This window comes from Micromonospora sp. CNZ322 (assembly GCF_007827755.1).
In genome coordinates this window covers 1-227389 of the sequence record NZ_VITD01000003.1, presented here as the reverse complement: position 1 = coordinate 227389, position 227389 = coordinate 1, and the positions used below count along the sequence as shown (strand labels likewise).

At 71.1% G+C, this 227389-nt stretch carries 212 protein-coding genes, 2 tRNA genes and 1 pseudogene (1 of these 215 cut by a window edge); 95 read left to right on the top strand and 120 right to left on the bottom strand.

Annotation, left to right across the window (positions count from 1 at the left end):
• Positions 1–431, top strand: partial view of a DUF5709 domain-containing protein gene (locus FB453_RS09660; RefSeq protein ID WP_112583682.1) — the 3' portion only. 142 nt of this gene lie to the left of the window's left edge; 431 of the gene's 573 nt are visible here — the last part of the coding sequence; its start codon lies beyond the left edge, outside the window; it ends in the stop codon at positions 429–431.
• A 7-nt stretch (positions 432–438) separates the two neighbouring features.
• Here FB453_RS09660 and FB453_RS09655 read toward each other — a convergent pair whose 3' ends face one another.
• Together FB453_RS09655 and macS are read right to left on the bottom strand one after the other, a co-directional pair.
• A complete protein-coding gene (locus FB453_RS09655) occupies positions 439–1092 on the bottom strand; it encodes a response regulator (protein WP_112583792.1) in 654 nt (217 codons plus the stop codon).
• A 14-nt stretch (positions 1093–1106) separates the two neighbouring features.
• The gene (gene macS / locus FB453_RS09650) at positions 1107–2237 is read right to left on the bottom strand and encodes a MacS family sensor histidine kinase (RefSeq protein ID WP_145789263.1); all 1131 of its coding nucleotides are present in this window, start codon (positions 2235–2237) and stop codon (positions 1107–1109) included.
• Between the two features lie 119 nt (positions 2238–2356).
• On the opposite strand from macS, the gene FB453_RS09645 reads away from it, so the two are divergent.
• Positions 2357–2812: an ATP-binding protein gene (locus FB453_RS09645; protein WP_145789261.1), complete on the top strand. Its 456-nt coding sequence runs from the start codon at positions 2357–2359 to the stop codon at positions 2810–2812.
• A 117-nt stretch (positions 2813–2929) separates the two neighbouring features.
• Here the strand turns inward: FB453_RS09645 and FB453_RS09640 are convergent, their stop codons facing one another.
• Positions 2930–3868 carry a ribose-phosphate diphosphokinase gene (locus FB453_RS09640; protein WP_091406120.1) on the bottom strand — a complete coding sequence of 313 codons (939 nt, stop codon included), beginning with the start codon at positions 3866–3868 and terminating at the stop codon, positions 2930–2932.
• A 101-nt stretch (positions 3869–3969) separates the two neighbouring features.
• Between FB453_RS09640 and glpK the strand changes: the two genes are divergently transcribed.
• Positions 3970–5454 (top strand): glycerol kinase GlpK, encoded by a 1485-nt coding sequence (gene glpK / locus FB453_RS09635; RefSeq protein ID WP_145789258.1) that lies wholly within the window; start codon positions 3970–3972, stop codon positions 5452–5454.
• Between the two features lie 15 nt (positions 5455–5469).
• On the opposite strand, the gene FB453_RS09630 is transcribed toward glpK, so the two are convergent.
• Positions 5470–6303, bottom strand: coding sequence for a phosphoribosylaminoimidazolesuccinocarboxamide synthase (locus FB453_RS09630; protein ID WP_145789254.1), 834 nt, complete (start codon positions 6301–6303; stop codon positions 5470–5472).
• 138 nt (positions 6304–6441) lie between these two features.
• On the opposite strand from FB453_RS09630, the gene FB453_RS09625 reads away from it, so the two are divergent.
• Positions 6442–7761, top strand: coding sequence for an extracellular solute-binding protein (locus FB453_RS09625; protein ID WP_145789252.1), 1320 nt, complete (start codon positions 6442–6444; stop codon positions 7759–7761).
• 57 nt (positions 7762–7818) lie between these two features.
• Here FB453_RS09625 and FB453_RS09620 read toward each other — a convergent pair whose 3' ends face one another.
• Complete coding sequence (locus FB453_RS09620) at positions 7819–8067, bottom strand: hypothetical protein (RefSeq protein WP_030336617.1); 249 nt, start codon at positions 8065–8067, stop codon at positions 7819–7821.
• Between the two features lie 163 nt (positions 8068–8230).
• On the opposite strand from FB453_RS09620, the gene FB453_RS09615 reads away from it, so the two are divergent.
• A complete protein-coding gene (locus tag FB453_RS09615) occupies positions 8231–12004 on the top strand; it encodes a S8 family serine peptidase (RefSeq protein ID WP_145789249.1) in 3774 nt (1257 codons plus the stop codon).
• Between the two features lie 119 nt (positions 12005–12123).
• On the opposite strand, the gene FB453_RS09610 is transcribed toward FB453_RS09615, so the two are convergent.
• The 6 genes from FB453_RS09610 to FB453_RS09585 form a co-directional block, all read right to left on the bottom strand.
• Positions 12124–12200 (bottom strand) — tRNA-Met (locus FB453_RS09610).
• 135 nt (positions 12201–12335) lie between these two features.
• Positions 12336–12409 (bottom strand) — tRNA-Met (locus FB453_RS09605).
• A gap of 87 nt (positions 12410–12496) precedes the next feature.
• The gene (locus tag FB453_RS09600) at positions 12497–13435 is read right to left on the bottom strand and encodes a hypothetical protein (protein WP_145789247.1); all 939 of its coding nucleotides are present in this window, start codon (positions 13433–13435) and stop codon (positions 12497–12499) included.
• Positions 13425–13934, bottom strand: a complete 510-nt coding sequence (locus FB453_RS09595) for a SigE family RNA polymerase sigma factor (protein ID WP_145789245.1) — start codon at positions 13932–13934, stop codon at positions 13425–13427. Before FB453_RS09595 ends, FB453_RS09600 begins: the two co-directional genes overlap by 11 nt.
• A 190-nt stretch (positions 13935–14124) precedes the next feature.
• The gene (locus tag FB453_RS09590) at positions 14125–17109 is read right to left on the bottom strand and encodes a UPF0182 family protein (RefSeq protein WP_145789243.1); all 2985 of its coding nucleotides are present in this window, start codon (positions 17107–17109) and stop codon (positions 14125–14127) included.
• A 96-nt stretch (positions 17110–17205) separates the two neighbouring features.
• Positions 17206–18219, bottom strand: coding sequence for a YlbL family protein (locus FB453_RS09585; protein WP_181518365.1), 1014 nt, complete (start codon positions 18217–18219; stop codon positions 17206–17208).
• Positions 18220–18334: 115 nt separating this feature from the next.
• Here FB453_RS09585 and FB453_RS09580 point away from each other — a divergent pair, with 115 nt between their 5' ends.
• Complete coding sequence (locus tag FB453_RS09580; RefSeq protein WP_486480221.1) at positions 18335–19669, top strand: zinc-dependent metalloprotease; 1335 nt, start codon at positions 18335–18337, stop codon at positions 19667–19669.
• A gap of 82 nt (positions 19670–19751) precedes the next feature.
• Here FB453_RS09580 and FB453_RS09575 read toward each other — a convergent pair whose 3' ends face one another.
• Together FB453_RS09575 and FB453_RS09570 are read right to left on the bottom strand one after the other, a co-directional pair.
• On the bottom strand, positions 19752–20360 hold the full coding sequence (locus FB453_RS09575) for a hypothetical protein (RefSeq protein WP_112583691.1): 609 nt from the start codon (positions 20358–20360) through the stop codon (positions 19752–19754).
• Between the two features lie 184 nt (positions 20361–20544).
• Positions 20545–21078, bottom strand: coding sequence for a M48 metallopeptidase family protein (locus FB453_RS09570; protein WP_145789240.1), 534 nt, complete (start codon positions 21076–21078; stop codon positions 20545–20547).
• Between the two features lie 513 nt (positions 21079–21591).
• Between FB453_RS09570 and FB453_RS09565 the strand changes: the two genes are divergently transcribed.
• From FB453_RS09565 to FB453_RS09555, 3 genes are all read left to right on the top strand, one after another.
• Positions 21592–21762, top strand: coding sequence for a DUF5679 domain-containing protein (locus FB453_RS09565; RefSeq protein WP_167457767.1), 171 nt, complete (start codon positions 21592–21594; stop codon positions 21760–21762).
• Positions 21763–21984: 222 nt separating this feature from the next.
• Complete coding sequence (locus tag FB453_RS09560) at positions 21985–23097, top strand: TOMM precursor leader peptide-binding protein (protein WP_145789238.1); 1113 nt, start codon at positions 21985–21987, stop codon at positions 23095–23097.
• Positions 23094–24440, top strand: coding sequence for an ABC1 kinase family protein (locus tag FB453_RS09555; protein ID WP_112583692.1), 1347 nt, complete (start codon positions 23094–23096; stop codon positions 24438–24440). Before FB453_RS09560 ends, FB453_RS09555 begins: the two co-directional genes overlap by 4 nt.
• Before the next feature lie 315 nt (positions 24441–24755).
• Here FB453_RS09555 and FB453_RS09545 read toward each other — a convergent pair whose 3' ends face one another.
• The 3 genes from FB453_RS09545 to FB453_RS09535 form a co-directional block, all read right to left on the bottom strand.
• Complete coding sequence (locus FB453_RS09545; RefSeq protein ID WP_030490434.1) at positions 24756–25121, bottom strand: WhiB family transcriptional regulator; 366 nt, start codon at positions 25119–25121, stop codon at positions 24756–24758.
• A 130-nt stretch (positions 25122–25251) separates the two neighbouring features.
• Positions 25252–25467, bottom strand: coding sequence for a hypothetical protein (locus FB453_RS09540; protein ID WP_181518366.1), 216 nt, complete (start codon positions 25465–25467; stop codon positions 25252–25254).
• A gap of 155 nt (positions 25468–25622) precedes the next feature.
• On the bottom strand, positions 25623–27788 hold the full coding sequence (locus tag FB453_RS09535; protein ID WP_145789236.1) for an ATP-dependent DNA helicase UvrD2: 2166 nt from the start codon (positions 27786–27788) through the stop codon (positions 25623–25625).
• Between the two features lie 92 nt (positions 27789–27880).
• Here FB453_RS09535 and FB453_RS09530 point away from each other — a divergent pair, with 92 nt between their 5' ends.
• Positions 27881–28123: a mycoredoxin gene (locus FB453_RS09530; RefSeq protein ID WP_030337579.1), complete on the top strand. Its 243-nt coding sequence runs from the start codon at positions 27881–27883 to the stop codon at positions 28121–28123.
• Here the strand turns inward: FB453_RS09530 and FB453_RS09525 are convergent.
• Positions 28113–29486, bottom strand: a complete 1374-nt coding sequence (locus FB453_RS09525) for an MFS transporter (RefSeq protein ID WP_145789233.1) — start codon at positions 29484–29486, stop codon at positions 28113–28115. The genes FB453_RS09530 and FB453_RS09525 overlap by 11 nt on opposite strands.
• 214 nt (positions 29487–29700) lie before the next feature.
• Between FB453_RS09525 and FB453_RS09520 the strand changes: the two genes are divergently transcribed.
• The 3 genes from FB453_RS09520 (at position 29701) to FB453_RS09510 (ending at position 31484) form a co-directional block, all read left to right on the top strand.
• Positions 29701–30681, top strand: a complete 981-nt coding sequence (locus tag FB453_RS09520; RefSeq protein WP_145789231.1) for a Scr1 family TA system antitoxin-like transcriptional regulator — start codon at positions 29701–29703, stop codon at positions 30679–30681.
• Positions 30682–30755: 74 nt separating this feature from the next.
• Positions 30756–30995, top strand: a complete 240-nt coding sequence (locus FB453_RS09515) for a DUF397 domain-containing protein (RefSeq protein WP_112583698.1) — start codon at positions 30756–30758, stop codon at positions 30993–30995.
• A 213-nt stretch (positions 30996–31208) separates the two neighbouring features.
• The gene (locus FB453_RS09510) at positions 31209–31484 is read left to right on the top strand and encodes a hypothetical protein (RefSeq protein ID WP_091406149.1); all 276 of its coding nucleotides are present in this window, start codon (positions 31209–31211) and stop codon (positions 31482–31484) included.
• A 127-nt stretch (positions 31485–31611) separates the two neighbouring features.
• Here FB453_RS09510 and nudC read toward each other — a convergent pair whose 3' ends face one another.
• The 4 genes from nudC to FB453_RS09490 form a co-directional block, all read right to left on the bottom strand.
• Complete coding sequence (nudC, locus tag FB453_RS09505; RefSeq protein WP_112641774.1) at positions 31612–32571, bottom strand: NAD(+) diphosphatase; 960 nt, start codon at positions 32569–32571, stop codon at positions 31612–31614.
• 76 nt (positions 32572–32647) lie between these two features.
• Complete coding sequence (locus FB453_RS09500) at positions 32648–33991, bottom strand: M16 family metallopeptidase (protein ID WP_145789228.1); 1344 nt, start codon at positions 33989–33991, stop codon at positions 32648–32650.
• Between the two features lie 55 nt (positions 33992–34046).
• On the bottom strand, positions 34047–35357 hold the full coding sequence (locus FB453_RS09495) for a M16 family metallopeptidase (RefSeq protein WP_091406156.1): 1311 nt from the start codon (positions 35355–35357) through the stop codon (positions 34047–34049).
• A 10-nt stretch (positions 35358–35367) separates the two neighbouring features.
• Positions 35368–35505 carry a hypothetical protein gene (locus FB453_RS09490; RefSeq protein WP_346265194.1) on the bottom strand — a complete coding sequence of 46 codons (138 nt, stop codon included), beginning with the start codon at positions 35503–35505 and terminating at the stop codon, positions 35368–35370.
• 195 nt (positions 35506–35700) lie between these two features.
• Here FB453_RS09490 and FB453_RS09485 point away from each other — a divergent pair, with 195 nt between their 5' ends.
• Genes FB453_RS09485 through FB453_RS09470 form a run of 4 tightly spaced genes read left to right on the top strand, consistent with a single transcriptional unit; the run spans position 35701 to position 38875 of the window.
• Positions 35701–36765, top strand: coding sequence for an ABC transporter substrate-binding protein (locus tag FB453_RS09485; RefSeq protein ID WP_112600949.1), 1065 nt, complete (start codon positions 35701–35703; stop codon positions 36763–36765).
• A complete protein-coding gene (locus FB453_RS09480; RefSeq protein WP_112698544.1) occupies positions 36762–37541 on the top strand; it encodes an ABC transporter ATP-binding protein in 780 nt (259 codons plus the stop codon). The genes FB453_RS09485 and FB453_RS09480 overlap by 4 nt, the downstream gene beginning before the upstream one ends.
• The gene (locus FB453_RS09475) at positions 37531–38415 is read left to right on the top strand and encodes an ABC transporter permease (RefSeq protein WP_145789226.1); all 885 of its coding nucleotides are present in this window, start codon (positions 37531–37533) and stop codon (positions 38413–38415) included. Before FB453_RS09480 ends, FB453_RS09475 begins: the two co-directional genes overlap by 11 nt.
• Position 38416: 1 nt before the next feature.
• Complete coding sequence (locus FB453_RS09470) at positions 38417–38875, top strand: RrF2 family transcriptional regulator (RefSeq protein WP_145789224.1); 459 nt, start codon at positions 38417–38419, stop codon at positions 38873–38875.
• Between the two features lie 214 nt (positions 38876–39089).
• Here FB453_RS09470 and FB453_RS09465 read toward each other — a convergent pair whose 3' ends face one another.
• The 7 genes from FB453_RS09465 to FB453_RS09435 all read right to left on the bottom strand — a co-directional run bounded on the left by FB453_RS09465 (position 39090) and on the right by FB453_RS09435 (position 50142).
• Positions 39090–39290 carry a hypothetical protein gene (locus tag FB453_RS09465; protein ID WP_112583796.1) on the bottom strand — a complete coding sequence of 67 codons (201 nt, stop codon included), beginning with the start codon at positions 39288–39290 and terminating at the stop codon, positions 39090–39092.
• 244 nt (positions 39291–39534) lie between these two features.
• Positions 39535–40848 (bottom strand): DEAD/DEAH box helicase, encoded by a 1314-nt coding sequence (locus FB453_RS09460; RefSeq protein WP_145789222.1) that lies wholly within the window; start codon positions 40846–40848, stop codon positions 39535–39537.
• A 228-nt stretch (positions 40849–41076) separates the two neighbouring features.
• The gene (cspE, locus tag FB453_RS09455; protein ID WP_007464836.1) at positions 41077–41280 is read right to left on the bottom strand and encodes a transcription antiterminator/RNA stability regulator CspE; all 204 of its coding nucleotides are present in this window, start codon (positions 41278–41280) and stop codon (positions 41077–41079) included.
• Positions 41281–41506: 226 nt separating this feature from the next.
• Positions 41507–44932 carry an ATP-dependent DNA helicase gene (locus tag FB453_RS09450; protein WP_145789220.1) on the bottom strand — a complete coding sequence of 1142 codons (3426 nt, stop codon included), beginning with the start codon at positions 44930–44932 and terminating at the stop codon, positions 41507–41509.
• 79 nt (positions 44933–45011) lie between these two features.
• A complete protein-coding gene (locus FB453_RS09445; protein WP_145789217.1) occupies positions 45012–48566 on the bottom strand; it encodes an ATP-dependent DNA helicase in 3555 nt (1184 codons plus the stop codon).
• Between the two features lie 176 nt (positions 48567–48742).
• The gene (locus tag FB453_RS09440; RefSeq protein ID WP_112604943.1) at positions 48743–49288 is read right to left on the bottom strand and encodes an LOG family protein; all 546 of its coding nucleotides are present in this window, start codon (positions 49286–49288) and stop codon (positions 48743–48745) included.
• The gene (locus FB453_RS09435) at positions 49288–50142 is read right to left on the bottom strand and encodes an LOG family protein (RefSeq protein WP_112583710.1); all 855 of its coding nucleotides are present in this window, start codon (positions 50140–50142) and stop codon (positions 49288–49290) included. The genes FB453_RS09440 and FB453_RS09435 overlap by 1 nt, the downstream gene beginning before the upstream one ends.
• Positions 50143–50296: 154 nt before the next feature.
• On the opposite strand from FB453_RS09435, the gene FB453_RS34120 reads away from it, so the two are divergent.
• Complete coding sequence (locus FB453_RS34120; RefSeq protein WP_167457759.1) at positions 50297–50464, top strand: hypothetical protein; 168 nt, start codon at positions 50297–50299, stop codon at positions 50462–50464.
• A 41-nt stretch (positions 50465–50505) separates the two neighbouring features.
• Here the strand turns inward: FB453_RS34120 and dapE are convergent, their stop codons facing one another.
• On the bottom strand, positions 50506–51579 hold the full coding sequence (gene dapE / locus FB453_RS09430) for a succinyl-diaminopimelate desuccinylase (RefSeq protein ID WP_091406181.1): 1074 nt from the start codon (positions 51577–51579) through the stop codon (positions 50506–50508).
• A 78-nt stretch (positions 51580–51657) separates the two neighbouring features.
• Between dapE and dapD the strand changes: the two genes are divergently transcribed.
• A complete protein-coding gene (gene dapD, locus FB453_RS09425) occupies positions 51658–52617 on the top strand; it encodes a 2,3,4,5-tetrahydropyridine-2,6-dicarboxylate N-succinyltransferase (protein ID WP_112604946.1) in 960 nt (319 codons plus the stop codon).
• Between the two features lie 51 nt (positions 52618–52668).
• On the opposite strand, the gene FB453_RS09420 is transcribed toward dapD, so the two are convergent.
• A complete protein-coding gene (locus FB453_RS09420; RefSeq protein ID WP_145789215.1) occupies positions 52669–56088 on the bottom strand; it encodes a S8 family serine peptidase in 3420 nt (1139 codons plus the stop codon).
• A 76-nt stretch (positions 56089–56164) separates the two neighbouring features.
• Between FB453_RS09420 and FB453_RS09415 the strand changes: the two genes are divergently transcribed.
• Entirely contained in the window at positions 56165–56722 is a 558-nt protein-coding gene (locus FB453_RS09415; RefSeq protein ID WP_145789212.1) for a sugar O-acetyltransferase, read from the top strand.
• Here the strand turns inward: FB453_RS09415 and FB453_RS09410 are convergent.
• The 5 genes from FB453_RS09410 to fdxA are packed head-to-tail and all read right to left on the bottom strand — an operon-like array spanning position 56719 to position 60494.
• Complete coding sequence (locus tag FB453_RS09410) at positions 56719–57366, bottom strand: nucleoside/nucleotide kinase family protein (RefSeq protein WP_112583714.1); 648 nt, start codon at positions 57364–57366, stop codon at positions 56719–56721. The genes FB453_RS09415 and FB453_RS09410 overlap by 4 nt on opposite strands.
• Positions 57366–58016, bottom strand: a complete 651-nt coding sequence (locus FB453_RS09405) for an SIMPL domain-containing protein (RefSeq protein WP_145789210.1) — start codon at positions 58014–58016, stop codon at positions 57366–57368. The genes FB453_RS09410 and FB453_RS09405 overlap by 1 nt, the downstream gene beginning before the upstream one ends.
• A 9-nt stretch (positions 58017–58025) precedes the next feature.
• A complete protein-coding gene (locus FB453_RS09400) occupies positions 58026–59045 on the bottom strand; it encodes a prephenate dehydrogenase/arogenate dehydrogenase family protein (protein WP_145789208.1) in 1020 nt (339 codons plus the stop codon).
• 22 nt (positions 59046–59067) lie between these two features.
• Positions 59068–60171: a succinyldiaminopimelate transaminase gene (dapC, locus tag FB453_RS09395; RefSeq protein WP_486480234.1), complete on the bottom strand. Its 1104-nt coding sequence runs from the start codon at positions 60169–60171 to the stop codon at positions 59068–59070.
• Positions 60168–60494 (bottom strand): ferredoxin, encoded by a 327-nt coding sequence (gene fdxA, locus FB453_RS09390; protein ID WP_030490464.1) that lies wholly within the window; start codon positions 60492–60494, stop codon positions 60168–60170. The genes dapC and fdxA overlap by 4 nt, the downstream gene beginning before the upstream one ends.
• A 79-nt stretch (positions 60495–60573) precedes the next feature.
• Here fdxA and FB453_RS09385 point away from each other — a divergent pair, with 79 nt between their 5' ends.
• A complete protein-coding gene (locus tag FB453_RS09385; RefSeq protein WP_145789204.1) occupies positions 60574–61545 on the top strand; it encodes a GNAT family N-acetyltransferase in 972 nt (323 codons plus the stop codon).
• Between the two features lie 266 nt (positions 61546–61811).
• On the opposite strand, the gene FB453_RS09380 is transcribed toward FB453_RS09385, so the two are convergent.
• From FB453_RS09380 to mshB, 3 genes are all read right to left on the bottom strand, one after another.
• Positions 61812–62276: a hypothetical protein gene (locus FB453_RS09380; RefSeq protein ID WP_145789668.1), complete on the bottom strand. Its 465-nt coding sequence runs from the start codon at positions 62274–62276 to the stop codon at positions 61812–61814.
• A gap of 115 nt (positions 62277–62391) precedes the next feature.
• A complete protein-coding gene (locus FB453_RS09375) occupies positions 62392–62829 on the bottom strand; it encodes a hypothetical protein (RefSeq protein ID WP_112640865.1) in 438 nt (145 codons plus the stop codon).
• 17 nt (positions 62830–62846) lie between these two features.
• Positions 62847–63773, bottom strand: coding sequence for an N-acetyl-1-D-myo-inositol-2-amino-2-deoxy-alpha-D-glucopyranoside deacetylase (gene mshB, locus FB453_RS09370; protein WP_145789201.1), 927 nt, complete (start codon positions 63771–63773; stop codon positions 62847–62849).
• 87 nt (positions 63774–63860) lie between these two features.
• On the opposite strand from mshB, the gene FB453_RS09365 reads away from it, so the two are divergent.
• Complete coding sequence (locus FB453_RS09365) at positions 63861–66005, top strand: prolyl oligopeptidase family serine peptidase (protein ID WP_145789199.1); 2145 nt, start codon at positions 63861–63863, stop codon at positions 66003–66005.
• Between the two features lie 9 nt (positions 66006–66014).
• Here FB453_RS09365 and FB453_RS09360 read toward each other — a convergent pair whose 3' ends face one another.
• Positions 66015–66398 carry a nuclear transport factor 2 family protein gene (locus FB453_RS09360; protein ID WP_486480220.1) on the bottom strand — a complete coding sequence of 128 codons (384 nt, stop codon included), beginning with the start codon at positions 66396–66398 and terminating at the stop codon, positions 66015–66017.
• Positions 66399–66491: 93 nt separating this feature from the next.
• Positions 66492–66890: a winged helix-turn-helix transcriptional regulator gene (locus tag FB453_RS09355; protein WP_145789195.1), complete on the bottom strand. Its 399-nt coding sequence runs from the start codon at positions 66888–66890 to the stop codon at positions 66492–66494.
• 105 nt (positions 66891–66995) lie between these two features.
• Here FB453_RS09355 and FB453_RS09350 point away from each other — a divergent pair, with 105 nt between their 5' ends.
• The 5 genes from FB453_RS09350 (at position 66996) to FB453_RS09330 (ending at position 71970) form a co-directional block, all read left to right on the top strand.
• Positions 66996–67898, top strand: coding sequence for an NADP-dependent oxidoreductase (locus FB453_RS09350; protein ID WP_145789193.1), 903 nt, complete (start codon positions 66996–66998; stop codon positions 67896–67898).
• A 142-nt stretch (positions 67899–68040) separates the two neighbouring features.
• Positions 68041–68778 carry an ABC transporter ATP-binding protein gene (locus tag FB453_RS09345; RefSeq protein WP_145789191.1) on the top strand — a complete coding sequence of 246 codons (738 nt, stop codon included), beginning with the start codon at positions 68041–68043 and terminating at the stop codon, positions 68776–68778.
• Positions 68775–70115, top strand: coding sequence for an ABC transporter permease (locus tag FB453_RS09340; protein ID WP_145789189.1), 1341 nt, complete (start codon positions 68775–68777; stop codon positions 70113–70115). The genes FB453_RS09345 and FB453_RS09340 overlap by 4 nt, the downstream gene beginning before the upstream one ends.
• A complete protein-coding gene (locus FB453_RS09335; RefSeq protein ID WP_186718175.1) occupies positions 70112–71332 on the top strand; it encodes a sensor histidine kinase in 1221 nt (406 codons plus the stop codon). Before FB453_RS09340 ends, FB453_RS09335 begins: the two co-directional genes overlap by 4 nt.
• Entirely contained in the window at positions 71320–71970 is a 651-nt protein-coding gene (locus FB453_RS09330) for a response regulator transcription factor (RefSeq protein ID WP_145789184.1), read from the top strand. The genes FB453_RS09335 and FB453_RS09330 overlap by 13 nt, the downstream gene beginning before the upstream one ends.
• Positions 71971–72020: 50 nt before the next feature.
• On the opposite strand, the gene FB453_RS34115 is transcribed toward FB453_RS09330, so the two are convergent.
• The 11 genes from FB453_RS34115 to FB453_RS09280 all read right to left on the bottom strand — a co-directional run bounded on the left by FB453_RS34115 (position 72021) and on the right by FB453_RS09280 (position 82141).
• Complete coding sequence (locus FB453_RS34115) at positions 72021–72167, bottom strand: hypothetical protein (RefSeq protein ID WP_186718173.1); 147 nt, start codon at positions 72165–72167, stop codon at positions 72021–72023.
• A gap of 257 nt (positions 72168–72424) precedes the next feature.
• Positions 72425–73372, bottom strand: a complete 948-nt coding sequence (gene pip / locus FB453_RS09325; RefSeq protein WP_486480219.1) for an alpha/beta hydrolase family protein — start codon at positions 73370–73372, stop codon at positions 72425–72427.
• A 276-nt stretch (positions 73373–73648) separates the two neighbouring features.
• Entirely contained in the window at positions 73649–74029 is a 381-nt protein-coding gene (locus tag FB453_RS09320; RefSeq protein WP_145789179.1) for a VOC family protein, read from the bottom strand.
• Positions 74026–74553, bottom strand: a complete 528-nt coding sequence (locus FB453_RS09315; RefSeq protein WP_145789177.1) for an SRPBCC domain-containing protein — start codon at positions 74551–74553, stop codon at positions 74026–74028. The genes FB453_RS09320 and FB453_RS09315 overlap by 4 nt, the downstream gene beginning before the upstream one ends.
• A complete protein-coding gene (locus tag FB453_RS09310) occupies positions 74550–74867 on the bottom strand; it encodes an ArsR/SmtB family transcription factor (RefSeq protein ID WP_145789175.1) in 318 nt (105 codons plus the stop codon). The genes FB453_RS09315 and FB453_RS09310 overlap by 4 nt, the downstream gene beginning before the upstream one ends.
• Before the next feature lie 233 nt (positions 74868–75100).
• A complete protein-coding gene (locus FB453_RS09305; protein WP_145789173.1) occupies positions 75101–75970 on the bottom strand; it encodes an AraC family transcriptional regulator in 870 nt (289 codons plus the stop codon).
• A gap of 157 nt (positions 75971–76127) precedes the next feature.
• Positions 76128–77870, bottom strand: coding sequence for an ABC transporter substrate-binding protein (locus FB453_RS09300; RefSeq protein WP_091406220.1), 1743 nt, complete (start codon positions 77868–77870; stop codon positions 76128–76130).
• A 146-nt stretch (positions 77871–78016) separates the two neighbouring features.
• Positions 78017–79003, bottom strand: a complete 987-nt coding sequence (locus FB453_RS09295) for an ABC transporter permease (protein WP_145789170.1) — start codon at positions 79001–79003, stop codon at positions 78017–78019.
• Positions 79004–79014: 11 nt separating this feature from the next.
• On the bottom strand, positions 79015–80022 hold the full coding sequence (locus tag FB453_RS09290) for an ABC transporter permease (RefSeq protein ID WP_112583727.1): 1008 nt from the start codon (positions 80020–80022) through the stop codon (positions 79015–79017).
• On the bottom strand, positions 80019–81080 hold the full coding sequence (locus FB453_RS09285; RefSeq protein WP_145789168.1) for a dipeptide ABC transporter ATP-binding protein: 1062 nt from the start codon (positions 81078–81080) through the stop codon (positions 80019–80021). The genes FB453_RS09290 and FB453_RS09285 overlap by 4 nt, the downstream gene beginning before the upstream one ends.
• Positions 81077–82141: an ABC transporter ATP-binding protein gene (locus tag FB453_RS09280; protein WP_186718208.1), complete on the bottom strand. Its 1065-nt coding sequence runs from the start codon at positions 82139–82141 to the stop codon at positions 81077–81079. The genes FB453_RS09285 and FB453_RS09280 overlap by 4 nt, the downstream gene beginning before the upstream one ends.
• A 278-nt stretch (positions 82142–82419) precedes the next feature.
• Between FB453_RS09280 and FB453_RS09275 the strand changes: the two genes are divergently transcribed.
• From FB453_RS09275 to FB453_RS09250, 6 genes are all read left to right on the top strand, one after another.
• Positions 82420–82968: a Uma2 family endonuclease gene (locus FB453_RS09275; RefSeq protein ID WP_145789164.1), complete on the top strand. Its 549-nt coding sequence runs from the start codon at positions 82420–82422 to the stop codon at positions 82966–82968.
• 32 nt (positions 82969–83000) lie between these two features.
• On the top strand, positions 83001–84437 hold the full coding sequence (locus tag FB453_RS09270; protein WP_145789162.1) for a TldD/PmbA family protein: 1437 nt from the start codon (positions 83001–83003) through the stop codon (positions 84435–84437).
• Between the two features lie 58 nt (positions 84438–84495).
• The gene (locus FB453_RS09265) at positions 84496–85902 is read left to right on the top strand and encodes a metallopeptidase TldD-related protein (RefSeq protein WP_145789160.1); all 1407 of its coding nucleotides are present in this window, start codon (positions 84496–84498) and stop codon (positions 85900–85902) included.
• Positions 85903–86147: 245 nt separating this feature from the next.
• A complete protein-coding gene (locus tag FB453_RS09260; protein WP_112583731.1) occupies positions 86148–86954 on the top strand; it encodes a hypothetical protein in 807 nt (268 codons plus the stop codon).
• Between the two features lie 12 nt (positions 86955–86966).
• Positions 86967–88895 (top strand): fumarate reductase/succinate dehydrogenase flavoprotein subunit, encoded by a 1929-nt coding sequence (locus tag FB453_RS09255; protein ID WP_091406236.1) that lies wholly within the window; start codon positions 86967–86969, stop codon positions 88893–88895.
• Complete coding sequence (locus tag FB453_RS09250; protein ID WP_112583733.1) at positions 88892–89956, top strand: succinate dehydrogenase/fumarate reductase iron-sulfur subunit; 1065 nt, start codon at positions 88892–88894, stop codon at positions 89954–89956. The genes FB453_RS09255 and FB453_RS09250 overlap by 4 nt, the downstream gene beginning before the upstream one ends.
• A 147-nt stretch (positions 89957–90103) precedes the next feature.
• Here the strand turns inward: FB453_RS09250 and FB453_RS09245 are convergent, their stop codons facing one another.
• Positions 90104–90547, bottom strand: coding sequence for a (deoxy)nucleoside triphosphate pyrophosphohydrolase (locus tag FB453_RS09245; RefSeq protein WP_145789157.1), 444 nt, complete (start codon positions 90545–90547; stop codon positions 90104–90106).
• A 184-nt stretch (positions 90548–90731) separates the two neighbouring features.
• Between FB453_RS09245 and FB453_RS09240 the strand changes: the two genes are divergently transcribed.
• Together FB453_RS09240 and FB453_RS09235 are read left to right on the top strand one after the other, a co-directional pair.
• Complete coding sequence (locus FB453_RS09240) at positions 90732–91040, top strand: 4a-hydroxytetrahydrobiopterin dehydratase (RefSeq protein WP_112583801.1); 309 nt, start codon at positions 90732–90734, stop codon at positions 91038–91040.
• A gap of 127 nt (positions 91041–91167) precedes the next feature.
• Positions 91168–91494 (top strand): hypothetical protein, encoded by a 327-nt coding sequence (locus tag FB453_RS09235; protein WP_145789155.1) that lies wholly within the window; start codon positions 91168–91170, stop codon positions 91492–91494.
• Positions 91495–91572: 78 nt separating this feature from the next.
• Here the strand turns inward: FB453_RS09235 and FB453_RS09230 are convergent, their stop codons facing one another.
• Both FB453_RS09230 and FB453_RS34110 read right to left on the bottom strand, forming a co-directional pair.
• A complete protein-coding gene (locus FB453_RS09230; RefSeq protein WP_145789153.1) occupies positions 91573–91974 on the bottom strand; it encodes a VOC family protein in 402 nt (133 codons plus the stop codon).
• The gene (locus FB453_RS34110) at positions 91971–92114 is read right to left on the bottom strand and encodes a hypothetical protein (RefSeq protein ID WP_186718171.1); all 144 of its coding nucleotides are present in this window, start codon (positions 92112–92114) and stop codon (positions 91971–91973) included. The genes FB453_RS09230 and FB453_RS34110 overlap by 4 nt, the downstream gene beginning before the upstream one ends.
• A gap of 113 nt (positions 92115–92227) precedes the next feature.
• Here FB453_RS34110 and FB453_RS09225 point away from each other — a divergent pair, with 113 nt between their 5' ends.
• From FB453_RS09225 to FB453_RS09195, 7 genes are all read left to right on the top strand, one after another.
• Positions 92228–93112 (top strand): LysR family transcriptional regulator, encoded by an 885-nt coding sequence (locus FB453_RS09225; protein WP_145789151.1) that lies wholly within the window; start codon positions 92228–92230, stop codon positions 93110–93112.
• Positions 93109–93864 (top strand): class I SAM-dependent methyltransferase, encoded by a 756-nt coding sequence (locus FB453_RS09220; RefSeq protein WP_145789149.1) that lies wholly within the window; start codon positions 93109–93111, stop codon positions 93862–93864. The genes FB453_RS09225 and FB453_RS09220 overlap by 4 nt, the downstream gene beginning before the upstream one ends.
• A 10-nt stretch (positions 93865–93874) precedes the next feature.
• On the top strand, positions 93875–94237 hold the full coding sequence (locus tag FB453_RS09215; protein ID WP_145789147.1) for a PH domain-containing protein: 363 nt from the start codon (positions 93875–93877) through the stop codon (positions 94235–94237).
• A gap of 223 nt (positions 94238–94460) precedes the next feature.
• Complete coding sequence (locus tag FB453_RS09210) at positions 94461–95192, top strand: class I SAM-dependent methyltransferase (RefSeq protein ID WP_145789145.1); 732 nt, start codon at positions 94461–94463, stop codon at positions 95190–95192.
• A gap of 99 nt (positions 95193–95291) precedes the next feature.
• Positions 95292–95492 carry a hypothetical protein gene (locus FB453_RS09205; RefSeq protein WP_145789143.1) on the top strand — a complete coding sequence of 67 codons (201 nt, stop codon included), beginning with the start codon at positions 95292–95294 and terminating at the stop codon, positions 95490–95492.
• A 114-nt stretch (positions 95493–95606) separates the two neighbouring features.
• Entirely contained in the window at positions 95607–95954 is a 348-nt protein-coding gene (locus tag FB453_RS09200) for a hypothetical protein (protein WP_145789141.1), read from the top strand.
• A gap of 80 nt (positions 95955–96034) precedes the next feature.
• Positions 96035–97312 carry an MFS transporter gene (locus FB453_RS09195; RefSeq protein WP_145789139.1) on the top strand — a complete coding sequence of 426 codons (1278 nt, stop codon included), beginning with the start codon at positions 96035–96037 and terminating at the stop codon, positions 97310–97312.
• On the opposite strand, the gene FB453_RS09190 is transcribed toward FB453_RS09195, so the two are convergent.
• Genes FB453_RS09190 through FB453_RS09180 form a run of 3 tightly spaced genes read right to left on the bottom strand, consistent with a single transcriptional unit; the run spans position 97296 to position 98547 of the window.
• Positions 97296–97739: an SRPBCC family protein gene (locus FB453_RS09190; RefSeq protein WP_145789136.1), complete on the bottom strand. Its 444-nt coding sequence runs from the start codon at positions 97737–97739 to the stop codon at positions 97296–97298. The genes FB453_RS09195 and FB453_RS09190 overlap by 17 nt on opposite strands.
• A 2-nt stretch (positions 97740–97741) precedes the next feature.
• The gene (locus tag FB453_RS09185) at positions 97742–98092 is read right to left on the bottom strand and encodes a metalloregulator ArsR/SmtB family transcription factor (protein WP_145789133.1); all 351 of its coding nucleotides are present in this window, start codon (positions 98090–98092) and stop codon (positions 97742–97744) included.
• On the bottom strand, positions 98089–98547 hold the full coding sequence (locus FB453_RS09180; protein WP_145789131.1) for an SRPBCC domain-containing protein: 459 nt from the start codon (positions 98545–98547) through the stop codon (positions 98089–98091). Before FB453_RS09180 ends, FB453_RS09185 begins: the two co-directional genes overlap by 4 nt.
• A gap of 114 nt (positions 98548–98661) precedes the next feature.
• On the opposite strand from FB453_RS09180, the gene FB453_RS09175 reads away from it, so the two are divergent.
• Together FB453_RS09175 and FB453_RS09170 are read left to right on the top strand one after the other, a co-directional pair.
• Positions 98662–99036, top strand: coding sequence for a VOC family protein (locus FB453_RS09175; RefSeq protein WP_145789129.1), 375 nt, complete (start codon positions 98662–98664; stop codon positions 99034–99036).
• A gap of 59 nt (positions 99037–99095) precedes the next feature.
• Positions 99096–99902: a nucleotidyltransferase family protein gene (locus FB453_RS09170; RefSeq protein ID WP_145789127.1), complete on the top strand. Its 807-nt coding sequence runs from the start codon at positions 99096–99098 to the stop codon at positions 99900–99902.
• Between the two features lie 231 nt (positions 99903–100133).
• Here FB453_RS09170 and FB453_RS09165 read toward each other — a convergent pair whose 3' ends face one another.
• Complete coding sequence (locus FB453_RS09165) at positions 100134–100904, bottom strand: class I SAM-dependent methyltransferase (RefSeq protein WP_145789125.1); 771 nt, start codon at positions 100902–100904, stop codon at positions 100134–100136.
• Positions 100905–100980: 76 nt separating this feature from the next.
• On the opposite strand from FB453_RS09165, the gene FB453_RS09160 reads away from it, so the two are divergent.
• Both FB453_RS09160 and FB453_RS09155 read left to right on the top strand, forming a co-directional pair.
• Positions 100981–101517, top strand: a complete 537-nt coding sequence (locus FB453_RS09160) for a DUF3592 domain-containing protein (protein ID WP_145789123.1) — start codon at positions 100981–100983, stop codon at positions 101515–101517.
• A gap of 20 nt (positions 101518–101537) precedes the next feature.
• The gene (locus tag FB453_RS09155; protein WP_145789120.1) at positions 101538–101897 is read left to right on the top strand and encodes a hypothetical protein; all 360 of its coding nucleotides are present in this window, start codon (positions 101538–101540) and stop codon (positions 101895–101897) included.
• Positions 101898–102149: 252 nt separating this feature from the next.
• On the opposite strand, the gene FB453_RS34105 is transcribed toward FB453_RS09155, so the two are convergent.
• The 3 genes from FB453_RS34105 to ychF form a co-directional block, all read right to left on the bottom strand.
• Positions 102150–102479 carry a hypothetical protein gene (locus FB453_RS34105; protein WP_186718169.1) on the bottom strand — a complete coding sequence of 110 codons (330 nt, stop codon included), beginning with the start codon at positions 102477–102479 and terminating at the stop codon, positions 102150–102152.
• A gap of 501 nt (positions 102480–102980) precedes the next feature.
• Positions 102981–103742, bottom strand: a complete 762-nt coding sequence (locus tag FB453_RS09145) for a DUF6928 family protein (RefSeq protein ID WP_145789117.1) — start codon at positions 103740–103742, stop codon at positions 102981–102983.
• Between the two features lie 133 nt (positions 103743–103875).
• Positions 103876–104961, bottom strand: a complete 1086-nt coding sequence (gene ychF, locus FB453_RS09140) for a redox-regulated ATPase YchF (RefSeq protein ID WP_091406282.1) — start codon at positions 104959–104961, stop codon at positions 103876–103878.
• A gap of 143 nt (positions 104962–105104) precedes the next feature.
• Here ychF and FB453_RS09135 point away from each other — a divergent pair, with 143 nt between their 5' ends.
• The gene (locus tag FB453_RS09135) at positions 105105–105674 is read left to right on the top strand and encodes an exonuclease (RefSeq protein ID WP_145789115.1); all 570 of its coding nucleotides are present in this window, start codon (positions 105105–105107) and stop codon (positions 105672–105674) included.
• Positions 105675–105677: 3 nt separating this feature from the next.
• On the opposite strand, the gene FB453_RS09130 is transcribed toward FB453_RS09135, so the two are convergent.
• Entirely contained in the window at positions 105678–106412 is a 735-nt protein-coding gene (locus FB453_RS09130) for a peptidase E (protein ID WP_145789113.1), read from the bottom strand.
• Between the two features lie 121 nt (positions 106413–106533).
• Positions 106534–107037 carry a hypothetical protein gene (locus FB453_RS09125; protein ID WP_486480218.1) on the bottom strand — a complete coding sequence of 168 codons (504 nt, stop codon included), beginning with the start codon at positions 107035–107037 and terminating at the stop codon, positions 106534–106536.
• 139 nt (positions 107038–107176) lie between these two features.
• Between FB453_RS09125 and FB453_RS09120 the strand changes: the two genes are divergently transcribed.
• The 8 genes from FB453_RS09120 (at position 107177) to valS (ending at position 118400) form a co-directional block, all read left to right on the top strand.
• On the top strand, positions 107177–107686 hold the full coding sequence (locus tag FB453_RS09120; protein ID WP_112583752.1) for a SigE family RNA polymerase sigma factor: 510 nt from the start codon (positions 107177–107179) through the stop codon (positions 107684–107686).
• Entirely contained in the window at positions 107683–108192 is a 510-nt protein-coding gene (locus FB453_RS09115) for a hypothetical protein (protein ID WP_145789111.1), read from the top strand. Before FB453_RS09120 ends, FB453_RS09115 begins: the two co-directional genes overlap by 4 nt.
• 218 nt (positions 108193–108410) lie before the next feature.
• A complete protein-coding gene (locus FB453_RS09110) occupies positions 108411–109835 on the top strand; it encodes an FAD-binding oxidoreductase (protein WP_145789109.1) in 1425 nt (474 codons plus the stop codon).
• 75 nt (positions 109836–109910) lie between these two features.
• Positions 109911–111413 carry a DNA-3-methyladenine glycosylase 2 gene (locus FB453_RS09105; protein ID WP_145789107.1) on the top strand — a complete coding sequence of 501 codons (1503 nt, stop codon included), beginning with the start codon at positions 109911–109913 and terminating at the stop codon, positions 111411–111413.
• A complete protein-coding gene (locus FB453_RS09100; protein WP_145789105.1) occupies positions 111410–111919 on the top strand; it encodes a methylated-DNA--[protein]-cysteine S-methyltransferase in 510 nt (169 codons plus the stop codon). Before FB453_RS09105 ends, FB453_RS09100 begins: the two co-directional genes overlap by 4 nt.
• 37 nt (positions 111920–111956) lie before the next feature.
• The gene (locus tag FB453_RS09095) at positions 111957–113813 is read left to right on the top strand and encodes an ABC transporter ATP-binding protein (RefSeq protein WP_145789103.1); all 1857 of its coding nucleotides are present in this window, start codon (positions 111957–111959) and stop codon (positions 113811–113813) included.
• Positions 113810–115690, top strand: a complete 1881-nt coding sequence (locus FB453_RS09090; RefSeq protein ID WP_145789101.1) for an ABC transporter ATP-binding protein — start codon at positions 113810–113812, stop codon at positions 115688–115690. The genes FB453_RS09095 and FB453_RS09090 overlap by 4 nt, the downstream gene beginning before the upstream one ends.
• A gap of 91 nt (positions 115691–115781) precedes the next feature.
• Positions 115782–118400, top strand: coding sequence for a valine--tRNA ligase (gene valS / locus FB453_RS09085; protein ID WP_145789098.1), 2619 nt, complete (start codon positions 115782–115784; stop codon positions 118398–118400).
• A 44-nt stretch (positions 118401–118444) separates the two neighbouring features.
• Here valS and FB453_RS09080 read toward each other — a convergent pair whose 3' ends face one another.
• The 5 genes from FB453_RS09080 to FB453_RS09060 all read right to left on the bottom strand — a co-directional run bounded on the left by FB453_RS09080 (position 118445) and on the right by FB453_RS09060 (position 122618).
• Positions 118445–119089 (bottom strand): hypothetical protein, encoded by a 645-nt coding sequence (locus FB453_RS09080; RefSeq protein ID WP_112583808.1) that lies wholly within the window; start codon positions 119087–119089, stop codon positions 118445–118447.
• 93 nt (positions 119090–119182) lie between these two features.
• Positions 119183–119893, bottom strand: a complete 711-nt coding sequence (locus FB453_RS09075) for an ABC transporter permease subunit (RefSeq protein WP_112583758.1) — start codon at positions 119891–119893, stop codon at positions 119183–119185.
• Position 119894: 1 nt separating this feature from the next.
• Positions 119895–120806: an ABC transporter ATP-binding protein gene (locus tag FB453_RS09070; protein ID WP_091406310.1), complete on the bottom strand. Its 912-nt coding sequence runs from the start codon at positions 120804–120806 to the stop codon at positions 119895–119897.
• Positions 120806–121711: an ABC-2 transporter permease gene (locus tag FB453_RS09065; RefSeq protein WP_145789096.1), complete on the bottom strand. Its 906-nt coding sequence runs from the start codon at positions 121709–121711 to the stop codon at positions 120806–120808. The genes FB453_RS09070 and FB453_RS09065 overlap by 1 nt, the downstream gene beginning before the upstream one ends.
• Positions 121704–122618: an ABC transporter ATP-binding protein gene (locus FB453_RS09060; RefSeq protein ID WP_145789094.1), complete on the bottom strand. Its 915-nt coding sequence runs from the start codon at positions 122616–122618 to the stop codon at positions 121704–121706. Before FB453_RS09060 ends, FB453_RS09065 begins: the two co-directional genes overlap by 8 nt.
• A gap of 240 nt (positions 122619–122858) precedes the next feature.
• On the opposite strand from FB453_RS09060, the gene FB453_RS09055 reads away from it, so the two are divergent.
• The 4 genes from FB453_RS09055 (at position 122859) to galT (ending at position 127998) form a co-directional block, all read left to right on the top strand.
• The gene (locus FB453_RS09055) at positions 122859–124373 is read left to right on the top strand and encodes a glycosyltransferase family 2 protein (protein WP_145789092.1); all 1515 of its coding nucleotides are present in this window, start codon (positions 122859–122861) and stop codon (positions 124371–124373) included.
• A gap of 88 nt (positions 124374–124461) precedes the next feature.
• Entirely contained in the window at positions 124462–125991 is a 1530-nt protein-coding gene (gene cysC / locus FB453_RS09050) for an adenylyl-sulfate kinase (protein ID WP_112583809.1), read from the top strand.
• Positions 125992–126102: 111 nt separating this feature from the next.
• Complete coding sequence (locus FB453_RS09045; protein WP_145789090.1) at positions 126103–126909, top strand: DeoR/GlpR family DNA-binding transcription regulator; 807 nt, start codon at positions 126103–126105, stop codon at positions 126907–126909.
• Between the two features lie 12 nt (positions 126910–126921).
• Positions 126922–127998, top strand: a complete 1077-nt coding sequence (gene galT, locus FB453_RS09040) for a galactose-1-phosphate uridylyltransferase (RefSeq protein WP_145789088.1) — start codon at positions 126922–126924, stop codon at positions 127996–127998.
• Positions 127999–128357: 359 nt separating this feature from the next.
• On the opposite strand, the gene FB453_RS09035 is transcribed toward galT, so the two are convergent.
• Positions 128358–129575, bottom strand: a complete 1218-nt coding sequence (locus FB453_RS09035; RefSeq protein WP_091406326.1) for an NADP-dependent isocitrate dehydrogenase — start codon at positions 129573–129575, stop codon at positions 128358–128360.
• A gap of 137 nt (positions 129576–129712) precedes the next feature.
• Between FB453_RS09035 and FB453_RS09030 the strand changes: the two genes are divergently transcribed.
• Positions 129713–130525, top strand: a complete 813-nt coding sequence (locus FB453_RS09030) for an MBL fold metallo-hydrolase (protein ID WP_145789086.1) — start codon at positions 129713–129715, stop codon at positions 130523–130525.
• A gap of 219 nt (positions 130526–130744) precedes the next feature.
• Here FB453_RS09030 and FB453_RS09025 read toward each other — a convergent pair whose 3' ends face one another.
• Together FB453_RS09025 and FB453_RS09020 are read right to left on the bottom strand one after the other, a co-directional pair.
• Positions 130745–131695: a malate dehydrogenase gene (locus FB453_RS09025; RefSeq protein WP_112583765.1), complete on the bottom strand. Its 951-nt coding sequence runs from the start codon at positions 131693–131695 to the stop codon at positions 130745–130747.
• Positions 131696–131834: 139 nt separating this feature from the next.
• Complete coding sequence (locus tag FB453_RS09020; RefSeq protein WP_088950132.1) at positions 131835–132695, bottom strand: bifunctional methylenetetrahydrofolate dehydrogenase/methenyltetrahydrofolate cyclohydrolase; 861 nt, start codon at positions 132693–132695, stop codon at positions 131835–131837.
• A gap of 483 nt (positions 132696–133178) precedes the next feature.
• Between FB453_RS09020 and FB453_RS09015 the strand changes: the two genes are divergently transcribed.
• From FB453_RS09015 to FB453_RS08995, 5 genes are all read left to right on the top strand, one after another.
• Entirely contained in the window at positions 133179–134780 is a 1602-nt protein-coding gene (locus tag FB453_RS09015) for a peptide ABC transporter substrate-binding protein (protein WP_112675764.1), read from the top strand.
• A gap of 197 nt (positions 134781–134977) precedes the next feature.
• Positions 134978–135916 (top strand): ABC transporter permease, encoded by a 939-nt coding sequence (locus FB453_RS09010; RefSeq protein ID WP_112583767.1) that lies wholly within the window; start codon positions 134978–134980, stop codon positions 135914–135916.
• The gene (locus FB453_RS09005; protein ID WP_145789084.1) at positions 135909–136865 is read left to right on the top strand and encodes an ABC transporter permease; all 957 of its coding nucleotides are present in this window, start codon (positions 135909–135911) and stop codon (positions 136863–136865) included. The genes FB453_RS09010 and FB453_RS09005 overlap by 8 nt, the downstream gene beginning before the upstream one ends.
• A gap of 7 nt (positions 136866–136872) precedes the next feature.
• On the top strand, positions 136873–137904 hold the full coding sequence (locus tag FB453_RS09000; RefSeq protein WP_112583768.1) for an ABC transporter ATP-binding protein: 1032 nt from the start codon (positions 136873–136875) through the stop codon (positions 137902–137904).
• Entirely contained in the window at positions 137885–138919 is a 1035-nt protein-coding gene (locus tag FB453_RS08995; RefSeq protein ID WP_112583769.1) for an ABC transporter ATP-binding protein, read from the top strand. The genes FB453_RS09000 and FB453_RS08995 overlap by 20 nt, the downstream gene beginning before the upstream one ends.
• A gap of 99 nt (positions 138920–139018) precedes the next feature.
• On the opposite strand, the gene purH is transcribed toward FB453_RS08995, so the two are convergent.
• Genes purH through FB453_RS08980 form a run of 3 tightly spaced genes read right to left on the bottom strand, consistent with a single transcriptional unit; the run spans position 139019 to position 141398 of the window.
• Entirely contained in the window at positions 139019–140590 is a 1572-nt protein-coding gene (purH, locus tag FB453_RS08990) for a bifunctional phosphoribosylaminoimidazolecarboxamide formyltransferase/IMP cyclohydrolase (protein ID WP_145789082.1), read from the bottom strand.
• Complete coding sequence (gene purN, locus FB453_RS08985; RefSeq protein WP_145789080.1) at positions 140587–141207, bottom strand: phosphoribosylglycinamide formyltransferase; 621 nt, start codon at positions 141205–141207, stop codon at positions 140587–140589. The genes purH and purN overlap by 4 nt, the downstream gene beginning before the upstream one ends.
• Positions 141204–141398 (bottom strand): hypothetical protein, encoded by a 195-nt coding sequence (locus tag FB453_RS08980; RefSeq protein WP_145789078.1) that lies wholly within the window; start codon positions 141396–141398, stop codon positions 141204–141206. Before FB453_RS08980 ends, purN begins: the two co-directional genes overlap by 4 nt.
• Positions 141399–141496: 98 nt before the next feature.
• Here FB453_RS08980 and FB453_RS08975 point away from each other — a divergent pair, with 98 nt between their 5' ends.
• Complete coding sequence (locus FB453_RS08975) at positions 141497–142051, top strand: DUF4190 domain-containing protein (RefSeq protein WP_112583772.1); 555 nt, start codon at positions 141497–141499, stop codon at positions 142049–142051.
• A gap of 97 nt (positions 142052–142148) precedes the next feature.
• On the opposite strand, the gene FB453_RS08970 is transcribed toward FB453_RS08975, so the two are convergent.
• Positions 142149–143438, bottom strand: coding sequence for a cell division protein PerM (locus tag FB453_RS08970; RefSeq protein ID WP_145789076.1), 1290 nt, complete (start codon positions 143436–143438; stop codon positions 142149–142151).
• Positions 143439–143637: 199 nt separating this feature from the next.
• Between FB453_RS08970 and FB453_RS08965 the strand changes: the two genes are divergently transcribed.
• Positions 143638–143904: a DUF4190 domain-containing protein gene (locus FB453_RS08965; RefSeq protein WP_112583774.1), complete on the top strand. Its 267-nt coding sequence runs from the start codon at positions 143638–143640 to the stop codon at positions 143902–143904.
• A gap of 72 nt (positions 143905–143976) precedes the next feature.
• Here FB453_RS08965 and sucD read toward each other — a convergent pair whose 3' ends face one another.
• The 3 genes from sucD to icmB all read right to left on the bottom strand — a co-directional run bounded on the left by sucD (position 143977) and on the right by icmB (position 146881).
• Positions 143977–144864, bottom strand: a complete 888-nt coding sequence (gene sucD / locus FB453_RS08960) for a succinate--CoA ligase subunit alpha (RefSeq protein ID WP_030337831.1) — start codon at positions 144862–144864, stop codon at positions 143977–143979.
• A 2-nt stretch (positions 144865–144866) separates the two neighbouring features.
• Entirely contained in the window at positions 144867–146045 is a 1179-nt protein-coding gene (gene sucC / locus FB453_RS08955; protein WP_112583775.1) for an ADP-forming succinate--CoA ligase subunit beta, read from the bottom strand.
• Positions 146046–146476: 431 nt separating this feature from the next.
• Complete coding sequence (gene icmB, locus FB453_RS08950) at positions 146477–146881, bottom strand: coenzyme B12-dependent isobutyryl CoA mutase small subunit (protein ID WP_030491849.1); 405 nt, start codon at positions 146879–146881, stop codon at positions 146477–146479.
• A 486-nt stretch (positions 146882–147367) separates the two neighbouring features.
• Between icmB and FB453_RS08945 the strand changes: the two genes are divergently transcribed.
• Both FB453_RS08945 and FB453_RS08940 read left to right on the top strand, forming a co-directional pair.
• Positions 147368–148075: a M23 family metallopeptidase gene (locus FB453_RS08945; protein ID WP_112583776.1), complete on the top strand. Its 708-nt coding sequence runs from the start codon at positions 147368–147370 to the stop codon at positions 148073–148075.
• Positions 148076–148348: 273 nt separating this feature from the next.
• On the top strand, positions 148349–149119 hold the full coding sequence (locus tag FB453_RS08940; RefSeq protein ID WP_145789074.1) for a M23 family metallopeptidase: 771 nt from the start codon (positions 148349–148351) through the stop codon (positions 149117–149119).
• A 96-nt stretch (positions 149120–149215) separates the two neighbouring features.
• Here FB453_RS08940 and pcrA read toward each other — a convergent pair whose 3' ends face one another.
• Positions 149216–151621, bottom strand: a complete 2406-nt coding sequence (gene pcrA, locus FB453_RS08935) for a DNA helicase PcrA (RefSeq protein WP_145789072.1) — start codon at positions 151619–151621, stop codon at positions 149216–149218.
• A 300-nt stretch (positions 151622–151921) separates the two neighbouring features.
• Between pcrA and FB453_RS08930 the strand changes: the two genes are divergently transcribed.
• Positions 151922–152311, top strand: a complete 390-nt coding sequence (locus FB453_RS08930; RefSeq protein ID WP_112583779.1) for a chorismate mutase — start codon at positions 151922–151924, stop codon at positions 152309–152311.
• A gap of 150 nt (positions 152312–152461) precedes the next feature.
• Here FB453_RS08930 and FB453_RS08925 read toward each other — a convergent pair whose 3' ends face one another.
• The 7 genes from FB453_RS08925 to FB453_RS08895 all read right to left on the bottom strand — a co-directional run bounded on the left by FB453_RS08925 (position 152462) and on the right by FB453_RS08895 (position 160734).
• Entirely contained in the window at positions 152462–153475 is a 1014-nt protein-coding gene (locus tag FB453_RS08925; protein WP_124822695.1) for an ABC transporter ATP-binding protein, read from the bottom strand.
• Entirely contained in the window at positions 153468–154496 is a 1029-nt protein-coding gene (locus tag FB453_RS08920; RefSeq protein ID WP_091406372.1) for an ABC transporter ATP-binding protein, read from the bottom strand. Before FB453_RS08920 ends, FB453_RS08925 begins: the two co-directional genes overlap by 8 nt.
• 26 nt (positions 154497–154522) lie before the next feature.
• The gene (locus FB453_RS08915) at positions 154523–155491 is read right to left on the bottom strand and encodes an ABC transporter permease (protein ID WP_091406374.1); all 969 of its coding nucleotides are present in this window, start codon (positions 155489–155491) and stop codon (positions 154523–154525) included.
• Complete coding sequence (locus FB453_RS08910) at positions 155484–156410, bottom strand: ABC transporter permease (protein ID WP_091406376.1); 927 nt, start codon at positions 156408–156410, stop codon at positions 155484–155486. The genes FB453_RS08915 and FB453_RS08910 overlap by 8 nt, the downstream gene beginning before the upstream one ends.
• 148 nt (positions 156411–156558) lie before the next feature.
• Positions 156559–158199 carry an ABC transporter substrate-binding protein gene (locus tag FB453_RS08905; protein WP_145789070.1) on the bottom strand — a complete coding sequence of 547 codons (1641 nt, stop codon included), beginning with the start codon at positions 158197–158199 and terminating at the stop codon, positions 156559–156561.
• Positions 158200–158779: 580 nt separating this feature from the next.
• A complete protein-coding gene (locus FB453_RS08900; RefSeq protein ID WP_030337843.1) occupies positions 158780–159466 on the bottom strand; it encodes a response regulator in 687 nt (228 codons plus the stop codon).
• 2 nt (positions 159467–159468) lie between these two features.
• Complete coding sequence (locus FB453_RS08895; RefSeq protein ID WP_112584545.1) at positions 159469–160734, bottom strand: ATP-binding protein; 1266 nt, start codon at positions 160732–160734, stop codon at positions 159469–159471.
• A 155-nt stretch (positions 160735–160889) separates the two neighbouring features.
• On the opposite strand from FB453_RS08895, the gene FB453_RS08890 reads away from it, so the two are divergent.
• The 3 genes and pseudogenes from FB453_RS08890 to FB453_RS08880 all read left to right on the top strand — a co-directional run bounded on the left by FB453_RS08890 (position 160890) and on the right by FB453_RS08880 (position 164784).
• On the top strand, positions 160890–162683 hold the full coding sequence (locus FB453_RS08890; protein ID WP_486480217.1) for a PspC domain-containing protein: 1794 nt from the start codon (positions 160890–160892) through the stop codon (positions 162681–162683).
• Positions 162680–162928, top strand: a pseudogene (locus FB453_RS08885) (hypothetical protein); the annotation flags it as partial. The gene FB453_RS08890 and the pseudogene FB453_RS08885, both read left to right, overlap by 4 nt.
• A gap of 602 nt (positions 162929–163530) precedes the next feature.
• Entirely contained in the window at positions 163531–164784 is a 1254-nt protein-coding gene (locus tag FB453_RS08880) for a phosphatidylserine decarboxylase (protein ID WP_145789068.1), read from the top strand.
• Positions 164785–164840: 56 nt separating this feature from the next.
• Here the strand turns inward: FB453_RS08880 and FB453_RS08875 are convergent, their stop codons facing one another.
• From FB453_RS08875 to FB453_RS08860, 3 genes are all read right to left on the bottom strand, one after another.
• Positions 164841–165791 (bottom strand): CDP-alcohol phosphatidyltransferase family protein, encoded by a 951-nt coding sequence (locus FB453_RS08875; RefSeq protein WP_124853388.1) that lies wholly within the window; start codon positions 165789–165791, stop codon positions 164841–164843.
• A 345-nt stretch (positions 165792–166136) separates the two neighbouring features.
• A complete protein-coding gene (locus tag FB453_RS08870) occupies positions 166137–167111 on the bottom strand; it encodes an NUDIX hydrolase (RefSeq protein WP_486480216.1) in 975 nt (324 codons plus the stop codon).
• Positions 167112–167866: 755 nt separating this feature from the next.
• Positions 167867–168817: an NUDIX domain-containing protein gene (locus tag FB453_RS08860; RefSeq protein WP_145789063.1), complete on the bottom strand. Its 951-nt coding sequence runs from the start codon at positions 168815–168817 to the stop codon at positions 167867–167869.
• A 143-nt stretch (positions 168818–168960) separates the two neighbouring features.
• On the opposite strand from FB453_RS08860, the gene FB453_RS08855 reads away from it, so the two are divergent.
• Positions 168961–169329, top strand: a complete 369-nt coding sequence (locus FB453_RS08855) for a PspC domain-containing protein (RefSeq protein WP_145789061.1) — start codon at positions 168961–168963, stop codon at positions 169327–169329.
• 7 nt (positions 169330–169336) lie between these two features.
• Here FB453_RS08855 and guaA read toward each other — a convergent pair whose 3' ends face one another.
• Entirely contained in the window at positions 169337–170893 is a 1557-nt protein-coding gene (guaA, locus tag FB453_RS08850) for a glutamine-hydrolyzing GMP synthase (protein ID WP_145789059.1), read from the bottom strand.
• Positions 170894–170959: 66 nt separating this feature from the next.
• Positions 170960–172657: a GMC family oxidoreductase gene (locus FB453_RS08845; protein WP_145789057.1), complete on the bottom strand. Its 1698-nt coding sequence runs from the start codon at positions 172655–172657 to the stop codon at positions 170960–170962.
• A 145-nt stretch (positions 172658–172802) separates the two neighbouring features.
• Between FB453_RS08845 and FB453_RS08840 the strand changes: the two genes are divergently transcribed.
• Positions 172803–173921 (top strand): LCP family glycopolymer transferase, encoded by a 1119-nt coding sequence (locus FB453_RS08840; protein ID WP_145789055.1) that lies wholly within the window; start codon positions 172803–172805, stop codon positions 173919–173921.
• Between the two features lie 7 nt (positions 173922–173928).
• Here the strand turns inward: FB453_RS08840 and FB453_RS08835 are convergent, their stop codons facing one another.
• Both FB453_RS08835 and FB453_RS08830 read right to left on the bottom strand, forming a co-directional pair.
• The gene (locus tag FB453_RS08835) at positions 173929–175386 is read right to left on the bottom strand and encodes a M1 family metallopeptidase (protein WP_145789053.1); all 1458 of its coding nucleotides are present in this window, start codon (positions 175384–175386) and stop codon (positions 173929–173931) included.
• 110 nt (positions 175387–175496) lie between these two features.
• Positions 175497–176918, bottom strand: a complete 1422-nt coding sequence (locus FB453_RS08830; protein ID WP_145789051.1) for a M1 family metallopeptidase — start codon at positions 176916–176918, stop codon at positions 175497–175499.
• Positions 176919–177240: 322 nt separating this feature from the next.
• Between FB453_RS08830 and FB453_RS08825 the strand changes: the two genes are divergently transcribed.
• Together FB453_RS08825 and FB453_RS08820 are read left to right on the top strand one after the other, a co-directional pair.
• Entirely contained in the window at positions 177241–178356 is a 1116-nt protein-coding gene (locus FB453_RS08825) for a sugar phosphate isomerase/epimerase family protein (protein WP_145789049.1), read from the top strand.
• Between the two features lie 215 nt (positions 178357–178571).
• Positions 178572–181889, top strand: coding sequence for a ThuA domain-containing protein (locus FB453_RS08820; protein WP_186718167.1), 3318 nt, complete (start codon positions 178572–178574; stop codon positions 181887–181889).
• 69 nt (positions 181890–181958) lie between these two features.
• Here FB453_RS08820 and FB453_RS08815 read toward each other — a convergent pair whose 3' ends face one another.
• Entirely contained in the window at positions 181959–183077 is a 1119-nt protein-coding gene (locus FB453_RS08815) for a GuaB3 family IMP dehydrogenase-related protein (RefSeq protein WP_112589254.1), read from the bottom strand.
• 30 nt (positions 183078–183107) lie between these two features.
• On the bottom strand, positions 183108–184670 hold the full coding sequence (guaB, locus tag FB453_RS08810; protein WP_091406429.1) for an IMP dehydrogenase: 1563 nt from the start codon (positions 184668–184670) through the stop codon (positions 183108–183110).
• 186 nt (positions 184671–184856) lie between these two features.
• Between guaB and FB453_RS08805 the strand changes: the two genes are divergently transcribed.
• On the top strand, positions 184857–185276 hold the full coding sequence (locus tag FB453_RS08805; protein WP_030337860.1) for a DUF5319 domain-containing protein: 420 nt from the start codon (positions 184857–184859) through the stop codon (positions 185274–185276).
• 131 nt (positions 185277–185407) lie between these two features.
• On the opposite strand, the gene FB453_RS08800 is transcribed toward FB453_RS08805, so the two are convergent.
• Positions 185408–186223: a response regulator transcription factor gene (locus tag FB453_RS08800; protein ID WP_145789045.1), complete on the bottom strand. Its 816-nt coding sequence runs from the start codon at positions 186221–186223 to the stop codon at positions 185408–185410.
• Positions 186224–186476: 253 nt separating this feature from the next.
• Between FB453_RS08800 and FB453_RS08795 the strand changes: the two genes are divergently transcribed.
• Positions 186477–186860 carry a WhiB family transcriptional regulator gene (locus tag FB453_RS08795; protein WP_091406539.1) on the top strand — a complete coding sequence of 128 codons (384 nt, stop codon included), beginning with the start codon at positions 186477–186479 and terminating at the stop codon, positions 186858–186860.
• 714 nt (positions 186861–187574) lie between these two features.
• Positions 187575–188135: a hypothetical protein gene (locus tag FB453_RS08790; protein ID WP_112724828.1), complete on the top strand. Its 561-nt coding sequence runs from the start codon at positions 187575–187577 to the stop codon at positions 188133–188135.
• A 531-nt stretch (positions 188136–188666) separates the two neighbouring features.
• Here the strand turns inward: FB453_RS08790 and FB453_RS08785 are convergent.
• The 3 genes from FB453_RS08785 to groES all read right to left on the bottom strand — a co-directional run bounded on the left by FB453_RS08785 (position 188667) and on the right by groES (position 192512).
• The gene (locus FB453_RS08785) at positions 188667–190352 is read right to left on the bottom strand and encodes a molybdopterin-dependent oxidoreductase (RefSeq protein ID WP_145789043.1); all 1686 of its coding nucleotides are present in this window, start codon (positions 190350–190352) and stop codon (positions 188667–188669) included.
• Between the two features lie 134 nt (positions 190353–190486).
• Entirely contained in the window at positions 190487–192127 is a 1641-nt protein-coding gene (groL, locus tag FB453_RS08780; RefSeq protein ID WP_145789041.1) for a chaperonin GroEL, read from the bottom strand.
• Between the two features lie 70 nt (positions 192128–192197).
• Positions 192198–192512: a co-chaperone GroES gene (groES, locus tag FB453_RS08775; protein WP_030330046.1), complete on the bottom strand. Its 315-nt coding sequence runs from the start codon at positions 192510–192512 to the stop codon at positions 192198–192200.
• 259 nt (positions 192513–192771) lie between these two features.
• Between groES and FB453_RS08770 the strand changes: the two genes are divergently transcribed.
• From FB453_RS08770 to FB453_RS08735, 8 genes are all read left to right on the top strand, one after another.
• Positions 192772–193968 (top strand): THUMP-like domain-containing protein, encoded by a 1197-nt coding sequence (locus tag FB453_RS08770; RefSeq protein WP_145789040.1) that lies wholly within the window; start codon positions 192772–192774, stop codon positions 193966–193968.
• Between the two features lie 10 nt (positions 193969–193978).
• The gene (ybaK, locus tag FB453_RS08765) at positions 193979–194458 is read left to right on the top strand and encodes a Cys-tRNA(Pro) deacylase (RefSeq protein WP_130404593.1); all 480 of its coding nucleotides are present in this window, start codon (positions 193979–193981) and stop codon (positions 194456–194458) included.
• A gap of 178 nt (positions 194459–194636) precedes the next feature.
• Positions 194637–195725 carry a substrate-binding domain-containing protein gene (locus tag FB453_RS08760; RefSeq protein WP_145789038.1) on the top strand — a complete coding sequence of 363 codons (1089 nt, stop codon included), beginning with the start codon at positions 194637–194639 and terminating at the stop codon, positions 195723–195725.
• A 114-nt stretch (positions 195726–195839) separates the two neighbouring features.
• The gene (locus FB453_RS08755; RefSeq protein WP_091402279.1) at positions 195840–196658 is read left to right on the top strand and encodes an ATP-binding cassette domain-containing protein; all 819 of its coding nucleotides are present in this window, start codon (positions 195840–195842) and stop codon (positions 196656–196658) included.
• Complete coding sequence (locus FB453_RS08750) at positions 196655–197917, top strand: ABC transporter permease subunit (RefSeq protein WP_145789036.1); 1263 nt, start codon at positions 196655–196657, stop codon at positions 197915–197917. Before FB453_RS08755 ends, FB453_RS08750 begins: the two co-directional genes overlap by 4 nt.
• 22 nt (positions 197918–197939) lie before the next feature.
• Positions 197940–199121 (top strand): ROK family protein, encoded by a 1182-nt coding sequence (locus FB453_RS08745; protein WP_145789034.1) that lies wholly within the window; start codon positions 197940–197942, stop codon positions 199119–199121.
• A gap of 19 nt (positions 199122–199140) precedes the next feature.
• Entirely contained in the window at positions 199141–199437 is a 297-nt protein-coding gene (locus tag FB453_RS08740; protein ID WP_145789032.1) for a DUF1707 SHOCT-like domain-containing protein, read from the top strand.
• A 125-nt stretch (positions 199438–199562) separates the two neighbouring features.
• Positions 199563–200303: a DUF4142 domain-containing protein gene (locus tag FB453_RS08735; protein ID WP_112586485.1), complete on the top strand. Its 741-nt coding sequence runs from the start codon at positions 199563–199565 to the stop codon at positions 200301–200303.
• 33 nt (positions 200304–200336) lie between these two features.
• Here the strand turns inward: FB453_RS08735 and FB453_RS08730 are convergent, their stop codons facing one another.
• Genes FB453_RS08730 through tsaB form a run of 4 tightly spaced genes read right to left on the bottom strand, consistent with a single transcriptional unit; the run spans position 200337 to position 202801 of the window.
• A complete protein-coding gene (locus tag FB453_RS08730) occupies positions 200337–200591 on the bottom strand; it encodes a hypothetical protein (protein WP_039906914.1) in 255 nt (84 codons plus the stop codon).
• Positions 200592–200605: 14 nt separating this feature from the next.
• Positions 200606–201652, bottom strand: a complete 1047-nt coding sequence (tsaD, locus tag FB453_RS08725; protein WP_091402289.1) for a tRNA (adenosine(37)-N6)-threonylcarbamoyltransferase complex transferase subunit TsaD — start codon at positions 201650–201652, stop codon at positions 200606–200608.
• Positions 201645–202127, bottom strand: coding sequence for a ribosomal protein S18-alanine N-acetyltransferase (gene rimI, locus FB453_RS08720; protein WP_112621757.1), 483 nt, complete (start codon positions 202125–202127; stop codon positions 201645–201647). Before rimI ends, tsaD begins: the two co-directional genes overlap by 8 nt.
• Positions 202124–202801, bottom strand: a complete 678-nt coding sequence (gene tsaB, locus FB453_RS08715; protein ID WP_145789030.1) for a tRNA (adenosine(37)-N6)-threonylcarbamoyltransferase complex dimerization subunit type 1 TsaB — start codon at positions 202799–202801, stop codon at positions 202124–202126. Before tsaB ends, rimI begins: the two co-directional genes overlap by 4 nt.
• Before the next feature lie 380 nt (positions 202802–203181).
• Between tsaB and FB453_RS08710 the strand changes: the two genes are divergently transcribed.
• A complete protein-coding gene (locus FB453_RS08710) occupies positions 203182–203886 on the top strand; it encodes a helix-turn-helix domain-containing protein (RefSeq protein WP_145789028.1) in 705 nt (234 codons plus the stop codon).
• 27 nt (positions 203887–203913) lie between these two features.
• Here the strand turns inward: FB453_RS08710 and ung are convergent, their stop codons facing one another.
• The 6 genes from ung to FB453_RS08680 all read right to left on the bottom strand — a co-directional run bounded on the left by ung (position 203914) and on the right by FB453_RS08680 (position 209362).
• Positions 203914–204615, bottom strand: a complete 702-nt coding sequence (gene ung / locus FB453_RS08705; RefSeq protein ID WP_145789026.1) for a uracil-DNA glycosylase — start codon at positions 204613–204615, stop codon at positions 203914–203916.
• 65 nt (positions 204616–204680) lie between these two features.
• Entirely contained in the window at positions 204681–205163 is a 483-nt protein-coding gene (tsaE, locus tag FB453_RS08700) for a tRNA (adenosine(37)-N6)-threonylcarbamoyltransferase complex ATPase subunit type 1 TsaE (RefSeq protein WP_145789024.1), read from the bottom strand.
• On the bottom strand, positions 205160–206263 hold the full coding sequence (locus FB453_RS08695) for an alpha/beta fold hydrolase (RefSeq protein WP_112584896.1): 1104 nt from the start codon (positions 206261–206263) through the stop codon (positions 205160–205162). Before FB453_RS08695 ends, tsaE begins: the two co-directional genes overlap by 4 nt.
• A complete protein-coding gene (gene alr, locus FB453_RS08690; protein ID WP_091402301.1) occupies positions 206260–207378 on the bottom strand; it encodes an alanine racemase in 1119 nt (372 codons plus the stop codon). Before alr ends, FB453_RS08695 begins: the two co-directional genes overlap by 4 nt.
• Positions 207379–207468: 90 nt before the next feature.
• Entirely contained in the window at positions 207469–208938 is a 1470-nt protein-coding gene (locus FB453_RS08685) for an NAD(P)H-hydrate dehydratase (RefSeq protein ID WP_145789022.1), read from the bottom strand.
• A 55-nt stretch (positions 208939–208993) separates the two neighbouring features.
• The gene (locus FB453_RS08680; RefSeq protein WP_091403516.1) at positions 208994–209362 is read right to left on the bottom strand and encodes a holo-ACP synthase; all 369 of its coding nucleotides are present in this window, start codon (positions 209360–209362) and stop codon (positions 208994–208996) included.
• 174 nt (positions 209363–209536) lie between these two features.
• Here FB453_RS08680 and FB453_RS08675 point away from each other — a divergent pair, with 174 nt between their 5' ends.
• Both FB453_RS08675 and FB453_RS08670 read left to right on the top strand, forming a co-directional pair.
• A complete protein-coding gene (locus tag FB453_RS08675; protein WP_145789020.1) occupies positions 209537–209833 on the top strand; it encodes a hypothetical protein in 297 nt (98 codons plus the stop codon).
• Complete coding sequence (locus FB453_RS08670) at positions 209830–211422, top strand: alpha/beta hydrolase (protein ID WP_145789018.1); 1593 nt, start codon at positions 209830–209832, stop codon at positions 211420–211422. The genes FB453_RS08675 and FB453_RS08670 overlap by 4 nt, the downstream gene beginning before the upstream one ends.
• Positions 211423–211425: 3 nt before the next feature.
• Here the strand turns inward: FB453_RS08670 and glmS are convergent, their stop codons facing one another.
• Entirely contained in the window at positions 211426–213339 is a 1914-nt protein-coding gene (glmS, locus tag FB453_RS08665) for a glutamine--fructose-6-phosphate transaminase (isomerizing) (protein WP_145789016.1), read from the bottom strand.
• Between the two features lie 561 nt (positions 213340–213900).
• Between glmS and FB453_RS08660 the strand changes: the two genes are divergently transcribed.
• Positions 213901–214581, top strand: a complete 681-nt coding sequence (locus FB453_RS08660) for an MmpS family transport accessory protein (protein ID WP_145789014.1) — start codon at positions 213901–213903, stop codon at positions 214579–214581.
• 79 nt (positions 214582–214660) lie between these two features.
• On the top strand, positions 214661–215818 hold the full coding sequence (locus tag FB453_RS08655; RefSeq protein WP_486480233.1) for a pyridoxal phosphate-dependent aminotransferase: 1158 nt from the start codon (positions 214661–214663) through the stop codon (positions 215816–215818).
• On the opposite strand, the gene FB453_RS08650 is transcribed toward FB453_RS08655, so the two are convergent.
• Positions 215784–216416 carry a PadR family transcriptional regulator gene (locus FB453_RS08650; RefSeq protein WP_145789010.1) on the bottom strand — a complete coding sequence of 211 codons (633 nt, stop codon included), beginning with the start codon at positions 216414–216416 and terminating at the stop codon, positions 215784–215786. The two genes, FB453_RS08655 and FB453_RS08650, sit on opposite strands and share 35 nt — an antisense overlap.
• Positions 216417–216489: 73 nt before the next feature.
• On the opposite strand from FB453_RS08650, the gene FB453_RS08645 reads away from it, so the two are divergent.
• Positions 216490–219315, top strand: coding sequence for an ABC transporter permease (locus FB453_RS08645; protein WP_186718165.1), 2826 nt, complete (start codon positions 216490–216492; stop codon positions 219313–219315).
• Positions 219316–219320: 5 nt separating this feature from the next.
• Positions 219321–220067 (top strand): ABC transporter ATP-binding protein, encoded by a 747-nt coding sequence (locus FB453_RS08640; RefSeq protein ID WP_145789005.1) that lies wholly within the window; start codon positions 219321–219323, stop codon positions 220065–220067.
• An 18-nt stretch (positions 220068–220085) separates the two neighbouring features.
• Here the strand turns inward: FB453_RS08640 and glmM are convergent, their stop codons facing one another.
• The 9 genes from glmM to FB453_RS08595 all read right to left on the bottom strand — a co-directional run bounded on the left by glmM (position 220086) and on the right by FB453_RS08595 (position 227105).
• The gene (glmM, locus tag FB453_RS08635; RefSeq protein ID WP_112584878.1) at positions 220086–221441 is read right to left on the bottom strand and encodes a phosphoglucosamine mutase; all 1356 of its coding nucleotides are present in this window, start codon (positions 221439–221441) and stop codon (positions 220086–220088) included.
• Between the two features lie 119 nt (positions 221442–221560).
• Positions 221561–222043 (bottom strand): 30S ribosomal protein S9, encoded by a 483-nt coding sequence (rpsI, locus tag FB453_RS08630; RefSeq protein ID WP_112699118.1) that lies wholly within the window; start codon positions 222041–222043, stop codon positions 221561–221563.
• 20 nt (positions 222044–222063) lie between these two features.
• The gene (gene rplM / locus FB453_RS08625) at positions 222064–222507 is read right to left on the bottom strand and encodes a 50S ribosomal protein L13 (RefSeq protein ID WP_053653864.1); all 444 of its coding nucleotides are present in this window, start codon (positions 222505–222507) and stop codon (positions 222064–222066) included.
• Between the two features lie 209 nt (positions 222508–222716).
• Positions 222717–224099: a nitrate/nitrite transporter gene (locus FB453_RS08620; protein ID WP_112584874.1), complete on the bottom strand. Its 1383-nt coding sequence runs from the start codon at positions 224097–224099 to the stop codon at positions 222717–222719.
• A 154-nt stretch (positions 224100–224253) separates the two neighbouring features.
• The gene (locus FB453_RS08615; RefSeq protein ID WP_091402325.1) at positions 224254–224547 is read right to left on the bottom strand and encodes a hypothetical protein; all 294 of its coding nucleotides are present in this window, start codon (positions 224545–224547) and stop codon (positions 224254–224256) included.
• Complete coding sequence (locus FB453_RS08610) at positions 224537–224794, bottom strand: DUF6364 family protein (protein WP_091403518.1); 258 nt, start codon at positions 224792–224794, stop codon at positions 224537–224539. The genes FB453_RS08615 and FB453_RS08610 overlap by 11 nt, the downstream gene beginning before the upstream one ends.
• Before the next feature lie 89 nt (positions 224795–224883).
• A complete protein-coding gene (locus tag FB453_RS08605; RefSeq protein ID WP_112601045.1) occupies positions 224884–225579 on the bottom strand; it encodes a methyltransferase domain-containing protein in 696 nt (231 codons plus the stop codon).
• 570 nt (positions 225580–226149) lie between these two features.
• On the bottom strand, positions 226150–226347 hold the full coding sequence (locus tag FB453_RS08600) for a DUF397 domain-containing protein (RefSeq protein WP_145789003.1): 198 nt from the start codon (positions 226345–226347) through the stop codon (positions 226150–226152).
• On the bottom strand, positions 226338–227105 hold the full coding sequence (locus FB453_RS08595) for a Scr1 family TA system antitoxin-like transcriptional regulator (protein ID WP_145789001.1): 768 nt from the start codon (positions 227103–227105) through the stop codon (positions 226338–226340). Before FB453_RS08595 ends, FB453_RS08600 begins: the two co-directional genes overlap by 10 nt.
• Between the last annotated feature and the right edge of the window lie 284 nt (positions 227106–227389).

The following is a 227389-nucleotide window of genomic DNA, read 5'->3' as shown; positions in this document are numbered from 1 at the left end:
GCGATCGGACGCCGGTGGCGGTGGACCGGTTCGGCACGACCGCCGAGGAGCAGCTCGACGGTGAGTCGTTGGACTACAAGCTCGACCGCGAGGTCTACGAGCGCCCGGCGGACGACCCGCTGGCCGGCACCATCGACCCGAAGATCGCCTTCGAGGCGGACAACCTGGAAGCCGCGGCGGAGGCTCAGCTGGACGCCGACGTGATGGATCCCGGGCCGACCTCGGACCCGAACTCACCGGTCTCCCTCTACGACCACGGTCAGCTCGGCACTGTGGCCGACGCCACGGTGGGCCGGCTGGTGGAACCGGACGAGGGGTCGCACACCGACCAGGAGACCGATTCGGTGGCGTACGACGCCGGATCGGCCGGGGGCGGAGCGACCGCCGAGGAGCTGGCCATCCACGAGACGGAGCCGCCGCGCTCGGTCTGACGTCCGCTCAGTCGTCCAGACCGCGTTCGATGGCGTACCGGGTCAGCTCGACCCGGTTGTGCAGTTGCAGCTTGCCCAGGGTGTTCTGCACGTGGTTCTGCACCGTGCGGTGCGACAGGCCGAGCCGCTGGGCGATCTGCTTGTACGACATCCCCTTCGCCACGAGCCGCAGCACCTCCGTCTCCCGTTCGGTGAGCTGGGGCGTAACGGGTTCGGCAGCGCCGGCCGGGCCGGTCCCCCGCCCCGGTCCGGCGGCCAGCCGGCGGTACTCGCCGAGCACCAGCCCGGCCAGGCCGGGGGTGAAGACCGCGTCGCCGGCCGCGGTGCGGTGCACCGCCTCCAGGAACTCGGCGGGCGCTGTCGACTTCACCAGGTAACCGGTGGCCCCGGCCTTGACCGCATCCAGCACGCTCTGCTGTTCGCCGCTGGCGCTGAGCATCAGCACGCGTACGGCGGGCAGTGCCGCGCGCAACCCCAGGATCACCTCGACGCCGGAGATGTCGGGTAGTTGCAGGTCGAGAACGACGACGTCGGGCCGGGCGGCGGCGGCCACCCGGATGGCCTGTCGTCCCTCGCCACTGGTCGCCACCACCAGGAAACCGGCCTCGGTCAGGTCCCGGGCGACGCCCTCCCGCCACATCGGATGGTCGTCCACCACCATCACCCGGATCGGGTTCACCGCGTTGACCTCGGCACGCTCAGCTCGATCTCGGTGCCCGCCTCGGGGGCGGACACGATCCGAACCGTGCCGCCCACGTCGGCCACCCGGCCCCGGATCGACTGGGTCACGCCGAGCCGACCCTGGGCGGCCGCCTCGTCCAGCCGACCGTCCGGGATGCCCGGCCCCTCGTCACGGATCGACACGGTCACCGTCGCCCCCTCGTCCTCGATCAGCACCCAGGCCCGCCCACCGGCGTGCCGCCCCACGTTGTCCAGTGCCGCGCCGGTCGCGGCCGCCAACTCTCCGGCCACCCGTCGGGGCAGCGGCACCGGGGTGGCCGGGGCGGAGAGCGCCACAGCCGCGGAGGCGTACCGGCCGAGCAGGGTCCGCAGGTCCACCGCCTCGCCGCCGTCCGGGAGGCTCGCGGCCGGGCCGGCGCCGGCGATCAGCGCCCGCAGGGCAACCTCCTGCTCGCCGGCCAGCCGGGCCAGCTCGCCGGCCTCCCCGGGCAGGTCCGCGCCGCGCCGCTGCACCAGCGCCAGCACCTGGAGCACCGAGTCGTGGATGTCCCGGGCCAGCCGCTCCCGCTCCCGGGTGGCGGCCTCCAGCTCCACCGCGCGCTGCAACCGCTCCTCGGCGCTCACCGCGAGCCGGGCCACGTGCCCGACCACCACTCCGGCGAGCAGCATCAGGATCACCCCGGTGAACGAGGACTGGCCGATCCGGTCCCGGGTGGCCAGGTCCGCGCCGGCGACCAGCAGCGCGGCGACAGTGCCCCGTCGCCGGCCACCTGAGACGGCCCAGGCCAGCACCGGGCCGGCCATCCAGGCCACCCCCAGGGTGGGTACGCCGTGGGTGAGCGCCGTCCGGCCGACCACCCACGGGGTGGCCAGCACGATGGCCATGACCACCCCGAGGTCGGCCAGCAGCAGCGGCCAGCGCCGCCAGGCCGGTCGGGCGTACCCGATCGCGGTCGCGCCGGTCCAGGCGATCATCAGCAGGATCAGGGCGCCGACGGCGTACGGGTGGGCGTACCGGTCGGCGTCGCGCACCGCGAGCGCGCAGACGTACGCCAGGGAGGCCAGCCTGAACACGGTGAGCGCACGCCACAGCGGCACCTCGAACCCACCCGGCGGCGACGGCATGGCGGTCAGGATGCCACAACCTGGCTGGCGCACGGCGAGCAGCGAGTGCGGTTCGGGAAACCCTGACGTACGGTGGAAAAGCCGCGAAATACTCCGAGATGCGCCGCCGGGACGGGCCCATGACGAACGCAGACCCGCACGCACGGCGTACGGTTGTGCCCATCGAACCTGCCCTCCTGATCGCCGAAGCCTTTGACCAGGCCCAGGTGACCGAGATTCGACACTCGGTCACCTCCTGCGCGCATGCCTCGGGTCTGAGCGGCCAACGGCTGGACGACTTCGTGCTCGCGATCAACGAATTGATCACCAACGCGGTGCGACACGGTGGCGGGCGCGGCTGGCTGCGGCTCTGGCACGAGTCGGGTGTGCTGGTCTGCGAGGTCGCCGACCACGGGCACGGGATCAGCCCGCAACGGCTGGGCGACCGCAGTCGGCCCGCCCCGGACACCGCCGGCGGCTGGGGCCTCTGGCTGGCCCGCGAGCTGACCGACGCGATGGAGGTCGTCACCGGCACCGCCGGCACCACCGTGCGCATCACCACGGGCCTCACCAACCACAGTCACACCCCGCGCTGACCCCCCCACGCGCCCCCTCTTCGCGCGATCTTGCACTTATTGTCCCGACGAATCGTCTAAAACCGCTCATTCTGACACAGAAGCTGCAAGATCGCGGGGGCAAGGAGCGGGGGCGGTTCAGGCGAAGAGGGCGGAGACGGACTCTCCGTTGTGGATCCGGCGCGTCGCCTCGGCAAGGGCGGGGGCCACCGACAGGACCTGCAACTTGGGGACCCGCTTGGCGGCCGGGATGGGCACCGTGTTGGTGCAGACGATCTCCAGGACGCCGTCCTGGTCGCTGAGCCGCTGCAACGCGTCTCCCGAGAAGAGGCCGTGCGTGCAGGCGAGCCGGATCGACCGGACCTTCAGGCCGCGCAGATGCTCCATCAGCTCGACCACCGTGCTGCCCTTGGCGATCTCGTCGTCCAGCACGATGACATCCCGGTCGGTCACGTCGCCGATCACCGCGCTGATCTTGACCAGGTCGTCGCTGAACCGCTGCTTCGCCCCGGCCGCGACCGGCGTGCCGAGCAGCCGGGCGAACGCCGCTGCCTCCTTGGCGTTGCCCAGGTCGGGCGAGACCACAACGGTGTTGCTGAGGTCGTAGCGCCGGAAGTGGGTGGCCAGCTCCCGCAGCGCGTGCAGGTGATCCACCGGGACGCTGAAGAAGCCGTGCACCTGCGGCGAGTGCAGGGTCATCGCGAGCACCCGGTCCGCCCCGGCCGAGGTGAGCAGGTCAGCGACGAGCCGCGCGCCGATCGAGATCCGTGGCGCATCCTTCTTGTCCGACCGGGCGTACGCGTAGTGCGGCAGCACCACGGTGATCCGACCGGCGGAGGCGCCCCGGGCGGCGTCGATCATCAGCAGCAGCTCGACCAGGTGCTCCTGCACCGGCGGCACCAACGGCTGGATCAGGAAGACGTCCCGCTCCCGGCAGTTGGCCTGCAACTGGACTTCCAGACAGTCGTTCGCGAACCGGGAGACCCGCACCGGGTGCAGCGGCACCCCCAGGTGGGCGCAGATCTCGGCAGCCAGGTCGGGATGGGCGGTTCCACTGAAAACTGCGATGTCGCGCACGTTCGCACATCGTAGGGGAAGCGGACGGCCGCCGACGGCGGCGGGCCGGAACCCGCCGTGACGCCTGTCGCGCCGCGCCGCCGTCCGGGTACGGTGCTGCGGTGACCCCCCAGTACGTCGCCGCCATCGACCAGGGCACCACCTCTTCGCGGTGCATCGTCTTCGACCGGGCCGGGGACATCGTCGCCGTGGCCCAGCGCGAGCACCGGCAGATCTTCCCTCGACCGGGGTGGGTGGAGCACGACGCCGAGGAGATCTGGGACAACGTCGAGCAGGTGGTCGCCGAGGCGCTGCGGGCCGCCGGCACCGACGCGTCCGGGCTGGCCGCCGTCGGCATCACCAACCAGCGGGAGACCACAGTCGTCTGGGACCGGGCCACCGGCCGCCCGGTGGCCAACGCCATCGTCTGGCAGGACACCCGGACCGGGCCGCTGCTGCGCGAGCTCGCCTCGGCGTACGGCGAGGAGCGGTTCCGGGCCCGCACGGGCCTGCCGCTGGCCACCTATTTCGCCGGGCCGAAGCTGCGCTGGCTGCTCGACGAGGTCGACGGCCTGCGCGAGCGCGCCGAGCGCGGCGAGGTGCTCTTCGGCACCATGGACAGCTGGCTGATCTGGAAGCTGACCGGCGAGCACGTCACCGACGTGACAAACGCCAGCCGGACCATGCTGATGGACCTCACGACTTTGGACTGGGCCCCGGAGCTGCTGGACGCGATGGGTGTTCCGGCGGCGATGCTGCCGGAGATCCGCTGCTCCGCCGAGGTGTACGGCACGGCTGGCGGGGTGCTCGCCGGGGTGCCGGTGGCGAGTGCGCTCGGCGACCAGCAGGCCGCCCTGTTCGGGCAGACCTGCTTCCAGCCGGGTGAGGCGAAATGCACCTACGGCACCGGCAGCTTTTTGCTGCTCAACACCGGCGCCAGCCCGGTCCCGTCGACGCACGGCCTGCTCACCACTGTCGCCTACCGGATCAAGGACCAACCACCGGCGTACGCCCTCGAAGGCGCCATCGCGGTCACCGGCTCGCTGGTGCAGTGGCTGCGGGACAACCTCGGGCTGATCTCCACGGCCGCCGAGGTGGAGGAGTTGGCCCGCACCGTGGACGACAACGGCGGCTGCTACGTGGTGCCGGCGTTCTCGGGACTGTTCGCCCCGCACTGGCGCAGCGACGCCCGCGGGGTGATCGCCGGCCTGACCGGTTACATCACCAAGGGGCACCTGGCGCGTGCGGTGCTGGAGGCGTCGGCGTGGCAGACCCGCGAGGTGGTCGACGCGATGAACGCCGACTCGGATGTGGCACTGCGCCGTCTCCGGGTGGATGGCGGGATGACCGCGAACGGCCTGCTCATGCAGTTCCTCGCCGATGTGCTCGACGTGCCGGTGGTCCGTTCCCGGATCACCGAGACCACCTGCCTGGGCGCCGCGTACGCGGCCGGTCTGGCGGTCGGCTTCTGGCCGGACCTGGCCACCCTGCGGGCGCAGTGGCGCTCCGACGCGCAGTGGGAGCCGGCCATGGCCCCGCAGCTGCGCGAGAAGGAGCTGCGCCAGTGGCGCAAGGCCGTGCAGCGCACCCTCGACTGGGTGGAGTGACCGCCGCTGCGGCGGTCACTCCCAGCGGTTGCCGGTGAGCTTCTCGTAGACGTCGATGTAGCGAGCCCGGGTCGCCTCGACCACCTCGGCCGGCATGTCCGGGGCGGGGGCCTGCTTGTTCCAGCCGCTGCCGGTGGCCCAGTCCCGCACGTACTGCTTGTCGTAGGAGAACTGCACCCGGCCCGGCTGGTACGACTCGGCGGGCCAGAACCGCGACGAGTCGGAGGTGAGCAGTTCGTCGGCGAGGACCAGGGTGCCGTCCGGTGCCCAACCCAGCTCGAGCTTGGTGTCGGCGATCAGGATGCCCCGGTCGGCGGCCAGCTCGGCGCCGCGCCGGTAGATGTCGAGGGTGATCTGCCGCAGCCGCTCGGCGGTGGCCTGACCCACCTTGTCCACCACGTCGTCGTACGTGATCGGTTCGTCGTGCTGTCCCATCGGCGCCTTGCTCGACGGTGTGAAGATCGGCTCGGGCAGGATCGACGCCTCGCCCAGCCCTCGCGGCAGTGGTACGCCGGAGACCGCGCCGGTCTGCTCGTACTCCCGCAGGCCGCCGCCGGTCAGGTAACCGCGAGCGACGCACTCGACCGGAACCATGTCCAGCCGCTGGCAGCGGATGGCCCGCCCGGCGAACTCGGCGGGCACGTCGGTGGCCGAGATGACGTGGTTCGGCACGAGGTCGGCGAGCTGCTCGAACCACCAGAGCGAGAGCGCGGTGAGCAGGCGACCCTTGTCCGGGATCGGCGTCGGCAGCGCCACGTCGTAGATCGAGATGCGATCCGAGGCCACCAGGATCAGGTCGTCGCCGTCGGCGTAGACGTCCCGGACCTTGCCCGAGTGCAGAAGTTCCACGCGCCCTAGTACACCACGCGACAGTGGAACGGCCTGATTCGACCACCCAGCCGAGGGTGACCGGACGGACGTTGACACCTTCGTGCGCTGCCTGCGTGAATGGTCCGACCGCCACCCCCGTAGGTCCAGGAGAGCCCCGTGCCCGTTGTTCGACCCCCGCTCGACCGCCTCGGTGCCGACCCGGGCCGGCGCCGACTGCTCGGCGCGCTGCTCGGCGCACCTCTGCTCGCGTCCGGCGGGCTGGCGGGGTGCACCGACGGCGCCGCCACCTCGACCCAGGACGGGCCCGTCGAGCTGTCGGTCTTCTGGTGGGGTGGCACCAAGCGGGCCGAGCTCACCGAGAAGGCGCTGCGGCTCTACTCGGATCGCAACCCCCGGGTCACCTTCCGGGTCACCTGGCAGGGTGCCGACGGCTACTACGACCGACTGGCCACCCAGGCGGGCGGCGGCAACGTACCGGATCTGATCCAGATCGACGACGCCATGTTGACCGAGTACACCCAACGTCAGGTCATCCTCGACCTCACCGACCACCACCTGGATCTTCGGGGCCTGCCGGAGGGTCTGATCCGCTACGGCACGGTGGAGGGGCGGACGATGGCGGTGGCCGCCGGGCAGACCCACGCCGTGGTGGTGTTCAACCGGGACCTGCTGCGGGAGCTGGAGATGCCGGAGCCCCGCGCAGGGATGACCTGGGCCGACTACATCTCCTGGGCCACGCAGGTCACCGAGGCCAGCGACCGCCGGGTGGCCGGCACCATGGACGGGTCGGGCGACTACCGGGCGCTCTGGCTCTGGCTGCGGTCGCAGGGCGGCGAGTTCTACCGGGGCAACCAGCTCGGCTTCGGCGCGGACGAGCTGATCGCGTGGTTCGAGTTGTGGCAGCGGGCCCGCCGGGGCCGAGCCACGCCGAGCGCGGCCCTGGTCGAGCAGGCCGACAGCGGCGAGCCGGCCCGGCAACTCGTGGTGAACGGGGTGACGGCGGCGTCCTTCGCCTGGTCGCACCAGCTACCGGAGCTGCAACGACTCACCGAGTCCGAGTTGGGCATCGTCGGCATTCCCGGCCCGCCGGGGGCCCAGTGGGCGCGAGCGTCGATGTACTGGGCGGCGTTTCGGGGCACCCGCCACCCGGACGCGGTCGCCGACGTGATCAACTTTCTGACCACCAATGGTGAGGTTGGCGCCGTTCTCGGCCACGAGCGGGGGCTGAACGCCAGTGCCCAGGTCCGCCGCTACGTTGAGGGCAGCATCACCGACCCGGCGCAGCGACGTGCCGCCGAGTTCGGCGCCAGCATCGCCGACCTGCTCGGGCCTGCACCGGCGCCGCCGCCCAAGGGGCACGCCAAGGTGCGCACCCTGCTGGTCACCGCCGCGGAGCGCATCCGCGTCAAGCGCGACGGCACCCGCGAGGCCACCGCGCGCTTCCTGTCCCAGGCCATCGCGGCCCTGGCGGTGTGAGCACCGGCGGCCGGCACGGAGCCGGCCGCTGGTGACCCGTCGACGCCTCGGGCCCGGTCAGCGCGGCGGGCCACCCCGGCGGTTGCGCATCAGACGCAACACCAGGAACACGACGATCGCGACCACCACCAGGCAGCAGAGCAGCGGGAGCACCCCGAAGCCACTGCGGCCTCGCCGCCGGGCGGCCTCGACCACGAGTTCGCCGGTGCCCGTGGACGCCCAGGCCGCGACGGGCACGAACACCGCCAGTACGACCGCACCGAAGACCGCGCTCAGGCGGCCCCACCACTTACCGAATGAAGACATGTGCCCATCCTCGCCGAAGGGCGCAACCTCGGCACGTCGGTCCACGCCGAATCACGGGACCGGATCGTCCGGAAGCTCTCCGGCCGGGGCGCAACGCGCTCGCAACGTCCCGGCAAAGATGATGATCTTTACATGAATCTCTCGAGGTGATCGGATTCGCCTCATGCTCAACTCTGTAGACAGTGCGCGGATCTCTCGCACCCGAAGATCTGCGGCGGCAGCGGTCGGCGTCACCCTCGTCGCCGCTCTCCTCACCCCCACGGCGGCGCACGGCGCCCCACCGCCCCCACCGCCGCCGACGAGACCCGCTCCGAGCGGCGACGCGGACCGCACACCCGTCACGGTCACGCTGATCACCGGCGACCGGGTGACGGTGACCCCGGGCGTCCACGGCGCAACCGGATCGGTGGATGTCAAGCGCGCCCCGGGCGCCACCGGCTCCGTACGCGTCTCCACTGAGGGCCGGGACACCTACGTGTACCCGGACGAGGCGTTGCCGTACCTCGCCACCGGTCGACTCGACAAGCAGCTGTTCGACGTCACCCAGCTCATCGCCCAGGGCTACGACGACGCTCGGACCGCTGAACTCCCCCTGATCGTCACCCGCACGACGGGTGCGGCGAAGCTCAGGGCCGGCACCACGCTGCCGGGCGCGCGGACCACGCTGGAGCTTCCCTCCGTCCGTGGTGAGGCGATCCGCACCCGCCGATCGCAGGCAGCGGACTTCTGGTCGGCCCTCACCGATGGACAGTCGCCGACCGGCCGCAGCGCCGCCACCCCGGCACCCTCCTTCGCGGCCGGCGTCGACAGGGTGTGGCTCGACGGCAAGGCGAAGGCCACCCTGGCCGACACCACCGCCCAGATCGGCGCGCCCGCGGCGTGGGCCGCGGGTGGCACCGGCAGCGGTGTCCGGGTCGCCGTCCTGGACAGCGGGGTGGACACCACCCACCCGGATCTCGCCGACCAGGTGGTGGCCTCCCGGAGCTTCATCCCCGGCCAGGACGTGATCGACCGGAACGGGCACGGCACCCACACCGCCTCCACCGTCGCCGGGACGGGCGCCGCCTCCGGCGGCAGGGAACGGGGCGTGGCCCCCGACGCCGACCTGGTGATCGGCAAGGTCCTCGACGAGTACGGCAGCGGGTCCATCTCGGGGATCATCGCGGGCATGGAGTGGGCGGCGCGGGCCGAGCACGCCAGAGTGATCAACATGAGCCTCGGCGTGAGCGCCTGGCACACCCAGGACGACCCGTTGAGCCAGGCCGTCAACCAGCTGACCGCCGAGACGGGCGCGCTCTTCGTCGTGGCCGCCGGCAACAGCGGACCAGACCCGTACACCCTCGGTGCGCCGGGCACCGCGGACGCCGCGCTGACCATCGGCGCGGTGGACACCTCCGACCACCTGGCGGGTTTCTCCAGCGTCGGACCCCGAATGAACGACGAGGCCCTCAAGCCGGACATGACCGCTCCCGGGGTGGATGTGCTGGCGGCACGCTCGCAGCACATCTCCTGGGGTGAGGGCTACTACTACACCGACAGTGGCACCTCGATGGCAGCGCCGCACGTCGCCGGGGCGGCCGCCCTGCTGGTGCAGAAGCACCCGACGTGGAGCGCGCGGCAGATCAAGGACGCCCTGATGAGCACCAGCGTCCGCACGCCCGACTACGACGCCTACCAGGGCGGCAGCGGTCGGTTGAACGTCGCCGCCGCCTACCACCAGGACCAGGTCGTCGCGTCCGGGTCGGTGGACGCCGGACTCGTCGGCTGGGGCAGCACACCACAGCCGATCAAGCGGACGATCACCTACACCAACACCACTGACAGCCCGATCGCGTTGGAGCTCTCCGTCGACCACGGCACCTCCCCCGCGCAGACGTTCACGGCAACCGCCGACCGCGTCACGGTGCCCGCCCGGGCCAGCGCGACTGTCGACGTCGTGGTGGCCCCGGCCGGCCTTCCCACCGGCAGGTACTCCGCCCAGGTCACGGCCCGCTTCGCCGCCGGCGAGGTGCACACCGCCGTCGGGGTCGCCGTCGAGTCCAGGAAGTACGACCTCACCATCCACCTGAAGGACCGCGCCGGCCGGCCCATGAGCGGCGAGGTCGAGGTCGTCAACGCCGAGACCGGCTCCGCCTTCATGTGGGTGCCGGACGGAAAGCTCACCGCCCGCCTGGCGCCCGGCTCCTACACCGTCGTCACGGCGGCGGACGTGGAGGGTCTGCGCGGGCCCCGCTCCCTCGGGCTCGCGATGCTGACCGCTCCCGAGGTCGACCTGACCACCAACCGGGTCGTGGAACTCGACGCCGCGCGAGCCCGCCAGGTGAAGGTGGCGACACCCCAGCCGACCGCCGTCGTCAACAGCAGAATCGACGTCTACCGCTCCTTCACCTCGAGCGAACCGACACCCGCCGACTGGAGCGCCCTCCGCGAGACGTTCTGGCCGGGCGCCGCCTACGACAGCCTGTGGGCCCTGCCGACCAGGGACAAGGTGCGCAGGGGCAGCTTCGTCTTCACCACCCGGATCCGCGCCGAGCAGACGCCGCTGGCGATCAGCTATCACGGCCGGCACCTCAGCGACCCGCTCGCGCAGCCCGGTTCCCCGCCGCTGCCCGACGGCACCTCGCGTCTGGACGCCGTCTTCGCGGGCGTCGGCGGCGCCGCCGACTACGCCGGCGTCTCCGCCCGCGGCAGGGCCGTGGTCGTCCGCGCCAACGACTCGGTGACCCCCGCGGACCAGGCAGCGGCGGCGCACACCGCCGGTGCGGCGATGCTCGTCGTGGTCAACGACCGGGCGGGCCGCAGGAGCGACTGGTACGGCAACCCCGACGCCGTGACGACCGGACCGATCCCGGTTGCCTCGGTGACCATGGACGAGGGCGAGGCGTTGATCCAGAAGATCACCGCCGCGGGCCGCAACCCGGTACGACTGGTAGTGGTCGCCCACCCCAGGGCGAAGTACCTGTACGACCTGGTGGATTACCACAGTGGCGGGGTGCCGAAGGACCCGTCCGCCAAGACCGACCCGCGCAACCTCGCCCGGATCGATCTCACCTTCTCCCCGCCCCCGGGGAAGCAGTCCAGCGAGACCCGAATGGACTTCCCGCCGTACGAGTACGCGGCGGCGCGGCCGTTCCCGTTCGAGCCGGTCGAGCCGGGGCAGCGTACCGACTGGGTCTCCGCGGGTGGCGGCATCAAGTGGATGCAGTACGCCGACGTCGCCGACTGGGCGCGGTCCAACACGGAGGCCATCGCGTACCGGCCGGGCAGCGTGCAGAAGGACCGCTGGTTCGGGCCCATCACCCGGCCACGGCTGCTCAGCACCGAGATCCCGTTCCGTGGTGAGACCGCCATGAGCGCCTACATCCAGGGGTTCGGCGACGCGGGCGCCGCCCACAGCGGCGGGGCCAGCATGTCGCAGATCGCCACGTTCTATCAGGGCGACAAGCAGCTGACCCAGTTCGACGGCTGGCCGGAGGTCGGCGCGGGTGACCTGTCGCCGGAGAAGCTGCCGTACCGACTGGTCGTCGAGACCACTGGCAAGCCCGAGTTCAGCCCGTACTCGACCGCCACGCACACCGAGTGGAGCTTCGTCTCCGGCGGCAGCACCGAGGTGCAGGCCATCCCGCTGGTCCAACTGGACTACGGAACCGACGTGGACTTCGCGGGTCGGTCGAAGCGCCGAACCGACTTCTCGATCACGCCAGTGGTGGTGGGCAGCACCGCGGCTCGGGACGCCGTGTCGTCACTCCAGTTGGAGATCTCCTACGACGACGGGGTGAGCTGGCAGCGGCAGGACCTGCGGGAGAAGAAGGGCACCTGGCAGGCGTCGCTGAACGCGCCGCACCTTGCCGACTTCGTGTCGATCCGGGTCACCGCCAAGCAGCGCAACGGTGGCGGTGTCACCCAGACCATCACCCGGGCCTTCGGCCTGCGGTAGCCCCCCCCCCCGGGGCCGGTGCCGACGAGGTGCCGGCCCTCCGGGGCCCATCATTGCGACAGCGGCGCCAAACAAGTCCGGCCCCCACAGTTTGGGGGCCGGACTCATATCACTTTCAGTGGTAGCGGGGACAGGATTTGAACCTGCGACCTCTGGGTTATGAGCCCAGCGAGCTACCGAGCTGCTCCACCCCGCGTCGACTGGTTAAGACTAACTCACCCGTTCTGGACGATGATCAGTGGGGTCTCCATCCCCTGTGGCCGGCACCCCGGAATGCCGAAAGCCCGCCTCCGGCAAACCGGAGACGGGCTTTGAACTGGTGTTTCTCTCGTAGCGGGGACAGGATTTGAACCTGCGACCTCTGGGTTATGAGCCCAGCGAGCTACCGAGCTGCTCCACCCCGCGTCGGCTCGATAACCGTAGCGCACCGACCCGGGACACCGCAAAGCGACTGCGATACCGCCGACACGGACAGCTCTGACCTGGGCATTGTCAGTCGAGCCAGTTCTCGATCGCCGCGACCGCCCGTCGACTGTCAGCGTCGACCTGGGACCGAACGACCGCCGTGTGCTCCCAACCCTGCTCCCAGAGCACTGTCACCACGTCACCGACCCGGACCACCCGGACCAGCCGAATCTCCTCCGTACCCGGTTCGCCCATCCCGTCCGGCATCGGGGCTCGCATCTCGAACAGCACCGACTCGTCCCCGTACACCCCCGAGGCCAGCAGCCGCTGTCGCCACGTCCTGCTGTCGTCGGGCAGCTTCTGGTCGGGGCAGCCGCGCACGGCCTGCCGCAGATCCCGCAACGCGTCGTCGGCGCGGCCTGGCCGGTAGATGGTGATGGTGTGCCGGTAGCTGCCGTCCGGCACGTGCCCCGTCGGCGTTTCCGACAACTTGTAGGCCAGGTAGCGGCCACGGCGTTGGACCATGGCCGAGTCGCTGGACAGGCGCGTCCCGCACAGCGTCGGCAGTGCCGGACCGTCCCCCGAAGATTCCAGCCCGGTCCGGTTCTGGGCCGCCAGCACGAAGAAGGCACGGTCCGGGATCGATGTGGGCGGCCGAGGTGCCGCCGGTCCGGTGGCCGGCTGCGACGGCGTACCGCTCGTGGTGGTCCGCGACGGCGGCGGGGACGAGAGTGTCGACGCCGGGGTCGGCGTGGGTGACGGCCCGGACGTCGCGGTCGCCCCGGTCGGCACCGGGCCAGGGGTGTCGGCGGGCGGCGGCAGCGGCGCGGAGCCGTCCGCCGGGTACGCCAGTCGGCCACCGACGGCCACCCCGCCCACGAGCAGCGCCACCGCGAGCGTCGAGCCGGCTATCCGGGCTCGGGCCCGCCGGTCGGCGAGCCGCCGAAGCGACTCGGGATGGGTCAGCTCCTGCCCGTCCGCGACGGTGCTGAGCGACCGGTACAGGTCAGAGAGTTCAACTGACATCGTTCGCCTCCAACTCCACGGCGCAGAGGTCGGGCAGCAGCGCGGCCAGCCGGGACCGGCCTCGGGACAGCCAGGACTTCACTGTGCCGACCGGGACGTCGATCTCCCGGGCGATCTCCTCGACGGACATGTCGAAGAGGTAGTGCAGGGCCAGCGCCTGCCGGTGCGTGGCGGGCAGCTGCCGGAGCGCCCCGACCAGGAGCACCCCGTCCTCACTGGGTGGGGGTGCGACCGCTGGTGGTCCGGTACGGCTCAGCACCACCCGCCAACGGTGCAGACGCCGCCAGCGGTCCGTCGCCAGCCGGGCCACCACGAGCCGTAGCCACGCCTCCGGCGCCGGATGCGACGACAGTCGCCCCCACTGCCGCCAGGCCCGGGTGTACGCCTCCTGCACCAGGTCCTGCGCCTCGCTGTGGTCGCCGGCGACCGCATAGCCGTACCGCAGCGTCCGCCGGGCGGTGCTGCGGTAGAAGTCATCGAAGCTCTGCGCGTCCCGCACGGCCGACCCCCCTCGTTCCCACCCCGTCGCAAGGAGGACGGCGGACCGGCGTCGCAGGTTGCGGTGGTGGAGGGTGCTGTCGGCGACGTGACAGATGCGCACAGATCAGGACATGGCCGAGCCCCCGCCGTTCGGACCTGATGTGGTCCGAGCGACGGGGGCTCGGGGAGGAACTGCGCGCGGTGGCGGGTCAGCCGCCGGCACTCGGGCTGGCACCCGGCGCACCAGCGGCCTGCTGCGCCTGCTGGAACGCGGTGAGCGCCTCGTCGAGGGCCTTCAGCGCCCGCCCGTACCGCTCGAAGTCGCCGGACGTCTGCGCGGCCCGGACCTCGGTGATCGCGGTCTGCACCCGGTCCGCGGCGGCGGCCAGGTCACCGGTCGGCGGTGGGGTGCCGGGGCTCGGGGTCGCCGTCGGTGCTGGCGTCGCCGTGCCCGAAGGCGTCGGCGTGGGCGTCGTCGGGTTACCCCCGGTCGTCGGCGGCGGCGACGTGCCCTGCCCGGCCTTCTTACCCTGCTCGACCAACTGCTTGATGCCGTCGTTGATGTTGTCGGCGAGCGCCACGAAGGAGCCACCGTCACCGTACGAGAGCAGCACCTTCTGCAACAGCGGGTACGCGTCCTGCTGGTTGCTCTTCACGTAGACCGGCTCGACGTAGAGCATCCCGTCGGCGAAGGGCAACGAGAGCAGGTTGCCGTACTGCACCTGCGCCTGGTTGCTGGAGAGCAGGTTGAGCTGCTGACGGATGTTCGCGTTGTTGGTCATCTGCTGGTGCACCTGCACCGGGCCGGAGATCCGGGTCTGATCCGGCAACTCCAGCACCTCCAGGCGGGGCTTCCCCTCGACGTACGACCCGGAGATCAGCGCGGCGAGGTTCTGCCGGCCGTTCGGGGTGACCGCCGAGGTGAGCTGGAACCGCGGGCTCTCCTGCCCCGGGAACTGGGTGAACAGGTAGTACGGAGGCTGCTTCTGGCCGCTGTCCGGGGCGTCCGGCACGTTGGGCACCTGCCAGAAGTCCTGTGCGGAGTAGAAGTCACCCGGGTTGGTCACGTGGAACTTGGTGAGCAGGTTGCGCTGCACCTTGAACATGTCCGCCGGGTAACGCAGGTGCTCGGTCAGCTCGACCGGGATCTCCGCCTTCGGCAGCACCAGGTCACCACCGAACGCCTTGTTCCACGCCTTGAGCACCGGGTCGGTGTCGTCGTACTCGTAGAGCTTCACAGTGCCGTCGTACGCGTCGACGGTGGCCTTCACCGAGTTGCGCATGTAGTTGACGTCCTCCCGGGCCAGCTGGAAGGTGCCCCGGTTCGTCAACTCGTCGGTGGTCTCGGTCTGCAGGTTGACCTTCTCCGCGTACGGGTAGGAGGCCGCCGTGGTGTAGCCGTCCACGATCCACTGCACCCGACCGTCGACCACCGCCGGGTACGGGTCGCCGTCCAGGGTGAGGAACGGCGCGACCTTCTCCACCCGGTCGCGCGGGTTACGCACGTACAGCAGCTTGGAGTCCTTGTTGACCGCCTCGGAGAGCAGGAAGTTCGACTCCTGCTCCTTGATGGCGTACAGGAGTCGCCGGGTGAAGGAGCCGATCTCGACGCCGCCCTCACCGGTGTAGGTGTAGGACTCGCCGCCACCGTCGCCGACCGGACGGTCGAACTCGGCCTTCCTGTTCGGGTCGGCCTGGCCGACGATGGCGTAGTCATCGGCCGCCATCCGCTCGCCGTAGTAGATGCGCGGCTGCTTGGCCGTGATCTGCTCGGTCTGCGAGGAGCACGCCTCCTGGGCCTTCTCGCCGAGGAAGCCGGAGACGAAGAACGGCTGCCCGCCACAGACCACCTGGTTGGCCGGCGCGGCCACCAGCCCGTACCCGTGGGTGTAGACGGTGTGCCTGTTGATCCAGGTGTTCTGCTGGTCGGTCAGCTCGCCGTAGTTGATCTCCCGGACGCCGACCACGTAGTCGGAGACCTTGCCGTTCACCCCGTACCTGTCGATGTCCAGCTTCGGGCCGAAGTCGTAGAAGCCACGCACCTGCTGGAGCTGGGTGTACGTCTCGCTGACCAACTGCGGGTCGAGCAGTCGCACGTTCGACACCACCGAGGTGTCGGTGGCCAGGTTCGCCGGTGGGGTGAGGTTGTTCGCCGCGTACGGGGTCGTCTCGGTGGCCCCCAACCCGAACGCCGCACGCGTCGCGTCGATGCTCCGCTGGATGTACGGCGCTTCCTTGTCCTTGGCGCTCGGCTTGACCTCGAAGGTCTGCACCGCCCAGGGGTAGATGCCGCCGATGGCCACCGCGGACACGCCGAGCAGTGCCAGCGAGATCCCCGGCCAGACCAGGTTCCGCATCCAGGCGTTGGAGAACACGAGGATCGCTATCGCCACCACGATCGAGATGTAGGCGAGGATCTCCTTCGCCGGCAGCAACGCGTTGACGTCGGCGTAGCCGGCGCCGTACAACTTGGCGCCCTCGTTGTACTCCAGCAGCATGGCCCGCCGGTCCAACACGTACGCGATCGCCTTCAACAGCACGAAGACCGCGACCAGGGTGCTCAGGTGGGCGCGGGCCGCGTTGCTCATCCGGTCGCCGACGCCCTGCAGGCGGACCCCGCCGAAGAGGTAGTGCACCGCCAGCGCGCCGATCACGGCCAGCACCACAGCGGTGAAGGCGACCCCGAGCAGGTAACGCCAGAACGGCAGTTGGAAGACGTAGAAGCCGATGTCGACCCCGAACTCCGGGTCCTTGATGCCGAAGTCACCGCCGTTGCGGAAGAGCAGCCACTGGTTCCACCGGTTCTGCGCGGAGAGACCGGCGAAGAGCCCGACCACCGCGGCGGTCAGCGAGATCCAGGTGCCGAGACGCGGGCTGAGCACCATCCGGTAGCGCTCCAGGGTCGCCTGCTCCACCGAGTGCGGACGCAGTCGCGGGCGCAACCGGTAGGCCAGCCACAGGTTGCCACCGACGATCAGCGCCATGCCGAGGCCGATGGCGAGGAAGAGCACCAGCCGGGTGAGCAGGACGCCGGTGAAGACCTCGGTGTAGCGGACCTCGTCGAACCAGAGCCAGTCGGTCCACGCCTGGACACCCCAGCCAAGCAGGGTGAAGAGCACGAACACCCCGACCAGGACCGCGATGGTGACGCGCCCGCGCCGGCTCATCCTCGGGAGGGGGCTGCTGCTTCGCATGACCACTGTTGGCTCCGCACGCTCGATATGATCGGCTCCGACCAGGCACCCAGAGTACGGGGTGTTCCTGAGCGTGTCGGGGCACGGTCACACCGGTCAGCAACGCGTCGGCTGACCACCCGCGCGCAACGTCTCCAGGGCGGTCATCGCCTCGTCCAACGAGCCCACCCGCAACAGCGGCAGATCGGGCTGCGGATTGCGGACCGCCTCGGCGCAGTTGTCCGCCGGCACCAGGAAGACCTTCGCCCCGGCGCGCTTGGCGCCGACCAGCTTCTGGGCGATCCCGCCGATCGGGCCGACGGCGCCCTCGTCGTCGATGGTGCCGGTGCCGGCAATGATCTGGCCGCCGGTGAGGTCGGCCGGGGTCAACTTGTCCACGATCCCCAGGGCGAACATCAGACCGGCGCTCGGCCCACCGATGTCCCCCAGGTCGATGCCGAGCGTGAACGGGTGCGGCTGCTGCTGATCGATTTCGACACCGATCCGCGGTCGGCCGTCCTGCTCCTGACTGGTCACGGTCGCGGTGGCCGGCACGCCGTCACGGGTGTAGCCGATGGTCAACGCCGTGCCCGCCGGCTTGGCCCGGACCAGCTCGGTGACCTTCGCGGCCACCGGCACCGGCTGGCCGTCCACCGAAGTGATCACATCGCCGGCCTTCAGCGCCCCGGCCGCCGGGCCGTCCCCGGCCACCGTCTTGATCACCACCTGCACCGGAAAGCCCAGCTCCCGCAGCGCGGCGGTCTCCGCGCTGGTCTGCGACGCCTTGAAGTCCTCGGCGTTGCGCTGCTCGACCTGCTCCGTCGACTCCCCCGGCGGGTAGACCAGCTCACGCGGCACCACCGCCTCGTCGTCGGAGAACCAGCCCGCGATCGCCCCCCGCAACCGCACCGTGGGCTGCACCCCCACCGTGGTCAGCCGCAACTGGCCGGCCGAGGTCGAGGTCTCCCGACCGGAGACCTGGATGACCTCCTTACCGTCGGTCGTACCGAGGGTGTTGACCGTCGGCCCTGGGCCCAGCACCACGTACGGAATCGGCACCCGGAGCACCCCGATGCTCAGCAGGGCGGTGAACAGGGCACCGAGCAGGACCGTCAGGCCACGACGTCTCATGCCGCAGAGCGTACCGACCGGCTGCGGGTCACCCGCCGGATGCGCCGCGCGACTTCGCCCTCAGCGCAACGCCAGCGGCGGCTACCTGGGGCGCGGTCCGCGTACCGTAGATGTCGTGCCTGATATTCCGTTCGGTTTCGCGCTCCCGGGTGGGCAACCACCAGACCCCAACGATCCCGCGCAGATGCAGCAGTTCATGTCGCAGTTGCAGCACCTGCTCTCCGCGCCGGGCAGCGGGCCGGTCAACTGGGACCTGGCCCGGCAGGTAGCAGCCAGCCAGCTCGCGGCCGCCGGTGACCCGGCGGTGTCGATGTACGAGCGCAACGCGGTCGAGGAGGCGCTGCGCCTCGCCGACCTGTGGTTGGAGCCCGCCTCGGCGTGGCCCTCCGGCATCCAGAACCCCGTTGCGTGGAACCGCAACGAGTGGATCTTCAAGACGCTGGACGTGTGGCGCAAGCTGTGCGACCCCGTCGCCAGCCGGATGGTCGGTGCGATGGGCGACCTGGTGCCACCGGAGGCGCGCGCCCAGCTCGGCCCGATGCAGTCGATGGTGGCCTCCCTCGGCGGCGCGCTCTTCGGTGGCCAGCTGGGCCAGGCTCTCGGTTCGCTCGCCGCGGAGGTGCTCTCCGCCGGCGACATCGGGCTGCCGCTCGGCCCGGCCGGCACGGCCGCGCTGATCCCGGCCAACATCCGGGCGTACGGCGAGGGCCTGGAACTTCCCGAGGACGAGGTCCGCCTCTACGTGGCGCTGCGCGAGGCCGCCCACCAGCGGCTGTTCCAGCACGTCCCGTGGCTGCGTGGGCATGTGCTCAGCGCGGTCGAGATGTACGCCTCGGGCATCCGGGTCAACCGGGAGGCGATCGAGGAGGCGATGGGTCGGGTCGACCCGACCGACCCCGAGTCGATGCAGGCGATCGCCCTGGAGGGCATCTTCACCCCGGAGGACACCCCGGCGCAGAAGGCCTCACTGGCGCGCCTGGAGACCGCACTCGCCCTGGTCGAGGGCTGGGTGTGCCACGTCGTCGACAGCGCCGCCAGCGACCGGCTGCCCAACGTCGTCCGGCTGGGCGAGGCGTTCCGCCGTCGCCGGGCCGCCGGCGGTCCCGCCGAGCAGACCTTCGCCGCGCTGGTCGGTCTGGAACTGCGCCCCCGCCGACTTCGCGAGGCCGCGGCGCTCTGGGCCGCGCTCACCCAGCACCGTGGCATCGAGGGCCGCGACGCCGTCTGGGGCCACCCGGACCTGCTCCCGTCGGACGACGACTTCGCCGACCCGGTCGCCTTCGCGATGAACGACATGGACCTCAGCGAGCTGGACAGCTTCGACTTCACCGCCCCCGGCGGGGTGGAGGAGAAGGCCCCCGGCCAGTTGCATCAGCCCGGTCCGTCGGGTCAGTCGGGGCAGCCCGGTCCGTCCGACGAGACCGACGGCGAGGGCGACACCAAGTCCTGACGCCCGCACGACGACGGCCTGCGCCGCGGGTGCCCGCAGATCGGCAGCGGGCACCCGAGGCGCGTTCGGCGGTGCCGACGGTTCAGATGGGTCGGCCCGACCCGGAGAGCAGGGCGCGGGTCGCTTCCCAGCCCTCGAAGGCCGGGTCCAGCGTGGCCAGGTCAGCCGGACCGCGCAGTCGTCGCCAACCCGTGGTGACCGCCACGTCACCCGGGCGCGGGGCGTTGGCACGCGCCTCAGCCGGCGTCGCCGTGTCCAGCTCCAGCGTCGGCAGCCAGTCCGGCGCGGGCAGTCGTACCGCGACCCCGAGCAGACCCGGGCCGCCGCCCTCGACCGGGGCCACCGCGACCGGCCGGCTGGTGAGTGGGCGGAGCAGCTTGCCGACGGTCAGGGCGGGCAGGTCAGGCACGTCACTGACCAGCACGGCCGCTTGGTCGTACCCCTCCAGCGCGGCGAACACGGCGTTCGGCGTCGGCTCGGCCACCTCGTACACCGCCGTACCGGGCCACACCAGCGCATCGGCCAGGGCCCGGTCGGCCGGGGTCACCGCGACAGCGACCTCCACCTCGTTGAGCGTGGCGAACAGATCGATGACGTCTTCCGCGAGCGCCGCTCGCCACTGCGCCAGGTCGACGCCGGGCGGCGACCAGTGCACCGGCCCGAGCAACGCCACCACCACCCGTCGCGCCATCCCCCGACCCTAGCGCCCCCACCCCACACAGCCACCCCACCCGGCCCGCCCCCGGAGCGCCCTGGCGCGGCTCGACGGCATGACCAACCCGGCTTCAATGAAGTCGGGGTGTCCCAGCAGCGCGGATAGCGTTTCTCAGGAAGGCGAGTGGATCTAGGTCGATCACGCGCGTCGGGGGTCTGGATCAGGTGGGAAGCGGTGCGCAGGAGGAGGCGGCGGCGACCCCTTCGAGGTAGCCGCGGGCGCGTTCCGCCTTGGGATAGCGACCGACCAACGCCCAGAACCGGGCGTTGTGGCTGGGCACGATGAGGTGCGCCAACTCGTGCAGCAACACGTAGTCGATCACCCATTCGGGCATCTCCTGGACGCGGTGCGAGATTCGGATGCTGCGGTCCGCCGGTGTGCAGGAGCCCCACCGGCCGTTCTGGTTGGTGACCCACCGGACGCTGGCCGGCACCGCCTTCGTGGCGTACCCGGCGAGGTAGAGGTCGATGAGCCGATTGGCGCGGGCCAGCAGTTCGTCGTCGGAGCGGGCGAGGCGCCCCTCCCGGGCGGCGAGCCGGGCCAGCATCCGGTCGACCCACTCGCTCTCCTCGGCACGGGAGAACTGGTCGGGGATGAGGACGACCACTCGCTCACCGTCACGGTACGCGGACACCGTGCGTCGTCGGCGCTGACTGCGCCGCACCTCGACGACCGGCTTGCGCGCACCCGCCATCACTGGCCCGCGCAGCCTCGACTACGTGTCACGAGGGAAAGCTAATGCCCACTGACCAGGGGTCCGCAAGAGTCAACCGCACGACACGCGCCCAGAAAATGGTGATTGGTCGCCAGCCGTCCCGAAAATTTGTTGACCGCAGCGCCATCGCGCCATCTCGTCACCCTTGGTGAACGCCGATGGCGCCGGTGCGCGGCACGTCTCCACCGTAGGTGATCACCGCCCCGGATGCCGCCGCGGGGGCACTCGCACGGGTGGCTGTCAGGGTTTGGTCGGCGTGTCCCCGCCAAACTGACTTATCCGACCTATTTCGCCATGCACACTCTCGACGTCGACTTGCTCACAGTGTCGATGCACAGCTGACATGGAACTGCCCAGACCTGGGTAGGGTCCGCGAACCAGCGGTCACGAAGGTGGCCGCGGAGTGAGACCCAGCGCCGGCGCCCCGTGTGGCCCGCCGCCGGGCACCCCGCCGGAACGGCATTGACCGGCGGACGAGACGAGGAGGGCACCGTGGCCGACCAGGCCCAGACGACCTACAACGGTTACTGCGTGAAGTGCAAGGAGAAGCGGGACTTCGAGGGGCACGTCGAGGTCTCGAAGACCGGGATGAACATGGCCAAGGGCAAGTGTCCGGTATGCGGTACAACAGTGAACCGCATCCTGGGCAAGGCCAAGGTCTGACCCGAACGGGTGAACGGGGGTGGGGTGGCCGGGTGGCCGCCCCACCCCCGTTGCCGAATCGGGAGTGCGTGCCACCGCTGCCGTAGCGCTGTCGGGTGACCGACAACAGGCGCGAAGGGCTGTGGAAAACCCGTCAAACCCTGTGGATAGCGCTGGACAGCGGCCTGACCGCCTGTGGACAACGATCGACCGAACGCGAGGTTGCGATCACGATTCGTGACCATGAGCCGCACCGTACTGCCCCGCCCCACCCTGCTACCCGGCCTCAACCGGCTCTGGCGGGACCGGCACACCCTTCAACTCGGCGTCGGCCCTGGGCCGGCCGCCCTACTGGAGCTGGCCAACCCCCGCGCCGCCCACCTGCTCGATCTGCTCGACGGCACCCGCAGCGAGCGCACCGTGCTGGCCCAGGCGGCGTCCGCCCAGGTCAGCGTCGACGACGCGCTTACCCTGCTCGACACCCTGCGGGACGCCGGCCTGTTGGTGCCCGCGCACAGCCTGCTCCCCCGCGACCTGACCGGCCCGGTCCGCGCCCGGCTCGCGGCGGAGGCCGGCGCGCTGGCCCTGGCCGCCGCCCGACTGCCCGGCACCCCCGCGCAGGTTCTACGTAGGCGGCGGGCGGCCCGCGTCCTGCTCACCGGTGCCGGGGCGCTCGGCGGGCCGCTGACGGTGGCGTTGGCCCAGTCCGGCGTAGGGCAGGTGATTCCCCAGCTCACCGGCCCGGTACGCCCCGTCGACCTGATCGGCACGGGCATCCCCGCCGCCGAGCTGGGTCGGCCGCTGGCACCGGCGGTGCGGGCTGCGGTCAACCGCGTCGCACCGGGCACCGGCACCCGGCCGAGCCGCGCCGGACGGATCGACCTGGTGATCCAGCTCGGCACGGACCGGCCTCCGGCGCTGCTCGCCGCCGGTCTCGCCCAGCGCCGGCAGCCGCACCTGCTGGTCACCCTGCGCGAAGGCGTACCGGTGATCGGGCCGTTGGTCCGCCCACCCGCCGGGCCCTGCCTGCACTGCGTCGAGCTGCACCGGGCCGATCGCGACCCGGACTGGCCACGGCTCGCCGCTCAACTCGCCGCCGCCGACCCGGTGGCCGCCGGAACGACCGGCGCGCTGCTCGTCGCCTGCGGGTACGCGGTGGCCGAGGCGCTGGCGCAGCTGGACGGCGGCCAGCCGGAGACGCTGGGTGGTGCCATGGAGATCACCGGTGCCGGTCGTTTCCGTCGTCGGGGTTGGCCGCCACACCCGGCGTGTGGGTGCTCGCGAGGCCGAGTGTCCGCACCAGCCCAGCCGCAGAGCAGCAGCGGGGCCCTCCGGTCGGTAACAATGACCGTGTGACCGACATCCCGCGCCGCGCCGTGTCCCGCACCGCCAAGCTCGCCGCCCTGCCGCTCGGCTTCGCCGGCCGGACCGTTCTCGGGATGGGAAAGCGCGTCACCGGGCTCGCCTCCGACGTGATCTCCGCGGAGATTCAGCAGCGTACCGCCGAGCAGCTGTTCAGCGTGTTGGGCCAGCTCAAGGGCGGGGCGATGAAGTTCGGCCAGGCGCTGTCGGTCTTCGAGGCGGCATTGCCGGAGGAGATCGCCGCCCCCTACCGGCAGGCGCTGACGAAGCTGCAGGAGGCGGCGCCACCGCTGCCGGCCGCCAGCGTGCACAAGGTGCTGGCCGAGCAGCTCGGCCCCGACTGGCGGGACCTGTTCGTCGAGTTCAACGACGTCCCGGCCGCCGCCGCCAGCATCGGCCAGGTGCACCGGGCGCGCTGGCGCGAGCCCGGGTACGACGAATCGGGTGCACCGCACAGCCGCGACGTCGCGGTCAAGATCCAGTATCCGGGGGCTGGCGACGCCCTGCTCGCCGACCTCAAGCAGCTGTCCCGCCTGGGTGGGATGTTCCGGGCCATCCAGCCCGGCCTGGACGTCAAGCCACTCCTGGCCGAGCTGCGCGAACGGATCACCGAGGAGTTGGACTACGAGTTGGAGGCCGAGTCGCAGCGCACCTTCGCCGCCGCGTACGCCGACGACCCGGAGATCTTCATCCCGGAAGTGGTCAACGCCTCGCCCCGGGTGCTGGTCACCGAATGGGTGACGGGCACCCCGCTGGCCGACATCATCCGCGAGGGCACCGAGGAGGAGCGGGACGAGGCGGGTCGGTTGATGGCCACCCTGCACCTCTCCGCGCCGCAGCGGGCTGGGCTGCTGCACGCCGACCCGCACCCGGGAAATTTCAGGCTGCTGCCCGACGGTCGGCTCGGGGTGATCGACTTCGGTGCGGTGGCCCGGATGCCGGAGGGCACCCCCGAGCCGATCGGCCGTATCGCCGCGACGGCCCTGCGCGGCGATGCCAACGAGGTGGTGGCGGGGCTGCGGTCGGAGGGGTTCATCGGCTCGACCGAGGAGATCGACGCCGAGGGGGTGCTCGATTTCATCCGCCCCATGTTGGAGCCAATCGCGGCGGACGGTTTCCGGTTCACCCGGGCCTGGCTACGGGCCGAGGCGGGTCGACTGGCCAGTCCCCGCTCCCCCACGTACCAGCTGAGCAAGCGGCTCAATCTGCCCCCCTCGTACCTGCTGATCCACCGGGTGACACTCGGGTCGATCGGGGTGCTCTGCCAGTTGGAGGCGAAGGCGCCGTACCGGAGCATCCTGGAGCGCTGGCTGCCCGGCTTCGCCCCGGTCGCCTGACCGTCGAGGCCCGGGCGCCTGACGACATGGGGAAGGGCGGGTGCCGACCGGCACCCGCCCTTCTGCGTGGGGTGGTACTAGAGAACGCCCAGGTCGCGAGCCGCCTGGTTGCGGCTGGTCATGGCGACGGTACGGGCGGATCGGGTTGCCTCAGTGCTCGTGGTGGTACGACCGGCCTGAGGCCGGCGCATTCGAGCCCGGGTCAACGCTTCGTGGAGTAGTTGCATCTCGAAGGCTCCACTCGGAACGTTCAACATCGTTTTCTCACTCACTGCCGGTGTGCCACCGGCGTAGTTGGAACGGGTCGGGAACATGTCAGGCTGCCAGCCGGACCGCGCCACGCACCTCGGACAGCCCACTGGCCGCCAGGCGCGCCTCGGCCTCGACCCGAAGCTCGGCGTCACGGGCGACGTCCTCCTTACGCGGACGGCCACGGGGCCGCTTACGCGGGACAACCGCGCCACGCTCGAAGATCTCGCCGCCCCAGACGCCCCACGGCTCCGCTCGCTCAACGGCTCCGGCCAGGCACTCGACACGCAGCGGGCAGTCCCCGCAGAGTGACTTGGCCAGCTCGAGCTCGGTGGGCGAGTCGGAGAACCACAGGTCGGGGTCGAACTTCCGGCAGGGCAGGTTCGCCTCCATCTCGACGCTCATGTCGAGGGGGGCCAACGCCAGACTCATCTCCCGGTCACCTCTCTCTCACTTCGATCTCGTGGATCGCATTCCGACGTACTTACGGCGGGCAAAAAACTGAGGCCGCGGATCCCGGTAAGCGGGTTCCGCGGCCTCGAGGTGAGCCGGAGTCTGATGGTCAGACCGGTTTACCTCGAGGTGGAACGCCGCGGACATCCATGCGCTTCTTGGCGACCTGGATGCCATTGCCCGTGAAGCCACTGGTCCCCTCGACTCCAGCGGGCGCGACGGTCAGGATCAGCTCGGCCTGAACCTGGTGCACCTGTGGAACCGACGGTCGTGCAGCCGCAAGGGCCACCCGGACAGCCGACAGCGGAGCGCAGACAGACGGCATCGCCGCCAGACGCTCATAGGTGAAGATCTTCACGGGAACCACCTCCCTCACGTTCCTCGAATCGACTGGACCGCACCCCGTGAGCAGCCGGAATGGCGCCGCTCGCGTGGTGTGTCCTGAGGCTATTCCTCGCGCCGGGGCGAGGGCAAACGAATTTACGACGAGATTTCGAAAGTTTTCTCCGGGCAGACATCGTCCACCCCGGCACCGGCCACGAGGGCCAGCACCGACTCCCCGTAGAGGCCCAGCTTGCGCGGGCCGATACCGGCGATGGCGATCAACTCCTCCGACCGGCCCGGACGTCGCTCGGCCAACGCGACAAGCGTCGCGTCGGTGAAGACCACGTACGCCGGGACCTTCTGCGCACCGGCCACCCGCTGCCGCCACTCGCGCAGCCGTTCGTGCAGCTCATCGTCTATGTCGGACGGGCAGGTGGGGCAGCGGCCGAGCTTGCGGTCCGGGCCGGCGAGCAGGGTGGCGCCGCAGATCCGGCAGGAGACGATCTGGGTTCGCCGTCGCTCGGGACGGCGGGCCGGACCAGCGCCGCCGGTCGCCCGTTCGGTGCCGCCGGAGCGGTCCAGTTGGGGCAGGAACCGCGACGGCCGCCGGGCCCGTCCGCCCGGCGAGCGAGCGGTGGCGTACGACAGCCAGAGCCACTCCCGGGCCCGGGTGATCCCGACGTAGAGCAGCCGGCGCTCCTCCTCGACCTGTTCGACGGTCTTGGCGTACGTGGTGGGCAGGGTGCCCTCGGCGAGGCCGACCAGGAAGACCGCGTCCCACTCCAACCCCTTGGCCGAGTGCAGGGACGCCAGCGTCACGCCGTCCACCGTCGGCACGTGCTGCTGGGCGGCCCGGCGCGCCAGCTCCTCGGTGAAGTCGGTGAGGGTGACCGGGCGCTCCACCGAGGCGGCCTCGCCGATCGGCACGACCTCGGGGGTGGCCGCGTACTCCTCGGCGAGTTGGACCAGCGCGGACAGCGCCTCCCATCGCTCGCGGGCCGCGCCGCCGGCCGGGGGCGCGTCCGGAGCCCAGCCGACGGCGGTGAGCGCCTCGACGACGGCGGCCGGCAGCGGTGTCTCCCCCGGGATCGAGCGGGTGGCCGCACGCAGCGCGACCATCGCCTGGCGCACCTCGGTCCGTTCGAAGAACCGCTCCGCGCCCTGCACGACGTACGGCACCGCGGCCTCGGTGAGCGCCTTCTCGTACGCCTCGGACTGCGCGTTGACGCGGAACAGCACGGCGATCTCCTTCGCCGGCGTGCCCGCGTCGATCAGTGACCGGCAGCGCGCGGCCACCGCGTTCGCCTCGGCCGGCTCGTCGGTGAAGATCCGTAGGTCCGGCTCGGGGCCGGGTGGGCGTTGCCCGCTCAGCTCCAGCCGCAGGCGCGCCTCGGTGCCCCGGGCCTGGGAGATCACCGCGTTGGCCAGCCCGACCACCTGCGGGGTGGAGCGGTAGTCGCGGACCAGCCGCACCACTGTGGCATTGCGGTGCCGGCGGGGAAAGTCGACCAGGTACGCGGAGGTCGCCCCGGTGAACGAGTAGATCGTCTGGCTGGCGTCGCCGACCACGGTCAGGTCGTTGCGGCCGGCCAGCCAGGCGTCCAGCAACCGCTGCTGGAGGGGGTTGACGTCCTGGTACTCGTCGACCACGAAGTGCCGGTACTGGGTGCGGATCTGCTCGCCGACGTCCGGGTGCTCCTCGATGCCCCACACCGCGGCCCGCAGCATGTCCTCGAAGTCGATCACGCCGTTGGACCGTTTGAGCTGCTCGTACGCGGTGAACACGTCGGCGACCTTCGTCGGCTCGTGCGGTGTGTCGCGCAGTGCCCGGGCCGCGGCCACCACGTAGTCCGTCGGCTCGATCAGCGACGACTTCGCCCACTCGATCTCGCCGGCCAGGTCGCGGGCGGCGGCCCGGTCGGTACGCAGGCCGACCCGGGCGGCGGCGAGGGTGACCAGTCGTACCTTGCTGTCCAGCAGTTCGGGCATGGCGCGGCCGGCCAGCAGCCGGGGCGCGAAGTACCGCACCTGGCGCAGCGCGGCCGCGTGAAATGTTCGCGCCTGGACACCGTGCGCCCCGAGCAGAGTGAGACGGTGTCGCATCTCGGCCGCGGCACGGGCGGTGAAGGTGACCGCGAGCACGTGCCGGGGGGAGATCTCCCCGGAGAGCGCCCGGTGGGCGATTCGGGAGGTGATCGCCCGGGTCTTGCCGGTGCCGGCGCCGGCCAGGATGCAGACCGGGCCGGCAGGTGCGGTCACGGCGGAGCGTTGCTCCGGGTCCAGCCCGGCGAGCACCTGTTCCGACGCTGAGTGAACCGCCACAACCAGGAATCATCTCAGCTCCTCCCAGCGTTGCAGCGAACAGGCTCGGCTTGATCCGCAAGCCGCGGCCGGAGGAGTTGGAGGATCCGAGGATGCTGACGATGTATTCCACCCCCTGGTGCGGCTACTGCCACCGGCTGAAGTCGCAGCTCGACCGGGAGGGCATCGGGTACGAGGTGGTCGACATCGAGCAGGACCCGAAGGCCGCGGAGTTCGTGATGAGCGTCAACGGCGGCAACCAGACGGTGCCGACGCTGCGCTTCGCCGATGGCAGCGCCCTGACGAATCCCTCGATCACCCAGGTGAAGCAGCACCTGGAGACTCTCAACGCCTGATCTGCCGGTTCATTCTCGACGAGCGGCCGCCCCATCCGGGGCGGCCGCTCGTCGTGTTCCGGAGCGGGTCACGGCGGCGGCGGTCGGCGGGTGACGGAAGCTCGGGTCGGTCGGCGTCCTCGGCCGATCGGCGGGGTGCCGGGAGCGTCGGGCGGGTGGGCGGCGTCGGCGGGCGGGCCCCGGCCGGCGCGCTCAGGTGCCGGCCCCGCCACAGGTAGCTGCCGGCGGCCAGGGTGGCCACCCCGACCAGCGCGAACAGCAGCCGGTAGTCCAGGAACCCGACCAGCAGGGCACCCGCCCCGATGGAGACCGCCTGCGGCCCGCTGACCACCGCCTGGGTGGCCGCGGCGACCCGGCCGACCAGCGAAGGCGGCGTGCGGCGCTGGATCAGCGTGTGCAGACCCACCATCGTCAGCGGGAGCGAGACTCCGGCCAGCAGCACCGCCGCGAACCCGAGCCGCAGATCGGGGAACGCGAGCGCGAGCGCGGCCGGAGAGAAGAAGGCGACCCCGGCGGCCAGGGTGCCGACCTCGCCGAGCCGGCGGACCAGCGTCGGCGAGCAGAGTCCACCGAGCAACCCACCGACGCCCTGCACGGTGACCAGCACCCCCACGAACGCGGCATCCCGGTTCAGCCCCTGGTCGACGTAGGCGAAGATGAGCGACTCGCTGAAGCCCATCACCAGTGACCCGAGCCCGTAGCCGAGCAGGGCCCGTCGCAGGGCCGGCTCGCCGGCCAGGTGCCGCAGACCGGCACCCAGTTCGGCCGGCCACCGCAGCCGTACGGCCGGTGGCAGCTGTTGCGGGGTGGGCAGCGCGGTGACCACCGCCGCCGCGGTCAGAAATCCGACCATGCCGATTCCGGCCAGCGCCCACCCGCCGAGCGCCGCGTAGAGCGCCGCGCCCACCAGCGGGCCGACCAGTCGGATCCCCTGGCGTACGGTCTGCAGCACGCCGTTCGCGTCGGCCAGCAGCTCGACCGGCACCATCTCGCGGATGAGCCCACTGAGCGCCGCGCCGAGCGTGATGGACGAGAGTCCGTACAGGGCGGCCACCAGATAGACGACCCAGACGTCGCCCGCGTCGCGGACCGTGAACAACGGGGCGAGCAGGGCCGCGGTCAGCACGTTCGCGGCCACGAAGAACGGTCGGCGCGGGTAGCGGTCGACGACCCAGCCGACCAGCGGCGCCAGCGTCATCGGCGCGATGACCGCGAAGATCGTGGCACCGGCCAACCCGTTCGAGCCGGTCAGATCCTTGACCCAGATGGCGAGTGCGAGCAGCAGGATCGACTCGGCGGTCATGCTGGCCAGCAGGCCGCCGAAGAGCAGGCGGAAGTCGGGTCGGCGCAGGATCGTGCGCATGGGTCCCTCCGGCGGGATGGCTGCCCAGGTGGGCGAGGTCGACGGGCCGCGACCGCGGGGTCCGTCGTCATCCGGCATTCCCGTGGTGCGATTTTCGCAAGACACGCCCTCGCCGGAACCTCCGACACCGGTCGCGCCGTCCATACTGACCGTGGGGGGCGAATTTCATACAGTTACCGTCGCGTCTGCGGCGGTCGACGGGAAAGAGGACACTGTGCCTCCTGCCGCACCCAGCCCGATCCTGCGTCGTCGCCGGTTGGGCATCGAGCTGCGCCGCCTACGTGAGGCCGCGGGCCTCACCGGCGATCAGGTTATCGAGCGTATCGGTTGGGCCTCCGCGTCCAAACTGTCCCGCTTGGAGAACGGCCGCAGTCGACCGGACCCGCAGGACGTCGGCGACCTGCTCGACCTCTACGGCGCCGACCAGGCGCTGCACGACGAGCTGCTGGGCATCACCAACGAGGCCGGCGACATGCGCGGCTGGTTGAAGAATTTCCCGGTGATGACGCAGCAACAGCGCGGCTGGGCCGAGTTGGAGGCGGGCTGCGCGGAGATCTCCGAGTACAACCCGGTGCTGGTGCCGGGCCTGTTGCAGACCCCCGGGTACGCCCAGCTCCGGATCGTGTCGGCCCGGCAGGTGAACGCGGGCGCGGGCGAGCCGGAGCCCGGCGACGAGCCGGAGACCGAGGTGCAGGCGCGGCTGGCCCGCCAGTCGCTGCTGACCCGCGAGCCGCACGCTCCCCGCTACACCGCCGTGTTGGAGGAGCCGGCTCTCGGCCGCCGGGCCGGGCCGCCGGAGGTGCTGCACGAACAGTTGCTCCAGCTCTGCGAGTTGGCGCTGCTGCCAAACGTGGCCCTGCACGTGCTGCCCCGGGACACCCAGATCGGGGATTGGTACCTTCCGCCGACCGCCTTCTCGGTCTATCGGTTCGCCGATCCCCTCGATCCGGAGACATTGGCCATCGAAGGTGGCTTCACCGACGTCATGTCGACCGAGTCAATCACGCTAAATCGCTATAAAGTGGTGTTCGAGTGGCTATGCAAGGCGGCACTTGACGCCTCGGACACCCTCTCCTGGCTGATCGAGGCGACGGGACGGCTGACCGAGGCGACGCCCCCATCCACAGTGGCGTTCGGGCCGGCAACGGCGCCGACCCAACGCCGCCGGGAATCAGGGCGACTGACGGAGCGGTGATCCACGGGGGACCCTCCGTCGGGACGTGCGGCACCACTCGTCCCATCGGATCGCTGCACATCAGGAGCAGAACCATGAACGAAATCCGCAACACGCCGTCCGTCTCCGCCCACTCGTTGGCGGACGCCCCGTGGCGTACCAGCACACGCAGCCAGACCTCCAACTGTGTGGAGGTCGCCCCGCTGGCCACCGGCCCGTCGGCGGTCGCCCTGCGCGACAGCAAGGACCGGGGCGGCCCGGTGCTGCTGTTCAACCGCGCGGGATGGCTCGGCTTCATCACCGGGGCAAAGAAGGGCCAGTTCGATCTGAACTGATTCGGTGACCGGCACGGGGCCGTCGGCGCACTGCCGGCGGCCCCGTCGCTTTGCGACCCGGCGACCCTGCTGAGCAGCCATCCGCCGATCGGACGAGGCTCGAAACCGATAGGCGCGTTTCAGTTGCTGGGACGAACACGGGGCGTAACATGGCCCTCGGATACGTGGAACTTCCACACTGGCTCATCCGTCGCGGTTCATCCGGAGACCCTCATGCGGTTCCTGATCGTTCGCACCGACATCCGCGCCGTCGCTGACGGGGACATCGCCGCCGCGTGGGCGGACGGCCACCGACTTCGCGACGAGACGACCACGCCCGAGCCGCGCCGGCAGATCGTGCACGCCGAGGACCGGGACGCCGCGCTGCTGCTGGCCCGTGCCCTGGCCACCGTCGGCGCGGTCCGCGCCGGCAAGCAACGGGTCAAGGTCCTCCCGCTGATCGAGTCGCGGCCCGCCTTCCGACACAGACCGGGCCGCACCGGCACCTGATTCCACAGGTCGTCCGTCGTGGTCGGACCGGCTCCCCCGCCGCGTTACTCGCACCCGCCGACCACGACGGCCCGTGTTCCCGGCCCGTGACCGCCGCGGCAACGGCGGCCACGGGTCGGGACCGTGCTCAGCGGTCGGCGTCCACCCAGCCGTCCAGCCAGCGGTGAATGAGGAACAGCGCGATCGACGACGGAGGCGGCAGGATCAGCCGGGCACCGTCGCCCACGTCCACCGTCTGCCCGGCCAACGCCGCCCCGATCTCACGGCGGGAGAACCACCGGGCGTACGCGATCTCGGACGGGTCGACCCGCACCGGCTCGGCCGGGTTCGCGGTGGCCAGGAAGCCCAGCATCAGCGAGCCGGGGAACGGCCAGGCCTGGCTGCCCACGTACCCGATGCGCTCGACCCCGATGCCCACCTCCTCGCGGACCTCGCGCAGCACGGCCGCCTCCGCCGACTCCCCCGGTTCCACATAGCCGGCCAGGCAGGAGTAGCGGCGACCACCCGGGGTGCCCTGCCAGCCGGCGTTGTTGCCGAGTAGGCAGCGACCGTCCGGGCCGTCCACGCCGTCGTGCACGAGCACGATCATCGCCGGGTCGGTACGGGGCCAGATCCGCCCACCATTGCGGTCCACCCGCGACCAACCCGCCTCGTCCATCGCGGTCGGCGCGCCGGTGCTCGTCGAATAACCGTGTCGGGTGTGCCAGTTGACCAGCGCCAACGCTGTGGTGAAGATGCCGGCCTCCCGGTCGGCGAGCAGATGACCCACCTCCCGGAGGTGGACCGCCCGGGTCCCCGGGATCGCCGGAAGAGGCGCGTCGACAGCGAAGACCGGCACCCCGTCCGGCTCGACACCCAGGAACATCGCCATCGACTCTGACCCGGCGGGTACGTCAGCCGCCCCGAACAGCACCAACGTCGGAGGCGATGTCTCGGTGCGGGCCAGTGTCCGACCCTCGTCGGTCGAGTCGAGCAGCAACACCCGGGCGCGCAGCCACGCCTCGGTCAACCACTGCGAGTCACCCCGCCGGTGCGCGGCCCGATCCAGCGTGGATCGCGCCAACGGCGGCGCCGCCTCCCCGCTCACGCCGGCGCTCCGCTTCGCTGCACGCCGCCGTGAGACGGCCCGCTGCTGAACCCCATGGCCCGCTCGCTCCGCTCGCTCACGCCTCGTGCTCGGTCTGAACCGTGGTCAGCGCGGCCAGCCCCGGGTTGACCCGCTCCGCGTCGCCGAGCACCACGATCGCCGCCCGAGCCGGGGCCAGATAGCGCGCCGCCGCCTGCGCGACGTCGTCGATGCTCGCCTTCGCCAACCTCGCGGCGTACTCGGCGAGGAAGTCCAGGCGCAGACCGTTGCCGGCGTACGCGCTGGTCAACGCCGCCAACCCGGCCTGGGTGGACATGCCGAGCTGGAGGGTGCCCAGGGCGTACTGCCGGGCCTGCTCCAACTCCTCGGGCTTCGGTGGGAGCGACGCCAACCGACCCAGTTCGTACGTCGTCTCCAGCAGCGCCGGGCCGGTGACCTCGGTGGCCACGTCGGCGGCGGCGACCAGCACCGACCCCGCGACGGAATGCTCGATCACCGAGTGCGGGCCGTAGGTGTAGCCCTTGTCCTCGCGGATGTTCTCCACCCACCGGGAGGAGAAGTAGCCGCCGAAGATCAGGTTGGCCAGTTGCAGCGGGGCGTGGTCCGGGTCGGTGCGCGACACCGCCGGCAGCGCGATCCGCAGCGAGGACTGCACCGAGCCCGGCCGGTCGACCAGCAGCAGCGGCCCCGGCTCCAGCGGCGGGGTTACCGGAAGCTCGGCCACGCGCCCGGCACCCGACCAGCCGCCGAGCGCCCGCTCGGCCGCGTCCAGTGCCTTCTCCGGCTGCACGTCACCGACCAGCACCAACTGCGCGCCGGTCGGGTGGACCCGCTCCGAGTGCAGGGTACGCAGCGCCGCCGGTCGGACGGCACGGATCTGGTCGGGCTCCGGCGTCTGCGTCGCGTACGGGTGCCGGCCGTAGATCCGCTTGAGCAGCGCCTCCCGGGCCAGGTGCGAAGGCTGGCTCTGCGCCACCTGGATCCGGTCAACCAGCCGGTCCCGTTCGGTGGCCACCTCGTCACCGGGGTAGCTGGCGCCGGTCAGCACCTCGGCCAGCAGCTCCAGCATCCGGTCCAGACCGGTGACCAGGCCGGCGCCGGAGAGCATCAGCCGGTCCGGGTCGACGCCCGCGGAGAGTCCGCCGCCCACCTTCTGCAACTCGGCGGCGATCTGCACGCTGGTCATCGACTCGGTGCCGGAGAGCATGGTCTGCGAGAGCATCGCGCCGCGGGCCAGGTGGACCCGCCCGAACGGCACCCAGAGCCGCAGTTCGACAAGGGGTACGGCGGGCCGGCGTACGGCGATCACGGTGAGCCCGTTGCGCAGTCTGCGCTCGGCCTGCTTGGGCACCTTGAGCTTGCGGGTCGGCCCGAGCGGCGGCAGCGTACGCGGGCCGGCAGGAGCTGTAGCGATACTCACTGTGTCACCTTCGTTCGCGACTGCGGGGCTCGCAAAACCGGCTCACTCCTCGCGCTCACCGAACGCCTCCGGCGATGACCTCGATGGCGGCCCGGCGCTCCGGGCGCAGGGTGGCCGCGGCGGCCCGGACCTGCTCCTCGGTGACCTCGCCGACCAGCCGGGGCAGTTCGTTGAGCAGACCCGGTTCGCCGCGTTGCTGCTCCAGCACGGCCATCCGCAGCGCCCGACCGAGCACCGCGTCGGTGTCCCGCAGCAGGTGGGTCGCCATCCGGGCCTGGGTGCGGGCCAGCTCACCGTCGGTCAGCCCGTCGGTGGCCAGCCGGTCCAGTTCCTCGTCGATGGTGCGCAGCACCTTGTCCACATCGCCACCGGGCGGCAGGTGCGCCTGCAACAGCAGCGCGGTGGGGTCGCGGACGTCGAACGGGTCGCCCATGAAACCGAGGTATCCGCCGAGGCTGGTCACCGTGCGGTCCCGCTGCACCAGCCGTTCGACCAGCCGCGATGCGTCGCCGTCGGTGAGCACCTCGGCCAGCACCACGTACGGCAGGTAGCCAGCGAAGTCGGTGACCGGGTCGGGCACGCGCCAGGCGCCGGCCACCGCCGGCAGCGGCGCCAGGGCATCGGTGTACGAGGTGCGCCGCTCGGCGCTCAGGTCGGGCTCGGTGAAGTCGGGCCGTTGCGGTGCCGGCCGGGCCGGCACGTCGCCGAAGTGCCGGGTGACCAGCTCGGTCGCCTCGGCCACGTCGATGTCGCCGCTGACGGCCAGCACGGCATTGCCGCTGGCGTAGTAGCGGCGGAAGAAGTCCGCGGCGTCGGCGACGGTCGCCGACTCCAGGTCGTCGAAGGAGCCGTAACCGTCGTGGGCGTTCGGGAAGGTGTCGAACATGACCGGCGGCAGAGTGAGCCAGGGGAAGCCGCCGTACGGCCGGTTGAGGACGTTGACCCGGATCTCCTCCTTGACCACGTCGACCTGGTTGCGCAGGTTCTCCTCGGTCAGCCGGGGGCCGCGCATCCGGTCCGCCTCCAGGAACAGCGCGCGCTCCAGCGCGTTGCTCGGGAGCGTCTCGAAGTAGTCGGTGTAGTCCAGGTGGGTGGAGCCGTTGAAGGTGCCACCCGCGCCCTGCACGTGCCGGAAGTGGGCCAGCTTCTCCAGGTTCTCCGAGCCCTGGAACATCAGGTGCTCGAAGAGGTGGGCGAAGCCGGTACGCCCCTCCGGCTCCGAGCGGATGCCGACGTCGTAGACCACCGCCACCCCGATCACCGGGGCACTGCGATCGGGGGTGAGCACCACCCGCAGGCCGTTGTCGAGGGTGAACCGCTCGACCGGATACTTCGTCGCTGGAATTCTGGATCTCCGCGCCGCCACGGAGTCGACCCTAGCGCGTCGACACCTCCGCCACCCGCGACCTTCCCGGAGCCGCCGCGACCGGGGCCGTCACCAGGGGCAGCACCTCGGCGCCGACCCGCTCGGCCTCCTCACGGTGCGGCCAGCCGGAGAGGATGAACTCGTCCACGCCGAGCGCGGCGTACTCGTCGATGCGGGCCGCGACCTCGGCGTTGACCGGATGGCGATTACCCTAGCAAGCTGATAGGAAATACCGACATAACTGAGACGCGCCATCCCGCCATGTGGATGGGTCTTGACGCTGGCCGCAGCCTGGCCCACTCTTCCTACCAACTAAGTAGGAATACTGTGGATTGGATGAACGATGAGACGCCTCCCCTTGCGCCGGTTGGTCACCCTGGCCACCCTCGCCGCCCTCGGCGCGGCGACCCTGGGCAGCACCGCCGCGTGCGGCGACGACAGCGAGGGCGCGGGCGGCAGCTCCGGCCCGGTGACGCTGCGCCTCGGCTACTTCCCCAACATCACCCACGCGCCGGCGGTCGTCGGCGTGGAGAAGGGCATCTTCGCGGAGAAGCTCGGCACCAACGTCAAGCTGGACCCGAAGACCTTCAACGCCGGCCCGGCCGCCATCGAGGCCGTCTTCTCCGGCGCGCTGGACGCCACCTACATCGGTCCGAACCCGACGGTGAACGCCTTCTCCAAGTCCAAGGGCGAGGCCGTCCGGGTCATCTCCGGCGCGGCCTCCGGCGGCGTGGCGCTGGTCGTCAAGCCCGGCATCACCGGCGCGCAGGACCTGAAGGGCAAGAAGATCGCCACCCCGCAGTTGGGCAACACCCAGGACGTGGCGGTCCGTTACTGGCTCAAGCAGCAGGGCCTCACCACCACCAAGGAGGGCGGCGGCGACGTCAAGATCGTGCCGCAGGAGAACGCCCAGACCATCGAGACATTCAACAGCGGCGCGATCGACGGCGCCTGGGTGCCCGAGCCGTTCGTCTCCCGCCTGGTCAACGCCGGCGGCAAGGTTCTGGTCGACGAGCGCGACCTGTGGCCGGACAAGAAGTTCGTCATCACCAACCTGCTGGTGAGCACGAAGTTCCTCAAGGCGCACCCGGACGTGGTGCAGAGGCTGGTCGACGGTCAGGTGGCAGCCAACGAGTTCGTCAACACCAAGCCGGACGAGGCGCAGCAGGCCATCTCCGACGCGATCGGCAAGATCACCGGCAAGCCGCTGGACCTGAAGCTGATCAAGCAGGCGTGGCCGACGTTGGAGTTCACGAACGACCCGATCTCGTCCTCCCTGAAGGCAGGGCTCGACCACGCCGTCGACGTGGACCTGACCGAGCCGGTGGACCTCAAGGGCCTGTACGACCTGAAGTACCTCAACAACGCGCTCAAGGCGCAGGGCAAGGCCGAGGTCGTCCAGCCATGACGTCGACCACGACGACGCCGCAGAGCGCGACCACCGCGGTCGCGCTCTCCGGCGTGACCAAGGTGTACGGGCGCGGGGCGAACGCGGTCCTGGCCCTGGACGGTGTGTCGCTGAACGTCGCGCCCGGCGAGTTCGTCTGCCTGGTCGGCGCGTCCGGCTGCGGCAAGAGCACCCTGCTCAACCTGGTGGCCGGGCTGGACCGGGTCAGCGGTGGGCAGATCACGCTGGCCGGCGACGCCAACCCGGGCCTGATGTTCCAGGAGCCGGCGCTCTTTCCGTGGCTGACCGTCGACGCCAATGTGGAGGTGCCGCTCAAGCTGCGTCGGCTCCCCCGCGCCCAACGCCGCGAGCGGGTGGCCGAGCTGCTGCGGACGGTGCACCTTGCCGACTTCGGCCGTAAGCGCCCACACGAGCTCTCCGGCGGAATGCGGCAGCGGGTCGCGCTCGCCCGCACGTTGGCCCTGGACACTCCGGTGCTGCTGATGGACGAGCCGTTCGGCGCGCTGGACGCGATGACCCGGGACATCCTGCACGACGAGCTGGAACGGATCTGGTCCGAGCGCAAACTCTCGGTGCTCTTCGTGACGCACAACGTCCGCGAGGCGGCCCGGCTGGCCGACCGGATCATCCTGCTCTCCAGCCGACCCGGCCGGATCATCTACTCCACCGAGGTGAACATCCCGCGCCCTCGCCGGATCGACTCCCCCGAGGTCGCCGCCATCGCCGCAGAGGTCACCGAGCGGCTCCGTACGGAGGTGGGCCGCCATGGCCAGTGACACCCTCACCAGTTCGGCGCGTACCGACGCGGAGATCACCGGCCTCGACGCGCTGGAGATCGCGGGTCGGGACAAGGAGGTCTCCCGGGGCGCCCGGATCTGGGCCGCCACCTGGCCCAAGCTCGCCGCCCTGGCCATCGCCATCGGGATCTGGCAGGCCGTGGTCTGGACCGGGTGGAAGGACCCGTGGGCCCTGCCTGGCCCGGGGCCGGTCTTCGCCGACCTCGCCGACTACTTCCTGAGTTCAGCGCTCTGGGACGGGCTGGCCACCACGGCACGGCGTGCGGTGATCGGCTTTGCCGCCGCAGTGGCCGTCGGGCTGCTGCTCGGCCTCGGCGTCTCGCGGTCGAAGGTGCTCCGGGCCGCCATCGGGTCCATGATCACGGCGCTGCAGACGATGCCGTCGATTGCCTGGTTCCCCCTGGCGATCCTGCTGTTCGAACTCAGCGAACAGGCGATCTTCTTCGTGGTGGTGCTCGGCGCAGCGCCGTCCATCGCCAACGGTGTCATCCATGGCGTGGACTACGTCCCGCCGCTGCTGCAGCGCGCCGGCCGCAACCTGGGTGCCCGAGGTCTGAACCTGTACCGGTACGTCATCGCGCCAGCCGCGCTGCCCGCGATCGTCGCCGGCCTCAAGCAGGGCTGGGCCTTCGCGTGGCGCAGTCTGATGGCCGGTGAATTGCTCGTGGTCATCGCCGCGCGAACGTCGATCGGCGCTCAGCTCACCTACGCCAGGGATTTCTCGGACGCGGAACGGCTGATGGCCATCATGATCGTCATCCTGGTCGTCGGGCTTCTCGTAGACACCGCGTTCGGCGCTGCGGACAAGGCGATCCGGCGCCGCTGGGGCGTACTGGACCAGGCTGGTCAGTGACGTGTTCGTCTCCGCGCGCAGCGACTACGCGCTCCGGGCGATGCTCGCCGTCGCCGCCGCCGGTGGTGGCGGCGACGGCGACCGGGCCGGCGAGTTGGTGAAGGCGGCCAGCCTGGCCGAGGTGCAGGACATCCCGCTCAGCTTCCTGCAGGGCATCCTGCTCGACCTGCGCCGGGCCGGTCTGCTGCACAGCCATCGCGGCGCCGACGGCGGGTACGCGCTGACCCGCCCAGCGGACGAGATCACCGTCGGAGACGTGCTGCGTGCGGTCGGCGGCTCGCTCACCACGGTGCGCGGTCTGCCGGCCGAGCGGGCCGGCTATCACGGAGTGGCCGCAGGGCTCACCGACGTCTGGCTGGCGGTGCACGGGGCGATCGCCACTGTGGTCGACAGCACCACCCTGGCCGACCTGCTCACCCACGCCCCGAGTGCGGTCAGCACCGACGCACCGCTCGCATGATCGCGCTCGATCATTGATGTAGTGGCCTCGCCCGCCTGGTGAGGGGCCTACTTCCTGGATCGAGCGCGACCTTGGGCTGGTGCGTCGTGCTCGTGCGCACCGAGGAGGGTGCGAAGGCGATGTGGTCGGGCCGGTGCCCCGCCGACCCGACCACACCTCGTACCGATCCTGACCGGGCCTGCCCCTCCGCCGGCACCGGTAGGCCGGTCGCTGCTCAGCCCACGTGTGCGGTCGTCGGGCCGAGGCCCGGGTCGCCAGGACTGTGCAGCTCCACCAGACCGGCGGGAGCGTTACCCGCCGGGGTGGCATGCCAGGGCGCGAAGGCTGCAACCATGGCGAGCAACAACCCGGCGAGCGCGACCGCGACCACCAGGATCAGTTCACGCAGTGCGCCCGAGCCGGCTTCGCCCGCCATGGTCACCCCTCCCGTGCCGGGCCCCCCGCCCGACTTCCCCCGTCGGTCAGCCTCAACCACGACCGGCCGGGGCGCAGTCGGCCAGCCGACCCAGCAGAGGCTGATTACCGACTCAGCAGAGGGGCCACCCGGCGCGGCCGGCTGGCCGGTCGGGCCGCACGGACAGCCGACCGGCCCGGAACACCGCGCAGACAAAACCGACCCGCCCCACCGAAGCGGGACGGGTCGGTCGACGCGCAGAAGATCAGACGGTACGGGGGCGGCGCGGGCGACGGGACCGGCCCGACGCGCGGTGCGCCGGACGGGCGCCCCCATCGGCGGACGCACCACCGGAGGTACGGGCCCGAGAGGCCGGCGCCGGCGGAGCGACGATCGTCACCGGCACACCGGACGGCTCGCGAGCACCGGTGACCCGGGCCAGCGCCCCGTCACCCGGGCGCACCTGGACCGACTCGGGCCGGATACCGGCGATGGCCATCAGCCGGGACATGTCCCGGCGCTGCTCCGGCAGGACCAGGGTGACCACGGAACCGGACTCGCCGGCCCGGGCGGTACGGCCGCCCCGGTGCAGGTAGTCCTTCGCCTCGGTCGGCGGGTCCACGTTGACCACCATGTCCAGGCCGTCCACGTGGATGCCACGGGCCGCCACGTCGGTGGCGACCAGAGCGGTCACCTGACCGTTGCGGAACTGCTCCAGGATGCGGGTGCGCTGCGGCTGGGACTTGCCGCCGTGCAGCGCGGCCGCGCGTACCCCCTTGGAGAGCAACTGGCGGGCGAGCCGGTCGGCGCGGTGCTTGGTACCCATGAACAGGATGGTGCGGCCCTCACGGGCGGCGATCCGGGTCAGCGCGTCGGGCTTGTCCAGCGCGTCGACGTGCAGCACGTGGTGGGTCATCGCGGTGACGGTGGCCGTGCCCGGGTCCACCGAGTGGGTCACCGGGTTGCTCAGGAAGCGGCGGACCAGCCGGTCCACACCGCCATCCAGGGTGGCGGAGAACAGCATCCGCTGCCCCTGCGGCGCGACCTGCTCCAGCAGCTTGGTGACCTGCGGCAGGAAGCCCATGTCGGCCATCTGGTCGGCCTCGTCCAGCACGGTGATCTCGACCTGGTCGAGTCGGGCGTCGCCACGGTTGATCAGGTCGTGCAGCCGGCCGGGGGTCGCGACGACCACCTCGGCGCCGGCGCGCAGAGCGTCCGCCTGCCGCTGCAACGACAGGCCGCCGACGACTGTGGCGCAGCGCAGCCCGACAGCGCGGGCGTACGGGGCCAGCGCGGTGGTGACCTGCTGGGCCAGCTCACGGGTCGGCACGAGCACCAGGGCCAGCGGGCGACCCGGCCGGGCCTTACGGCCGGCGGTGCGCGACAGCAGCGGAAGCCCGAAGGCGAGGGTCTTGCCGGAGCCGGTACGACCCCGGCCCAGCACGTCCCGGCCGGCGAGCGAGTCGGGCAGCGTCGCCGTCTGGATCGGGAACGGCTCGGTGATGCCCTGCGCGGTCAGCGCGGTGAGCAGCGCCGGCGCCAGACCGGTATGAGCGAAAGAAGGAATAACTGTGGTCATGCGGAAACGAGCCTTCCTCGACGCGGAACGTGTCGAGGGAGGGCGCCGAAGTCGGCGCTGTCAACCGGCGGCCAAAGGCAGCCAGGACTCACAAGCACGAACCGATTGGAGTACGGGCCGGCCCGCCGCCGGGCCGCCGCCTGCTTACGCAGGTCGACGGCGGAGCGGGCCGGTCCCGTCACCGTCACACCCGGAGGGCGCGACAGGTAATGCTGACCGATCCGAAGATCAGAGCGGGCGGATGTTCTCCGCCTGCGGGCCCTTCTGGCCCTGGGTCACCTCGAACTCGACCCGCTGGTTCTCGTCCAGGCTCCGGTAGCCGGAGGACTGGATCGCCGAGAAGTGGGCGAAGACGTCAGCGCCGCCGCCGTCGGGGGTGATGAAGCCGAAGCCCTTGTCAGCGTTGAACCACTTCACGGTGCCAATAGCCATGTGTTTCGTCTCCTTGACGGAACGTCGGACGCGCACTTGTTGCGTGCCCGAAGAGGAGCGCTCCGCGCGGGGATGCGCGAATCGCCTGTCGCTTCTGGTCGCCCCGCCCGGAGAACTCCGGACACAACAAAGAGCGCCTGGGGCCACAATCCCGCCAGGCGCACACAGAGTCTCTGGTAACCAAAACTGCAACCCGGTCAACCTACCACGGTTTTCCCCGCCATGGTCAATGTTGGGCAGAATCTTCGGGCAACTGGGCGATCATGGCCGTGAGGCCGGTCACATCCAGCAGGTCGGCGGGCCGGACGGTCACCCCGTGGCGGACGTAGTGGAACGCCGCGCCCACCCGGTCGACCGGCACGCCGGCCAACTCCGCCCAGGCCAGCCGGTACACCGCCAGTTGCACGGCGGCCACGTCGGCCGCCGGCCCGGTGGGCTGCGCGCCGGTCTTCCAGTCGACCACGTCGAACCGGCCACCCGGCCGGGCGAAGACCGCGTCCATCCGGCCCCGCACCACCACTCCGGCGATCACCGTGGCGAAGGGCACCTCCACCTCCACCGGTGACCGGTCGGCCCACTCGCTGGCCAGGAACCGCTCCTGAAGTTCGACCAGCGCCTCGTCGGGTGCGGCATCGGCGTCGGCCGCGCCGGGCAGCTCGTCCAGGTCCAACAGGCGGTCGGCGCCGAAGCGCTGCTCCAACCAGGCGTGGAAGGCGGTGCCTCGACGGGCATACGGGTTGGGTTCGGCCGGCACCGGGCGACGCAGCGTACGGGCCAGCGCCGCCGGATCGCGCCGCAGCGCGACCAGCTGGGTGACGCTCAGCGCCCCGGGCAGCGCCACCTCGACCGCACCGGAGAGCCGGGTCAGCTCGGCGCGCTCCGCCAACAGCAGATCCGCCTCGCGCTGCCAGCGCGCCACCTCCGGATCAACCTCCGGCTCGGCCGGCTCGGCCGTCGATCCGAGCGGCGTGACCGGCCCGGGGAGCACCGGCCCGACCGGCCCGGGGAGCGTCGCCGCCGGACCGTCGGCCATCAGGCGACGCACCAGCCCCGCCGCCTCGGCCAACGCCGGCCGGCGACCGCCCAGCGGGTCGGCCGGCCACTCGGCGCGGAGCACCACCTCGGCCGTGGGGTTCGTCGCGTCGGGAGTCGGCTCCGGCGCCCACGCGTCGATCAGGTGCCCCGGCCCGCCGTCGAGGCAGGCGTCGTACACCTCACGCAGGAAGACCGACGGACCTCGCGGTCGCTTCGTGCCCTCCCCCCACCAGTAACCGGAGCAGAGCAGCAGCCGGCGTGGCCGGGTGACCGCCACGTACGTCAGACGGCGTTCCTCCCGCTCGTCGTGGGCCCGCCACGCGTCGGTGAAGTCGGTCACCGCCCGCGCCACGGCCCGCTGGTCCCCCGCCTCGTCGAGCGCCAACTCGGGCAGCCCGTCGGCGTCGCCGCGCAGCGGGAACGGCAGCACGCCCAGCCCACCCAGCCAGTGGTCGGAGTTGCGGACCGGCCCCGGCCACAGCCCACGACTGAGCCCGGCCACCGCCACGACGTCCCACTCCAGGCCCTTGGCGGCGTGCGCGGTGACCACCTGCACCGCGCCCTCCACCACCTCGACCTCGCCCGGCGCCAGACCGCGCTCCTCGTCCTCGGCGGCGGCCAGGTAGGACAGGAACCCGGACAGGGTCGCGCCGGGCGTCTCCCCGCTGAACCGGGCCGCCACGTCGCCGAGCGCATCCAGATGGCCCCGGGCCAGGCCCGCGTCGCCGGCGCCGTCCCGGCCGGCCCGCACCGCGACCTCCACGTCCAGGCCGATGGTCCGCTCGATGTCCGCGATGAGGTCCGGCAGCGCCTGATCCAGCCGGTAGCGCAGCAGCGCCAACTCCCGGCCGTACGCGCGCAGCCGCGCGAACCCCTCCGCCGAGTACGCCTGTGCCGGCCCGAGGTCGGCCAACGCCTCCACCAGGGTCGCCTCGTCCAACAGGTCGGGGCTGATCTCCGAGGCCTCGTCGGCGGCGACCTGTCGCCGGGCGTTCGCGATGGCCCGGGCCCGCCGGTGCAACGCCACCAGGTCACGTGGCCCGATCCGCCAACGGGCGCCGGTGAGCAACCGCAGCAGCGCGGCGCCATCGGTCGGGTCGGCCAGGACCCGCAGCGTGCAGACCACGTCGCGTACCTCGGGGGTGTCCAGCAGGCCGCCCAGCCCGACCACCTCGACCGGTAGGCCACGCTCACGCAGCGCCGACTCGATCGCCGGGATCTGGCTGCGCACCCGGACCAGCACGGCGGTCGTCGGACGGCGGTCCACCGGGATGTGTTCCGGGGCCGCGCCCGGCATGCCGGCCGCCCCCCGCCAGGCGGCGAGCACGCTGTCGGCGATCCAGTCGGCCTCGTCGGCGTACGTGGTCAGCATCGCGCAGTGCACAGTGCCGCCGGCCGCCCCGCCCGGACTGCGGTGCGGGATCGGGTCCCGGACGGTCAGCGCGGAGCGCAGCTCCGGCACCCGGGCACCCGCCGCCCGCAGCGGGGTGGAGAGCGCGTTCGCCACCCGGAGGATCTCCGGGCGGTTGCGCCAACTCGTGGTGAGCCCCAGCGCCGGGGCCGGCTCACCGTTGGCGCGGGCGAACTCGGTGGGGAACCGGTCCAGGGTGCCCGCGCTGGCCCCCCGCCAGCCGTAGATCGACTGGCACGGGTCGCCCACCGCGGTCACCGGGTGCCCGCCACCGAACAGCGCGTTGAGCAGCACCACCTGGGCGTGGCTGGTGTCCTGGTACTCGTCGAGAAGCACCACCCGGAAGCGGTCCCGCTCGATCACGCCGACCCCCGGGTGGTCCCGGGCCACCCGGGCCGCCCGGGCGAGCTGGTCGGCGAAGTCCATCGCCTCGAAGTCCTCCTTGCGCCGGGCGTACGCCCGCACCAGCGGCAACAGGCGCAACCGGGTCTGCTGGAGGGTGAGCGCCTTGCGCACGTCGGCGTACACCCGACCCGGCCGGGACTGCACCTCGGCGAAGAACCGACCGGTCCAGGCCGCCAGGTCGTCCGGCGCGACCAGATGCTCGTCCAGCTCCCCGGCCAGCGCCAGAACCGCGTCGGTGATGGTGCTCGGCATCCGGTCCACCTCGGACATGTCGCCGTCGTAGTTGCGCACCAACAGGTCGACCAACTGCCAGCGGGACGCCTCGGTGAGCAGCCGGGTGGACGGCTCGTAGCCGGCCCGCAGCCCGTGCTCGGTGACGATCCGCCCCGCGTACGAGTGGTAGGTGGAGACGGTGGGCTCACCCGCGAGCGGATCGCCCAGCGGATCCCGTCCCTGCCGGCCGAGTCGCCGGATCAGCTGGTCGAGCCGGGTCCGTACCCGATGGGCCAGCTCGCCGGCCGCCTTGCGGGTGAAGGTCAGCCCGAGGATCTGCTCCGGCCGCACGTACGAGTTGGCCACCAGCCAGACCACCCGGGCGGCCATCGTCTCGGTCTTGCCCGACCCGGCACCCGCGACCACCAGCAGCGGCTCCACCGGGGCGGCGATGATCGCGGCCTGCTCCCGCGTGGGCGCCGGCAACCGCAGCAGCTTGGCCAGCTCCACCGGTGTGTACCGGGGGCCGGAGTCCGCGAGTCGGGGTGTCGGCGCGGGGCCCGCGCCGAACAGGGTGGGCTGACTCACCGTGCCGTCTCGGTTCCCAACACCGGCGCACTCCTCGCCCTCACGGGTGCCGTCCCAGGTCGCGACTGGGCTCGCAAGCTCACTCCTCGCCCTCACCGGTGCGCCGGACGGTGGGCGGCTCGACGACCTGGCGACCCTGCCCGGAGACCGGGCAGCTGGTGCGCACCGGGCAGACCCGGCACTTCGAGTTGGCCACCGCGGCGAACGTGGCGGCTGCCATCGTATCGGCGGTCCGCCGGACCAGCGCGGTCGCCCAACCGGCCGCCGGCCCCTCGCTGGCGGCGGGCTGATTCTGCTCCCTGGCGTCCTTGGCGGAGGTTCCGAGCTGCACCAGCGCGGCGCCCCCGGACTCGTCACCGAACTCGGCGAACGCCCCCGCCTCCACCGCCGCCTGGTAGGCGCCGAGCTGCGGGTGCTCCGCCAGGTCGGTGCCGGTGACAGCGGTGGACTTGCCGGTCTTCAGGTCGATCACCACGAGCCGCCCGGCCTCGTCGACCTCCAGCCGGTCGACCCGGCCGGTCAGGTCGATGGGCCGGTTCGGGTCGTCCAGGCGGACGGCGAACTCGTGCTCGATGGCGAGCAACCGACGCGGGTTGGTGGCCAGCCAGCGCAGCAGCTTGTCGACCATCGCCTCGGCGCGTTCCCGCTCCGGCCCGGCCATCCACCGGGCCGCCAGCTCGATCGCGTCGAACCGGGCGGCCACGTAGTCGAGCAGCGCCCCCCGGTCGGCGCTGGCGTCCTCGGCGAGCATCGCGGCGGCGTGCACCAGGTTGCCCACCCCCTGCGCGGTGCTGGTCGGGCCACTACCGCCGTGCCGTTCCAGCAGCCAGCGCAGACTGCACCGCAGCGCGCTCTCCATGGCCGACGGGGTGACCCGCACCGGGTCGCCGTCGTCGACCAGCGGCCGGTCGTCGGAGAGCACCCGCAACCCCCACCAGTCGTCGGGGTGCGCACCGGGCACCCCGGCGGCGGCGAGCCGGGCCAGTTCGGCCGCCGCGGCGCGCCGCCGGGCCGCCGGGGCCGCCGGGTCGGTGATGGCGGTACGAAGTTCCGCGACCAACGCCGGCAGGGTGAGCGCCCGGGGTGGACGGGTCACCGGCAGTGCCCCGGGACGGCCCGGCTCCTCGTCCCCGGTCTCGCCCGCCGCAGCGCCCCCGGAGCCGCCGGAGGACGGTTCCGTGCGGGGACCTGGCGGCGGGCCGGGCACTGTCGGCGGCGGGCCGGGCGCTGTCGGCGGGGTCGGCGGCGTGCTCGGCGGAGTCGGTGGCGGTGTGCTCGGGCCCAGCTCGTGCAGGAACCGGCTGGGCTGCTCCTCGTGGTCGTCCCCACCGACAGCGGCCGACGCCACGGCGCTGACCAGCAGCCGGTGCCGGGCCCGACTGATGGCGACGTGGAAGAGCCGACGCTCCTCGTCCAGCAACGCCGAGGTCTGACCCACCACGTTCGCCGCGGTCGCCCCGTCGACCGACCGGCCGGCCAGCACGTCGACCAGTCGCTCGGAGCCGAGCAGGCTGCCGCGCAGCCGCAGGTCCGGCCAGATGCCCTCCTGCACGCCGGCCACCGCGACCAGGTCCCATTCCAGGCCCTTCGCCGCGTGCGCGGTGAGCAGGCGTACCGCCGCACCCCGGTCGGCGGTCGGGGCGATGGTGTCGGCCGGCAGGTCCTGGGCGAGCACGTGGTCGAGGAAGACCTCGGTACGCGCGCCGGGCAGCCGGTCGGTGAACCGGGCCGCCGCGTCGAAGAGGACCAGCACGGCGTCCAGGTCGCGGTCGGCAGCCTCGGCCCGCCGACGCCGGGCCAGGTCGCCCTCGCCGGCCTCCGGACGCCCCTGGTTGATCGCGCCGGCCCACCGCTCGGCGAGACCACTGGCGTGCCAGACGGCCCAGAGCACGTCCTCGGCGGTCGCACCCGGCCGCACGGCGGCTTCGCGGGCGATGGCCAGCAGCCCGGCCACCGCCTGCGCCGGCTCGGCCCAGCGCCGTTCGATGCCGGTCAACTCCTCCGGATCCTGCAACGCCTCGACGATCAACTCCCCGGAGGGGCGTCGGTCACCGCCGGCCAACGCGAGCGCGCGCAGGCCCTGCCGCAGCCGCCGCTCGGCCAGCGGGTCGGCCCCACCCAGCGGCGAGTGCAGCAGCGCGACGGCCGCCTCCTCGTCGAGTCGTTCCGGCTCCAGCGCGCAGCGCAGCAGGAGCAGCAGCGGCGCGACCGCCGGTTGCAGGTGCAGGGGCAGATCCTCACCGTGCACCACTGTGGGTACGCCGGCAGCGTGCAACGCCCGTCGCAGGGTGGGCAGCTGCAACGCGGTGGACCGCACCAGCACCGCCATCCGTGACCACGGCACGCCGTCGAGCAGGTGGGCCGAGCGCAGCGCGTGGGCCAGCCAGGCGGCCTCGCTGGTCGCCGAACGGAAGGTGTGCACCTCGACCACGCCGGGCGGCGCATCCGGCAGGGGGTGCAGCCGACGGTGCGCGGCCGGACCCCGCAGCCGGCGACCCAGCCGGGCGATCGCCGCGAGCAGACCCGGCCCGGCCCGGTACGACGTGGTCAGCAGCACCTGCGCGGCCGGCGCACCGGATGCCGTCCGGAACCGGTGCGGGAACGTCGCCACCCCGGCCGGGTCGGCGCCCCGGAAGGCGTACGTGGAGGAATCCGGGTCGGCGAACGCGACAAGCGACTTGCCACCGCCGGCGATGACCGAGAGCAGCTCCAGTTGGGCGGGGTCGGTGTCGGCCAACTCGTCGAGGTAGACGTGCGCGAGCCGACGACGCTCGGCGGCCAGCAACTCCTCGTCGTCGCGCAGCAGCCCGGTGGCCGCCCGGACCAGCTCAGCCGGGTCGTACGCGATGGAGCCCCGGTTGCTGACGTCGCGCAGCGCGAGCACGGCGACGTACTCCCGCAGGAAGCGCGCGGCGGCCGGCCAGTCGGCGCGGCCGAGCTTCTCACCCAGGCGGGCGAGGTCGATCGGGCCCACGCCGCGCTCGGCTGCGCGCATGAGCAGGTCGCGCAGTTGGCCGGCGAACGCCCGGGTGCGCAGGGCGGGGCGCAGGTCGGTGGGCCAGCCGACCTGGTCGTCCTCGGGCTCCTCGCCCACCACGTCCAGCAGCTCACGGATGATCAGATCCTGCTCGGGGCCGGTGAGCAGCCGGGGCGACGGTTCGCCCCGCTCGGCGGCGGCGCGGCGGAGCAACCCGAAGGCGTACGCCGGGAAGGTGCGCACCAGCGGCTCGCGCAGCACCCGGTGGCCGTCCTGCGCGATCCGGGCCTCGATGCGCTGTCGCAGCGCGGTGGCGCCCCGACGGCCGAAGGTCAGCACCAGGATCCGTTCGGGGTCGACCCCCTCGGCCACCCGGGCAGCGACCGCCTCGACCAGCGTGCTGGTCTTGCCGGTGCCCGGGCCGCCGAGCACGAGCATCGGCCCGTCGGTGTGCCCGACCACCTCGGCCTGCACCGGGTCGGCCCGCCAGCCGCCGACGACGGCCAGCTCGGGCCCGGCCACGCCATCGGGCCCACCCGAAGCGCCGACACCGCCCCCGGACGTGCCGCCGCTGGCGGGCACGGAAGCGCTGTCAGGCGTCGCCTCGTCCCCCCGCGCCGGCCCTCCGGGCCGCCGCACCAACCGGTACGCCTGCATCAGCTCATCCCATCAGACCCATACGACACCCACCCGCCCAAACCCACTCTCCCTCCGCCTCCCCACCCAACCCCCATCCACCCCCGTCGATCATGAAGTTGGCGGCGCGACACGCCGACAGCGACGTCGCTAACTTCATGATCACCGCGAATGGGGGTGGGGGCGGGGGTGGGGGGTCAGGTTAGGTGGGATTCCAGGACGTTGAGGGCCTCGGTGACGGTGGTGGTGACCGTCAGGAGGTCGCGGCCGGCGGGCTTGAGGAAGGTCTGGTCGGCCAGCGCGTCGAGCCAGTCCAGCAGGGGGCGGTAGAACCCGTCGGTGTCGATCAGCACCATCGGCTTGGTGTGCAGGGCGAGGGTGGCGGTGGTCCAGACCTCGAACAACTCGTCCAGGGTGCCCAGCCCGCCGGGCAGGGTGAGGAAGGCATCCGACTTGTCGATCATCAGGGTCTTGCGGCTGGCCATCGAATCGGTCACCAGCAGCTCGTCCGAGGCCAGGTCGGCGACCTCCAGGTCGACCAGCGACTGCGGGATCACGCCGACGGTGCGCCCACCGGCGGATCGGGCGCCGTCCGCCAGCGCGCCCATCATGCCGACGCAGCCACCGCCGCTGACCAGCGTGTGGCCCCGCCGGGCCAGCTCCGCGCCGGTCTCTGCGGCCAGGTCCAACCAGCGCTGATCGAGGGTACGGGAGGAGGCACAGAAGACGCAGATCGCCGCCATCAGTCGTGGTCCCGAGCCTGAACGGCTGCGGCCTGCTGGTCTGCGCCGGTGCGCGCGACAGCCTCCTCGCGGACCGCCTCCTGCTCGGCGGAGAGCGCGGCCTCCGATTCGACGATGTACCGGACCGCCTCGTTGACGTCGTCGGTGAGGCAGATCAGATCCAGGTCGACCGGCCCGATCTTGCCGGTGGCGGCCATCGTGTCGCGCAGCCAGTCCAGCAGACCCTGCCAGTAGGCGACGCCCATGAGCACCACCGGGAACCGGGTGACCTTGCCGGTCTGCACCAGGGTGAGTGCCTCGAACAACTCGTCCATGGTGCCGAACCCGCCGGGCAGCACGACGAACGCCTGCGCGTACTTGACGAACATCGTCTTGCGGGCGAAGAAGTAGCGGAAGTCGATGGCCAGGTCGACCCAGTCGTTGATGCCCTGCTCGAACGGAAGCTCGATGCCGAGCCCCACGGAGAGCCCACCGGCCTCGCTGGCGCCCCGGTTGGCGGCCTCCATCACGCCGGGCCCACCTCCGGTGATCACCGCATAGCCGGCTCGGGCCAGCGCACCGCCCAACTGCTCGGCCAACTGCCACTCGACGCTGTCCGGCGCGCTGCGCGCCGAGCCGAAGACGCTGACCGCGGACGGCACGTCGGCGAGGGTGTCGAAACCCTCGACGAACTCGGCGAGGATGCGCAGCGCGCGCCAGGCGTCCTTGGTTTTCCAGTCGCCCCGCCCCCGTGAATCCAGCAGTCGCTGGTCGGCGGTGCTGCTCGGGATCGCCCCTCTGCGCAGGGTGACCGCACCGCGATGCCGCTCCTGTCCCGGACCGCGACCGGCCTCCCGCCCGTTGCTCTGGCTCATGGGGCAACCGTAGTGGAGCAGCACCGCTCGGGTGCGCGGGGCGGGGACGCCGAGAAATTGTTCGGGATCATGGGCAACTATTCGGCGCTCCCGTACGTCTTACTATTCACATACCGGGTATGCCCCGGCGCGCGCCTTCGGGGGAGGAGACAGCGTGATCAGCAACAGCGAGATGATCCGGATCCGTCGCCAGATGCAGCGACGCATCCGAGACGTGGTGGCCGAACGCCGCCGCACCCGCCAGCAGAACCCAACCCCCACCTCCCCCACCCCATCCGGAGCCGATCAAGAGGTTTGCGTCGCCGACAACGGGCCAGGCTGACGCAAACCTCTTGATCACCCGGCGGGCGGGGGTCCGGGCGGTCAGGCCGGGGCCAGCCAGCGGTGCAGGGTTGCCGCGCCGTCGCGGATCTTGCTGATCTCGACGTGCTCGTCGGGGTGGTGAGCGAGGTTCGGGTCGCCCGGGCCGAAGTTCAGCGCGGGAATGCCCATCGCCGCGAACCGGGCCACGTCCGTCCAGCCCAGCTTGCCGATCGGCGCGGCGCCGACCGCCGCCAGGAACTCTTTCGCGGGGGCCGCGTCGAGCCCGGGCGCGGCACCGGCAGCCGTGTCGGTGACTGTCACCTCGAAGCCGGCGAACACCTCACGCAGGTGCGCCTCCGCCTCGGCCGGGGTGCGGTCCGGGGCGAACCGGTAGTTGACCTCGACCTCACAGAGGTCGGGGACCACGTTGCCGGCCACCCCACCGTTGATCCGCACCGCGTTCATGCCCTCGCGGTAGTCGCACCCGTCAATGGTGACCCGGCGCGCCTCGTACGTCTGGAGGCGTCGCAGCACCTCGCCGGCGGCGTGGATGGCGTTGACCCCGTGCCAGGAGCGCGCCGAGTGGGCACGTACGCCGGTCGTGGTGACCACCGAGCGCATCGTGCCCTGGCAGCCCGCCTCGACGATGCCGTACGTCGGCTCCAGCAGCACCGCGAAGTCCGCCTGCAACCACTCCGGGAACGCCTGGGCGACGAGGTTGAGCCCGTTGTACCGGGACTCGATCTCCTCGGCCTCGTAGAAGAAGTACGTCACGTCGTAGCGCGGCTCGGGCAGCGTCACCGCGAGGTGCAGCGCGTACGCGGTGCCGGACTTCATGTCGGAGGTGCCGCAGCCGTACATCAGGTCGCCGCGCATGGTCGACGGAAAGTTGTTGTTCAACGGCACCGTGTCGAGGTGCCCGGCCAGCACGACACGCTGCGACCGACCGAGGTCGGTGCGTGCCATCACCGTGTTGCCGTGCCGGTGGGTGGTCAGGTGCGGCACGCCCCGCAGCACCTCTTCGACACAGTCGGCGATCGCCTTCTCGTTGAGGGACACGGACTCTATGTCGACCAGAGCGCGGGTCAGCTGCACCGGATCGGCGAGGACCTCGGGGGTCAGCGGGTTCTCCATGGTTCGCACGGTACCTTCAGGTCTGTCAGCGCGAGGAGCGAGCCGAGGTCAGCCCGGCCGTGACCGAGAGGTGTAACAGTGACGTCCGCAGATTCCGCCTGGGGCATCGGCCTGGCTACGGTCACCGCAGACGAGCAGGTGCTCGATACCTGGTACCCGACCGGCAAGCTGGGCCTGGGCGAGCTGCCGCTGGTCGCCGGCGAGGACAAGGCGGACGTGCTCGACCTGCCACCCGCCGCGCTCGGTGACCGGGCCCTGCCCGGTCTGCGTACCGTGCAGGTGGTCACAGTGATCGGCTCGCTGGACGACCCGATCAAGGACGCGTCCGACGCGTACCTCCGGTTGCACCTGCTCTCGCACCGCCTGGTCCGACCCAACCAGCTCAACCTGGACGGCATCTTCGGCAAGCTGGCCAACGTGGCCTGGACGTCCGCCGGGCCGTGCCCCCCGGAGCGGGTGGACGAGCTGCGGGTGATCGAGCGGGCCGCCGGCCGGCACCTGTCGGTGTACGGGGTCGACAAGTTCCCCCGGATGACCGACTACGTGGTGCCCTCCGGTGTGCGGATCGCCGACGCCGACCGGGTCCGCCTCGGCGCCCACCTGGCCGCCGGCACCACAGTGATGCACGAGGGCTTCGTCAACTTCAACGCCGGCACCGTCGGCACCTCGATGGTCGAGGGGCGGATCGTGCAGGGCGTGCTGGTCGGCGACGGCTCCGACATCGGCGGCGGGGCCTCCATCATGGGCACCCTCTCCGGCGGCGGCACCGACAAGATCAGCATCGGTGAGCGGAGCCTGGTCGGCGCGAACGCCGGCGTCGGGATCTCGCTTGGCGACGACTGCGTGGTCGAGGCCGGCTGCTACATCACCGCCGCGTCGAAGATCACGCTCCCCGATGGCCGGGTGGTCAAAGCCCGGGAGCTGTCCGGCGTCGACGGCCTGCTGTTCTGGCGCAACTCGGTCACCGGCGGGCTGGAGGCCCGGCCGCGCACCGGCCGGGGCATCGAGCTGAACGCCGCCCTGCACGCCAACGACTGACGGACCCGCCGGGTCCGCGGCGCTCGACCGCGGACCCGGACGGGGTACGCCTCAGCGCAACCGGTACGCCTGGATGATCCGTTGGGTCACCGTGTTGCCGGCGGTGTCCCGGGCGGTGGCCCGCAGCGACACGTAGCCGGCACCGGCCGGATGCCGCAACACTGCCGACCAGCCGTCGGCCGAGGTGCGGACCAGCTTCGCCTCGCCCCAGGTCTTCCCGCCGTCGTACGAGACGTCGACGGCGAGCTTCTCCACCCGGCTGGCCGGTGCGCCGGGCTGGCGCTGCACCCGTACCGGTACGACGAAGCCCTGACCGGCCGGAGCGCTGTTGTCGACCCGCAACTGCGGCGCGAAGCGCACCGCCGACAGGGGCAGTCGGGCCGGCGTCTCACCGGCGACGTGCCTCGACCGGAAGGTCCAGCTGGACTCCACCTCGGTGCTCAGGTCGGTGAAGCTTCGCTTGGACGACGCGACGAGCCGGTAGTCCGCCCCACCCGGTGGCACCGTGAACTCTCCGTAGCCGGCGTACTCGCTCTCGCCGACCAGCTTGCCGTTGCGCCAGAGCTTGGTGTGCTCACTGTCGCTCAGCGAGGCGCCCGGGTGCCCGGCCGCGTCGCTGAACATCGGCACGTCGACCACTATGGTGTCGCCGACCCGGGTGACGCTCTGGTGCGGCCAGTGCGGCTTCGGGAAGGACGGTGCGTACGGAGCCTGGTTCCAGATCTCCTGGACCGTCCGCCCGGCGCGGTACGCGGTGGGAGTGGAGAAGAGCGCTGCCTTCGGGTTCATCCACCCTTCCTCGTCCACCGTTCCGAAGTAGACCTCGGATTCCCACTTCACGCCCTTGGTGTTGTAGTACTCGACTCGCTGGCCGGGCACGACGGTGGGCAGGATCAGCGCGGAATAGCCGACGTTGTACTCCAACTCGGGGAGCACGATCCGCTCGGCAACCATGCCCGGGTAGCCACCGCGGAACTGGTGCACGACGGTGGCCAGGTTGCGTCGGGTGTAGTCCCGGACGAACCCCGTGGGCATCCGGCCAGGAATCGCTTCGGCCAGCGCGTACAGATACGGACTGTTGGCCGGGTCCGGCTTGGTCCACTGGCTGCTGACGGTGGCGACGAACTTGTCGTCGGAGATCGGCTTGCCGATCTGACCGCTGCTCAGGCCGGTGAACGTCTCCGCCCAGAGCCCGATTCCGTACCCACTTCCGTCGTCGGCGGTGAAGTTGCCGCTGAGGTCGATCAGTTGCGGGACGGCTGTCCGGTCCGGGACGGTCATCCGCACCGGCTTGCCCCGCCGGGCGTCCACGACGATCCGGGTGTCCCGCTCGACGGTCACCTCGGGCTGCATCAACAGGGACATCCCGGGCTGCTCATCCTCTGGACCAGGCTCGAAGACGAGGCCGCTCAGGCCGTAGTGCCCCTTGGGCACCCGCACGGTGGCCACCCCGTCGGAACTGACGAGGTCCCAGGAGCCAAAGGTGTCCATCCCGACCAGCGCGGTCCAGTGGTCCGCGGTGCGCGCGCCGGCGCGGTTGAGGTGCTCCACGGTGAGCGTGTAGCTCTCCGCCTCCCGGTTCACAGCCAGCGGAGTGACAGCGACCGCCGCCCCGGATCGGGCCACGATCCGACCGGTCCAGTAACCGTCGGCGTCGCCGAGCCGGGTATCCGTGGTGACTGTCGTGGCGGCCGTGCCGCCCGCCGGCACGGTGAGCTGGCTGACGCCCAGGACGAACAAACCGGCCGGCAGCGCCCGACCGCCGGGGCCGGCGCCCTCGATGCTGAGGTCCACGGTGACCGGCGCCGGACCGTCGTTGCGCCAGGTCACCGTGCGGGTGATCGGGGCGTCGTCACCGTGCGGCCAGAGGGTACGCCCGAACGAGACGCTCACCGGGTCGGTGGTGATCTGCTGGGTGATCGCGTGTGCGACGTCGACCCGCCCAGCTCCCTGCTGGTAGGCGGTCTGGTTTGGGTGCGGCTTGGCGGCGGCCATCAGGGTGGCCTTGAGCCGGTCGGCCCGCCATCCGGGGTGCTGCTGGGCCAGCAGCGCGGCCGACCCGGCCACGTGCGGGGTGGCCATCGAGGTGCCGGAGAGCGTGACGTAGCGGTCCCCTACCGGGTCGCCGATGACGCCGGTGGCGGACCGTGCGGCGACGATGTCGACGCCGGGCGCGGTGATGTCCGGCTTCAGCGCGTCGTCGCCGACGCGGGGGCCCCGGCTGGAGAAGTCGGCCAGTTCGTCGTCGCGGTCCACCGCGCCCACGGCGAGCCCGGCGTCGGCGCTGGCCGGGGAGCCGACCGAGCCGTCCGAGCCGTCGTTGCCGGCGGCGAGGACGAACAGCGTGCCGGTCTGCGCGGTCAGGGTCTGCACGGCCTCCTCGACCGGGTCGACCTCCGGGGTGTCCCAGCCACTGAGGCTCATGTTGACCACGGCGGCCTTCTTCTCCACCGCGGCCCACTGCATGCCGGCGAGGATCGCCGAGTCGGTGCAGCCGGCGTCCTCACAGACCTTGCCGTCCAGCAGCGTCGCGTCCGGCGCCACACCCCGGTACTTGCCGCCGGAGGCCGCGCCGGTGCCCGCGATGGTCGAGGCCACGTGGGTGCCGTGGCCGACCGTGTCCCGAGCGTCGGCGACCTCGGTGAAGTTGCGCGCCTCGGCCACCTTGCCGGCCAGGTCCGGGTGGGTGGCGTCGACGCCGGTGTCCAGCACCGCGACGGACACGCCTGTACCGGTGAACCCGGCCGCCCAGGCGGTGGGCGCGCCGATCTGCGGCACGCTGTGGTCGAGGGTCACCCGTCGACGGCCGTCCAGCCAGATCCGCTCGACGCCCCCCGCCGCGTCGAGCCTGGCCCCAGCGGGACCGGTGGTGACCTTCTCCCAGACCGCGCCGAGGGAGGACTTGTCGCTGTTCAGGGCGGCACCGCGAATCACCGGCAGGTCGCGGGTCAGCCGAGTGCCGGGCAGAGCGGCCGGGGCACGCCGGGCGTTGCCCGTTGAGCCGTACGACACCAGCAGCGGCAGGGTGTTGCGGTGGGCGTCGTCGTAACCTGCCTCGACCAGCCCGGTGACGTCGAAGAGTCGCCGGTCCACCCGGCCGGAGCGCAGCAACGGCACCGCGTCCGTCGGCGTCACGGTGAGGCGGCCGCGCTCACGCTGGACCAGGAACTGCACGTCCTCGCGGCCGGCACCCGGCCGGACCGAGGCGCCGGACGCGGTGACGGTGACCCGGTCACCGGTGATCAGCGTGACAGTGGTCGAGCGGTTGGCGGTGGGTCCACCCGAAGTGGACTGTGGGCCGGTGCCGCCCGGTGGGGCGGGCACGGCGGCCGTGGCTGAGGCGGGAGTCGGCGCGGAGAGCGCCAGCGCGAACACGAGGCTGAAGGCGACCAATCTTCTTCCCTGGTGCAACGGATCCTCCTGGTCAAGCGTCTTGATGGATGGAGTCACATTGACAACCCAGAATTGCATACTGGGTATGCAAAATGAAGGCCAAAAAATGACGGACCGGCCACGAGCCGACGAACCGGGCCGGCATGATCGGGCGGTGACCTCCATGAAGGACAAAATGCTCGCCGGCGAGCCATACATCGCCGACGATCCCGATATCATCGCCGATCTGGACCGGGCCGCCCGGCTGATGGAGCGCTTCAACACCAGTCCTGCGTCCGATCCGCAGGCCCGGATCGCGGCACTGCGTGAACTCCTCGGCGAACTGGGCGAGGACACCTGGATCCGACCACCGTTCTACTGCGACTACGGCTGGCAGATCCGGATCGGCCCACGCAGCTTCGTCAACTACAACGCGGTCTTCCTCGACGTCGCTCGGATCACCCTCGGCGCGGACGTCCAGGTCGGCCCGAACGTGCAGCTACTCACCCCGACGCACCCGGTCGAGCCCGGCCCGCGCCGGGACAAGTGGGAGGCGGCCAAGCCGATCACCATTGGCGACAACGTGTGGCTCGGTGGTGGCGCAATCGTGCTGGCCGGCGTGACGATCGGCGCGGACACCGTCGTCGGCGCGGGCGCGGTGGTCACCCGGGACCTGCCCGCCAACGTGGTGGCAGTCGGCAACCCGGCCCGGCCGGTCCGCGAACTCGGCTAGACCGTCGGTGGATCCGACAGGCGGACGACCAGGTCGGCCCGGTCGGCGGTGGGGGTGATCAGGGCGGCGTTCGACTCGTCGCTGCCCAGCGCCCACGCCCGCGCCTGCTCCGGAGACCGACCGAACGCCTCGTGCCGGGCGGTCAGCCGGCGGTGCCGCACCTCGGCGTCCAGATCGAGAAACCACGCCTCGTGCAGCAGCGATCGGATCTCCTGCCAGGGGAAATCCGGCAACAGCAGGTAGTTGCCCTCGGTCACCACCAGCCGGACCGACGGCGGCACCTCGATCGCGCCGGCCACCGGCTCCTCCAGCTCCCGGCGGAACTCCGGCGCGTAGACCGACGTCGGCTCCAGCCGGTGCAGCCGGCGCAGCAGCGAGACGTACCCGTTGGCGTCGAAGGTGTCCACGGCGCCCTTGCGGTCGGCGCGGCCCAGGCGAACCAGTTGCGACTGCGCCAGGTGGAAGCCGTCCATCGGGACCAGGCAGGCGGCCGACCCGATCTCGGCGACGATCCGCTCCGCCAGGGTGGACTTCCCGGCGCCCGGTGCGCCGGCGATGCCGAGCAGTTGCCGCGGGCCGGCCTCGGCGAGCACCAACGCCCGCGCCACCAACTCGTCGGCGGACAGCACCCGGGCCTGCGGCATCAGCCCAGGACCGGGTCGCTGATGGTGAACCGCGCCTGCACCGCCGCCTGCACAGTCTGCGGCTGCGGGTCCAGCTCAAGCTCCGGCGGACCACCGCCCGCGCCACCACCCCCGCCGAAGGCCGCACGGGCGAACATCGGCCGGTCGGCGAGGCCCGCATCGGCCAGCTCGATCAACGAGGTGACCCGGGCGCCCAGCGCCTCCGCGTACTCCCGGGCCCGCAGCAGCGCGTCGCTGATCGCGGCGTGCCGGGCCGCACGGTGGGCGGGGCTGTCCGGACGAAGCTCCCACCACGGGCCGGCCACCTCGACCTGGTCCTGGTCGGCGAGCCGGAGCATCAGCTCACCCAGCGCGGTGAAGTCGGTGACAGTGACGGTGGTGGTGACACTGCCGTGCCAGGCGACCACCCGCTCACCCGAGCGCCGGGTCTCCGGCCGCACCCGCAGGTCGCCGGTCTCCCGCCGCGCCACCGCCGGCCCGGAGCCGTCCAGCAGCACCCGCACCGCCGCGGCCCGCTCGGCCAACCGGGTCAGCGTCGCCTCCCGGTCCCGGTCGCGGGCTGTCGCGGTGACTGCGAACCGGGCCAGCTCGGGCGGCACCTCCCGGTACGCCTCGCCGCGCACCTGCACCACCGGACCGTCCACCGCCATGCCCTCAGCCTAGTCAGCGACGGGGCGCCGCGCCGCATAGGAGACAGTGTCCGCGTCGACGTGCAGGCCGGTCAGGTAGCCGCCGGCCACCCCCAGCTCGCGCAACCAGGACACTTCTGCGGCGTGGTCACCACCGGCCGGGAACTGCCGGTCGTACGCGTCGAACCGCCGGTCGCGCAGCGCCACGCGAGAGGCCCGCGCCTCGTCGTAGCGTGCGGTGAGCGCCAGGGCGTCATCGGCGCGCAGCGCGGCGATCAGGTCGTCCAGGAACGCGGTGACCTCGGCCAGCTCACGCAGCACCCGGTCCCGGTTGCCGAGCAGCATGTTGGCGGTCCGATCGGCCGGGGTTCCGGCGACCCGGGTGCCGTCGGAGAAGCTGCCGGCGGCGAGCGCGAGGATCGCGTCGCGCAGCGGTGCGCGTTGCACGGCGCCGGCCAGCGCGCCGGCGAGCAGGTGCGGCACGTGTGAGGCGAGCGCGGCCGCCGAGTCGTGCTCCGTGGCCGACATCGGCACCACCCGGGCCTCGAAGACCTCCACCAGCAGCTCGGCCAGCCAACGGAACGCGGTGGTGGCCGGCCCGGGCGCCGGACAGAGCACCCAGGCCGCGCCGGTGAGCAGGTCCGGCAGGGCGGCCGTCAAGCCGGCCCGGTCGGTGCCCGCCATCGGGTGGCCGGGCACGAACCGGTGCGTCAGCCCCTGCGCGGCGGCGAACGCCGCCACCTGCTCCTTGGTGCTGCCGACGTCGGTCAGCACACACTGCTCACCGGTCATCGCCGCCACCTCGACCAGCGTCGCCGGCAGGGTGGGCAGCGGCCCACACAGGAAGACCACGTCCCGGTCGGTCACCGCCTCGACCAGCCGGTCCGGCGCGGGTACGCCCAACCGGCGGGTCTCTCGCCGGGTGGCCTCGTCCGGGTCCCACCCGACCACGTCGATGCCGGCGGCGACCATCCGGAGCAGCACCGAGCCACCGATCAGGCCGGTGCCGACCACCGCCGCCCGTACCCGCGCACCTGGCCTGTCCACCATGCTCGACCGCCCGGAGCCGCGATCAGGCGAGACGTGCCGCGACGCCGGCGATGTGCTCGTCGGACTCGGTGAGGGCGACCCGGACATGCTGCCCGGCCGTCGGGCCGTAGAAGACGCCGGCAGCGACCAGGATGCCGCGTCGGGCCAGCCAGTCGACCGTCTGCCAGCAGTCCTCACCCCTGGTCAGCCAGAGGTACAGGCCAGCCTCGGAGTGCTCGACGGTGAACCCGGCACCGGTGAACGCCGCGGCGAGCACCTCCCGCCGGGCGCGGTAACGCTCCCGCTGCTCCTCGGCGTGTCGCTCGTCCCCCAGGGCGGCCACCATGGCCGCCTGCACTGGCGCGGGCACGATCATGCCGGCGTGCTTGCGGACCTTGAGCAGCTCGGCGACGAGCGCCGGGTCGCCGGCGACGAAACCGGCCCGGTAGCCGGCGAGGTTGGACCGCTTGGAGAGCGAGTGCACGGCCAGCACCCCGGCGTAGCTACCCCCGCTGACCTGCGGAGACAACACCGAGACCGGGTCGGCCGACCAGCCCAGGGGCAGGTAGCACTCGTCGCTCGCGACCACCGCGCCACGTTCGCGGGCCCAGTCGATCACCTTGCGCAGGTGCGCCGCGGGCAACACCCGGCCGGTCGGGTTGCCAGGCGAGTTGACCCAGACCAACCGGACCCGCGGGGTCGGCCCGAGCGAGGTGAGCGAGTCGGTACGGACGACGGTGGCGCCGGCCAGCCGGGCGCCATCCTCGTAGGTGGGGTACGCGATCGACGGCACCACCACCACGTCACCCGGGCCGATCCCGAGCAGCGTGGGCAGCCAGGCCACGAACTCCTTCGAGCCGATGGTCGGCAGCACACCGAGACCGTCGACGCCGGCACCACAGGCTCGGGACACCCACGCCGCGATCGCGGCCCGCAGCGCCGGGGTGCCGGCGGTCAGCGGGTAACCGGGAGCATCGGACGCGTCAGCCAACGCCCGCCGGATCACCTCGGGCACCGGGTCGACCGGCGTACCCATGGAGAGGTTGATCAGGCCCTCCGGATGCGCCGCGGCCAGCGTGGCCGCGGCGTCCAGGGTGTCCCAGGTGAACTCGGGCAGCCGCGACGAGACCGGCGCGGGCCGGTTCAGTGGCCCTCGCCGCGCGGCGGCTGCGCGGCGACGAAGGTGGCGTCCTTCTCCACCTTGCCGACCTTCGAGGCGCCACCGGGCGAGCCCAGGTCCTCGAAGAACTCGTAGTTCGCGCCGGTGTAGTCCTTCCACTGCTCCGGGACGTCGTCCTCGTAGAAGATCGCCTCCACGGGGCAGACGGGCTCACAGGCACCACAGTCGACGCACTCGTCGGGGTGGATGTAGAGCATCCGATTGCCCTCGTAAATGCAGTCGACCGGGCACTCCTCGATGCATGCCTTGTCGAGCACATCTACGCACGGCTCGGCGATGATGTAGGTCACCGGTCTTCTCCTCCGCAAGACTCGCCGCGATCTCCCGCGACGGTAAGAGCCTAGTATCTCGCCGGGGAGGGGGTCGATCGTGCTCCGACAGCAGGATGTGGGACACCGGATCGTGGTCCGCCGGATTGTGGGGATTCGCGAAGGCCGCCCACTATTTTCCGATGCCCTCGGCGAGCTGGTCGAGCTGAGCGAGACTCATCTCACGCTCGCCACCGCTCAGGGGCCGCTTCGGGTCCCGGTGGCGCAGGTCCACCGCGCCAAGCGCGTTCCGCCGACCCGTCGGCCGACCGCCGCGGCGGTCGTGGCGCTGGAGCGGGCCGCCGACGAGGCCTGGCCGGCACCGACCCGGGGCCGACTCGGTGACTGGCTGCTCCGGTCGGCCGAGGGCTGGACCGGGCGTGCCAACTCGGCGCTGCCGATCGGCGACCCGGACCGACCACTGGCCGCCGCGGTCGACGCGGTGGAGCGCTGGTACGCCGAGCGGGGGCAACCCGCGTTGATCAACACGCCGCTGCCCCTCGCCGCACCGGTCGGCGCCGAGCTGGACGCCCGCGGGTGGGGCACCCGCCCGCCGACGCTGGTACAGACCGCACCGCTGCCCCTGCCGGCGTCGACGCCCGCCAGCGGCCAGGCCGACGGGTGGGGCAGTGCGGTCGTCGAGCTGGCCACCGCGCCCAGCGACGAGTGGCTGGGCATCGCCGCCGGCCGCAAGGGCGGCCTGCCGGACGCCGCCCGGCACGTCCTCACCGCCGTGGACCAGGTCCGCTTCGCCCACGTGTACGCCGACGGCGCCCTGGTGGCCGCCGGCCGTGGCACGGTGACCGGCCAGGGGCGCTGGTTGGGCCTCAGCCTGATCGAGGTCCTACCGGCGGCCCGCCGCCAGGGGTTGGCCCGCCGCGTGATCCACGAACTGACCAGCTGGGGCGTGTCGGGCGGCGCGACGCACGCGTTCCTCCAGGTCGAGCAGCGAAACACGGCGGCGGTCGCGCTCTACCAGCGGCTCGGCCTCGTCACCCACCACACCTACCTGACCCGGGTCGCTCCGAACTGACCTCGACCGCCGCCGGGCGCGGCGGCGGCCCGGCGCGGCGGCGGCCCGGCGCGGCGGCGGCCCGGCGCGGCGGCGGCCCGGCGCGGCGGCGGCCCGGCGCTTGATCCACTCGGCTTTCAGGAAGTCGCGGCATCCGGACGCCCGGGACCCCCCGACTTCAAGGAAGCCGAGTCGATCAAGCTGCGTTCGGTCGGCCACACAAGCGGCCCCGGACGGGCGGCCCCGGACGGGCGGCCGCGACGTCCGGACGGCGAGCTGGGCGGTGATCAGCGGCGGACGACTCGGCGGGGCTTCGCGGCCTTGACCTCGGCGTACCGCTTGAGCTGCTGAGAGCGGTAGTCACGGCCGAGCGCGGTGAGCACCAGGTAGCCGATCAGCAACCCGGCGCCGGTGGCGAGCAGGTAGAGCCAGATCTGGACGAAGAACGTCGCCGCGCCGCCGGCGAACGGGTTGTGACCGACCAGCAGGGGCCCGACCAGCACGGTCAGCAGCATCGCCACCGGCACCACGAGGGCCATGTCGGCTGCCCAGCCGGCCAGCGGCCGGCGTCGGCCCCAGCGGAAGGCGACCACGGCGAGGATCAGGCCGATCACCGTGAACATCGTCAGCGACACCCGGTCGGCGGCGGTGTCGTCACTGTCAAAGCCGAACCGGGTGATCAGCCGGGCGACCACGTTGACCGCGAACAGTGCCGCTACGAGCACCCCGAGGTCACGCCACCGCTTGTCCATCGCCGGACCCTCCTGCCGTACGCCCCGTCGCGGGGTTCGCATCCCTGGCAGGAATATCTACCACCCTTACCTGGGAGACGTCATCAGCCGGCAGCACCCCAAAAGCAGCCGAGCGTCAGCCGCCGAGCAGAGGCGGCTGCGGGGCGAGGATCTGCCGGAAGCCCATCACCGCGAAGGTCATCGCGCCGGCCACGATCATGGCCAGCCCGACCCAGTTGTCGCCGGCCAGCAACAGGTCGCCCTCGTTGGTCCGGATGGCGGCGACCGCCATCAGCGCGAACCACGGCACCGCCGGCAGCGCCACCGCCCAGCGACGGCCGACCGCCTCGTACGCGAACCAGCTCAGCACGATGTTGGCGCCGATGGCGAGGAGCACCGACACGCCGACCAGTTGCCCGCCGACGCGAACCGTGGCGAGCAGCAGCTCCAGTACGCCGGTCAGCACACCGGCGAGGACCACCACGATCGCACCGACCAGCCGGACGCCCAGGTCCAGCAGTCGCGGCGGTGGCCCCGCCGGGGGCGGGGCTTCCTGGTCCTCCACGACCGTCATCGGCGCGGCCGGCACTGTCACCGGAGACCCGCCGCCGCGACCGGTGACCGGTCCGGGGCGGTCTCCGCGGGCAGGCCGGCGAAGAGGTCGTCCTCCCAGCCGTACGGCCCGGTGCCCGGGCCCTTCTCACCGACCGCGAGGGTGAAGAACTCCACGCCCATGAACTCGCCACCGAAGTTGCCGGCGATCGAGTAGAGCCACGAGTTGGCCGGGATCTGGGTGGCGTGCGCCCGCATCGCGGCCTCCTTGGCCGTGTGCTGGTCGGTGCCGTCGATCCGGGCGGCGATCTGGGCGTCCGGGGTGCCGAAGGGCAGGTCGGCGATGTTCTCGATGCCGCCGAACGGGTTGTCGGAGGACTCGGCGAAGTGCGTCATGCCGGCCTCCAGGACGCTGAGCGGCATGGCCGTCCAGTAGACCTTGAGCGGGGCGCAGCCCTCGGCGGTGGCCAACTCGACGGCGCGCATGGCCACCCGGTGCGCCTGGATGTGGTCGGGGTGGCCGTAGAAGCCGTTCGGGTCGTACGTGACGAGCACCTGCGGGCGTACCTCTCGCATGATCTCCACGAGGTGCCCGGCGGCCTCGTCGAGGTCGGCCTGCCAGAAGGCCCGGGGGTGCTCGTTGGTCGCGAGCCCCATCATCCCGGAGTCACGGTAGCGGCCGGCGCCGCCGAGGAAGCGGTGGTCGCTGACGCCGAGCGCGGCGCACGCGGCGGCCAGCTCGGCCACGCGGTACCCGCCGAGCTGGTCGGCCTCGGCGGCGGCGAGCTGCGCCAGCGCGGGCACATGGATCTCGCCCTCCTCGCCGAGCGTGCAGGTCACCAGCGTGACGTGCGCGCCGTCTGCGGCGTAGTGGGCCATCGTCGAGCCGGTGCCGATCGACTCGTCGTCGGGGTGCGCGTGGACCAGCAGCAGGCGGCGGTCGGGCAGCATCGTCACGACGGTCACTCTAACTGGCGGTTCTCCCCCGGCCGACGCTGACGCGTCCGCCCAGGTAGGCCACATCACCCCCGCTCCCGCTCTACGATTTGGCGTGTGGACTTTCCGGAGCTGGCCGCCCGCACCCGACGGTTCAGCCACGGCGCGCCACGCGCTGTCTCGGTGGCTGAGGACGGCTCCCGGGTGATCTTCCTGCGCTCCGCCGGCCCCGAGGATCCGGCGGACGCGCTCTGGCTGTTGGACGTGGGCACCGGCGAGGAGCGGCTGGTCGCCGATCCGGCGACCCTGCTGGGCGAGGGCGGAAACGTCCGGTCCCTCTCCCCCGGCGAACGCGCGCTACGCGAGCGGCTGCGGCTCAGCGCCGCCGGCATCGGCTCGTACGCGTTGGACGCGGCCGGCCGGGTTGCGGTGTTCGCGCTGGCCGGGCGGTTGTTCCGGGCCGATCTGGTGCACGGCGACGTGGTGGAGGTGGCGGCCGTCGGCCCGGTGCTTGACCCACGTCCGGACCCGACCGGGCAGCGGTTGTCGTACGTGACGGACGCGGCCGAGGGTGTGCGCCGGGGTGAGCTGCGGGTGATCGACCCCGACGGCACCGACACCCTGCTGGCCGGCGAGGACGCCGGGGTGAGCTGGGGGTTGGCCGAGCACATCGCAGCGGAGGAGTTCGGCCGGTTCCGGGGGTACTGGTGGGCGCCCGACGGCCGCTCGGTGCTCGCCGCCCGGGTCGACGAGTCCCGCCTGGAGCGGTGGCACCTGCACGACCCGGCCGAGCCGGCGAGCCCTCCGACCGCCGTCGCGTATCCCCGGGCCGGTGGCCCGAACGCGGAGGTCAGCCTGCACCTGCTGGACCTGGACGACGGCTGGGTCGACGTGCACTGGGACCGGGAAACCTACCCGTACCTGACCGGTGTCAGCTGGGGTGAGGGCAGTCCGTTGATCACCGTGCTGCGCCGCTCGCAGCAGCACGGGCTGGTGCTGGCGGTGGACCCGCGCACGGGTGAGACGCAGGTGCACGCCGAGCTGGCCGACCCGCGCTGGGTCGAGCCGATCGCCGGCACCCCCGCGCACCTTCCGGACGGCCGGGTGCTGGTCGGTGGGGAGCTGGCCCACGACGGGTACGACGCCCGGTGCCTGTTCGCGGACGGCACCCTGCTCACCCCGCCGTCGCTGTACGTACGACGGGTGGTGGGTCGGCTGCCGGCCGCCGCCGGCCCGGCCGACCTGCTGGTGGAGGCGAGCGACGGCGAACCGAGCGAGCGGCACCTGTTCCGGGTCCGCACCACCATCGGCGGTGGGGTGGACGCGCGTCGGCTCACCACCGACTCCGGCTGGTACACCGCCGCGGTTGGCGGGGACGTGCTGGCCGTCGGCGTCGCGTCGCTGGACCACGCCGGGGTGCGCTGGACGGTGCGCCGCGGCGATCAGGAGATCGCCGAGCTGCGCTCGTTCGCCGCCGCCCCGCCGTACTCTCCGTTGCCGCTGCTGGAACGGGTGACCGATCGGCGGCTGCCGGCGGCGGTGCTCTACCCGGAAAACCACGTGACGGGCCGGCGGTTGCCGGTGCTGCTGGACATCTACGGCGGCCCGGGGCACCAGGAGGTCGTGGCGGCGCGGGCCGCGTGGCTGGAACGGCAGTGGTGGGCCGACGCCGGGTTCGCGGTGGTCACCATCGACAACCGGGGTACGCCGGGGGTGGCGCCGTCGTTCGAGAAGGCGATCCACCGGCGGGTCGCCGACGTGATCCTGGCCGACCAGATCGACGCGCTCACCGCGCTTGCCGGCAAGCACCCGGACCTGGACCTGGGGCGAGTGGGGGTGCGCGGGTGGTCGTTCGGCGGGTGGCTGGCCGGGTTGGCGGTGCTTCGCCACCCGGAGCTGTTCCGGTGCGGAATCGCGGGCGCCCCGGTGACCGACTGGGCGCTGTACGACACTGCGTACACCGAGCGTTATCTGGGGTTGCCGGAAGACGGCCAGGACATCTACGCGCACCACTCGCTCGTCGAGTTGGCCGCAGAGCCGGTCACCAGCCCGGACCAGGCCCGGCCGTTGCTGCTGGTGCACGGGATGGCTGACGACAACGTGGTGGCCGCGCACACGCTCCGGCTCTCCGCGGCCCTGCTGAGCACCGGCCGGCCGCACGCGGTGCTGCCGCTGACCGGGGCCACCCATCTGGCCGCGAACGGCACCGCCGAGCGGCTGCTCCCCCTGGAGCTGGACTTCCTCCGCACCCACCTGCTGTAACGGCCACGATCACCAACGCTCCACGAGGTGTTCCCGGCCCTGCGGCGGATCGTACGGTTCGGGCCAGTAGTCGGTGATCTTGCTGATCAGCCCATGCTCGGACATTTCCAGCCAGACGCACGCGTCCTGCTGCTCGTCACCGACGCGAACGTCGAGCAACAGGGCCGCCAGGCGACCATCGGCGATCACCCGTCGCGGCCGGAGGTGCCAGTCGCCGGGATACTCGGTGTTGAACCGCAGGAACGCGTCCCTGCCGCGAATGCGCTCCCGAGTCTGCGGCATCTCGTAGACCACATCATCGGCGAGCAGGGCGGCCAACCCGGACCAGTCGCGGCGCTCCAGAAGATCGACGTAGGCGTGCGCGGCCTGCCGGGCCGTCGAGGTGTCGTCCACGACGCGGACCCTAGCCGCCGCCAGCGACAATCTGGCGAGGCCGATGAACGGATACGTTGCGGCGGACTCTGACGTAAACGGCGTCGCAGGTTCTCAGGGGCGTGTGTCGTATTGGGTCCGGGCTTCGAAGACGCGGTCCATGTGCGTCTCCGCCCAGTTCTTGATCGCGATCATGACCGGGAACAGCTCGTGGCCGAGCGGGGTGAGCTCGTAGTCGACACGGACCGGCACCGAGGCAGTGACAGTGCGGGTGACCAGGCCGTCGCGCTCCAGGGTGCGCAGGGTCTGGGTGAGCATCTTCTGGCTGACGCCGGCGATGCGCTGGGCGAGCTCGCCGTGCCTCTGCGGGCCGTTGACGAGCGCTGGGATCACCAGGGCGACCCACTTGTCGGTGAGCCTGCTCAGCAGCTCGCGGGTCGGGCACTGTTCCAGGAACGCGTCGTAGTCGCGTTTTGCCTGTTCGCGGCGTTGAGCCGCATTCGTCGTCGCCATGCCGCCTCCTCGGGGTGCCCTAGGCACTTTAAGGTACCTACTTTCTCATAGTGCCGACGATTCGTACGGTTGTGGTGATCACGAAATCCCACGAAGGAGACGACGATGCGTGCAGTCAGCTATGCAAAGTTCGGAGGGCCGGAGGTCCTGCACGTGGCCGAGGTGCCGGTGCCCGAGCCCGGGCCGGGGCAGGTGCGGGTGCGGGTCGCCGCGTCGGTTGTCCATCCGGTTGATCTGATGGTCCGCTCTGGTCGGTTCCCGGCTCCGTTGCCGACCGGTCTGCCGTACACGCCCGGTTGGGACGTTGCCGGCAGCGTCGATGCGGTCGGCCCGTCGGTCGAGGAGTTCACGATCGGCGACGAGGTCATCGGCTTCTCTCCATGGCTGCAAACCACTGTCGGCGCCCACGCCGAGCACGTGGTCCTCGACGCCGCCTGGCTGACCTCCGCGCCCGCCGGCTTCCCCGCCACCCAGGCGGCGACCCTGCCGACCAATGGCCTCGCCGCCGCCCAGGCACTCGACCTGCTCGCCCTCCCGGCGGGTTCGACAGTGCTCGTCACCGGCGCCGCCGGGCAGGTCGGTGGGTTCGTTCTGGCGCTGGCCCGGGCGGCCGGTCTACACGCCACCGGACTGGCCGGGGCCGACGATCGCGAGTTCGTCGAGTCGCTGGGCGCGGCGTTCCTGTCGCGCACCGACGATCCGACGGGGACGTTCGACGCGGTCATCGACCTGGCGGTGATCGGCTCCTCGCTGCTGGACCTCATTCGGGACGGCGGCGGCTACGTGGCCGCGTCACCCCCGCTTCGTCCGGAGCCGGTGCGCGGAATCCAGACCGTCGCGCTGGAGGTGCTACCGGACGGAACCCGGCTGGGCGAACTGGTCAAACTCGTCACCAGCGGCGACATCCCGCTCCGGGTCGCTGACGTGTACCCCTTCGCCGACGCGGCGAGCGCCCACGAGCGGCTGGCCCAAGGCGGCGTGCGCGGCGGCGTGGTGATCGTCCCCTGATCCGCGCCTCTTGTATCTCACGCCGGTTGAGATCGCATGGTGGGCGTCGTGGACAGACCCACGGGGTGGTACGGATAACCGCACCCGTACCGTGCGGGCCACCCGGATGTCCGGATCGCCGCCGCCGCCGAGGCTGGAACGCATGGACAACGTGGTGGAACTCGACGGGGTGACCCGCAGCTACGGCTCGCGCCGTCGGCCGGTCGCCGCTCTTCGCACCGTCTCAGTCGCGGTGGCGGCCGGCACGTTCGTGGCGGTGATGGGCGCGACCGGATCGGGCAAGAGCACGCTGTTGCAGTGCGCGGCCGGGCTGGACCGGCCGACGTCAGGCCGGGTGCGGCTGGTCGGCCGGGACGTCACGCGGATGCGCGAAGGTGCGCTGACCCGGCTGCGCCGCGACCGGGTGGGTTTCGTCTTCCAGTCGTACAACCTGCTGTCCGAGCTGACGGTGCGGCAGAACGTGCTGCTGCCCCGTCGGTTGGGTGGTCCGCGTCCGCGTCCGCTCGACGAGGTGCTGGCCGAGGTCGGGCTGTCCGGGCTTGCTGGCCGGTCGGTCGGTGAGTTGTCCGGTGGCCAGCGTCAGCGGGTCGCCATTGCCCGTGCGTTGGCTGGCCGTCCCGCCGTGGTGTTCGCGGATGAGCCCACCGGGGCGTTGGACCCGACCACCGGTGGGCAGGTTCTGCAGTTGTTTCGCAACGGGGTGGACCGGGCCGGGGTGACTGTGGTGATGGTCACCCACGACCCGATGGCAGCGGCCTGGAGCGACCGGCTCATCCTGTTGCGCGACGGCGAGGTGGTGGCGGACGGCCCGACGCCCGATCCGACAAGCATCGCGCAGCGGCTGGCCGCCACCGTGTCTGACCCGGTGGTGGCCCGGTGAACGCGGGGCTGACCAGGCAGGCGTTGCGCAAGCAGCCGTGGGCCTTCGCTGGACCATTCGTCACGCAGTGCCTGGCCGCCGCGCTGGTGTCCGGAGCGCTCGGCGCCAGTTCCTCGCTATCCGACGCGCGGTTGGATCCGGCCGCGCGGCAGGCGCTGACCGAGAGCGGGATCCCCGAGATGGCGGTGCTGTTCGTGGTGGTGTCGGTGTACCTGACCGCGTTGATCGTTGGGTTGACCATGACGTCGTCGATCGCCCGGCAGGGTCGGGACATCGCGCTGGTGCGGGCGATCGGTGCCACTCCCGCGCTGGTGCGGCGCGCGGTGGCTGCCCAGGCAGCTGCGGTGGCAGTGCCGGCGACAGCGCTCGGGGTGCCGCTCGGCGCCCTGCTCGCCCACACCTGGTTGGCGGGGCTCACCGGGCACGGGGTGATTCCGCCCGGCGTGACGTTCCACAGTTCGGCCGCGGCGTTGCCCGCCGCGTTGGGCATCACCGTCGGGGCGTCGCTGGTTGGTGCGCTGGTCGCCGCGGTGCGCCCGGCGCGAGTACGCCCCGCCGCCGCACTGACCGAGACGGCCGTCGCGCGCCGCCAGGTCAGCTTCGTGCGTACCGCGATCGGGGTGGTACTCGTGGCTGGCGGCGTGGTGCTGTCGATCCTGATCGCGAAGGGCGACCCGGCCAAGGCCGACGGGTCGAGCTTCTTCACGATGCTGGCGATGTGCGTCGGGGCCGGCTTCCTCGGCCCGGTCCTGCTGCGGCTGGTCGCACCGCTGGCGCGACTGTTCGGGGGCACCGGGGCGCTGGCCGCGGACAACCTCGCGGTGCGATCCAAGGCGCTGTCCGGCGCCCTGGTACCGCTGGTTCTGGCGATCGCGTTCGCCATGGTGAAGGTAGTCACGCACACCACGTCCGTACATGTGCGCGCAGTGCCCGATCCACCGGCGCAGGTGTGGACGGAGTACTCCGGCACTGCCGTCTACGTGGCCTTCGCTGCGGTAGCCGCGGTGAACACGCTGGTGACCGTGTTGTTGGCCCGGCGCCGGGAGCTTGCGGTGACCCGGCTGGTCGGCGCGAGCCGGATGCGGGCGCTGGCCGTGGTCGTCTGCGAAGCCCTGACGGTGACGGTGACAGCGATGGCGGTGGGTACGGTGGTCGCGATGGTCACAGTGGTGCCGATGCTGCACGGCATGCTGGGCACGTGGATGCCGTACCTGCCGAGCGGGCAGCTGATCGTCGGCCTGGCCGCGGTGATCGGTCTGGTCCTGCTGGGCACCGTGGTGCCGGCGGTGGTCGCGATGCGCCGCCCGGCGGTCGAGTCGCTGGCGGTGGACCCGTGAGATCGGTCGTCGGCACGGTCCTGCGCGCGCCGGTGGCCGCCCGTACCTGGCGTGAGGTCGGATACGCGGTCACCGGCGCGGTACTGGCCGTGCCGACGTTCGCGCTCGCGCTGCTGGGGTTGGTGTTCTCCGCGTTGTCGCTGCTGACGATCGGGCTGCCGCTACTGACCGGTGTGCTGGTGCTGGCCCGGCTGACAGTGCGGTACTTCCGTGGGCCGGCCCGGCTCTTCCTCGGCTGGAGCTGGCCGAACCCGCCGCCCGTACGCCGCAGCGGGTCGGGCCCGGTGCGCTGGGCCGCTGCGGTGCTTACCGACGCCAGCGGTTGGAAGGCCCTCGCGTACTGCTTCGCCCGGCTGCCGCTGATGGCCGCGGCCGGCTACCTCGGCGGGGTCCTCATCGTCGGAGGGCTGCTAGGGATCACCTATCCCGTGTGGATACACCGGCTTCCGCAGGATCCGCCTTGGGGCGGTCCCTGGGGTCTGGCCGCGCAGGGGTTGGCCGCGCTGCTGGTGTTTCCGTGGTACTTCCGACTCATCGTGTGGCTGGACCGGCGGTTGGTGGGGGCGCTGCTGGAGCCGGGCCCGGAGCGAGCCCGGATAGCGGCGCTGGAGGCCAGCCGGGCCGCGCTGCGGGCGGACGCGGCGGCGCTGCTGCGGCGGGTGGAGCGGGACCTGCACGACGGCACGCAGGCCCGGCTGGTCGCGCTCGGCGTGGCGCTGTCGCGCATCGAGCGGCGAGCCGGCGAACCGGAGCTGCGGGCGATGGTGACGCAGGCCCAGGGCGCGGTGGTGGAGGCGCTGACCGAGCTGCGGGACATCGTGCGGGGCATTCACCCGCCCGCGCTGGACGCCGGCCTGAGCACCGCTATCGAGACGCTGGCCGCGCGCAGCGCGGTGCCCGTCGACGTACACGTGGACCTGCCCCAGCGGCCAACGCCCGACATGGAGTCCGCGCTCTATTTCAGCGCCGCCGAACTGCTCACGAACGTGGCGAAGCACGCCGGATCCACCCGGATCCGGCTGGACCTTCGGGCGCTGGGTGGCGTGCTCCGCCTGACCGTCACCGACGACGGGCGCGGCGGGGCAGTGCCGGGGAGCAAGGGTACGGGTCTGGCGGGACTGGTCCGGCGGGCCGAGTCACTGGACGGCGCGCTGCGGGTGGACAGCCCGCCCGGCGGGCCGACGACCATCACAGTGGAGTTGCCATGCGAGTGGTGATCGCCGAGGACAACCCGTTGCTGCGCGACGGGATCAGGTTGCTACTGACCGATCACGGCATCACCGTGGCGTCGACTGTGGACAACGGTGACGATCTGCTGGCGGCGGTCGGCGAGCACCGGCCGGACGCGGCGGTGGTCGACGTGCGGATGCCACCGACCTTCACCGACGAAGGCCTGCGGGCGGCACTGGCGATCCGGGCGGCGTACCCGGAGATCAGCGTGCTGGTCTTCTCACAGTGGGTGGAGACCCGGTACGCGCGACAACTGATCGCCGAGCACCCCGGGCGGGTCGGGTACCTGTTGAAGGACCGCATCGTCAGCACCGACGACTTCGTCGACGCGCTGCGCAGGGTGGCCGACGGCGGGACAGCACTGGACCCGGAGGTGGTGCGGCAGTTGCTGGCGGCCCCGGCGGTGGACGCGGGCGTCGCCCGCCTCAGTGAGCGGGAACGAGAGGTCCTGGGGATGCTGGCCGAGGGCCGGTCCAACGCTGCCATCTGCGAGTCGCTGCACCTCGCCGCACGCAGCGTGGAGAAGCACGTGACAGCCATCTTCACCAAGCTGGACCTACCCCAGGCGCGGACCGACCACCGGCGGGTGCTCGCCGTGCTGCGCTACCTGAACGCGGCGCGCTGAGGCCCACCGGGAGCCTGACCTCCAGCGTGCGCTCTGGCTGGAGGTACGAATTAGATGAATGCTTCCAGAAGCGCTGGCGCGAGGACCACATCCGTCGCCGCAGTGACAACGCTCGGCCCGACGAAGTCCGCTCCACGCACCGGCGAACCCTCCGGCACACCGACCATCACCCCGCCGATCCACAGCACCTTCAGCAACAGTTACCGCAGCACCACAACGACAACCAGGTCACCCGCGCCCGACGCGACCGGTCGACAACCGACCCGTCCGCACCAGAATTACGCAACGACACATCGACGACCATAGGCCGATAATCCGTCGACGGGGCGGCGCTCCTCCCCAGCTGAAGCGGGCGCGCCCCTCTACCGGCGGAGCGTCGGCTGTCCGGGTGCCACGGCGCGATTCAACTCGTGGTCGAGCCCCTCCGGCGGTTACGCAGCCCTCGAGATCACTCTTACGCGAGGAACTGGTTGGTGGCTTCGATGAGCAGGCTGCGGGTGCCAGGTTCGGAGCCGCTGTGGCCGGCGTCCTCCACGATGTGGAACTTCGCCTCAGGCCAGACCCGATGCAGGTCCCAGGCTTGGTTCGGCGGCGTCTTGATGTCGTAACGGCCGTTCACGATGACAGTCGGGATGTGTCGAATGCGGCCGACGCCCGCCAGGAGACCTTCCGGCGGGAGGAAGCCGCCGTTGCTGATGTAGTGGTGTGTGATGCGGGCGAACGCCAGCAGGTTGGTGTCGTCGATGACGGGCGGCGTCATCGGCAGCAGGGTGTTGGCCGAGAGCTCCCAGCTCATCCAGGCGCGGGCCGCCGGGCCGTGGACCGCGGGGTCGGGATCGGAAATGCGGCGGCCATAGGCGCCGACAAGGTCGTCCTGTTCCGTCACGGGGATCGCGGCACAAAATGCCGCCCACTCGGCGGGAAACAGGTGCGCCGCGCCCGCCGGGGTAAACGACCATGCCTCGTCCGACCTGCGAACCAGCCAGACGCCACGGAACACGAGTTCGGCGACCCGCTCGGGATGGGCCTGGGCGTAGGCCAGGCCGAGGGTGCTGCCCCAACTGCCGCCGAAGACGAGCCAACGCTCGATCCCCAAGTGCTCGCGTAGCCGTTCGATGTCCGCCACCAGGTGCGGGGTGGTGTTGTGTTCCAGTGACGTCTTCGCGTCGCCCGCGAAGGGCCGGCTGCGACCGCAGTTTCGCTGGTCGAACAGCACGACCCGGTAACCGGACGGGTCGAAGTACCGCCGATTGTCCGGGAGCAGGCCACCGCCGGGACCGCCGTGCAGGAACACCGCGGGTTTGCCGTCGGGATTTCCGCACAGTTCCCAGTAGAGCTCATTGCCGTGACCGACGCTGAGCATCCCGGAGTCGTACGGCTCGACGGGCGGATACCAGTCCATCATTCAACCCCGCGGAATTTCATCGTGGACACGTCCTCTCCGTACCGCGCGGTCTCGTCATCGATTGACAGGTGGCCATGACTCTTCCGCACCAACCGATCAACCGACATCACCTCGAGGCTCATCGGGCGACCACAAGCCATTGGGTACGTCGACGGCACCGCCCGAATCCACGTTGCCAACGCCTTCGTCGGGTCGTACCGGTAGTGGCGCTCGGCCGTTCCGGCACCGGCACGTTGGTCCGCGCCTGAACAACAGGTGCCCGAACGAGCTGAGTCAGTCGCCGACTCTCGGGATCCCCCACAGGGACAGGCAGAACGGATGCCCGGCCGGGTCGGCGTAGACGAAGCAGTGGTCCGCGTTGGGCTGATGCTCGAATCGGGTAGCGCCGGCCGCCAGCACACGCGCTCCGGTCGCCTCCAGGTCGTCGACGAGGAACTCGAGGTGCATCTGCATCCCCACCTCGCCGTCCGGCCAGGTGGGTGGCCGGTAGTCGTCGATCTGCTGGAATCCGATGTCACCGTTCGGCCCTTCTACAAGCGCCCAGCACTCGTCGCCCTTCGCCACCCCGCCGGTGATCTCGGCGTAGAACCGCGCGAGCGCGATTGCGTCGGGCGCATTGACAGTCGTCAAGCTGAGCCTGATCAGGTCCGTCATCGAACAATCTCCATCTGCTGGTATGCCGGCGTGAGCTCTTCCCAGCGTTCCTCCCATCGGCGCGCTCTGACATCGGAGCTCCAGCCCTCCGGATGGACCGGGCCGTCGACCTCCAGCGACCGACCGAGATCGTCAAGGTGGACCCGCCAACCAGAGGCGTGGAACGGGAGATGCCCTATCGGCAGGCCGCGCTCCTCGACCACCAGCCGGGTCTTGGAGCCCTCCTCGGTCAGCCACGCCTCGATCTGCCCCTCGTCGTCCGTACCCGGCTTCGTCGTCAGCAGCAGGTGGTGGGGCGCATCGCACACCTCGATGCGCGCCGGACCGGTCCAGCTGCTCGTGAAGACGGCCTGGATCGTGCTGCCGACCCGCATGTCGCCATCAACCTGGGCCATCCAGCGGGCCAGCCGCTCGGGCGTCGTACACGCCTGCCAGAGGTCGCCGATGTCCGTGTCATAGAGGTTCTCGACCCGGACTGCTCCGCGGGTCTCGTCGAGCGTTCGCATCGTCGCGATCGTGGTCATCGTTGCGCCTTCTTTCCTCGTGCGATCTCGGTATGAAGAGCGTCGAGCCGGTTCTCCCAGAGCCGGCGGTACTCCCCCAGCCACTCGTCGACCTCGACGAGCGCCTCCGGGCGGAGTGTGTAGATCCGGCGCTGCGCGTCCTGGCGTACGTCGACAAGCCCGGCTTCCCGTAGCACGCGGAGATGCCGGGACACGCCCGGGCGAGCGATCGGGAGAGCCTCGGCCAGCTCTCCTGCACTCGCCGGGCGGTCGCGGAGAATATCGAGAACCGTGCGCCGGCTCTCGTCTGCCAGCGCGTGCAACACGGCGTCCATGGCAGCTAATGTAACCGTGTGGGTACGTATCCACAAGGTTACATTCAGCCCTCTCATGCCGCAGGTCGTAGCCGATCGACAGAAACAGCAGGGCCCCTCCCGACGACGCTGACGGAAGGGACCCTGCTGACCTGCGGTGTGCCTTACGGCTTGACGTGCGCGTTCACGAACCATCGCCGACCGGAGGGCAACGAGTTCTATCTCCTCACCCCGGCCTGGCCCTGGGCCTCACGTCACGCCGGCTCGATGGGCAGCCACAGTTCGCAGGTCGCGGTGCTGAAGTCGTCAGCGCGTTCGAGGATGGCAACCATCGAGGGGCCCGGCCGCAGCCGCCACGGGTTGGACGGGAACCACTCGCTCGCGGTCGCCGCCCAGGTGTTCTGCAGTGCCTGCGGATGGGGTCCGCTGGTGCGGAACACCGCCCACTGGCCGGCCGGCACCTCGATGGCGTCCAGGTCGTCGGGGACCGGCGCGTCCCGGGACATCGCAACCCCGTGCAGGTACGTCAGTTCGGTGCCCTCGGTGGCCTCGGCGTCGACGTCGTCGCTGACCTGTAGCAGCCCCGAGGGCTCGGTGTCGCTGAGCGACTTGAGCCGGAGGTGCTCCTGCGGTGGCAGCCCGGTGATGTGCTGCTGGATGTGTGGGTTGATGCCGTGGTGGATGAGCGGGACCCGGGTGGCGTGTCCGACGAGCCGGAACGCAGGGCGGTCGACGATGCGGGTGTCCATGGGGGTGCTCCCTTCGACGGTCAGGCGGAACCTGAGCTGCGGCTGTGTGCGAAGGGGGCCTCCATCGCGGCGTACGTCACCAGGGCTGGCACCGTGGACCGCCCGGAACGCCCGTCCGAACGCCTCGGTCGAGCCGTATCCGTGCCGCACGGCGATGCTCAGCAGATCGTCCTCGCCCCGAACGACGTCGGCGGCGGCGACGGTCATGCGGCGTCGGCGCACGTAGTCGGACAGCGGCATGCCGGCCAACGAGGAGAACATCCGGCGCAGGTGGTACTCGGTCGTGCCGAGCGTCCTGGCCACTCCGGCGACGTCGAACTCCTCGGCGAGGTGCTCTTCGAGCAGGTCGACAAGCTTGTTGAGTGCCGCGATCACGAGGCCTCCTTTCGACGTCAAGCCTGACCGAAAGACCCTGCCCCGCACCCGACCGTAGCGGTCCGATCCGATCAGGTGCCCGGCTTCCCGAACGACGACAGAGGTCCCCTCCCGACGACGTTGTCGGAAGGGGACCCCTGAATGTGTGCGGTGTGACTTACGGCTTGACGTGCGCGTTCACGAAGGACGGGTAGCCGAAGACACTGGAGATGAAGACCCCGCCGGCCTTGGACCCGTGCACGTTGTAGGCCACGTCCACGAAGAGCGGCACCACCGGCGCGTGCTCCTTCATGATCCGCTCGTCGAGCTTGGCCCACTCCGGGCCCTGGTCGGCGGCCGGCATGGCCTGGATGCGGTCCATCTCGGCGTTGATCGCCGGGTCGTTGAAGTAGGCCTGGTTGCTGTTGCCCTCGGCCTTGATGGTCCGGCCGTCGTAGAGCACCGGCAGGATCGAGGCCCCACTCGGCCAGTCCGCCGCCCAGTTACCGATGTACAGGTCCCAGGGGTTGTTCTTCTTCTTGATCTCGTCGAGCTTCGCGTCGTCCGAGATGTTCCGCAGCGTGATCTTGAAGCCGGCCCGCTCCAGGTTTGCCTTGAGCTGGGCGCCCTGCTGCTGCTCGGTCGAGTTGTCGGCGACACCGAGGACCAGCTCCGGCGTCTTTCCGCCGAGCAGCTCCTTGACCTTCTCGACGTTGCCGTTGGCACCCGCCGGGTACGCGTCGTACGCCTTGTAGCCGATGGTGGCCGGCGGCATCAGCGTGGTCAGCGGCGCGGCGACGGTCTGCCCGCCCATTGCCTTGATGAAGCCCTCGCGGTCGATGGCGTAGTTGAGCGCCTGACGGACCTTCAGGTCGGTGACCCGCTGGTTGTTGATGACGAGCTGGTTGGCACTCGGGGTCGGCGAGAGGATGCTGCGCGACTTGAGCGTGGCGTCCCCGGCCACCTTGGCGACCAGCGAGGCGGGCACGGCGTTGAAGGCGAGCGCGCTCTGGTCGGCGCCGTTGTCGGCGATCACCCGGTTGTTGGCGGCGTCCGCGGTCGGGCCGAAGCTCCAGACGAACTGGTCCGGGTACTGGTGCCGGACCGGGTCGGTCTTCGGGTCCCAGTTGGTGTTGCGGTCCAGCGTGATCTGCACGCCAACCTGGTTCTTGGCGACCTTGTACGGGCCGGACGAGAACGGCTGCTTGTCCAGGTCGACGCCGGTGTCCTTGTCGGCCGGCAGCGGCGCCGTGGTCGGCAGCGAGACGGCGAACGGCAGGTCACAGCGGGGCTTGGCGAACTCGAAGCGCAGCGTCTTGGCGTCCGGCGTGCTCAGGCCGGGCGGCAGCGACGTCTTGTTCTTCTTGAAGTCCCACTTGGTGTCGAACTGCGGGGTGTCGGCCAGCCACTCCTGGATGTAGGTCGGGCCGCCGGACAGGTCCGGGTCGAAGGACCGCGCGATGCCGTACGCGATCTCCTTGGAGGTGATCGGCCGGCCGTCCTCGAACTTCACCCCGTCCTTGACGGTGAATTCCCAGACCTTGCAGTCGTTGTTGACGTTCTTGCCCGGCGTCTCGGCCAGGTCGCCCACCAGGACCAGGCCACCCTTGCCGTCGTCCTTCCAGGTGGTCAGGTAGCGGGCGAAGAGCGGGTTGGCCATCAGACCGGCGAACGAGTACGTCCGCTGCGGGTCGAGGTGGGAGATCGGTGACTCCCGGATGATGGTGAAGGTGCCGCCCTTCGCGGCGCCGCTCACCTCGGCCGCCGGCCCCTGCGAGTCCTTGGGGTCGGTCGCGATGACCCCGGTCTGCTGCCGTTCGGTGTCGACAGTGGTGCCCTCGCCCGTGTTCTTCGAGCACGCACCCAATGCCACAACCAGTGCGATCGCGCCGCCTGCGGCAACCGCCACGCGTGGTCTCATGAAGTACCCCCTTCACCATGTGCCGTGCGGTTTCGTCGGGGCGAGAACCGCCGACGTCCCGAGGATCGTAAGGAAGAAAACCTTCGAGTTGTGTAACAGTTGTCGATAAATTTCGCCATCGGTGGGTGCGCCGGGCACCCGCCCGCTCAGCGCAGCCGCACCCGGGGGTCGATGGCCGCGTAGAGCAGGTCCACCAGCACGTTCGCCAACACCACGAAGACCGCGGAGATCAGCACGGTGGCCATGATGGTGGGTAGATCGCCCGAGCGCACCGCGTCCACCGCCGTACGCCCCAACCCCTGGATGCCGAACGTCGTCTCGGTGATCACCGTCCCGCCCAGCGCCCCGCCCACGTCCAGCCCGGCGATGGTCACCACCGGAGTGATCGCCGCGCGCAGCGCGTGGCGCCCGTACACAGTGGGTTTGGCCAGGCCCTTGGCCCGCGCGGTCCGGACGAAGTCCTCCGACAGCGTCTCCAACATCTGCGCCCGCGACAACCGGGCGTAGATGGCCGAGAAGAGGAAGGCCAGCGCCACCCAGGCGAGCACCAACCCACTGGCCCACTTCGCCGGGTTGTCGAAGATTGAGGTGTAGCTCGGCACCGGCAACAGCCGCAGGTTGTAGACGAACACCAGCAGCAGCACCGCGCCCACGAAGTACAGCTGCAACGACGCGCCGGTCAGCGAGAAGCCGATGGCCAGCCGGTCCAGCCAGGTGCCCCGCCGCAGCGCGGACACCATGCCGAGCCCCACGCCGAGCAGCAACCAGAGGATGGCCGCCGGGATCACGATGCTCAGCGTCACCGGCAGCACCCGGGCGATGGTGTCCGAGACGGCCTCGTTGGTGACGTACGACCAGCCCAGGCAGGGCGCGTCGCACCGGCCGCCCTGGGCGCTGCCCAGGTCCCGACCGGTCACGATGCCCTTCATGTAGCCGGCGTACTGGCTGATCAGCGGGTCGTTCAGGCCCAGGTCGTCGCGGACCCGCTCCAGCCGCTCCGGGTTGCAGTTCTTCGAGCAGATGCTGCTGACCGGGTCGCGCGGCAGGGCGAAGAACATCAGGAAGGTCAACACGCTCACCGCGAAGAGGGTCAGCGTGGCGGAGAAGAGTCGCTTGAGCAGAAATCGCGCCATGATTTTGACCCCTACCGGGACGACTTCGGGTCGAGCGCGTCCCGCAACGCGTCGCCGAAGAGGTTGAAGGCGAACACCAACGCGAAGATCGTGATGCCCGGGAAGAACACGTACGCCGGGTCGGTCTGGAGGAAGTCCAGACTGCGGTAGATCATTCGGCCGAAGCTCGGCGTCTCGTCGCTGAGACCGACGCCGATGAACGACAGCGCCGCCTCGCTGGTGATGAACTGCGGCACCGCCAGGGAGAACGACACCAGGATCGGCGCCCAGATGTTCGGCAGCAGCTGCCGGAAGAGCATGTGCCCCAGCCCGGCCCCGCTGGCCCGGGCCGCCTCCACGAACTCCCGCTCGCGCAGCGCGATCACCTGCCCGCGGACCAGCCGGGCCGTGCTGGTCCAACCGAAGATGGCGAAGACGGCGATCAGCACGCCCACGCCGAAGGCGGACGACACCTGCCCCCGCTCGCCGTAGAAGCGCAGCGTGATGGTGGGCGTGAGCGCCAACGCGATGATCAGGAAGGGCATGGCCAGGGTCAGGTCGGTGATCCAGTTGATCACCGCGTCGAGCCAGCCGCCGAGGTAGCCGGCGAGCGCGCCCAACACGATCCCGATCGTCGCGGTGATCAGGGCAGCCGCGAACGCGATGAACAGCGAGGTCCGCAGCCCGTAGATCAGCCGGATGAAGATGTCCCGGCCCAGCCCCGGCTCCAGACCGAACCAGTGCTCGCCGCTGACCCCGCCGGCGTACCCCAGCGGCATGCCGAAGCCGTCCAGCATGTTCTGGAACTGCTCCCGCGGGCCGATCCCGTAGACCATCTCGATCAGCGGGGCGGCCAACCCCAACAGCAGGAAAAAGACCAGGAGTACGCCGCTGACCACGGCCGTGCGGTCGCGGCGCAGCCGCAACCAGGCGAGCTGGCCGGGCGAGCGGCCGACGACGCCCTTGGTCGCGGCTCCGCCCTCGTCGCCACCGGACTCGATCTCGGCCAGCGCCACACCCTCCACCGGGGACAGGCTCACGACGGCACCTCCTCGACGTTCGCTTCGACCCCGCGACCCGCCGGCTCGACGCCGATCGCGGCGGCCTCCGCCACCAGGCCGGCGCCGGCTGGTTCCGGGAAGTGGCACGCGGTGGCCTGGTTGCCGCCGTCGCGCGGGACCAGCGCGGGCTCCTCGGTGGCGCAGATGTCCTGCGCCTTCCAGCAGCGGGTACGGAACCGGCAACCCGACGGCGGGTCGAGCGGGGTGGGCACGTCACCGGTCAGCCGGATCCGACCCGCCGGGCCGAGCTGGGTGACGTCCGGGATCGCCGAGAGCAACGCCCGGGTGTACGGGTGCTGCGGGCGCTCGTAGATGTCCGCCCGGTCGCCGATCTCCACGATCCGACCCAGGTACATGACAGCGACCCGCTGGCAGAAGTGCCGGACCACGGCCAGGTCGTGCGCGATGAAGACGAAGGCCAGACCAAGCTCGCGTTGCAGGTCGCGCAGCAGGTTGACGACCTGCGCCTGGATCGAGACGTCCAGCGCGCTCACCGGCTCGTCGGCGACGATCAGCTTCGGCCGCAGGGCCAACGCGCGGGCGATGCCGATGCGCTGGCGTTGCCCGCCGGAGAACTCGTGCGGGTACCTGTTGTAGTGCTCCGGGTTCAGCCCGACCAGCTCCAGCAACTCCTGCACCCGGGCCTTGACCCCACCCGGCGGCTTGATCCCGTTGACCTGCAACGGCATCGCCACGATCCGACCCACTGTGTGCCGAGGGTTCAGCGACGCGTACGGGTCCTGGAAGATGATCTGGAGTTCCTGGCGCAGCGGGCGCAACTCGCGGCGGCCGGCGTGCGTGATGTCCCGCCCGTCGAACTCGATACTGCCGCTCGTCGGTTCCAGCAGCCGCACCAGCATCCGGCCGGTGGTGGTCTTGCCGCAGCCCGACTCCCCCACCAGGCCGAGCGTCTCGCCGGGGCGCACGTCGAAGTCGAGCCCGTCCACCGCCCGCACCAGACCGGTGGCGCGCAGCCCCTGGCGTACCGGGAAGTGCTTGCTCAGGCCGCGTACCCGCAGCAGTGGTTCATCGGTCATCGGGCCACCCCCACGGATGCGATGTCCTCGGCGTAGAACGTGGCGCGCTCCTCGGCGCTCAGGTGACAGGCGACCAGATGGCCGGTTGAATCGCCCTCCCCCGCCGGGCGCAGCTCGGGGACCTCGGTGCGGGAGCGGCTGCCGGCGCGGTCCGCGTACCGGCAGCGGGGGTGGAACGCGCAGCCCGGCGGCAGGTTGATCAGGCTGGGCGGGTTGCCGGGGATGGGCACCAGGTCCGCATCCGCGTCGCCGTGCAGCGACGGCACGCTGGAGAGCAACCCCCAGGTGTACGGATGCTGCGGCGCTCGGAGCACCTGCTCGACGCTGCCCCGCTCGACGGCCCGCCCGCCGTACATGACCAGCACGTCGTCGGCGACCTGGCCGACCACGCCGAGGTCGTGGGTGATCAGGATGATCGCGGAGTGGAACTCGGCCTGGAGGTCGGCGAGCAGGTCCAGGATCTGCGCCTGGACGGTGACGTCCAGCGCGGTGGTCGGCTCGTCGGCGATCAGCAGCGCCGGGTCGTTGACCAGGGACATCGCGATCATCGCCCGCTGGCGCATGCCGCCGGAGAACTCGTGCGGGTACTGGTCGAAGCGGCGCGCCGGCTGCGGGATGCCGACCCGGTCCAACATGTCGACGGCCCGCTGGCGGGCCTCGCGCCGGTTGGCCTTCGGGTGGTGCACCCGGTACGCCTCGGCGATCTGCCGGCCCACCGTGTAGTACGGGTGCAGCGCCGACAGTGGGTCCTGGAAGATCATCGCCATGTCCCGGCCGCGCAGCCGGCGTACCTCCTCGTCGGCGAGGCCGACCACCTGCCGGCCACCCACGGAGATCTCCCCGGTGATGGTGGTCCGTTTCGGGTCGTGCAGGCCGAGAATCGCCAACGAGGTGACGCTCTTGCCGGAGCCGGACTCACCGACGATGCCGAGGGTGCGGCCCCGCTCGACGGCGAACGACACCCCGTCGACCGCGCGCACCACGCCGTCCTCGGTGTCGAACCGGACCCGAAGATCACGCACCCGCAGGTAGGCGTCCTGGTCGGAGCGCTGTGCCGGCACGGCGGGACGGTCGTCCGGGTCCCCGGACGGCGAGGGTTCCGAGCTGTCCACGGCCACCTCCCTCAGTGACGAAGAGAACTTACAGCAAAGTCCCGAGGGTGAAAATAAGCTACAAAGCCGGCACGTGTCAGCGGGCCCGAGCGTAACGAGTCAGCATCGGCCCCGCACCCCCGTCACCTCCCCATCCACACCCGTTCATGGCTCTGATCGCACGTCAAGTGCGATCATTGGGCGAGCAGCCAGCAGAGGATGCCGATGGCAAGAGGTGGAGGTGACCCATGACCGCGGCGGTGTTCGATCACGAAGGTCCGTGGACCGAAGAGGAGTTCCTCGCCCTCGGCGAGACGCAGGATCGCGTCGAACTCTTCGACTGGAGCCTCCACGTGACCCCAGGACCCACCCCACGGCATCAACGAATCTCCCGCAAGCTCGGCAACATCCTGGAGGCAGCGGCGGAGGCGGCCAACCTTGAGCTGTTGGAGGCAGTAAACGTCCGGCTCCGGCCAGGTCGGATACCGATTCCCGATCTCGTCGTCACCAACGCAATCGATCTCGACGAGCCCAACATCGAATCGGCTGATGTCCGGCTGGTCTGCGAAATCATCTCGCCGAGCAATGCATCCACCGACAAAGTCCTCAAGATGCATTACTACGCCGCGGCTGGCATCGAGTGGTACCTGTTGGTGGAGCAGAGGACTGGCGCAATGCGCCTTTATCAACGGCAGGGCGGCCACTACGTCGAGAGGGCAACGACGAAGCGCGGCGAGGTTCTGGAACTGACCGAGCCGGTGCGGGCCACGATTCGGCCGGAGGATCTCGTCCCCTGACGGGTGTCGGTCGGCTGGCCTAGGGTCGGTCCATGACCGAGTTCGACGCGGCCGCCGCCGCCGTCCAGGCCGCCCTCGACGCGGGCGCCCGGTACGCCGACGCCCGGGTGATGCACCGCCGCTACGAGTCGATGACCGCGCGCAACGGTGACGTGGAGGAGCTGACGCAGGACGAGAGCATCGGGCTCGGGGTCCGAGCGTTGGTCGGGGCGAGTTGGGGCTTCCACGCCGTACCCGATCTGTCCGACGCCGCCGCCCGCGACGCCGGCCGGCGCGCCACGCGGACCGCCATGGCGAGCGCGCGGGTGCCGGGCCCTTCGGTCGACCTGGTGCCGGTCCAGGCGGTCACCGCGAGCTGGGCCTCCGGCTGCCAGATCGACCCGCTCGGGGTGCCCCTGTCGGACAAGGGCGATCTGCTGGTCGACGCGACCCGCACGATGGCCGAGCACGGCGCGGACCTGGCCGAGGGCCTGTACCAGATCTGGGACACCGCGAAGTGGTTCGTCTCCAGCGAGGGCCACCGGATCGACCAGCGCATCCGCGAGTGCGGTGGCGGCATCTCGGCCACCTCGATCGGTGACGGCGAGACGCAGCGCCGGTCCTGGCCGAGCTACCGCGGCCAGTACGGCACCACCGGGTGGGAGCTGGTCGAGTCCCTGGATCTGGCCGCGCACGCCGCGCAGATCGCCGAGGAGTCCCGGGCGCTGCTCACCGCGCCGCCCTGCCCGGCCGGCGAGACCGATCTGATCCTCGGCGGCGAGCAGTTGGCCCTGCAGATCCACGAGTCGGTCGGGCACGCCATCGAACTGGACCGGATCCTCGGCTGGGAGGCGGCGTTCGCCGGCACGTCCTGGCTGGACCTGGCCCAGCTCGGCTCGCTGCGTTACGGCTCGGAGCTGATGAACATCACCATCGACCCGACCATCCCGGGTGCTCTGGGCAGCTTCGGGTTCGACGACGAGGGCTCCCCGGCGGTCAAGCGGGACGCGGTCCGCGACGGTCGCTGGGTGGGTGTGCTCGCCGGCCGGGATTCCGCCGCGATGGCAAGCCTGGACTACGGCGGCAGCGTACGGGCCGACGGGTGGGCCCGGCTGCCGATGGTGCGGATGACCAACGTCGGCCTGGAACCCGGCCCACACACGCTGGAGGAGATCATCGCGGCCACCGACGACGGCGTGTTGATGGACCTCAACCGGTCCTGGTCGATCGACGACAAGCGGCTCAACTTCCAGTTCGGCTGTGAGGTCGGCTGGGAGATCAAGAAGGGGCGGCAGGGGCGAATGCTGCGCAACCCCACGTACACCGGGATCGGTCCGCTGTTCTGGCGCTCGATGGACATGCTCTCCAGCGAGACGGTCTCCTGGGGCACGCCCAACTGCGGCAAGGGCCAACCCGGCCAGGTCGGGCACACCGGCCACCCGGCCGCGCCGGCACGGTTCCGCAACGTCCGGGTGGGGGTCTCGGCGTGAGCGCGAGGAGTGAGCCGGGTTTGCGAGCCCCGCAGTCGCGAACGGAAGGTGGCTCCGCATGAGCGGGCAGACGGAGTTGGAGCTGGCCGGGCAGATCGTGGAGCTGGTTCGGCGTCTTGGCGGGCCGGCCGCGCAGGCCGAGGCGGTGGTGACGCGGGCGGACCTGGCGCTGACCCGGTTCGCCAACTCGGGCATCCACCAGAACGTCTCCGAGTCCACTGTCGGGGTCCGGCTGCGGGTGCACGTCGACGGTCGGACGGCTGCCGGTGGCGGCAGCGTGGTCACCGCCGACGGGTTGTCCGCCCTGGTGGAGCGCACCCTGACTGCGGCCCGGCTCTGCCCGCCCGACCCGGGTTGGCCGGGGCTGACCCCGCCCATGCCCATGCCGGACGCCCCGCCCGTCGACGAGGCCACCGCGCACGCCGAGCCGGATCAGCGGGCCGATCGGGTGGGGGCGTTCGTGGCCGCCGCCGGGGGCCTCAGCACCGCCGGTTACTGCCGCACCGCGCACCGCTCGTCGGCGTTCGCCAACTCGGCCGGGCACTCGGCGTACGGCCGCTCCGTGGAGGCTGCGATGGACGGCATTGCCCGCCGTGACGGCGCGGACGGGGTGGCCCGGCGCAGCGCCGACCGGCTGTCCGACCTCGACGGCGCCGAGTTGGGCGCGCAGGCGGCCGCGAAGGCGCAGGCGGCGGCCGACCCGGTCGAGCTGCCGCCGGGGCACTACGAGGTGGTGTTCGAGCCGGCCGCCGTGGCGGACCTTCTGCAGAACCTGTCCTTCTACGGCTTCAACGGCAAGCGCTACGCCGAGCGGCAGTCGTTCGCCGAGCCGGGCGCGGCCCAGTTCGACCGGGCGGTGACCCTGGTGGACGACCCGCTGGGCGGGTCCGGGTTGCCGTTCGACGCGGAGGGCACCGGCCGACGGGCGCTGATACTGGTCGAGGCGGGCACCACCCGGGCGGTGGCGCACGATCGCCGAACCGCCGCCGAGGCGGGCGCGGAGTCCACCGGGCACGCGGTCGCGGGGGGTGCCACCTGGGGACCGATGCCCCGTAACCTGCGGCTGACCGGCGCGGTGGCGGGTCCGGCGAGTGCGGTGGGCCGGAGCACCACCGGCGCGGCGGCCGGGGCTGTCGTCGACGCGGACACCGCCGCGTTGGTGGCCGGCGTACGCCGAGGGCTGCTGGTCACCGACCTCTGGTACACGCGGGTGCTCGACCCGAAGAGCCTCGTCGTCACCGGGTTGACCCGCAACGGCGTCTGGCTGATCGAGGACGGCACTGTCGTCCGGGCGGTCCGTGACCTGCGGTTCACCGAGTCGTACCCGCGGGCGCTCGGGCCGGGGGCGGTGCTGGGGCTGGGGGCGCGGGCGGTGCGCCAACCGGAGCGGGTGGACGGCGCCTGGTGGGCGGTGCCCTCACTGCGGCTGGCGTCCTGGCACTTCACCGGAGGCGCCTCCGGCTGACGTTCTCGACCGCGGGCGCCAATCCGGCGTGTCGAGGGCTTTTCCGCAGGCCAGACACACGGGACACTCCCTTGCGCGGACGGCTCGCAGAGATCGGCGTAACGTGTGTCACTTAGCTGCGTCGGTCGATCCGGCGTGGTCGTTGGTGTGCGCATGACGTGGCAGCGGGTGCGGGTTCGCCGGTCCGCGTGCCGACCGGAGAGAGACCAGCCCGCCCGTACGGGCCCGTCGAGGAGACGACTCGAATGACTTCAACGGCAACGAGGCCGAGGGGGGCGCGGGCGCGCGCCGCCATCGCGGCGAAGACGTTGCGTACCGACCGATGGTGGTTCGCCCCGCTGATCACCGTGATCGGGCTCAGCGCCTGGGTCGCGTACGCGACCGTCCGGGTCTTCATGCACAAGTGGTACTGGGTGGACCAGTTCCACTACCTGACCCCGTTCTACTCCCCGTGCGTGACCGACCGGTGTGTCGAGGAAGCCTCGCACTTCGGCCGGTTCCTGCCCGGCTGGTGGATCATCCCGGACGCCGCGCTGACCCTGCCGTTCCTGCTGCTGTTCCGGCTCACCTGCTACTACTACCGCAAGGCCTACTACCGGTCGTTCTGGCTGTCGCCACCGGCCTGCGCGGTCCCGGACGGTCACAAGGAGTACGGCGGTGAGACCCGTTTCCCGCTGCTCGGGCAGAACCTGCACCGCTACTTCTTCTACGCCGCCGCGATCATCTCGCTGATCAACACCTGGGACGCGATCCTCGCCTTCCACTCGCCGAAGGGCTTCGGCTTCGGGCTGGGCAACATCATCCTGCTGCTCAACGTGGTGATGCTCTGGGCGTACACGATCTCCTGCCACTCCTGCCGACACATCATCGGCGGCCGGCTCAAGCACTTCTCCAAGCACCCTGTGCGGTACAAGGCCTGGACCTTCGTCTCGGCGTTGAACGTCCGGCACATGCAGCTCGCCTGGATCACCCTCGGCACCCTGGCGCTGGCCGACTTCTACATCATGGCGCTCGCGGCCGGCTGGTTCTCCGACCTGCGGTTCATCAACTAAAGGGCCCCTGACATGACCACAACCACTCGCATCGAACGACACCACTACGACGTCGTCGTCATCGGGGCCGGCGGCGCCGGTCTGCGCGCGGCGATCGAGGCCCGGCTGGCCGGCAAGAAGACCGCGATCATCTCCAAGTCGCTGTTCGGCAAGGCGCACACGGTGATGGCCGAGGGCGGCGCGGCCGCCGCGATGGGCAATGTGAACAGCCGGGACAACTGGCAGGTGCACTTCCGCGACACCATGCGTGGCGGCAAGTTCCTCAACAACTTCCGGATGGCCGAGCTGCACGCGAAGGAGTCGCCGCAGCGGATCTGGGAGCTGGAGACGTACGGCGCGCTCTTCGACCGCACCAAGGACGGCAAGATCTCGCAGCGCAACTTCGGTGGCCACGAGTACCCGCGCCTGGCGCACGTGGGCGACCGGACCGGCCTGGAGCTGATCCGCACCCTCCAGCAGAAGATCGTCTCGCTTCAGCAGGAGGACCAGCGGGAGTTCGGCTCGTACGACGCCCGGATCAGGGTGTTCTCCGAGACGACCATCACCGAGCTGCTGCTCGACGGCGACCGGGTTGCCGGCGCGTTCGGCTACTACCGCGAGTCGGGCGAGTTCATCCTCTTCGAGGCGCCGGCGGTCGTGCTGGCCACCGGCGGCGTCGGGCGCTCCTACAAGGTCACCTCGAACTCGTGGGAGTACACCGGGGACGGGCACGCGCTGGCGCTGCGGGCCGGAGCGACGCTGATCAACATGGAGTTCCTCCAGTTCCACCCGACCGGCATGGTCTGGCCGCCCTCGGTGAAGGGCATCCTGGTCACCGAGTCGGTGCGTGGTGACGGTGGCGTCCTGAAGAACTCCGACGGCAAGCGGTTCATGTTCGACTACGTCCCCGACGTCTTCCGCAAGCAGTACGCGGAGACCGAGGAGGAGGCGGACCGCTGGTACACCGACCCGGACAACAACCGGCGTCCACCGGAGCTGCTGCCCCGCGACGAGGTGGCCCGCGCCATCAACAGCGAGGTCAAGGCCGGCCGGGGCTCCCCCGCCGGAGGTGTCTTCCTGGACATCGCGAGCCGACGTTCGGCCGACGAGATCCGCCGTCGGCTGCCGTCGATGTACCACCAGTTCAAGGAGTTGGCCGACGTCGACATCACGGCCGAGCCGATGGAGGTCGGCCCGACCTGTCACTACGTGATGGGCGGTGTCGAGGTTGACCCGGATTCGGGTGCCGCCTTCGGCCACGTACGCGGGCTGTTCGCCGCCGGTGAGGTCTCCGGTGGCATGCACGGCTCCAACCGACTCGGTGGCAACTCGCTGTCCGACCTGCTGGTCTTCGGCAAGCGGGCGGGCGGGCACGCGGCCAGCTACGCCGACGGGCTGACCGCCCGGCCGAAGGTGGCCGTGCACGAGGTCGAGGCGGCCGTGGAGACCGCCCTCGCGCCGCTGCAACGGGACACCGGCGAGAACCCGTACACCCTTCAGCAGGACCTCCAGGCGGTCATGGGTGACCTGGTGGGCATCATCCGCAGGGAGGGTGAGCTGGCCGACGCGCTGGTCCGGCTCGCCGAGCTGCGTGAGCGGGTGGCCAAGGTGAGCGCGGCCGGCGGCCGACGCTACAACCCGGGCTGGCACCTGGCCCTGGACCTGCGCAACATGCTGGTGGTCTCGGAGTGCACCGCGAAGGCGGCGCTGGAGCGGCAGGAGTCGCGCGGCGGGCACACCCGGGAGGACTACCCGGCGATGGAGCCGAAGTGGCGGCAGGTCAACCTGGTCTGCGCGCTGGACGGCGACACCGTGCAGCTGACCCGCAAGCCGCTGCCGAAGATGCGGCCGGAGCTGATCGGCCTCTTCGACCGGGCCGAGCTGGCCAAGTACCTCACCGACGAGGAGCTCGCCGACTTCGACGCCCTCGTTGCCGACGCTGGAGAGGCGGACAACCGATGAGCGGGAAGCGTCAGTTCCGGATCTGGCGGGGCGACGAGAGTGGCGGTGACCTCCAGGACTACATGGTGGAGGTGAACGAGGGCGAGGTCGTCCTCGACGTCATCCACCGCCTGCAGGCCACCGACGCGCCCGATCTGGCCTGCCGGTGGAACTGCAAGGCCGGCAAGTGCGGCTCCTGCTCCATGGAGATCAACGGCAAGCCGCGGCTGGGTTGCATGACGCGGATGTCGACCTTCGGCGACGACGAGACCGTCACGGTCACCCCGCTGCGTACCTTCCCGGTCATCCGGGACCTGGTCACCGACGTCTCGTTCAACTACGAGAAGGCACGGGAGACCCCGGCGTTCGCCCCTCCGGCGGACGTGGCCCCGGGTGACTACCGGATGCAGCAGGTCGACGTGGAGCGCTCGCAGGAGTTCCGCAAGTGCATCGAGTGCTTCCTGTGCCAGACCGTCTGCCACGTGATCCGCGATCACGAGGAGAACAAGCAGGCGTTCTCCGGCCCGCGGTACTTCATCCGGGCGGCCGAGCTGGACATGCACCCGCTGGACGCCCGGACCGACCGCAAGGAGTACGCGCAGGCCGAACAGGGCCTCGGATTCTGCAACATCACCAAGTGCTGCACCGAGGTCTGCCCCGAGCACATCAAGATCACCGACAACGGGATCATCCCCATGAAGGAACGGGTCGTCGACCGCAGGTACGATCCCCTTGTGTGGCTTGGTAGCAAGATCTTCCGTCGGGGCGAGACGCCCCAGACCAGCGTGACCACCGCCCGTCAGGGCTCGCCGACGCCGGGCTCCGCCCGTGGTGGGCTGCACTCGCACGCGGGTGGGTCCCACGACTCGCAGGCTGAGGCGCAGGCGCAGAGCGGCGTCAACTGGCACCGGGAGGTGCCCCACCCGACCGCGCCGGCGGTCGACGACCGGGGCAAGCTGCCGCTGACCGAACTCACCTTCGACCGGGCCGCCGCGCCGTCGCCGTTCGGCGACGACGTGACCTTCCCGCTGCCTCCGGAGCACCTCAACTTCGCTCACCCGGAGCAGGACAACAAGCACTAACCACCTGAACAACAACGGGGGTCGTGGCAGTTGCCACGGCCCCCGTCCCACTTCCCGCACCCCCAGCGCCCACCCCCATCCCGCCGCTCCCGGTGATCATGAAGTTGTTGCCACGACACGCCGTCCGCAGTGGCAATAACTTCATGATCAACGTGAGGTGAGCAGGAGGGGGCGGAGGACTGCCACGATGGGGGCGTCGGCGGGGAGCCAGGTGACCGAGTCCAGTTCGTCGGCGGTGAGCCAGCGGAGCGCCTCGTGCTCCAGCGCCTGGGGCTGGTCGCCGCCGAGCAGGCGGGCCGCGTACACCTTGAGCACCGAGCGGCCGTGCGCCATCCGTACGTTGCGGCCGACCCGGGCGCCGATCTCGACGCGTACGGCCAACTCCTCGGCGCACTCCCGGATCAACGCGTCGGTCTCGGCCTCCCCCGGCTCGACCTTTCCGCCCGGAAACTCCCACATGCCCGCTACCTCGGGTGGGGCGGAACGCGCACAGGCGAGCACCCGCCCATCCCGGATGATCGCCGCACCGACGATCACCTTCAGGTCCCGTCGTTCGGCCTGCCCGCCATCATTCGCCCGTTCGGTCCGCACGGGCGTCCAGGGTGCCAGATCAATCGGCGGTTTGGGTACCGTAGCCGTCCGCTAGGCCAACAAGACACGGAAGTGTGGGCGTGGACACCCCCCTCCGAGCAGCGAGAGACTAGGAGACACCGACAAGACACGGGATGGCGACGATTTGGCCACAAGCCGGCAACGGCGCTTGGGGGGTGCGGTGATGCGCGTGCTGTTCAACAGCAGGGCCAAGCACGACTACCTTTCCGACGCGTTGACCTTGCTATCTGGTTGGACGCGCGAGGGCGAGCAGATCCGACGGACGCTCGTGATCGACGATACCCAACACGCCGCACTAACTGAACGGGTCAAGGTCGTCGCGGATGCGCTGCATCTGCGGCCCGAGATCAGCCGCCGGGCCGACAGCACCCAGATCCGGGTCGGGCACGGCAGCGGCGAGCCGCTGACCGAGGGCGAGGTGCTGTTGGCCGCCCGCATCGAGGACGCGTACCGGGCGGTCACCGAGCCCTGAGTGTCCGTTCAATTCTGGTGGAACCTGAGGTTTTCCTGAAAGGCGCTCGGGTACCAGTTCGGCGCGAGAGTCGACAGACCTCTCGTAACGGACCGGACCTCACAAACAGTGCCTTAAGGAGCTGACCATGACCACCCCCACGCAGACCCGCGCCAACGACCACGTCGAGCACGGCGGTCAGCACGACGTCCGCCGTGTCAACCGCCGCGGCGACGAGACGAAGCCGTCCTGGAAGACCAGCGAGCTGGCGATCTACGTGCTCGCCGTCATCGGCGTGCTGATCGCCTCGAACGCCGTGGGCGACGGTGCCGCGAACGACGACGGCGGCGACTACTTCGCCGCCGACAAGGCATGGTGGTTCATCACCCTGCTCACCGTCGGCTACCTGGTGAGCCGGGGTCTGGCCAAGGCCGGCAGCCGCAGCACGGACCACGACCCGCGCAGCGACCACTGACGTACGGCCGGAGCCCCGCGCCTGCCCACCTCCGATGGGGAGGCGCGGGGCTTCCGCATGTCGCCGGACAACTCGGGCTCACCGGTCGGCTACGGCGTCCTGCGGGTACCAGCGCAGCTCCACCGAGTTGCCGTCCGGGTCCCGCACGTAGATCGAGGTCGCCGAACCGCGGGCGCCGAACCGGCTGACCGGCCCGGTCAGCACCGTGAAGACCCCCGACTCGATCACCTGCGCCCAGTCCAGTGGTGCCACCACCAGGCAGAAGTGGTCCACGTTCGCTCCCTGCGGCTCACCGTGGACGAGGTCGATGATGCTGTCGGGGCTGATCCGCACCGACGGGAACGGGACGCTGCCCGCACGCCACTCGTCTACCCGTACCGGTGCCAGCCCGAGCCGGCCGCAGTAGAAGTCCAGGGACCGTTCCACGTCGGCGACGGTCAGCACCAGGTGGTCGAAACCGGTTACCCGCACCGCGCTCACGCCTCCTCCAGGTGGGCCGCCGCGCGCAGCCAGTCGCTGCACGGGGCCGGGTCGATGTCGGCGATGTCGCGCAGTGGGCCGGCCAGGCCGGCCAGGCCGGCCAGGCCGGCCAGGCCAGCCAGGTAGTCGTCAATGGTCATGTCAGCGCCTTTCGGTCGGTTTCCCTGCCGCGTTCACGATCCCCGGACGAGGGACGCCGACCAAGACCCGATGCCGCTACGATCGTTGCCCACAGGTCAACGATGGGAACGGTGTGCTGGAGCGGTACGAGGTCGAGACGTTCCTGACCCTCGCGGAGGAAATGCACTTCGGCCGGACCGCCGAGCGGTTGACCGTCAGCACCGGCCGGGTCAGCCACATCGTGAAGAAGCTGGAGCGCCGGATCGGCGCACCGCTGTTCGCCCGCACCAGTCGGGTCGTCCGGCTCACCCCGATCGGCCGGCAGCTCGCCGACGAGCTGGCCCCGCTGGTGGCAGGCATGGACGAAGCCGTCCGCCGCGCGACCGACGCCGCCCGGGGCGTGACCGGGACGCTACGGGTGGCGTTCCTCGGCGAGTGGACCGCGCCGGTGCTGCTCCGGGCGGTGGCCCTGTTCGGTGAACGGCACCCCGACTGCCGGGTGGAGGTGCACGAGGCGCAGTTGTCCACCACCCGATCGGGGCTGCTCGACGGCTCGACCGACGTGTTGATCGCCTCGTACCCGTTCGACGGGATGGCCACCGGCCCGGCGCTGCTCTCCGAGGACCGGGCACTGGCGGTGGCGGCGGGTCACCCGCTCACCCGGGAGCTGTCGGTGTCGTTGGAGGTGCTCGCCGACCACCCGGTGGTGCAGTACCCGACAGTGACCTCCGTGGAGTTCAAGCGGGACCGCACACCGGAGCGCACCCCGTCCGGTCGGGCGGTGCCGAAGGGGCCCGCCGGGAACACCTTCTCCGAGATGCTGTCCCTGGTCGCGCTGGGCCGGGGAGTCCTGCCGGTGGGCGAGCACACACGGCGCTACTACCCGCGCCCCGACGTGGCGTACGTGCCCATCCACGACGCGCCACCGATTGAACGAGGGCCGGTCTGGCTGCCCAGCAACACCACCACCCGGGTACGCGAGTTCGTCCGCGCCGCGACCGACGCGAACCCCCGATGAGGCACGCCGAGTTCCGCCACCACCGGCTGGTCCAGGTGTACGACGCGGAGTGCCGGTGGGGGCCGGACGACGACTTCTTCCAGACGGTGGTCGACGAGACCCCGGCCGCCCGGGTGCTCGACCTCGGCTGCGGCACCGGCCGGCTGACCATTGCCCTCGCCGCCGCCGGCCACACCGTCACCGGTGTGGACCCGGCCGACGCGTCAGTGGCCGCCGCCCGCGCCAAGCCGGGTGGTGAGCGGGTGACCTGGCTCGCGGGCACGTCGGCGCTGCTGCCGGAGCGGGCGTTCGACGTGGCGGTGCTGACCAGCCACGTCGCGCAGTTCTTCGTGGACGATGCGGAGTGGGCGCGTACCCTCGCCGACCTGGCCCGGGCGCTGGTGCCCGACGGCCGGCTGGTGTTCGACGCCCGCGACCCGGCGGACCGTCGCTGGGAGCTGTGGAACCCGGTGGATTCGCACCGGTTGGTCACGCTGCCCGACGGCGGCGAGGTCCGCGCGTGGACCGAGGTCACCGGGGTACGCGACGGAGTGGTCGACTTCACCCACCACTACCACTTCGACGACGGGGAAGAGCTCCTCAGCTCGGCGAGCCTGCGCTTCCGCACCGAGGCCGAGCTACGCACCTCTCTGACCAGGGCGGGCTTCATCGTGGATCGCGTTCACGGGGGCTGGCACGGCGAGCCCGTCGGCCATGGCGACGGCGAGTTCGTGGTCGTCGCCCGGGCGGGCACGTTGGCACCGGTTTTCTAGCCTGGATCACATGGCGAACATCGCGTACGACCGCAAAGAGCAGGTCCAGCAGATTGAGAGTGGCCTCCTCGAAGGCGAGCAGATCATCGCCGTCTACGACGCCGTCGGCACCGGGACCGGGTTCATCGGGCTGACCGACCGCCGCGTGATCATCCAGGACCTCTCCTTCGTCGGGAAGCGGTTCGCGATCACCAGCATCCCGTACTCCAAGATCACCAGCGTGAGCGTGGTCAGCAACAAGTCGTGGGGTGGTTCGTTCTTCTCCACCGGCGCCATCGCCATCCACGTCGGCACGCACACCTATGAGGTGGAGTTCCGTGGCGCGCAGAAGAGCCACCACGTGCACAACGTGATCCTGCACCACATCTCCTGACCGCACGTCCCGTCGTGGGCCCGGCTGGCGTAATTGCCTTGCCGGGCCCGCGGCGTCTCTGGTGTCCTCGGTCGACAGCCGCGCGAAGGGAGCAGCCACCATGCCCGACACGACGAAGTCCCCCGAACCAACCGTCATCCGACCCGAGGAATCGAGACTTCGTGAGCAGAACTGTTCCCCTGGCGCTGCTGGGCGCCACTGACCCCAACCTCGGAGGCCGCTGATGTCGGTCTTCGACGATCCCGGCCTCTTCGGCCGACTGTGGGGAGCCGACTACGACGGTCCAGGCAACCCCGACCCGGCGCCAGCTGTGGACTTCCTGGCCGAGCTGGCCGACGGAGGTCCGGTTCTCGAACTGGCGATCGGCACCGGCCGGGTCGCGCTGCCGCTGGCCGAACGCGGCCTCGCCGTGCACGGCGTCGAGGCCTCCGAGGAGATGCTCGCGCAGTTGCGGGCGAAACCCGGCGGCGACCGGATCCCGGTGGTCGTCGCCGACATGGCGGACGTGCCGGTGGCCGGTGAGTTCCGGCTCGCGTACCTGGTCTTCAACACCCTGTTCAACCTGGTGGACGCCGAGCGGCAGGCGGACTGCTTCCGCAACGTCGCCCGGGTGCTGTCGCCCGGCGGCGCGTTCGTCATCGAGACGTTCGTGCCCGACCCGCGCAGCTTCGACTCGGACGAGCAGGTGCAGGTACGTGCCGTGACCGAGGACTCCGCGACGATCCGACTGCACCGGTACGACCGGCCGGCGCAGCGGTTCATCCGGCAGACGATCACGTTCGACGCGGACGGTGTGCACCTGAAGCCGTTCGCCATGCGGTACGCCTGGCCGCACCAGATCGACGAGATGGCGCAGCAGGCCGGGCTCCAGCTCGCCGAGCGGTACGCCGACTGGCACCGACGACCGTTCCAGGCCGACAGCCCGTCGCACATCTCCGTCTACCGGGCGGAGTAGGGGTTTGATCGGCTCGGGTTCCGGAAAGTCCGGGTGTCATCGCCCCGACGTCAAGGAACCCGAGTCGATCTCCCGCCGCCGGAAAAGTGAGATGCCGCCATGAGCAGACGAGCCATCCAGGTAGTCCTGGCCCTGTCGGTCGTCCTGATGGTCACCGGCATCATCCTCACGGTGACCGGGGATGGCGGGGCCGACACGGCCGGCACGGTGGCGGTGTCGCTCGCCTCGGTGGGTTCGATCGTGGCGAGCATCGGCTCGTCCTTCCGCAATACGCGCGGAAACGACGGCCCGCAACGGTGATCCGACCAGCTCACTGTCCGATCAGACGGACACGCCGGGCCGAGGTGTAGAGCGCTGCCAGCAGCAGCGGTGGCTGGGCTTCGATCCCGAGGGCATGGGCGTGGATGTGTCACTGTGGGCACGACGACCTGTCACCGTGTGACCCGGGTCGATCTCGGTCATTGGAAGCGGGTGCCCATGATGACCAAACGAGTCGAACGGGCCGTCCTGGGGCTGGCGCTCGGCCTGCTAATTGTCGGCTGGGTCCTTCGGGAGAACGAGCACGGCAGCGCCCATACGGTCGGCCGGGTGCTGGTGCCCCTCGGCTGGATCTGTTGCATCGTCGCCGGTTTCAGCCAGTCCCGTCGCGCCAAGCGCGAGAACGACCGACTACGCGCGGCGCTGCTCGGCAGCCACACCACAACGGGAGCAGACGAGCGCCCGGACCGTCCTCCCAGGGAAGACGACCGCCCGAGCCGGTGAGTCGAGCTTTCACCCTCGGCTGATTCTGCTGGTAGCAGTAGGTGTTGATCCGCAGGTCCCGCGCCGGGTGAGCTGACAGCATGCCGGACGACTCCCGATTCCCGCGCTCCTCTCCGTACTGGCCGGTGGTCAGTCACCCTCAGCTCCGACGCGTACTGCCCGGGCTGGCCGTCTCCGCGTTGGGCGACGGCCTGGCGGTGGTCGCGGTGACCTGGCTCGCCATCCAACTCGCGCCGCACGATCAGCGGGGCACCTGGATCGCGCTGGCCATGGCGGCGTACACGCTGCCCAGCGCGGCCGGGACCGTCGTCTTCGGCCGGCTGCTGGGTGGGCGTAGCGGCGCCGAACTCGCCGGGTGGGACGCCATCCTGCGGGCCACGGCGCTCGCGGCAATCCCCCTCGCCTACCTCCTCGGCGTACTGACCATCGGGCTGTACGTCGTCCTGCTGGCCGCGTCCGCATTACTGCACTCGTGGGGTTCCGCCGGGCGTTTCACCCTGGTCGCCGAACTGCTGCCGCAGCGACACCACCTGCCGGCCAACGCCGTGCTCGCCAGCATTGCCGGGTTCGCCACCATCGTCGGTCCACCATTGGCGGGCCTCCTGATCGCCTGGGTTGGGCCGGTATGGGTCATCGCCATCGACGCCGCCACCTTCGCCGCGCTGGCCCTCACGTACCGTCTCGCCCTTCCCGCACGCAAGAGCGACCACCGGCATGAGCGCGGCGCCTCGCGGACCGCCGGCTTCGCCGTCATCCGCCGCAACCCCGCGCTGCTGGGCCTGCTGGTGCTGAGCCTCTGGTTCTTCTTCCTCTTCGGGCCGGTGTACGTGGCCATGCCGATTCACATCACCGACGACCTGCACGCCTCCGCGACGCTCCTCGGCGCCTACTACACCGCGTTCGGCGTCGGCGGTCTGGTCGGTGGTGTGGTCGCCGGCCATCTACGTCACTGGCCGCTGCGCGCCACCACCATCAGCATCGTCGTCGGGTTCGGCGTCGCCATGCTGCCGCTCGGCCTGGGAGCACCTGTCAGCCTGTCGCTGCCCGCCTTCGCCGTGGCAGGCCTGATCTGGGCACCGTACATGTCCACGTCGATGGCGCTGTTCCAGCGCAGCACGTCCATCGCGCAGCTACCGGCGGTTCTCGCCGCGAACGGCGCCATCCTCGTGCTGGCGGTGCCGCTGGGCACCATGCTCGGCGGGCCACTGGTGGGTGCCATCGGTGCACGCCCGACGCTGCTGCTGTGCGCCATGGCGATCGTGGCCCTCGGCCTGATCGCCGGGGCAATCGCGATCTCCAGGCGGAGCTCGCGATTGCCCGGCGATGCAGCCGTCACCGAGGTCAGTGCCAGTCGCTGATCCGGACGTCGTCCGGGGCCGGTCGGCCGTGGCCGGTCTCCACCTGTTCCTTGAGGCTCATCAGGAAGAGCGCCCACTTGGTGCTGCAGTGGTTCATGAACTCGACCGGCTCGCGCCAGCCCTGGTGCGCAAACTGGACGATGGTGTACTCGCCGCGCTGGTCGAGACGCCAGTCGATCTCGGTGCCGACCCACTCCTCGGGGCCGTCGACGACGCGCCACCGCACCCGCCCGGCGGGGTTCAGCTCCAGGACCTCCATGTCGAAGCCGCCGGCATCGCCGAACCGGAAGGCCAGCTGTCCACCGACTTCGCTCTTGCCCACCGTGTCGGTGGTCCACCAGGCGGCGAGGCCCTCCGGCGTTGCCACCGCTCGGTAGACGTCGTCGAGCGGAGCGACGACGCCGACCCGGTGCAGGATGTCGACCATTCTCAGTCTCCTTCGTCGTTGGTGCGGGTGCGTTCGATCGTCTCGGCGATGCGCTTGATCCGGCGGAGTCGGGCGTCCCAGGTGGAGCCGACCGCCGACAACTGGGCGACCGCGCGGGCGAGCTGCGCCTCGTCCACCTGGTAGTGACGCTCACGACCGGCCGGCTGCGCGTGGATCAGCCCAACCCGGTCGAGGACCGCCAGGTGCTTCGAGACGGCCTGACGGGTGACGGGTAGCCGCTTGCTCAACGAGGTGGCGGTACCCGGCCCGTCAGAGAGAAGAAGGTCGATCATCGTACGCCGAATGGGGTCGCCGATCGCCGACCACAACTCGTCGTCGACCGCCGCGCTCACGGGGTCGCGACCAGCCGCGCGACGTACTCGCCCAGCCGGGGCATGTAGTGGTCCCAACCGTTCTCGTGGTCGCGGTACTGCTCTTCCAGGACAGCAATCTCCCAACCCAACTCGCGGAACCCGGTCTCGGTCATCCGGATCAGCGTCCCGGCGCCGCTGGGCACCAGGTCGAAGGTGACGAACAGCGCCTGCCCACTCCGGTCGGGCTCGTTGAAGCACCACCGGAAGGAGAACCGCTTCGGTGGGTCGACCTCGACGACGGCGAGCGCGACGGTCTTCGTCTCGCCGGTGTCGGCGTCGCGCCACACCAGCTCACCGGGCGCGCCGGCGACGGACTCGAACCGCGCGTCGTCGGGCCACCACTCCCGCATGTGCTCGGGTTGGCTGACCACCTCGAAGACGACTTCGGGGGACGCGTTGACGTGGATGTCTCGTTCGATCGTTCCCTGTTCCATACCCACAACCTTTCGCAACCTTTGGTTGCACCCAACCTACGGCAGCCCGCACCCATCGCGCAACCTTTCGTTGCACGCCGCGGTTTCGTCGTACCCGGGGTGCACGATCGGCGCATGTCTGAGCCATCGCCGCACCGACACCACGCCATCGACTACGTCGAGCTCACGGTGACCGACCTCGCCGTGGCCAAGCGCTTCTACGCCGACGCGTTCGGTTGGCAGTTCAACGACTACGGGCCGGAGTACGCCGGCATCCGCAGCCCACACGGCGACGCCGCGCCCGAGGTCGGCGGTCTCCGTCTGGACAGTGAGGTCCGGCCGGGCGGCCCGCTCATGCTGCTCTACTCCGCCGACCTGGACCGGTCCGTGCAGGCCGTCAAGGAGGCCGGCGGCCAGGTGGTGAACGGGCCGTACGAGTTCCCCGGTGGCCGGCGGTTCCACTTCACCGACCCCAGCGGCAACGAGTTGGGCGCCTGGGCCGAGCAGTAGGACGCCGACGTCGCCCGGGCGGGGCTGAGCGTCCTCGCCAACTCCGGCAGAGTGTCCCCATGGCCGGAACAGGACTGGACGTCGAGGGCTGGATTGCGCGCGAGGGTGCGCTGAGTCGGGTCCCGGCGGCGTTCGCCGGTGTTGTCGAAGCGGCACGCGCTCGGATAGCCGAGTCATTCGACGGTGGTCTGCTGCACAGCGCCTACATCTACGGCAGCATCCCGCGTGGCACCGCCATCCTCGGCGTCTCCGATCTCGACCTGCTCCTCGCCCTGCGCACCGAACCAACCGAGGCCGACCGGGCGGCCGCCACCAGGGTCGAGCAAGACCTCGACCGGTCCTTTCCGCAGATCGACGGCGTGGGCATCCTGCTGTTCAGTGCACGTACGCTGCTCAGCGAGCTTGAGCGGCACGACCTCGGCTTCTTCGTCGCCTGCCTGTGCACCCCCCTGCTGGGCGACGACCTCGCCGACCAACTTCCCCGTTACCGGCCCACTCCCCTGCTCGCCCGCGAGACGAACGGCGACCTGTCCCTTGCGCTTCCGGGGTGGCGCCGCCAGGCAGCCGAAGCGAACACCGACCAGCAACGGAAGGCCCTCAGCCGGGTCGTCGCTCGTCGCATCGTCAGGACCGGATTCACACTGATCATGCCGCGCTGGGGAGGCTGGACGAGCGACCTCACCGAGTCCGCCGAGGCGTTCGGGCTCCACTATCCGGAACGTGCCGGGCAGATGGGTAGAGCTGCCGCTATCGGCCGCACGCCCTCGCCGGTTCCGGGTGTGCTCCGCGAACTCATCGACGACCTCGGGCCCTGGCTCGCCGCGGAATACGCGGTCGTCCATGGCGAGAAGGCCGGCCGTCCCTGAACTATCGGAGGTCCTCGCCGGTCAGGACGAGACAGCCGAACATGTCCGTGAGGACGGCCCACTGGTGGTCGGTCAAGGGGTTCGCGAAGACCGCGACGCGGACCCGTGCTGCCGGCAGGCATTGGCGAATCGAGCTTGCTCTCGAACTCCTTGTCCTTCGCCGAGAACAGGCCCACCAGAGCCACGTCGGCGCCTGCCAGCACAGCTCTCAAAGCCCCGGGTCGCCGACCGTCAGCGTCGCCGGGCGCGCAGCACGCCGGTCAGCATCGGCAGCGTGAACTCGCCGTGAGCGGTTTCGGGTCGGCTCCCGAGGAAGGAGCGGATCCGGCCGAGGGTGGCCTCTCGCTCCTCCTCCGGCATGACCAGCATCCCGGCCCGCGTCGCGAGCGTCGCGACGAGCGAGTCGGCTGTACGGCGCTGCCCGTGCGGGAACTCGACCTGCTCCGCCGACCCGAACCCGGCGATCAGGCCGGTGCTCGGAACGAGCATGCCCGCCGTAGCCGTGCGCCAACTGCTCAACGTGTCACGCGGGCCGATGGCCGCACTCCCGCTGACCCGTTCGAGCCCGGCAACCCAGTCGATCCGGTCGTCCATGATGTTCCACAGACCGGCCAGAACACCGCCGGGTGCGAGGACCCGGGTGATCTCCGCCCCCGCGACAGTCATGTCGAACCAGTGCAGGGCGTTGCCGGCCAGCACGGCGTCGACGGACGCGTCCGGCAACGGGATCGCCTCCGCGCTACCTGGCAGGGCACGGACAGCCGGCAGCGCACGGCGTAGCTCGGTGAGCATCGCCGGGTCGGGCTCGACCGCCACGACGTCCGCGCCCACCGCCACCAACGTCGCGGACAGCTTGCCGGTGCCGGCACCCAGGTCGAGCACGCGCAGGCCGGGCGCAGGTTCCAGAGCCCACCGCACCGCGGCCTGCGCATAGTCCGGGCGGTGCTCGGCGTACGCGGTCGCCGCCGCGCCGAACGACGATCGGAGCAGCTGTTCCGTCATCCGGTCAACGTACCGCCGCTTGTCGACATTGATTGCGACCATGGCCACCGTGCAGATCTTGCGAAGCTGGTGACGCGTGCGCTACCCCGTCTACATACTCGGCCTCGCGGTCGGGATGGTCATGATGTGGCTGCCCATCAAGACCTCCCAGGACAACGACGCGTGGGAGAGTCGACTGCGCGTCGACGGCGTGCCAGCCCAGGCAGTCATCGATGAATTCGTGCACAAGCGGCGGAACAGCAACACGATGCACCTGCGCTACGAGCTTGCCGGGGCCCAACGTCAGGCCGAGGTTGGCTGTTGGGAGGTCTGCCTACCGGCCGGCAGTGCGGTACGGATCTGGGTCAACCCCAACGACCCGGATGATTTCGTGACTGAGTTCGGGACGTTGAGCGGGAATCGGGATCGGCTGCAAGGCGTGGTCGGGGCGGCAGGCCTCATGCTGTTCGGGGCAATGGTGTTAGCCGTGATCGCCCGGCTTTACCAGCGACGGCGCGACCGCCGGCGACACGACTGGCAGCGGCAGCAACGCGAACAGCGCCAACGACAGTTTGCGAACGCCAGGGCCGGAAGAAAACGCAAGCCGAGCCGGCGACGGCCAAACCAGGACTGACGACGCGCAACACTAGCCACATGCTCACCTACGTCCGTTGGTACTGGCCGGATGAGGACCGCTGGAACTACGACGAGCTGGACGCCGACCGGTCGGCGCTGCGCCACATCGAGCTACGCGGCTCGGACGGCGCCTTCATGGCGGCGGCGGCGCTCGCGGATGTGCTCACCGCCCGAGACTCGGGGACCCAGGGCGCGGCGACCCAGTACGAACAGCGGTACGGAATTGTGCCGGAGGCCCCGTTCCCGCTACCCGACTCGGCGTTGGAACCCACTCTGGAAAGCCTGCCCTCGGAGGAGTTCGAGCGCCTGTGGCGGGACGCTCGTCGGCAGCTGGAACAGCAGGCCGCACCTGACTCGTCGGTCCGGGACGAACAATGACAGCTCCTGCGGTTCGACGACCACAGGTGCCGGTGGGACCAGCTGACCCCACCGGCCTGATCGGTCTCGCCGGCCGACAACACCCCGTCGGCTACCACTTCGCCGGCAGACGCGTGATCGTTCGGCTCGACCGCGGCCTCGTGCGGATCACCGCCCGACGGGTCCTACTGTGCAGCCTGCCCAGCCCGCTCAGCGCTACGAAGATCGCCCGTATCCACGACGCCCACCGCCGGACCACGGCCCACCCCAAGTTCAGAACCGGTACGGGTTGACCGCCGCGCCAGCTGCCAGGGATCCCTGGTCATCGCCGGCCAACGTATCCATGTTGGCCTCGTCCACTTCGGAGCAACGCTCACCGTCGAAGCCGCCGACATCACCGTCCGCGTCCACGACGGCGACCAACTCGTCACCGAGGTAGCCCGCACCAGTGTCAAACCGATCGCCCGGTTCAAGGCTCGCAAACCCGAACGCCCACGAGCTGTGCACCAGCCGGCGAGCAATTGACCAGTGGATTGGTAGCCTGCCTGCTCCGAGCACGAAGGGGCCAATCATGAGCCAGCGCAAGGCGGCCGGGATCATCATTGGTTGCGTCCTAGCCGGCTCTTCGGTGGTAGGGCTCCTGTGCTGCCTTGGCGCACTTGTGCTGCTCCCGGACGGCCCAAAGCATGCGCACCGGTATCTGGATCAGGTGCAGATGGATCCCGCGTACCGGCAAGTGGGTCAGGGCGGTCAGGGCAACTGCAACTGCAACCTGGAGTACTTCTACATCGGCCCCGGCCACACCGATCCAGCACGGGTCTTTTCAGGCCCTGCGCTCACCCTTCAACCCACGGATGGATCCGTCGCAGTTTGGGACCGACTCCTTGAGGGTGAAGGAGCCAGCAAGGCGAGCGGTAACTGCCGGGTGGTGGTGTACCGGTACCAACGTGACCGCGAACCGTTTGATAACTGGAAGCTGTCCACCGACGAGCGAGCTCTCGTGGCATCCGGCCGTCTAGCGGTTCTCTCTCTGTACGCATCGTGCGAACGAGACTACGGCTAGCACTTGATGGGTGACACTCTGCCGGCCGAGGGACAGGCGAATCAGGAGCTCCCGAGGCTGACCTCGTGCATGGCCCCGTCCGGTCCCAACCGGAACCTCCGCGGCGACCTCATGGCCCGCCGTGCCTGCGCGTATGCGGCTTCACGCGCGGCCTGTTCCTCGCCGGACGGGTCGGTCACGCGGAAGCCGTGCAGGTGAACAGCTTCGGCGTCGATGTCGTCCGACTCGGGGTGCCCCTCGACGACGAAGCCGAACAGCGCGCGCAATGCTTGCTCGCCCAGCGCGAGGGGATGGAACGGCAATGGGTACGGTGCTTGGTTGGGCCACCCCGGTACAGGCTCAACAGGATGCTCGCCTGCCCAGTAGGGCAGCTCGAAGTCGTACGGCTTGCCGATGTTCTCCCGGATGCCCCCGTCGGGCGACAGGCTCAGCGACCTGATGAGCAGGCCGTCTTCCCAGACCGCGAAACTGAGCCAGTCCACAACCGAGTGCATCCCGTGCATGATGATCCGCCTGCCCGCTCCCGCTTCGCGCAGGTGCTCCGGCAGCTCGGACGGACGGTCGAGCACCAGTCGCCGGTCGCAGTACAGCTCGGCCCCGGCCAGCTTCGTGGCGTACGTGATGTCATCTGGTGGGTAGATGCCGTCGAACAGCGTGCTCTCGCCGAAGGGCTCCACGACGCGCCCCGGATGGATCTGACGTACCAGCGTTTCGGTCTCGGACAGCTCCGATCGCGTCGCGCCGTACAACGCGGGACGCAGATCTCCATCGGCGAATGCCAGCAGGGCTGTCTTCGCGCCCACGTCGCTCCTCCAGGTCTTCGGCCGCGCACAAACGCACGCACCCTACCTGCCGGCGAACGTCCGAGTCGGTCGGCCTCGCGCGACCGACTCGCCGATCTCCCCCAACCGCCTGACCCGCGACTACAGGAGAGGTTCAGACGTTGAAGCGGAACTCCACCACGTCGCCGTCCTGCATGACGTACTCCTTGCCCTCGATGCGGACCTTGCCCGCCGCCTTGGCCGCCGCCATCGAACCGTGCTCGACCAGGTCGTGGTACGAGACCACCTCGGCCTTGATGAAGCCGCGCTGGAAGTCGCTGTGGATGACGCCCGCGGCCTCCGGCGCGGTGGCGCCGACCGGGACGGTCCAGGCGCGCGCTTCCTTGGGGCCAGCCGTGAGGTACGTCTGGAGGCCGAGGGTGCGGAAGCCGACCCGGACGAGCTGGTTGAGGCCGGGCTCGTTCTGTCCGATCGACTCCAGCAGCTCGCGGGCCTCCTCCTCGGGCAGGTCCACCAGCTCAGACTCAATCTTGGCGTCCATGAAGATGGCCTCGGCGGGGGCGACCAGGGCGCGCAGCTCGTCGAGGAACGTCTCGTTGGCCAGCTCGGCCTCGTCGACGTTGAAGACGTACAGGAAGGGCTTGGTGGTGAGCAGGTGCAGCTCGCGCAGGTGCTCCAGCTCGATCTTGGCGGCGGCGGCCCCGGAGTAGAGGGTGGTGCCACCGTCGAGCACCTCGATCGCGGCCTTCGCGGCGGCGACGGCGGCGGCCCGGTCCTTGCGGAGCTTGGCCTCCTTCTCCAACCGGGGCAGCGCCTTGTCCAGGGTCTGCAGGTCAGCGAGGATCAGCTCGGTGTTGATCGTCTCGATGTCGTCGGCCGGGGAGATCTTGCCGTCGACGTGCACCACGTTCGGGTCGGAGAAGGCCCGGACGACCTGGCAGATCGCCGAGGCGTCCCGGATGTTGGCCAGGAAGGCGTTGCCCCGGCCCTGCCCCTTCGACGCGCCGCGGACCAGGCCGGCGATGTCGACGAACGACACCGGGGCCGGCAGCACCTTCTGCGAGGAGAAGATCTCGGCCAACTTGCCCAGCCGCTCGTCGGGCAGCCCGACCACGCCGACGTTGGGCTCGATGGTGGCGAACGGGTAGTTCGCCGCCAGCACGTCGTTCTTGGTCAACGCGTTGAAAAGCGTGCTCTTGCCGACGTTGGGCAGGCCGACGATGCCGATGGTGAGACTCACGACGGGCCAGCTTACGCCGGTCCCGGCCGGGCCGGTCCAGGCGGCTCCGATTCGGCACTGCGCAGGTGGTCGATCGTCGCTTCCCCCGCACGGCGGCAGGCGTTGCTAATCTCCCGGTTCGATGTTCCGCTGCTGGAGGTGAGATGACCTCGACATTGCCTGAGCTGTACATCGCCGTCGATGTGGAGGCGGACGGGCCGATCCCCGGGCCGTACAGCATGATCTCGCTGGGCATGGCCGTGGCCGGCCGCCCGGACCTCACCTTCTACACCGAGCTGCGTCCCATCTCCGACGAGTTCGTCCCGGCGGCGCTGGCCGTCTCGGGCCTGGACCGGGACCGGCTGCTGCGGGAGGCACCCACCGCGCAGGAGGCGATGTCCGCCGCGGCGGCCTGGGTCAACGGGCTGCGCCGGGTCGGCCGTCCGGTCTTCCTCGCCGCCCCGGCCGTCTGGGACGGCATGTTCGTGCACTGGTACTTCGTCCGCTTCGTCGGGCACAGCCCGTTCGGTGCGACCGGCTCCGGTGTTGATCTCCGCAGCTACTGGATGGGGTTGACCGGCAGCGAGTGGGTCCGGACCCGCAAGGGCACCATCAGGCACGAGCTGGGCCTGCACGACCTGCCGCACACGCACCACGCCGGGGAGGACGCCGCCGAACTGGCGGAGGTCTTCGACGCGGTGCTCCGCCGCCGACAGGCCGTCGACGAGGCGTGACGCTCAGCCGAGCAGGCGGGGGGCGATGACCGCCTCCCGGACGCTGCCGTCCGCGCCGCGGCTGACCTCGTACGCCGAGACGCCCTCGCGGTCCGCGATCGCCTCGACCAGCCGGGTGCCCCGGTAGACCAGGCCGACGCCGTCGTCGGTGCAGTGGCTGGTGGGGAGCGTGCCGTCACCGACCAGCTCGTGCATGAGCGGGCGGCGCTGGCCCTCGCTGTCGTAGTGCACCCCGTTGCCATACGGCAGCCAGCCCAGGCCCTCGGTGAAGCCGCGTAGCCGGGGGCCGAAGCTGTCGGTGGCACCGCCGACATGCCAGCAGATCGAGCCGGCGGACACGCCGGCCAGCACCACGCCGGCCTGCCAGCACTCGTGCAGGATCTCGTCGAGCCCGTGCACCCGCCACACCGCGACCAGGTTGGCCACGCTGCCGCCGCCGACCCAGATCACGTCCTGGGCGAGCAGGTGGGCGCGGACGTCCTCGACGTTCGGCATCGGGAACAGGGCGAGGTGTGACAGCCGAAACCGGGTGTCGGCGAACGCGCCGTAGACGGCGGTCAGCGAGGTGGGCTGGTCGCCGACGGCCTGCCCGAGGTAGCAGACCCGCGGCTGCGGGCCGGCCTCGGCCAACTCGGCCGCCAGCTCGAAGACCGGGCTGGGGCGCAGGTCGTAGGGCCCGCGGTCGCCCCGGAAGAAGCCCATGCTGGTGGCGATGATGGTCGGTTCGCTGGCGGGCATCGAAGCGTCCTTCCGTCGGGGGCCGTGCGGCGTCCATCCTGCCGTAGCCGGTCTCCGGTTTGCTCGGTGCGGGGCCCGACCGCCACCCGCGGGTGGCGGTCGGGCCCCGCCAGCCTCATGATCAACCAGCCTGGTCGGGCCGCCGTTGGCGGGGCACCTCGACCTCGGGCCAACGACCCAGGGCTCGACGGTCGGCCGGCGTCAGTTGCCCGGCGGCGGCGCGGGGCAGGGTGAACCGGTCGGCGGCGGCCGGGCCGGCCGAGACCGACTCGCGCAGCATCCAGCGCACCTCGTCGGCCGTCCAACCCAGCCCCGACCGCGCGGCGATCTCGCGGATCAACCGCCGGCCGACCCTCGTGTCGTCGTCGTAGAAGCGCATGCACCAGTGGTGCGTCCACATCCCGAGCGCCCGCAGGCCCGCGTCGTCGAGGGAGCCGGCCAACCGGCCGCAGGCCGTGTCGGGGAAGCTCTGCTCGGGGTCGCCCGCCCGGTCCCGTTCGATGGCGCCCACGGCGGCCGGCGCGACAGCCCGCATCCGGCGGTAGAAGGACTGCGCCACCGCGCGGGGCAGCGGCGGGAACGCACCCGCTGTCGACGCCGCCGCCCAACCCGCCACGCTCGTCATCCGCCGCACCCCTTCTTCAGTTGGTGGCCGGACGCTACCCGGCACGACCGACACTTTCGGGCCGAAAAACCCCACCGATCGTGGATAGCGACGATGACCTGGGACGTCTGTATCTGTGACAACGAAACGGGGGTGGTGGGTGGACGAGGACGAGCGCGCGCGGCTGGCCGAGTTCGTCGGCAGCCGGACTCCGGCGCTGATGCGGGTCGCGTACCTGTTGACCGGGGACCGCAACGCCGCCGAGGACCTGTTCCAGTCGGCGTTGGCGCGGACCATCCCGAAGTGGGGCACCATCCGGCACGCCGATCCCGAGGGCTACCTGCGGGTGGTGATGTACCGCGAGCAGATCAGCTGGTGGCGGCGACTTCGCCGGTGGCGGGAGACACCGCTCAACCCGGCGGACGAACCGGTCGGCGGCGACCCGAGCGGCGGCTCCGACGTGCGGTTGGCGATGCGGGCCGCGCTGCGCCACCTGCCACCGACGCAGCGGGCGGTGGTGGTCCTCCGCTACTACGAGGACCTGCCCGAAGCCCGGGTGGCCGAGTTGCTGGGCTGCTCGGTGGGCACCGTGCGCAGCCGTACCCATCGAGCGGTGAAGCGACTACGCGACCTGCTGCCGGACGTCGACATGCTGGAGGTACGGCGATGACCGAACCCTTCGAGCACCTCATCCGCTCCACCCTCACCGACCTGGCCGAGGAGGCACCGATCGTGCATGACCAGTTGAGCCGAGCGGAACGGCGGGTGCGCAACAGACGTCGCGCCACGGTGGCGGTGGGGGCGGTGAGCACCCTGGCGGCGATCCTGATCGCCACCCCGCTCGCCCTGGCCGCGACCGGCTCGGACGGACCTCCCCCGGCCGTGCCCAGCCCGGCCGGTCCGGCGGCAGTGCCCAGCCCACCCGAACCCACCCCGTCCGCGCCCACCGCGGTGCCGACGGTCGAGCCGAGCCCCGGGGGCGCGGAAACGAACCCGTCGATCACGCCGGGCCCGCCCGGCGTCCCGGGCCAACCGACTGTCAAGCCGAGCCCGGCGACTCCGCCGGGCCCGCCCGGTGTACCGGGCCGACCGACTGTCTCACCAACCCCGACGACTCCGCTGGGCCCGCCCGGTGTGCCGGGACGGCCGACTGTCACGCCGAGCCCGTCACGTTGAGCATCACCGGTCAGGTCGGTGGTTCTTCCGCCCCGGCCTGACCGGTCAACCCAGGAGATTCCGGTCACCTTCGCGCGGCGCTCCCCGTACCGGCGAGCGTCGCGCGCTGGGGCGACCAGCGGGCATTGGTCCACCGAATTTGTCGAGGCCGGCACGCCCGCTCATTCTTGGGCCATGACCGATCCCGGACACCCGCGGTGCGAGCTGCGGGGGCAACGATGAGCACCGCCATGGCCCGGGTGCCCGACTCCCTCCGGGGGCAGATCGTCACGCCCGGCGACCGCCGGTACGCGAACCTGCGCTCGACGTACACCAGGTCGGCGTCGCCGGCTGCCGTGCTGCTGCCGAAGACCACCGCGCAGGTGGTCGACGCGCTCCGCTACGCGCGGGAGCAGCGGCTGCCCATCGCCGTCCGCAGCGGCGGGCACGGCCTCTCCGGGGCCTCCTCCAACAACGGCGGCGTGGTCATCGACCTCTCCATGCTCAACCGGGTCCAGGTAATCGACGAGCGGGCCGGGCTGGTCCGGGTCGAGGCCGGGGCCCGCTGGGCGAACGTCGCGAAGGCGCTGGCCCCGTACGGCCTGGTGATCAGCTCGGGTGACTACGGCGGTGTCGGCGTCGGCGGCCTGGCCACCGGCGGTGGTGTCGGCTGGCTGGCCCGCGCCCACGGCCTCACCATCGACAGGGTCCGCGCCGTCGAGGTGGTGCTGGCGGACGGGACGCTGGTACGCGCTGACGCCGACCACGAGCCGGAGCTGTTCTGGCTGGTCCGCGGGGCCGGGGCCGGGGCGGGGATCGTGGTGGCCTTCGAGATCGAGGCGGCCGAGCAGCGCAACGTCGGTGTCGCGCAGTTGGTCGTCGAGGCGCATCCGGACGGTCGCACCGTCCGGGAGTGGACGAGCTACCTCGCGCAGGCCCCACGGGAGCTGTCAGCGGCCGCCGTGGTGTACGCCGAGGGTCGGTCGGTCCTCATGTCCATCACCGCCGTGGTGGCCGCCGAGAGCCTGCGCCGGGCCCGGCCGGCGGTGGAGCCGCTGCTCGCCATCGGCAAGGTGCTCGAACACCGGACCGACCTGCTGCCCTACCCGACGCTGGTACCGACCGCGCACCTCAACCCCAACGTCGGGCAGCAGAGTGGCACGACCACCAACGGTCTGTTCACCGCGCTGGACGACGCCGGGGCGCGGGCCGTGACGCGAGCGGTGACCGGGCCGGGGCGGGCGGTGATCCAGCTCCGCTCGTTGGGTGGGGCGGTCAACGACGTCGCTTCCGACGCGACCGCGTACCCGCATCGTCACCAGGACACGCTGATCGTGGCCTCGGTGTTTCCGCCGCAGGCCGACGCCGCGTTGAACGCCGCCTGGCGGGCCGCCGGCGCACGCGCCGACGGCGCGTACGTCAACTTCGAGAGCCGGCCGGACCCGGCCGCGTTCGCCCGGATCTACCCCGGCCAGACCGGGGCCCGGGTCCGGCGGCTGTGGAAGCGGTACGACCCGGACGGCGTGTTCCGATCGGCCCTGCTGACCGGCCAGGCCAACCGCGCCGGTCAGGGCAACCAGTCGGGCCGCACCGGCCAGGCCGACCGAACCAGTCAGGGCTCCCGCGCCGGCCGGTCCGGTCAGCCGCACCGACGCCGCCGCTGACCGGAGGCTCGGCGCGCACACCCAGGTCCGATTCCCGCCAGCCGATGACCGGTCGAGCGGGGCATCATCGGTGACATGGAGATGGACTTCGAGCGGTGTTACCGGGCCGTGGACAGCCGTGACCAGCGGTTCGACGGCTGGTTCTACACCGGTGTAACGTCCACCGGGATCTACTGCCGGCCGTCCTGCCCGGCGATCACACCGAAGCGGCAGAACGTCCGATTCTTCCCGTCCGCCGCCGCCGCGCAGGGCGCCGGGCTGCGCGCCTGCCGTCGCTGCCGGCCGGACGCCGCGCCCGGCTCCCCGCTCTGGGACGTCCGCGCGGACGTGGTCGGTCGGGCGATGCGGCTCATCGCCGACGGGGTTGTCGACCGGGACGGCGTACCGGGGTTGGCCTCCCGGCTGGGCTACACCGAGCGCCACCTGCACCGGATGCTGAGCGCCGAGATGGGTGCCGGGCCGCTCGCGCTGGCTCGGGCCCAACGCGCCCAGACCGCCCGGATCCTGATCGAGACGACCGACCTGGCGATGGCCGAGATCGCGTTCGCCGCCGGCTTCGGCAGCGTGCGGCAGTTCAACGACACGCTTCGCGAGGTGTACGCGAGCGCCCCGTCGGACCTGCGCACGGCCCGTGGCCGCCAGCAGGCGCCGCCCGGGGCGGGGACCATCGCGCTCCGGCTGGCGTACCGCCCGCCGCTGCACGCCCGGGCGCTGCTGGACTTCCTCGCGGTGCGGGCGTTGCCCGGTGTAGAGGCGGTCCGCGACGGGGCGTACCACCGGGGTCTGCGGTTGCCCCACGGCACCGGCCAGGTGGCGCTGACCCCGGCGGACGGACACGTGGCGGCGACGTTGCGGCTCGCCGACCTGCGCGACCTGGCACCGGCGGTGGCCCGCTGCCGCCGGTTGCTCGACCTGGACGCGGACCCGGCGGCCATCGACGCGACGCTGGCCGCCGACCCGGCGCTGGCCCCGGTGGTCGCCGCCGAACCCGGCATCCGCGTCCCTCGCGCCGTCGACGGTTTCGAGCAGGCCGTCCGCGCCATCATCGGCCAACAGGTCTCGGTGACCTCCGCAAGAACAACCCTCACCCGCCTCCTGACCGCCCACTCTCGCGTTGATCATGAAGTTGTTGCCACCGACGACGGCGTGTCGGGACAACAACTTCACGATCAACGGGGTGGGGGGCCGCAGGGGGGTGAGCTGCGGGGGTTTTTGAGCGCGGAGGATCTTTTGGGCCTGCCGGACTCGGGGTTCGGGATGCCTGTGGGGCGGCGGGAGGCATTGCGGGGGTTGGCGCGGGCCGTGGTGGACGGGTCTGTCGACCTCGCCGCTGGGACGGACCGGGGGGAGGTCGTTCGGCGGCTGCTCGCGCTCCCCGGCATCGGCCCGTGGACCGCCAACTACCTGGCCATGCGCGCCTTCGGCGACCCGGACGTCCTCCTCAGCTCCGACCTCGCGGTCCGGCGCGGCGCCGCCGCACTCGGCCTGCCCGACACCCAACCAACCCTCGACAGGTACGCCGAGCGTTGGCGTCCCTGGCGGTCCTACGCCACGATCAGACTCTGGAGAGCGGCATGAACATCGACAGCACCGTACTGAGCACACCGGCCGGCCCACTGAGCATCCTCGCCGGCCCCGACGGTGACGTACGGGCCGCCGGCTTCACCCCGGAACCGGCGGCGCTGCTGCCCCTGGTCCACCCGGCCCTGCGGGCACCGCTACGCGAGCGGGCCGACCTCGGCCCGGTCAGTGCGGCGGTCCACTCCTACCTGGACGGTGACCTCGCCGCCATCGATGCGGTGCCGGTGCGTCAACGCACCGGTGGAGAGTTCATGGCGCATGCCTGGCAGGTGCTGCGCGAGGTGCCGCCGGGCACCCCGGTCACCTACACCGGGTACGCCGCGCTGGCCGGTCGACCACCGGCGGTGCGGGCCGCCGCGGCCGCCTGCGCCCGGAACGCGGCAGCCCTCTTCGTGCCCTGCCACCGGGTTCTTCGCACCGACGGCACGCTCGGTGGCTACCGCTGGGGGCTGGACGTGAAGAAGTGGCTTCTCGGTCATGAGCGACGCTTGACAACAAGCTGACAGGAGCATCGACACTCATTGACGCTACCGTCGGGTAGTGCCTGTGGAGAGCGACGGCGACCCGGCCGCCCGGGCCGCCGCGGGCACCCACCCCGTGCACAACCTCTGGCGGCTGCGCCCCTACCTGCGCCCGTACGCCGCCGAGTTCGCCTGGCTGCTCGTCGCGGGCCTCGCCGGCACCGCGGCCGGGATCGCCGTACCACTGGTCGTGCAGCGGGTCGTGGACGGGCCGGTGGCCCGACACGAACCGGCCGGGCTGCTCCAACTCGGCGGTCTGGCGCTGCTGCTCGGCGTCGTCGAGGCGGTGCTCATCTTCATCCGCCGGTGGGTGCAGTCGTCCTCGGCGGTGGGCATGGAGGCGGCGCTGCGCGCCGACGTCTACGCCCACCTGCAACGGCTGCCAACCAGCTTCCACGACCGGTGGCAGTCCGGCCAGTTGCTCTCCCGGATCACCAGCGACCTGTCGGTGATTCGCCGGTTTCTCTCCTTCGGCGTCTTCTTCCTGGTGCTCAACCTGACCACGTACGTGGTCGTGGTGGTGCTGCTGATCAACCTGCACCCGACGCTCGGGGTGCTGGTCGCGGCCAGCGCGGTGCCGCTGCTGCTGATCAGTCGCCGGTTCGGCCGGCACTACCACGCCGCGTCCCGCCGGATGCAGGATCAGCAGGGCGACGTGGCGACGCTGGTCGAGGAGACAGCGCAGGGCCTGCGCACCATGAAGGCGTACGGGCGGGGGCCCGAGCTGGCCGCTCGCTTCGCCGGTGCGGCCCGCCGGCTGCACGACACGGGCGTCGGCAAGGGGCGGCTGCTGGCGAACACCTCGGCGCTGCTCGACCTGGTGCCCAACGTGACCCTTGGCGTGGTGCTGGCGGCTGGGGCGGCCGCCGCCGCGCAGGGCGCGCTCACCATCGGCGAGCTGGTCGCGTTCGTCAGTCTCCAACTGATGCTCATCTGGCCGGTGCAGTCGCTGGGTTGGATCATCGCCAACGGTCAGGAGGCGGCCACCGCAGCCGACCGGATCCAGGAGGTGCTGGACACTCCACCGGAGATCGTGGATTCTGCCGGCGCGGTCGCGTTGCCGCGCAACGCGGTGCACGGTCGGCTGCGCTTCGAGCGGGTCGCGTTCAGCTATCCGGGTGCCACCACGGGGGTGCTGCGCGAGATCGACCTGACCATCGAGCCGGGCGAGACGCTGGCCCTGGTCGGCGCCACCGGCTCCGGCAAGAGCACGCTGCTCTCCCTGGTGCCCCGGCTGCACGACGTGACCACCGGCCGGATCACCCTGGACGGGCACGACCTGCGCGAGCTGCGGCTGGCCTCGCTGCGCCGGCTGGTCGGCGTGGCGTTCGAGGAGCCCACCCTCTTCTCCATGTCGGTGCGGGAGAACCTCACCCTAGGTCGCCCGGACGCCGGTGACGACGAGATCCAGGCGGCCCTCGCGCTGGCCCAGGCCGACTTCGCGTACGACCTGCCGTGGGGGTTGGCGACCCGGGTGGGCGAGCAGGGGTTGTCCCTCTCCGGCGGGCAACGGCAACGGCTCGCGTTGGCACGGGCCGTGCTCGGCCGACCGGCGGTGCTGGTGCTGGACGACCCGCTCTCCGCCCTCGACGTGCACACCGAGGCCCTGGTCGAAGCGGCGCTACGGCGGGTCCTGCGCGACAGCACCGCGCTGCTGGTGGTGCACCGGCCGTCGACGATCGCGCTGGCCGACCGGGTCGCCCTGCTGGAGGACGGGCGGATTACAGCGACCGGCCGGCACTCCGACCTGCTGGCCACCGTTCCGGCGTACCGGGCACTGCTCGCCGCCGAGCCGCCCGCCGGGCGCCCACCGCCGGCTGGGGCCAGCGGCCCGAGTTCGTCCCCTTCGGACGGGTGGGGGCTGGTGCGTTCGTGAGCGTGCCGGAGCAGGCCGACCCACCTCCCGAGGAGGAGCCCGAGCTCACCCGCTGGCGCGGAACCGCCACCGACCCTGAGGCTGACCGCAGTCGAGCCGAGGACACCAGCCCCGAGGCCGTGGTCCGGCTGCGCCGGCTCAGCCGCACCCTGCTGGGCGGCCTGCTCCGGCCGCATCGGAGGCGTCTCGCCGCGGCGGTCGCGCTGCTGCTGGCCCAGAACGCCGCCGCGATGGCCGGCCCGTACCTGGTCATGATCGGCATCGACCGGGCCATCCCGCCGTTGCGCGCTGGCGACGCCGGCCCGCTGGTCACCGTTGCCGGGGCGTTCGCGGTGGCCGCGGTGACCGAGTACGCGGCCCGCCGCGGCTTCCTCACCCTCTCCGCCCGGATCGGCCAGGCCGTCCTGCTCGACCTGCGGCAGCGGGTGTTCGGGCACTTCCTGCGGCTGTCGGTGGGCTTCCACGAGCGGTACACGTCCGGCCGGATGGTCTCCCGGCTCACCAGTGACCTGGACTCGATCGCCGAGCTGGTCGACGGTGGGATCGACAGCCTGGTGCTGGCCGGGCTTTCGATCCTGTCGGTGGCCGCCATCCTGCTCTGGCTGGACCTGCCGCTGGCGGCCGTGACGCTGTTCGCCTTCCCTTTCCTGTTCTGGCTCTCCCGCTGGTTCGCCCGGTCGTCGGCCAGCGCGTACCGACGGACCCGGGACGCGGTCGCGCTGGTCATCGTGCACTTCGTCGAGTCGATGCGGGGCATCCGGGCGGTGCAGGCGTTCCGCCGGGAGCCTCGCAACCAACGGATCTTCGTGGCGCTCGGCGACGACTACCGGCGGAGCAGCCTGCACGCGTTCCGGCTGATCGCCACGTATTCGCCCGCGATCAAGCTGATCGGCAACGTAACCGTGGCGGTGGTGCTCTGCTACGGCGGTTGGCGGGTGCTCGGCGGGCAGACCGAGATCGGTGTGCTCGCAGCGTTCCTGCTCTACCTGCGCCGCTTCTTCGAGCCGATGCAGGAGCTGAGCCAGTTCTACAACTCGTTGCAGTCGGCCACCGCCGCACTGGAGAAGCTGGCCGGGGTGCTCGACGAACGACCGGCCGTCGCCGAACCGGCCCGGCCCACACCGCTGCCGACCGGTCCCGGCCGTGGTGAATTGATCTTCCGCTCGGTCGGCTTCGGCTACCGGGCCGACACCCCGATTCTCTGCCGGCTGGAGTTGACAGTGCCGGCCGGGCAGACCGTGGCGCTGATCGGCCCCACCGGGGCGGGCAAGTCGACGATCGCGAAGCTTGTCGCCCGGTTCCACGACCCCGACACCGGCACGGTCCGGTTGGACGGGGTCGACCTGCGCGACGTACGCGACGCCGACCTGCGCCGCGCGGTGGTGCTGGTGACGCAGGAGAACCACCTGTTCAGCGGAACCGTCGCGGAGAACATCCGGTTCGGTCGCCCGGGGGCCGACGACGCCGCCGTCCAGGCCGCCGCGCGGGCGATCGGCGCGCACGACTTCATCGCCGCACTACCCGAGGGGTACGCCACTCAGGTGCACCGGCGCGGCGGCCGGCTCTCCGCCGGGCAGCGGCAGCTGGTCGCGTTCGCCCGCGCGTTCCTGGCCGACCCGACAGTGCTCATCCTGGACGAGGCGACGTCGTCGCTGGACGTGCCGACGGAACGTCTGGTACAGCGGGCACTCGGCACCATCCTGCGCGACCGCACCGCACTGGTGATCGCACACCGTCTCTCCACAGTGGAGACCGTCGACCGGGTGCTCGTCCTCGACGGCGGAAGGGTCGTCGAGGACGGCCCACCCGCCGTGCTCGCCGAGGCCGACGGCCGGTACGCCGCCCTGCACCGCCAGTGGCGTGACTCGCTGATCTAGCCGGGCCACCCCGTCGCGGCCACAACCGCCGGCCGGTGTGTTCGGCCGCAACTACGTCGCCCCGCACCCGCTACGTGCCTACGATCGCAGGATGACCGATACGGCGAGGACGGCCCGCGCCGGCGTTCCCGAGCGTCCGACCCTGGACGGGCTCGAGGAGAGCTGGGCACGCCGCTGGCAGGAGGAAGGCACGTACGCGTTCGACCGCTCGAAGCAGCGGAGCGACGTGTTCTCGATCGACACCCCGCCGCCGACCGTATCGGGCGAGTTGCACATGGGGCACGTCTTCTCGTACACCCACACCGACACCACGGCGCGGTACCAGCGGATGCGCGGCAAGGCCGTCTTCTACCCGATGGGCTGGGACGACAACGGGCTGCCCACCGAGCGTCGGGCGCAGAACGTGTACGGGGTGCGCTGCGATCCGGCACTGCCGTACGACCCGGTGTGGCGGCCACCGGCGGCTCCGGTCGACGACGCGGCCCGCCGCGACCCCACCCCGATCTCCCGGCGCAACTTCATCGAGCTGTGCGAACGGCTGACTGTCACCGACGAGCAGGCCTTCGAGGCGCTGTGGCGGCGGCTCGGGCTCTCGGTGGACTGGTCCCTGACGTACACGACCATCGGCCGGATCGCCCGGACCGCCAGCCAACGGGCGTTCGTCCGCAACCTGCGCCGCGGCGAGGCGTACCAGTCGGAGGCGCCGACCCTCTGGGATGTCGGCTTCGCCACCGCTGTCGCCCAGGCGGAGTTGGAGGACCGGGAGCGCCCCGGGGCGTACCACCGGTTGCGGTTCACCGCGGCCGACGGGCGTGAGGTGCTCATCGACACCACCCGGCCCGAGCTGCTACCGGCCTGTGTGGCGCTGGTCTGCCACCCCGACGACGAGCGGTACGCCGACCTGGTGGGCGGCACCGTGCGCAGCCCGCTGTTCGACGTCGAGGTGCCCGTGTACGCCCATCCCCTCGCCGAGCCCGGCAAGGGCACCGGCGTCGCGATGGTCTGCACCTTCGGTGACCTGACCGACGTAACCTGGTGGCGTGAGCTGGGACTGGACACCCGGGTGGTGATCGGCCGGGACGGTCGGTTGCTCCCCGAGCCGCCGCACGGGGTGCCGGCCCAGCCGTACGCGGCGCTGGCCGGGCAGACCGTCAACGGCGCCCGCCGGGAGATCGTCGGGATGCTGGCCGACGCCGGTGACCTGATCGGCGAGCCGCGCCCGATCACCCACCCGGTCAAGTTCTATGAACGCGGCGACCGGCCACTGGAGATCGTCTCGACTCGACAGTGGTATCTGCGCAACGGCGGCCGGGACGAGGCGCTGCGAGCCACGCTGCTCGGCAGGGGCGAGCAGTTGCACTGGGTGCCGGCGCACATGAAACACCGCTACGACAACTGGGTGGGCGGCCTCAACGGGGACTGGCTGGTCAGCCGTCAACGCTTCTTCGGCGTGCCGGTGCCGGTGTGGTACCGGCTCGACGACACTGGCGAGCCGGACTGGTCCCACCCTCTCACGCCGGACGAGTCCGCGCTGCCGGTCGATCCATCCAGCGATCCGGCACCCGGATACGACGAGTCGCAACGCGGTCAACCCGGCGGTTTCATCGGCGACCCGGACGTGCTGGACACCTGGGCCACGTCCTCGGTGACCCCGCAGATCGTCGGTGGCTGGGAGACCGACCCGGACCTGTTCGCCCGGGTCTTCCCGATGGACCTCCGCCCGCAGGGGCAGGAGATCATCCGGACCTGGCTCTTCGACAGCGTGATCCGCTCGCACTTCGAGCACGGGGTGCTGCCCTGGCGGGACACAGTGCTCTCGGGCTGGATCCTCGACCCCGACCACAAGAAGATGGCCAAGTCCAAGGGAAACGTGGTCACCCCGCTGGCCCTGTTGGAGCAGCACGGCTCGGACGCGGTGCGCTACTGGGCGGCCAGCGGCAAGCCCGGTATGGACCTGGCCTTCGACCCGGCGCAGATCAAGGTCGGCCGGCGACTGGCCACCAAACTGCTCAACGCGTCCAAGTTCGCGCTCGGGCTGGGCGCTGCGGAGGCGTTGCGCGCCCCGTACGACAACTCCAGCTCGGCGCGTCTGACGCCACGCCGCGACCTGGAGCTGTCGGCCACCACCCCACTGGACCGGGCCATGCTCGCCGAGCTGGCCACCGTGGTCACCGCCGCGGGCGCCGCCTTCGACTCGTACGACCACACGGCGGCCCTGCAGGTCACCGAGGCGTTCTTCTGGCGGTTCTGCGACGACTACATAGAGCTGGTCAAGGAGCGGGCCTACGGCACCGGCGCGTTGGCCGACTCCGCGCGGGCGGCGCTGGCCTCGGCGCTGTCGGTGCAGCTGCGGTTGTTCGCCCCGGTGCTGCCGTACGTGACCGAGGAGGTCTGGTCGTGGTGGCGGTACGGCTCGGTGCACCAGGCGCCGTGGCCCACCACCTACGAGGTGGCCCGGACGATCGAGGGCTCGGGTGAGCCTGCGCTGCTGCGGCTCGCCGGTGACGCGTTGAGCCAGGTGCGACGGGCCAAGTCGGAGCGGAAGCTGTCGATGAAGGCGGAGGTGCCGTTGGCGGAGGCGCTCGGCCCGGCGGCGCTGCTGGAGCAGCTCACGCTGGTCGCCGACGACCTACGGGCGGCGGGCCGGATCGGCAAACTCGACCTGCTCCCGGGCCGTACCCCGGAGTTGGTCATCGCCTGCGCCTTCTGACAGGGGTCCGCCGCCGCCCGCTCGGGCGGCGGCGGACCGGCGGGTCACCAGCCGCGCAGGAAGCGCAGCCCGAGCAGGAACGCGATCACGGCGGGCCCGACCAGCAGGGTGATCGCCTGGAGGCGGTACGGCATCCGGTGCCGGGTCAACTCCCCCGCGTTGCCCAGCACGATGGCCCCGGCCAGCATCAGGAACGCACCCCACCAACCGGTCTCCAGGTGGATCAGCTCCACCCGGATCAGTTGCAGGGTCAGACCGAGCAGTGCTCCGGTCAGCGCGAGCAGGGCCACCGCCCGGTGCAGGCCCCGGGCCAGCGGGTGGGCCGCGCGCCAGCCGTAGGTGCCGGCCACCGCCAGGCAGGGCAGCACCACCATGAGCGGCCAACCCCGCCCCATCACGCCGAACATCAGCAGCGCGCCGACCGCGAAGACCATCGTGCCGACGCAGGCGAGCATGTACCCGGCGAAGGCCCGGCCGCCACCGCGAGCCAGCAACGGCCCACCGCTGGCCGCGATCAACGCGGCCGGGATCAGGATGAACACCGCCCACCAGTGGAACTGGCCGCTGCCCTGAGCCGCCGTGGCGACCGTGGCACAGGCCAGCCCGGCGACGGCCAGGCTGGTCAGCCACGGCCGGCTGCTCCGGGAGTATGGCTCAGCCAACGACGTCCGCTCCGCTTCGACGCTCACGTCCACCAGCCTGGCCCGAGGTGGCCCGACCGGTCCATCCGGCCAGCCCTACCGCCGCGCGGGGGCTGGCCGGAACAGCGTCTCGCACGGCTGTCAGCTCGTCTCGCCAGCCACGCTGAACGAACGCAGGCGGTCGATGGCGAGCACCGTGAAGCCGACGCTGACCAGCGCGGTCATCACCGACGCCACCGGCACCGACACGCTGGTCTCCAGCAGCCCGGTGGGGGCGATCCGGTCGGCGAGGGCGATCACGTACTGCTGGATGGAGAGCACCTTGGTGCCGCTGACGAAGTTGCCCAGCAGCCCCTCCCAGATCAGCACATAGACCAGCCCGAGCAGCACCGGCCGTCTGGTGACCAGGCTGAGCGCGAGGAACAACGCCGAGTACGCCAGCGCGCCGAGCGCCGCCGCGACCGCCAGCGCCAGTCCGAGGCGTACCGAATCGGCGAGCACGCCCGCCACGTAGAGCGGCACCGCCACGGTCACCGCGGTGACCCCGGCGGCCACCGCGAGCTTCGGCAGCACGATCTGCCAGCGCGGCAGCGGCTTGGTCAGGATGTGCACCACGGTGCCGTCGTCGATCTCGGCGCCCAGCACGCCCGTTCCGATGATCAGCGCAACCACCGGCAGCACCACGGCCAGCCCGAGGCCGACCAGCACCGGCGGCCCCCACTGGCCCGGGTCCACTCCCAGCGACCGGCAGAGCACGGCCAGCCCGAGCAGCACCAACGGCAGCGGTAGCAGCAGCAGGAACCGACGTCGGCCGAACAACCCGCGCGCGGTGATCCAGGTAACTGTCGACATGTCAGGCCTCCACCAGGTAGGAGAAGACACTCTCCAGGGACTCGTCGGACGGCACCAACTGGCGCACCCGGATGCCTTTGTTCAGCGCGATCCGGGGCAGCGCCCGGGTGAACGCGCCGTAGTCACCGGCCCGCACAGTCAAGCCGGTCGGGTCCAACTCGACCCCACTCACCGACGCCTCCGCGATCAACGCGACGGCCAACGCCCGGTCATCTGTGGAGCGCACCGCGAAGACGTGCGGGCGGTTGGTCATCAACCGGCGGATGGTCCGGAAGTCGCCGGAGGCGGCCAACCGGCCGGCCACCATCACCTGCACCGTTCCGGAGACCTGCTCGACCTCCTCCAGGATGTGCGAGCTGAACAGGATCGTCCGGCCAGCGTCACCCAGGGTGTGCAGCAGCTGCATCATGTGCAGCCGCTGGCGCGGGTCCATGCCGTTGAACGGCTCGTCGAGCAGCAGCACCTGCGGATCGTGCACCAGCGCGGCGGCCACCCGGGCACGCTGGCGCATGCCCTTGGAGTACGTGCCGATCCGGCGGTCCTGCGCCGACTCCAGCTCCACCAGATCAATCGCCCGTCGGGCCGCGGCCGCCGGATCGGGCAACCGGTGCAGCTTCGCGCTGGCCAGCACGAACTCGTACGCGGTGAGGAAACCCTGCACCGCCTCCCGCTCGCTGACCAGCCCCAGCCGCCGGTAGACGTCGGGGTTGCGCCAGGTCGGCTCGTCGTCGAGGGTGACGGTGCCGCGCGACGGGGCGAGGAACCCGGCCATCATGTGCAGCAGCGTGGTCTTGCCTGCGCCGTTCGGGCCGAGCAGCCCGGTCACGCCCGGCCCCAGGGCCATGCTGATGTCGTTGACCGCGACCACGTTGCCGTACCACCGGGACACCCCGGTCAGGCTCAGCGTGCTCATCAGGAGGCGACCTTCCGGTAGCGGGCCAGCAGGAGGGCGGTCGCGCCGGCGACCAGCAGCACCGCTGCCAGGGCGTAGACCGGGCCGAACCCGCCGATCATCATCTCGCCCGGATCGCCCTCGACCAGCAGGTCACCCAGCGACCAGATGCCCACCCCCTGCACCAGCGTGGAGGGGGAGGCGAGCCCGGCCAGCTCGTTGGCGGCGCGCGACGGCAGGATGCTCAGCACGCCCACGATCGGGGTCGTCATCAGGAAGACCGCGACCACGCCGCCGGCGGCGAAGGCGCGCTTGCCGGTCAGCGACGCGACCAGCAGGCCGACCGAGGCGAAGACCACCGCCCACAGCCCGGCGTAGAGCAGCCCGGGCAGCAGGTCGAGCAGCTCGTTCCACACCCCGCGCATGCCCTGCTTGGTGGTGAACGCGGCGCCCAGGAACATCAGCAGCTGCGGCCCGCCGAGCAGCAGCCAGAGTGCGGTGACCAGCGCCAGCAGCTTGGCCAACGCGTAGTCGGAACGCGGCAGCGGCCGGGAGAAGTACAGCGGCAGCACGCCGCTGCGCAGATCCCGGGAGACCAACTCCGGGGCGACGACCGCGACGAAGAAGATGACCAGCCAGCTCATCGCGTCGGCGAACTGGGCGTACGTGGCGACCGGCTCGCCGATCTGGCTGCGTATCGCGGCCAGGGCCACCGCGACCAGAGACACGATGCCGACCACCAGCCACGGGAAGATCTTGGCTTTGGCGCTGCGACCGAACCCGAACGCGGTACGCAGACCGTGCAGGTAGAGCGCGCCGAAGACCTGTCGGCGGCCGAGCCTCGGGCCCTCGTAGCGTTGATAGCCGATGTCGTGAATGACGCCGGCCGGCGTGGGGCGCACGGTGGCGGTGGACGGCTCAGGCATGAGCGAGCTCCCTCGTGGCGAAGAGTTCGGCCACCCGGTGCCGGCGCTGGTCCAGTCGGTGTAGTGGCAGGTCCAGTTCGGCGACCGCACCGAGGATCAGGTCGTAGGTGCCGTCGTCGGCGAGCGGCACGAGGAGCAGTCGCCCGTCCCGGGCGACAGGCAGTTTCAGCTCGGCGAGCCGGGCGGCGAGCTCCTCGGTGCCCTCGCTGACCTCCACGGCGAGCACGTCGGTGGCCGAGGTCATCGCGGAGATGTTGTCGGCGCGCAGCAGTTTGCCGCCGTCGATGGCGATCAGCGTGTCGCAGATCCGCTCCACCTCGCCGAGCAGGTGCGAACAGACCAGCACGGAGATGCCGAACTCGGTGCCGATCCGGTGCACCAGGGCCAGCATGGCGTCGCGGCCGGCCGGGTCCAGGCCGTTGGTCGGTTCGTCCAGCAACAGCAGGTCGGGGTCGTGCACCAGCGCCTGGGCCAGCTTGACGCGCTGCTTCATGCCGGTCGAGTAGCCACCGACCGGGCGATAGCGCTCCTCGTAGAGCCCCACGTGCCGCAGTGCCTCCGAGGCCCGCTCGCGAGCCGCGGTGCGGGGAAGGCCGCTCATTCGACCAAGGTGGGTGACCAGTTCGGCGGCGGACAGGTCCGGTGGGAGGCAGTCGTGTTCCGGCATGTAGCCGACCCGGTTGCGGACAGCCGTCGGGTCTGCGGTCGGGTCGATGCCGAGCACCGAGACCTGACCGCTGGTTGGTGCGATCAGGCCGAGCAGGATCTTGATCAAGGTGGATTTTCCGGCGCCGTTCGCGCCCACCAGGCCGATGATCCCGGGCTCGACGGCGACGGTGAGGTCGGCCAGCGCGGTGACCCGACCTCCGTACGTCTTGGTGAGCGACTGGGTCGCGATCAGTGTCACGCGCCCAGCGTAGGGAGTCGATGCCCAGCAGGGACACCGGCACGCCCCCGGCACTCCCCTGATCCTTTCCCCGCCGGACCCCTAAGGTCCCCCGCTGAAGGCTCCCGGGACGTTTCCGCCGGTCCCGCGTTCGACCCGACCCCGCCTTGGGAAAGACCCGTCCAGGGTGACACCATTCACCTCCCGTTCACCAGGCGTCGACCCGCCTGGTGATCGACCGACGACGCGGGAGGGATCCTGATGGCCGAGGTGGGCGTCCCCAAGGTGAGCGTCGTGGTGCCGGCGTACAACTGCGGCCCACACATCGAGAAGCTCGCTGCCTCGCTGCTGCGCCAGTCGCTGCCCGCCGACGAGTTCGAAGCCATCTTCGTCGACGACGGCTCGACCGACGACACCGCGAAGCGGCTGGACCGGCTGGCCGCCGAGCACCCGCACATCAAGGTGCTGCACATCGAGAACTCCGGCTGGCCGTCGCGTCCTCGCAACCTCGGAGTCGACCACGCCCGCGGCGAGTACGTCTTCTTCGCCGACGACGACGACTGGTTCGCCGACGAGGCACTGGAGCGGCTCTATGCCTGCGCGAAGGCGAACGACGCCGACATCGTGGTGGGGAAGATGGCCGGGTACGGACGCCCCGTGCCCCGGGAGCTGTTCCGCAAGAACCGCTTCGACGCCACCCTCGACAACTCCCCCCTGGTCGACAGCCTGACCTGTCACAAGTTGTTCCGGCGGTCGTTCCTCAACGAGCATGGTCTGCGGTTCCCGGAGGGCGGCAAGCGTCGGCTGGAGGACCACTCACTGGTCATCCGGGCCTACTTCCTGTCCCGGCGCACCTCAGTGCTGTCCGACTACGTCTGCTACCACCACGTCCAGCGGGGCGACGCGCGCAACGTCACCGCGAGCGAGCTGGACCCGGCGAGCTACTTCGCCAGCGTGCGGGAGGCGCTGGACGTCGTGGACGCCAACACCGAGCCGGGTCCGCTGCGGGACCGGCTGCACCGGCGCTGGCTGCGCAACGAGATGCTCAGCCGGCTGCGCGGCAAGCGGCTGCTGAACGCCCGCGAGGCGTGGCTGGAGCAGGTCGCGCTGGAGATCCAGAAGATCATCCAGGACCGTTTCGCCCCGGGCGTCGCCGGTGGTCTGCCACCCCTGCTCCGAGCCGTGGCGTACCTGGCGGAGCAGGGGCGCGTCGCGGACCTGCGCAGGCTTGCCCGCTGGGAGGCGGGCATCGCCGCACACGGCACGGTCAATGAATTCCAACGTGTCGACCACGCCGTCACGGTGACCGTCGCCGCCGAGCTGCGCGCCGCGGACCAGCCTGTCGGGTTCCGCGCCGACGATGGCCGCGACGTGCTGATGCTGCCGATGGAGGAGGTCACCCCCGAGGTCCTCGACGCCACCGCGCAGGTGCGCAAGGCCCGCCTGGACCTGGTGGCCCGCCACCGGGAGACGGGTGCCGAGATCTTTATTCCGAACACCTTCCAGACCGAGCGGATCACCGGTACGACCGGAGCGGACACCGTCCACCTGGTGCACCGGGCCACCGCCACGATCGACTTCGCCGCCCTCAACGGCGGCCGGACCAGGGGCAGCTGGCAGCTCAAGGCCCGGATCACCAACGTGGGCTGGACCGAGGACGCCCGACTGCCGCTGGTGTTCATCTGCCGGGCCGACGGCTCTCGACCCCGGATCCGCGACGAGCGGAAGGTGTGGAACCGGGTGCGGTCGGCGGTAGGCCGGCGGATCAAGCGCTGATCCGTCCGCGGGGGTCTTGGAGTGGCGCCCTCGACCGATGGGCGGTCGGCTGCGAAACTGTGTGCCGGTCAGCGAGTGGGGGGTGTGGATGAGCAACGGCTGGGTGCTGCCCGACGAGGTGCTACGGGACGCACCGGCGTACACGCCACGTCCCGGTGAGCTCGCGGATCTGGAGCTGCTGCTGACCGGCGCGTACGCCCCTCTGACCGGTTTCATGACCCGCGCCGACCTGGTCTCGGTCAGCCGACGCGGCCGACTGGCCGACGGCACACCGTGGCAGGTCGCGGTCGTTCTGCAGGTGCCGGCCGCCCTGGCCCAGAGCTTCGATCCGCGCGACCCGGCCCGCCGGGCGCTCGTGCTGACCGATGGGGAGGGCGCCCCGGTGGCCGCCCTGGACGTGGCCGACGTCTGGCCGGTCCGCGAGGGCGTGGCGGGAGTGGGCGGCCAGGTTCGGCGGCTGGGCGACGGTGGGCACGGTCCGTTCCAGCGACTGCGGCGTAACCCGGAGGAGGTTCGTGCGCTGCTGCCCCCGGGCCGGGTGCTCGGGGTGATCGCCGACCGGCCGCTGCATCGTCCACAGCTCGCCCAGATCGCCCACGCCGCCCGCACCCTGGCCGCTCATCTGCTCGTGATGATCCCGGTGGGCGAGGGCGGCGCAGACGGGCTCCCGCCGGAGGCGCTGGTCCGTACGATCTTCGCCGCACGGGACCGGATGCCACCCGCCACCCTGGTCGCAGTGCCGCTGTCGCATCGACGCGAGGAGATCAGCGACGCGCTGCTGCGCGCCCGGGTCTCGGCCGCGTACGGGGTCACCCACCTACTCTCCACAGGGGAGATGCTCTCCGGCGCCGGGCTGCGGGTGCTGGTGCCGCGCGAACTCGCCTACGACAACCGGGACGGGCAGTGGCGTTGGCGGGAGGACATCCCACCGCGCAACCGCCGGCTCGCGCTGACCCAGCCGGAGATCGACGACCTGCTCGACCGGGGCTTCCCGCTACCGGAGTGGCACACCCCGCCCGCTGTGGCACGGGAGTTGGCCCGGGCCCGGCCGCCGCGTCGGCAGCGAGGGCTGGTGGTCTTCCTGACCGGTCTTTCCGGCTCCGGCAAGTCGACGATCGCCCGAGGGCTGGCGGACGCGTTACGGGAGAGTGGCGACCGCACGGTGACCCTGCTCGACGGGGACGTGGTACGCCGGGAACTCTCCGCCGGGCTGGGCTTCAGCAAGACCGACCGGGATCTCAACGTCCGGCGGATCGGCTGGGTGGCCGCCGAGATCGCCCGGCACCGTGGGGTGGGTATCTGCTGTCCGATCGCCCCGTACGCGGCGGCCCGGGCCACCGCCCGGGAGATGGCCCTCGCCGCCGGATCGGGTTTTGTGCTGGTGCACGTGGCTACCCCGCTGGAGGTGTGCGAGCGGCGGGACCGCAAGGGCCTGTACGCGCGAGCGCGAGCCGGCCTGCTCACCGGGATGACCGGCATCGACGACCCGTACGAGGAGCCGACCGACGCCGATCTGGTGCTCGACACCACCGACCTGAGCGTGGCGGACGCGGTGCAGGCCGTGCTGCACCATCTGACCGAGACCGGTTGGGTGGAGCTGAAGATCGCCACCGCCTGAGGCGTCGCCGTACCCGTTCCTTCCACCGCTGAGCGGCACGCGCTAGTGTTCATCTTTGTTGGAACACGTTTGACCGCGTGAGGTACGTGGACGTCCGGGGAGGCACGGCTGATGCTCGCTCAACAGCGGCAGGCGGCCATCCTGGAACGGGTTCGCTCGACCGGCGGCGTCCGGGTCAGCGAGTTGGCAGGCGAGTTCGGCGTGTCCGACATGACCATCCGGCGTGACCTGGACGCGCTGCACGAGCGCGGCCTGCTGGCCAAGGTGCACGGCGGTGCCACCACGACCGGGCCGAGCTCGACCGACGAGCCGGGTTTTCACGCCAAGTCGGTCCGCCAACTGCCCGAGAAGGCGGCCATCGCCGACCGGGCGGCCCAGTTGGTCCGGCCGGGAGCGGCGATCGCGCTCTCCGCCGGCACCACCACCGCCGAGCTGGCCCGCCGGCTGGTGGACGTGCCCGAGCTGACCGTCGTCACCAACTCGCTGCCGGTCGCCGAAATCATGCACGCCGGTGGCCGCCCGGACCAGACGGTGGTGCTCACCGGCGGCGTACGTACACCGTCGGACGCGCTGGTCGGTCCACTCGCGGTCGGGGCCATCCGGTCACTGCACCTTGATCTGCTCTTCCTGGGTGTCCACGGCATCACCGAGCGGGCCGGCTTCACCACCCCGAACCTGATGGAGGCGGAGACCGATCGCGCGCTCGTGGCCGCGGCGGACCAACTGGTGGTGCTCGCCGACCACACCAAGTGGGGCACGGTGGGCATCTCCTCGATCGTCGCGTTGGCGGCGGCCCACGTACTGGTCAGCGACGACCGGTTGCCTCCACCCGCACGACGGGTACTCGGCGAACAGGTGGGCGAACTGATCATGGTGAAGGCGAGGGGCGGGCCGCGTGACGCGCACGCCGACAACTGAGGGGACGGCGCCGTGAAGCGCACCGCGATCGACCTGGCCGACGGCCGGGAGCTGATCTACTTCGACGAGCGCGACGACGCGGTCCGCGACCAGCCGGACCGCCGGGACCTGCCGCCGCCTCCCCCCGCGTCGCAGCTGCGCTACGACCCGTTGACCGACGAGTGGGTGGCGGTCGCCGTGCACCGGCAGACCCGCACCTTCCTCCCGCCGGCGAACGAGTGCCCTCTCGACCCGTCGGTGGGCGACCGGCTGACCGAGATCCCCGCACCCGACTACGACGTGGTGGTCTTCGAGAACCGGTTCCCGTCGCTGAGCGGTCGGGTGGCCGAGGAGCCCGGGGAGATCACCCCGTTCACACCGGTCCGGCCGGGCCTCGGCCGGTGCGAGGTGGTCTGCTTCACGTCGGATCACAACGCCTCCTTCGCCAGCCTGCCGCCGCGCCGGGTCCGCACCGTGCTGGACGCCCTCGCCGACCGCACCGAGGTGCTCGGCGCGCTGCCCGGCGTCGAGCAGATCTTCTGCTTCGAGAACCGGGGCGTTGAGATCGGCGTCACGCTGCACCATCCGCACGGCCAGATCTACGCGTACCCCTTCGTGACGCCGCGCACCCGCGCGCTGCTGGCCGCGGCGCGCCGGCACGCCGAGCGGACCGGCGGGGGCAACCTGTACGCGGACGTGCTGGCCGCCGAGCGCGCCACCGGTGACCGAGTGGTCGCGGAGAACGAACACTGGACGGCGTTCGTCCCGGCGGCCGCCCGCTGGCCGTTCGAGGTGCACGTCGCGCCGCACCGGGTGGTGCCGGACATCCCGGCCCTCAGTGACAGCGAGCGGGACGCCTTCGGGCCGCTCTACCTGGATCTGCTGCGCCGCTTCGACGGCCTGTTCGACATGCCGATGCCGTACATCTCGGCCTGGCACCAGGCGCCCGTGCGGGTCGACCGCGAGCTGGGCCACCTGCACCTACAGCTGTTCAGCATCCGGCGGGCCCAGGACAAGCTGAAATACCTGGCCGGCTCCGAGTCCGGGATGGGTGTCTTCATCAACGACATCGCCCCGGAGCGGGCCGCCGACCTGCTGCGCGCCGCCTGAGCAGCCCTGCGGTGCGCGGGTCCTGAGCTTGGCGCGGCGCGGCGCGGCGCGGCGCGGCGCGGCGCGGCGCGGCGCGGCATGAGCTTGGCGGGAAACAGGGCGCGGGGGGCCCGGGACAGGGCCCCCCGCAGGGAAGGGACGGCTGGCTGTGCACGGCACAGCCGGGAAGGCTGGCTGATCGGCGCACGGGTGCCGCGGGTCGACCGTGGTCAACCTTCCTTGGACGCGACTGGCATCTCGTCCATCCTGGTCAACGAGGCGCGCCGGCCGCAGTGACGCCGATCGGCGCGGCGGTGCCGGACACGCCGAAGCCCGCCGGCAGTGGTGCCGGCGGGCTTCGTTGACGCGGTACGCCTGGATCAGGCAGCGATCTTGCGGGCCAGGTTCTCGTCGAGCGCGTTCATGAACTCGTCGGTGGTCAGCCACGGGGCGTCGCGCGAGATGAGCAGCGAGAGGTCCTTGGTCATCTGGCCGCCCTCGACGGTGTCGACGATGACCTGCTCCAGGGTGTTGGCGAACTCGGTGACCGCCGGCGTGCCGTCCAGCTTGCCCCGGTGGGCGAGGCCCCGGGTCCAGGCGTAGATCGACGCGATCGGGTTGGTCGAGGTCTTCTCGCCCTTCTGGTACTGCCGGTAGTGCCGGGTGACAGTGCCGTGCGCGGCCTCGGCCTCGACGGTCCGGCCGTCCGGGGAGAGCAGGACAGAGGTCATCAGACCCAGCGAGCCGAAGCCCTGCGCGACGGTGTCGGACTGCACGTCACCGTCGTAGTTCTTGCAGGCCCAGACGTAGCCGCCCTCCCACTTGAGCGCGGCGGCGACCATGTCGTCGATGAGCCGGTGCTCGTAGGTGATGCCGGCGGCGTCGAACTCGGCCTTGAACTCGGCTTCGAACACCTCGGCGAAGAGGTCCTTGAACCGGCCGTCGTACGCCTTGAGGATGGTGTTCTTGGTGGACAGGTAGACCGGGTAGTTGCGGTCCAGTCCGTACCGGAACGACGCCCGGGCGAAGTCCCGGATCGACTCGTCGTAGTTGTACATGCCCATGGCGATGCCGCCGCCGGGGAAGTTGGCGACCTCCATCTCCATCGGCGCGCCGCCGTCGGCCGGGGTGTAGGTGATGGTCACCGTGCCCGGGCCGGGGACGACGAAGTCGGTGGCCTTGTACTGGTCACCGTGGGCGTGCCGGCCGATGATGATCGGCTTGGTCCAGCCGGGGACCAGCCGCGGCACGTTGGACATGATGATCGGCTCACGGAAGACGACGCCGCCGAGGATGTTGCGGATGGTGCCGTTCGGCGACCGCCACATCTTCTTCAGGCCGAACTCCTCGACCCGGGCCTCGTCCGGGGTGATGGTCGCGCACTTGACGCCGACGCCGTGCTCCTTGATGGCGTTGGCGGCGTCGATCGTGACCTGGTCGTCGGTCTCGTCGCGGTGCTGGATCGACAGGTCGTAGTAGTGCAGGTCGACGTCGAGGTAGGGCAGGATCAGCTGCTCCCGGATCTGCTTCCAGATGATCCGGGTCATCTCGTCGCCGTCGAGTTCTACGACCGGGTTGTTTACCTTGATCTTCGCCATCGGCCGGCGCTCCTCTCGGGGGACACGTGCTCAAGCAGTACGAGCGTACTGCAATTGGGCCGGCAGCCCCCAGCCGGCCTCGACCGGCCGGCGGAACCGGGCTGCGCGGAACAGGAATGCCCTGGAATCATCGTCCGATGCCACTGAACCGCACCCTCGGGTCTATCACGGTCACCGCACTCACCGACGGCGAGGGTGCCTTCTTCCAGCCCCGCGCGGAGGCGTTTCCGCAGGCCACAGCGGGGCACTGGGCGGAGGCCGACCGGCGCGACCCCGGCTCGGTGACCGCCGACGGGCAGTGGTGGCTGCCGTTCCGCAGCTTTGCGATCCGGGTCGGCGACGGGCCGGTCACGCTGGTCGACGCCGGGATCGGCCCGGCCGACGCACCCGCCGCGAGTTGGGCGCCCGTGCCGGGGCGACTGCCCGCCGAGTTGGCCGCCGCGGGCATCGACCCCGCCGATGTCGACACTGTCGTCCTGACCCACCTGCACAGCGATCACATCGGCTGGGCGGTCACCGGCACGACGGGGCTGCCGTACTTCCCGAACGCGAGCTACCTGCTGCAGCGCGCCGAACTCGACGCGGCGGAGACGCTCAACCCCGGGCTGCCTGCCGGCCTCATCGCGCCCTTGCGCGCCGCCGGCCAGCTCCGGGTGGTCGACGGCGAGACCGCCCTCACCCCAGCGGTACGTCTGCTGCCCACCCCGGGCCACACGCCCGGTCACCAGTCGGTGCTCCTGACCTCGGCCGACGAACGGATGCTGCTCACCGGGGACCTACTGGTGCACATGGTGCAACTCGTCGACCCCGACCTGGCATACGCCCACGAGGAGGACCCGGACCTGGCCCGCACCTCCCGGCTGACCGCCCTACGCACCCACTCCCCCACCGTCCTGGCCACCCCCCACCTCGGCACCCCCTTCACCCCCCACCAGCCCACCCAGGCCTGAAGCGCGATCCCAATCGAAAATCCGCCCACCCCCCAACTGGTTGATCAAGAGGTTTGCGTCACCGCAGGCGCGATTTTTGACGCAAACCTCTTGATCAACCGGGGGCGGGGAGGGCGGAGTCGGGGAGGGCGGAGCCGGGGTCGGCGGGGAGGGGCTGGACGGCGAAGGGCGCGCCGGGTTTGCCGGCGCGCCCTTCGCTGGTGCTGTGGTTGGGGGGAACTACATGCTGGAGATGTCGCCCTGCTTGGCGCGGACGGCTTCCGCAGCCTCCAGGAGGCTGGCACGCTCGTCGGCGTCCAGGTCGGTCTCGACGACCCGCTTGACGCCCTCGGCGCCGATCTCGGCCTCGACACCCAGGTAGACACCGGAGATGCCGTACTCGCCGTCAACCCAGGCGCAGACCGGCATGACCTCGCCGGAGTCCTCCGCGACGGCCTTCGCCATCCGAGCCGCGGCGGCGGACGGGGCGTAGTAGGCAGAACCGGTCTTGAGCAGCGCGACCACCTCGGCGCCACCGTTGCGGGTCTTGACGACCAGCTCCTCGATCTGCTCGGCCGGCATGGCGTCGCGCAACGGCTTGCCGTTGACGGTGCTCTTCGACGGCACCGGGACCATGGTGTCGCCGTGCGAGCCCAGGGTCAGCGTGCGTACCGAGGCCACCGGCACGTTCAGCGCCTCGGCGACGAAGTTGCTGAACCGGGCGGTGTCGAGCATGCCGGCCTGGCCGAGCACCCGGTTCTTCGGGAACTGGGTGGCGAGCTGGGCCAGCGCGGTCATCTCGTCCAGCGGGTTGGAGACCACGATGACGACGGCGTTCGGGGCGTACTTGGCGACGTTCTCGGCGACCTGGCGGACGATCTTGGCGTTGGTCTCCAGCAGGTCCATCCGGCTCATGCCGGGCTTGCGCGGCAGACCAGCGGTGATCACGACGACGTCGGAGCCCTCGATGCTCTCGTAGCCCTCACCGTTGGGGCCGGTGGTCACGCCGACGACCTTGGTCTCGAAGCCCTCGATGGCCCGGGACTGGTTGAGGTCGAGCGCGAGGCCCGCGGGCTTGCCCTCCACGATGTCGGTGATCACTACGGTGTCGAAGACGTCGTACTCGGCCAGGCGCTGTGCGGTGGTGGAGCCGTAGAAGCCAGCCCCGACGACAGTGACCTTCTTACCCATGGTCGTCCCACTCCCTGATACCAGTCGGTTTTCCGGACCGTATCAGTCATCCTGGCACCGATCAGGCCAGGGGCGGCGGCCATCGCCGGGATGGGGTGAACGTCACCGCCGTCCTGGTTCGACGCTACCGAGGTGCGGGTCAGCCGCGCTCGGCACGCTCGACGACGTTGGTGAGCAGCATGGCCCGGGTCATCGGGCCCACCCCGCCGGGCATGGGGACCAGCGCGCCGGCCGTCTCAGCCACCTCCGGGTCCACGTCGCCGGTGTAGCGACCCTTGCCGTCCGCGCCGATCACGCGGGTGATGCCGACGTCCACCACCACCGCGCCGGGGTTGATCATGTCGGCGGTGAGCAGACCCGGTACGCCGGCCGCGACGATGACGATGTCCGCGGCCCGGGTGTGCGAGGCGAGGTCGAGCGTGCCGGTGTGGCAGAGGGTGACAGTGGCGTTCTCGCTGCGCCTGGTGAGCAGCAGGCCGAGCGGTCGGCCAACCGTGTTGCCGCGACCGACCACCGCTACGGTGGCCCCGCGCAGCGCCACGTCGTGCCGGCGGAGCAGCTCGACGATGCCGCGCGGGGTGCACGGCAGCGGACCGTCGTAGCCGAGCACGAGCCGACCCAGGTTGACCGGGTGCAGACCGTCGGCGTCCTTGTCCGGGTCGATCAACTCAAGCACCCGCTGGGTGTCGAGGTGGGCCGGCAGCGGCAGTTGAACGATGTAGCCGTGGCACGCCGGGTCGGCGTTCAGCTCGGCCAGTACGTCGTCGACCTGCTGTTGGGTGGCGTCGGCCGGCAGTTCGCGGCGGATCGAGGCGATGCCCACCTCGGCGCAGTCGCGGTGCTTGCCGTTGACGTACGCCTGGCTGCCCGGGTCCGCACCGACCAGGACCGTGCCGAGCCCGGGGGTGATGCCGCGTTCCGCGAGTGCCTTCACCCGGATGCGCAGCTCGTCCTTGATCTCCGCTGCGGTTGCCTTGCCGTCCAGAAGCGTCGCCGTCACGACCAGATCGTCTCACGGCCGCCGCCCGCGGATCAGACGACCTCGCTCCAGGCCGTCCGCCGCCCTGTGGCGGTGGGGCGGCCACCGGACGGGCCGGGCCAGGGTGGGTGACCGCTACTGGAGTCACCGTGCGTGAGGTGTTGCTAGTCACCTTCGGTGACAATTTGTGGGTTCGATCACGCTCGAACCAGACAGGCGGGACCAGCTCCACGGAGACCGGACGGCCGCCCCAGGCGGCGCCCGGACGGTCGAGCGGGGGCAAACACGTCGCCCACCATCGCGATTTCCGCAGGCCAACGTCGATAAACCCGGTTTGGGGTAGCAGATTCACTCGCCCTCGACAAGAGAGGCAACCCCGGACCGTTACCCACCCGCAACCGCGTCGTTGTCGAAGGCCCGTCGCCGACCTACCGTTACCGCTTGTTGCGCAGCGTAACCCAGCGTCGGGCCTGACTGCGCAGCGTGAGGAGATGAGGAGGCTCAATGCGAGTTCGTAGACTCGCCGCCTGGACCGCCCTCCCGCTCGCGGTGACGCTGGGCCTCGCGGCCTGCGGCAGCGGCGGAGACGGTGGATCCGGTGGCAGCGACAGTTCGGTGGTCAGCATCCAGATCGCCGAGCCGAAGCACCTGGTTCCCACCAACACCACCGAGACGTCCGGGTCGCAGGTGCTCGCCGGCCTGTTCAGCCCGCTCGTCGACTACGACGCCCAGAACAAGCCGTACGAGGTCGCCGCGCAGTCGATCACCTCGTCCGACAACAAGGTCTGGACGATCAAGCTCAAGGACGGCTTCACCTTCCACAACGGTGAGAAGGTCACGTCCGAGGACTACATCAACGCGTGGAACTACGGCGCGTACGCCCCGAACGGCCAGGACAGCAACTTCTTCTTCGAGAAGATCGCTGGTTACGCCGACCTGCAGGGCAAGGCGCCGAAGGCCAAGGAGATGTCCGGTCTGAAGAAGGTCGACGACCTCACCTTCACCGCGACGCTCTCCGAGCCGTACATCGACTTCAAGACGACGCTGGGCTACAACGCGTTCTTCCCGATGCCGGACGCCGCGTTCTCGGCTCCGGGCGTGCTCAAGGACTCCTACGAGCAGGCGCCGATCGGGCAGGGCCCCTTCAAGATGAAGGGCGCCTGGCAGCACGACAGCAAGATCGACGTCGAGCGCTACGACGCGTACCCGGGCGAGAAGCCCAAGGTCAAGAACATCGAGTTCCGGATCTACCAGCAGCTCACCGCGGCCTACGCGGACGTCCTGGCGGACAACCTGGACGTGCTGCCCACGATCCCGACCGAGAGCCTGAGCACCGCGCCGAGCGACCTGGGCGACCGGTACAGGACCAGCCCGATGTCGTCGTTCCAGTTCCTCGCGTTCCCGACGTTCGACAAGGACTACAGCAGCCCGGACGTGCGCAAGGCCATCTCGATGGCGATCGACCGTGACGAGATCACCAAGTCGGTCTTCAAGGGTTCGCAGACGCCGGCTCGTTCCTTCGTCTCGCCGGTCCTGCCGGGCTACCGCGAGAACACCGCGGGCAAGGCAGGCGAGTTCAACCCGACCGAGGCCAAGAAGCTCTACCAGGCCGCCGGCGGTCCGTCGAAGATCGTCATCTCGTACAACGGCGACGGCGGGCACAAGGACTGGGTCGACGCCACTGTCAACCAGCTCAAGGCAAACCTGGGCGTCGACGCGGTCGGCTCGGCCGAGCCGAAGTTCGCCGACCTGCTGACCAAGGTCGAGAAGAAGACGCCGGTGGGTGCGTTCCGGATGGGTTGGGTCATGGACTACCCGACCATGGAGGACTACCTCGGCCCGCTGTACAGCACGAACGGCTCGTCGAACTACTACGGATACAGCAACCCGGAGTTCGACAAGCTGGTCAAGGAGGGTTCCGCCGCCAAGACGCAGGACGAGGCGATCGCCAAGTACCAGCAGGCGGAGGACATCCTGGCCAAGGACATGCCGGTGATCCCGCTCCGCTTCGGCGAGAACGTGTTCGGCCACTCGTCCAAGGTCAAGAACGTGGAGATGGACCTGTTCCAGCGGGTCAACCTCGTCAAGATCGAAGCAGCCAGCTGAGCTGACCATGGTGCGGGCCACCCGGGCGACGATGCCCGGGTGGCCCCGACCGCGCCACCGGGGCCGGGCCGCAGCAGCGGACCCGGCGTCGGTGGCGCCGGCTCCCCCGGGCCGGACGGCACGTCTCGGATATTTCGGGTACGACCAGAGATGCCGTCCTGCGACCCTTTCGCACATTTCCGGAGAGACTGCTAAGCATGTTCCGCTACATCCTGCGGCGCCTACTGCAGATGGTCCTGGCGTTCTTCGGGACCACCCTGATCGTCTACGCGCTGACATTCGCCGGGCAGGGCGACCCGATCCAGGCGCTCGCCGGCGAACGGCCGGTGACGCCAGCGCAGCGGGCCTACCTCACCGAGAAGTACAACCTGGATCAGACGGGCGTCGGCGGCTTCTTCTACCGCTACTTCGACTACGTGAAGGACCTGCTCCAGGGCAACCTGGGCGAGTCGCTCACCGGTCGGAGCATCGGTGACATCCTCCAGCAGGCCTGGCCGGTCACCGTTCGGCTCGCGCTCATCGCGCTCGCCGTGGCGATCATCTTCGGTGTCACCGCCGGGGTCCTCGCCGGCATCCGCCGGGCCAGCATCTTCGACAACTCGACGCTGGTGCTGACCCTGCTGGTGCTGGGCATCCCGACGATCGTGCTGGCGCCGCTGGCGCAGTACTTCCTGGGCGTCAAGTGGCAGCTCTTCCCACCCACCGCCGGCTCCGACCCGACGTTCTACGCGCTCCTGCTGCCGGGCATCGTGCTCGGCTCGCTGTCGCTGGCCACCGCCCTACGACTCACCCGGGCCTCGGTGGCGGAGAACCTGCGCGCGGACTACGTCCGGACCGCCCGGTCCAAGGGCCTGGTCAAGCGGCGCATCGTCATCGTCCACGTGCTGCGCAACTCACTGATCCCGGTGGTCACCTTCCTCGGTGTGGAACTGGGCAACCTGATGAGCGGCGCGATCATCACCGAGGGCGTCTTCAACATCCCCGGCGTGGGCTTCAACCTCTTCCGCGGCATCCGCACCGAGGACGGCCCCCTGGTGGTGGGCATCGTCAGCGTGCTCGTCGTGGTCTACCTGGTCTCGAACCTGGTGGTGGACGTCCTGTACGCCGTACTCGACCCGAGGATCCGCTATGAGTGATTTTGAAACTGTGGCGGCCACCGAGAACCAGGCCGCGCGACGTGGCCCCTCGGGGGAGCCGGGCACACCCAACCAGGTCGGCGCCGCGAACAAGCCCCGCAGCCTGGCCGGAGACGCCTGGCGCGACCTGCGCCGCAACCCGATCTTCTGGATCTCGCTGGCGCTGGTCGTCATCTTCACCCTGATGGCGCTGCTCCCCGGGGTCTTCACCGCCAACAACCCGAACGACTGCCTGCTCTCCCGGCAGCACGCCGGGCCGTCCGGCGGGGCCATCTTCGGGTACGACTTCCAGGGCTGCGACACGTACTCCCGGGCGGTCTACGGCACCCGGGCGTCGTTGCTGGTCGGCGCGCTCGCCGCGCTCGGCACCGGCATCATCGCGCTGGTGGTCGGCATGCTGGCCGGTTACTTCGGCCGCTGGGTCGACGCGGTGCTCTCCCGGGTGATCGACGTGGTGCTCGGCATTCCGCTGCTGCTGGCCGCGATCGTGCTGCTCAAGCGGGTGTCCAGTGACAGCCAGGCGGCTCGGATCGGCGCCGTCGTCTTCGTGTTGGCCCTCCTCGGCTGGACCACCGCCGCCCGCGTGGTCCGATCCTCGGTGATCACCGCCAAGGAGCAGGACTACGTCGCGGCGGCCCGGATGCTCGGCGCCGGCAACAGCCGGATCATGTGGCGGCACATCCTGCCGAACTCGCTGGCCCCGGCCATCGTCGTACTGACCATCGCGCTCGGCTCGTTCATCGCGGCCGAGGCGACGCTCTCCTTCCTCGGCATCGGCCTGAAGGCGCCCACCATCTCGTGGGGGCAGGACATCGACACCGGCCGGATCCACATGCGGGAGGCGGCCACCCCGTTGATCGTCCCGTCGGCCTTCCTGGCGCTGACCGTGCTGGCGTTCATCATGCTCGGCGACGCGATCCGTGACGCCTTCGACCCGAAGCTGCGGTGAGAACACCATGACCGTCAATCCAACTCCCGCCTCTGCCACCCCCGAGGGCGGCCACCTGCTGGAGCTGCGGGACCTGCACGTCGAGTTCCGCACCAACGAGGGCGTCGCCCGGGTGATCAACGGTGTGTCGTACCACCTGGACGCCGGCGAGACCCTTGCCGTGCTCGGCGAATCCGGCTCGGGTAAGTCGGTCACCGCCCAGGCGATCATGGGCATCCTGGACACCCCGCCCGCGTTCGTCCGCTCCGGCCAGATCCTCTACCAGGGTGAGGACCTGCTCACCCGCTCCGAGGAGCAGCGCCGGCAGGTACGCGGCAAGGAGATCGCGATGATCTTCCAGGACGCGCTCTCCGCCCTCAACCCGGTCTTCCCGGTCGGCTGGCAGATCGGTGAGACGCTGCGCCAGCGCGCCGGCATGTCCCGAGCCGACGCTCGACGTCGTGCAGTCGAACTGATGGATCTGGTCAAGATCCCGGGTGCCGCCAAGCGGATCGGCGACTACCCGCACCAGTTCTCCGGCGGCATGCGGCAGCGCGTCATGATCGCCATGGCGTTGGCGCTGGACCCGAAGGTGCTGATCGCCGACGAGCCCACCACGGCCCTCGACGTGACAGTGCAGGCCCAGATCATGGATCTGCTGGCCGACCTACGCCGGGAACTCAACATGGCGATGATCCTGATCACCCACGACCTGGGTGTGGTCGCCGGTGTCGCGGACCGGATCGCGGTCATGTACGCCGGCCGGATCGTCGAGCACGCCGACGTCCGCTCGCTCTACAAGGCGCCCGCCCACCCGTACACCAAGGGGTTGTTGGAGTCGATCCCGCGCCTGGACGTTCGCGGCCAGGAACTGTCGACGATCAAGGGGTTGCCGCCGAACCTGATGCGCATCCCGTCCGGCTGCCCGTTCCACCCCCGGTGCCCCTACGTCCAGCAGGTCTGCGTGGACGAGGTGCCGCACGACCTGGTCCTCGGCGACGGCCGGACCAGCGCTTGCCACTTCGCGCAGGAGGTCCGTGATGACAGCGTCGCCCGCTAACCCCACCAAGGTCCGCGGCGAGACCATCCTCTCCGTCGACAACCTGGTGAAGCACTTCCCGATCACTCAGGGTGTGCTGTTCCAGCGGCAGATCGGAGCGGTGAAGGCCGTCGACGGGGTGAGCTTCGAGCTGCGTCGGGGCGAGACGCTCGGCGTGGTCGGCGAGTCCGGCTGCGGCAAGTCCACCCTCGCCCGGCTGCTGATGCGGCTGGAGACGCCCACCTCCGGACGCGCCACCCTGGAGGGCAAGGACCTGTTCAAGGCTTCCGGGGGTGAGCTGCGCCGGCTGCGCCGCAACATGCAGATGGTGATGCAGGACCCGTACACCTCGCTGAACCCGCGGATGACCGTCGGCGACATCATCGGCGAGCCGTTCGAGATCCACCCGGATGCCGCGCCGAAGGGCAGCAAGGCCAAGCGGGTCCAGGAGCTGTTGGACCTGGTCGGGCTCAACCCGGAGCACATCAACCGGTACCCGCACCAGTTCTCCGGCGGTCAGCGTCAGCGCATCGGCATCGCCCGCGCCCTCGCGCTGAAGCCCGAGGTGATCGTCTGCGACGAGCCGGTGTCGGCGCTCGACGTCTCCATCCAGGCCCAGGTGATCAACCTGCTCAAGCAGCTACAGGGCGAGCTGGGGCTCTCGTACATCTTCATCGCGCACGACCTGTCCGTGGTGCGGCACATCGCCGACCGCGTCGCGGTGATGTACCTCGGTCGGATCGTCGAGATCGGCACCGAGGACGAGATCTACGAGCGGGCCACCCACCCGTACACCCAGGCTCTGCTCTCTGCCGTGCCAGTGCCGGACCCGGAGGCCCGCGACCAGCGCAACATGATCCGGCTGGTCGGCGATGTGCCCAGCCCGGCCGACCCGCCGAGCGGGTGCCATTTCCGGACCCGCTGCTGGAAGGCCCAGGAAGTCTGCGCCGTCGAAGACCCGGCAACGGTCCCGAGAGCGGCGGACCCCCACCCGTCCGCCTGCCACTTCGCCGAACTCCGCCCCACCCCGGCCTGACCGGCCCAGACCCCTGCTGTTGATCATGAAGTTATTGCCCTGACACGCCGACGTGCAGGGCAATAACTTCATGATCGACGGGGTCTGGCCCCGGTGGGGTTAGTGGAAGAAGTGGCGGGTACCGGTTAGGTACATCGTTACGTTTGCCTTTTTGGCCGCTTCGATGACTTCTTCGTCGCGGATGGAGCCGCCGGGCTGCACGATGGCGCGGACGCCGGCGTCGATGAGGATCTGCGGGCCGTCGGCGAACGGGAAGAACGCGTCCGAGGCGGCGACCGAGCCGCGGGCCCGGTCGGCGCCGGCGCGGCTGACCGCGAGCTGCGCCGAGTCGACCCGGTTGACCTGACCCATGCCCACGCCGACGGTGGCGCCGTCCTTGGCGAGCAGGATCGCGTTGCTCTTCACCGCGCGGACCGCCCGCCAGGCGAACGCGAGGTCCCGCAGCAACTCCTCGTCGGCGGCCTCGCCGGTCGCCAACTGCCAACTCGCCGGGTCGTCGCCGGGGGCGTTCACCCGGTCGGCGACCTGGGCCAGCACGCCACCGGTCACCGGCCGCAACTCCACCAGCGCCGGCTTCCAGGCCGGTGCCCGCAGCAGCCGGATGTTCTTCTTGCCCTGCAACACCTCGACCGCGCCCTCGTCGAAACCGGGGGCGACCACCACCTCGGTGAAGATCTCGGCGACCTGCCGGGCCAGCTCAACCGAGACCGACCGGTTGACCGCGATGACACCGCCGTACGCCGACACCGGGTCGCAGGCGTGCGCCCGGCGGTGCGCCTCGGCGACGTCCGCGCCGATCGCGATGCCGCACGGGTTGGCGTGCTTGATGATCGCCACCGCCGGCTGGTCGGCGAAGTCGTTCGCGGCCCGCCAGGCGGCGTCGGCGTCGACGTAGTTGTTGTAGGACATCTCCTTGCCGTGCAGCTGCTCGGCCTGGGCCAGCCCGGCCGGGGCGTCCGGGTCGGTGTAGAGCGCGGCGGGCTGGTGCGGGTTCTCGCCGTAGCGCAGTGCTGTCGACCTGCGCAGCGCCAGCCCCGCGAACTGCGGCCACCAGTCGTCGGCGGGTGCCAGCTCTCGGGCGCACCACTGGGCCACCGCGACGTCGTACTCGGCGATGTCGGCGAACGCCCGGGCGGCCAGCGCACGACGCTGGGCCACTGTGAAGCCACCCTCGCTGAGCGCGCCGAGCAGCGCCGGGTAACCGGCCGGGTCGGTGAGCACGGCGACCGAGGCGTGGTTCTTGGCGGCGGCCCGCACCATGGCCGGGCCACCGATGTCGATCTGCTCCACGCACTCCTCGACGTCGGCGCCGGAGGCGACGGTCGCCTGGAAGGGGTAGAGGTTGGAGACCAGCAGGTCGAACGCCGCCACGCCCAGCTCGTCCAGCTGCGCCACGTGCGTGTCCTTGCGCAGGTCCGCGAGGAGACCCGCGTGCACCTTCGGGTGCAGGGTCTTCACCCGGCCGTCGAGCACCTCGGGGAACCCGGTCACCGTCTCCACCGGCGTGACCGGCACCCCGGCGGCGGCGATGGTGCCCGCCGTGCTGCCGGTGGACACGATCTCCACGCCGGCCGAGTGCAGGGCCTGAGCCAGCTCGACCAGCCCGGTCTTGTCGTAGACGCTGACCAGCGCCCGCCTGATCGGGCGGCGCCCGTCCTGAGTGGGACTCACGGAACCGTGACCTTCCTTCCGGTGATGGTCCAGCCTTCGCGGACCAGCCGACCGACCTGCTCGACGAGCTGGCGTCGCTCGGCTTCCTTGATGCGCTCGGTGAGCGTGTCGACGTCGTCGTCGTCCAGCACCGGCACCGCTACCTGCGCGACGATCGGCCCGGTGTCCATGCCGGCGTCGACGAAGAAGAGGGTGGCCCCCGTGAGCTTCACGCCGTAGGCGAGTGCGTCACGCGGGCCGTGGATGCCGGGAAACGCCGGCAGCAGCGTGTTGTGCGTGTTCAGGTAGCGGTCGCCGAAGGCGGCGAGGAACTGCGGACCGACCAGCTTGAGGAAACCGGCGGAGATGACCAGGTCGGGTTGGTGCTTCGCGACGTGCGCGGTGAGCGCGCGGTCCCAGTCCTCCCGGGTGTCGTGGTCGCGGACCCGTTCGACGAAGGTCGGCACCCCCGCCGCCTCGGCCCGGTCCAGGCCCGCGATGCCGTCGCGGTCCGCGCCGACCGCGACGACCTGTGCGCCGTACGCGGGGTCGGCGGCGGCATCCAGCAGCGACTGAAGGTTGCTCCCGGAGCCGGAGATGAGGACGACGATGCGGGCGACAGGCGCGGGCTCGGTCACCGGGCCACCCTATCGGGCAGGTCAGGGACGCCCTCCGGCTGGGCGGCGCGCCGATCTTCGACGGTGCCGACGTGCGTCGACCCGGTACGCTGCCGCTCGCTCGGGTCGAACGCCGCACCGGCCCACACACCGCCCCTGATCCGGCACACGAAGCGGTCGACAAGGGCCCGTTTGCCTGCTTTGGGAGACATGTCGTCCTGTTGCTGTACTGGGCTTTGGGAGGACTGACCGCGATCATGGATGGAAACAAGAGCACCAACTGACGGAACCAGTCCAAGGAGCTTCTCGAATGCAGCCCGGTAACCCCGGTCAGGACCCGTACGGCCAGCAGCCCAACCAGGACCCGACCGCTCCCCAGCCGCCGGCAGCCCCGTACGGCCAGCAGCCCACCTCCGGCCAGCCGTACGGTCAGCAGCCGCAGGACCCGTACGCCGCGCCGCAGGCCCCGTACGGTCAGCAGCCCACCTCGGGGCAGCCGTACGGTCAGCAGCCGCCGTACCAGGACCCGTACGCACAGCAGCAGCCCCCGTACGGCGCCGGCCCGACCTACCCGAACGCCGGGTACCCGCAGGCACAGGGGCAGAACAACACCCTCGGCCTGGTGTCGATGATCCTCGGTATCGCGTCGATTCCGCTGGTCTGCTGCCTGTACCTGGGCATCCCGGTCGGCATCGCGGGCATCGTGACCGGCTACCTCGCCAAGCAGAAGGTGGCCCAGGGGCAGGCAAACAACGCCGGCCAGGCCAAGGCCGGTCTGATCTGCGGCGCGGTCGGCGTCGGGCTGGGCATCCTGCTGCTCATCCTGAGCGTCGTGGCGCAGGTCAACCTGCCCACCCAGCCCTGACGGGCTCGGATTCGACGGGGCGCTCCGGGTTCGCCCGGGGCGCCCCGCGCTCGTCTACCGCGCGGGTCGCCAGGTCAGCGCCCGGGTGGCTGGGGCTCTACTGTGCGGGCCCGCGGGTCAGCGCCCGGGTGGCGGCGGCGCCGAGCAACGCGCCGACCGCGATGACACCGGCCGCCACCGCCCCGACCTGCCAGCCCACCGGCCCGACCTGGGACAGCCGACCGGCGCCGAGCGGCCCGCCGGAGACCGCCGCGGCCGCACCGAGCACCACCCCGGCCACCGGCCCGGCCAGCACCGCCGGCGCCAGCAACTCGGCCCAGCGCTGCGCAGCCCGCTCCGGCGCGGCGAGTCGGGCCACCCGCCGGGCGAGCAGCCAACCGGCGACCATCCCGGCCAGCACCGGCACCGCGAGCAGCAGGGCGCCGAAGCCGTCCACCGGGCCGCGCGGCAGGCCAGCGAGCAGCGGAACGGCCGGCAGCGCGCCGACCGACACCTCGCTGGTACGGACCGCGGTGTCGGTCCCGACCGCGAACCCCGGCCCGAGCAGGTAACTGGTCGACCAGACCGCCGCGTTGGGCGCGTAGGCGACGCTGACCAGGGTGATGCCGGCCTGCCCGGCGACCCCGGTCCGGTACGCCCCGATCATGTCGGCAGCGTCGCCGCCGCCGGTGGCCACCGCCAGGCCGGCCGCGCCCGCGCCCGCGCCGAGCAGCAGCAGCCCGGCCACCAGGCCGGTGCGAACGCCGTCGCGCACCGGGCCCGGAAGCCGGGTGACGAGCAGCCGGGTCACGGCGGTGATCCGGACCGCGCCGACCAGCGCGGCGAGTGTGCCGACCGCCGCGAACGTGGCGCCCGCCCGGATCAGCGACACATTCGGCCCACCCGTGCCGACCAGCACCGCCGCGAGCGCGCCGAGCAGCGCGTACGCCACACCGACCGCGACCGCGGCGAGCAGTGCCCGGCGCGGTGAGCGGGTGTCGCGAGCACCGATCGCGCGGCTGACGTGCACGCCGGCGCGGGTCAGCCGCCAGAGCGCGAGCACTGTCAGCGCCAGCGGGGCGAGCCCGAGCGGCCCGGTCTCGGTGTGCAACGGCACGCCGTGCCCGAGCAGCCAGCCGGCCAGCGCGGTGCGCAGGGCGCCGGTCACTGTGGTGCCATCCGCGCCGAGCTGCACCAGGCCGAGCACGATGGCGACCGGCAGGTACGAGGTGAGGGCGGCCCAGCAGGCGGCCACCCCGGCAGCGACGGGCAACGGCGCCCGCCCGCGCGGCGACCCGCCCGCGCGGGGCGCGGGCACCCGCCGGGCCGGTGCGGCACGGTCGACCGGCCGGTCGTCGGCGCTCACACCGCCGGGACGGCTGGGACGGTCAGGGGTGACGGGGGACATCCGCTCTACTCTGGCACGTCGCGCGGGCGGTGGCAGTCCGTTAACCCCTCCTAAGGTCGGCGAGTTCACCGAACCGACGTCCTGCCCACCCGGGCCGGTCTAGCCTCGGCCCTGAGGGGGCGCGAGTCCCGCCACCCCGGACGGGCCCGCCGGTCGCGGTCCGGGCCGGCACGTCGCCCATGACCGCTCGGAGGACGCTGTGACGACGCCATACCCGCCTCCCCCACCACCACCGGCCCAGGGACGCGACCGAACCACCCTCTGGGGCGTGCTGGGCATCGTGCTGGGGCTGATCTGCTGCGGCATCTTCGGCATCGTCTTCGGCTACCTGTCCATCCGCGACGCCCGGCGGTACGGGCAGTCGCCGCTGCTCGGTTACCTCGCCATCGCGCTCGGCGTGATCAACATCATCGGCGGGGCGATCCTGCGCTCGACCGGCAACTACCCGTTCTGGAACAACGACTGACCAGCGCGGAGCGCGCGTACGCCGAAGGGGGTCGACCGTGACGGTCGACCCCCTTCGTGTTGCCTGACCGGCTCAGCTGCCGGACATGATCTCCCGCATCAGCTTCGCGGTCTCGGTCGGCGTCTTGCCGACCTTGACGCCGACGGCCTCCAGTGCCGCCTGCTTCGCCTCGGCGGTGCCGGCCGAGCCGGAGATGATCGCCCCGGCGTGACCCATGGTCTTGCCCGGCGGAGCGGTGAAGCCGGCGATGTAGCCGACCACCGGCTTGGTGACGTTGGCCTTGATGAACTCGGCGGCCCGCTCCTCGGCGTCGCCACCGATCTCACCGATCATGACGATGGCGTCGGTCTCCGGGTCGGCCTCGAACGCCGCGAGGGCGTCGATGTGGGTGGTCCCGATGATCGGGTCACCGCCGATGCCGACGCAGGTGGAGAAGCCGATGTCGCGCAGCTCGTACATCATCTGGTAGGTCAGCGTGCCGCTCTTGCTGACCAGGCCGATCCGGCCGGAGCCGGTGATGTCGGCCGGGATGATGCCGGCGTTGGACGCGCCCGGCGAGGCGATGCCCGGGCAGTTCGGCCCGATGATCCGGGTCCGCTCGCCCTGCGCCACGTTGTACGCCCAGAACGACGCGGTGTCGTGCACCGGAACGCCCTCGGTGATCACCACGGCCAGCGGGATCGCGGCGTCGATCGCCTCGACCACGGCGGCCTTGGTGAACTGCGGCGGCACGAAGATGACCGTGACGTCGGCCCCGGTCTCGGCCATCGCGTCCGCGACGGACGCGAAGACCGGCAGCTCGGTGCCGTCGAAGTCGACAGTCTGGCCCGCCTTGCGCGGGTTGACGCCACCGACCACGTTGGTGCCGGCGGCCAGCATCCGCCGGGTGTGCTTGGAACCCTCGGAACCGGTCATCCCCTGGACGATGACCTTCGAGTCCTTGGTCAGCCAGATAGCCATGATCAGACCCCCGCAGCTGCCAGCTCGGCGGCCCGCTCGGCCGCACCGTCCATGGTGTCCACCCGCTGCACGAGCGGGTTGTTCGCGCTGTCCAGGATCGCCCGGCCAGCCTCGGCGTTGTTGCCGTCGAGACGGACGACGAGCGGCTTGGTGACCTGCTCGCCGCGCTGCTCCAGCAGGGCCAGCGCCTGGATGATGCCGTTGGCAACCTCGTCGCAGGCGGTGATGCCGCCGAAGACGTTGACGAAGACGCTCTTCACGGCCGGGTCGGAGAGCACGATCTCCAGCCCGTTCGCCATCACCGCGGCGCTCGCGCCGCCGCCGATGTCGAGGAAGTTGGCCGGCTTGACGTTGCCGTGCCGCTCACCGGCGTACGCGACCACGTCGAGGGTCGACATGACCAGACCCGCGCCGTTGCCGATGATGCCGACCTCACCGTCGAGCTTGACGTAGTTGAGGTCCTTGGCCTTGGCGGCCTGCTCCAGCGGGTCCACGGCGGCCTGGTCGACAAGCGCCTCGTGGTCCGGGTGCCGGAACGCGGCGTTCTCGTCCAGGCTGATCTTGGCGTCGAGCAGGAGCATCCTGCCGTCGCCGTTCTTGGCGAGCGGGTTGACCTCGACCAGGGTCGCGTCCTCGGCGACGAACGCCTGCCACAGGCCGACGGCGATCTCGACCACCTGGTCGGCAACCGCAGCCGGGAAGCCGGCGGCGGTCACGATCTCGCGGGCCTTGGCCTCGTCCACGCCCTTCACGGCGTCGATCGGGGCCTTCACGACCTTGTCGGGGGTCTCGGCGGCGACCTGCTCGATGTCCATGCCGCCGGCGACGCTGGCGATGCAGAGGAAGGTGCGGTTCGCCCGGTCGAGCAGGTACGAGAAGTAGTACTCCTCGGCCACGTCCGCGGTCACCGTGATCATGACCTTGTGGACGGTGTGACCCTTGATGTCCATGCCGAGGATGTCGGTGGCACGGGCCACCGCCTCATCCGGGCCCTCGGCCAGCTTGACGCCGCCGGCCTTACCTCGGCCGCCGACCTTTACCTGCGCCTTGACGACCACACGGCCGCCAAGACGTTCGGCGATCGCGCGGGCCTCTTCCGGGGTAGTGGCGACGCCGCCGGCCAGCACGGGCAAGCCGTGCCGCTCGAACAGGTCCCGCCCCTGGTACTCGTACAGGTCCACGATTGCGCGTCCCGTCCCGTCTCCGCGGCGCGCCGTCGCGCCGCCACCAGCGTTCAGAAAACAGTTTGACGCCTGTCATCAGTTGAAACAGGCCATTGGCCGCAGCCTAGCGAGGTCGGCACCACCGGCAACCGAGCGGGTGCACGGTGTGCGGTAATGCACAACCGGACATCAGGTGTGGCCGGTTTCCGGCCATGACTCGGGTGGCATCCACCGTCCGGGCGATGTTGTCCGGCTTGCGTAACCCTGCCGTGGGGGCGTCGTTGAGTCAGATGTCGGAGCGCTGAACAGCGCAATGACGGGATACGGCCGATGCCCTGTCGGTCGAGGGGTGGCGGCGGGGCATCGTGCATAGAGGGGCCGGACGTGTGAGGGGTGCGTCCGGCCCCTCCCCCGTGCCCAAAACCCGGTGACGCAGCAATCGGCGTGCCTCAGGAAACCGGCTGGGCCACGTTCTGTCGGACCCACTCGACAATCGCCTGGGTGGTGGCGCCCGGCGTGAAGATCTTCGCGACGCCCAGCTTCTCCAACTCGGGAATGTCGCCGTTCGGAATGATGCCGCCACCGAACACGACGATGTCGCGAGCGTCCCGCTCACCGAGCAGTTCCAGCACCCGCCGGAAGAGCGTCATGTGCGCGCCGGAGAGCACGGACAGGCCGACCGCGTCGGCGTCCTCCTGGATGGCGGTCTCCACGATCTGCTCGGGGGTCTGGTGCAGGCCGGTGTAGACGACCTCCATGCCGGCATCCCGCAGGGCGCGCGCGACGACCTTCGCGCCCCGGTCGTGGCCGTCCAGGCCAGGCTTCGCGACGACGACCCGAATCCGAGAGCTCATCAGCGCACACCTTTCACCGGCTTGACCGCCTTCACCTTAACGAACGGTAACCCGGCGGGCCCGGCCCGGGAAATCCGGGCTCTGCCACCGGCCGTTACCCGGCGTGTCCACCGCGCAACCCGGAAGAGGTGCGGCCGCGCGCAATCCGGGCTTCGGAGTCGCGGCACCGCTGGCAGGACTGTGGACACATCCCGGCGCCGTTCGGAGTCAAGCCGGACGACTCCGCCGGAACGGTCACGCTCGGCGACGAACGGGCAGCGACGGGGGCACCGTTCGGCGTCGCGATGCATGACAATCAGGGACGCAAACGGACAGATCGACACGCCAATTTTTCGGTCTAGCTTGTGACTCGCCTGGCGGTTGGCTAACGTGTCCACGGTTGTCATCAGGTCCATGGACGGGTGACGACGCGGTCAGCGGACGTTTCACTGGAGCTTCAGGGGACGCCCACCGGCCGCTTCGGAACCCCGACAACGGAGGGTGTGCGTGCGCCAGCGCCTGTCGTCTGAGCCCGATCGATATCGCGGTCGCCGCCGCGTACCCACCCCACCCCGCAGCCGTTACGCCGCTGTCGTCACCACCGCGTTCGTCGGTGCCGGCATCGTGGCCCTCGGCGCGAGCGCCCTGCCGGACGCCAAGGACGTCAGCCCGACGGTCCTCGACGAGCTCAAGCAGGCGTCGGTCACCAGCCAGGACGCCGCGGCCCGTGCGGACAACGCCGACCGCGCCTCCCGGGACAGCCGCAGCAAGGACAGCGCCGAGCGCGAGGTCTGGCTGCTGCCGCTGCAGGGCTACGACTTCAACTCCCCGTACGGGCTCCGCTGGGGCAAGATGCACACCGGCGTCGACCTCGTCGCCGGCGAGGGCACTCCCTACGTGGCGATCCACGACGGGTTGGTCACCAAGGCCGGCTGGTTCGGCGGGTACGGCAACGCGGTGATCGTCCAGCACGCCGACGGCAGCGAGGCCATCTACGGCCACTCCTCCGCGGTGAGCGTCAAGGAAGGCCAGCAGATCAAGGCGGGCGACCAGCTCGGCCTCGTGGGTCAGACCGGCCACGCGTACGGCACCCACCTGCACCTGGAGATCCATGTCAAGGGGCAGCCGATCGACCCGGTGCCGTTCCTCCAGGAGCGCGGAGTGGACATCAAGCTGCAAATCGAGGCAATCTACAGCGAGGTAGCCGCCGGCTGACGTTGCGTAACGACCGTTGACCGCCCGGCTCTGTCGATCCGGGCGGTTTTTCGTTGCCTCGGCCGAGCGGATGTATCCCGGGTCACATCGGCGATTGTGATGGGCGACACCACCCAGCATGATCACTTTTCTGGATAGAGCGCCGTAGAGCGGGTCATATCCGGGCAGCCATCACTTCGCCCGCCGCCCGGTCACCCGGTCCCCGCGCCCACCCCGGCTCGGCCCGACACCAGTATTTCGAGGTCAAGTGCCCCTCGACTGTGAAGGTCCGCCGTGCAGGAAGACAGCCCCGTCCAGAACGAGAACACCCCCGACGCCCCCCACACCGAGCAGCCGCAGCGCGCTCCCCGGCGGAACCGCCTCATCGTGCTCAGCGCCGCCATCCTGGTGGCCCTCGGCCTCGGCGGCGTCGCGGTCGCCACCACCGGCGGCGACCACCCGGCACCCGCCGCCGTCTCCCTCGACACCCAGGCCCGGGCCGAGGGTGCGAGCCGGGCCGACCGCTCGGTCCGTGAGTCGAGCACCCCGGTCGCCCCCTCGCTGAGCCCGACGCCCAGCCCGTCGGCGATCAGCACCAGCCCGGCCCCCGCGAAGACGGCCGCCGCGAAGGCCAAGCCGAAGCCGAAGAAGACCACCAGGCCCACACCCGCCTGGGTCGACCCGATGCCGGGCGCAGCCGTCACGTCCTGCTACGGGCAGCGCTGGGGCACCCTGCACGCCGGTATCGACCTGGCGCTGCCCTCCGGTACTCCGATCCACGCAGCGGCCGCCGGCACCGTGACCCAGGCCGGCGACGCCTCCGACGGGTACGGCAACTCCGTCTTCATCGACCACGGCAACGGCTACCTGACCCACTACGCCCACCAGAGCCGCATCGCTGTCAGCGTCGGCCAGAAGGTGAAGGCCGGCCAGGTCATCGGCTACGAGGGCGCCACCGGCGATGCCACCGGCCCGCACCTGCACTTCGAGGTGCACCAGGGCATGTGGAACCAGATCGACCCGGCCCCGTTCATGCGGGCCCACGGCGTCGACCTGGGCTGCTGAGGCAACATCCCCGCGCGGTCCGGGCGCAACAGCAGGGAAGGAGGGGCCTGAGGCCCTTCCTTCCCTGCTTCGGTGCGATGGTGCGGGCGCGCCGGGTCAGAGCTTGTCGACCGGGGCGTGCCGGAGCACCAGCCACATGGTCTGGTCGCCGAAGTCGATCTGCGCGCGGGCACCCGGGCCGTGCCCCTCGACGGCGAGCACCCGCCCCAACCCGTACCGCTGATGGTTGACCCGGTCGCCCGCGGACACCTTCGGCCCCTGCGGCAGCTCACTGGCTGTGGTCAGCCGGCTGGCGTCCACGCCGAGCCGCTGCGCCAGCTGGGCTGCCTTCGGCGTCCCCCCGGTGAAGTTGCCACGCGCGCCGGGCGCGCGGTCCGCGCGGCCACCGACGCCGCCGCCCCCGCCAGCCCACGAGGTGTACGACCCTTCGGTGCGCTCCCAGTGCACCAACTCGGTCGGCAGCTCCTCCAGGAAGCGTGACGGCGGGTTGTAGGACGGCTGCCCCCACGCCGAGCGGGTCACCGCCCGGGACATGTAGAGCCGCTGTCGGGCACGGGTGATGCCGACGTACGCCAGCCGGCGCTCCTCCTCCAACTCGCGGGTGTCGCCCAGCGAGCGCAGGTGCGGGAAGACGCCGTCCTCCAGCCCGGTCAGGAAGACCACCGGGAATTCCAGTCCCTTGGCGGTGTGCAGCGTCATCAGGGTGACCACGCCCTGGTGGTCGGGGTCGTCGGAGGGGATCTGGTCGGCGTCGGCGACCAGCGCCACCTGCTCCAGGAAGCCGGCCAGGGTGGCCCGCTCCCCCTCCTCGCCCAGCGCCTCGATCCGCTCGGTGTACTCGCGGGCGACGCTGACCAGCTCCTGGAGGTTGTCCACCCGGCCGGCGTCCTGCGGGTCGAGGCTTTCCTCCAGCTCGGTGAGGTAGCCGGAGCGGGTCAGCAGCGCCTCCAGCACCTCCTCCGGGGTGCCGGTCTCGGCCAACTCGCGGGCGCCGTCGAGCAGCGCCACGAAGTCCCCGATGCCGTTGGCCGCCCGACTGGAGATGCCCGGCGCCTCCCGGGCCCGGCGCAACGCCGCGCCGAAGGAGATCCGGTCGCGGCTGGAGAGCGCCTCGACACACGCCTCGGCGCGGTCGCCGATGCCCCGGCGCGGGGTGTTGAGCACTCGCCGCAGGCTCACCGTGTCGTCGTCGTTGACCACCGAACGCAGGTACGCCAGGGCGTCGCGGACCTCCTTGCGCTCGTAGAAGCGCACCCCGCCGACCACCTTGTAGGGCAGGCCGACCCGGATGAACACCTCCTCGAAGACGCGGGACTGCGCATTGGTGCGGTAGAAGACGGCGACGTCGCCGGGGCGGGTCTCGTCGGCGTCGACCAACCGGTCGATCTCCCGGGCCACCCAGTCGGCCTCGGCGTGCTCGGTGTCGGCCACGTAGCCGACGATCTGCTCGCCGGCGCCGGCCTCGCTCCACAGCCGCTTGGGTTTGCGGGAGGTGTTGCGGTCGATCACCGCGTTGGCCGCGTTGAGGATGGTCTGGGTGGAGCGGTAGTTCTGCTCCAGCAGGATCGTCCGCGCGTCGGTGAAGTCCCGTTCGAACTCCAGGATGTTGCGGATCGTCGCACCCCGGAACGCGTAGATCGACTGGTCGGCGTCGCCGACCACGCACAGCTCGGCGGGCTCCAGCCCGTCGGTGCCGGAGACCAGCTCCTTGATCAGGACGTACTGGGCGTGGTTGGTGTCCTGGTACTCGTCGACCAGCACGTGCCGGAACCGTCGGCGGTAGCTCTCCGCGACGTGCGGGTGGGACTGGAGCAGGTGCACCGTGGTCATGATCAGGTCGTCGAAGTCCAGGGCGTGTGCCTCACGCAGCCGACGCTGGTAGAGCGTGTACGCCTCGGCCAGCGCCCGCTCGTTGGGCCCGGTGGCCCGCGCCGCGAACTGCTCCGGATCGACCAGCTCGTTCTTGAGGTTGGAGACCTGGGCGGCCAGGCCACGCGCCGGGTAGCGCTTCGGGTCGAGATCCAGCTCGCGGGTCACCAACTGCATCAGCCGGCGGGAGTCGTCCGCGTCGTAGATCGAGAACGTCGACTTGAGCCCGGCGTGCTCGTGCTCGGCACGCAGGATCCGCACGCAGGCCGAGTGGAACGTCGACACCCACATCAGGCGGGCCCGGGGGCCCACCAGCGCGGCGACGCGCTCTTTCATCTCGCCGGCGGCCTTGTTGGTGAAGGTGATCGCGATGATCTCACCGGGGTGCACGTCCCGAGCGGCGAGCAGGTAGGCGATCCGGTGCGTGAGCACCCGGGTCTTGCCGGACCCGGCGCCGGCCACGATCAGCAGCGGCGAGCCTGCATGGCTGACGGCGTCGCGCTGCGGCCCGTTCAGCCCGGCGAGCAGCTGCTGCGGATCGAGACGCGCGGCAGCCGCCCCGGGTCGGTGCGGGCGGGCCGGCGCGGACTCCGGCGCAGGCAGGGACGCGGGGATGTCGAAGAGAGGATGCATCGCCCGACAAGTCTATGCCGCCGGCCCGACACTTCCCGACGGCGCGCACCACCACCCGACACGCCCACCGGCGGCAAAGTGCCCTTCGCGACGCGGATTGCTTGCGCACCCGGCAACGACGTGGGCATACTCGACGGCGTGATCGCTGCGCGCTTCTACTTTTACTATGGCACCGGGAGTCCGGCTGCCGTAGGTCGCGCCTGATCGATTCAGACCTGCTAAAGCCCCGGGCTCCTGGAGTCCGGGGCTTTTTCCGTCCCAGGTTCCGGGCACCGGGCACCACACTGCGAGAGGTACCCGATGATGACAAACGTGATGGAGCAGAGCGGCAGCCCGATCCGACCGGGGCAGCCGGCAGCGCAGGGGGCTGAGCCGGCGGTGGCCACACCAGCGACGGGTGCGGACGCCGAGCCGGCCGAGCAGCAGACCGGCACCGAGGAGCCGTCCGCCTCGGCGCGGATCGTGCAGATCAGGGAACGGATCGACGAGATCGACCACGCGTTGATCACGCTCTGGCAGGAGCGGGCCGCGTTGTCCCAGGAGGTCGGGGTGACCCGGATGGCGTCCGGTGGGACCCGCCTGGTGCTCTCCCGGGAACGGGAGATCCTGGAGCGTTTCCGTGTCGCGCTCGGTGCCGACGGCACCCAGCTGGCCCTGCTGCTGCTCCGCGCGGGCCGCGGCCCGCTGTGAGCCGCCTCAGCCCGCGCTGAACCGGGCCACGGCTTCCCTGTGCTTGCTGACGCCTCCTGGGCGGCCAGGCGCCGCGCGGCCGATCCGGGTCACTGACAGACGAAACCGCCTGCCGTCGTCGTGGTGACGGCGGCAGGCGGTTTCGGTGACTCACACCTCGTGGGTGGCGACGATCTCGCGCTTCTCCGCGAAGTGGCAGGCGCTCGGGTGGTCCGAGTCCCGTCGGATCTCCAGCAGCGGGACCTGCTCGGCGCAGACGTCCTGCGCCTTCCAGCAGCGGGTCCGGAACCGGCAGCCCGAGGGCGGGCTGATCGGCGACGGCACGTCACCCGTGAGCCGGATGATCGTCTTGTTGTTCCGCTGGGTCGGGTCCGGCACGGGCACCGCGGAGAGCAGCGCCTGGGTGTACGGGTGGGTCGGTCGCTCGTAGATCTCGTCCTCGGTGCCGATCTCGACGATCTTGCCGAGGTACATCACCGCGACCCGGTCCGAGAGGTGGCGGACCACCGACAGGTCGTGCGCGATGAAGACGTACGAGAGGCCGAACTCGCCCTGCAACTGCTCCAGCAGGTTCATGACCTGGGCCTGGATGGAGACGTCCAGCGCCGACACCGGCTCGTCGCAGACGATGATCTCGGGTCGCAGCGCGAGCGCGCGGGCGATGCCGATGCGCTGACGCTGACCGCCGGAGAACTGGTGCGGGTACCGGTTGATGTGCTCCGGGTTGAGCCCGACCAGGTCGAGCAGTTCGCGGACCTTGGCCCGGCGGCTGCCCTTCGGCGCCACCTCCGGGTGGATCTCGAACGGCTCACCGAGCAGGTCGCCGACGGTCATCCGCGGGTTCAGCGAGGTGTACGGGTCCTGCATGACCAGCTGGATCTGCCGGCGGAGGCGTCGCAGCGCCCCACCGGACAGCTTCGAGATGTCCTGGCCCTTGTAGACCACGTTGCCGGCGGTCGGCTTCTCCAGGTTCATCAGCACCCGGGCGAGCGTCGACTTGCCGCAGCCGGACTCGCCGACCACACCGAGCGTCTCACCGGCGCGCAGACCGAACGAGACCCCGTCGACCGCCTTGACCTGACCGACGGTCTTCTTGAACACCACGCCCTGGGTGACGGGGTAGTGCTTGACCAGGTCATTGACCTCGAGGATGTTCTCAGACACGGTTCACAAGCTCCTCGGCGAAGTGGCAGGCGCTGGCCCGGGCGGGGCCGACCTGCAGCAGCGGCGGGACCTTCTCCCGGCACACCGGCTGAGCCATCGGGCACCGCGGGTTGAACGGGCAGCCCGGCGGGATGTTCATCAGGTTCGGCGGGAGGCCCTTGATCGTCCGGAGCTGCTGCCCCTTCTCGTCGAGGCGCGGGATCGAGTCGATCAGACCCAGCGTGTACGGGTGCGCCGGCTTGGCGTACAGCTCGTACACGTCTGCTTCCTCGACGATCCGGCCCGCGTACATGACCGCGATCCGGTCCGCGACGTCGGCGACCACACCGAGGTCGTGGGTGATCAGGATCATGCCCATCTGCCGCTCGCGCTGAAGCTCGGCCAGCAGGTCCATGATCTGGGCCTGCACTGTCACGTCGAGAGCGGTGGTCGGCTCGTCCGCGATCAGCACCTCGGGGTCGAGCGCCAGCGACATCGCGATCATCGCGCGCTGCCGCATACCGCCGGAGAACTGGTGCGGGTAGTTGTTGAACCGACCCTTGGCGTTCGGGATCTTGACCTGGTCGAGCATGTCGATCGCGCGCTTCTTGGCCTCCGCGCGGCCCATGCCCCGCCGGACCCGGAACTGCTCGGCGATCTGGAACCCGACGGTGAAGACGGGGTTCAGCGCGGAGAGCGCGTCCTGGAAGATCATCGCGATGCCCTCGCCGCGGATGCGGCGCCGCTCCTCGTCGGACATGCGGAGCATGTCCTTGCCGTGGAAGCGGACCTGCCCACCGGTGACGAAGCCGGGCGGCGTGTCGAGGATGCCCATGATGGTCTGCGCCGTGACGCTCTTACCGGAGCCGGACTCGCCGAGCACGGCGAGGGTCTCCCCCGCGTCGACGTGGTACGTGACCCCGTTGATGACCTTTGCGACGCCGTCCCGGGTACGGAACTCCACCCGCAGGTCGTCGACCTCGAGCAGGCGGCCGGAGGGACGCCCGGACCCGCCGGGTCCCGGCGCTGACTGCTCGGACACGAGAATGTCGGACAACTGGATCTCCCCTAGCGGAGTTTCGGATCGAGGGCCTCGCGGACCGACTCACCGAGCATCACGAAGCTCAGCACTGCGGTGACGAGGAACGCGGCGGGGAAGAACACCAGCCCCGGCGCGACCCGGACGAACTGCTGCCCATCACTGATCATGATGCCCCAGGACACCACCGGCGACTTCAGACCGACGCCCAGGAACGACAGGGTGGCCTCGGCGCCGATGAACGAGCCGACCATGATCGTGCCGTAGACCAGCAGCGGGGCCAGGCAGTTCGGCAGCAGGTGCTTGAGGATGATCCGGCCGGTGCCGGCACCCAACGCGCGGGCCGCCACGATGTAGTCGGCCTCCTTGGTGGCGAGCACCGAGGAGCGCATCAGCCGCATCACGACCGGCCAGCTCAGCACGATCAGTGACGCGATCACCAGGCCCATGATCTGGGCCTTGCTGTTGCCGGCGCCCGACCCGTTGAAGGTCGTCAGGATGACGATCGCGCCGAGCACGAAGGGCAGACCGAAGAAGACGTCGGCGATCCGGCTGAGCAGCGCGTCCACCCAGCCACCGCGGTAACCGGAGATGATGCCCATGGTTCCGCCGATGAGCAGGGTGCCCATCACGGAGAGCACGGCGACCACGATGGAGGCCCGTGCGCCGTAGATGACCCGGGCGTAGACGTCGCGGCCCTGCACGTCGTAGCCGAACCAGCCATTGGCGGACGGCTTGTCGAGGCTGCGGGACAGCGAGCCGTTGACCGCGTCGCCCGGGGCGAACAGCGCCGGGAAGGCCGCCATCAACAGGAAGATCACGATCAGCGTGGCCGAGATCCAGAACAGCGGCTTGCGCCGCAGATCCCGCCAGGCGTCGGCGAGAAGGCCGCGCGGCTTCTCGTTGCTCTGCGGCTGGCCCGCGGTGGCGGGTGCGGCGGAGTCGGTGGGGTGTGCGCCAGGGGTACTGACGATCGATGCGGTACTCGGGTCACTCATAACGGATCCTCGGGTCCAGGGCGGCGTAGAGCAGGTCAACCAGCAGGTTCATCACGAGATAGACCAGCACCAGGACGACCACGATTCCTACCACCGTGGCGCTTTCCTTGGTGATGATCGCCCGGAAGACCTGGCGGCCGATTCCGTTGATGCCGAAGATTCCCTCGGTGACGATCGCGCCACCCATCAGGGCACCGAGGTCGGTACCGAGCAGGGTCACCACCGGGATGAGCGAGTTGCGCAGCAGGTGCACGCCGACCACCCGGCGCATCGGCAGGCCCTTGGCGATGGCGGTGCGCACGTAGTCGGCGCGACGGTTCTCCGCGATGCTCGTTCGTGCCACCCGGGCGATGTACGCCACCGACGCGCTGCCCAGCACGAAGCCCGGCACGATCAGCTCGGACCACCGCATCTCGGAGGAGACGGTCGGCTTGATGATGCCCCACTGCACACCCAGCAGCCACTGCAGCACGAAGCCGACCACGAAGACCGGCAGCGCGATCAGGAAGAGGGTGGAGACCAGGACCAGGTTGTCCAGGAAGCCGTTACGCCGCAGACCGCTGAGCACGCCGGCGCCAAGGCCGATGATCGCCTCGATGGCGAGCGCCACGAGGGCCAGCTTCAGGGTGTTCGGGTACGAAGTCAGGATGATGTCGCTGATCTCGCGCTGCGAGAACGTCTGACCGAAGTCGCCCTGGAGCAGGTTCTTCATGTAGTTGGCGTACTGCACGAAGACGTTCTGGTCGAGGTGGTACTTCTCGGTCATGAAGGCGATGTACTGGTCCGGGCAGCGACGCTCACCGCACTTGCCGGCGAACGGATCGCCCGGAACGGCCCAGACGAGCCAGTAGATCAGGAACGTCGTACCGATGAAGACCGGCACGAGTTGGAGCAGCCGTCTCAACAGATAACGGCCCATGGGGTGGTCCTCCAGACAGGGGGCGCGTCGGACGGCCGACACGGTGGTGACAACGTGCGAGTGGAGTGTTGTAACACCCAATCGCGGAACGGCCCCGGGTCGGGCTCACCGGATGTGGCGAGCCCGACCCGGGGTCAGACCGTTCGGATCAGAGCTCGACCGAGGTGATGTCGATCTCGCCGACGTTGTTCAGCTCGAGCTTCTTGATCTTCTCCGAGTGGCCGGACTGCTGACCGTAGAAGTAGACCGGGATGCTCGGGACGTCCTGGTCGACCTTCTCGACCGCCTTGGCGAACGCCTCGTGCGAGGCCTCCAGGCTCGGGGCGCCGCTGGCCTGCTTGGCAAGGGCGTCGACCTCGGGGTTGCTGTAGAGGCCGTCGTTCGAGGAGCCGTTGGTGATGAACAGCGGGTTGACCCAGTTCTCGACGTCCGGGTAGTCCTGCTGCCAGGCAGCGCGGTACGGGCCGGTCATCTTGTGGGCGTTGATGTTCTGGCGGAACACCGCGAAGGTCGGCACACCCTCGGCCCGAGCGTTGATGTTGAGGTTGGTCTTGACCTGCTGCGCGACGGCGTCCATCCAGTCCTTGTGGGCGGAGTCCGCGTTGTAGTAGAAGACCATCTCACCGCTGAAGCCACCGGCCTCGGCGAGCAGCTGCTTGGCCGTGGTCGGGTCGAACTTGCAGGCGGTGCAGTTGCCCGGCTTGGCGCCCGGGGTCAGCGGGTTCGCCCAGCTGTCGGCCGGCTTGCGGGTGCCGAAGAAGATCTTGTCCGAGATCTCCTGCCGGTTGACCGCCAGCGAGACGGCACGACGCAGCTTCGGGTTCTGGAAGCGCTTGTCGTAGATCGGGAACGCGATGAACGCGGTCGACGGCGTGACGGTCGAGCGGCCCCGGTCACCGAGGTCGGTCTTCCACTTGTCACCGGCGAGCGCCGAGGTGGGGACAACCTCCATGAAGTCGAGGTTGTTCGCCAGCAGATCGGCGTAGGCGGCGTTGTCGTCCTGGTACAGCTTGACGTCGACGTCCTTGACCTTCATCTTGTCGCGAAGGTTGTAGTCGTCGAAGCGCGTCAGCTTGATGAGGGAGTTGTCCTCCCAGGACACGAACTTCACCGGGCCGTTGCCGATCGGCTTGTTCTTGCCGAACTCTTCCGGCTTCATGGTGAAGAACACGTCCGGCAGCGGCATGAAGGCGCTGTAGCCGAGCTTGGTCGGGAAGACCGCGGTCGGCGCCGCCAGGGTGACCTCGAAGGTCTGCTCGTCGATGACCTTCAGGCCGGACAGCTTGTCGGCCGTCGGCGTCGGGGCCTTCTTCGGGCCGTCCGCGCCATCCGGGTCCGTGGTGTAGGTCTGGTCGAAGCCCGCGATGTCCGCGAAGAAGGTGCCGTTCTGCGCGCCGTTCGGCGAGTAGGCGGCCCAGTTCCAGGCGTCGACGAAGTTCTTCGCCTTGACCTCGGTACCGTCGTGGAACTTGGTACCGGCCTTGATCTTGATCGTGAAGACCTTGGAGTCCGTGGTGTTGATGGACTCCGCCAGCGCGTTACGCGGGGCCCCACCGTCGTTCGGGTACTCGACCAGGCCGGTCCACATCCAGTCGATGATCTTGCCGCCACCGGTCTCCGTGGTGTTCGACGGGACCAGCGGGTTCTCCGGCTGGACGCCGTGAACAACGATCGAGCCGTCCGCGCTGGCGGCAGTATCGCCGTCGCCGCCGCTCGAGCAACCGCTCGCGACAAGCGCGGCAGCCGCGCTGAGCGCGATAGCGCTCGTCGCCCGCTTCGAGACTCTCATTCCGAGGGGCCTCCTCTTTCTAACCAGGTTCCGTCGTGGGTTTCACGCACGTTTGGGGGTGACACCGCCCGACCACCCCGGGGCGCGGGTCGCCGGGACCACAGGGAAGTTGGGGACACCCCTGATGTTCCGATCCGCCGGGCTCCCCCACCAACGACGCTTGACACGACGCAATCGACACAGCCACGGGCCGCCGAGATCGGCGGAATCGTGGTCGTGGGGCGTACGGAGTGCCACACACCGATGGTGAGGTGCTGCCACTGTGACACCCACTGGCCTCTTCCGTGAAGGTGCCGTTATCAAGCCGTTAGTTGCCCGCCACGTTGCCGATACTTGAAAAATGATCATAAAACGCCCGACGCGGGCAGCACTGAGCAGGAAATACGTTGCGCCACCCGACCAGCCAGCCTCGGCCCGTGCGCGAGCCCCGAGGTCACGCGAGCCCGGCGGGACGTCTGTCACCGCTCACGTTTCGACCCATCCGGATGAGGGCCCCTACGGCTACCCGGACACGATCACCGGCCGGGCGTACGAGGGCGCGCCGGACGTTTCTCTGATCCTCGTCGGTGCCGACGCGCCGTCACACGAGGCGGCGATCCGCCGCCCAACGGGAGAGTTCGTAGCGGTTGGACATCTGAAGCTTGCGCAGCACGTTCGACACGTGCGTCTCCACCGTCTTGATGGAGATGAAGAGCTCCTTGGCGATCTCCTTGTACGCGTACCCCCGGGCCAGCAGCCGCAGCACCTCACGCTCACGGTTGGTGAGCTGGTCCAGCTCCGGGTCGGCCACCGGTGCGTCCGGCCGGGCCGCGAAGGCGTCCAGCACGAACCCGGCCAGCCGTGGGCTGAACACCGCGTCCCCGTCGGCCACGCGACGGATCGCGGCAGCCAGCTCGTCCGGGGAGATGGTCTTGGTGACGTACCCGCGGGCACCGGCACGGATCAGCCCGATCACGTCCTCCGCCGCGTCGGAGACGCTCAACGCGAGGAACTTGACCTGCGGGTGCGTACGCCGCATCGCCTCCAGCACCGCGCGACCGCCGCCGTCGGGCATGTGCACGTCGAGCAGCACCACGTCGGGGCCGACGGCGGCGATCCGGGTGACCGCCTCGGCCACCGTGCTCGCCTCGCCCACCACCTCGACGTGGGCGCCCAACTCCGCGCGCACCCCGGCTCGGAACATGGCGTGGTCGTCCACCAGGAACACCCGCAGCCGCTCGGGGCGGGCATCCGCCGGGTCGAGGTGCTCGGTCGACTGCTCGGCCATGGTCATCTGTTCCTCTCCGCTGCGGACGAGTCCCGGGAGATCGGCAGGATCAACCGGACCTCGGTCCCCTCCCCCGGGCCGGACCGTATTTCGGCCCGTCCGCCGTGCCGCTTCATCCGCCCGATGATCGAGCCGCGTACGCCGTGCCGGTGGTCCTCCACGGTATCCGGATCGAAGCCCTTCCCCCGGTCCCGGACGAAGACACTGACCTGATCCGGTTCCACCTCGGCGTAGAGCGACACGGTCTGCACGCCGGCGTGCCGGGCCGCGTTCACCAACGCCTCCCGCGCGGCCGCGACCAGCGCGCCGACCTTCTCGTCGGTCTCCCGGTCCCCCACCACCACCGTCTCCACGCTGATCGCGAAGGTGTCCTCGACCTCGGCCGCGGCCTGTTCCAGAGCGGCGGCGAAGCGCTCGCTCGGCGAAGCGGTCGGCTTGTAGAGCCAGTTGCGCAGCGAGCGCTCCTGCCCCCGGGCAAGCCGCTGCACCGTCTTGACGTCGCCGGCGTTGCGCTGGATCAGTGCCAACGTGTGCAGCACCTGGTCGTGCACCATCGCGGCCAGCTCGGCCCGCTCCTGCTCGCGGATGCGCCCCTCGCGCTCCGAGCGGAGCTGGCTGTACGTCCGCCAGAGCACCGGCGCGGCGACCACGCCGACGCCCGCCAGCCCGACCAACGCGAAGATCACGCCATTGATCACCGCGTCGAAGTTCTGTGCCGGTGAGTAGACGGCCGCGACGCCGATGATGCCGACCGCGACCAGCACTCCCCCGCCGATGAACCGCAGCACGAAGGCCCGCCGGTCGCTCTCCTCGACGACCGCGCCGAGCCAGGGCACCGGCATCGCGTCGCCCCACTGTCGCCGCCGCTCGGGCGCGGACTGGTGCCAGATGACCCCGGCGCCGACCGCGATGATGGCCACCAACCAACCGGCAGTGCCCGCCGCGCCGACCGAGTCGAAGACCATCACCTGGATCAACAGGACACCGAGCCCGATCCCCACGAACGGCAGGAGTTGGGCGACGTCCCGCCGGGGCGGCACCGCGGTGTCGCCGGGGCGCAGCGGCACCACCGCCCAGAAGGCCGCGTAGAGCAGCAGGCCGAGCCCGCTGAGCCCGAGCAGGACCATGAACGCGACGCGCACCCGCAGCACCGAGATGCCGAGATGGTCGGCGATACCGGCGGCGACGCCGGCGGCCATCCGGTGCTCCGGGGCGCGGTAGAGGCGCGGGGGCGGGGTCACGATGCTGATCGGAGGCTCCCTGGTCACGGTGGCGGACAGGTCGAGGTCGGTGACTCGATCGTCACACGCTGCGGCGTCCGCGACCACGGGGACGCCCCCGACATTCCGGCCGCCGGATCTCAGGGTGGGGTCAGGGTCGGGTCCTGAGGTCGTTCGGGTGGACCGGGCAGCAGGATCGAAGCATGACCGAGGAAGCTGCCCCGCCGCCCCGACCGGGGTCGGCACAGCCGGGCGGTTCAGCACCGCCCCCGCCCACCACCACGCCCACCGAATGGACCGAGCCCAGCACGTTCGGTCCGCACGCTGGCACCGACGCGACCGCCGGCACCGCGCCCGGCGAGCCGGCCGACGGATACGCGCCGCCCACGGCGGGCTACGGCCCAGGCCCGGGGTTCGCGGCGGGCACCGGCTACGGTCCGGGCGGCACGCCACAGGGGCCGGGTGGTCCCGGTCCGTCCGCGCCGCCACCGCCGCTGGGCGGCACCGGCTTCACCTCGCGGTACGGGCTGGTCCGGCCGCGCGAGGGGCGGTATCTGGCCGGCGTCTGCGCGGCGATCGGGCGCGCCACCAACACCGATCCGGTGCTCTGGCGGGTGCTGCTCGCGGTGCTCGGGTTCTTCGGGGGCATCGGCATCCTGGTGTACGTCGCCGCCTGGCTGATCATCCCGAACGAGGGCGACACCGCGTCCCCCGTCGAGTCCATGCTCGGTCGTGGTCGCTCCAGCATGTCCCCGGTGACGGTGATCGTCCTGGGCATCCTGGTCGCGGCGAGCTTCGCGTACATCGTCACCGACGCCTTCCGCGCGGTGCTGCTCGGCGCGGCCATCCTGGTCGCCGGCGCGCTCCTGCTCAACCGGGACGGCCGCAATCCACGGCCGGGCACCCCGGCTGGTCCGCCGCCCGCCGCGCCGTCCGGCAACCCGGCGGGTCCGGTCGTCCCACCGGTGACCTGGCCCGCACCGTCGTACGGCGCGGCCCCGTCGACCGGCCCGGCGGCGACGCCGCCGATGTTCGGTACCGGTCCGGGGTACGCCACCGCGACGACGGGGGCGACGCCCACCGTCACCATCCCGGCGTACGACGCGCCGCCGACCAGCGCGACGCAGCCGGTGTCCGGGGTCGGCCCAGTGTCCGGGCAACCGGCCGGCACGACGGCTGCCCAGCCCGGCTGGCCGAGCACCGCCATGCCCAGCGCCGGCTGGCCGTCGGCACCGGTGAGCAGCACACCCGCTGCCCCGGCCGGCTATCCGACCGCCCCGCCGCCCTCCGGTTACCGCCCCCCGTTCGCGCCGCACGGCCCGTACGCTTCGCCGACCCCGGCCGCGCCTCCTCCGCCCAAGCCGCCGAAGCCGCCGAAGCGCCCCAAGGAGCGGTCGCCGCTCGGCGCGGTGACCTTCTCGCTGATCTTCCTGGTGCTCGGTCTGGTCGCCCTGCTCGACCTGCTGGACGTCTTCGCCATCAGCGCCTCGGCGTACTTCGCGGCCGCGCTGGCCACGATCGCGCTGGGCCTGCTGGTCGGCACGTGGTTCGGGCGGGCCCGCTGGCTCATCGCGCTCGGTCTGGTGACCGCGGCGGCGCTGGGCACGGCGACCGTCGCCGAGTCCTACGACCGGATCCGGGGGGTCGACGGCGCGGTGACCTGGGCGCCCACCGACTACCGCGACCTGGCGGACCGGTACGAGAACAGCTTCGGTGACGCCGTGCTCGACCTGCGCGGGATCGACTTCGCGAAACGGGACAGCCAGGTGACAGTGGCCGTCAACTTCGGCCAGGCGACGGTCGTCGTGCCGCCGAACGTGGACGTCACCACAGTGGCCGACGTCAACGCGGGTGACGCCACCGTCTTCGGCAACCGCTCCGGCGGGCTGGACGGCCGCCTGCGGGAGTCCACCGACGTCGGCGCGGACGGGCCCGGCGGCGGGACCCTGCGCCTCTACATCCATGTCAATGCCGGCAACCTGGAGGTGACCCGGTGAAGGCTCACCGCACGGATCTGGTGTCGTTCGCTTTCGGGCTCGTGTTCCTGGCGCTGTCCGCCTGGTGGCTGCTCGCCCAACTGCTCGGGCTCGCGCTGCCGCCGGTCGGCTGGTTCCTGGCCGGCGCACTCATCCTGATCGGGGTCTTCGGGCTGGTCGGCGCGTTGCGCTCGGGTCGACCGAACCAGCCGGAGCCGATTGCCGAGGCCGGTGCCGCCGAGGCGGTCGCTCCCGTCTCCGGCACGTCCGTCTCCGGCGCACCCGTCTCCGGTGCCGCCACGGCGACGTCCGGCGCGGCCCTGCCGGTCTGGGAAGCCGAACGGTCCACCTGGGACACTCCCTCCTCGGCCCCGACGCTCATCTCGGACCCGACGCCCTCCTCGGACCCGACGCTCATCTCGGACCGGACGTTGGAGACGCCGACCACCGAGGTGCGGGCGCAGGACGTGCCGGCCACCGACGTGATCCACCCGGCCTGGCTGGCACATTCGCCGTCGGAGCCGCCGACCGAGCCCATCCCCGGCCCATCCGGCAACGGAGACGACCAGCCGACCATCGGGAACCTCGCCCGCCCGGCCTCGTCCGAGGGGGACGAGCCGACCCGGTCCGACCAACCGGTCGAGGCCACCGGCGACCAGCCGGGTGCCGAGCGGGAGGGCCCGCGTAGGGAAGCGTGACCTCGGGGCACCCGTCCGCGTCGGTCCACCGCATCCCCACGGCGGTGCGGCCGGCGCGGACGGACGCATATGCTGGCTGGTGGAGATCTCGCCTCCGCCGGCCGGCCCGTCCCGCCCATGGCGGTCCCGCCGCGATTCCCGTCTCTACCCCCGTCAGGAGCCCGCCCGACATGACCCAGTCCCCCGCCGTGCGTACCACCGGCCGGTTCGGTCCGGTCCGCATCGGCGAGCGAGCCGCCCGTACCCTCGTCGCCGAGCTGGCCCGGATCAACGACCCCAAGGCCGCCCTGCTGGTCGGGGTGACCCCGGACTCCGCGGTGCTGGCCGCGGCGGTCGATGCGCTGCTCCCCGGTGACCGGCTCACCGTGGTGCCCGCCGAGCCGTTCGGCGCTGCGGCGCTCCGCGAGCACGTCACAGCCCAGGGCCGCTGGGTCGCCGACCGGGTGAGCGTCGTCGACTCGCTGGCCGAAGCCGAGGCCGCCGGGGTCGTCATCGCCGGTGAGGCGTTCACCGGCACCGCCGAGGCCACCCGCAACGGCGTCGAGGGGTTGGCGAAGTACCTGACCGACGGGGCGGTGCTGAGCGTGGCGACAGTCGCCACCCCCGGCCGGACCGAGGGTGCCGCCGCCGAACTGGCCCGGCAGGACGCCCTCTACGGCGTCGGCTCCGATCTGGTGCTGCGCAACTCGCCGCCGGTGCGGGTCTACCGACTGCGGTTCACCCCGGCCAGCCCGGCCACGGCCGACACCCTGGCCCCCGCGTACCGGCCGTCGAGTGTGCCGGTGACCCGGGGCATGCACATCGACTCCAACGGTGTGGCGGCGGCGGGCATCGCGCTGGGCCTCGCGGCGCTGGCCCGGGTGGCGCGTCCGTCGTCCAAGCTGTGGCTGCTGCCGGCCCTGGCCGCCGGGCCCGTCGCCGCGTTCTTCCGGGATCCCGAGCGGGACGTGCCGGAGGACCCGAGCGCCGTGGTCGCCAGCGCGGACGGCAAGGTCCTGTCGGTGCAGCGGCTGCACGACGAGCGCTTCGGCGACGGCGAGTGGCTGCGGATCGCGGTGTTCCTGTCGGTGCTGGACGTGCACGTCAACCGCGCCCCGGTCGCCGGCAAGGTGGTGGACTACTTCGTCGCCGATGGCGGCTTCGTCAACGCGATGAAGCCGGACGCCGAGCACAACGTGGCCGCGTACACAGTGCTGGACACCGCTCGCGGCACGGTGGTGGTCGCGCAGCGGACCGGGCTGATCGCCCGCCGGATCGTGCAGCGCGCGCCGATCGGCGCGCTGCTGGCCAAGGGCGAGCGCTTCGGGCTGATCCGGTTCGGCTCCCGGACCGACGTCTACCTGCCCGCTGAGGCCGCGGACCCGCTGGTCGGGCCGGGCGACAAGGTGGTCGGCGGGTCCACGGTCATCGCCCGCTGGCGCTGACCCGCAAACGAGTAACGGGGCGCCGCTTTCGCGGCGCCCCGTTCTGTCTGCTCAGATCAGGCGGTACGACGTTGCCGCAGCCAGAGAACCGGCCCGCTGACCAGGTAGCCCACCACGATCAGGGCGAACGTGAGCCGAATGTCGACCAGCGCGCCGATCACCGGGGCCAGCCAGAGCCACGGCGGCAGCTTCACCAGCCGGGCGAGCTTGGCGTACGGGAAGCTGGACACCATCGCGAAGGCCAGGAGCGCCACCCCGGCGACCAGCACGGCACCAGGCACCGGCAGGCCGATCGCCACCGTCACGGCGAGCACCGCGGCCGCCATGGTGGTGGGCACCCCGCAGAAGAACCTGCCGTCCTTCGGCGAGACGTTGAAGCGGGCCAGCCGAATCGCGGCACACGCTGCGACCAGGGCGCACGCCACCGCCGCCGCCGCCGTGGAGACGGAGCCGGCGAGCGAGGCGTAGACCACGACCGGCGCGGCGAGACCGAACGAGCACATGTCGGCCAGTGAGTCCATCTGCGCGCCGAACGGGCTGGCCACCCCGAGCCGTCGGGCCAGCGCGCCGTCCAGACCGTCGAAGCCGACGCACGCGATCAGGCAGAGCGCCGCCATGCGCACCTCGCCCTGCATGGCCAGGAAGATGGCCAGCATGCCGAGCATCAGGCTGGCCAGCGTGCAGGCGTTGACCAAGCCGAACTTCATCCGGCGCGCCATGGTGCGCTCGCCGGGGAGCAGCGGGATCGAGTGGGCCTCGTCGGTCTGCGTCATCGGCGGCATCGCCGGGCTGACCGGCATGACCGCGTCGACGTCGGCTCGGTCCAGGCCCAGTGTCGGGTCCACGCCCAGTGTCGGCCGGCTGAGCCGGTCCAGGCCGTAGCGACGGCGCTGCCGATCGGCGTACCGGTGCTCGGTCGGGGCCAGGTCGGTCGGGTGCAGGTCGCCGTCGCGGCGACCGACCCGGACCAACAGCACCTGGCGGGCGAACGTGCTGCTGCGGCGCAACCGGCCCGCCCAGCGACGCCCTGCGGGGCGCGGACTGTCAGTAGTACGACGCCGGCGCCATGGGGCTCTCGGCACGTTTCCTCCATCACCGGATCTGCTGACCGCCAAGCGGCGGGTGTCCGGCTGTCTCGTGCCGGACCTTGCATGGCCCGGCAGCCGTTTTGCGGAGTACACCATCGCATAGGGGAACATGGCTTGGCGATAGCTGCCGGCGGTACTTATATCTGGCTTAAACCGCTCGAACCGCTCGCTTGTTCCCATCCCGGGCTTCATCGCCCGTTTCCTCCATCATTCCCGCCTTTGACTGTACCGGAGGGTCACCAACTCGGCTCACCGAGCGGGGTGCTATCGGCCACTCTGTCCGATTGCCACGGCGGCGATGTCACTCAACGGCAGGTCAGTCGCCTCGTCGCGGGTGAACCACCCCGCCCGCGCCGTCGACCCTCCCGCGGACTCGGTGACCACCGCGTCGGTGGGTACGTCCACCAGCACCCGATAGATCACCCGTACGCCATGCCAGTCCAGAGGTCGGCCCTCCGGGCCCAGCGCGGCGGGATTGTGCAGATTGTTGACGCCGAGAAGCTCCACGACCCGACCCACCTGCCCGCCCTCCTCGACCAGCTCCCGCAGCAACCCGGTGGCCGGCTGCTCACCGTGATCGGTGCCACCGCCGGGCAGATGCCACAGACCCGCCCCCGGGTAGCCCTCTGCGATCTGGGTGAGCAGGATCCGCCCAGCGGGGTCGGTGACCAGCCCGTACGCCCCGAAGCGCAGCCGCCGGTCGGGGTGCTGCGGCGGGAACAGGTCCCACGACCGGTGCGCTGCCGGCGCCAGTGGGGTGACCGGCAGGCCGAGCGCCTCGGCGGTGAACGGGGTCAGCGGCAACTGCGCCACCTCCGCCAGCGAAAGCCAGCACACTTGATCAACCAGACCAGCCCCGACACCCCGCGACCCGCCCCCGGGCCCCGCGCTCTCAGACAGCGCGCCGTGGGGAGTGCTGAGCTCGAACAACAGCCGGTCGGTGTGCAGCGCGGCCTTGTCCTCCGCAAAGGTGGCCACATCGGCGACCACCGCGAGTAGTCGCGTCACCGCGACCGTCAGCCCGGCCTGCTCGGCGACCTCGCGGACCACAGCGCGCTCCGGGTCCTCGGCATGCCCGACGGCACCGCCCGGCAACCGCCAGACCCCGGGAAACTCACCCTCTGCCCCGTCCCGAACCACCAAGACCCGGCCCGAGTCCCGCAAAAGACCATAGACCCCTACTCGCCGCGCAAATTGCACCTTTGCTCGCCCCCGCTTCGCACCACAGCTATTGATCATGAAGTTATCGTCGTCCATCTCGCGCTCCGACAATAACTTCATGATCAACGCGAGGTAGCGCCTGGAAGACCCCAGAGCCTGGCGAGCCGGAGCATCCGGGGCAGCCGCCGCGTCCGGGCAGCCGGCCCTTGACGACGACCGATTAGGCTCGCAAAGACCCCTTCGGCCTGCTTTGCGACTCGGTCAACTTCACTCCATTAGCCCTCATTGTGGAGCCCAATCGCGTCACAGGGGCCGAGACAAGCGGTGATCAACTCGGGTTCACGGAAGGCGCGGTATTCCAGCACCCGGGATACCGCGCCTTCAAGGAACCCGAGTGGATCACGGGGTGGGCCCTGGGCGGCGCGCCGAATGCCTGGCCGCGACGCCCGCGGCACCCTGCAGCGGGTTGTCCCGAACTCAAGATCGCGCAATATCCAGGATGCAGTGGCATCGGCGCGTCGGTGAAGCCACTACATCCTGGTTCGAGCACGATCTTGGCGCGAGGCGCGAGGCGCGAGGCGCGAGGCGCGAGGCGCGAGGCGCGAGGCGCGAGGCGCGAGGCGCGAGGCGCGAGGCGCGAGGCGCGAGGCGCGACGCCCGACGCCCGACGCCCGACGCCCGACCGGCGGCGCGAGGCCCGAGGCGCGGTGCCCAGCCGGCGGCCCAAGATCCGAGGCCCGAGGCCGCGAGGCCCGGCCGGCGGCGCAACGCGCGACGCGCGAGGCCCCACGCGACGGCGCGGTGCGCCGCTGGGCCCTGCGGACTGGGCCGGGTCAGGTGAGTTGGGCGGCTTGGACTGCTTCGGCGGTCACCTCGGTGAGACGGTCCGTGGGGAGGGCGCCCAACTCCTCGCGGCCGAACCAGCGGGCCTCGCAGGTGGAGCCACCCACGTCAGCCACGGTCAGTGGGTTGGGCTGGTCGACGACGACCCGGTAGAAGGCGCGTACGCCGTGCCAGTCGATCGGGTAGCCCTCGGGGCCGAGTGAGGCGGCGTCACGGTGGCTGGCGACGCCGAGCAGCTCGACGAGGCGGCCGGCCTGGCCGGTTTCCTCGATCAGCTCTCGGATGAGTGCCGCGCCGGGCTGTTCGCCGTAGTCGGTGCCGCCGCCGGGTAGGTGCCAGCAACCGGCGCCGGGGTAGCCGTCGGAGATGCGGGTGAGCAGCACCCGGCCGGCGGGGTCGGTGCAGACCGCGTACGCGGCGAAGCGCTGGGCTCGGTGCAGCCCGTCGGGGCCGGGCACGGCGTAGAAGGAGGGGAACTCGGGTGCCTCGTCGGGCACCACGTCGGCCGAGGAGGCGGGCAGCCCGAGGGCGCGTGCGGTGAATGAGCGCAGCGGCAGCTCGCGCGCCTCGTCGAGGGTGTACCACCGGGCCAGGTCGGTGGGGCGCTCGCCGACCCGGTCGGCGAGGGTGCCACCGCGCACGACCACCCGGTAGATCAGCCGGTCGGTGTGGATGGTGATGCCGCGGTCCGGGAGTGCCCGCATGTCGGCGAGCACGTCGACCAGGCCGGAGACGGCGACGGAGAGGCCGGTTTCGGCGGCGGTCTCGCGAACGACTGTGTGGTTCGGGTCCTCGCCGTGGTCGACCGCCCCGCCGGGCAGCGACCACGCGCCGGGGGTGCCGGAGCGCTCCGATGCGCGGACCAGCAAGACTCGGCCGCTTGAATCAGCACAAACTGCGTATGCCGCGATCCTGCGGAGCGGCTTGAGCAAGGTGGTCACGGAAGCAAATTCTCCCCGGGCCGGGTTACCGGAACGGAAAAGAGTCGGATTCCTGACTATCTGGCCCCGGTCAGGGATTGGTCAGGGTAAGGATCCGGGCGGTCACCGAGGGCGGGCCGGGCACCGGCGCGGACCGTGGGGGTATGACATCGACCACCGCTCCCCGTGCCCCGTACAAGCAGCTTCGGCGACCCACCACCGACCGCATGGTCGCCGGGGTCGCCAGCGGCGTCGGCCGCTACTTCGCCGTCGATCCCACAGTGGTCCGCGTGATCTTCGCGGTCACCGGCCTGCTCACCGGCGGGCTCGCGCTGTTCGCGTACCCGATCATGTGGTTCCTGATGCCGGAGGAGCCCAGCGGCGCGCCGGCCTGGCCGCACGCCGCGGGCGTCGCGCCGCAGAACGGCCCGCCGCCCACCGCCGGGCCCGCGCCCGGCGGGCCACCGCAGGGGTACGCCCCGACGCAGCCCTACCCGCCGACGATCCCGTTCAGTCCGCCGCCGGTGGCCTGAGCGGCGCTCACTCCCACTCGATGGTGCCCGGCGGCTTGCTGGTGACGTCCAGGACCACCCGGTTGACCTCGGCGACCTCGTTGGTGATCCGGGTGGAGATTCGGGCCACCACGTCGTAGGGCAGCCGGGACCAGTCGGCGGTCATCGCGTCCTCGCTGGAGACCGGGCGCAGCACCACGGGGTGCCCGTAGCTGCGCCCGTCTCCCTGCACGCCGACGCTGCGCACGTCGGCGAGGAGCACCACCGGGAACTGCCAGACACCCCGGTCGAGGCCGGCGGCGGTCAGCTCCTCGCGGGCGATCAGGTCGGCCTGGCGGAGCAGGTCGAGGCGCTCCTGGTCGACCGCGCCGATGATGCGGATGGCGAGGCCGGGACCGGGGAACGGGTGTCGCCAGACCATCGCCTCGGGCAGGCCCAGTTGGAGGCCGAGCGTCCGGACCTCGTCCTTGAACAGGGTGCGCAGCGGCTCGACCAGCGCGAACTTCAGGTCCTCCGGGAGGCCGCCGACGTTGTGGTGGCTCTTGATGTTGGCGGTGCCGGTGCCGCCGCCGGACTCCACCACGTCGGGGTAGAGGGTGCCCTGGACGAGGAACTCGACGTCGCCGTGTGCGGCGATCTCGCGGGCCGCGGCCTCGAAGACCCGGATGAACTCCCGACCAATGATCTTGCGCTTCTGCTCCGGGTCGGTCACCCCGGCGAGCGCTCCGAGGAACCGGTCGGTGGCGTCGACCACCTTCAGCTTGATGCCGGTGGCGCTGACGTAGTCCTTCTCCACCTGCTCGGCCTCGCCGGCGCGCAGCAGACCGTGATCGACGAAGACGCAGGTGAGCTGGTCACCGACGGCCTTGTGCACGAGCGCCGCGGCGACCGCCGAGTCCACCCCGCCGGAGAGGCCGCAGATGACCTCCTTGTCGCCGATCTGGGAGCGGATCCGGGCGACCTGCTCGTCGATGATGTTCTCGGGCGTCCAGGTCGGCTCGATGCCGGCGATGTCGTAGAGGAAGCGGGTCAGCATCTCCTGGCCGTGCGCGGTGTGCCCGACCTCCGGGTGGAACTGCACGCCGGCCCGACGGCCGGCCAGGTCCTCGAATGCGGCGACCGGCGCGCCCGCAGACTCGGCGGTCACCGTGAAGCCCTCGGGCGCCTCGGTGACGCAGTCGCCGTGGCTCATCCAGACCGGCAGGTCCGCGGGCAGGTCACGCAGCAGCACACCGGGGTCGAGGAGGCGGGGGCGCAGCGGGGTGCCGCCGTACTCACGGTTGCCGGTCCTGGTGACCGTGCCGCCGAGCGCCTGAGCCATCGCCTGGAAGCCGTAGCAGATGCCGAAGACCGGCACGTCGGCGCTGAAGACGCCCGCGTCGATCTGCGGCGCGTCCGGGGCGTAGACGCTGGCCGGACCACCGGAGAGGATGATCGCGGCGGGGTTCTTCGCCAGCATCTCGGCGATCGGCATCGAGTGCGGCACGATCTCGGAGTAGACCTTCGCCTCACGGACCCGGCGGGCGATGAGCTGGGCGTACTGGGCTCCGAAGTCCACCACGAGGACGGGGCGAGGCAGGCTCATGTGCACGAAGCCTACCGACAGTCACGGCCGCTGCCGGCACCGGCTCGCCGTGGCGGCCGGCGGGGTTCAGGAACGCAGCGCACCCGGGGCGTCCGCCGGGACCGCCGGGTTCTTCGGGGGTACGGGCGACAGCCGGCGGTACGGGGAGCCGAGCGTCGGGCGGGGGTCCTTGTCGCCCTTGTTGGGCCAGAAGGACATCGCCCGTTCCGCCTGTGCGGTGATCGTCAGGGAGGGGTTCACGCCCAGGTTGGCCGAGACGGCCGCGCCGTCGACCACGTGCAGCCCGACGTGCCCGTACACCCGGTGCCAGGGGTCGATCACCCCGTCGGCCGGGGTGGCCCCGATGACCGCCCCGCCCAGGATGTGCGCGGTCATCGGGATGTCGAAGGGTTCGGTGAGTGAGCCGCCGGGGGTACCGCCGATCTCGTCGGCGAGCATCCGGGCGGCGGTGTTGCCGGCTGGGATCCAGGTGGGGCTGGGCGTGCCGTGGCCCGGGCCGGTGACCAACCTGCGGCCGAGCGGGCCACGCCGCCACCGGGTGGTCAGCGAGTTGTCCACTGACTGCATGACCAGGGCGATCACCGTCCGTTCCGACCAGCCGCGTACCGACAGCATCCGCGCCGCCAACCGGGGCTGCCGCACGATGCTGCCCAGCCAGCGGCGTACCCGGTGCGGGCCGCCGTCGACCAGCAGCGACTGGAGCAGCCCCATCGCGTTGGAGCCCCGCCCGTAGCGGACCGGCTCGATGTGGGTCTGCGGGTCGGGGTGGAACGAGCTGGTGATGGCCACCCCCTCGGTGTAGTCCAACCGCTCGGACCGGGCCCGTTGGCGGGGCACCGAGGCACCGAGGATCGCCTCCGAGTTGGTGCGGGTCAGCTCGCCGAGGCGGGACGAGAGCCCGGGTAGCGCACCGTCGGCCCGCATCGCGTGCAGCAGCCGCTGGGTGCCGAGCGCCCCGGCGGCGAAGACCACCTGGTCGGCGTGGATGACCTGCCGACCCTTGCGCAGCCAGGCGCCGGTGCGTTTGGTGTGCACCTCGTACCCGCCGCCGTCGGCGGGCCGGACGGCGGTCACTGTGGTCAACTGGCGGACCGTGACCCCCAGCCGTTCGGCGAGCCAGAGGTAGTTCTTGACCAGCGTGTTCTTCGCCCCGTGCCGGCAGCCGGTCATGCACGATCCGCAGTGCAGGCAGCCGGTGCGTTCCGGGCCGGCACCGCCGAAGTACGGGTCGTCGACCCGCTGGCCGGGACGGCCGATGTGCACGCCCACCGGGGTGGCGTGGAAGGTGTGCCCCACCCCCATCCGCTCGGCCACCGCGCGCATGGCGCGGTCCGCGCCGGTGTGCATCGGGTACGTGGTGACGCCGAGCATCCGTTTCGCCTGGTCGTAGTGGTGGGCCAACTCGTCGCGCCAGTCGGTGATGTCCCGCCACTGCGGGTCGCTGTAGAAGGCCGGCAGCGGTTCGTAGAGGGTGTTCGCGTAGACCAGCGAACCGCCGCCCACCCCGGCGCCGGAGAGCACCAGCACTCCGCCGCCGGATCGTCTGTCGGCCGGGCGGAGCAGGGTGAGCCGTTGGATGCCGTAGCAGCCCAGCTTCGGTGCCCAGAGGAACCGGCGGACCCGCCAGGACGTCCGCGGGAACTCGTCGTCAGCGAAGCGGCGGCCGGCTTCCAGCACCGCGACCGAGTAGCCCTTCTCGGCCAGTCGGAGCGCGGTGACGCTGCCGCCGAAGCCGGACCCGATGACGACCACGTCGTACCGCATGGACGCATCATTACTCGCGAGTAGCGCTCGCGCCAGCGGCACTTTTCGCGCGATCATGCTCCGGCCGACCGACCCGGCGTCTCCCGGCCGCAACCCGGAGCACCCGTCGGAGCGTTGTTCACCAGACGGGTGGAAGGAATCCAGGATGGTTCTCGGGTCGATGGCTCCGCGCCGACGGTGGCTGCTGCTGGGGTTGGCGGCCCTCGCCGTCGTCGCGCTGATCGCGGCCGGCACTGTGGTGATCACCCGGCTGACCGGGAACGACAAGCCGGGCGGCCCTCCGGTGGCCGGCTCACCGACTCCGTCACCGGTCGGCACGCCGACCCCCAGCCCCAGCGGTCCACCGCCGGGCGCGGACATCACCGGCCCGCTCAACCTGCTGCTGGTCGGTGTGGACACCCGGGTCAGCGTGCCCGGCTGGGAGCCGCACTCGGACGCCGTGCTGGTGCTGCACGTACCCAAGGGGTTGGATCGGGCGTACCTCTTCTCGCTCCCCCGCGACCTGGTGGTGGACATCCCGGCGTTCCCGAAGGCCGGCTACAAGGGCGGCAAGACCAAACTCACGCACGCGATGAGCTTCGGCAGCCGGGTGCCGGGCAAACCCAAACAACCCAGCACCCCCCAGGGGTACGAACTGCTGCGCAGCACGGTCAGCGGTTACACCGGGCTGCGCATCGACGCCGGCGCGGTGCTCACCTTCAACGGGTTCGACCGGCTGGTGAACGCCCTGGGCGGGGTGGACATCTACGTCGACCAGCGGGTCGAGTCGCTGCACCGCCGACCGGACGGCAAGTACCGGGAGAGCGCGCCCGGCGGCTACAAGGGGCCGCAGCAGGTCTACGAGAAGGGCGAGCGGCACCTCAACGGCTGGCAGGCGTTGGACTACTCGCGGCAGCGTTACATCACCGGCGGTGACTACGCGCGGCAGCGGCACCAGCAGCAGCTGATCCGGGCGATGACCCGCAAGATCCTGGACGAGGGCCTGGCCCGGCAACCCGAGCGCGTCGACCAGGTGGTTTCCGCGCTGGGCGACACGCTGGTCTACGTGGGCGGGCGCCGGATCGTCGACATCGCGTACGCCCTCAGTGGCCTGCCGGAGAACCGTTTCACGCTGGTCGGGCTGCCCGGCTCCGGTGTCGGCAAGGGCAGCGCCTACCGGGGCGAACAGCTGACCAGCGAGGGCCGGAAATTCCTCACCGAACTCCGCGCCGGCCGTGCCGACGCCTACCTGGCCGCCCACCCCGCCCTGGTCGTCAAGAACTGACCGCCGCTCAGAGCCGCTTGGGCAGGGCCGGCTTCTTGGTGCCGTAGAGCCAGGCGTCGAAGATCGCGTCGAGCTGCTTGCCGGAGATCCGCTCGGCCAGGGCCACGAACTCGGGCGTGGTGGCGATGCCGTCGCGCTTCTCCGCCGCCCAGGTCTTGAGGATCTCGAAGAACGCCTTGTCGCCGACGGTCACCCGGAGGGCGTGCAGGGTCATCCCACCGCGCTGGTAGACCGACTCGCTGAACAGCTTCTCCACGCCCGGCTTGCCCGGCGGCGTCCTCCACACCTGCGCGGACATCTCGGCGTACCGCCTGTCGAACGCCTCCTTGGCGGTGTACGCCTTGGTGTGCTCGGCCCAGAGCCACTCCGCGTACGTCGCGAAGCCCTCGTTGAGCCAGATGTCCTCCCACTTGGCCAACGCGACGCTGTCGCCGAACCACTGGTGCGCGAGCTCGTGGGCGACGACCTCGGTGTTCTCGCCCTGCCGGAAGAAGCTCGCCGCGTAGACCGGTCGACTCTGCGTCTCCAGGGCGTAGGAGATCCGGCTGTCGGAGATCACCACCCCGCCGTACGCGTCGAACGGGTACGGCCCGAACACACTCTCCAGGTAGTCGGCCACCGCGACGGTCTGCGCGATCGACGCGTCCGCGTTGCCCTTGGCCTCGGTGGTGGTGACCGCGTTGTAGACCGGACGGCCCTTGTGCTCACCGGTGGTGATCCGGAACTTGCCGATCACCAGGGTGCTCAGATAGCTGGCCATCGGCGACTTCTCCGACCACTTCCAGGTGGTCCAACCGCCCGTGCTGGTCTTCCCGCCGGGAACGCCGTTGCTGATCGCGGTCAGGCCGTCCGGGACGGTGACCTCGAAGTCGTAGGCCGCCTTGTCCGACGGGTGGTCGTTGACCGGGAACCAGGTGCTGGCCGACTCGGGCTGACCGAGCGCGATGGCACCGTCGGCGGTGTGCAGGAAGCCGCCGTCACCGAGCGTCTCGTTCTTCAGCGGCTTCGGCTTACCGGCGTAGGTGACCTCGGCGACGAACCCGTTGCCGTTGATCAGGCCGGAAGCCGGCTTGATCACCAGCTCGTTCCGCTTGCGGCTGTGGGTCGCCGGTACGCCGTCCACTGTGACGGCGCTGACGGTCAGGCCGGCCAGGTCGAGGTTGAACGTCGACAGGTCGGCCGTGGCGGTGGCCCGCACCGTGGTCGTACCCGTCAACTGGTCCTTGGCCGGGTCGTAGCGCACCTTCACCGTGTACCGCCCGACGTCGTAGCCGCCGTTGCCGTAGGTCGGGAAGTAGGCGTCGCCGACCCCGTCGGCGCCCGCTGTGAACGTCCGCCCCGGCGTGGGGGACGCGCTCGGTGGTAGGGCCGTCTCCGGGCCCGCCGAGTCGCATCCGGACAGTGCGAGCGCACCGGTCACCAGCAGGCCGGCAGCCACTCGCAGTCTGTGCCGCGTCCCCCGCATCCCACACCCTTTCCGCACGGTGGCCGGTCACGGCCTCCGCCGTCCCGCACGAACGGGCGCCTACCCGCCGTTCGCAGGCGGCAGCATATCGACCGGGCGGCGGGGTCGGGTCACGGCAGTGTGGGGGCCGACCCACCCACCAACCAGGCGTCGAAGAGGGGACGCAGTTGCCGCTCGGCGACCCGCTCGGCCAGCGCGACGAGGTCCGCGGTGGTCGCGTTACCCGCCGCCCGCTCGGTGGTCCAGGTACGCAGGATGCGGAAGAAGAGGTCGTCACCGACGGTCCGGCGCAACGCGTGAACGGCGAGCGCCCCGCGCTTGTAGACGGCCGAGCCGAACATCTGCTCCCGGCCCGGCTCGACCGACGGCTGCGTCCAGTCGGTCGCCGCGTACTGGATCTCGAAGTTGCGCTGGGCGGTCCGGCCGCCGTCGTGCTCCTCCCACAGCCACTCGGCGTAGCTGGCGAAGCCCTCGTTGAGCCAGATGTCGCTCCACCTGGTCAGCGACACGCTGTCACCGAACCACTGGTGCGCCAGCTCGTGCGCGACGACGCTCGGGTTCGGCCGGTCGTCCGCGAAGAAGCCGGGCCCGTAGACCGGCCGGGACTGGGTCTCCAGCGCATACCCGATCCGGTCGTCGGCGATCACGATCCCCCCGTACGAGTCGAACGGGTACGGGCCGAAGCGGCTGGTCAGGAAGTCGACGATCGCGCCGGTGCGGGCCAGCGAGGTGGCCGCGCCGCCGGTCGCCGGCAGGCTCGCGGCCACCGCCGTGACCATCGGCCGGCCGGCGTGCGTGCCGGTCACCACCCGGTAGTCACCGATCACGAGCGTGCTCAGGTAGCTGGCCATCGGGGCGCGCTCCGACCAGCGCCAGGTGGTCCAGCCGTCGGCGCTGCTCTTTGGCCCGGGTACGCCGTTGCTCAGCGCGGCCAGGCCGTCCGGGACGGTCATCGCCAGGTCGTAGGTGGCCTTGTCCGACGGGTGGTCATTGACCGGGAACCAGGTGGCGGCCGAGTCGGGTTGGCCGAGCGCCACCGCGCCGTCGGCGGTGTGCAGGAAACCGCCGCTGCCCAACGCCCCGTCGTCGACGGCCGTGGGGACTCCCGCGTACTCGACCGTCACTGTGAACTGCCGACCGCGCGGCAGTCCGTCGCGGGGGGTCACCACCAGCTCGCCGTCGCCGCGCCGGTGCTCGGCCGGCGCGTCACCCACGCTGACCGCGCTGACCTCCAGGCCGACCAGGTCCAGGTTGAACCGGGACAGGTCCTGGGTGGCGGTGGCCGTGATGACGGCTCGTCCGGTCAGCCGGTCGGTCGACGGGTCGTAGCGGACGTCGAGGCCGTAGTGCCCGACGTCGTAACCGCCGTTGCCGTGCCCCGGCACGTACGGGTCGCCGACGTCGGCGGCGCCGGGCCGGAAGCCGTCGCGGTCGCCGGTACAACCGGTGGCGGCCAGCCCGATCGCGCAGGCCAGCGCGGCGACGACGGCGGCCAACCGACTGCCGGCCGATCTCCGTCCGGTCCGGACCATGCACACCCCCTGCGGTACCTCCGGTCAGGAAGAGCGTAGTCAGCGCCACCGGCCACGCAGCCTGTATCGACGATCATCAGTGACTTTCGTTGAATCAAGCAAAAGTTACCGTCGATCGATGCTTTCTTTCGACTTAGACCGACGTTAGTGTCTGTCTCCAAGATGTAACGTGCTCGGCACATTCAAACCGATCACGGTCGGGACGACACCCTCCGTCCTGGCCCAACACACGCAACGGGCGCTCGGCGGCGCCCCGCGACCGGATCTCGTCGCCCTCTGCTGATCGTCATCGACGGCAACCGCCGTCGCGAAAGGTGGAACCATGCCAGACCACACCGCCCCCGACGCCACCCCCACCGGCCGGCTCAGCCGCCGGTCCCTGCTCGCCGCCTCCGCCGGGGCCGCCGCCGCGATCGGCGCGGCCGGCCTACCCGTCCTCGCCACCGGCACCCCGGCGCTCGCCAACCCCGGCAACGCGAGCAAGCTGCGGGTCGAGCCGCTGATCCCGGCCAAGAACCGCGGCATCATCCTCTACAGCGTCCGCGACCGGATCACCGCCGCGCCCGACGACAGCGGGGTGCCGTACGGCTTCGAACGCGTCCTCGCTCGACTCGCCGAAATCGGCTACAAGGAGATCGAGTTCGCCGGCTACACCCAGAGCACCGAGATCCTGGGTCGGCAGATCACCCCCGCCGAGATCCGCAAGATCCTCGACGACAACGGTCTGGTTGCCAACGGCACCCACGCCTCGATCCAGCCGGCCACCTTCCAGCAGCAGTTGGACATCGCCGAGGAACTCGGCATGAAGAACATCGGCACCGGCAGCGACCCGACCAGCAGCGCGTACAAGGCCGAGTGGGACGCCGCCGCGGACATCTGGAACGAGCTGGGCCGGCAGGCCCGAGCCCGGGGCATGCGGCTCTACACGCACAACCACGACGCCGCGTACAACTTCCTGATCGACCGGGGCCCGCGCGACGCCCAGGGCCGGCAGACCCGGTCCTCCGGCATCCGCCGACTGGAGTACTTCTTCGAGATCACCGACCCGCGGTACGTCTTCTTCGAGCTGGACATCTACTGGGCCTACGTGGCCCGCTACAAGCACCAGAAGTACGTAAACCCGGCCGGCCAGGAGGTGACCGACCTGTTCGACCCGATCCTCACCGTGGCCGACCGGACCACCCGGTTCCCGCTCTTCCACGCCAAGGACGGCGACCGGGACACCAGCGTTCCCAACGGTTACCAGATGACCCCGCTGGGCGACGGCGACCTCAACTTCCAGCAGTTCTTCCAGACCATCGGCGAGCGCAACTTCCACCACGCCAACTGGGAGATGGACACCGCCCCCGGCGGCGCGGACAACAAGGGGCAGTCGCTGGACTTCGCGGCGACCAGCTACCGCAACATGTCCGACCTGACCATCTACGTCGACAAGTGATCCCCCGGCGCGACCGGTGTCCGGCGGACACCGGTCGCTCCCCCTCCGCCGGCCACCACGCCGGCTCTCGGTGACGGGACCGATCGACACCGGCCCCTTCACCCCGCGCCTCCCGTACGGCGACGGGACGCGCCCGGTCCATCCCCCACGCAGACGTGCTGCCGGCCCTCCACGGGCTGGGGATGCCGCGCGTCTGCCGACCACCGGAGGAACCGATGCCCCGACCGACCGGACGACGATGGTTCGCCGTCGCCGCTGGACTGATCCTCACCATCCCCCTCACCTCCGCCGTCCCCGCGACCGCCGCACCGACAGACGACGTGGCCCCGACCACGCCGACCGTGGCGGAGAACGGACCAGCCGCGCTGCGGTCGACCGCACGTGCCCCGCAGACCTACCGGGTGCTGGTCTTCACCAAGACCGCCGGTGAGCGTCGCGCGTCCATTCCCGACGGCGTCGAGACCATCCGGCAACTGGCCCAGGCGAATGACTTCACCGTCACGGTGAGCCGGGACGCCGCCGTCTTCACCGCCACCGAGCTGGCGAAGTACCGTGCTGTCGTCTTCCTCAACACCACCGGCGACGTGCTCAACGCCAGCCAGGAAGCCGCCTTCGAGGCGTACGTCAAGGCTGGTGGCGGTTACGTGGGCGTGCACGCGGCGGCCGAGACCGAGCCGGACTGGGCCTTCTACCAGGACCTGGTCGGCGCGAAGGTCGCCGGCGCCTCACCGGCCGTCCGTGGCGTGGTGGACGTGGCCGACCGGGCCCACCCGGCCACCGAGACGTTGCCTCGCACGCTCACTCTCACCGAGGAGTGGTACAACTTCAGCCGCAACGTCCGGGGCACCGCGCACGTGCTGGCCACTGTCGACGAGAAGACCTACGCCGGTGGCGCGATGGGATACGACCACCCGGTCACCTGGTGCAAGGACCACCAGGGTGGCCGCTCCTTCTACACCGGGCTCGGGCACAGCATCGAGACGTACCGCTCGGCGAGGTTCCGCGAGCATCTGCTCGGCGGTATCCAGTGGTCCGCCGGCGTGGTCGAGGGCGACTGCGGCGCCACGGTGCTCGGCAACTACGAGAAGGTCACCCTCAACGACGACCCGGGCGAGCCCATGTCGCTGGCCGTGCTCCCCGACGGCCGGGTGCTGCACAACACCCGGGGCGGTGAGGTGCGGCTCTACGACCCGGCCACCGGCGCCAGCCCGGTGATCACCACAGTGAACGTGTACCAGCACGACGAGGACGGCCTCCAATCGGTGGCCATCGATCCGGATTTCGCGACCAACAAGTGGGTCTACATCTACTACGCGCCGAGGCTGAACACCCCGGTCGACGACCCGGCCACTCCCGGAGTCAACGAGGGCGACGCTCCCGCCACCTCCACCGACCCCACCGTGTGGAACAAGTTCAAGGGCTACAACCAGCTCTCCCGGGTGAAGCTGGTGGACTCCCCCACCCCGCACCTGGACATGAGCACCGAGCAGCAGATCCTCCGGGTGGACGTGGACCGCGGCATCTGCTGCCACGTCGCCGGCGAGATCAAGTTCGACGGCAGAGGTCTGCTTTACCTGATCACCGGGGACGACACCAACGCTGGTGGCTCCGACGGCTACACCCCGATCAACGAGTCACCCACCCAGGGCCCCGGCTACGACGCGCAGCGCTCTGCCGCCAACACGAACGACCTGCGCGGGAAGCTGCTGCGAATCAAGGTGCGGGCCAACGGCACGTACACCGTCCCCAACGGCAACCTCTTCCCCGAGGAGAACGACACCGCCGGGAAGACCCGGCCGGAGATCTTCCTGATGGGGTTGCGCAACCCCTTCCGGTACGACGTGGACGCCAAGGGCATGGTCTACGTCGGCGACTACTCGCCGGACTCCCGCGTCCCCAACGCCGCCCGGGGACCCGACGGCACCGGCCGTTGGTTCGCCACCAACAAGGCCGGCAACTACGGCTGGCCCTACTGCTACTCACCGAGCCTGCCGTACATCGACTTCGACTTCGTGGCCCGCACCTCGGGAGCCCCGTTCAACTGCGGCGCCCCGGTCAACGACTCACCGCGTAACACCGGGCTGCGGGTCCTGCCGAAGGTTGAGCAGCCGCAGTTCTGGTACACGTTCGACGCGCGTACCCCGTGTGCCGGGTCGTACCTGGAGACCCCGGCGGCCGGCTGCGACTTCAAGTGGCCGGTGATCGGCACCGGCGGCGTCGGCCCGATGGGCGGCCCGATCTACTCGTACGATCCAGCGTCGACGTCAGAGGTGAAGTTCCCCGAGTACTACCAGAACGCGGTGGTGTTCGGTGAGTTCACCCGAGACAAGATGTTCATGATGCGCACCGACGGCCGGGGCACCCTGACCGGCGTCGAGCAGTTCCTGCCGGGCGTCGTCTTCGACAACCCGATGGACATGGAGTTCGGGCCCGACGGCTCTCTCTACCTGCTGGAGTACGGCGACGGCTTCTTCCGCGCCAACCCGGACGCACAGCTGTCCGTGATCCGGTACGTCAAGGGCAAGCGGTCTCCGGTGGCGAAACTCGACGCCACCCCGACGTCGGGAACCGCGCCGCTGACCGTGCGGTTCTCCTCAGCGGGCAGCTACGACCCCGACCCGGGCGAGTCCATCTCGTACGCCTGGGACTTCACCAGCGACGGCACCGTCGACTCGGCCGACCCCAACCCGTCGTTCACCTACTCCGCCAACGGGACGTACACCGCGAAGCTGACGGTGACCGACTCCAGCGGGAAGACGGCGGTCCTCACCAAGGAGATCGTGGTCGGCAACACCGCGCCCACGGTGACCGTCACCTCCCCGGTTTCCGGCAGCTTCTTCACCTGGGGCGAGACCGTGCCGTTCACCGTCACGGTGACCGACCCGGAGGACGGGCCGGTGGACTGCGCACGGGTGACAGTCACCTTCGTCCTCGGCCACGACAGCCACGGCCACCCGGACAGCTCCACGACCGGCTGCACCGGCATCCTCGCCACCCCCGCAGACGGCGGCGACCACGCCGGTGGCTACCTGTACGGCGGGATAAGCGCCTCCTACACCGACCTCGGCGGTGGCGGCCAGGCCGCACTCACCACGGTCGGCCAGGCGATCATCCAGACCCCTCGTCAGCAGGCCGAAAACGCCCAGGTGAGGCAGGGTGTGGAGGTGGCGACCACCGGCGACACCGGCGGCGGCCAGCATGTCAGCGGCATCGACCCGGGCGACCACGTCGCCTTCGACCCGATCAACCTGGGCGGGGTGTCCACCGTGACGCTGCGGCACTCGGGAGGCTCGGCGGCCACCGCCGGCACCCCCCGAGCCGGGGTGGAGCTACGACTTGACTCGCCGACCGGTCCGGTCGTCGCCACGGCGGCGCTGAACGCAACCACGGGCAACTCCGCCTTCACCAGCACCACCGTGCCGGTGGACCAGCCCGCCGGAGCGCACCGGCTCTACCTGGTCTTCACCGCCGTACCCGGCGGCCCGACCAGCGGCCTCGCCAACCTGAACTGGGTCGAGTTCACCGAGGGCTGACACCCCCGGTACGACGGAGGCCGGCCCCGCAGTGTTGCGGGGCCGGCCTTCCGGCGTCTGACGGATCGGTCAGCGGTCGAGGACCAGACCGACCTTCTGGAACTCCTTCAGGTCACGGTAGCCACACTTGGCCATCGCCCGACGCAGCCCACCGAACAGGTTGAGCTGGCCGTCGGCCTCGTCGGCCGGCCCGAAGAGCAGCTGCTCCATCGACCCGAGCGGCTCACCGGAGACCTCGAAGGCACCCCGGGGCAGCGACGGGTGGCTCGCCGCCGAGTGCCACCAGGCACCACCGGCGGGGGCCTCGTCGCAGAGCGACAGCGGCTCACCGAGCATCACCGCGTCCGCGCCGCAGCCGAGCGCCTTGGCGATGTCGCCCGAGGTCTGGATGTCACCGTCGGCGATCAGGTGCACGTACCGGCCGCCGGTCTCGTCCAGGTAGTCACGGCGGGCCGCCGCGGCGTCGGCGATCGCGGTGGCCATCGGCACCCGGATGCCCAGCACCGACTCGGTGGTCGACCACTCGTCGCCACCGATGCCCACGATCACGCCGGCCGCGCCGGTACGCATCAGGTGCAGCGCCGTCTTGTAGTCGGTGCAGCCACCGACGATCACCGGCAGGTCGAGGTCGGCGATGAACTCCTTGAGGTTCAGCGGCTCATCGGTGGTCGACACGTGCTCGGCCGAGACGATGGTGCCCTGGATGACCAGGATGTCCACTCCGGCGTCCAGGATCACCGGCGCCAGCGCGAGGGTGTGCTGCGGGGAGACCCGCACCGCCACCGTGCTGCCACCGGCGCGCAGCTCGCGGACCCGCTCCGCGATCAGGTCCGGGCGGATCGGCTCGGCGTACACCTCCTGGAGCCGCTTGGTGGCGCGGGCCTCCTCGTCGAGGCCGGCCAGCTCGTCCAGCACCTTGGTCGGGTTCTCGTAGCGGGTCCAGAGCCCCTCGACGTTGAGCACGCCGAGGCCGCCGAGCTGACCGAGCCGCACCGCCGAGGCCGGGCTCATGGTGGCGTCGGAGGGGTGGCCGACGCACGGAATGCCGAACGGGTACGCGTCGAGCTGCCAGGACGTCGAGACGTCGTCGACGTCCCGGGTACGGCGGCTCGGCACGATGGCGATGTCGTCCAGGTGGTAGCCGCGCTGCGCGGTCTTGCCCAGCCCGATCTCGACCACGTCACGCATGGGGGACTCCAGGTGGTTGGGGGTGTTGGATCAGCGGGTGTGGTAGTTGGGCGCCTCGACGGTCATCTGGATGTCGTGCGGGTGGCTCTCCTTCAGACCAGCCGCGGTGATCCGGATGAGCTGGCCCCGGCGGTGCAGATCGGGGATGTTCTCCGCACCGGCGTACCCCATGGCCAGCCGCAGCCCGCCGACCAGCTGGTGGGCGACCCGGGACAGCGGCCCCCGGTAGGGCACCTGACCCTCCACGCCCTCGGGGACCAGCTTGTCGTCGCTGAGCACGTCCTGCTGGAAGTAACGGTCCTTGCTGTACGACTTGGCCTGACCCCGGGACTGCATCGCGCCGAGCGACCCCATCCCGCGGTACGTCTTGAACTGCTTGCCATTGACGAAGATCAACTCGCCGGGGCTCTCCTCGCAGCCCGCCAGCAGGCTACCGAGCATCACCGTGTCGGCGCCGGCCACCAGGGCCTTGGCGATGTCGCCGGAGTACTGGATGCCGCCGTCGCCGATCACCGGCACGCCGGCCGGACGGGCGGCCCGGGCAGCCTCCATGATCGCGGTCACCTGCGGCACGCCGACCCCGGCGACAATTCGGGTGGTGCAGATCGCGCCCGGCCCCACGCCCACCTTGACGCCGTCGGCGCCGGCGTCGACAAGCGCCTTCGCGCCGGCGTACGTGGCCACGTTGCCGCCCATAATGTCGACCGTCACGTCGGCCTTGAGCCGGCGGACCATGTCCAGCACGGCCCGCTGGTGACCGTGCGCGGTGTCCACGATCAGCACGTCGACGCCCGCGTCGACCAGGGCACGGGCCCGCTTGTACGCGTCCTCGCCCACACCGATGGCGGCGGCGACCCGCAGCCGGCCGGCGTCGTCCTTGCTGGCGTCCGGGTACTGCTCGCTCTTGGTGAAGTCCTTGACGGTGATCAGGCCACGCAGCCGGCCCGAGTCGTCGACGATCGGCAGCTTCTCGACCTTGTGCTGACGCAGCAGCGCCAGGGCGTCGTCCTTGCTCACCCCGACCCGCGCGGTGACCAGCGGGGTGTGGGTCATGATCTCGCGAACCGGAGTGTTCGGCTCGGAGACGAAGCGCATGTCCCGGTTGGTGACGATGCCGACCAGCTGGCCGTCGCCGTCCACCACCGGAACGCCGGAGATGCGGTAACGCCCACACAGCTCGTCGACCTCGCGCAGCGTGTCGTCCGGGCTGGCGGTCACCGGGTTGGTGATCATGCCGGACTCGGAGCGCTTCACCAGGTCGACCTGGAGGGCCTGGTCCTCCAGGGAGAGGTTGCGGTGCAACACGCCGATGCCGCCCTGGCGGGCCATGGCGATCGCCATCCGGGCCTCGGTCACCGTGTCCATCGCGCTGGACAGCAGCGGAATGGACAACTCGATGTTGCGGGTGAGCTTCGTCCGGGTGTTGACCCGGCTGGGCACCACGTCCGACTCGCCCGGCTGGAGCAGCACGTCGTCGAAGGTGAGGCCGAGCGGAACCACCCGGGCGGAGCCGGCCGGCAGCTCGGGCAGGTGGCCGCCCAGGTCGGCGTGCTCGACGCCGGCCGGAAGATCGGTGCTGGGCGAATTTTCCACGATTGCTCCCCTGAGCTGCTCGGATGGGCTTCAGCGAGGTGGCGCGGGCGGGCACCGGAGCGCGCCACGATGCCGGCACGTCGCCTCATCGTACCCAGTGAGCTGGGCGACCCGTCCGTGGCAGGCCGGGCCGGCGCGGAGGCCGGGGGGCGGACGTTCGCACCGCGTTGGGTCTACGGTGAGGGGGTGCACGACGAGCCCATCGACCCGTTCAATGGCGACCCGGCCGATCCGACTGCGGGTCTGGATGACCCGGGCGATGACGCGACGCCGGATCCGCTGACCGACGTCGAGCGGCAGGATGTGCTGGAAGACCTCGCTGACCTGGAGATTTACCAGGCCCTGCTGGCCCCGATCGGGGTTCGCGGGCTGGTGATCGAATGCGAGGACTGTCGCGAGCCGCACTACTTCGACTGGGACCTGCTGCGCGGCAACCTGCGGCACCTGCTCAACTCGGGCCGCCCCCGGGTGCACGAACCCGCCTACGACCCGGACCCGGACCACTACGTGACCTGGGACTACGCCCGGGGGTACGCGGACGGGGTGCACGACACCCTGTCCGAGGGCACCGAGGACGAGCCGGGCGCCCCGACCGCCACCAAGTGACACCACCGCGCAGCTGCGCGGCGTACCCCTGCTCTCGCCTGGCCTGCTCCCGCTAACCCCGGCGGATGCTCCGCTGCCGCGCGGCGTACCCCGGCTGCGCGGGCGTGCCCTGCGGCGGCGCGGCGCGTTTGTCAGGCCACCAGACCGGCGCGGAACCCCGCCGCCACCGCGTGCGCCCGGTCCCGGGCACCAAGCTTGCGGAACAACCGGCGGGCGTGCGTCTTGACGGTGTCCTCCGAGACGAACAACTCCCGGCCGATCTCCGCGTTGCTCTTGCCCTCGGCCATGCCGAGCAGCACCTGAAGCTCACGCTCGGTGAGGCCGATCGACGCCCGACTGGGTCGGGCGTTCGGGGCGGGACGGCCCGGGTCGGTCTGCGCCGGCGACTCGCCGGTCCCCGCCTCCGCCTCGTCGTCGCCCCGCTGCACCGGCACCGACGCCACCCCGGCCGGCCCGTCGGCGGCTGCGGCCGCCCAACCGGGCTCACCGGAACCGCGCGGCGACGGCCCGGAGCGGCCGGAACCAACCACCGCCGCCGCATCGCGGGCCGGATCGGTGATCCGCTGGCGGGAGGCCCGGCCAGGCGCGGTGAGCAGCAGTAGCGCCTTCGCCACCGCGCTGGTCAGGTCATGGTCGACATTCTGGATGAGCCCCCGGGCGCCGGCGTTGATGGTGGCCGCCGCGGCCTCGGACTCCTCAGTGCCGAGCAGCAGCACCGCCGCCTGCGGCGCACGCGCCAACACCCGGCGGACGAAGCCGGCGCTGTCCGGCCGGGTGAGGGCCGTGTCGGCCAGGACCACGTCGGCCGGTCGCTCGGCCAGCCGCAGCATCACCTCGGGATCAGAGACGGCGGTACGAACGATCGCGGACAACCCCAGCCGCGCGGCAGCAGAAGTAAGGTGCTGGGCCGCGAGTGGTGTCCGAACGCACACAAGAACGGTACGCACTGTGGTCTCCTCTCCGCCAACGAGCAGACCATGACGCGGTCGGCTGGGGAGGGGGTTCCCGGCAATCCTTCGAACTTTTCCGACAGATGGGGCAAAAGCCGCAATTTCCCGGACGTTTTCGATCACACACGTGTGAGTTGGCGACAGCCCGGGTACCGGGAGATCCAGGCCGGGAACGGTGCGCCTGCGCGGCCCGCCGCCCGGACGCCGGCCATAAGGATTCTCGCGGAGCCGCGCGGGAGGAGGGGTGCTGATGTCGAACGTACGTAGACTGCCCGGACCCATCGTCGATCTCTGGGACTGGCAGCGACTCGGTGCCTGCCGAGGGCGCGACAGCGCCCAGTTCTTCCACCCCGACGGTGAGCGTGGTTCCTCCCGGTTGCGTCGCGAGTCCGCCGCCAAGTCGGTCTGCCGCGCCTGCCCGGTTCGCGCCGAGTGCGCCGCGCACGCCCTGTCCGTACGCGAGCCGTACGGCGTGTGGGGCGGCTTCAGCGAGTCGGAGCGCCTGCGACTGCTCGCCGTCGGCTGGGAGGACCTGGCAGACCGCCGGCACGCCCGGGTCGACGTCGCACGGCTGGAAGCCCGCCTGGGCCGCCCGCACAAGTCGACAGTTCCGGCCCAACGCAACGTCGCCTGACCCGAGACGTCCGCAACATCCGAAACCGCGCCCCCTGCCCAGGGGGCGCGGTTTCGTGCCGTTCATGCGGTTCCGAACGGCCAGGCCCCGTCGCCCGCCGCGGACAAGACCGTGATCAACACGGGTTCCTTGATGTCGGGACATCCCGCCGGCCCGGACACCCCGTTTTCAATGACCCCGAGTGGATCAAGCCGAGAGATGGGTCCGAGGGCAGGCAGAGGAGACGCTGCGGGCGGTTTGTCCGGTCTGGGGCATTCGGGCTGGGCGCAGGGTCTAGGCTGCTGCGAGGTACGCAGCCTTTTGTCCGGTGACCGAATGCACTCGTGGGCCGGAATCATGGCCGGGTCGGGGTCGTTACATACCCTGACGATCGCAGTACCACCGACCCGCCGCCCGACCCCTGGGGGCTGGTCGCGCAGGTTGGAATGCCAGCCCGCGCCCGGTGGTTGCAGTCCCCACGAACGACCGCAGGCACCGGCCTTGATGAGGGTGCCGACGGGGGTGGGCCACCCGGAATGACCCCGGCCCCCGGGTCGTTACACATGGACCCGGTGCCACGAGCCCCCGCTCGCCGGTCGCCGTAGACGCCGAGTCACCGTAGGCGTCGCCCCCCAGACTTTTCCCCTTTGTTTGTGCAGCGCCGGACGAGGTGCTCACACCCTGCCGCCGCCCCCCTGCGGTCGGGTGTTTCCTACCCCCGAAGGAGCTACCCCCATGAACACGATCTTCCGTAAGAGCATGCTGTCTGTTGCTGGTCTCGCGTTCGCCGGTGGTGTGTTCGCCGGCCCGATCGCCGCCCACGCCAACCCGGTCGATGCCAAGCCCGTCGCCGTTGCCGTGCAGTCGGCGGCGCCGAAGCCGCAGGGCGAGCAGTCCCACATCAGCCTCAACGATGAGCAGACCGCCAACGTCAAGGCGATCATCGCCGCCACGAAGAAGGCCGGTCTCCCGGAGCGGGCCGCGGTCATCTCGATCGCGACGAGCCTGCAGGAGTCGAAGCTGGAGAACCTGGGCCACCTGGGCGACATGAACGACCACGACTCGCTGGGCCTGTTCCAGCAGCGCCCCAGCTCGGGTTGGGGTACGCCGGAGCAGATCACGAACCCGGAGTACTCGACGACCGCGTTCCTCAAGGGCTTGAAGCAGGTTGACGGCTGGCAGGACATGCCGCTGACCGACGCCGCGCAGACCGTGCAGGTCTCGGCGTACCCGGACGCCTACGCCCAGTGGGAGCAGCAGGCCACCGACCTGGTCGCCCAGCACTGGAACAGCTGACCCGCGCCACACCACAGCACTGCCGCAGAACCGCACCGCACGGCAAGGCCACGGCACGACACCGACCGCTGGCCGGCACCCGCAACCCGGGGTGCCGGCCAGCGGCATTTCTGCGCTCTGAGTCCGCAGATCTTGGACACTTTCCGTCCGGCGCTAACGGAAAGTGTCCAAGGTCTGCATGCACGGCCTGGGGTAGCACCCATCAACCGGTCAACCGGCCGGCCTGCCGACCCAAAGGCGAGCCGCTGGAACCGGCAAGGCGGGTCGCCGGACAGCAAGGCGGGTCGCCGGACACCGCCCGCCCACCCACAGACCAGGTCCCGGACCGCCCGCCGACCCCAGAGCAGGTCACGGACAGCGTCCGTCCACCCGCAGAGCCGGCCACAAACACCGCCCGCCGACTGCGGAGCACGTGGCGAGCGCAGCCCACCAGCACCGCAAGGCAGGTCGCCTGCACAGCCCACCAACGCGCAGAGCACGTCGCGGGCACTCGTCACGGACCCAGTCCGGGCGGCGACGCCACACCGTGGATCAGCGGACGGTAACGGTGATCGTGTGCCAGCCGGTGGCGCCGTCCGGGACGACGTCCTGCGTACGTTCGGTCTGGGTTTCACCGGTCGCGTCGGTCGCGCGGACCTGGAGCCGGTGCTCGCCCGGTGTGGCGTCCCACCGCCAGGACCACTGCACCCAGGTGTCCACCGACACGGTCGGGGCCAGCGCGGCTTCCTGCCACGGGCCGTCATCGACGCGTACCTCGACTCGGCGGATGCCTCGGTGCTGCGCCCAGGCCACACCGGCGACGGTGACCGGGCCGGTGGTCAGCCGGTTACGACCGCGGGGCGTGTCGATCCGGGACTGGGTCTTGATCGGCCCCTGGGCGGACCAGCCGCGCGGCACCCAGTACGCGTCGAAGTCGGCGAACCGGGTCAGCTCCAGTTCAGTCACCCATTTGCAGGCCGACACGTAGCCGTAGAGGCCCGGCACCACCACTCGGACCGGGAAGCCGTGCTCGACCGGCAGCGGCTCGCCGTTCATCCCGACGGCCAGCAGCGCGTCCCGTCCGTCGCGCAGCGCGGCGGTGGGGGTGCCGCAGGTCCAGCCGTCGACCGACCGGCCGACGACCTGGTCGGCGTCGTCGTCCGGCTCGACCTCGTCCAGCAGTTCCCGCAGGGGTACGCCGAGCCACAGGGCATTGCCGATCAGGTCCCCGCCCACCTCGTTGGAGACGCAGGCCAGCGTGACGTATCGCTCGACCAGCGGTCGGGCCAGCAGATCCGCGTAGCTGTAGGTGCGTTCCCTGCCGACCCTTCCGTGGATCCGCAGCCGCCAGGTGTCCGGGTCGACCTGGGGCACCACCAGCGCGGTGTCGATCCGGTAGAACCCGAAGTTCGGGGTGACGTACGGCGCGAGCTGCGTCAGCGAGAGGTCCGCGCCCGCCGGTACGGCCGGTGCGGGGGCGACCGGCGCGGGCAGGCGGATCGCGTCGCGGGCTGCGGACACGCCGCGCCGCCCCGCCAGCCACCGCCCACCCAGACCGGCCACCACGGCCGTGCCGAGCAGCACCCCGCTGCCGGTGAGGAAACGGCGCCGCGACTCCGGGTCCACTTCGGCAGGCCCGACCGGTTCGACCGCCGCCGTCGCCCCGGCGGGAGTCACAGGCACCGGCCCTGCCGGGGGCACCGGCACCGACTCGCCGGGCGACACCGCGCCAGCCGGCGACACCGGACCAGCGGAGGACACCGGGCCAGCCGGCGGCGTGGGTGGTGACCATGTCCAGGGGTCCAGCTCGAACGGTCCGCCGATGAACAGCCAGAGCACCAGGGCGCCGAGACCGGCGCCGACCAGGGACGGCAGCGCGTCGGCGAGGTCAGCGCCGGAGCGGGTCAGCGCGGCGGCCACGCCGATGGCGCCGAACGCGGCAATGCCGGCCAGGCCGAGTGCCAAGCGGCGGACCGCCAGTACGCCGAAGAGCGCGGCGAAGCCTCCCAGCAACACGGCTGTGCCGACCAGCAGCGCGATCTTGTCGGCGGTGCCGAAGAGGTCGATGGCGAGTTGCTTCAGCGACTCGGGGACGGCGTCGACGATGACCCCGCCGACCGCGACCAGGGGCGCCGACCGGGGACCGGTCAACACCGCGACCGGTTCGGCTATCCCGATCGCGACGGCGGCGGCGGTGATCCCGGCCAACGCGGCGTACCGCCGTGACGTGGTGCTCATCGGCCCAGTGTGCGCGATCATCTCGGCCGGTCGCCAACAACGTCAGCGTTCGGTAATGACCTACCAGCCCGCGAGAACGAGCCGGGGCGCACCGCCGTACGGCGGTGCGCCCCGGAACGGGTGTCGCTACCGGATCAGAAGCCCGGGCCGTGCTGGTGGCCGTGACCGTGGCCGTGCCCGCCGCCGGCGGCCGGCTCGGCCTGCTCCGGCTTCTCCACCACGAGGCTCTCCGTGGTGAGCAGCAGACCGGCGATCGATGCGGCGTTGGTGACCGCGTTGCGGGTCACCTTCACCGGGTCGATGATGCCGGCCTTGACCAGGTCGACGTACTCGCCCTTGGCGGCGTCGAGGCCGTTGCCCCACTTGAGGTCGGCGACCTTCTGCGTCACGACGTAGCCGTCGTGACCGGCGTTCTGGGCGATCCAGCGCAGCGGCTCGACGAGCGCCTTGCGCACGACCGAGACGCCGACCTTCTCGTCACCGGTGAAGCCCAGGTCGTCGTCGAGCACCGAGAGGATCTGCACCAGGGCGGCGCCGCCGCCGGGCACGGTGCCCTCCTCGACCGCAGCCTTGGTCGCCGCGATGGCGTCCTCGATGCGGTGCTTGCGCTCCTTCATCTCGACCTCGGTCGCCGCGCCAGCCTTGATGACGGCGATGCCACCGGAGAGCTTCGCCAGCCGCTCGGCCAGCTTCTCCCGGTCCCAGTCGGAGTCGGAGGCCTCGATCTCCTTGCGGATCTGGTTCACCCGGTCGGCGACGTCGGCCTTCTGGCCACCGCCGTCGACGATCGTGGTGTTCTCCTTGTCGACCACGACGCGCCGGGCGGTGCCGAGCACCTCCAGGCCGACCTGGTCGAGCTTGTAGCCCAGCTCCGGGGCGACCAGCTCGGCGCCCGTGGAGATCGCGATGTCCTGGAGCATCGCCTTGCGCCGGTCACCGAAGCCCGGGGCCTTGACCGCGCAGACCTTGAGGGTCTTGCGCAGCGAGTTGACCACCAGGGTGGAGAGCGCCTGGCCGTCCACGTCCTCGGCGATGATCAGCAGGGGCTTGCTGTTCTGCAGGACCTTCTCCAGCAGCGGCAGCAGCTCCTCGATCGCCGAGATCTTCTGGGTGGTGACCAGGATGTACGCGTCCTCAAGGACGGACTCCTGACCCTCCAGGTCGGTAACGAAGTTCGGCGAGATGAAGCCCTTGTCGAACTGGAGACCCTCGGTCACGTCCAGTTCGGTGGTGAGCATCGAGCCTTCCTCGACGGTGATGACACCGTCGCGTCCGACGCGCTCCATCGCCTCGGCGATCAGATCGCCGATCGTGGAGTCCTGCGCGGAGATCGTCGCCACGTTCGCGATCGACTCCTTGCTGGTGACCTCGGCGGCACGGCCGAGCAGCGCCTCGGAGACCTTGGTGGCCGCCGCGTCGATGCCCCGCTTGAGGCCGGCCGGGTTGGTCCCGGCGGTCACGTTGCGCAGACCCTCGCGAACCATCGCCTGGGCCAGCACGGTCGCGGTGGTGGTCCCGTCGCCGGCGACGTCGTTGGTCTTGGTCGCCACCTCCTTGACCAGCTGCGCGCCAAGGTTCTCGTACGGGTTGGTGAGCTCGATCTCCTTGGCGATGGTCACACCATCGTTGGTGATCGTCGGCGCACCGAATTTCTTGTCCAGGACGACGTTGCGCCCGCGCGGGCCGAGGGTGACCTTGACCGTGTCGGCGAGGGCGTTGACACCGTGCTCCAGCAGGTGCCGGGCGTCGTCCGAGAAGCTCAGGATCTTCGCCATATATGTCCCTTCGAAGCGCCATTGCCCCGGCCCGGCGAGCCGGACCGGGGCAATGTCACTGATCGGTTGCTTACTTCTCGATGACCGCGAGGACGTCGCGGGCGGAGAGCACCAGGTACTCCTCGCCGGCGTACTTGACCTCGGTGCCGCCGTACTTCGAGTAGAGAACGGTGTCGCCGACCTGAACGTCAACCGGAACCCGGTTGCCGTTGTCGTCGACGCGCCCCGGGCCCACAGCGAGGACGGTGCCCTCCTGCGGCTTCTCCTTGGCGGTGTCGGGGATCACGATGCCCGACGCAGTGGTGGTCTCAGCCTCATTCGCCTGGACCACGATGCGGTCCTCGAGCGGCTTGATCGCAACCTTGGTCGCGGTAGTCACGGGCATACCCTCCTGGGGTACTGGTTTCGTTGCTGGTCGGCGGGGCCAACCAGCGTCAATCTGCCTCATGCCACCGGGCGGGACCGTCGTCGCGGGTGCCGGTCCGCCTGGCGTGCGCACCCGGGTCGCGAGACCCGGAAGCTGGCACCCTCAGGGTGAGAGTGCTAATCGCAGGTTATTCCGTGGCTAGCACTCCGTCAAGGAGAGTGCCAGCGAGTCGCGCCCCGCCAGCCAGGATTTCCGAGTCGGCCGGGACAATGGCCGGGTGGATCTCGATCAGCTGGCGGCGCTGCGTACCCCTGAGGGGTCGGCCGCGCTCACGGCGGCGGCCGACCTGGCCGGCGGTGATCCACTGGTCGCGGCGTCGGCGCTGCGCGCGACCGGGGTGCCGCCAACGTTGGCCGCGGCGGCACTGACCCAGGCCGAGCTGCGCCACCGGGCGGTGGGCAAGTTCGGCTCGGCCGCCGCTGGGATGTTCCTCACCCGTCCCGGCCTGGAGCAGGCCACCCGCCGGGTGGTCGCCGACCGTCGGGCCGCCCGGTTGTACGCGGCCGGCGTGCGCACCCTGGCCGACCTCGGGTGCGGGCTCGGAGCCGACGCGCTGGCCGCCGCCCGCGCCGGCATCCGGGTGTACGGGGTGGAGGCCGACCCGGTGACCGCGGCGATGGCCGCCGCCAACGCCGAGGCGGCCGGGCTGGCCGAGCTGTTCACTGTCGAGTGCGGCGACGCGACCGGGTTCGACGTGTCACGGGTCGACGGGGTCTTCTGCGATCCGGCCCGCCGCACCACCGGCACCGGGCGGCGGATCTTCGACCCGCGCGCCTACTCGCCGCCGTGGGACTTCGTCACCGGGCTGGCCGAGCGGGTGCCGCGCACAGTGGTGAAGGTGGCGCCGGGCCTGGACCACGCGCTCATTCCGGCGGGCGCGGAGGCCGAGTGGGTCGGCGTGGACGGCGACCTGGTCGAGGCCGCGCTCTGGTGCGGCGAGCTGGCGGAGGTGCCCCGCCGCGCCACCCTCTACCGTCAGCGGGGCACCGAGGCGTACCGCCACGAGCTCACCGGCTCGGGTGCCGTCGAGGCGCCGGTCGGGCCGCCGCGTCGCTACCTGTACGACCCGGACCCGGCGGTGGTACGCGCGCACCTCGTGGCCGAACTGGCCACCGAACTGGACGCCACCCTGGGCGATCCCAGCATCGCCTACCTCTACGCCGACGAGCCGGTTCGCACGCCGTACGCGCGCTGTCTGGAGATCACCGACGTGCTGCCGTTCTCGCTCAAGCGCCTGCGGGCACTGCTGCGCGACCGACGGGTGGGCCGGGTGGAGATCCTCAAGCGGGGTTCGGCGCTCACCCCGGAGCAGCTCCGGCGAGACCTGCGGCTGGCCGGGGACGCGGCGGCGAGCCTGGTGCTCACCCGGGTCGACGGCGCACCGACGGTGCTGATCGGTCGGCCTGTCGACTAGCGTCGTCGCTGTGGCGGGACAGGGCACGCCGGCGACGGCACTCTTGGTCAAGCGCGGCATCGCGCATCGCACCCATCCCTACCGGGTGGCGCCGGACGCCCCGAACTACGGCGCGTTGGTGGCGGTGGCGCTCGGCGTGGCACCGGAGCGCGTGTTCAAGTCTCTGGTGACCGAGGTCGACGGCGCGCTCACAGTGGCGGTCGTCCCGGTCACCGGCGAGCTGGATCTCAAGGCGCTCGCGGCGGCGGTCGGCGGCAAACGGGCGGCGTTGGCCGACCGGGCGGTCGCCGAGCGGGCCACCGGTTACGTACGCGGTGGGATCAGCCCGCTCGGGCAGCGTCGACGGTTGCCCACGGTGCTGGACGAATCCGCGCTGGATCTCCCGACGATCTACGTCTCGGCTGGTCGGCGTGGTCTGCAACTCGAACTGGCCGCGGCGGATCTGGTGGCGCTGACCGACGCCCGCACCGCGCCGTTGCAGACCCACTGACGACAGTCGTTACGTCGAGTCCCCCGTGGGATACCCAGGGAGTAACAGTCGCGTTGCTGAATTGTTATCGCTCCCAACAAACTATGCACCTGCGCGGTCTTGTGGAGCCGGTGTGACGCGAAATACGTTGCCGGACACAACAAAACAACACCTCCCCCACCCCGAAAGGACCCTGCACATGCGTAAGGGGATCCTCACCATCGCCGCCGTGGGCCTGCTGACGACCGGCGGGTTGACCGCCTGTAGCGACGACTCCGGCAACGGCTCGGCCGACTCCAAAAAGACTCCCAAGATCGGCGTGATCCTTCCGGATAGCAAGTCCTCCCCCCGCTGGGAGACGGCGGACCGTCGCTTCCTGGAGGAGGCGTTCAAGGCTGCCGGCGTCCAGTACGACATCCAGAACGCCCAGAACGACAAGAGTGCCTTCCAGACCATCGCCGACCAGATGATCACCAGTGGCGTCACCGCCCTGATGATCGTCAACCTGGACTCCGGCACCGGCAAGGCCGTGCTCGACAAGGCCAAGTCGCAGGGCGTCGCCACCATCGACTACGACCGGCTCACCCTCGGCGGCTCCGCCCAGTACTACGTCAGCTTCGACAACGAGACCGTCGGCAAGCTCCAGGGCGAGGGTCTGGCCAAGTGCCTGACCGAGAAGGGCGCCAAGAACCCCGTCGTGGCGTACCTGAACGGCTCCCCCACCGACAACAACGCCACCCTGTTCAAGGCCGGCTACGACTCGGTGCTCAAGCCGAAGTTCGACTCCAAGGAATACACCAAGGGCCCGGACGACGCCGTGCCGGGCTGGGACGGCCCCACCGCCGCGACCATCTTCGAGCAGCAGCTCACCGCGACCAAGGGCAAGATCGACGGCGTGCTGGCCGCCAACGACACTCTCGGCAACGCCGCCATCTCGATCCTGAAGAAGAACAAGCTCAACGGCAAGGTGCCGGTGACCGGCCAGGACGCCAGCGTGGAGGGCCTGCAGAACATCCTCGCCGGTGACCAGTGCGTGACCGTCTACAAGGCGGTCCGGGAAGAGGCCAAGGCCGCCGCGGACCTGGCCATCGCGCTGGCCAAGGGCGAGAAGAAGGACACCGGCCAGACGGTGAAGGACGGCGACCGCGACGTCCCCTCGGTGCTGCTCACCCCGAAGGCCATCTACAAGGACAACGTCAAGGACGTCATCGCCGACGGCTACGCGACCAAGGAGCAGGTCTGCACCGCGGCCTACGCCAAGTTCTGCGCCGAAGCCGGCATCAGCTGACCGACGCCGCAGTACCCGCCGGAACGACCATCGCCGCCCGGCACGGGAGCACCCTCCCGTGCCGGGCGGCGCCCGCCGGACGGGCCCCGACCCTCCCTTAAGAAGGAGACCCCCGTGTCCGCGACCCCCCTGCTGGAACTCCGCGGGATCGACAAGAGCTTCGGTCCCGTCCAGGTGCTCCGCGACGTCGCCCTGACCGTCCACCCGGGCGAAGTGACCGCACTGGTCGGCGACAACGGCGCCGGCAAGTCGACCCTGGTGAAGTGCATCAGCGGCATCCACCCCACCGACGCTGGCGAGTTCCTGTTCAACGGTGAACCGGTGCACATCGGCAGCCCCCGCGACGCCGCCACGCTCGGCATCGAGGTCGTCTACCAGGACCTCGCGCTCTGCGACAACCTGGACATCGTGCAGAACATGTTCCTCGGCCGGGAGAGGCGCAGCGGCATCGTCCTCGACGAGCCGACAATGGAACAACTCGCCGCCGAGACCCTGGCGGGGCTCTCCATCCGCACCGTCACCTCGCTGCGTCAGCACGTGTCCAGCCTCTCCGGTGGCCAGCGCCAGACCGTGGCCATCGCCAAGGCGGTGCTGTGGAACAGCAAGCTGGTCATCCTGGACGAGCCAACTGCGGCACTCGGCGTGGCACAGACCGCCCAGGTGCTCGAACTGGTTCGCCGCCTCGCCGACAACGGCCTGGCCGTGGTGCTCATCTCGCACAACATGAACGACGTCTTCGCCGTCTCCGACCGGATCGCCGCGCTGTACCTCGGCCAGATGGTCGCCCAGGTGAAGACCACCGACATCACCCACGCCCAGGTGGTCGAGCTGATCACCGCCGGGCGCTCGGGCGGGCTCGGCCTCGCCACCGACCCGGGCAGCAACGGCGACGGCCCGCAGCCGGCCGACTCGACCTCAGGAGGCGTCCGATGACCACCACCGCCGTGCGGAAGGACGGCCCCGCCGCCGTCACACCGACGCCGACCATCGGGGGCCATGTCCGCAACTACCTGAGTCGGGTACGCGGTGGCGACGTTGGCGCACTACCAGCCGTACTCGGCCTGATCGTGCTCTGCACCGTCTTCGCGATCATGCGGCCGTCGTCGTTCCTGTCGGCCGGAAACTTCGCCAACCTCTTCACCCAAGGCGCGGCGGTCACGCTGATCGCGATGGGCCTGGTCTTCGTGCTGCTGCTCGGCGAGATCGACCTGTCCGCCGGCTTCGCCAGCGGCGTCTGCGCGGCGGTGCTGGCCAATGTCGTCACAGTGCTCGGCTACCCCTGGTGGGTCGCCGTGCTCGCCGCTGTCGCCACCGGCGTGGTCATCGGCACCACGCTCGGCATGCTCGTCGCGAAGATCGGCATTCCGTCCTTCGTGGTCACCCTCGCCGGCTTCCTCGCCTTCCAGGGCGTCGTGCTGCTGCTCGTCAAGGATGGCACCAACATCTCCGTCCGCGACGACGTGCTGGTCGCCATCGCCAACCGCAACCTCGGCCCCACGTTGGGCTGGGCGCTGACCGCCCTCGCGGTCGTCGGCTACGCGGCGGTGCAACTGCTGCGCCACCGCAACCGGGCGGCCCGCGGTCTGATCACCGACCCGCTCGCGGTGGTGGCGCTACGGATCGGCGGGCTCGCCGTCATCCTCGGAGCGGCTGTGTACGTGCTCAACCTGGAGCGCAGCCGTAACGTCCTCATCGTCTCGCTCAAGGGTGTGCCGATCGTGGTGCCGATCATCGCGGTGCTGCTTGTCGTCTGGACGTTCGTACTACAGCGCACCAGCTACGGCCGGCACATCTACGCCGTGGGCGGCAACCGGGAAGCGGCCCGCCGGGCCGGCATCGGAGTCGACCGGATCCGGATCTCCGTGTTCGTGATCTGCTCGTCCATGGCCGCCATCGGTGGCATCGTGGCGGCCAGCCGGGCCAACTCGGTCGACCCGAACACCGGGGGCAGTAACGTACTGCTCTACGCGGTCGGCGCGGCGGTGATCGGCGGCACCAGCCTCTTCGGTGGCAAGGGCCGCGTCCTCGACGCCGTCCTCGGCGGCGCGGTGGTCGCGGTCATCGAAAACGGAATGGGCCTGATGGGGTACACCGCTGGAGTCAAGTACGTGGTCACGGGCGTCGTGCTGCTGCTCGCCGCCAGCGTCGACGCGCTCTCCCGCCGCCGCGCGGCAGCCACCGGCACCCGCTGACCACGCGGGAGGTAGCACCAGCATGCGCCCAGGACCGAGCCAGGATGACGTCCGACGGCAGAACCTCGGGGCCCTGCTGCGACACGTGCACGTCCACGGGGCGACCACGCGTGCCGAACTGACCACCACGCTGGGCCTCAACCGCAGCACCATCGGCGCGCTCACCGCCGACCTGTCCGCAGTGGGGCTGGTCAGCGAAGGTGCACCGAAGGAAACCGGCCGAGCCGGACGACCGTCACTGGTCGTCCGGCCCGAGTCGGCCCGGGTCTACGCGTACGCGTACTCAGTGGAGGTGGACCGGCTGCGCGCGGCCCGGGTCGGGCTGGGTGGCGCGGTCCTGGACCGCCGGGATCTGGACCGGCCGCGCGGACTGCTGGCCGCGGAGGCCGCGCCACTGCTGGCCGGCGCGGTCAAGGAGATGCAGCAGCTGGTCCCGGCGGACGCGATCTGCGTCGGTGCCGGCGTCGCGGTCTGCGGCATGGTCCGCCGGGACGACGGCCTGGTCCGACTCGGCCCCACCACCGGTTGGGTGGACGAGCCGATCGGCGCGGCCCTCGCCGACGAGTTGGGCATCGACGTACCGATCACAGTGGGCAACGTGGCCGACGTCGCCGCGTTCGCCGAGCACGCACGAGGTGTGGCGGCGGGCTGCGACAACGTCCTCTACCTGTACGGCGACGTGGGCGTGGGTGCCGGCATCATCGCCGGTGGGCGCCGACTGACCGGGCACGGTGGGTACGGCGGCGAGGTCGGCCACATGAAGGTGGTCCGCGACGGCAGGCCCTGTGAGTGCGGCTCCCGGGGCTGTTGGGAGACCGAGATCGGCGAGCACGGCCTCCTGCGCGCCGCCGGACGCTCCGACGCCCGGGGCCGCGATGCGCTGCTGGCCGTCTTCGACGCCGCCGACCGGGGTGACGCCCGCGCCCAGACGGCGGTCCGCCAGGCCGGCGACTGGCTCGGCTTCGGGGTCGCCAACCTGGTGAACATCTTCAACCCCGAGATGGTCATCTTCGGCGGCACGATGCGCGATCTCTACCTCGCCGCGGCGGCCCAGATCCGCAGCCGACTCAACTCCAACGCGCTCGGCGCCTGCCTGGAGCACGTCCGGCTGCGTACGCCGAAACTGGGTGCGGACGCGCCCCTGATCGGTGCCGCCGAGCTGGCCTTCGAACGGCTCCTCGCCGACCCCCTCGACGTGGGCTGATCCGCGTACGCTGTCCGGCGTGGATGTCGAGCTGCGCGCCTCCGACGACGACCGCAACCGGGTGGTCGCCGCGCTGCACCAGCACACCGCGGCGGGCCGGCTGACGCTTGACGAGTTCTCCGATCGCGCCGGTGCGGTGTGGACGGCGCGCACCCTCGGTGACCTGGCCGCGCTGACCCGCGATCTACCGGCCCTGCCCAACTCGGTCGTGGACGCCGGCCCGGTCGGGCGCGGGCGTCAGGAGTTGCTGATGGTCTTCGCCGCCGCGGCGATCACCCTGCTGCTGCTCGGAGGCTTGCTCGCCGTCACCCGCTGATCCCTGTCACTCCGCGATGAACTGATCGCGCGATCAGTCCGTACCAGTGGGCGGACGGGCAACCGGCAGGGTACGGCTGCCCGGTCCAGACGCGTTCCGGTCCGGACCGAGGAGGCACCACAGACATGGCACCGCTCAGATCCGCCCATCGCCGACTGGGCACCCGGACCCATCGAGCGGCCATGCTGCTCATCGCGGTCATCGCGGGGGTCGGTGTCCTGCCCGGCGTGGCCGTCGCCGCACCCGCCGGTGGCCAGCAGCTCAACGCCGCCGACATGACACTGCTCAACGGGGTGCGGCTGGCCGGGCTGTGGGAGATGCCAGCCGGCCAGATGGCCGCCGAGAAGGGACAGTCGGCGAAGGTTCGGGAGATCGGCGCCGGCATCGCCGACGAGCACCAGAAGCTCGACCAGCTCGTGGTCGACGCGGCCAACAAGTTGGGCGCGACCATCCCCAGCGAGCCGACCGCCGAGCAGAAGGGCTGGCTGGCCGAGATGCAGAAGGCATCCGGCGCCCGGTTCGACCAGATCTTCGTCACCCGGCTCCGGGTGGCCCACGGCAAGATCTTCCCGGTGATCGGCGCGGTCCGGGCCAGCACCCGGGACGCCACCGTCCGCAAGCTCTGCGAGGACGCCAACGCGTTCGTCCAGCACCACATGCAGATGCTGGAGAGCACCGGCCTGGTCCGTTGGCCGGAGCTGCCGCCGGCCGCGCTGCCCGCCCCCGGTGAGGACGGGCTCCTGGCCGCCGCCTCCGCCAACTCCGGCCCGCAGGTCGGAGTCAGCAGCACGGTCGTCTGGCTGGTCTTCCTCGCCGCGCTGGGCACGGGCGGAATCGCCACCTACCGGATGTTGCGCCGCAGCTGACCGATCAGGCAGCGGCCTGGATGGTGGCTCGCGTCAGCGGTCTACCTGGGTGAAGTCCCAGGAGTGCGGGGCGCGGGCCACCAGCAGCGCTGGCGGGTCCGGCAGCGGGCGGGGGCTGCTGCGCCACTTGGAGATCACCACCACGCGGTGGTCGGTGGAGGAGAAGACCTCGCTGGATACGTGGAGCGGGTCGTGCTCCAACTCGGGCAGGGCGGTGTCGCACACCCAGGTGATCAGGTCGGCGACTCCGTACGCCTCGGCGCGTGCCTCCCACATCCGCACGATCATGTCCGCCGCTCCCGTCACACGCTGACCGTTGTCAACGGCAGTGCCGAATCGGCTGGCAGGTCCAGTCGGCTCGGAGCGACCCCGGCGGCGACCAGGTGCGAACCGAGCGCGGCCACCATCGCGCCGTTGTCGGTGCACAGCTTCGGCCGGGGTACCCGGACCCGGATGCCGTACTTCTCGGCTCGCTGCTCGGCCATCGCCCGCAGCCGCGAGTTCGCCGCCACTCCCCCGCCGATGACAAGGGTCTCGATGCCCTGCGCCCGGCAGGCGGCGAGCGCCTTGCTGGTCAGGACGTCACAGACCGCCTCCTGGAAGGACGCGGCCACGTCGGCCACCGGAACCGGCTCACCGGCACGCTGACGGGCCTCGACCCACCGGGCCACCGCCGTCTTCAGGCCCGAGAACGAGAAGTCGTACCGGTGGGCTGCGAGATCCTTCGCGGCAGTCAGACCACGGGGGAAGGCGATCGAGGCGGCATCGCCGGCCCGGGCCTCCCGGTCGATGGGCGGACCACCCGGGAACGGCAACCCGAGCAGCCGGGCGACCTTGTCGAACGCTTCCCCGGCCGCGTCGTCGATGGTGGCGCCCAGCGGGGTGACACCCCGGGCCAGGTCGTCCACGAGCAGGAGGGACGAGTGACCGCCGGACACCAGGAGCGCGATGGCGGGTTCGGGCAGTGGGCCGTGCTCAAGAGTGTCCACCGCGACGTGGGCGGCGAGGTGGTTGACGCCGTAGATGGGTTTCTCGGCGGCGACCGCGTACCCCTTGGCGGCAGCGACGCCGACCAGCAACGCACCGGCCAGCCCCGGCCCGGAGGTGACAGCGATCGCGTCGATGTCGGCCAGCGTGACGCCGGCCTCGGTCAGTGCCCGGTCCATGGTCGGCACGATGGCCTCCAGGTGTGCCCGGCTGGCCACCTCCGGCACCACACCCCCGAACCGGGCGTGTTCCTCGACGCTGGAGGCGAGCGCGTCGGCCAGCAGGGTGTGCCCCCGCACGATGCCGACACCGGTCTCGTCGCAGGAGGTTTCGATACCCAGGATCAGTGGTTCGTCAGCCATGGTCGTGTGGTCCGTCCCCGGTCGGCTCGGCGTCGCGCCGCATGACCAGCGCGTCGGTGTTGCTCGGTTGGTAGTAGCCGCGCCGCACCCCGATCGGCTCGAAACCGTACGTCGCGTAGAGCCGCTGAGCTGCGGCGTTGTCCACGGCGACCTCCAGCAGGGTGCTGCGGGCGTCGCGCCGGACCGCCTCGGCGAGCAACTCCTCCAGCAGGGCACGGCCCACGCCGCGCCGCTGGGCGTCCCGGCGGACGGCGATGTTCTGCACCCACACCTCGTCCGGCGGAACGCCAGCGAGTCCGGCGTAGCCGAGCACCGACCCGTCCGCGTCGACGGCGACCCGGTAGTGGTGCCCGTTGGCGAGCTCGCTCCAGAACATGGCGGGCGACCACTTTTCAGCCCCGAAGAGGTCCGCCTCGATCGGCAGCACGTCGTCAATGTGCCACCAGCGGAACGGTTCGAGCCGTACCGCGGTCATGGCAGGACCGGTTTGCGGCCGGTCGCCGCCACCGCGTCGGGGCGACGCAGGTAGAGCGGAGTGAGCCGCTCACTGGACGCCCCCGCCCGGATCCGCTCGGCGGCGAGCAACGCCAGCACTGTCGCGTCCGGGTAGCGCGGCTCGACCCGAACGGGCAGGTCCAGGACCTCGGCGTACCGGTGTGCCCCGTCACCGACCGCGATCGTCGCGCCCAGTTCGCGGGCGCGCGCGGCGGCGACCGCCGGCGCGGACACCTCGGGCCCGACGATCCGCTGACCGGCGCCGTCGTAGACGGCCCAGTAGAGCTCCTTGCGCCGGGCGTCGCTGGCGGCCAGGACCGGCGCGCCGGACGCCGCCGGGTAACCGATGGCATCCAGCGAACAGACGCCGTACGTGGGGATGCCGAGCACCTGACCCATCGTCGCGGCGGTGACCAGGCCGACCCGCAGCCCCGTGAACGGCCCCGGACCGAGCCCGGCGACGATGGCGGCCAGGTCACGCGGGCGCGCGTCAGCGTCGGCGAGGACCGCATCCACCTGGGGCGCGAGCAGCTCACCGTGCGCGCGGGCGTCGACCGTGCACCGGTGCGCCCGCGACGCCACGCCGTTTGCCGAGACCTCCACCAGCGCCGCGGTGACCGCGGGGGTCGAGCTGTCCACCACGAGTACGAGCACGGTAAGCCAGCCTAGCCGCCCCGCCTCGCGCCCCGGTCACGCCCCGCCCCGGGCCGCCCGCACCACCAACCCTCGGCAGGCCCCCACGACAGCAGCCGCCCCGCACCACGGTCGCTCTCCCATGGGCGACGGGCCGGGCGGGCGGGCCGGGCCGGGCCGGGCGGGCGGGGCCGGGCCGGCGGGGGCGACGGGCCCCATCCCCCAGCGAGGGGTATACCTGTGAGTCATAAATATGACTCACAGGTATACCCCTCATCAGGGAATGGCCCTGGTCGCCGGTGACACGTCGGCCGCAGGTCTGTGAAGCAGGGCGACGGCCGTCCAGTCGTGAATACGCCTCAGCGGTTTCGGCGACGGCCGGCGTGGTCCACCATCCCGGAATGCCACCCACTCGTCTCGCCGGCCTGCTCGGCACTGCCATCCGTGAGCAACGACAGTCGCGCGAGCTGAGCCAATGCGAGCTGGCCGAGTTGGCCGGAGTCAGCCAGGCAACGGTCGCCCGGATCGAAGGCGGCGGCCGAGGGCCCAGCATCGCCATGCTGGAGCGGTTGCTTGCCGCGATGGACGTGCAGTTGGTCATCGGGGTCGAGCCGCTGGACGCGCACCTCGACGCCCGGATCGACGACCTGGCCGGCCGGCCGATCGCCGAGCGAATCGACGAGCTTGGCCTGGATGAGCTGCTGGACCGGCTCACCGACTTTCCGCAGGCGATCACCGGGAGCACCGCGGCGCTGTTGCAGGGCGCGCCGATGCCGGTCGACGCGCTGGAGATCGCCCTGCGCTGGCAGGACTCCAAACCGTTCACCCGCTGGCTGGAGACGAACTACGGGCAGCGGTGGAACGCCCGCTGGGGTGAGTTCGGCGGGGTGTGGTTGGAGCCCGAAGAGCCGGGCGAACACCGGTGGTCGACCCGGTACGGGGAGATCAGGGCCACCATGTGCGACGAACTGCCCGAGACGATCGAGGTGCGCCACGGCGGGCGGACCTACCAGGTGGTGCCGCTTGTCGAGCTGGAGCTGAGCGAGCCGCACGCCGCCGAACTGTTACGCCGCTACCGGAACCGGCAGTTGGCCAGCGACAGCTGAGCCGACTGCCGGTTTCCGGTAGCCGGCTCAGCCGGCGGTGCGCTCCCAGTCGACGGTGGGCAGGCCGGCGTCGGCGAGTGCCTTGTTGGCGGCGCTGAACGGGCGGCTACCAAGGAAGCCGCGCGGGTTCATCGGGCTGGGGTGACCGGCCTCCAGCACCACGTGCTGCGGACTGGTGACCAGCGCGGCCTTCTTGCGGGCGTAGCCACCCCAGAGCAGGAAGACCACCCGCTCCGGTGCCGCGTCCAGTGCCCGGATGGTCGCGTCGGTGAACTCTTCCCAGCCGGCGTTGGCGTGCGATCCCGGGGTGGCCTGCCGGACGGTCAGCACCGCGTTGAGCAGCAGCACCCCTTGCGCGGCCCACCCGTCGAGGTTGCCGCTGCGCGGCTTGGGGACGCCCACGTCCTCGCCCAGCTCCTTGAAGACGTTGCGCAACGACGGCGGCACCGTCACACCGTCGCGGACGCTGAAGCTCAACCCGTGTGCCTGCCCGGCCCGGTGGTAGGGATCCTGCCCGAGGATGAGCACCCGGGTGCCCTGCGGCGGGCAGAGCCGGTATGCCGAGAACAGATCCTCCAGCGGCGGGAAGACCGTCTGCGTCGCGTATTCCCGGGCGACGAACTCGCCCAGCGCGGCGGTGCGTGTCGGGTCGAGGTGCGGGGTGAGCACGGTGCGCCACTGCTCCGGCAGCAGAGCCAGCAGATCCAGGGCGGGAGCGTCGTCGGGCATCGGGAACCTCTCACAGCGCGGGTCGGTCCCCCGCACTCTAGGCACCGGGTACGACAGCCACCGACCTAGCCCAGGTCGGCGAGCCGCCGGGCCCAGTCGCCGCCGATCGGGTCCAGCTCGACGATGCGGGTGTCGTCGTCGCGGCGGTCGATGCGAACCCGCAGGTGCGCGTCCACCAACTGCTCCACCAGGCCCTCGCCCCACTCCACCACTGTCACCGAGTCGTCCACCGACGCGTCGAGGTCCAGGTCGTCGATCTCGGCGCGCGGGTCGGTGGCGTCACCCAACCGGTACGCGTCGGCGTGCACCAGCGCCACACGGCCGCCCCGGGCCGCGTCGGGACGGTGCACCCGGGCGATCACGAAGGTCGGCGAGGTGATGTCCCCGAGGACACCGAGCCCGGCGCCGATGCCCTGGGTGAGTGCGGTCTTGCCAGCGCCCAACGGGCCGGTCAACAGCACCAGGTCGCCGGCGCGCAGCAGCCCGGCCAGCCGCCGGCCGAAGTCCCGAGTGTCCTCGACGGTCGACAGCTTGACGACGTGACTCACCGTTCCTCCACGCTCTGCAATGACTCCAGGAACCGCGCCAGGGCGGCGTTGACCTCGTCCGCGTGCTCCAACATCACCACGTGACCGCTGTCCTTGATCTTCACGAACTCGGCGTGTGGCAACCGGCGGACGATCTCCTCGGAGTGGGTCACCGGGGTGATCATGTCCTTGTCGCCGACCACCACCAGCACCGGAGTCGCCGCCAGCGCCGCCAGCGCCGGGAAGCGCGAGTGGGTGGCCAGGGTCCGCAGGTAGCGGGTCACCGTGTCAGCCGATGTCCGGGAGTTCATCGTCTCCACGTAGGACACCAGCGACGGGCTGGGCTTGCGGGTACCGAAGCCGTACTTGCGGGTCAGTAACCAGGCCACGTTCGACGTCGACTTGCGGGCCTTGTCGATCACCGGCCCGCCGTACCGGGTGGCGTTGCTGACCATGTAGAGCACCGGACCACCGACCCGGCCGAGCAACGCGGGCGCGACCAGCTTGGTCTCCGCGATGAGCCCGCCCGACGTGGCCATCAGAACGGTGCCCACCACCCGGTCACCGAACAGCTCCGGAAACAGCTCGGCGAACGCCATGATGGTCATGCCGCCCATCGAGTGGCCGACAAGCACCAGCGGCCCGTCCGGGGCGGTTCGGTCGATCACCTGGCGCAGCGTCCGGCCGAGCACCGCGAGGTCGTACTCGCCGGTCTCCAGTCGGCCGGACCGGCCGTGACCGGGCTGGTCGTACGCCACGATCCGGTAGTCACCGCGGGCGGCGAGCATCTGGCGCTGAAAGTGGAACGTCCCCATGTCCAGGCAGAAGCCGTGCACCAGCACCACCGTCGGTCGCCCCGGCACCGGCCGGGTCGGCTCGACCACCTCGACGTGGATGTCGGTGCCGTCCGGGAGCTCCAGGCGGAACGCCTCGTCGTACCGCTGCTGGTCGAACGTCTCGTGCGCGTAGCGGTCGGCCGGGTCGGCCTTGAGCCGGCGGACCAGGGTCCGTTCGGTCGCGACGCCGGCCGCCAGACCCGCCGCGGCCACCCCCACCGCCGCGCCGACGATCCCGGCGACCCGGCCCGCGGCCGTCCGCGGACGCGGAATGCGATAACTCATGGTTTCTCGCCGTCGTAGACCCGGGGCACCCGAGTGCCGCCGAACCGGGTGACGATCTCGTAGTTGATCGTGCCGACCGCCTCGGCCCAGTCGTCAGCTGTCGGTTCGCCGTCGACGCCGCTGCCGAAGAGCGTCGCCACGTCGCCGTCGGCCACCGGGTCGTCGCCGCAGTCGAGCACGAACTGGTCCATGCAGACCCGCCCGGAGATCGTCCGGCGTACGCCGCCGAGCTGCACCGGGCCGGTGTTGGACGCGTGCCGGGGAACCCCGTCGGCGTACCCGAGCGGCACCACGGCCAGGTTCGCGTCGGCTTCCGTGGTGTAGGCGTGCCCGTAGGAGATACCGGTGCCGGCGGGCACCCGCTTGGTGAGCATCACCCGGGCGCGGGCGGTCATCGCCGGCCGCAACCCGTACGTCTCGCCGGCCACCGGAGACAGCCCGTAGATGGCCAGGCCGGGGCGGACCAGGTCGAAGTGGGTGTCCGGGCGGGTGAGGGTGGCGGCCGAGTTGGCGAGGTGCCGCCAGCGCGGTCGCAGCCCGGCCCGCTCGACCATAGCCAGCCCTTCGTGGAAGACGGCCAATTGGCGGTCGGTGGTGGGGTGGCCGGGCGAGTCCGCGTACACGAAGTGGCTCCACACGCCGACCACCTCGACCAAGCCATCGGCCTGCGCCTTCGCGGCGGCGTCCAGCAGTGCGGGCCAGTCGGCGACTGTCGCACCGCCCCGGGACAGCCCTGTATCGATCTTGAGGTGCAGGCGGGCGGGACGCCCGGCGAGGCGACTCGCCTCGATCATCTCGTCCAGTTGCGCCAGGCTGGCCGCGCCCAGGTCCACCCCGGCGGTGACCCCCTCGTGCAGCGGCAACCCTGGGGCGAGCAGCCAGGCCAGCACCGGCACTGTCACCCCGGCCCGCCGCAGGGTGAGCGCCTCGTCGAGGGTGCAGACACCGAGCCAGTCAGCGCCGGCGTCGAGCGCCGCGCGGGCGGCCGGAAGCATGCCGTGGCCGTACCCGTCGGCCTTCACCACTGCCATCAACTCGGCGGTGGTGCCGGAGCGGAGCCTGCTCACGTTCTCGCGGATGGCGTCAAGATCGACGCGTACCTCGGCCTGCCACATGTGCCCAGCCTACTTTCCGCCGTGATCACCGCGGGCGGCGACGCACGTCCCGACGCGGCGATCCGGTCACCGCACCCGGAACCGCAGCGTTCAGCCCAGCCGGGCCAGCACCGGGCGCAGCGCGGTCGCCACGTCGGGCGCGGTCACCGGCCCACCCCGGGCCGCCTCCCGCCCGGCGAGCCCGTGCAGGTACGCGGCCGAGGCGGCGGCCCGATCGGCGGGTACACCGGCCGCCAGCAGCGAGCCGAGCAGCCCGGCCAACACGTCGCCGGTGCCGCCGGTGGCCAGCGCCGGGGTGCCGGTCGGGTTGACGTACGCCCGACCGTCCGGCGTGCCGATCACAGTGCGATCGCCCTTGAGCAGCACCACCGCGTTCATCCAGGCGGCCAGCCGCAGCGCGGCGCCGACCCGGTCGGCGCCCGGCTCCTCCCCGCAGAGACGGCTGAACTCGCGGTCGTGCGGGGTGACCACGATGGGCGCGTCCCGACCGCGCAGCCGGTCGGCGAGCGAGCCGTCCACCAGCAGGGTCAGGGCGTCGGCGTCGAGCACCACCGGCACCGGGGCGGCCAGTACGGCGCGCAGCTCGGCCGCCGCGTCGGCACCGGTGCCCAGCCCGGAGCCGCAGACCCAGGCCTGCACGCGGCCCGCGTCGGCGACCCGCCCGCTGGCGATCACCGACGGGTGCTGGTGCAGCACCTCGGCGCGGGCGCTGCCGGCGTAGCGGACCAGGCCGGTCGGCCCGGCCAGGGCGCCGCCCACGGAGAGCACCGCCGCACCGGGGTAGGTCGCCGAGCCGGTCGCCACCCCCACCACGCCCCGGGTGTACTTCTCCGACGCCGGGCCCAGCTGGGGCCACCAGTCGACCAGGTCGGACCACTCGGTGACCCGCAGCGCCGGGGTGCCGCGCAGCCACGGCCGCAGCCCGATGTCAACAAGCTCGACGTGCCCGGCCATCGCGGCGGCCGGCCCGACCACCAGGGCGGGCTTCAGCGCGCCGAAGGCCACCGTCACGTCGGCGCGGACCGCTGTGGGCCGGCCGGACGCGGACAGCGGCACGTAACCCGTGTCGACCGCGACCCCGCTGGGCACGTCGACCGCCAGCACGGTGGCCCGTTCCCCGTCGCGTCCGCGCAGCTCGCCGAGGCGCTGGACCACCTCGTCCGCGTTCGCCCGCAGCCCGCCGGTGCCACCGATGCCGACGATGCCGTCGAGGACCAGGTCGACCGGGCCGGCCGGACTCGGCACCACCCGGCCGCCAGCGGCTCGCAGCGCGGCCAGACCGGCGGCGTGCGCCCGCCCGGGGGTGAGCAGCAGGGCGGACACCTGGACACCTCGGCGGGCCAACCGCTCCCCCGCGTACAGCGCGTCGCCGCCGTTGTCACCGGAGCCGACCAGCAGCAGCACCCGGCCTCCGTAGACTCCGCCCCGCTCGGCGAGCAGGAGCGCAGCGCGGCGGGCCAGGCCGGCGGCGGCCCGCTGCATCAGCGTCCCCTCCGGCAGCGTGCCCATCAACCCCGCCTCGGCCGCCCGTACGTCGGCCACCCGCCACACCGCTCTCATGCCACCGTGTCCCATTCCGTTCGCGGGCGGACCTGACCGGCCCTCCCGGCCGACGTCATCGTTCCGCGACCACCATCGCCGACGCGATCCCGCCGTCGTGCGACAACGAGAGGTGCCAGTGGTTGACCCCCCGTGCGTCGGCCACCGCCGCGACCGTGCCGGAGACGGCCAGCCAGGGGCGGCCATCCGGGTCGGGCACGATCTCGCAGTCGTGCCAGTTGAGCCCGGCCGGGGCGCCGAGCGCCTTGGCCACCGCCTCCTTGGCGGCGAACCGGGCGGCGAGCGACTCGGGCGAGCGCGGGCTGCCGGAGCGGGTGTGCCGCTCGGCCTCGGTGAAGAGCCGGTCGGCGAGCAGCGGCGTCCGTGCCAGGGCCCGGGCGAACCGGTCGACCAGGACGACGTCGATGCCGACAGCGACGATCACCACACCACCCTACCGGCGGTCGAGGCCGCAGATTAGCCGTCGGGCTCGCGCTGGGCAACGCCTGTGGACACCCCGGGGTACGCCTCGACGTCGGCTGTCCACAGGGCACCGCGCGACCTCCGGTACGTGCCTAGCGTCAGCGCGTCGATGCCGATCGTCCACGGGGGTGTGGTCATGACCGACGAGCCGTTCGCCGTCCAGCCGGAGGAGTTGCGGGCGGTCGCCGTCCTGCTCGACGACGAGGCGCGCCGGTTGGCGTTGGGCCTCGCGGGGTTGCCCGGGCTGGTGGTGGCGGCGCCCGGGTGGCGAGCCGGCGCGGCGCTGGCCGGGTTGGAGGCGGCGGGGCACGCCTGGTTCTGCCGGCTGGGTGCCCGGGTCGCGGCGACCTCCGGCGGGGTCCGGGCGGCGGCCGAGGCGTACGAGACGGTGGACGACCGGGCCGCCGGCCGGTTCGCCTCCCTACCCCGGTGAGCAGCGTCGGTTACCGGCAGCTGTGGGCTGTCGATCCCAGCGGGTGGCGGGCCGCCGGGGCGGCGTGGGCGGGGTTGGCCGGGCCACTCGATCGGCACCTCGGCGAGCTTCGCACGGCCACCGGGCGGTTGCGGGGCGGTTGGTCGGGTGCGGCAGCCACGGCGGCGGGCACTCGACTCAGCGGTCTGCGTGACGAGCTGACCTCGATCGCACCCGCGCTGATCGAGGTCGACCAGGTGCTGGCCGAGTTGGCCGGTGGGCTGGCGGTGGCGAAGGCGCGGCTGTCCCAGGCGGTCGCCCAGGCCGATGCGGCCGGCCTGCTGGTGGACCGCTCGGGTGGGGTGCGGGTCGATCCCGCCCGGTTTCGTCCCACCGAGCGGGCCGGGGTCGCCGCGGCCGGAGTGGCCGCGGCCCTGCGGGCCGCGCTCGACGGGGCAGCCGCCGCGGACCGGGCCGCCGCCGACCGGTTGGATGATCTGGCCAGGGCAGCCGGCACCGGTTGGGCGTCCCCGCCCCCGCCGGGCCGACCGGCCTTCGGTGCCGCGCCCGCGCTGGTCAGCGCCTGGTGGTCCGGGTTGACCCCGGCGCAGCGACGGTGGCTGATCGCGCGCGAGCCGGCACTGGTCGGCCGGTTGGACGGGCTGCCGGTGGCCGCCCGCGACCAGGCCAACCGGTTACGGCTCGATGCCTGGCGTACGGAGCTGCTGGCCGAGCGGCGACGGCTGCTGTCCCGGGTTCCGCCGGGGCCGCTCGCGTTGATCCGGTTGCGCGGGGTGGCCGGACGGCTGGCCGGTCTGGACGCGCTGGTCGGGCGGCTGACGGCCGGCGAGGCGCCGCGGGCGTACCTGCTCGGGTTGGATTCGGCGGGTGAGGGCCGGGCGGTGGTGGCGCTCGGCGACCCGGACCACGCCGACCGGGTGCTGACCTACGTGCCGGGCATGACCGCCGGCCTGGACGACGCCTCCGGCGAGCTGGGCAGGGCGGCCCGGGTGCTGGAGCGGTGCGCCGCGCTCGCCCCGGATGAGCGCAGCGCGGCGGTGCTCTGGTTGGACTACGACGCTCCGGATCTGCTGACCGAGGCAGCCTCGGCGGGTCAGGCCCGGGACGCCGGCCCGGCGTTGCACCGCTTCCAGGAGGGGCTGCGCGTCAGCCACGACGGGCCGCCGGCCCGGCAGACGGTGCTCGGGCACAGCTACGGGTCGCTGGTGGTGGGGGTGGCCGCCCGGGAGCACGGCCTGGCCGCCGACGCGCTGGTCTTCGTCGGCTCCCCCGGTGTCGGCGCGTCGCACGCCACCGAGCTGGGCGTGCCACCCGGGGAGGTCTGGGCGAGCAGCGCCCCCGACGACGTGATCCGGGCGGCCCGGTCACCGGAGGAGCTGGGCCGAGGGGCCCTGCTGCGTACGGCTCCGCTGGCCGCCGTGCTGGGCTGGCCGGGCCAGACCGGGCACGAACTGTGGTTCGGGCACGACCCGTCGGATCCCGGGTTCGGCGGCCGCGTCTTCGGCAGCGGGCGGGGCGGGCACACCGGTTACTGGGACCCGGGAAATCCCGCGCTGGACGGGATGGCCCGGGTCGTGCTGGGTCGCTGAGGCTTACTCGACGGTGACCGACTTGGCCAGGTTGCGGGGCTGGTCCACGTCGTGCCCGCGGGCGACGGCGATCTCGGCGGCGAGCACCTGCAAGGGCACCGTGGTGACGAGCGGGGCCAGCAGGGTGGGCGTACGCGGCACGTAGATCAGGTGGTCGGCGTACCGGACGACCGCCTCGTCGCCCTCCTCCGCGATCACGATGGTCCGCGCGCCCCGCGCCCGGACCTCCTGGATGTTGGAGACGACCTTGTCGTGCAGCATGCCCCGGCCCACCGGCGAGGGCACCACGCAGATCACCGGGGTGCCCTTGTCGATCAGGGCGATCGGGCCGTGCTTCAGCTCGCCGGCGGCGAAGCCCTCGGCGTGCATGTACGCCAGTTCCTTGAGCTTCAGCGCGCCCTCCAGGGCCACCGGGTAGCCGACGTGTCGGCCGATGAACAGCACTGTCGGCTCGGACTTGAGGTCCCGGGCCAGCTCGCGGACGGGCTCGATCCGGTCGAGCAGCTCACGGAGCTTGCCGGGAATCTCCTGCAACTGCGCGACCACCGCGCCCACCTCGTCGGCGAACTTGATCCCGCGTACCTGGGCCAGGTGCAGGCCGATCAGGTAGCAGGCGACGACCTGGGTGAGGAACGCCTTGGTGGAGGCGACGGCGATCTCCGGCCCACCGTGGGTGTAGAGCACGGCGTCCGACTCGCGGGGGATGGTCGAGCCGTTGGTGTTGCAGATCGCCAGCACCCGGGCCTTCTGTTCCTTGGCGTGGCGCAGCGCCATCAGGGTGTCCATCGTCTCGCCGGACTGCGAGATGACCACGATCAGCGTGGACCGGTCGAGCACCGGGTCGCGGTAGCGGAACTCGCTGGCCAGCTCCACCTCGCACGGGATCCGGGTCCAGTGCTCGATGGCGTACTTGGCGACCATGCCGGCGTGGTACGCCGTGCCGCAGGCCACGATGAAGATCTTGTCGACGTCGCGCAGATCCTGGTCGCTGAGGCGGACCTCGTCGAGGGCGATCTCACCGCTCTCGGTGAGCCGGCCCAGCAGCGTGTCGGCGATGGCCTGCGGCTGCTCCTCGATCTCCTTGAGCATGAACCAGTCGTAGCCGCCCTTCTCCGCGGCCGAGGAGTCCCAGTCGATGTGGAAGTCCTTGCCGGCGGCGGGCTGGCCCTCGAAGTCGGTGATCTCGATGCTGTCACCGGTGATCAGCACGATCTGGTCCTGGCCCAGCTCGACCGCTTCCCGGGTGTGCTCGATGAACGCGGCCACGTCGCTGGCCAGGTAGTTTTCCCCGTCGCCCCGGCCGACCACCAGCGGCGAGTTGCGCCGGGCACCGACGACCGCACCGGGCACGGCGGCGTCGACCGCGAGGAGTGTGAACGCGCCCTCCAGCCGTTGGCAGACCACGCGCATGCCGGCGGCGAGCAGTTGCGGGCTGTCCGGCTGGCCGGCGGCGCGCAGGTCGGCCAGCGCGGCGGCGAGCAGGTGTGCGGCGCACTCGGTGTCGGTGTCGCTGGTGAACTGGACGCCGTCGGCCTCCAGCTCGGCGCGGAGCTTGGCGAAGTTTTCGATGATGCCGTTGTGGATCACCGCGACCCGCCCGTCGGGGGCGACGTGCGGGTGGGCGTTGCGGTCGGTCGGGCCGCCGTGGGTGGCCCACCGGGTGTGCCCGATGCCGGTGGTGCCGTCACCGATGCCGATCGGGCTGGCCGCGCAGGAGGTCGGGTCGTCGGCGGCCCGCTCGGACAGCACCTTCTCCAGGTTGGCCAGCTTGCCGGCCTTCTTCTCGGTCAGCAGCTGGTCGGCGCAGACGATCGCGACGCCTGCCGAGTCGTAGCCACGGTATTCCAGCCGCCGCAGCCCGTCGAGGACGATGCCGAGTGCGGGGCGCGCGCCCGCGTATCCCACGATTCCACACATGGCCCGCAGCCTAACCCAGTTTCACTCATGTTGGTTGCTCGAAAGTCGGGTTATCAATCACGGAATCTGAGCGATCAGGGCCGGCGCGGCCACAACGGGACGAGCGTCACAGGCCGCTCACGCCCCGCTCCGGAGGCCGGGGTTGCGACACGCCTTCGGGTGCGACAGTCTCTCGGCGGGTTTGGCGCTCCCGTCCACGGCCCGTTCGTCCCATACCCACTCCTGCCCGGAGCAGCCATGTCCGACGCGCCGTCGCCCGACCCGACCCCCTCATCCGCTCCGGACCCGGCCTCCCCCACACCCCCGCCGGATCCGACGGCACCGCCGTCCTCGGCTCCGTTTCCGGCCTCCGACCCGCTGGCTCCAGGCCAGCCGTGGGCACCGCAGGCCCCCTGGTCACCACCCCCGCCGGCCGCGCCATGGGCGCCGTCTCCGCCCGCCACCCAGTGGACGCCACAACCGTCCCCGACACCGTGGACGCCCGACCCGCAGACGCCCCCGTGGTCGCCCGACGCCGCAGGCCCGCCGCCGGCTGGATCGCCACCGCCGGCGGGGTGGCCGATGCCCGACCAGCAGTGGCCGGCCGCCGGCTGGCCACCGCCCGGCTATCCGCCGCCCGGCACCGGCTATCCGCCGCCCGGCTATCCGCCGCCGTACGCCTACCCCGGGTATCCGCAGGTGCCCGGCAAGCCGGCCACGAGCGGCGGGCGGATCGTCGGGGTCGTCGTCGCGGCCTTCGTGGTACTCGTCCTGCTCGTGTGTGGCTGCCTCTGCGTGGGCGGCCTGTGGCTCGATCCGACCAACTCGGATCCGATCGCTGAGGAGCCGTGGGTCGTCCCCGACGACGGCGGCTGGACGGAGCCCACCACTGGGCCGATCATCCCGGAGCGACCCACCGCGCCGCAGCCGCCCACCGCGTCTCCCAGCCCTAGCAAGAAGCCGATCACCCGACCGACCTCAGGACCGGCACCCGTGACTGTGGTCTACGAGCTCAGCGGGTCGGGTGTCGTCGACCTCGCGTACTTCGACGCCGAGAGTGACCTCATCCACGTCGACGGCCAGAAGCTGCCCTGGCGGACCACCATCCGCACCAACGGCAAGACCAGGGTGATGGTGGAGGCCAGATGGGCCGACGATGAGGGTGAGAGACCACTCGACTGCACCGTCACGGTCACCGGCGCCGGCAAGCCGGTCGTCAACAAGACCCGGGGGTACTGGTCGACCAGTTGCGGGCCCGAGTGAGGCTGGGGTTCGGGCGGTGGGTGGCCGTAGGCTGGCGCAGGTGACGACGAGCACCGATGTCGACCCGCTGGTGGCCCGGATGCGGCCGTTCGGCACGACGATCTTCGCCGAGATGTCCGCCCTCGCCGTACGCACCGGCGCGGTCAACCTCGGCCAGGGCTTTCCCGACACCGACGGCCCGCCGGAGATGCTGGCCGCCGCCGCCGAGGCGCTGCGCGGCGGGCAGAACCAGTACCCGCCCGGCCCGGGGATCCCCGCCCTGCGCGCGGCCGTCGCGGCGCATCAGCGGCGGTTCTACGACCTGGCGTACGACCCGGACAGCGAGATCGTGATCACGGCGGGTGCGACGGAGGCGGTCGCGGCGAGCATCCTCGCGCTCTGCGAGCCGGGTGACGAGGTGGTCTGCTTCGAGCCGTACTACGACTCGTACGCCGCCTCGATCGCGCTGGCCGGCGCGGTCCGCCGGCCGGTGACGCTGCGCCCCACGGCCGACGGCCGGTACGCCTTCGACCCGGCGGCACTGCGTGCGGCGTTCGGCCCACGCACCCGGCTGGTGTTGCTGAACTCGCCGCACAATCCGACCGGCAAGGTCTTCACACCGGCCGAGTTGGCGCAGGTCGCCGAGTTGTGCCAGGAGTTCGGCGCGTACGCGGTCACCGACGAGGTGTACGAGCACCTGGTCTTCACCGACGCGGCGAGCCCACACGTGCCGCTGGCCAGCCTGCCCGGGATGCGGGAGCGGACGCTGCGCATCTCGTCGGCCGGCAAGACGTTCTCCTGCACGGGGTGGAAGGTCGGCTGGGCGAGCGGCCCGGCGGCGCTGGTCTCGGCGGCGCTCCGGGTCAAGCAGTTCCTCACCTATGTCAACGCCGCGCCGCTGCAACCGGCGGTGGCCGTGGCGCTGGCCCTTCCGGATGACTACTACACCGGCTTCCGGGACGGCCTCCAGCAGCGGCGTGACCAGCTCGTCGGAGGTCTCACCGACGCCGGGTTCGAGGTGCTCGACTCCGAGGGTACGTACTTCGTCACCGCCGACATCACCGCGCTCGGCGGCCGGGACGGGGTGGAGTTCTGCCGCTCGTTGCCGGAGCGCTGCGGTGTGGTGGCGGTGCCCACCCAGGTTTTCTACGACGACATCGACGCGGGCAGGCGGCTGGTCCGGTTCGCCTTCTGCAAGCGCCCGGAGGTGCTGACCGAGGCGGTCACCCGGCTGCGCGCTCTGGGCCCGAGCCGCTGACCCGCCCGGAGCCGGTCGATCCCGGGTCGGTCGCCGACTGATCCGCTGTTGACGTCGCGAGCTGGGTCAGCAGTTGGCCCCCGTCGCCGAGCAGCACCGCCTCGGCGTCGTCCACGAACGACAGGTCCGCTGTCACGTGCCGGCTGGCCGCGGTGAGCAGCAACCCGACCACCGGGTCCTCGGCAGCCCGCCGCAGGCCGTCCAGATTGCGCAGCTCGCGCAGCAGGTGCCCACGCTGGTTGCTCAGCACCGCGCGAACCGTGGCCGCAGAGCCGGACCGGGCGGCGGCGGTGACCTTGAGGAAGAAGTCGTCCCGGAATCCGCCGCTGCGCGGGCTCGGCTCGGCCAGCCACCGCGCCAACTCCGCGCGGCCGGCCGGGGTGATCTCGTAGACCACCCGATCCGGCTTGATCGGCTGTGGCTGCCGTTCGGCGACGACCAGGTCGTCCCGGGAGAGCCGGTCGAGGATCTGGTAGAGGTGGCCGATGTTCAGCGGCCCCCACTGCGGGCCGACGGCGGCCTCGAACGCGCCCTTGAGCTGGTAGCCGTGGCTGGGGCCACCAGCGAGCAGGGCGAGGACAGCGTGCTGGATCGCCATGTCACCTCCGGTACGGGTCTTGCATTGTCACAATGTATCGCGCAGAGTGGGAGCCAGCACACGGGGAGGCGCGATGCTCGGCTTCATCTGGAGACAGCTGCGCGGCCGTGCGGGGCGGTCGGTGGCGCTGCTGGTCGGCGTGCTGGTGGCCACCACCGGCTTCGTGGTCCTGACCGGCGCCACCACCACCTCTCGTCTGGACGTCACCGGCACTGTCGAGCGCAACACCCAGGTCGCCTACGAGATCCTGGTCCGTCCGAAGGGGACCCGCACGCCACTGGAAGCCGAGCGCGGGCTGGTCCGCCCCAACTATCTCTCCGGGCTCTTCGGCGGCATCACCACCGAGCAGTACGAGCAGGTGACCACAGTCCCCGGCGTCGAGGTGGCGGCACCGATCGCGATGCTCGGCTATTCCACCACCCTTCTAACGACGCCGCTCGACCTCACCGACGCCGTCGACCGCTCGCTGGACCAGCAGGTCATCAGGGTCGACCCGACCTTCCACGCCGAACGCGGCCTCTCCAGCGCATCGGGCAAACCCCGGTACGTCTACGTGACCAAGAAGCCGTTGATCTACCCCCGGATCGACTGGGAAACCGACAGCTACGCCGTGCCGTACTCCGATGGGCGGTCCTACTCCTGGTCGGACACCTGCGGGCCGACCCCCCGCGAGGTACAGCCGGACGGACGCAGCCTGCCCATCTGCGATCCGGGATACGCGCTGCTGGGCAACCCGGGCACCTACTCCGAGCGCGAGGACTGGTCCCTGCACGCCGTCCAACTGCTGCCCGACGGCCGGTTCCAAGCCGACTCCTACATCCTCGCGACCGACCGGGACGGGTCCGCCACACCCACCGACCGGCTGGTGATGGCGTACGACCTGACCGTGCCGTTCCTCCTGGCCGCGGTGGACCCGGCGGCCGAGGAACAACTCGTCGGACTCGACGATGCCGTAGTCACCGGTCGAGCCGTCCGCACGGACGACAAGGTCGCCGTCAACCGCCGGGGCACAGCGGACAACCACGAGGTCCCGGTCCTCGTCACCAACCGACCCTTCATCGACGAGTCGCTGGCGGCCAGGTTCACCCGGCTCGCGATCAGCCCCGCAGGGGTGGAGGCGATCGACCTGGAGAAGACGTTGAGCCGCCCCGGGGGGACTCCCGCCGGGTCCGGTCGGTACGACCTCACCGCCGGGCACCAGGCGATGCTCACCGAGGAGCTTTCCCTGGCCGGGTGCTGCCACGGCCAACTTCAGACGGTCGTGCAGTCAGCCGAGGTGCAGTACGACCAGCTACCCGACGGCAGCCTGCGGGCCCGCCAGCAACCGCCCGGCGACCCCGAGGTGTACGGCAAGATGGAGGCGTTCAACCCGCTGCCCCGACCCTGGCTCGCCGACGACATCGGTTCCCGATCGATACGGGCGCTGCCGCTACCCATGGGCGCGAACACCGCCAATCGTTTCTGGCGGGCCGTCGGTGTGTTCGACCCTGGCCGGCTGGCCGGGTTCAGTGACCTCGGCCAACTGCCGCTGGAGACCTACCAGGCCCCGACGGCAGAGGGCGCCGACGACCGCAGCCGGGCAGCGCTGGGCGGTCAACCCCTGGCGCCCAGCGGCAACCCCGCCGGCTACCTCTCGGCGCCGCCGCTGCTCCTCACCAACCTCGGCAGCGTGCCGAAGATCCTGGAGGGTGGCGGCGGGCCACAGGCCAAGGCCCCGATCAGCGCGATCCGGGTACGGGTGGCCGACGTGGGCGGCTACAGCGAGCGGTCGGCCGAGCGGGTCCGACTGGTCGCCGAGCAGATCGCGGCACGCACCGGGCTGGACGTGGACATCACCCTCGGCTCGTCGGGGGCGCCGCAGACCGTGGAGCTGCCCGCCGGCTCGTTCGGCCGGCCGGTGCTGCGGCTGACCGAGAACTGGTCGGCACTCGGTGTGGCCTCGATCATCACCCAGGCGGTGGACCGTAAGAGCCTGGTGCTCTTCGTGCTGGTGCTGGTGGTCTGCGTCCTCTTCCTCGGCAACGCGGTCAGCGCTGCCGTCCGGGACCGGCGATCCGAACTGGCGGTGCTCTCCTGTCTCGGCTGGCCGGTCCGCCGCATCGCGGCGCTGATCCTGGGCGAGGTCGCAGTGCTCGGGCTCATCGCCGGTCTGCTCTCCCTGACCCTTGCGGTGCCGCTCGGGATCGCGCTCGGCATCGACGTCGACTGGCGGCGGTCCGCCCTGGCCGTACCCATCGCCCTGCTGCTCGCGCTGGCCGCGGGCCTGGTGCCGGCGCTGCGGGCCGCGCGCACCCACCCGGCCGCCGCCCTCCGCCCGATCGTCGCTCCCGCCGGCTGGGTACGCCGACCGCGCACCCTCTTCGGGTTGGCGCTGGTGAATCTGGCCCGCACCCCCGGGCGCACGTTCCTCGGCGCCGGCGCGCTGGCCATCGGGGTGGCCGCGCTGACGCTGGTCACCGCCGCCGCGTGGGCGTTCCGGGGCGCGATCGTCGGCAGTCTGCTCGGCGACGTGGTCTCGCTGAGCGTGCGCGGCGCGGACACCGTGGCCGCTGCGGCCACCGTGCTGCTCGGTGCCGCCGCGGTGGCGGACGTGCTCTACCTGAACATCCGCGACCGGGCCGCCGAGTTGGCCACCCTGCGGGCGATCGGCTGGACCGACGCCGAACTCGGCCGGCTGGTCGGCTACGAGGGGCTGACGCTGGGGCTCGCCGGTTCGACGACCGGCGCGGCGGTCGGCCTGGCCAGCGCGGGTTGGCTGATCGGCGCCCTACCCGGCGCGCTGCTCCTGGTGGCCGCGCTGGTCGCGCTGGCGGGCGCGCTGGTCAGCGCCGTCGCCGCGCTGGTGCCCGCCGCCCTGTTGCCGCGCCTACGACCCGCCCGACTTCTGGCAGAGGAGTAGCAGTCATGAGCGAGCAGAGCGGCAGCGCGATCTCGGTCGACCACCTGACACGGCGATTCGGCACCGGCGCGGACCAGCTGACCGCTGTCGACGACGTGTCCCTGACCGTCGCGGCCGGCTCGGTGGTGGCGTTGACCGGGCCGAGCGGGTCGGGCAAGTCGACGCTGCTGCATCTCATCGGCGCGATCGAGCAGCCCGACGAGGGCACCGTGACCGTCGACGACGTGGCGGTCAGCGACCTGCGTCGGGCCGCACTGGCCCGCTACCGGCAACGGGTCGGGTTCGTGTTCCAGCGCTACCACCTGCTGCCCGCACTCACCGTGCTGGACAACGTGATCGCGCCGGTCCTCCCCCGCCGGGGTCGGGCCGATCACGCGACCCGAGCCCGCGAGTTGCTCGACGCGGTCGGCCTGGCCGGGCGGGAGCGCGCCCTGCCCGCGCAGCTCTCCGGTGGCCAGCAGCAACGAGTCGCCATCGCCCGCGCCCTGATGGGGGCACCGGGCCTGCTGCTGGCCGACGAACCCACCGGCAACCTCGACTCCACCACCGGCGGGCAGATCCTCGACCTGCTGCTCGACCTCCGTGAACGGCACGGCATGACCATCCTGCTCGCCACCCACGAACAGGCCATCGCTGCCCGCTGCGACCGATTGATCAGACTGACCGACGGACGTGTCACCGAGGACCTCGACCTCACCGACGGCGAGGACCCCGCCGACACGTACGAGCGGGCAGCCCGACTGCGGTTGTGACGCCGCCCCGAGGTGGTCTCAGGCGACCGGGCTCGCGGTGCGGACCAGCTCGGCGATTCTCTCGGCGACCTCACGGGCGGTCGCCTCGGTGGCGGCCTCGACCATCACCCGGACCAGCGGTTCGGTGCCCGACGGGCGCAGCAGCACCCGGCCGGTCTCGCCCAGCTCCGCCTCGGCCCGTTCGACCTCGGCGCGTACGGCGGGTGCGGCAGCGCCGATGGTCCGGTCGCCGACCGGCACGTTGATCAGCACCTGGGGCAGCTTGGTGACCACCGAGGCCAACTCGGCGAGGGACTGGCCGGTGGCCGCCATCCGAGCCATCAGGTGCAGGCCGGTGAGCACCCCGTCGCCGGTGGTGGCGTGCGCGGGCATCACGATGTGGCCGCTCTGCTCACCGCCGAGCGCCAGCCCGGAGGCGCGCAGCTCCTCCAGCACGTACCGGTCGCCGACCTTCGTCTCGATCAGGCGGATGCCCTGCGCGGACATGGCCAGGCGGAGGCCGAGGTTGCTCATCACGGTGGCGACCAGGGTGTCCTGGGTCAGCGTGCCGGCGTCCCGCATGGCGAGCGCGAGGATCGCCATGACCTGGTCGCCGTCCACCTCGTCGCCGTCGGCGGTGACCGCCAGGCAGCGGTCGGCGTCGCCGTCGTGGGCGATGCCCAGGTGGGCGCCGTGCTCGACCACTGCGGCGCGCAGCGCCTCGATGTGGTTGGAGCCACAATCGTCGTTGATGTTCAGCCCGTCGGGCTCCGCGTGGATGGCGATGACCTCCGCGCCGGCCTCCCGGTAGGCGACGGGGGCGACCTCGGCGGCGGCGCCGTTGGCGCAGTCGACCACGACCTTGATCCCGTCGAGCCGGTGCGGAACGGTGCCCACCAGGTGCTGGACGTAGTGGTCGGCACCGTCGAGCAGGTCGTGCACCCGACCGACGCCGGCACCGATCGGCCGGTCCCAGGCGGTGGTGGCGTTCGTCTCGACGGCCGCCTCGATCTGCATCTCAATCTCGTCGGGCAACTTGTGGCCGCCGGCGGCGAAGAGCTTGATGCCGTTGTCCGGCATCGGGTTGTGCGATGCGGAAAGCATCACACCCAGGTCGGCCTTGGCCTCCGCGGTGAGGAACGCCACCGCCGGGGTGGGCAGCACGCCGACCCGCACCACGTTGGCGCCGGCACTGGTCAGCCCGGCGACCACGGCGGCCTCCAGCATCTCGCCGCTGGCGCGGGTGTCGCGGCCGACGACGGCGAGCGGCGGATGACTGCGGTCCGTCTCGGCGAGTGTGTGTGCGGCAGCCACCGCGAGCGCCAGCGCCAATTCCGGGGTGAGATCCGCGTTCGCCCGCCCGCGTACGCCGTCCGTGCCGAACAACCGACCCATACCCGCCAACCTCCGAGAGAGCACTGCCAGTGAGGAGAAAGCGGAACGGCCGACCCGCCTCCCCCGAGGAGGGGTAGGCGGACCGGCCGTCCGTCAGAAGTACAACGCGCTGGAAAAGATCAGCGCTTCGAGTACTGGGGAGCCTTACGGGCCTTCTTGAGGCCGTACTTCTTGCTCTCCTTGACGCGGGCGTCACGGGTGAGGAAGCCGGCCTTCTTCAGGGCCGGGCGGTCGTCCGGCTCGTTGATGATCAGCGCGCGGGCGATGCCCAGCCGGAGCGCACCGGCCTGGCCGGTGGTGCCGCCGCCACGCAGGTTGGCGATGACGTCGAACTGCTCGGGCTTCTCGGCGGTGACCAGCGGGTCCTTGATGAGCTGCTGGTGCACCTTGCTCGGGAAGTACGCCTCGAGGTCCTGGCCGTTGCAGGTGATCTTGCCGGTGCCCGGGACGAGGCGAACCCGGACGATGGCCTCCTTGCGGCGGCCCACAGTCTGGATCGGCCGGTCACCACGAGGCGCGCGGGCAACGGGCGCCGGCGCCTCGGCGGCCTCGGGGGCCTCCGGGGCTTCCGGGGCGACCTCGGTCTCGATGATGTCGGTCATGCTGCTTCCTTCGCCCGCGCTCACTGCGCGATCTGCTTGATCTCGAACGGCACCGGCTGCTGCGCGAGGTGCGGGTGCTCGGCACCGGCGTAGACCTTCAGCTTCTTGATCAGCTGACGGCCGAGCTTGTTGTGCGGGAGCATCCCCTTCACGGCCAGCTCGATGGCCCGCTCGGGACGCTTGGTCAGCAGCTCGTCGTAGCCGATCTGCTTCAGACCACCCGGGTAACCGGAGTGGCGGTAAGCGACCTTGGTCTGGCGCTTGTTGCCGGTCAACGCAACCTTGCCCGCGTTCACGATGACGACAAAGTCGCCCGTGTCGACGTGCGGCGCGAAAGTCGGCTTGTGCTTACCACGCAGCAACGTGGCGGCGTGGGTGGCCAGGCGGCCCAGCACGACATCAGAGGCGTCGATGACGTGCCACTGACGCTCGATCTCACCCGGCTTCGGGCTGTACGTACGCACAGGTCTACCTTGTCTCGTCGTCGGTCTGGGGTCGCGCGCCGAGGTGACCAGATCTAGCAGGCCGGACCAGCGCGCACGAACGACCAAGCGTACCTGATGGGGCACGCCTCTGGATGTCGTACAACAGCAGGCAACGATACCCGGCGCCCCGTCCGCAGGTCAAAACGGGGGTGCGGTCCCGCGCGGCGACGCGCCGAGGGTGGCTCAGCTCACACGTTGGCGAGTCGACCGGCCCTCGGACGGCGGTACATCACCCAGGTGACCGCGAAGCACAACGCGTACCAGCCGATGAAGGCCAGGTAGGCGGCGTCGGCGTTGCCCGAGCTGAGGAACGACTGGCGGAACGCGATGTTGACCAGCACCCCGCCGAAGGCGCCGATCGCACCCGCGATGCCGATCAACGCGCCGGTCATCCGCCGCGCCCACCGCGCGGCGGCCTCCGGATCACGCTGACCGGTGGCCACCGCGTCCGCCGACCGGGCCCGGAAGATCGCCGGGATCATCTTGTAGGTGGAGCCGTTGCCGACGCCGGAGAAGACGAAGAGGGCGAGGAACCCGGCGAGGTAGAGCCCGAACGAACGCTCCCGCGCCGCGTACAGCACGGTGCTCGCGCCGGCCGCCATCGCCACGAAGTTCCAGAAGGTCACCCGCGCCCCGCCCAACCGGTCGGCGAGGTGCCCGCCCAGCGGCCGGATCAGCGAGCCGACCAGCGGGCCCAGGAAGGTCAGCCAGGCGGCGTCGACCGGGGTGGGGAACCGCTCGGCGAACTGGAGCTGGAGCACCTGACCGAAGGCGAAACCGAAGCCGATGAACGAGCCGAAGGTGCCGATGTAGAGCAGCGACATCACCCAGGTGTGCGGATCGCGGGCCGCCTCCCGCAACGCGCCCGGCTCGTTGCGCGCCCCGGGCACGGTGTCCAACCAGCGGGCCGCCGCCAGCGCGGCCAGCACGATCAGCGGCAGGTAGACCGCCGGCACCAACCGGGGGTACGCGGCGCCCGCGGTGGCGAGGACCGCCAGGCCGACCAGCTGCACGGCGGGTACTCCCAGGTTGCCGCCACCGGCGTTGAGCCCGAGCGCCCGTCCCTTGAGCCGCTGTGGGTAGAACAGGTTGATGTTCGCCATCGAGGAGGCGAAGTTGCCGCCGCCGACCCCGGTGAGGCAGGCGAGCACCATCAGGGTGGTGTAGGACACCCCGGGCTCCAGCAGCACCGTCATCGGAACCGCGGGCACCAGCAACAGCAGTGCGCTGATGATCGTCCAGCGTCGTCCGCCGAAGCGGGCCACCGCCAGCGTGTACGGCAGCCGCAGCACCGCGCCCAGGGCGGCCGGCACGGCCGTGAGCAGGAACTTCCCGGCCGGATCGATGCCGTACGCGGGGCCGAGGAAGAGCACGGTGACCGACCAGAGACTCCATACCGAAAAGCCGACGTGCTCCGCGAAGATCGAGACCCAGAGGTTGCGCCGGGCGATCGGCGCGCCGGTGGCCTGCCAGAAGTCCGGGTCCTCGGGGCGCCAGTCGTGCAGCTGTCGCCGGCGACCGGTGACGGCAGGCGGCTCGGCGGTGACTACGGTGCTGGTGAGCGTGCTCACGGCGGCTCCTCCTCGTCGATGTGACGAGGGGAAACGCTAGGAACACCCGGTTACCTTGCAGTGCCCGTCGCGGGTCGGGCCGGAAACGGGGATCGCACCACGGCCCGGCGGCGATGGTGAGCACGCCACCGGGGCGCTCAGAGCCGCCTTACGGTCAGAGCTGCTGGAGGATCCGCAGCGCGCGCCCGACCCGGAGCATGGTGTCGGTGTCGGCGACGTCCACGCACGCGGTGAACCACTTCTTCATGGGCGAGGAGATCCGGTCGGGCATCACCACGTACCGGCCCATCGACACGGCGAGCGGCGAGTCCCGCAGGAGCGACTCCTCGACCACCTCGACCACGATCACGATGGGCACGTCGGTGGAGTTGTAGACGTCCGAGCTGATCACGAGGCCGAGGCGTTCCCGGGCGCCCTCGATGCGCCAGATCTCACCCCTACGCAGCACGCGGCCGTCCGCCGGAGAACAGGTCGTTGACCATGCCCACCTCGCGGGCGTCGGCGAGCGCGGCGGACTCCAGATCCAGGCTGGCGCGGCCCACGGCGGCGGCGTGCGCGGTGAAAACCTCGCGCAGCGCCTTTTCCCGGGCGGCCTGGTCCATCCACGCGGAGAGCGACAGCCCTTCGCGCTTGGCGAACCGCCGCGCCTCCTCGATCGTCTCGTCTGTGAACGAGAGAGTCACCTTGGCAGTCATGCCGAGCAGATTACCCACCGGTGTGACCAACAGTCATCCCTGCGCTCACCGGCTCGCCCCCGGGCGGCGAAACGCACATTCCGTCGGGCTTACCCGGCCCGGCCGCCGAACACCGCGAAGCGCCACTCCTTGAAGTAGCAGTCGACGTCGACCAGGCCCGCCTCGGCGAGCCACCGGCACTGGTCGGCCACCGTGGCCGGGCGGTCGTGGCGCATCCGCTCCCGGGAAGCCGCGATCTCGTCGGGGGACGCACCCAGCTCGGCGATCCGCTCCAGCCACACCTCGTCGTACCGCCGGTCCAGCTCCGTGGTCGGGCCGGCGACCTGCTCGGCGTTGACGAACACCCCGCCCGGTGCCAACGCGGCGGCGGCCCGTCGGTAGAGCGCACGCTTGCCGGCGTCGTCCAGGTGGTGGATCGCCAGCGCGCTGACAACCGCGTCGTACCGGCCCGGTGGCAGCTCGTCGGCCAGGTCAGCGTGGACCGTGCGGTGTGGCACGGACCGCGCGTCCAACTGGTCGGTGGCGCGGGCGAGCATCGCCGGCGCTCCGTCCACCAGGGTCAGCCGGACTCCGGGCACCGCGGCGGACAGCAGCAGGGAGAGCAGGCCGGTGCCGGCGCCCAGATCCAACACCTCCGGGGTACGGCCGGCGGCGAGCGCGGCCCGCAACGGCGGCGCGGCCACCTGGACGGCGGTGCCGTAGAAGGCGTCGAAGCACGGGATCAACCGCCTGCGCGCCTCGTCGTACGTGCCGGCCACCGCGTCGAAGACGTCCGTCACGCTCATCGTGCCCTCCCGAAATATGAGACAATTTTCCCACATTATAAGCCGATGAACGGCGCTGACGTCGTCAGCGATTCAGCTCCAAAGGCTTCGACTAACACCTCCGTCGCGCGCGAAATCACCGCGGGGTCACCGCTCGCCGCACGGCCGCGCGCGGCCCATCGACGTCACCCCGGCGCCTCAAAGGCGCGCTCGACGAGGGGTCATTGGGGATCTGGCCCCGCCGATCTTGCACTTTCGGTCGTCGTTTTGTCGCACTCATCCTTTATGCCGCCACAGAAACTGCAAGATCGCCGCAGGGAGGCACGGCGGCGGGCGGGGAGGCGCGGGGGCGGGAAGGGTTCGACGGGGTGCTGTCCGGGTGGCCCGAGGTGCCCGCGGTGCTCTGCCTGCACCACCCGCCGGTCGCGGTCGGCGGATTCCGCCGCAGTCGAGCCGGCATCGTCGCGAGCGTTCTATGTGGTCAGTCTGGCCACGCTTGCGCTGTCTGGCGGGTGGTTGACCGCGGACACGCGAAAGGCCCCCGGCGCGCTCCTTGGGCCTTAGGAGCCGGGGGCCTCTGCGTCATGCTGGTCAGGCCGGGTCGTGTGCCTTCGCCATACCGACGAACGCCCGCCAGGCCGCGGGCCCAAAGACCAACGCCGGCCCTGCCGGGTCCTTCGAGTCCCGCACGCCAACGGTGCCAGGCAGGTTATCCGCAACCTCGACGCAGTCGCCGCCGTTGCCGCTGCTGCGGGTGCTCTTACGCCACCGCGCGCCGGTCAGTTCCATGTCTTCGCCATTTCCGTAAGTAGGTCGACGGATTGCCAGTGGGACAACGCCTCGCCGCGTACGTTCTCCCACGCGGCCAGCATCGCCGCAATGTCCTCGGCACCGGTAACGACTTGCCCCTGAAGCTGATTGTCGAGGTAGCCGGCAACCCGATGCTCAGACCCCACGGCGATCACGAAGGGACCGTTCAGGCCAGCGTACGCGCCGACGGTGGAGGGGACGATGTGCACGCGGACGTGCGGGGCCTCGCACGCGGTGATGAGGGCCTGCACCTGTTCACGCATGGTGGCTCGTCCGCCGACTGGCCGCCGCAACACGGCTTCGTCAACAACGGCGGTGAAGTGTGGCGGGTCTTCACGGGTCAGGATGCTCTGCCGAGCGAGTCGTGAGGCCAGGTGCCGCTCGACGTCACTGCGGGCGATGACGTCGGCTCCGGCGAGCACGGCGCGAGCGTATGCCTCGGTCTGGAGCAGGCCGGGGAGGACTGTCGACTGAAACGACCGCAGCGAGATCGCCTCGCGCTCAATCTCTTGCCATGGTCGGAACCAAATTGGCTCGCGGCGTCTTGAAGTGTCCGGCCAGATGTCCCCTATGGGCCGCCGGAGCGCACCCGCCGCCGCCTCCCGGTGCCGGGGGTGGGGGATATGGTCGTAGTTCAGCCAGCGCGCGACGGTCTTCCGATCGACCCCGACCAACCCTGCCAGGGACTCAATCGAGTGCCCCGTCTCGGCCAGCGCGGCGCGGAGCGCATCGTTCACGACTTCCTCCATCGGATGCGCGGAATGTCTCGCGACCATATCGCTACGGGCTGTTTTTGTCCCATCACCGCCCGCAAGGTGGGATCAGACGGCGCGGCCGGTAGGGATCACGGAACCCGGCGGAGGCGTTCGTATCGGGGCCGCCCTTTGACCTGACCAGATCTTGGACAGTTTCCGTTAGCTGCTAACTATTCAGTCCCATGACATCTGTCAGTGTTGAAGTCCCGATACATGTGTCAGTTGGTAGGGATCTTGGGTGTGCTGGTAGATGGTGCCTGGCATGG

What these genes read in the sequence shown, in the direction of transcription:
- FB453_RS09655 (WP_112583792.1), bottom strand. Translation starts at nt 1,092, where the DNA reads ATGGTGGTGGACGACCATCCGATGTGGCGGGAGGGCGTCGCCCGGGAC.
- macS (WP_145789263.1), bottom strand. Translation starts at nt 2,237, where the DNA reads ATGCCGTCGCCGCCGGGTGGGTTCGAGGTGCCGCTGTGGCGTGCGCTC.
- FB453_RS09645 (WP_145789261.1), top strand. Translation starts at nt 2,357, where the DNA reads ATGACGAACGCAGACCCGCACGCACGGCGTACGGTTGTGCCCATCGAA.
- FB453_RS09620 (WP_030336617.1), bottom strand. Translation starts at nt 8,067, where the DNA reads ATGTCTTCATTCGGTAAGTGGTGGGGCCGCCTGAGCGCGGTCTTCGGT.
- FB453_RS09615 (WP_145789249.1), top strand. Translation starts at nt 8,231, where the DNA reads ATGCTCAACTCTGTAGACAGTGCGCGGATCTCTCGCACCCGAAGATCT.
- FB453_RS09600 (WP_145789247.1), bottom strand. Translation starts at nt 13,435, where the DNA reads ATGTCAGTTGAACTCTCTGACCTGTACCGGTCGCTCAGCACCGTCGCG.
- FB453_RS09590 (WP_145789243.1), bottom strand. Translation starts at nt 17,109, where the DNA reads ATGCGAAGCAGCAGCCCCCTCCCGAGGATGAGCCGGCGCGGGCGCGTC.
- FB453_RS09585 (WP_181518365.1), bottom strand. Translation starts at nt 18,219, where the DNA reads ATGAGACGTCGTGGCCTGACGGTCCTGCTCGGTGCCCTGTTCACCGCC.
- FB453_RS09575 (WP_112583691.1), bottom strand. Translation starts at nt 20,360, where the DNA reads ATGGCGCGACGGGTGGTGGTGGCGTTGCTCGGGCCGGTGCACTGGTCG.
- FB453_RS09570 (WP_145789240.1), bottom strand. Translation starts at nt 21,078, where the DNA reads ATGGCGGGTGCGCGCAAGCCGGTCGTCGAGGTGCGGCGCAGTCAGCGC.
- FB453_RS09560 (WP_145789238.1), top strand. Translation starts at nt 21,985, where the DNA reads ATGAGCCGCACCGTACTGCCCCGCCCCACCCTGCTACCCGGCCTCAAC.
- FB453_RS09545 (WP_030490434.1), bottom strand. Translation starts at nt 25,121, where the DNA reads ATGAGTCTGGCGTTGGCCCCCCTCGACATGAGCGTCGAGATGGAGGCG.
- FB453_RS09540 (WP_181518366.1), bottom strand. Translation starts at nt 25,467, where the DNA reads ATGCCGTCTGTCTGCGCTCCGCTGTCGGCTGTCCGGGTGGCCCTTGCG.
- FB453_RS09530 (WP_030337579.1), top strand. Translation starts at nt 27,881, where the DNA reads ATGCTGACGATGTATTCCACCCCCTGGTGCGGCTACTGCCACCGGCTG.
- FB453_RS09525 (WP_145789233.1), bottom strand. Translation starts at nt 29,486, where the DNA reads ATGCGCACGATCCTGCGCCGACCCGACTTCCGCCTGCTCTTCGGCGGC.
- FB453_RS09515 (WP_112583698.1), top strand. Translation starts at nt 30,756, where the DNA reads ATGAACGAAATCCGCAACACGCCGTCCGTCTCCGCCCACTCGTTGGCG.
- FB453_RS09510 (WP_091406149.1), top strand. Translation starts at nt 31,209, where the DNA reads ATGCGGTTCCTGATCGTTCGCACCGACATCCGCGCCGTCGCTGACGGG.
- FB453_RS09485 (WP_112600949.1), top strand. Translation starts at nt 35,701, where the DNA reads ATGAGACGCCTCCCCTTGCGCCGGTTGGTCACCCTGGCCACCCTCGCC.
- FB453_RS09480 (WP_112698544.1), top strand. Translation starts at nt 36,762, where the DNA reads ATGACGTCGACCACGACGACGCCGCAGAGCGCGACCACCGCGGTCGCG.
- FB453_RS09475 (WP_145789226.1), top strand. Translation starts at nt 37,531, where the DNA reads ATGGCCAGTGACACCCTCACCAGTTCGGCGCGTACCGACGCGGAGATC.
- FB453_RS09465 (WP_112583796.1), bottom strand. Translation starts at nt 39,290, where the DNA reads ATGGCGGGCGAAGCCGGCTCGGGCGCACTGCGTGAACTGATCCTGGTG.
- FB453_RS09460 (WP_145789222.1), bottom strand. Translation starts at nt 40,848, where the DNA reads ATGACCACAGTTATTCCTTCTTTCGCTCATACCGGTCTGGCGCCGGCG.
- cspE (WP_007464836.1), bottom strand. Translation starts at nt 41,280, where the DNA reads ATGGCTATTGGCACCGTGAAGTGGTTCAACGCTGACAAGGGCTTCGGC.
- FB453_RS09445 (WP_145789217.1), bottom strand. Translation starts at nt 48,566, where the DNA reads ATGCAGGCGTACCGGTTGGTGCGGCGGCCCGGAGGGCCGGCGCGGGGG.
- FB453_RS09440 (WP_112604943.1), bottom strand. Translation starts at nt 49,288, where the DNA reads ATGGCGGCGATCTGCGTCTTCTGTGCCTCCTCCCGTACCCTCGATCAG.
- FB453_RS09435 (WP_112583710.1), bottom strand. Translation starts at nt 50,142, where the DNA reads ATGAGCCAGAGCAACGGGCGGGAGGCCGGTCGCGGTCCGGGACAGGAG.
- dapE (WP_091406181.1), bottom strand. Translation starts at nt 51,579, where the DNA reads ATGGAGAACCCGCTGACCCCCGAGGTCCTCGCCGATCCGGTGCAGCTG.
- FB453_RS09420 (WP_145789215.1), bottom strand. Translation starts at nt 56,088, where the DNA reads ATGCAATTCTGGGTTGTCAATGTGACTCCATCCATCAAGACGCTTGAC.
- FB453_RS09410 (WP_112583714.1), bottom strand. Translation starts at nt 57,366, where the DNA reads ATGCCGCAGGCCCGGGTGCTGTCCGCCGACGAGTTGGTGGCGCGGGCG.
- FB453_RS09405 (WP_145789210.1), bottom strand. Translation starts at nt 58,016, where the DNA reads ATGGCGGTGGACGGTCCGGTGGTGCAGGTGCGCGGCGAGGCGTACCGG.
- FB453_RS09400 (WP_145789208.1), bottom strand. Translation starts at nt 59,045, where the DNA reads ATGGTGGACAGGCCAGGTGCGCGGGTACGGGCGGCGGTGGTCGGCACC.
- FB453_RS09380 (WP_145789668.1), bottom strand. Translation starts at nt 62,276, where the DNA reads ATGGACAAGCGGTGGCGTGACCTCGGGGTGCTCGTAGCGGCACTGTTC.
- FB453_RS09375 (WP_112640865.1), bottom strand. Translation starts at nt 62,829, where the DNA reads ATGACGGTCGTGGAGGACCAGGAAGCCCCGCCCCCGGCGGGGCCACCG.
- FB453_RS09355 (WP_145789195.1), bottom strand. Translation starts at nt 66,890, where the DNA reads ATGGCGACGACGAATGCGGCTCAACGCCGCGAACAGGCAAAACGCGAC.
- FB453_RS09350 (WP_145789193.1), top strand. Translation starts at nt 66,996, where the DNA reads ATGCGTGCAGTCAGCTATGCAAAGTTCGGAGGGCCGGAGGTCCTGCAC.
- FB453_RS09345 (WP_145789191.1), top strand. Translation starts at nt 68,041, where the DNA reads ATGGACAACGTGGTGGAACTCGACGGGGTGACCCGCAGCTACGGCTCG.
- FB453_RS09330 (WP_145789184.1), top strand. Translation starts at nt 71,320, where the DNA reads ATGCGAGTGGTGATCGCCGAGGACAACCCGTTGCTGCGCGACGGGATC.
- pip (WP_486480219.1), bottom strand. Translation starts at nt 73,372, where the DNA reads ATGGACTGGTATCCGCCCGTCGAGCCGTACGACTCCGGGATGCTCAGC.
- FB453_RS09320 (WP_145789179.1), bottom strand. Translation starts at nt 74,029, where the DNA reads ATGACGGACCTGATCAGGCTCAGCTTGACGACTGTCAATGCGCCCGAC.
- FB453_RS09315 (WP_145789177.1), bottom strand. Translation starts at nt 74,553, where the DNA reads ATGACCACGATCGCGACGATGCGAACGCTCGACGAGACCCGCGGAGCA.
- FB453_RS09310 (WP_145789175.1), bottom strand. Translation starts at nt 74,867, where the DNA reads ATGGACGCCGTGTTGCACGCGCTGGCAGACGAGAGCCGGCGCACGGTT.
- FB453_RS09300 (WP_091406220.1), bottom strand. Translation starts at nt 77,870, where the DNA reads ATGAGACCACGCGTGGCGGTTGCCGCAGGCGGCGCGATCGCACTGGTT.
- FB453_RS09295 (WP_145789170.1), bottom strand. Translation starts at nt 79,003, where the DNA reads ATGGCGCGATTTCTGCTCAAGCGACTCTTCTCCGCCACGCTGACCCTC.
- FB453_RS09285 (WP_145789168.1), bottom strand. Translation starts at nt 81,080, where the DNA reads ATGACCGATGAACCACTGCTGCGGGTACGCGGCCTGAGCAAGCACTTC.
- FB453_RS09275 (WP_145789164.1), top strand. Translation starts at nt 82,420, where the DNA reads ATGACCGCGGCGGTGTTCGATCACGAAGGTCCGTGGACCGAAGAGGAG.
- FB453_RS09270 (WP_145789162.1), top strand. Translation starts at nt 83,001, where the DNA reads ATGACCGAGTTCGACGCGGCCGCCGCCGCCGTCCAGGCCGCCCTCGAC.
- FB453_RS09265 (WP_145789160.1), top strand. Translation starts at nt 84,496, where the DNA reads ATGAGCGGGCAGACGGAGTTGGAGCTGGCCGGGCAGATCGTGGAGCTG.
- FB453_RS09260 (WP_112583731.1), top strand. Translation starts at nt 86,148, where the DNA reads ATGACTTCAACGGCAACGAGGCCGAGGGGGGCGCGGGCGCGCGCCGCC.
- FB453_RS09255 (WP_091406236.1), top strand. Translation starts at nt 86,967, where the DNA reads ATGACCACAACCACTCGCATCGAACGACACCACTACGACGTCGTCGTC.
- FB453_RS09250 (WP_112583733.1), top strand. Translation starts at nt 88,892, where the DNA reads ATGAGCGGGAAGCGTCAGTTCCGGATCTGGCGGGGCGACGAGAGTGGC.
- FB453_RS09240 (WP_112583801.1), top strand. Translation starts at nt 90,732, where the DNA reads ATGCGCGTGCTGTTCAACAGCAGGGCCAAGCACGACTACCTTTCCGAC.
- FB453_RS09235 (WP_145789155.1), top strand. Translation starts at nt 91,168, where the DNA reads ATGACCACCCCCACGCAGACCCGCGCCAACGACCACGTCGAGCACGGC.
- FB453_RS34110 (WP_186718171.1), bottom strand. Translation starts at nt 92,114, where the DNA reads ATGACCATTGACGACTACCTGGCTGGCCTGGCCGGCCTGGCCGGCCTG.
- FB453_RS09220 (WP_145789149.1), top strand. Translation starts at nt 93,109, where the DNA reads ATGAGGCACGCCGAGTTCCGCCACCACCGGCTGGTCCAGGTGTACGAC.
- FB453_RS09215 (WP_145789147.1), top strand. Translation starts at nt 93,875, where the DNA reads ATGGCGAACATCGCGTACGACCGCAAAGAGCAGGTCCAGCAGATTGAG.
- FB453_RS09210 (WP_145789145.1), top strand. Translation starts at nt 94,461, where the DNA reads ATGTCGGTCTTCGACGATCCCGGCCTCTTCGGCCGACTGTGGGGAGCC.
- FB453_RS09205 (WP_145789143.1), top strand. Translation starts at nt 95,292, where the DNA reads ATGAGCAGACGAGCCATCCAGGTAGTCCTGGCCCTGTCGGTCGTCCTG.
- FB453_RS09195 (WP_145789139.1), top strand. Translation starts at nt 96,035, where the DNA reads ATGCCGGACGACTCCCGATTCCCGCGCTCCTCTCCGTACTGGCCGGTG.
- FB453_RS09190 (WP_145789136.1), bottom strand. Translation starts at nt 97,739, where the DNA reads ATGGTCGACATCCTGCACCGGGTCGGCGTCGTCGCTCCGCTCGACGAC.
- FB453_RS09180 (WP_145789131.1), bottom strand. Translation starts at nt 98,547, where the DNA reads ATGGAACAGGGAACGATCGAACGAGACATCCACGTCAACGCGTCCCCC.
- FB453_RS09175 (WP_145789129.1), top strand. Translation starts at nt 98,662, where the DNA reads ATGTCTGAGCCATCGCCGCACCGACACCACGCCATCGACTACGTCGAG.
- FB453_RS09170 (WP_145789127.1), top strand. Translation starts at nt 99,096, where the DNA reads ATGGCCGGAACAGGACTGGACGTCGAGGGCTGGATTGCGCGCGAGGGT.
- FB453_RS09165 (WP_145789125.1), bottom strand. Translation starts at nt 100,904, where the DNA reads ATGACGGAACAGCTGCTCCGATCGTCGTTCGGCGCGGCGGCGACCGCG.
- FB453_RS09155 (WP_145789120.1), top strand. Translation starts at nt 101,538, where the DNA reads ATGCTCACCTACGTCCGTTGGTACTGGCCGGATGAGGACCGCTGGAAC.
- FB453_RS34105 (WP_186718169.1), bottom strand. Translation starts at nt 102,479, where the DNA reads ATGATGATCCCGGCCGCCTTGCGCTGGCTCATGATTGGCCCCTTCGTG.
- FB453_RS09135 (WP_145789115.1), top strand. Translation starts at nt 105,105, where the DNA reads ATGACCTCGACATTGCCTGAGCTGTACATCGCCGTCGATGTGGAGGCG.
- FB453_RS09130 (WP_145789113.1), bottom strand. Translation starts at nt 106,412, where the DNA reads ATGCCCGCCAGCGAACCGACCATCATCGCCACCAGCATGGGCTTCTTC.
- FB453_RS09125 (WP_486480218.1), bottom strand. Translation starts at nt 107,037, where the DNA reads ATGACGAGCGTGGCGGGTTGGGCGGCGGCGTCGACAGCGGGTGCGTTC.
- FB453_RS09115 (WP_145789111.1), top strand. Translation starts at nt 107,683, where the DNA reads ATGACCGAACCCTTCGAGCACCTCATCCGCTCCACCCTCACCGACCTG.
- FB453_RS09110 (WP_145789109.1), top strand. Translation starts at nt 108,411, where the DNA reads ATGAGCACCGCCATGGCCCGGGTGCCCGACTCCCTCCGGGGGCAGATC.
- FB453_RS09105 (WP_145789107.1), top strand. Translation starts at nt 109,911, where the DNA reads ATGGAGATGGACTTCGAGCGGTGTTACCGGGCCGTGGACAGCCGTGAC.
- FB453_RS09100 (WP_145789105.1), top strand. Translation starts at nt 111,410, where the DNA reads ATGAACATCGACAGCACCGTACTGAGCACACCGGCCGGCCCACTGAGC.
- valS (WP_145789098.1), top strand. Translation starts at nt 115,782, where the DNA reads ATGACCGATACGGCGAGGACGGCCCGCGCCGGCGTTCCCGAGCGTCCG.
- FB453_RS09075 (WP_112583758.1), bottom strand. Translation starts at nt 119,893, where the DNA reads ATGTCGACAGTTACCTGGATCACCGCGCGCGGGTTGTTCGGCCGACGT.
- FB453_RS09070 (WP_091406310.1), bottom strand. Translation starts at nt 120,806, where the DNA reads ATGAGCACGCTGAGCCTGACCGGGGTGTCCCGGTGGTACGGCAACGTG.
- FB453_RS09065 (WP_145789096.1), bottom strand. Translation starts at nt 121,711, where the DNA reads ATGCCTGAGCCGTCCACCGCCACCGTGCGCCCCACGCCGGCCGGCGTC.
- FB453_RS09055 (WP_145789092.1), top strand. Translation starts at nt 122,859, where the DNA reads ATGGCCGAGGTGGGCGTCCCCAAGGTGAGCGTCGTGGTGCCGGCGTAC.
- cysC (WP_112583809.1), top strand. Translation starts at nt 124,462, where the DNA reads ATGAGCAACGGCTGGGTGCTGCCCGACGAGGTGCTACGGGACGCACCG.
- FB453_RS09045 (WP_145789090.1), top strand. Translation starts at nt 126,103, where the DNA reads ATGCTCGCTCAACAGCGGCAGGCGGCCATCCTGGAACGGGTTCGCTCG.
- FB453_RS09035 (WP_091406326.1), bottom strand. Translation starts at nt 129,575, where the DNA reads ATGGCGAAGATCAAGGTAAACAACCCGGTCGTAGAACTCGACGGCGAC.
- FB453_RS09030 (WP_145789086.1), top strand. Translation starts at nt 129,713, where the DNA reads ATGCCACTGAACCGCACCCTCGGGTCTATCACGGTCACCGCACTCACC.
- FB453_RS09025 (WP_112583765.1), bottom strand. Translation starts at nt 131,695, where the DNA reads ATGGGTAAGAAGGTCACTGTCGTCGGGGCTGGCTTCTACGGCTCCACC.
- FB453_RS09015 (WP_112675764.1), top strand. Translation starts at nt 133,179, where the DNA reads ATGCGAGTTCGTAGACTCGCCGCCTGGACCGCCCTCCCGCTCGCGGTG.
- FB453_RS09010 (WP_112583767.1), top strand. Translation starts at nt 134,978, where the DNA reads ATGTTCCGCTACATCCTGCGGCGCCTACTGCAGATGGTCCTGGCGTTC.
- FB453_RS09005 (WP_145789084.1), top strand. Translation starts at nt 135,909, where the DNA reads ATGAGTGATTTTGAAACTGTGGCGGCCACCGAGAACCAGGCCGCGCGA.
- FB453_RS09000 (WP_112583768.1), top strand. Translation starts at nt 136,873, where the DNA reads ATGACCGTCAATCCAACTCCCGCCTCTGCCACCCCCGAGGGCGGCCAC.
- FB453_RS08995 (WP_112583769.1), top strand. Translation starts at nt 137,885, where the DNA reads ATGACAGCGTCGCCCGCTAACCCCACCAAGGTCCGCGGCGAGACCATC.
- FB453_RS08980 (WP_145789078.1), bottom strand. Translation starts at nt 141,398, where the DNA reads ATGTCTCCCAAAGCAGGCAAACGGGCCCTTGTCGACCGCTTCGTGTGC.
- FB453_RS08975 (WP_112583772.1), top strand. Translation starts at nt 141,497, where the DNA reads ATGCAGCCCGGTAACCCCGGTCAGGACCCGTACGGCCAGCAGCCCAAC.
- FB453_RS08970 (WP_145789076.1), bottom strand. Translation starts at nt 143,438, where the DNA reads ATGTCCCCCGTCACCCCTGACCGTCCCAGCCGTCCCGGCGGTGTGAGC.
- sucD (WP_030337831.1), bottom strand. Translation starts at nt 144,864, where the DNA reads ATGGCTATCTGGCTGACCAAGGACTCGAAGGTCATCGTCCAGGGGATG.
- icmB (WP_030491849.1), bottom strand. Translation starts at nt 146,881, where the DNA reads ATGAGCTCTCGGATTCGGGTCGTCGTCGCGAAGCCTGGCCTGGACGGC.
- pcrA (WP_145789072.1), bottom strand. Translation starts at nt 151,621, where the DNA reads ATGCATCCTCTCTTCGACATCCCCGCGTCCCTGCCTGCGCCGGAGTCC.
- FB453_RS08930 (WP_112583779.1), top strand. Translation starts at nt 151,922, where the DNA reads ATGATGACAAACGTGATGGAGCAGAGCGGCAGCCCGATCCGACCGGGG.
- FB453_RS08915 (WP_091406374.1), bottom strand. Translation starts at nt 155,491, where the DNA reads ATGAGTGACCCGAGTACCGCATCGATCGTCAGTACCCCTGGCGCACAC.
- FB453_RS08910 (WP_091406376.1), bottom strand. Translation starts at nt 156,410, where the DNA reads ATGGGCCGTTATCTGTTGAGACGGCTGCTCCAACTCGTGCCGGTCTTC.
- FB453_RS08905 (WP_145789070.1), bottom strand. Translation starts at nt 158,199, where the DNA reads ATGAGAGTCTCGAAGCGGGCGACGAGCGCTATCGCGCTCAGCGCGGCT.
- FB453_RS08900 (WP_030337843.1), bottom strand. Translation starts at nt 159,466, where the DNA reads ATGGCCGAGCAGTCGACCGAGCACCTCGACCCGGCGGATGCCCGCCCC.
- FB453_RS08890 (WP_486480217.1), top strand. Translation starts at nt 160,890, where the DNA reads ATGACCGAGGAAGCTGCCCCGCCGCCCCGACCGGGGTCGGCACAGCCG.
- FB453_RS08880 (WP_145789068.1), top strand. Translation starts at nt 163,531, where the DNA reads ATGACCCAGTCCCCCGCCGTGCGTACCACCGGCCGGTTCGGTCCGGTC.
- FB453_RS08870 (WP_486480216.1), bottom strand. Translation starts at nt 167,111, where the DNA reads ATGATCAATAGCTGTGGTGCGAAGCGGGGGCGAGCAAAGGTGCAATTT.
- FB453_RS08855 (WP_145789061.1), top strand. Translation starts at nt 168,961, where the DNA reads ATGACATCGACCACCGCTCCCCGTGCCCCGTACAAGCAGCTTCGGCGA.
- guaA (WP_145789059.1), bottom strand. Translation starts at nt 170,893, where the DNA reads ATGAGCCTGCCTCGCCCCGTCCTCGTGGTGGACTTCGGAGCCCAGTAC.
- FB453_RS08845 (WP_145789057.1), bottom strand. Translation starts at nt 172,657, where the DNA reads ATGCGGTACGACGTGGTCGTCATCGGGTCCGGCTTCGGCGGCAGCGTC.
- FB453_RS08840 (WP_145789055.1), top strand. Translation starts at nt 172,803, where the DNA reads ATGGTTCTCGGGTCGATGGCTCCGCGCCGACGGTGGCTGCTGCTGGGG.
- FB453_RS08835 (WP_145789053.1), bottom strand. Translation starts at nt 175,386, where the DNA reads ATGCGGGGGACGCGGCACAGACTGCGAGTGGCTGCCGGCCTGCTGGTG.
- FB453_RS08830 (WP_145789051.1), bottom strand. Translation starts at nt 176,918, where the DNA reads ATGGTCCGGACCGGACGGAGATCGGCCGGCAGTCGGTTGGCCGCCGTC.
- FB453_RS08825 (WP_145789049.1), top strand. Translation starts at nt 177,241, where the DNA reads ATGCCAGACCACACCGCCCCCGACGCCACCCCCACCGGCCGGCTCAGC.
- FB453_RS08820 (WP_186718167.1), top strand. Translation starts at nt 178,572, where the DNA reads ATGCCCCGACCGACCGGACGACGATGGTTCGCCGTCGCCGCTGGACTG.
- FB453_RS08815 (WP_112589254.1), bottom strand. Translation starts at nt 183,077, where the DNA reads ATGCGTGACGTGGTCGAGATCGGGCTGGGCAAGACCGCGCAGCGCGGC.
- FB453_RS08795 (WP_091406539.1), top strand. Translation starts at nt 186,477, where the DNA reads ATGTCGAACGTACGTAGACTGCCCGGACCCATCGTCGATCTCTGGGAC.
- FB453_RS08790 (WP_112724828.1), top strand. Translation starts at nt 187,575, where the DNA reads ATGAACACGATCTTCCGTAAGAGCATGCTGTCTGTTGCTGGTCTCGCG.
- FB453_RS08785 (WP_145789043.1), bottom strand. Translation starts at nt 190,352, where the DNA reads ATGAGCACCACGTCACGGCGGTACGCCGCGTTGGCCGGGATCACCGCC.
- groL (WP_145789041.1), bottom strand. Translation starts at nt 192,127, where the DNA reads ATGGCGAAGATCCTGAGCTTCTCGGACGACGCCCGGCACCTGCTGGAG.
- groES (WP_030330046.1), bottom strand. Translation starts at nt 192,512, where the DNA reads ATGCCCGTGACTACCGCGACCAAGGTTGCGATCAAGCCGCTCGAGGAC.
- FB453_RS08760 (WP_145789038.1), top strand. Translation starts at nt 194,637, where the DNA reads ATGCGTAAGGGGATCCTCACCATCGCCGCCGTGGGCCTGCTGACGACC.
- FB453_RS08750 (WP_145789036.1), top strand. Translation starts at nt 196,655, where the DNA reads ATGACCACCACCGCCGTGCGGAAGGACGGCCCCGCCGCCGTCACACCG.
- FB453_RS08745 (WP_145789034.1), top strand. Translation starts at nt 197,940, where the DNA reads ATGCGCCCAGGACCGAGCCAGGATGACGTCCGACGGCAGAACCTCGGG.
- FB453_RS08735 (WP_112586485.1), top strand. Translation starts at nt 199,563, where the DNA reads ATGGCACCGCTCAGATCCGCCCATCGCCGACTGGGCACCCGGACCCAT.
- FB453_RS08730 (WP_039906914.1), bottom strand. Translation starts at nt 200,591, where the DNA reads ATGATCGTGCGGATGTGGGAGGCACGCGCCGAGGCGTACGGAGTCGCC.
- tsaD (WP_091402289.1), bottom strand. Translation starts at nt 201,652, where the DNA reads ATGGCTGACGAACCACTGATCCTGGGTATCGAAACCTCCTGCGACGAG.
- rimI (WP_112621757.1), bottom strand. Translation starts at nt 202,127, where the DNA reads ATGACCGCGGTACGGCTCGAACCGTTCCGCTGGTGGCACATTGACGAC.
- FB453_RS08710 (WP_145789028.1), top strand. Translation starts at nt 203,182, where the DNA reads ATGCCACCCACTCGTCTCGCCGGCCTGCTCGGCACTGCCATCCGTGAG.
- ung (WP_145789026.1), bottom strand. Translation starts at nt 204,615, where the DNA reads ATGCCCGACGACGCTCCCGCCCTGGATCTGCTGGCTCTGCTGCCGGAG.
- FB453_RS08695 (WP_112584896.1), bottom strand. Translation starts at nt 206,263, where the DNA reads ATGAGTTATCGCATTCCGCGTCCGCGGACGGCCGCGGGCCGGGTCGCC.
- alr (WP_091402301.1), bottom strand. Translation starts at nt 207,378, where the DNA reads ATGTGGCAGGCCGAGGTACGCGTCGATCTTGACGCCATCCGCGAGAAC.
- FB453_RS08685 (WP_145789022.1), bottom strand. Translation starts at nt 208,938, where the DNA reads ATGAGAGCGGTGTGGCGGGTGGCCGACGTACGGGCGGCCGAGGCGGGG.
- FB453_RS08675 (WP_145789020.1), top strand. Translation starts at nt 209,537, where the DNA reads ATGACCGACGAGCCGTTCGCCGTCCAGCCGGAGGAGTTGCGGGCGGTC.
- glmS (WP_145789016.1), bottom strand. Translation starts at nt 213,339, where the DNA reads ATGTGTGGAATCGTGGGATACGCGGGCGCGCGCCCCGCACTCGGCATC.
- FB453_RS08660 (WP_145789014.1), top strand. Translation starts at nt 213,901, where the DNA reads ATGCCCGACCAGCAGTGGCCGGCCGCCGGCTGGCCACCGCCCGGCTAT.
- FB453_RS08655 (WP_486480233.1), top strand. Translation starts at nt 214,661, where the DNA reads ATGCGGCCGTTCGGCACGACGATCTTCGCCGAGATGTCCGCCCTCGCC.
- FB453_RS08650 (WP_145789010.1), bottom strand. Translation starts at nt 216,416, where the DNA reads ATGGCGATCCAGCACGCTGTCCTCGCCCTGCTCGCTGGTGGCCCCAGC.
- FB453_RS08645 (WP_186718165.1), top strand. Translation starts at nt 216,490, where the DNA reads ATGCTCGGCTTCATCTGGAGACAGCTGCGCGGCCGTGCGGGGCGGTCG.
- FB453_RS08640 (WP_145789005.1), top strand. Translation starts at nt 219,321, where the DNA reads ATGAGCGAGCAGAGCGGCAGCGCGATCTCGGTCGACCACCTGACACGG.
- glmM (WP_112584878.1), bottom strand. Translation starts at nt 221,441, where the DNA reads ATGGGTCGGTTGTTCGGCACGGACGGCGTACGCGGGCGGGCGAACGCG.
- rpsI (WP_112699118.1), bottom strand. Translation starts at nt 222,043, where the DNA reads ATGACCGACATCATCGAGACCGAGGTCGCCCCGGAAGCCCCGGAGGCC.
- FB453_RS08610 (WP_091403518.1), bottom strand. Translation starts at nt 224,794, where the DNA reads ATGACTGCCAAGGTGACTCTCTCGTTCACAGACGAGACGATCGAGGAG.
- FB453_RS08605 (WP_112601045.1), bottom strand. Translation starts at nt 225,579, where the DNA reads ATGAGCGTGACGGACGTCTTCGACGCGGTGGCCGGCACGTACGACGAG.
- FB453_RS08600 (WP_145789003.1), bottom strand. Translation starts at nt 226,347, where the DNA reads ATGGAACTGACCGGCGCGCGGTGGCGTAAGAGCACCCGCAGCAGCGGC.